198 protein-coding genes, 1 other RNA gene and 1 other annotated feature (2 of these 200 only partly in view) are annotated in these 230686 nt (G+C 43.6%); of the genes, 68 read left to right on the top strand and 131 right to left on the bottom strand.

Features of this window, described 5'->3' with window-relative positions; translation table 11 throughout:
* From MCT08_RS04895 to rpsB, 6 genes are all read right to left on the bottom strand, one after another.
* Nucleotides 1–534: the 5' portion of a phosphatidate cytidylyltransferase gene (locus MCT08_RS04895; protein ID WP_274677982.1), read on the bottom strand. Its footprint begins 309 nt before the window's first position; 534 of the gene's 843 nt are visible here — the first part of the coding sequence; it begins with the start codon at nt 532–534; the stop codon falls past the left edge of the window.
* A 13-nt stretch (nt 535–547) separates the two neighbouring features.
* On the bottom strand, nt 548–1303 hold the full coding sequence (gene uppS / locus MCT08_RS04890; RefSeq protein WP_171979446.1) for an undecaprenyl pyrophosphate synthase: 756 nt from the start codon (nt 1301–1303) through the stop codon (nt 548–550).
* 90 nt (nt 1304–1393) lie between these two features.
* Entirely contained in the window at nt 1394–1951 is a 558-nt protein-coding gene (gene frr / locus MCT08_RS04885; RefSeq protein WP_053310921.1) for a ribosome recycling factor, read from the bottom strand.
* A gap of 33 nt (nt 1952–1984) precedes the next feature.
* Nucleotides 1985–2716 carry a UMP kinase gene (gene pyrH, locus MCT08_RS04880; RefSeq protein WP_053310920.1) on the bottom strand — a complete coding sequence of 244 codons (732 nt, stop codon included), beginning with the start codon at nt 2714–2716 and terminating at the stop codon, nt 1985–1987.
* Nucleotides 2717–2867: 151 nt separating this feature from the next.
* Complete coding sequence (gene tsf, locus MCT08_RS04875; RefSeq protein WP_171979448.1) at nt 2868–3713, bottom strand: translation elongation factor Ts; 846 nt, start codon at nt 3711–3713, stop codon at nt 2868–2870.
* Between the two features lie 130 nt (nt 3714–3843).
* Nucleotides 3844–4575 (bottom strand): 30S ribosomal protein S2, encoded by a 732-nt coding sequence (gene rpsB, locus MCT08_RS04870; RefSeq protein ID WP_053310918.1) that lies wholly within the window; start codon nt 4573–4575, stop codon nt 3844–3846.
* A 379-nt stretch (nt 4576–4954) separates the two neighbouring features.
* Between rpsB and map the strand changes: the two genes are divergently transcribed.
* From map to MCT08_RS04855, 3 genes are all read left to right on the top strand, one after another.
* The gene (gene map, locus MCT08_RS04865) at nt 4955–5797 is read left to right on the top strand and encodes a type I methionyl aminopeptidase (RefSeq protein WP_053310917.1); all 843 of its coding nucleotides are present in this window, start codon (nt 4955–4957) and stop codon (nt 5795–5797) included.
* 104 nt (nt 5798–5901) lie between these two features.
* The gene (gene glnD / locus MCT08_RS04860; protein WP_274677981.1) at nt 5902–8526 is read left to right on the top strand and encodes a bifunctional uridylyltransferase/uridylyl-removing protein GlnD; all 2625 of its coding nucleotides are present in this window, start codon (nt 5902–5904) and stop codon (nt 8524–8526) included.
* A gap of 128 nt (nt 8527–8654) precedes the next feature.
* The gene (locus MCT08_RS04855; protein ID WP_053310915.1) at nt 8655–9038 is read left to right on the top strand and encodes a DUF3461 family protein; all 384 of its coding nucleotides are present in this window, start codon (nt 8655–8657) and stop codon (nt 9036–9038) included.
* 57 nt (nt 9039–9095) lie between these two features.
* On the opposite strand, the gene pgpA is transcribed toward MCT08_RS04855, so the two are convergent.
* The 15 genes from pgpA to vcdP all read right to left on the bottom strand — a co-directional run bounded on the left by pgpA (nt 9096) and on the right by vcdP (nt 22055).
* Nucleotides 9096–9599 (bottom strand): phosphatidylglycerophosphatase A, encoded by a 504-nt coding sequence (gene pgpA, locus MCT08_RS04850; RefSeq protein ID WP_274677980.1) that lies wholly within the window; start codon nt 9597–9599, stop codon nt 9096–9098.
* Nucleotides 9596–10570 (bottom strand): thiamine-phosphate kinase, encoded by a 975-nt coding sequence (gene thiL, locus MCT08_RS04845; RefSeq protein ID WP_274677979.1) that lies wholly within the window; start codon nt 10568–10570, stop codon nt 9596–9598. The genes pgpA and thiL overlap by 4 nt, the downstream gene beginning before the upstream one ends.
* Before the next feature lie 246 nt (nt 10571–10816).
* Entirely contained in the window at nt 10817–11284 is a 468-nt protein-coding gene (gene nusB, locus MCT08_RS04840) for a transcription antitermination factor NusB (RefSeq protein WP_053310912.1), read from the bottom strand.
* A complete protein-coding gene (gene ribH / locus MCT08_RS04835) occupies nt 11284–11754 on the bottom strand; it encodes a 6,7-dimethyl-8-ribityllumazine synthase (RefSeq protein WP_005440184.1) in 471 nt (156 codons plus the stop codon). Before ribH ends, nusB begins: the two co-directional genes overlap by 1 nt.
* A gap of 203 nt (nt 11755–11957) precedes the next feature.
* Nucleotides 11958–13067, bottom strand: coding sequence for a bifunctional 3,4-dihydroxy-2-butanone-4-phosphate synthase/GTP cyclohydrolase II (ribBA, locus tag MCT08_RS04830; RefSeq protein ID WP_053310911.1), 1110 nt, complete (start codon nt 13065–13067; stop codon nt 11958–11960).
* Nucleotides 13068–13134: 67 nt separating this feature from the next.
* Nucleotides 13135–13791 (bottom strand): riboflavin synthase, encoded by a 657-nt coding sequence (locus MCT08_RS04825; RefSeq protein WP_053310910.1) that lies wholly within the window; start codon nt 13789–13791, stop codon nt 13135–13137.
* Nucleotide 13792: 1 nt separating this feature from the next.
* Nucleotides 13793–14887, bottom strand: coding sequence for a bifunctional diaminohydroxyphosphoribosylaminopyrimidine deaminase/5-amino-6-(5-phosphoribosylamino)uracil reductase RibD (ribD, locus tag MCT08_RS04820; protein WP_274677978.1), 1095 nt, complete (start codon nt 14885–14887; stop codon nt 13793–13795).
* A 5-nt stretch (nt 14888–14892) separates the two neighbouring features.
* On the bottom strand, nt 14893–15342 hold the full coding sequence (gene nrdR / locus MCT08_RS04815) for a transcriptional regulator NrdR (protein WP_274677977.1): 450 nt from the start codon (nt 15340–15342) through the stop codon (nt 14893–14895).
* A 125-nt stretch (nt 15343–15467) separates the two neighbouring features.
* Nucleotides 15468–16718 carry a glutamate-5-semialdehyde dehydrogenase gene (locus tag MCT08_RS04810; RefSeq protein WP_053310907.1) on the bottom strand — a complete coding sequence of 417 codons (1251 nt, stop codon included), beginning with the start codon at nt 16716–16718 and terminating at the stop codon, nt 15468–15470.
* Between the two features lie 15 nt (nt 16719–16733).
* On the bottom strand, nt 16734–17873 hold the full coding sequence (proB, locus tag MCT08_RS04805) for a glutamate 5-kinase (RefSeq protein WP_053310906.1): 1140 nt from the start codon (nt 17871–17873) through the stop codon (nt 16734–16736).
* Between the two features lie 122 nt (nt 17874–17995).
* Nucleotides 17996–18385 carry a sigma factor-binding protein Crl gene (gene crl, locus MCT08_RS04800; protein ID WP_053310905.1) on the bottom strand — a complete coding sequence of 130 codons (390 nt, stop codon included), beginning with the start codon at nt 18383–18385 and terminating at the stop codon, nt 17996–17998.
* 100 nt (nt 18386–18485) lie between these two features.
* Nucleotides 18486–19733, bottom strand: a complete 1248-nt coding sequence (gene frsA / locus MCT08_RS04795; protein WP_171979456.1) for an esterase FrsA — start codon at nt 19731–19733, stop codon at nt 18486–18488.
* A gap of 86 nt (nt 19734–19819) precedes the next feature.
* Nucleotides 19820–20284: a xanthine phosphoribosyltransferase gene (gene gpt / locus MCT08_RS04790; RefSeq protein ID WP_053310903.1), complete on the bottom strand. Its 465-nt coding sequence runs from the start codon at nt 20282–20284 to the stop codon at nt 19820–19822.
* Nucleotides 20285–20336: 52 nt separating this feature from the next.
* Nucleotides 20337–21629, bottom strand: coding sequence for an NCS2 family permease (locus MCT08_RS04785; RefSeq protein ID WP_053310902.1), 1293 nt, complete (start codon nt 21627–21629; stop codon nt 20337–20339).
* 339 nt (nt 21630–21968) lie between these two features.
* Entirely contained in the window at nt 21969–22055 is an 87-nt protein-coding gene (gene vcdP / locus MCT08_RS18725; protein ID WP_481136297.1) for a small protein VcdP, read from the bottom strand.
* A 462-nt stretch (nt 22056–22517) separates the two neighbouring features.
* Here vcdP and MCT08_RS04780 point away from each other — a divergent pair, with 462 nt between their 5' ends.
* The 4 genes from MCT08_RS04780 (at nt 22518) to MCT08_RS04765 (ending at nt 26638) form a co-directional block, all read left to right on the top strand.
* Nucleotides 22518–23990 carry an aminoacyl-histidine dipeptidase gene (locus MCT08_RS04780; protein ID WP_274677976.1) on the top strand — a complete coding sequence of 491 codons (1473 nt, stop codon included), beginning with the start codon at nt 22518–22520 and terminating at the stop codon, nt 23988–23990.
* Nucleotides 23991–24235: 245 nt separating this feature from the next.
* Nucleotides 24236–24676 (top strand): ATP-dependent zinc protease family protein, encoded by a 441-nt coding sequence (locus tag MCT08_RS04775; RefSeq protein WP_053310900.1) that lies wholly within the window; start codon nt 24236–24238, stop codon nt 24674–24676.
* Nucleotides 24676–25581, top strand: coding sequence for a 30S ribosomal protein S6--L-glutamate ligase (rimK, locus tag MCT08_RS04770; RefSeq protein WP_053310899.1), 906 nt, complete (start codon nt 24676–24678; stop codon nt 25579–25581). The genes MCT08_RS04775 and rimK overlap by 1 nt, the downstream gene beginning before the upstream one ends.
* 58 nt (nt 25582–25639) lie before the next feature.
* Nucleotides 25640–26638 carry a succinylglutamate desuccinylase/aspartoacylase family protein gene (locus MCT08_RS04765; RefSeq protein ID WP_168523946.1) on the top strand — a complete coding sequence of 333 codons (999 nt, stop codon included), beginning with the start codon at nt 25640–25642 and terminating at the stop codon, nt 26636–26638.
* A 61-nt stretch (nt 26639–26699) separates the two neighbouring features.
* On the opposite strand, the gene MCT08_RS04760 is transcribed toward MCT08_RS04765, so the two are convergent.
* From MCT08_RS04760 to MCT08_RS04700, 13 genes are all read right to left on the bottom strand, one after another.
* Nucleotides 26700–28055: a sodium-dependent transporter gene (locus tag MCT08_RS04760; protein ID WP_274677975.1), complete on the bottom strand. Its 1356-nt coding sequence runs from the start codon at nt 28053–28055 to the stop codon at nt 26700–26702.
* A gap of 126 nt (nt 28056–28181) precedes the next feature.
* Entirely contained in the window at nt 28182–29642 is a 1461-nt protein-coding gene (locus MCT08_RS04755; RefSeq protein WP_274678652.1) for a diguanylate cyclase, read from the bottom strand.
* Nucleotides 29643–29793: 151 nt separating this feature from the next.
* On the bottom strand, nt 29794–30537 hold the full coding sequence (locus MCT08_RS04750; protein WP_274677974.1) for a YggN family protein: 744 nt from the start codon (nt 30535–30537) through the stop codon (nt 29794–29796).
* Nucleotides 30538–30693: 156 nt separating this feature from the next.
* Entirely contained in the window at nt 30694–31758 is a 1065-nt protein-coding gene (dinB, locus tag MCT08_RS04745) for a DNA polymerase IV (RefSeq protein WP_053310896.1), read from the bottom strand.
* A gap of 129 nt (nt 31759–31887) precedes the next feature.
* Entirely contained in the window at nt 31888–32121 is a 234-nt protein-coding gene (gene nqrM / locus MCT08_RS04740; protein WP_053310895.1) for a (Na+)-NQR maturation NqrM, read from the bottom strand.
* A 3-nt stretch (nt 32122–32124) separates the two neighbouring features.
* Nucleotides 32125–33135 carry an FAD:protein FMN transferase gene (locus tag MCT08_RS04735; protein ID WP_274677973.1) on the bottom strand — a complete coding sequence of 337 codons (1011 nt, stop codon included), beginning with the start codon at nt 33133–33135 and terminating at the stop codon, nt 32125–32127.
* Between the two features lie 192 nt (nt 33136–33327).
* The gene (gene nqrF / locus MCT08_RS04730) at nt 33328–34551 is read right to left on the bottom strand and encodes an NADH:ubiquinone reductase (Na(+)-transporting) subunit F (RefSeq protein ID WP_053310893.1); all 1224 of its coding nucleotides are present in this window, start codon (nt 34549–34551) and stop codon (nt 33328–33330) included.
* Nucleotides 34552–34584: 33 nt separating this feature from the next.
* Nucleotides 34585–35181 carry an NADH:ubiquinone reductase (Na(+)-transporting) subunit E gene (gene nqrE, locus MCT08_RS04725; RefSeq protein ID WP_053310892.1) on the bottom strand — a complete coding sequence of 199 codons (597 nt, stop codon included), beginning with the start codon at nt 35179–35181 and terminating at the stop codon, nt 34585–34587.
* Between the two features lie 7 nt (nt 35182–35188).
* Nucleotides 35189–35821 carry an NADH:ubiquinone reductase (Na(+)-transporting) subunit D gene (locus MCT08_RS04720; protein ID WP_053310891.1) on the bottom strand — a complete coding sequence of 211 codons (633 nt, stop codon included), beginning with the start codon at nt 35819–35821 and terminating at the stop codon, nt 35189–35191.
* Nucleotides 35821–36588, bottom strand: coding sequence for a Na(+)-translocating NADH-quinone reductase subunit C (locus MCT08_RS04715; RefSeq protein ID WP_053310890.1), 768 nt, complete (start codon nt 36586–36588; stop codon nt 35821–35823). The genes MCT08_RS04720 and MCT08_RS04715 overlap by 1 nt, the downstream gene beginning before the upstream one ends.
* Nucleotides 36578–37822, bottom strand: coding sequence for an NADH:ubiquinone reductase (Na(+)-transporting) subunit B (locus tag MCT08_RS04710; RefSeq protein ID WP_053310889.1), 1245 nt, complete (start codon nt 37820–37822; stop codon nt 36578–36580). Before MCT08_RS04710 ends, MCT08_RS04715 begins: the two co-directional genes overlap by 11 nt.
* A 5-nt stretch (nt 37823–37827) precedes the next feature.
* On the bottom strand, nt 37828–39168 hold the full coding sequence (locus MCT08_RS04705) for a Na(+)-translocating NADH-quinone reductase subunit A (RefSeq protein WP_168786571.1): 1341 nt from the start codon (nt 39166–39168) through the stop codon (nt 37828–37830).
* Between the two features lie 501 nt (nt 39169–39669).
* The gene (locus MCT08_RS04700; protein WP_053310887.1) at nt 39670–39978 is read right to left on the bottom strand and encodes a BolA family protein; all 309 of its coding nucleotides are present in this window, start codon (nt 39976–39978) and stop codon (nt 39670–39672) included.
* A gap of 162 nt (nt 39979–40140) precedes the next feature.
* Here MCT08_RS04700 and MCT08_RS04695 point away from each other — a divergent pair, with 162 nt between their 5' ends.
* The 4 genes from MCT08_RS04695 to MCT08_RS04680 all read left to right on the top strand — a co-directional run bounded on the left by MCT08_RS04695 (nt 40141) and on the right by MCT08_RS04680 (nt 43884).
* Entirely contained in the window at nt 40141–41271 is a 1131-nt protein-coding gene (locus MCT08_RS04695) for a methyltransferase (protein WP_274678650.1), read from the top strand.
* Between the two features lie 24 nt (nt 41272–41295).
* Nucleotides 41296–41865 (top strand): YajG family lipoprotein, encoded by a 570-nt coding sequence (locus MCT08_RS04690; RefSeq protein WP_053310886.1) that lies wholly within the window; start codon nt 41296–41298, stop codon nt 41863–41865.
* On the top strand, nt 41865–42410 hold the full coding sequence (locus MCT08_RS04685; RefSeq protein WP_274677972.1) for a peptidylprolyl isomerase: 546 nt from the start codon (nt 41865–41867) through the stop codon (nt 42408–42410). Before MCT08_RS04690 ends, MCT08_RS04685 begins: the two co-directional genes overlap by 1 nt.
* Nucleotides 42411–42492: 82 nt before the next feature.
* Nucleotides 42493–43884: an AmpG family muropeptide MFS transporter gene (locus MCT08_RS04680; protein ID WP_168786569.1), complete on the top strand. Its 1392-nt coding sequence runs from the start codon at nt 42493–42495 to the stop codon at nt 43882–43884.
* A gap of 167 nt (nt 43885–44051) precedes the next feature.
* Here the strand turns inward: MCT08_RS04680 and MCT08_RS04675 are convergent, their stop codons facing one another.
* From MCT08_RS04675 to MCT08_RS04665, 3 genes are all read right to left on the bottom strand, one after another.
* Nucleotides 44052–44735: a ChrR family anti-sigma-E factor gene (locus MCT08_RS04675; RefSeq protein ID WP_274677971.1), complete on the bottom strand. Its 684-nt coding sequence runs from the start codon at nt 44733–44735 to the stop codon at nt 44052–44054.
* On the bottom strand, nt 44732–45334 hold the full coding sequence (locus MCT08_RS04670) for an RNA polymerase sigma factor (RefSeq protein WP_261914617.1): 603 nt from the start codon (nt 45332–45334) through the stop codon (nt 44732–44734). Before MCT08_RS04670 ends, MCT08_RS04675 begins: the two co-directional genes overlap by 4 nt.
* Nucleotides 45335–45456: 122 nt before the next feature.
* Nucleotides 45457–46032: an LON peptidase substrate-binding domain-containing protein gene (locus MCT08_RS04665; RefSeq protein ID WP_168521255.1), complete on the bottom strand. Its 576-nt coding sequence runs from the start codon at nt 46030–46032 to the stop codon at nt 45457–45459.
* A 329-nt stretch (nt 46033–46361) separates the two neighbouring features.
* Here MCT08_RS04665 and MCT08_RS04660 point away from each other — a divergent pair, with 329 nt between their 5' ends.
* The 4 genes from MCT08_RS04660 to csdA all read left to right on the top strand — a co-directional run bounded on the left by MCT08_RS04660 (nt 46362) and on the right by csdA (nt 50019).
* On the top strand, nt 46362–47219 hold the full coding sequence (locus MCT08_RS04660; protein WP_274677970.1) for a nucleoside-specific channel-forming Tsx family protein: 858 nt from the start codon (nt 46362–46364) through the stop codon (nt 47217–47219).
* Nucleotides 47220–47321: 102 nt separating this feature from the next.
* Entirely contained in the window at nt 47322–48212 is an 891-nt protein-coding gene (gene panE / locus MCT08_RS04655; protein ID WP_274671621.1) for a 2-dehydropantoate 2-reductase, read from the top strand.
* Nucleotides 48209–48808: a DJ-1 family glyoxalase III gene (locus tag MCT08_RS04650; protein ID WP_274677969.1), complete on the top strand. Its 600-nt coding sequence runs from the start codon at nt 48209–48211 to the stop codon at nt 48806–48808. The genes panE and MCT08_RS04650 overlap by 4 nt, the downstream gene beginning before the upstream one ends.
* Nucleotides 48808–50019, top strand: a complete 1212-nt coding sequence (gene csdA / locus MCT08_RS04645) for a cysteine desulfurase CsdA (protein WP_274677968.1) — start codon at nt 48808–48810, stop codon at nt 50017–50019. The genes MCT08_RS04650 and csdA overlap by 1 nt, the downstream gene beginning before the upstream one ends.
* Nucleotides 50020–50112: 93 nt before the next feature.
* Here the strand turns inward: csdA and csdE are convergent, their stop codons facing one another.
* From csdE to MCT08_RS04625, 4 genes are all read right to left on the bottom strand, one after another.
* Nucleotides 50113–50538 carry a cysteine desulfurase sulfur acceptor subunit CsdE gene (gene csdE / locus MCT08_RS04640; RefSeq protein WP_053310877.1) on the bottom strand — a complete coding sequence of 142 codons (426 nt, stop codon included), beginning with the start codon at nt 50536–50538 and terminating at the stop codon, nt 50113–50115.
* Between the two features lie 5 nt (nt 50539–50543).
* Nucleotides 50544–51353: a tRNA cyclic N6-threonylcarbamoyladenosine(37) synthase TcdA gene (gene tcdA / locus MCT08_RS04635; protein WP_168521227.1), complete on the bottom strand. Its 810-nt coding sequence runs from the start codon at nt 51351–51353 to the stop codon at nt 50544–50546.
* A 145-nt stretch (nt 51354–51498) separates the two neighbouring features.
* The gene (mltA, locus tag MCT08_RS04630; protein ID WP_053310875.1) at nt 51499–52611 is read right to left on the bottom strand and encodes a murein transglycosylase A; all 1113 of its coding nucleotides are present in this window, start codon (nt 52609–52611) and stop codon (nt 51499–51501) included.
* Nucleotides 52612–52673: 62 nt separating this feature from the next.
* Entirely contained in the window at nt 52674–53030 is a 357-nt protein-coding gene (locus MCT08_RS04625) for a DUF2850 domain-containing protein (RefSeq protein ID WP_255199696.1), read from the bottom strand.
* 263 nt (nt 53031–53293) lie between these two features.
* On the opposite strand from MCT08_RS04625, the gene argA reads away from it, so the two are divergent.
* Nucleotides 53294–54631 carry an amino-acid N-acetyltransferase gene (argA, locus tag MCT08_RS04620; protein ID WP_274677967.1) on the top strand — a complete coding sequence of 446 codons (1338 nt, stop codon included), beginning with the start codon at nt 53294–53296 and terminating at the stop codon, nt 54629–54631.
* Nucleotides 54632–55074: 443 nt separating this feature from the next.
* A complete protein-coding gene (locus tag MCT08_RS04615; RefSeq protein WP_080996362.1) occupies nt 55075–55254 on the top strand; it encodes a hypothetical protein in 180 nt (59 codons plus the stop codon).
* 199 nt (nt 55255–55453) lie between these two features.
* On the opposite strand, the gene recD is transcribed toward MCT08_RS04615, so the two are convergent.
* From recD to MCT08_RS04595, 4 genes are all read right to left on the bottom strand, one after another.
* Nucleotides 55454–57583: an exodeoxyribonuclease V subunit alpha gene (gene recD, locus MCT08_RS04610; RefSeq protein WP_274674592.1), complete on the bottom strand. Its 2130-nt coding sequence runs from the start codon at nt 57581–57583 to the stop codon at nt 55454–55456.
* Complete coding sequence (recB, locus tag MCT08_RS04605; protein ID WP_274677966.1) at nt 57580–61191, bottom strand: exodeoxyribonuclease V subunit beta; 3612 nt, start codon at nt 61189–61191, stop codon at nt 57580–57582. The genes recD and recB overlap by 4 nt, the downstream gene beginning before the upstream one ends.
* A gap of 307 nt (nt 61192–61498) precedes the next feature.
* Nucleotides 61499–64951, bottom strand: coding sequence for an exodeoxyribonuclease V subunit gamma (gene recC, locus MCT08_RS04600; protein ID WP_274677965.1), 3453 nt, complete (start codon nt 64949–64951; stop codon nt 61499–61501).
* Between the two features lie 98 nt (nt 64952–65049).
* The gene (locus MCT08_RS04595; protein WP_274677964.1) at nt 65050–66066 is read right to left on the bottom strand and encodes a TDT family transporter; all 1017 of its coding nucleotides are present in this window, start codon (nt 66064–66066) and stop codon (nt 65050–65052) included.
* A gap of 118 nt (nt 66067–66184) precedes the next feature.
* Between MCT08_RS04595 and MCT08_RS04590 the strand changes: the two genes are divergently transcribed.
* From MCT08_RS04590 to dapD, 3 genes are all read left to right on the top strand, one after another.
* The gene (locus MCT08_RS04590; protein WP_053310869.1) at nt 66185–67081 is read left to right on the top strand and encodes a LysR family transcriptional regulator; all 897 of its coding nucleotides are present in this window, start codon (nt 66185–66187) and stop codon (nt 67079–67081) included.
* A gap of 118 nt (nt 67082–67199) precedes the next feature.
* Complete coding sequence (locus MCT08_RS04585) at nt 67200–67499, top strand: YebG family protein (protein ID WP_274677963.1); 300 nt, start codon at nt 67200–67202, stop codon at nt 67497–67499.
* A gap of 231 nt (nt 67500–67730) precedes the next feature.
* Nucleotides 67731–68762: a 2,3,4,5-tetrahydropyridine-2,6-dicarboxylate N-succinyltransferase gene (dapD, locus tag MCT08_RS04580; protein ID WP_274677962.1), complete on the top strand. Its 1032-nt coding sequence runs from the start codon at nt 67731–67733 to the stop codon at nt 68760–68762.
* Nucleotides 68763–68851: 89 nt separating this feature from the next.
* Here dapD and MCT08_RS04575 read toward each other — a convergent pair whose 3' ends face one another.
* Together MCT08_RS04575 and MCT08_RS04570 are read right to left on the bottom strand one after the other, a co-directional pair.
* Nucleotides 68852–70036: an NnrS family protein gene (locus MCT08_RS04575; protein ID WP_274677961.1), complete on the bottom strand. Its 1185-nt coding sequence runs from the start codon at nt 70034–70036 to the stop codon at nt 68852–68854.
* A gap of 170 nt (nt 70037–70206) precedes the next feature.
* Nucleotides 70207–71301, bottom strand: coding sequence for a GNAT family N-acetyltransferase/peptidase C39 family protein (locus MCT08_RS04570; protein ID WP_053310865.1), 1095 nt, complete (start codon nt 71299–71301; stop codon nt 70207–70209).
* Between the two features lie 70 nt (nt 71302–71371).
* On the opposite strand from MCT08_RS04570, the gene MCT08_RS04565 reads away from it, so the two are divergent.
* The 4 genes from MCT08_RS04565 (at nt 71372) to MCT08_RS04550 (ending at nt 75605) form a co-directional block, all read left to right on the top strand.
* On the top strand, nt 71372–72823 hold the full coding sequence (locus tag MCT08_RS04565; protein WP_172532005.1) for a RimK family protein: 1452 nt from the start codon (nt 71372–71374) through the stop codon (nt 72821–72823).
* Nucleotides 72824–72889: 66 nt separating this feature from the next.
* Nucleotides 72890–73828 carry a zinc transporter ZntB gene (locus tag MCT08_RS04560; protein WP_274677960.1) on the top strand — a complete coding sequence of 313 codons (939 nt, stop codon included), beginning with the start codon at nt 72890–72892 and terminating at the stop codon, nt 73826–73828.
* An 18-nt stretch (nt 73829–73846) separates the two neighbouring features.
* Nucleotides 73847–74398: a gamma-glutamylcyclotransferase family protein gene (locus tag MCT08_RS04555; protein WP_274677959.1), complete on the top strand. Its 552-nt coding sequence runs from the start codon at nt 73847–73849 to the stop codon at nt 74396–74398.
* A gap of 196 nt (nt 74399–74594) precedes the next feature.
* On the top strand, nt 74595–75605 hold the full coding sequence (locus MCT08_RS04550; RefSeq protein ID WP_172532004.1) for a substrate-binding domain-containing protein: 1011 nt from the start codon (nt 74595–74597) through the stop codon (nt 75603–75605).
* 183 nt (nt 75606–75788) lie between these two features.
* Here MCT08_RS04550 and galM read toward each other — a convergent pair whose 3' ends face one another.
* The 4 genes from galM to galE form a co-directional block, all read right to left on the bottom strand.
* Nucleotides 75789–76853 (bottom strand): galactose-1-epimerase, encoded by a 1065-nt coding sequence (gene galM, locus MCT08_RS04545; protein WP_274677958.1) that lies wholly within the window; start codon nt 76851–76853, stop codon nt 75789–75791.
* Between the two features lie 3 nt (nt 76854–76856).
* Nucleotides 76857–78017, bottom strand: a complete 1161-nt coding sequence (gene galK / locus MCT08_RS04540; RefSeq protein ID WP_274677957.1) for a galactokinase — start codon at nt 78015–78017, stop codon at nt 76857–76859.
* Nucleotides 78018–78095: 78 nt separating this feature from the next.
* Nucleotides 78096–79148 (bottom strand): UDP-glucose--hexose-1-phosphate uridylyltransferase, encoded by a 1053-nt coding sequence (locus MCT08_RS04535; RefSeq protein ID WP_274674581.1) that lies wholly within the window; start codon nt 79146–79148, stop codon nt 78096–78098.
* 294 nt (nt 79149–79442) lie between these two features.
* Nucleotides 79443–80462 (bottom strand): UDP-glucose 4-epimerase GalE, encoded by a 1020-nt coding sequence (gene galE / locus MCT08_RS04530; RefSeq protein ID WP_274674580.1) that lies wholly within the window; start codon nt 80460–80462, stop codon nt 79443–79445.
* A gap of 393 nt (nt 80463–80855) precedes the next feature.
* Here galE and ebgR point away from each other — a divergent pair, with 393 nt between their 5' ends.
* From ebgR to MCT08_RS04475, 11 genes are all read left to right on the top strand, one after another.
* Entirely contained in the window at nt 80856–81839 is a 984-nt protein-coding gene (ebgR, locus tag MCT08_RS04525) for a transcriptional regulator EbgR (protein WP_168786561.1), read from the top strand.
* A 323-nt stretch (nt 81840–82162) separates the two neighbouring features.
* Nucleotides 82163–85264 (top strand): beta-galactosidase subunit alpha, encoded by a 3102-nt coding sequence (ebgA, locus tag MCT08_RS04520; protein WP_274677956.1) that lies wholly within the window; start codon nt 82163–82165, stop codon nt 85262–85264.
* A gap of 3 nt (nt 85265–85267) precedes the next feature.
* Nucleotides 85268–85720, top strand: coding sequence for a beta-galactosidase subunit beta (locus tag MCT08_RS04515; protein WP_168521189.1), 453 nt, complete (start codon nt 85268–85270; stop codon nt 85718–85720).
* A 177-nt stretch (nt 85721–85897) separates the two neighbouring features.
* Entirely contained in the window at nt 85898–87322 is a 1425-nt protein-coding gene (locus tag MCT08_RS04510; RefSeq protein ID WP_168780568.1) for an amino acid permease, read from the top strand.
* Nucleotides 87323–87891: 569 nt separating this feature from the next.
* Nucleotides 87892–89325, top strand: coding sequence for an amino acid permease (locus tag MCT08_RS04505; RefSeq protein WP_176312806.1), 1434 nt, complete (start codon nt 87892–87894; stop codon nt 89323–89325).
* Nucleotides 89326–89734: 409 nt separating this feature from the next.
* Entirely contained in the window at nt 89735–90799 is a 1065-nt protein-coding gene (gene ygjJ / locus MCT08_RS04500) for a protein YgjJ (protein WP_274674578.1), read from the top strand.
* Between the two features lie 15 nt (nt 90800–90814).
* Nucleotides 90815–93190: an alpha-glucosidase gene (gene ygjK / locus MCT08_RS04495; protein ID WP_274677955.1), complete on the top strand. Its 2376-nt coding sequence runs from the start codon at nt 90815–90817 to the stop codon at nt 93188–93190.
* A 280-nt stretch (nt 93191–93470) separates the two neighbouring features.
* A complete protein-coding gene (locus MCT08_RS04490; protein WP_053310847.1) occupies nt 93471–94814 on the top strand; it encodes an MATE family efflux transporter in 1344 nt (447 codons plus the stop codon).
* Nucleotides 94815–94924: 110 nt separating this feature from the next.
* Nucleotides 94925–96067, top strand: a complete 1143-nt coding sequence (gene chrA / locus MCT08_RS04485) for a chromate efflux transporter (protein WP_274677954.1) — start codon at nt 94925–94927, stop codon at nt 96065–96067.
* Between the two features lie 125 nt (nt 96068–96192).
* The gene (locus tag MCT08_RS04480; protein ID WP_274677953.1) at nt 96193–97341 is read left to right on the top strand and encodes an HD domain-containing phosphohydrolase; all 1149 of its coding nucleotides are present in this window, start codon (nt 96193–96195) and stop codon (nt 97339–97341) included.
* 124 nt (nt 97342–97465) lie between these two features.
* Nucleotides 97466–98785 carry an O-antigen ligase family protein gene (locus MCT08_RS04475; RefSeq protein WP_274677952.1) on the top strand — a complete coding sequence of 440 codons (1320 nt, stop codon included), beginning with the start codon at nt 97466–97468 and terminating at the stop codon, nt 98783–98785.
* A 43-nt stretch (nt 98786–98828) separates the two neighbouring features.
* On the opposite strand, the gene MCT08_RS04470 is transcribed toward MCT08_RS04475, so the two are convergent.
* From MCT08_RS04470 to MCT08_RS04400, 15 genes are all read right to left on the bottom strand, one after another.
* Nucleotides 98829–99851 (bottom strand): tetratricopeptide repeat protein, encoded by a 1023-nt coding sequence (locus MCT08_RS04470; protein WP_168521174.1) that lies wholly within the window; start codon nt 99849–99851, stop codon nt 98829–98831.
* Between the two features lie 10 nt (nt 99852–99861).
* Nucleotides 99862–100803: a type II secretion system F family protein gene (locus MCT08_RS04465; protein ID WP_274677951.1), complete on the bottom strand. Its 942-nt coding sequence runs from the start codon at nt 100801–100803 to the stop codon at nt 99862–99864.
* A gap of 2 nt (nt 100804–100805) precedes the next feature.
* Nucleotides 100806–101777 carry a type II secretion system F family protein gene (locus tag MCT08_RS04460; protein ID WP_168521172.1) on the bottom strand — a complete coding sequence of 324 codons (972 nt, stop codon included), beginning with the start codon at nt 101775–101777 and terminating at the stop codon, nt 100806–100808.
* Between the two features lie 2 nt (nt 101778–101779).
* A complete protein-coding gene (locus tag MCT08_RS04455; RefSeq protein ID WP_274674572.1) occupies nt 101780–103246 on the bottom strand; it encodes a TadA family conjugal transfer-associated ATPase in 1467 nt (488 codons plus the stop codon).
* Nucleotides 103247–103263: 17 nt separating this feature from the next.
* Entirely contained in the window at nt 103264–104484 is a 1221-nt protein-coding gene (locus tag MCT08_RS04450; protein ID WP_274677950.1) for an AAA family ATPase, read from the bottom strand.
* A gap of 9 nt (nt 104485–104493) precedes the next feature.
* Nucleotides 104494–104961, bottom strand: a complete 468-nt coding sequence (locus MCT08_RS04445; protein ID WP_274677949.1) for a TadE/TadG family type IV pilus assembly protein — start codon at nt 104959–104961, stop codon at nt 104494–104496.
* Nucleotides 104958–105386 carry a TadE/TadG family type IV pilus assembly protein gene (locus MCT08_RS04440; RefSeq protein WP_053310839.1) on the bottom strand — a complete coding sequence of 143 codons (429 nt, stop codon included), beginning with the start codon at nt 105384–105386 and terminating at the stop codon, nt 104958–104960. Before MCT08_RS04440 ends, MCT08_RS04445 begins: the two co-directional genes overlap by 4 nt.
* Nucleotides 105383–106621 (bottom strand): TadE/TadG family type IV pilus assembly protein, encoded by a 1239-nt coding sequence (locus MCT08_RS04435; RefSeq protein WP_274677948.1) that lies wholly within the window; start codon nt 106619–106621, stop codon nt 105383–105385. The genes MCT08_RS04440 and MCT08_RS04435 overlap by 4 nt, the downstream gene beginning before the upstream one ends.
* A gap of 15 nt (nt 106622–106636) precedes the next feature.
* Entirely contained in the window at nt 106637–106906 is a 270-nt protein-coding gene (locus MCT08_RS04430) for a hypothetical protein (RefSeq protein ID WP_053310837.1), read from the bottom strand.
* A 9-nt stretch (nt 106907–106915) separates the two neighbouring features.
* Nucleotides 106916–108373, bottom strand: a complete 1458-nt coding sequence (locus MCT08_RS04425; protein WP_053310836.1) for a type II and III secretion system protein family protein — start codon at nt 108371–108373, stop codon at nt 106916–106918.
* Nucleotides 108374–108381: 8 nt separating this feature from the next.
* On the bottom strand, nt 108382–109131 hold the full coding sequence (gene cpaB, locus MCT08_RS04420) for a Flp pilus assembly protein CpaB (RefSeq protein WP_168521162.1): 750 nt from the start codon (nt 109129–109131) through the stop codon (nt 108382–108384).
* Nucleotides 109128–110471 (bottom strand): ATP-binding protein, encoded by a 1344-nt coding sequence (locus MCT08_RS04415; RefSeq protein ID WP_053310834.1) that lies wholly within the window; start codon nt 110469–110471, stop codon nt 109128–109130. The genes cpaB and MCT08_RS04415 overlap by 4 nt, the downstream gene beginning before the upstream one ends.
* A gap of 18 nt (nt 110472–110489) precedes the next feature.
* A complete protein-coding gene (locus MCT08_RS04410) occupies nt 110490–111005 on the bottom strand; it encodes a prepilin peptidase (protein ID WP_274677947.1) in 516 nt (171 codons plus the stop codon).
* Nucleotides 111006–111079: 74 nt separating this feature from the next.
* Entirely contained in the window at nt 111080–111241 is a 162-nt protein-coding gene (locus tag MCT08_RS04405; RefSeq protein ID WP_274677946.1) for a Flp family type IVb pilin, read from the bottom strand.
* 102 nt (nt 111242–111343) lie between these two features.
* Nucleotides 111344–111541, bottom strand: a complete 198-nt coding sequence (locus tag MCT08_RS04400) for a Flp family type IVb pilin (protein WP_274677945.1) — start codon at nt 111539–111541, stop codon at nt 111344–111346.
* Between the two features lie 337 nt (nt 111542–111878).
* On the opposite strand from MCT08_RS04400, the gene MCT08_RS04395 reads away from it, so the two are divergent.
* The 3 genes from MCT08_RS04395 to MCT08_RS04385 all read left to right on the top strand — a co-directional run bounded on the left by MCT08_RS04395 (nt 111879) and on the right by MCT08_RS04385 (nt 114808).
* Nucleotides 111879–112613: a helix-turn-helix domain-containing protein gene (locus tag MCT08_RS04395; RefSeq protein ID WP_274677944.1), complete on the top strand. Its 735-nt coding sequence runs from the start codon at nt 111879–111881 to the stop codon at nt 112611–112613.
* A 131-nt stretch (nt 112614–112744) separates the two neighbouring features.
* Nucleotides 112745–114430, top strand: a complete 1686-nt coding sequence (locus tag MCT08_RS04390; protein ID WP_168521154.1) for an AMP-binding protein — start codon at nt 112745–112747, stop codon at nt 114428–114430.
* Between the two features lie 165 nt (nt 114431–114595).
* On the top strand, nt 114596–114808 hold the full coding sequence (locus MCT08_RS04385) for a VF530 family protein (protein ID WP_168521152.1): 213 nt from the start codon (nt 114596–114598) through the stop codon (nt 114806–114808).
* 151 nt (nt 114809–114959) lie between these two features.
* Here MCT08_RS04385 and fusA read toward each other — a convergent pair whose 3' ends face one another.
* Complete coding sequence (gene fusA / locus MCT08_RS04380; RefSeq protein WP_274677943.1) at nt 114960–117050, bottom strand: elongation factor G; 2091 nt, start codon at nt 117048–117050, stop codon at nt 114960–114962.
* Between the two features lie 229 nt (nt 117051–117279).
* Nucleotides 117280–118659: a DNA repair protein RadA gene (gene radA / locus MCT08_RS04375; RefSeq protein ID WP_053310826.1), complete on the bottom strand. Its 1380-nt coding sequence runs from the start codon at nt 118657–118659 to the stop codon at nt 117280–117282.
* 191 nt (nt 118660–118850) lie between these two features.
* Here radA and MCT08_RS04370 point away from each other — a divergent pair, with 191 nt between their 5' ends.
* Nucleotides 118851–121196, top strand: coding sequence for a PilZ domain-containing protein (locus MCT08_RS04370; protein ID WP_274677942.1), 2346 nt, complete (start codon nt 118851–118853; stop codon nt 121194–121196).
* Between the two features lie 49 nt (nt 121197–121245).
* On the opposite strand, the gene serB is transcribed toward MCT08_RS04370, so the two are convergent.
* Nucleotides 121246–122226 carry a phosphoserine phosphatase gene (serB, locus tag MCT08_RS04365; RefSeq protein WP_274677941.1) on the bottom strand — a complete coding sequence of 327 codons (981 nt, stop codon included), beginning with the start codon at nt 122224–122226 and terminating at the stop codon, nt 121246–121248.
* 181 nt (nt 122227–122407) lie between these two features.
* Between serB and MCT08_RS04360 the strand changes: the two genes are divergently transcribed.
* Nucleotides 122408–123022: a YtjB family periplasmic protein gene (locus MCT08_RS04360; RefSeq protein ID WP_071233057.1), complete on the top strand. Its 615-nt coding sequence runs from the start codon at nt 122408–122410 to the stop codon at nt 123020–123022.
* A 92-nt stretch (nt 123023–123114) separates the two neighbouring features.
* Here MCT08_RS04360 and deoD read toward each other — a convergent pair whose 3' ends face one another.
* From deoD to MCT08_RS04315, 9 genes are all read right to left on the bottom strand, one after another.
* The gene (gene deoD, locus MCT08_RS04355; RefSeq protein ID WP_053310822.1) at nt 123115–123834 is read right to left on the bottom strand and encodes a purine-nucleoside phosphorylase; all 720 of its coding nucleotides are present in this window, start codon (nt 123832–123834) and stop codon (nt 123115–123117) included.
* 78 nt (nt 123835–123912) lie between these two features.
* Complete coding sequence (gene deoB, locus MCT08_RS04350; protein WP_274677940.1) at nt 123913–125133, bottom strand: phosphopentomutase; 1221 nt, start codon at nt 125131–125133, stop codon at nt 123913–123915.
* Nucleotides 125134–125153: 20 nt separating this feature from the next.
* Nucleotides 125154–126482: a thymidine phosphorylase gene (gene deoA / locus MCT08_RS04345; protein WP_261917396.1), complete on the bottom strand. Its 1329-nt coding sequence runs from the start codon at nt 126480–126482 to the stop codon at nt 125154–125156.
* 112 nt (nt 126483–126594) lie between these two features.
* Nucleotides 126595–127371 carry a deoxyribose-phosphate aldolase gene (gene deoC / locus MCT08_RS04340; protein WP_053310819.1) on the bottom strand — a complete coding sequence of 259 codons (777 nt, stop codon included), beginning with the start codon at nt 127369–127371 and terminating at the stop codon, nt 126595–126597.
* A gap of 529 nt (nt 127372–127900) precedes the next feature.
* Nucleotides 127901–129184: a NupC/NupG family nucleoside CNT transporter gene (locus MCT08_RS04335; RefSeq protein ID WP_053310818.1), complete on the bottom strand. Its 1284-nt coding sequence runs from the start codon at nt 129182–129184 to the stop codon at nt 127901–127903.
* A 207-nt stretch (nt 129185–129391) separates the two neighbouring features.
* The gene (locus tag MCT08_RS04330; protein WP_274677939.1) at nt 129392–130177 is read right to left on the bottom strand and encodes a TatD family hydrolase; all 786 of its coding nucleotides are present in this window, start codon (nt 130175–130177) and stop codon (nt 129392–129394) included.
* On the bottom strand, nt 130164–130307 hold the full coding sequence (locus MCT08_RS04325; RefSeq protein ID WP_168521133.1) for a DUF5363 family protein: 144 nt from the start codon (nt 130305–130307) through the stop codon (nt 130164–130166). Before MCT08_RS04325 ends, MCT08_RS04330 begins: the two co-directional genes overlap by 14 nt.
* A gap of 20 nt (nt 130308–130327) precedes the next feature.
* A complete protein-coding gene (yaaA, locus tag MCT08_RS04320; protein ID WP_171979508.1) occupies nt 130328–131101 on the bottom strand; it encodes a peroxide stress protein YaaA in 774 nt (257 codons plus the stop codon).
* A gap of 157 nt (nt 131102–131258) precedes the next feature.
* Nucleotides 131259–132686, bottom strand: a complete 1428-nt coding sequence (locus MCT08_RS04315; protein WP_274677938.1) for an alanine/glycine:cation symporter family protein — start codon at nt 132684–132686, stop codon at nt 131259–131261.
* Nucleotides 132687–133393: 707 nt separating this feature from the next.
* Between MCT08_RS04315 and MCT08_RS04310 the strand changes: the two genes are divergently transcribed.
* A complete protein-coding gene (locus tag MCT08_RS04310; protein ID WP_053310814.1) occupies nt 133394–133573 on the top strand; it encodes a DUF3545 family protein in 180 nt (59 codons plus the stop codon).
* A 47-nt stretch (nt 133574–133620) separates the two neighbouring features.
* Here the strand turns inward: MCT08_RS04310 and MCT08_RS04305 are convergent, their stop codons facing one another.
* The 3 genes from MCT08_RS04305 to nfo form a co-directional block, all read right to left on the bottom strand.
* Nucleotides 133621–134172 (bottom strand): hemerythrin domain-containing protein, encoded by a 552-nt coding sequence (locus MCT08_RS04305; RefSeq protein ID WP_053310813.1) that lies wholly within the window; start codon nt 134170–134172, stop codon nt 133621–133623.
* 88 nt (nt 134173–134260) lie between these two features.
* The gene (ung, locus tag MCT08_RS04300) at nt 134261–134941 is read right to left on the bottom strand and encodes a uracil-DNA glycosylase (protein WP_053310997.1); all 681 of its coding nucleotides are present in this window, start codon (nt 134939–134941) and stop codon (nt 134261–134263) included.
* Nucleotides 134942–135214: 273 nt separating this feature from the next.
* Nucleotides 135215–136108 (bottom strand): deoxyribonuclease IV, encoded by an 894-nt coding sequence (nfo, locus tag MCT08_RS04295; protein ID WP_274677937.1) that lies wholly within the window; start codon nt 136106–136108, stop codon nt 135215–135217.
* A 322-nt stretch (nt 136109–136430) separates the two neighbouring features.
* Here nfo and grcA point away from each other — a divergent pair, with 322 nt between their 5' ends.
* Nucleotides 136431–136808: an autonomous glycyl radical cofactor GrcA gene (gene grcA, locus MCT08_RS04290; RefSeq protein ID WP_053310811.1), complete on the top strand. Its 378-nt coding sequence runs from the start codon at nt 136431–136433 to the stop codon at nt 136806–136808.
* Between the two features lie 137 nt (nt 136809–136945).
* On the opposite strand, the gene thrC is transcribed toward grcA, so the two are convergent.
* The 4 genes from thrC to thrL form a co-directional block, all read right to left on the bottom strand.
* Nucleotides 136946–138229, bottom strand: coding sequence for a threonine synthase (gene thrC / locus MCT08_RS04285; RefSeq protein ID WP_053310810.1), 1284 nt, complete (start codon nt 138227–138229; stop codon nt 136946–136948).
* Nucleotides 138226–139182, bottom strand: coding sequence for a homoserine kinase (thrB, locus tag MCT08_RS04280; RefSeq protein WP_053310996.1), 957 nt, complete (start codon nt 139180–139182; stop codon nt 138226–138228). Before thrB ends, thrC begins: the two co-directional genes overlap by 4 nt.
* Nucleotides 139183–139200: 18 nt before the next feature.
* Entirely contained in the window at nt 139201–141660 is a 2460-nt protein-coding gene (thrA, locus tag MCT08_RS04275; RefSeq protein WP_261915157.1) for a bifunctional aspartate kinase/homoserine dehydrogenase I, read from the bottom strand.
* A gap of 29 nt (nt 141661–141689) precedes the next feature.
* Nucleotides 141690–141807 (bottom strand) — a sequence feature (Thr leader region).
* Nucleotides 141745–141822: a thr operon leader peptide gene (thrL, locus tag MCT08_RS04270; protein WP_080996368.1), complete on the bottom strand. Its 78-nt coding sequence runs from the start codon at nt 141820–141822 to the stop codon at nt 141745–141747. It overlaps the preceding feature by 63 nt.
* Before the next feature lie 285 nt (nt 141823–142107).
* Between thrL and MCT08_RS04265 the strand changes: the two genes are divergently transcribed.
* On the top strand, nt 142108–142572 hold the full coding sequence (locus MCT08_RS04265; protein WP_425609322.1) for a hypothetical protein: 465 nt from the start codon (nt 142108–142110) through the stop codon (nt 142570–142572).
* On the opposite strand, the gene MCT08_RS04260 is transcribed toward MCT08_RS04265, so the two are convergent.
* Nucleotides 142569–143054 (bottom strand): putative 4-hydroxy-4-methyl-2-oxoglutarate aldolase, encoded by a 486-nt coding sequence (locus tag MCT08_RS04260; RefSeq protein ID WP_053310807.1) that lies wholly within the window; start codon nt 143052–143054, stop codon nt 142569–142571. The two genes, MCT08_RS04265 and MCT08_RS04260, sit on opposite strands and share 4 nt — an antisense overlap.
* Nucleotides 143055–143766: 712 nt before the next feature.
* Between MCT08_RS04260 and arcA the strand changes: the two genes are divergently transcribed.
* The gene (gene arcA / locus MCT08_RS04255) at nt 143767–144483 is read left to right on the top strand and encodes a two-component system response regulator ArcA (RefSeq protein ID WP_274677936.1); all 717 of its coding nucleotides are present in this window, start codon (nt 143767–143769) and stop codon (nt 144481–144483) included.
* Nucleotides 144484–144552: 69 nt separating this feature from the next.
* Here the strand turns inward: arcA and MCT08_RS04250 are convergent, their stop codons facing one another.
* The 3 genes from MCT08_RS04250 to mnmL all read right to left on the bottom strand — a co-directional run bounded on the left by MCT08_RS04250 (nt 144553) and on the right by mnmL (nt 148385).
* Nucleotides 144553–145008 carry a hypothetical protein gene (locus tag MCT08_RS04250; RefSeq protein ID WP_168521119.1) on the bottom strand — a complete coding sequence of 152 codons (456 nt, stop codon included), beginning with the start codon at nt 145006–145008 and terminating at the stop codon, nt 144553–144555.
* Between the two features lie 4 nt (nt 145009–145012).
* A complete protein-coding gene (gene arcB, locus MCT08_RS04245) occupies nt 145013–147352 on the bottom strand; it encodes an aerobic respiration two-component sensor histidine kinase ArcB (protein WP_274677935.1) in 2340 nt (779 codons plus the stop codon).
* Nucleotides 147353–147449: 97 nt separating this feature from the next.
* Complete coding sequence (gene mnmL / locus MCT08_RS04240; RefSeq protein WP_168786546.1) at nt 147450–148385, bottom strand: tRNA modification radical SAM protein MnmL/YtqA; 936 nt, start codon at nt 148383–148385, stop codon at nt 147450–147452.
* A gap of 539 nt (nt 148386–148924) precedes the next feature.
* Here mnmL and gltB (MCT08_RS04235) point away from each other — a divergent pair.
* The 10 genes from gltB (MCT08_RS04235) to MCT08_RS04190 all read left to right on the top strand — a co-directional run bounded on the left by gltB (MCT08_RS04235) (nt 148925) and on the right by MCT08_RS04190 (nt 165989).
* Nucleotides 148925–153472 carry a glutamate synthase large subunit gene (gltB, locus tag MCT08_RS04235; protein WP_053310802.1) on the top strand — a complete coding sequence of 1516 codons (4548 nt, stop codon included), beginning with the start codon at nt 148925–148927 and terminating at the stop codon, nt 153470–153472.
* The gene (locus MCT08_RS04230) at nt 153472–154941 is read left to right on the top strand and encodes a glutamate synthase subunit beta (RefSeq protein WP_053310801.1); all 1470 of its coding nucleotides are present in this window, start codon (nt 153472–153474) and stop codon (nt 154939–154941) included. The genes gltB (MCT08_RS04235) and MCT08_RS04230 overlap by 1 nt, the downstream gene beginning before the upstream one ends.
* Before the next feature lie 408 nt (nt 154942–155349).
* A complete protein-coding gene (gltB, locus tag MCT08_RS04225) occupies nt 155350–159813 on the top strand; it encodes a glutamate synthase large subunit (protein ID WP_274677934.1) in 4464 nt (1487 codons plus the stop codon).
* 18 nt (nt 159814–159831) lie between these two features.
* Nucleotides 159832–161244: an FAD-dependent oxidoreductase gene (locus MCT08_RS04220; RefSeq protein WP_274677933.1), complete on the top strand. Its 1413-nt coding sequence runs from the start codon at nt 159832–159834 to the stop codon at nt 161242–161244.
* Between the two features lie 128 nt (nt 161245–161372).
* Nucleotides 161373–161798: a DUF1499 domain-containing protein gene (locus MCT08_RS04215; RefSeq protein WP_080996360.1), complete on the top strand. Its 426-nt coding sequence runs from the start codon at nt 161373–161375 to the stop codon at nt 161796–161798.
* An 80-nt stretch (nt 161799–161878) separates the two neighbouring features.
* On the top strand, nt 161879–162574 hold the full coding sequence (gene mtnN / locus MCT08_RS04210; protein WP_168521107.1) for a 5'-methylthioadenosine/S-adenosylhomocysteine nucleosidase: 696 nt from the start codon (nt 161879–161881) through the stop codon (nt 162572–162574).
* Between the two features lie 17 nt (nt 162575–162591).
* The gene (locus MCT08_RS04205) at nt 162592–163545 is read left to right on the top strand and encodes a cobalamin biosynthesis family protein (RefSeq protein ID WP_274677932.1); all 954 of its coding nucleotides are present in this window, start codon (nt 162592–162594) and stop codon (nt 163543–163545) included.
* A gap of 1 nt (nt 163546) precedes the next feature.
* On the top strand, nt 163547–164371 hold the full coding sequence (btuF, locus tag MCT08_RS04200; RefSeq protein WP_425609321.1) for a vitamin B12 ABC transporter substrate-binding protein BtuF: 825 nt from the start codon (nt 163547–163549) through the stop codon (nt 164369–164371).
* Between the two features lie 73 nt (nt 164372–164444).
* Nucleotides 164445–165065 carry a TRIC cation channel family protein gene (locus MCT08_RS04195; RefSeq protein ID WP_053310795.1) on the top strand — a complete coding sequence of 207 codons (621 nt, stop codon included), beginning with the start codon at nt 164445–164447 and terminating at the stop codon, nt 165063–165065.
* 57 nt (nt 165066–165122) lie between these two features.
* Complete coding sequence (locus tag MCT08_RS04190) at nt 165123–165989, top strand: LysR family transcriptional regulator (protein ID WP_274677931.1); 867 nt, start codon at nt 165123–165125, stop codon at nt 165987–165989.
* Here the strand turns inward: MCT08_RS04190 and MCT08_RS04185 are convergent.
* From MCT08_RS04185 to secA, 6 genes are all read right to left on the bottom strand, one after another.
* Nucleotides 165919–166698, bottom strand: coding sequence for a TSUP family transporter (locus MCT08_RS04185; protein WP_274677930.1), 780 nt, complete (start codon nt 166696–166698; stop codon nt 165919–165921). The two genes, MCT08_RS04190 and MCT08_RS04185, sit on opposite strands and share 71 nt — an antisense overlap.
* A gap of 270 nt (nt 166699–166968) precedes the next feature.
* Entirely contained in the window at nt 166969–170199 is a 3231-nt protein-coding gene (gene carB / locus MCT08_RS04180; RefSeq protein WP_053310792.1) for a carbamoyl-phosphate synthase large subunit, read from the bottom strand.
* A gap of 17 nt (nt 170200–170216) precedes the next feature.
* The gene (carA, locus tag MCT08_RS04175) at nt 170217–171356 is read right to left on the bottom strand and encodes a glutamine-hydrolyzing carbamoyl-phosphate synthase small subunit (RefSeq protein ID WP_274677929.1); all 1140 of its coding nucleotides are present in this window, start codon (nt 171354–171356) and stop codon (nt 170217–170219) included.
* A 483-nt stretch (nt 171357–171839) separates the two neighbouring features.
* On the bottom strand, nt 171840–172664 hold the full coding sequence (gene dapB / locus MCT08_RS04170) for a 4-hydroxy-tetrahydrodipicolinate reductase (RefSeq protein ID WP_171375415.1): 825 nt from the start codon (nt 172662–172664) through the stop codon (nt 171840–171842).
* Between the two features lie 124 nt (nt 172665–172788).
* On the bottom strand, nt 172789–173187 hold the full coding sequence (gene mutT, locus MCT08_RS04165; RefSeq protein ID WP_053310789.1) for an 8-oxo-dGTP diphosphatase MutT: 399 nt from the start codon (nt 173185–173187) through the stop codon (nt 172789–172791).
* Between the two features lie 95 nt (nt 173188–173282).
* Nucleotides 173283–176015, bottom strand: a complete 2733-nt coding sequence (secA, locus tag MCT08_RS04160; protein WP_053310788.1) for a preprotein translocase subunit SecA — start codon at nt 176013–176015, stop codon at nt 173283–173285.
* 324 nt (nt 176016–176339) lie between these two features.
* On the opposite strand from secA, the gene MCT08_RS04155 reads away from it, so the two are divergent.
* On the top strand, nt 176340–176804 hold the full coding sequence (locus MCT08_RS04155) for a DUF721 domain-containing protein (protein ID WP_172532208.1): 465 nt from the start codon (nt 176340–176342) through the stop codon (nt 176802–176804).
* A gap of 56 nt (nt 176805–176860) precedes the next feature.
* Here MCT08_RS04155 and lpxC read toward each other — a convergent pair whose 3' ends face one another.
* The 16 genes from lpxC to rsmI form a co-directional block, all read right to left on the bottom strand.
* Entirely contained in the window at nt 176861–177778 is a 918-nt protein-coding gene (gene lpxC / locus MCT08_RS04150; protein ID WP_053310786.1) for a UDP-3-O-acyl-N-acetylglucosamine deacetylase, read from the bottom strand.
* A 97-nt stretch (nt 177779–177875) separates the two neighbouring features.
* Complete coding sequence (gene ftsZ / locus MCT08_RS04145; protein ID WP_053310785.1) at nt 177876–179099, bottom strand: cell division protein FtsZ; 1224 nt, start codon at nt 179097–179099, stop codon at nt 177876–177878.
* A gap of 30 nt (nt 179100–179129) precedes the next feature.
* The gene (gene ftsA, locus MCT08_RS04140) at nt 179130–180392 is read right to left on the bottom strand and encodes a cell division protein FtsA (RefSeq protein ID WP_053310784.1); all 1263 of its coding nucleotides are present in this window, start codon (nt 180390–180392) and stop codon (nt 179130–179132) included.
* A complete protein-coding gene (locus tag MCT08_RS04135; RefSeq protein WP_053310783.1) occupies nt 180385–181167 on the bottom strand; it encodes a cell division protein FtsQ/DivIB in 783 nt (260 codons plus the stop codon). Before MCT08_RS04135 ends, ftsA begins: the two co-directional genes overlap by 8 nt.
* Before the next feature lie 183 nt (nt 181168–181350).
* Complete coding sequence (gene murC / locus MCT08_RS04130; protein WP_274677098.1) at nt 181351–182811, bottom strand: UDP-N-acetylmuramate--L-alanine ligase; 1461 nt, start codon at nt 182809–182811, stop codon at nt 181351–181353.
* 12 nt (nt 182812–182823) lie between these two features.
* On the bottom strand, nt 182824–183885 hold the full coding sequence (murG, locus tag MCT08_RS04125; RefSeq protein ID WP_053310781.1) for an undecaprenyldiphospho-muramoylpentapeptide beta-N-acetylglucosaminyltransferase: 1062 nt from the start codon (nt 183883–183885) through the stop codon (nt 182824–182826).
* Nucleotides 183872–185056 (bottom strand): cell division protein FtsW, encoded by a 1185-nt coding sequence (ftsW, locus tag MCT08_RS04120; RefSeq protein ID WP_168523931.1) that lies wholly within the window; start codon nt 185054–185056, stop codon nt 183872–183874. Before ftsW ends, murG begins: the two co-directional genes overlap by 14 nt.
* 30 nt (nt 185057–185086) lie before the next feature.
* Nucleotides 185087–186418, bottom strand: a complete 1332-nt coding sequence (murD, locus tag MCT08_RS04115) for a UDP-N-acetylmuramoyl-L-alanine--D-glutamate ligase (protein ID WP_425609320.1) — start codon at nt 186416–186418, stop codon at nt 185087–185089.
* A 23-nt stretch (nt 186419–186441) separates the two neighbouring features.
* Nucleotides 186442–187524, bottom strand: a complete 1083-nt coding sequence (gene mraY / locus MCT08_RS04110; protein WP_053310779.1) for a phospho-N-acetylmuramoyl-pentapeptide-transferase — start codon at nt 187522–187524, stop codon at nt 186442–186444.
* Complete coding sequence (locus MCT08_RS04105) at nt 187521–188882, bottom strand: UDP-N-acetylmuramoyl-tripeptide--D-alanyl-D-alanine ligase (RefSeq protein ID WP_274677927.1); 1362 nt, start codon at nt 188880–188882, stop codon at nt 187521–187523. Before MCT08_RS04105 ends, mraY begins: the two co-directional genes overlap by 4 nt.
* Nucleotides 188879–190366 (bottom strand): UDP-N-acetylmuramoyl-L-alanyl-D-glutamate--2,6-diaminopimelate ligase, encoded by a 1488-nt coding sequence (murE, locus tag MCT08_RS04100; RefSeq protein ID WP_274677926.1) that lies wholly within the window; start codon nt 190364–190366, stop codon nt 188879–188881. Before murE ends, MCT08_RS04105 begins: the two co-directional genes overlap by 4 nt.
* A 15-nt stretch (nt 190367–190381) precedes the next feature.
* Complete coding sequence (locus tag MCT08_RS04095; protein ID WP_274677925.1) at nt 190382–192112, bottom strand: penicillin-binding transpeptidase domain-containing protein; 1731 nt, start codon at nt 192110–192112, stop codon at nt 190382–190384.
* A complete protein-coding gene (gene ftsL / locus MCT08_RS04090; RefSeq protein WP_053310775.1) occupies nt 192109–192426 on the bottom strand; it encodes a cell division protein FtsL in 318 nt (105 codons plus the stop codon). The genes MCT08_RS04095 and ftsL overlap by 4 nt, the downstream gene beginning before the upstream one ends.
* Nucleotides 192427–192429: 3 nt before the next feature.
* Nucleotides 192430–193380 carry a 16S rRNA (cytosine(1402)-N(4))-methyltransferase RsmH gene (rsmH, locus tag MCT08_RS04085; protein WP_053310774.1) on the bottom strand — a complete coding sequence of 317 codons (951 nt, stop codon included), beginning with the start codon at nt 193378–193380 and terminating at the stop codon, nt 192430–192432.
* Between the two features lie 251 nt (nt 193381–193631).
* Nucleotides 193632–194035, bottom strand: an RNA gene (rnpB, locus tag MCT08_RS04080) — RNase P RNA component class A.
* Between the two features lie 107 nt (nt 194036–194142).
* The gene (rsmI, locus tag MCT08_RS04075) at nt 194143–195009 is read right to left on the bottom strand and encodes a 16S rRNA (cytidine(1402)-2'-O)-methyltransferase (RefSeq protein WP_053310773.1); all 867 of its coding nucleotides are present in this window, start codon (nt 195007–195009) and stop codon (nt 194143–194145) included.
* Nucleotides 195010–195078: 69 nt separating this feature from the next.
* Here rsmI and MCT08_RS04070 point away from each other — a divergent pair, with 69 nt between their 5' ends.
* Genes MCT08_RS04070 through MCT08_RS04055 form a run of 4 tightly spaced genes read left to right on the top strand, consistent with a single transcriptional unit; the run spans nt 195079 to nt 198406 of the window.
* Nucleotides 195079–196884, top strand: coding sequence for a penicillin-binding protein activator (locus tag MCT08_RS04070; protein ID WP_274678646.1), 1806 nt, complete (start codon nt 195079–195081; stop codon nt 196882–196884).
* Nucleotides 196829–197239, top strand: a complete 411-nt coding sequence (locus tag MCT08_RS04065) for a YraN family protein (protein WP_053310772.1) — start codon at nt 196829–196831, stop codon at nt 197237–197239. The genes MCT08_RS04070 and MCT08_RS04065 overlap by 56 nt, the downstream gene beginning before the upstream one ends.
* A gap of 3 nt (nt 197240–197242) precedes the next feature.
* Nucleotides 197243–197833, top strand: coding sequence for a phosphoheptose isomerase (locus MCT08_RS04060; protein ID WP_053310771.1), 591 nt, complete (start codon nt 197243–197245; stop codon nt 197831–197833).
* A 3-nt stretch (nt 197834–197836) separates the two neighbouring features.
* Nucleotides 197837–198406: a BON domain-containing protein gene (locus MCT08_RS04055; RefSeq protein WP_168521080.1), complete on the top strand. Its 570-nt coding sequence runs from the start codon at nt 197837–197839 to the stop codon at nt 198404–198406.
* A gap of 80 nt (nt 198407–198486) precedes the next feature.
* On the opposite strand, the gene sspB is transcribed toward MCT08_RS04055, so the two are convergent.
* The 8 genes from sspB to zapE all read right to left on the bottom strand — a co-directional run bounded on the left by sspB (nt 198487) and on the right by zapE (nt 204808).
* Entirely contained in the window at nt 198487–198960 is a 474-nt protein-coding gene (sspB, locus tag MCT08_RS04050; RefSeq protein WP_168786541.1) for a ClpXP protease specificity-enhancing factor, read from the bottom strand.
* A 9-nt stretch (nt 198961–198969) separates the two neighbouring features.
* Nucleotides 198970–199605, bottom strand: coding sequence for a stringent starvation protein SspA (sspA, locus tag MCT08_RS04045; protein ID WP_053310768.1), 636 nt, complete (start codon nt 199603–199605; stop codon nt 198970–198972).
* Nucleotides 199606–199704: 99 nt separating this feature from the next.
* A complete protein-coding gene (locus tag MCT08_RS04040; protein WP_053310767.1) occupies nt 199705–200442 on the bottom strand; it encodes a cytochrome c1 in 738 nt (245 codons plus the stop codon).
* Nucleotides 200439–201704: a cytochrome b gene (locus tag MCT08_RS04035; protein WP_053310766.1), complete on the bottom strand. Its 1266-nt coding sequence runs from the start codon at nt 201702–201704 to the stop codon at nt 200439–200441. The genes MCT08_RS04040 and MCT08_RS04035 overlap by 4 nt, the downstream gene beginning before the upstream one ends.
* A 2-nt stretch (nt 201705–201706) precedes the next feature.
* The gene (gene petA / locus MCT08_RS04030; RefSeq protein WP_053310765.1) at nt 201707–202300 is read right to left on the bottom strand and encodes a ubiquinol-cytochrome c reductase iron-sulfur subunit; all 594 of its coding nucleotides are present in this window, start codon (nt 202298–202300) and stop codon (nt 201707–201709) included.
* A gap of 333 nt (nt 202301–202633) precedes the next feature.
* Nucleotides 202634–203026: a 30S ribosomal protein S9 gene (gene rpsI / locus MCT08_RS04025; protein ID WP_010318040.1), complete on the bottom strand. Its 393-nt coding sequence runs from the start codon at nt 203024–203026 to the stop codon at nt 202634–202636.
* 15 nt (nt 203027–203041) lie between these two features.
* Entirely contained in the window at nt 203042–203470 is a 429-nt protein-coding gene (gene rplM, locus MCT08_RS04020; RefSeq protein ID WP_053310764.1) for a 50S ribosomal protein L13, read from the bottom strand.
* A gap of 234 nt (nt 203471–203704) precedes the next feature.
* Complete coding sequence (gene zapE / locus MCT08_RS04015; protein WP_274677924.1) at nt 203705–204808, bottom strand: cell division protein ZapE; 1104 nt, start codon at nt 204806–204808, stop codon at nt 203705–203707.
* Nucleotides 204809–204952: 144 nt separating this feature from the next.
* Here zapE and zapG point away from each other — a divergent pair, with 144 nt between their 5' ends.
* From zapG to degS, 3 genes are all read left to right on the top strand, one after another.
* On the top strand, nt 204953–205396 hold the full coding sequence (gene zapG / locus MCT08_RS04010) for a Z-ring associated protein ZapG (RefSeq protein WP_171979727.1): 444 nt from the start codon (nt 204953–204955) through the stop codon (nt 205394–205396).
* Between the two features lie 116 nt (nt 205397–205512).
* Nucleotides 205513–206877 carry a DegQ family serine endoprotease gene (locus MCT08_RS04005; RefSeq protein WP_261927314.1) on the top strand — a complete coding sequence of 455 codons (1365 nt, stop codon included), beginning with the start codon at nt 205513–205515 and terminating at the stop codon, nt 206875–206877.
* A gap of 141 nt (nt 206878–207018) precedes the next feature.
* Entirely contained in the window at nt 207019–208083 is a 1065-nt protein-coding gene (gene degS / locus MCT08_RS04000) for an outer membrane-stress sensor serine endopeptidase DegS (RefSeq protein ID WP_171979728.1), read from the top strand.
* 94 nt (nt 208084–208177) lie between these two features.
* Here the strand turns inward: degS and parC are convergent, their stop codons facing one another.
* From parC to nudF, 6 genes are all read right to left on the bottom strand, one after another.
* Nucleotides 208178–210454, bottom strand: a complete 2277-nt coding sequence (parC, locus tag MCT08_RS03995; RefSeq protein ID WP_274672920.1) for a DNA topoisomerase IV subunit A — start codon at nt 210452–210454, stop codon at nt 208178–208180.
* A gap of 3 nt (nt 210455–210457) precedes the next feature.
* Nucleotides 210458–212338 (bottom strand): DNA topoisomerase IV subunit B, encoded by a 1881-nt coding sequence (gene parE, locus MCT08_RS03990; protein WP_274677923.1) that lies wholly within the window; start codon nt 212336–212338, stop codon nt 210458–210460.
* A gap of 212 nt (nt 212339–212550) precedes the next feature.
* Nucleotides 212551–213135 carry an esterase YqiA gene (gene yqiA, locus MCT08_RS03985; protein ID WP_171375416.1) on the bottom strand — a complete coding sequence of 195 codons (585 nt, stop codon included), beginning with the start codon at nt 213133–213135 and terminating at the stop codon, nt 212551–212553.
* A gap of 1 nt (nt 213136) precedes the next feature.
* Complete coding sequence (cpdA, locus tag MCT08_RS03980) at nt 213137–213958, bottom strand: 3',5'-cyclic-AMP phosphodiesterase (RefSeq protein ID WP_274677922.1); 822 nt, start codon at nt 213956–213958, stop codon at nt 213137–213139.
* A gap of 70 nt (nt 213959–214028) precedes the next feature.
* On the bottom strand, nt 214029–214478 hold the full coding sequence (locus MCT08_RS03975) for a DUF1249 family protein (protein ID WP_261915135.1): 450 nt from the start codon (nt 214476–214478) through the stop codon (nt 214029–214031).
* Nucleotides 214466–215095 carry an ADP-ribose diphosphatase gene (gene nudF, locus MCT08_RS03970; RefSeq protein WP_274677921.1) on the bottom strand — a complete coding sequence of 210 codons (630 nt, stop codon included), beginning with the start codon at nt 215093–215095 and terminating at the stop codon, nt 214466–214468. Before nudF ends, MCT08_RS03975 begins: the two co-directional genes overlap by 13 nt.
* A 235-nt stretch (nt 215096–215330) precedes the next feature.
* On the opposite strand from nudF, the gene tolC reads away from it, so the two are divergent.
* Complete coding sequence (gene tolC, locus MCT08_RS03965) at nt 215331–216644, top strand: outer membrane channel protein TolC (protein WP_274677920.1); 1314 nt, start codon at nt 215331–215333, stop codon at nt 216642–216644.
* A 112-nt stretch (nt 216645–216756) separates the two neighbouring features.
* Here the strand turns inward: tolC and hldE are convergent, their stop codons facing one another.
* The 3 genes from hldE to MCT08_RS03950 all read right to left on the bottom strand — a co-directional run bounded on the left by hldE (nt 216757) and on the right by MCT08_RS03950 (nt 222548).
* The gene (gene hldE, locus MCT08_RS03960) at nt 216757–218187 is read right to left on the bottom strand and encodes a bifunctional D-glycero-beta-D-manno-heptose-7-phosphate kinase/D-glycero-beta-D-manno-heptose 1-phosphate adenylyltransferase HldE (RefSeq protein ID WP_168521062.1); all 1431 of its coding nucleotides are present in this window, start codon (nt 218185–218187) and stop codon (nt 216757–216759) included.
* Between the two features lie 63 nt (nt 218188–218250).
* Nucleotides 218251–221130, bottom strand: a complete 2880-nt coding sequence (gene glnE / locus MCT08_RS03955; protein ID WP_274677919.1) for a bifunctional [glutamate--ammonia ligase]-adenylyl-L-tyrosine phosphorylase/[glutamate--ammonia-ligase] adenylyltransferase — start codon at nt 221128–221130, stop codon at nt 218251–218253.
* 161 nt (nt 221131–221291) lie between these two features.
* Nucleotides 221292–222548, bottom strand: a complete 1257-nt coding sequence (locus MCT08_RS03950; protein WP_053310750.1) for a methyl-accepting chemotaxis protein — start codon at nt 222546–222548, stop codon at nt 221292–221294.
* An 89-nt stretch (nt 222549–222637) separates the two neighbouring features.
* Here MCT08_RS03950 and MCT08_RS03945 point away from each other — a divergent pair, with 89 nt between their 5' ends.
* Complete coding sequence (locus MCT08_RS03945) at nt 222638–223429, top strand: potassium channel family protein (RefSeq protein WP_274677918.1); 792 nt, start codon at nt 222638–222640, stop codon at nt 223427–223429.
* Nucleotides 223430–223459: 30 nt separating this feature from the next.
* On the opposite strand, the gene MCT08_RS03940 is transcribed toward MCT08_RS03945, so the two are convergent.
* Nucleotides 223460–224983 (bottom strand): CYTH and CHAD domain-containing protein, encoded by a 1524-nt coding sequence (locus tag MCT08_RS03940; RefSeq protein ID WP_053310748.1) that lies wholly within the window; start codon nt 224981–224983, stop codon nt 223460–223462.
* A gap of 204 nt (nt 224984–225187) precedes the next feature.
* On the opposite strand from MCT08_RS03940, the gene MCT08_RS03935 reads away from it, so the two are divergent.
* The 3 genes from MCT08_RS03935 (at nt 225188) to MCT08_RS03925 (ending at nt 228038) form a co-directional block, all read left to right on the top strand.
* On the top strand, nt 225188–225868 hold the full coding sequence (locus tag MCT08_RS03935; protein ID WP_053310747.1) for a TIGR00153 family protein: 681 nt from the start codon (nt 225188–225190) through the stop codon (nt 225866–225868).
* Nucleotides 225869–226010: 142 nt separating this feature from the next.
* Complete coding sequence (locus tag MCT08_RS03930; protein ID WP_168521055.1) at nt 226011–227270, top strand: inorganic phosphate transporter; 1260 nt, start codon at nt 226011–226013, stop codon at nt 227268–227270.
* A gap of 159 nt (nt 227271–227429) precedes the next feature.
* On the top strand, nt 227430–228038 hold the full coding sequence (locus MCT08_RS03925; protein WP_053310745.1) for a TIGR04211 family SH3 domain-containing protein: 609 nt from the start codon (nt 227430–227432) through the stop codon (nt 228036–228038).
* 41 nt (nt 228039–228079) lie between these two features.
* Here the strand turns inward: MCT08_RS03925 and MCT08_RS03920 are convergent, their stop codons facing one another.
* Both MCT08_RS03920 and MCT08_RS03915 read right to left on the bottom strand, forming a co-directional pair.
* Nucleotides 228080–228859 (bottom strand): general secretion pathway protein GspB, encoded by a 780-nt coding sequence (locus MCT08_RS03920; RefSeq protein ID WP_168521053.1) that lies wholly within the window; start codon nt 228857–228859, stop codon nt 228080–228082.
* Nucleotides 228859–230457: an ExeA family protein gene (locus tag MCT08_RS03915; RefSeq protein WP_261915129.1), complete on the bottom strand. Its 1599-nt coding sequence runs from the start codon at nt 230455–230457 to the stop codon at nt 228859–228861. Before MCT08_RS03915 ends, MCT08_RS03920 begins: the two co-directional genes overlap by 1 nt.
* Nucleotides 230458–230545: 88 nt before the next feature.
* Between MCT08_RS03915 and MCT08_RS03910 the strand changes: the two genes are divergently transcribed.
* Nucleotides 230546–230686, top strand: the 5' portion of a protein-coding gene (locus tag MCT08_RS03910; protein ID WP_168523927.1) for a multifunctional CCA addition/repair protein. It continues 1086 nt past the right edge of the window; the window shows 141 of its 1227 coding nt (coding positions 1–141); the start codon lies at nt 230546–230548; its stop codon lies off the right edge, out of view.

Here is a 230686-nt window from a genome sequence, read left to right as displayed (position 1 = left end):
CATTTTGCGCTTACCAAAACTTTTCCCGGCAAAGTAAGCGCCACTGTCAGCGGCCCAAACGATCAGGCAAACGAACAGCACTAATTTTGCACCGTGGTAAGGATCACTTGAAAAGGATTCTGCGCGTAGAAATAGCACGCTCCAGAAAAAAGGGAGTAAGGTAAGCACACCAAATAAATGTCTTAACGTCTTGGAGTTTTCCCACCACGAACGAGACTTAGGATAAGTAATGGCTAAAAAGCTCGAAAACAGCCACCAAACCGCGCCAATACCAAGAATAATATAATGAATACCCACCATATCGTTTAGGCTGGTTGCATCAGGAGAAACGAGTACGTAACTGGCAGCGCCAACGACTACGGTAGGAATAGCCGCTAAGTATCTCGATTTAGCATCGACAAACTGAGTCCATTCCCATACACCAATTATCGCGACGACAGCCAAAGCGGCCATAAACAGGGGAAGCGACAGTTTAAAAATCCCTAGTATCACCAGTGGGGCTAAAATGAGCGCTGTGATAATTCGTTGCTTCAAACTAATGGATCCTTTATTGCTGTTCCATCAATGCCTTGATTTGCTCACCGGTACAGCCAAAACGGCGCTCACGATTAACAAACCAAGTCACTGCTTCAATTAAACTTTCTTCGCCAAATTCTGGCCAGTAAATAGGAGTAAAATACATCTCGGCGTAGGCTAACTGCCAGAGCATAAAGTTACTGATGCGACATTCACCACTGGTACGAATGAGCAGATCAACCTCCGGCAGATCAGACATGGTTAACGACTGAGTGATTAAGCTCTCGTCAATCTCTTCCGCAGTTAATTCTCCATTGGCCACTCTGGTGGCAATATTGCGCATAGCTTCAGTAATATCCCATTTACCGCCATAGTTTGCAGCGATATTAACCACCATGCCACTGTTTGACGCCGTTAGTGCTTCCGCTTGAGCTATTTTAGCCTGCAAACGTGAACTAAAGCGTGTCTTGTCGCCAATCACTCTTAAACGCAAATTATTTTTATGCAGTTTTTTTACTTCCGTTGATAATACAGAAATAAATAACTCCATTAACACTCCCACTTCCTCTTGCGGACGTCGCCAGTTTTCACTGCTAAATGCAAACAACGTTACCGCTTTGATACCTAACTTAGCCGAAGTTGAAATGGTTTTTCTGACCGCTGCAACACCATTTTTATGACCAAAAACACGCGGCTTACCTTGAGCTTTCGCCCAACGGCCGTTTCCGTCCATAATGATAGCAATATGTTGAGGTAATACATCGGAGCAGAGGGATGGATTTTGCATAAGAAATTAATTGATTACCAAACTGAAAGGGCAAAATAGCATAAAAAACGCTGCACTGTGAGTACAGCGTTTTTTGAAGGGGTAAAGTTATTAAACTTCCATTAACTCTTTTTCTTTAGCGGCAAGAACATCATCAATCTTCTTAATGGCTGCATCCGTTAGTTTCTGGATGTCATCTTGCGCTTTGCGATCTTCATCCTCTGAAATTTCTTTGTCTTTCAACAGACCTTTCAGATCACCATTAGCATCACGACGAATGTTACGAACAGCAACACGACCGCCTTCAGCTTCACCGCGTACAATCTTAACTAGGTCTTTACGACGCTCTTCCGTCAATGGTGGAAGTGGAACGCGAATAACGGTACCTGCTGACATAGGGTTTAGACCTAGGTCAGACATCAGAATTGCTTTTTCAACTTTCTGTGTCAGCTCTTTATCAAATACAGTAATAGCAAGCGTACGTGCATCTTCTGCTACCACGTTACCTACCTGATTCAACGGTGTTGCTGAACCATAATAATCGACAGAAATACCTGAGAGTAAACTTGGGTGAGCGCGACCAGTACGTACCTTAGAAAGGTTGTTTTTCAGGGCTTCTACGCTCTTATCCATACGCTCTTGAGCGTCTTTCTTGATTTCGTTAATCACAATATCACCTTAATTCTTATCTGTTTGGAGTGATTATTCAGCAGTGCTAATTAGCGTGCCTTCCGCTTCACCCATTACCACACGACGTAATGCGCCTGGTTTGTTCATATTAAATACGCGGATTGGCATTTTATGGTCACGCGCAAGTGTGAACGCTGCCAAGTCCATAACTTTTAGCTCTTTTTCAAGCACAGTTGTATAAGACAGCTTATCATACAGCTCTGCGTCAGGGTTTGCCACTGGGTCTGCACTAAATACGCCATCTACTTTTGTCGCTTTTAGAACTACGTCTGCTTCAATCTCAATACCGCGCAAACATGCAGCAGAATCAGTGGTAAAGAATGGGTTTCCAGTACCTGCTGAGAAAATAACCACTCGACCTTGACGCAATTGACTAATCGCATCGGCCCAGTTGTAATCATCACAAACGCCTTTAAGAGGAATAGCCGACATCACACGAGCGTTCACGTAAGCACGGTGCAGAGCATCACGCATTGCTAAGCCGTTCATAACTGTCGCAAGCATACCCATATGGTCGCCAACAACACGGTTCATGCCAGCTTCAGCTAGACCAGCACCACGGAATAAGTTACCACCACCGATAACAACGCCAACTTGAACACCCAGTTCAACCAGTTCTTTTACTTCCTGAGCCATACGGTCAAGTACCGTAGGATCAATACCAAAACCTTCTTCGCCTTGTAGCGCTTCACCGCTAAGTTTTAACAGGATACGTTGATATGCTGGTTTAGGGTTCGTAGTCATGAAGCTTACCTTCCAATAGAGAGTTGTCGATTAACGGTCATGGTTTGAAACTAAATATCGAATTCCAAATCATCACAATTAATCTCAAGCTGCCATTCGTAAAAAGACCGCAGCCTTGGCTACGGTCTTTTTTTAGGCAAAATCGCTAGGATTAACCTTTTTGAACCATTGCAACTTCTTCAGCGAAGCTTAGTTCTTGAGCTTTCTCGATACCTTCACCAACTTCTAGACGAACGAAGTTAGTTACTGTTGCGCCTTTAGCTTTCAGCATTGCGCCAACAGTTTGAGAAGGATCCATGATGAACGCTTGACCTGTAAGAGACACTTCACCAGTGAACTTAGTCATGCGGCCTTCAACCATTTTCTCAGCGATTGCAGCTGGCTTACCAGATTGCATTGCGATTTCGATTTGAATTTCACGTTCTTTAGCAACAACGTCAGCTGGTACATCTTCAGGATTAACGTACTCAGGCTTAGCAGCAGCAACGTGCATTGCTACGTGCTTGATAGTTTCTTCGTCAGCATCGCCAGCAACAACAACACCGATACGGTCGCCGTGACGGTATGAACCCACTTTAGCGCCTTCAATGAATTGAACGCGACGGATAGTGATGTTCTCACCAATTTTAGCAACTAGAGCGATACGTGCTTCTTCAAACTTAGCTTGAAGTGCTTCGATATCTAGACGCTCAGTAAGAGCAACTTCTAGAACTTCATTAGCAAAAGCTAGGAAGCTAGAATCTTTAGCTACGAAGTCAGTTTGGCAGTTTACTTCTAGAAGCGCAGCAACGCCGTCAGCTTCTTTGATAAGGATTGTGCCTTCAGCTGCGATGTTACCCGCTTTTTTAGCTGCTTTAGCCGCACCGCTTTTACGCATGTTTTCAATCGCTAGTTCGATGTCAGCGTTTGCTTCAACAAGTGCTTTTTTACATTCCATCATACCTGCGCCAGTACGCTCGCGCAGTTCTTTTACTAGAGCAGCAGTTACAGTTGCCATTCTCTATTCCTCAGTTGATTCTGGTGGTAAAAATCAGGGGCCGATTGTTTGGCCCCTGATGCTAACTATAACTTAGTCAATGCATCAATCGTGTGACACATAGACGACTAAGCGTGACTCAGAGCCGCTATTATTCAGCTTCTACGAAACCGTCTTTTGCAGCAGCAATTGCAGCTGCATCTTTGTTACGACCTTCGTTAACCGTTTCTGCAACAGCGTTTAGGTAAAGCTGAATTGCACGGATTGCATCATCGTTACCTGGGATAACGTAGTCAACGCCGTCTGGGTTAGAGTTAGTATCAACAACAGCGTAAACTGGGATACCTAGGTTGTTTGCTTCTTTAACTGCAATGTGCTCGTGATCAGCATCGATTACAAACAGTGCGTCAGGTAGACCGCCCATGTCTTTGATACCACCAAGAGATTTCTCTAGCTTCTCCATTTCGCGAGTACGCATTAGAGCTTCTTTCTTAGTTAGTTTATCAAAAGTACCGTCTGTAGATTGAGCTTCAAGCTCTTTTAGGCGCTTGATTGACTGACGAACAGTTTTCCAGTTAGTTAGCATGCCGCCCAACCAGCGGTTGTTAACGTAGAATTGGTTGCTTGCGATAGCAGCTTCTTTAACAGCTTCAGATGCAGCGCGCTTAGTACCAACGAAAAGAACTTTACCTTTTTTCTCGCCAACTTTGTGTAGCTCAGCTAGAGCTTCGTTGAACATAGGTACAGTTTTTTCTAGGTTGATGATATGAACACGGCTACGAGCACCGAAAATGAATGGCTTCATTTTTGGGTTCCAGTAACGAGTCTGGTGACCGAAGTGAACACCAGCTTTTAGCATGTCGCGCATTGATACAGTTGCCATTTTAAAATCCTCTATGGGGTTAGGCCTCCACATCCCCCATGAATCCGACCCCTAACATCTATCCACTTAATGTAAATAGTTTTACTGTTGGAGCACCCCGGAACACGTGTCGGAATGTGTGTGATTTAAAGATAATGTGAGTGGAATGAATATGGGTTTCGCCAAAAATGGAGAAAACACACTTCGATTCCGGCGCGCTTTATACCATATTTAAGCCTTATCTGGCTAGAAAAAAATCCCTTTTCGCTTGTACTACTTTTATTCATTTTATGAAAATAAGTCTTACTTACAGAAAGGGACTTCTTGCGATTCACCGACGCACTGCTAGAATAACGCCCATTAGCACACGCCGTGCAAAAGTATGAATTAGAGAAAACCGATGTCTGTAAAAATAAAAAATGCCGAAGAAATAGCGAAAATGCGTGTAGCGGGTAAGTTGGCTGCTGATGTCCTAGAAATGATCGAACCGCATGTAAAAGTCGGTGTGACAACAGAAGAACTCGACCAAATTTGCCACAAGTACATTACTGAAGTTCAGCAAGCAATCCCTGCGCCACTGGACTATCACGGTTTTCCTAAATCAATTTGTACTTCCATTAATCATATTGTCTGTCATGGCATTCCAGCCTCTCAAGACGAGCAGTACGGTCAACTACAGCGCCCTGCGGTTCTAAAAGATGGCGATATCGTCAATATCGATATTACCGTTATCAAAGATGGTTACCACGGTGATACCTCTAAAATGTTTCTAGTCGGTGAAGTTTCACCTTCTGACAAACGCTTATGCCTTGTGGCACAAGAGTGTCTTTACATTGGCATGAAAAAAGTTAAACCTGGCGTTCAGTTAGGTGAAATTGGTACGGCGATAGAAAAGCACATTAAAACCAACAATAAAAACAATCCTCGCTTGAAGCTTTCTATTGTTAAAGATTACTGTGGGCACGGTATCGGCTCTGAATTCCACGAAGATCCACAGGTTGTGCATTATAAAAATGGCGACAGAACCGTATTACGTGAAGGTATGATTTTCACCATTGAACCAATGATTAATGCAGGTAAATTTGGTTGTCGCCTTGATGAAGAAGATAACTGGACAGTTTATACCGCTGACGGCAAAAATTCAGCGCAATGGGAACACACTATTTTAGTGACCGCAACTGGCTGTGAAGTGCTTACGCTGCGTGCAGAAGAGTCGATTCCTCGCTTAATGAATAACGCCTAATCACACGGTTACGAATATCCCTGCTCGCAGGGATATTTTTTTATCGGTAGCGATTTGATACAGTCTCTCCACGTTGTGAATTTTCACTAGCATGGATTGCCGTTATGCCTTTTCAGTCACCACTGACCTTCTCCGATTCACAGATCACGATCAGTGAACTCAAACAACAGCTTGAACATTTTACCGACTACCAGAAAAGCGAATTTCTAAATCACCATCCAGTGAACGACTTAGTGCTTGGTCGCTCTGAGTACATGGACCAACTGCTTTATCGCTTATGGGAATACTTTCAGTTTAATCAACTTGTTGATATTAGCTTAGTGGCGGTTGGTGGCTATGGCCGTGGCGAACTTCATCCACTTTCTGATATTGATATTCTCGTTGTTTCAACAACAACCTTGCCAGCAGAGCTTGGCCTTAAAATCAGCGAATTCATTACGCTATTGTGGGACTTACGCTTAGAAGTAGGTCATGCCGTTCGCACAATTAAAGAATGCGCAGACATTGGGCGTGAAGATTTGACCGTAGCGACAAACCTGCAAGAAGCTCGCTTGTTATGTGGTAGCAACGACACCTTTCATCACTTAAAAATGCAAATCCACTCCGAGTCATTTTGGCCCAGTGAAACCTTTTACCGTGCCAAAATTCAAGAGCAGAGAGACCGCCACGCACGCTATCACGATACAACTTACAACCTTGAGCCTGATATCAAATCAACTCCGGGCGGTTTAAGAGATATTCATACATTAAGCTGGGTTGCGAGACGCCATTTTGGTGCTACCTCATTATTGGAAATGAGCCGCTTTGGTTTTTTAACTGACGCAGAATATCGTGAATTGGTGGAATGCCAAGATTTCCTATGGCGCGTACGATTCGCACTACACATTGAATTAAAACGCTATGACAACCGACTCACTTTTGCCCATCAAGCTCAAGTAGCCGAGCACTTAGGATTCACTGGTGAGGGCAACCGCGGTGTAGAAATGATGATGAAAGAGTTCTATCGCACACTGCGCCGCGTTGCTGAACTCAACAAAATGTTACTACGTTTGTTTGCTCAAGCCATCCTCAATAACGGTGAGGAGATACCTGCCGTCATTTTAGATGACGATTTTCAACGTCGCGGCAACTTGATTGAAGCGCGTAAACCAGCTCTTTTCCAAGCTCGTCCAGAAACAATTTTGGATATGTTTATTCATATTGCCAATGACTCGACCATTGAGAGTGTTGCACCTGCAACGATGCGCCAATTGCGTACTGCTCGTCGCCGCTTGAACAAATTCCTACACACTATTCCCGAAGCTCGTGAAACCTTCATGGCGTTAGTACGCCATCCCAATGCACTACATCGTGCATTTAGCTTGATGCACAAATTAGGGGTACTTGCAGCTTATTTGCCACAATGGAGTCAGATTGTAGGACAAATGCAATTTGACCTTTTTCATGTTTACACTGTTGATGAACACAGTATTCGTTTGCTCAAGCACATCAATACTTTTAACCATGCCCAAAATCATGAGAGGCATCCGATTTGCTGTGAAGTCTACCCTCGCCTTCAGAAAAAAGAGCTACTGATCCTCGCCGCGATTTTCCACGATATTGGTAAAGGTCGTGGTGGTGACCATTCTGAAATTGGTGCAACCGAAGCGTACAATTTTTGTATTGAACATGGTTTATCCAAACCAGAAGCCAAACTTGTGGCTTGGTTAGTGCAAAATCACCTTTTGATGTCGGTCACCGCTCAACGGCGTGATATTTATGACCCAGATGTCATCACAGAATTTGCCAAAAAGGTCCGTGATGAAGAGTATCTAGAACATTTAGTGTGCCTAACCGTAGCCGATATTTGCGCAACAAACCCAGAGCTCTGGAACAGTTGGAAGCGCACGTTATTGGCTGAACTTTTCCATTCAACTCAACGCGCATTACGCCGTGGCTTAGAAAACCCCGTCGATGTCCGTGACCGAATTAGACACAATCAACAACTGGCGTCAGCATTACTGCGCAAAGAAGGTTTTAATGCGCGAGAAATCGAAGTGCTCTGGCAACGGTTTAAAGCTGATTACTTCTTACGCCATACCCACAAGCAGATCGCCTGGCACTGTACACACTTACTGCGTCATGAAGACTCAAGCCAACCACTCATTCTGCTTAGCAAAAAAGCAACTCGAGGTGGCACCGAAGTTTTTGTGTACACCAAAGATCAACCTGCCGTGTTCGCCACCGTAGTCGCTGAACTTGACCGACGCAATTTAAGTGTCCACGACGCACAAATCATGTCGAGTAAAGATGGCTATGTACTCGATACATTCATGGTTCTAGATCACAACGGTGAAGCAATTGATGAAGATCACCATGATTTTGTTATAGAAAATCTGCTTAATGGTCTGAAAGCAGGTTGGCAAGATAAATTGAAATTACGCCGTACACCACGCAACTTACAACATTTTAAAGTGAAGACCAGAGTCGATTTCTTACCAACAAAGAGCAATAAGCGCACCTTAATGGAATTTGTTGCACTTGATACACCGGGGTTACTCGCAACGGTTGGTCGCACGTTTACCAATTTAGATATTCATTTGCATGGAGCAAAAATCACCACCATTGGCGAGCGAGCGGAAGATTTATTCATTCTAACAAGCTCTCAAGGAGGAAAATTAAGCGAAGAAGAGGAATTAAGTTTACGCGAAACGCTAATAAAAAATGTCTCTGAACTTGCGCCAAATTAAAAGGAGACGGAAAGCGATCTTGCCCACAAGTTGAGGTATTGATGGGGTTAGGAACTATCTAGCGATGATTTAGCCTGCTACATTGAAACAGGTCGTTGATGTGTCACATAAAATAATAGAGGTCGCTTATGTTTCCATACCTCATAGGTTTAGGTATTCAAGATCCTAAACAAATTGAGCGCTATTCACTTCGTCAAGAAGCACATAAAGATGTGTTGAAGATTTACTTTCATAAGCAGAAAGGTGAGCTTTTCGCTAAAAGCGTAAAATTTAAGTACCCCCGACAGGTAAAAAATGTCTTAGTCGACAGTGGTAGTCATCAGTACAAAGAAGTTACCGAAATCAACCGTAACTTGACGTTAGTGATTGATGAACTGAACAAGATAACGAAACCAGCACCACAGGCCGAGATAGACCTTAAGCAAAAAATACTCACTGATCTGCGTCATTTAGAAAAAGTCGTCTCCAGCAAAATTTCTGAGATTGAAGCCGATTTAGAGAAACTTAAATAACACCCAATTTATAACCAAGAAAAAAGGTTCCATAGGGAACCTTTTTTGTCGCCTTTTTTAAAGCAACCCGGCATAGAGCCCCACCCAATACAGTGCAATTGCCGACATCAACCCGGCAACAATATCGTCAAGCATGATCCCTAACCCACCATGAACTCGCTTATCTAACCAACCGATAGGCCAAGGTTTCACCATATCGAAAAAGCGAAACAGTATAAAACCGGTGACCAGCCACTTCCAATCAAAAGGGGATAAGTTAAACAGTGGCACCACCAACATGGTTATCCAAAAACCAGCAAATTCATCCCAAACAATCGAACCGTGATCATGAACCTGCATATCATCAGAGGTCACTTGGCAAATTTTAATGCCAACCAAACAGGTTATCACTACGACGCTGGCATATAACACGGTAGGTAACTGAACAAGCAGTAAGTAAAAAGGCACACTCGCCAATGTTCCCATTGTACCGGGTACTACAGGCGATAGACCACTGCCAAACCCTGTAGCTAAAAGGTGCCACGGATTTTTCAATGAAAGACGAGATAGCGGATTGGTCATAAATTCACCTTAAAATGGTCATAGCCATTGAGCTGCCAATTAAGCACTTTACCTTGATGATGTAATTCAAATGTACCTTGTGGACGGATCTGTCCAATACAACTCACTTTACAACCACAATGAGCGAGCGCACTTTCAATGGACCCTTTGTTCTGTTCTGGAACGGTAAAGCACAGTTCGTACTCTTCGCCACTGGTCAAAGCATACTGCTGCGCTATTTCAAGATTGCCGACAAACTGCAACAGCTCTTGTGATAAAGGTAATGCTGCAACATCAAGACTGACGCCAACCTGAGAGCGTTCGAGTATATGTTTGATGTCTGAAATCAGACCATCAGAAATATCAATGGCTGCTGAAGCCAAATTCAGCAATGCCTGACCTGCCAGTATCCTCGGTGTCGAAAGATAGTGGCGCTTTTCCAACTCAAGCGCAAATGGTTTAGCACGTAACGCATTGTTAAGAATAACATCCAACCCCGCCTTGCTATCACCAAGATCACCAGTGACATATACCCAATCGCCCACTTTAGCACCGCTGCGAAGTAACGCTTGTTCTTGAGGAACAAAGCCCTGCACCGTGAGCGTTAAACTTAATGGCCCTTTGGTGGTGTCACCACCAATCAGTTGGATATTGTAGTAATTGGCAAGTTCAAAAAAAGCATCGCAAAATGGCTTTAGCCATGCCTCATCGGGATTTGGCATCGTGAGTGCAAACGATACCCAAGCGGGTGTTGCTCCCATTGCAGCAAGGTCACTGATATTAGAAGCCAGCGCTTTATGTGCGACCCAAGCAGGGTTCGCATCTATCAAAAAATGTGTACCCGCCACCAAAGTATCAGTACTGATCGCAATACGAACATTTTCAGGCGGTTTAACTAATGCGCAGTCATCACCTAAGGCGAGAAATACGTCTTTACGTTGCGGTTGACGGTTAGAAAAATAGCGATCAATTAAATTAAATTCACCGGACATGCCAAGTTTCCTGCCCTTAGTTTTTATTATTGTGGCATTCCTCGTTGCTAGAGCTATACCCTTTCGACTGAAGTTGCAGCGGTGTTGGCTATGTTCGCTCCCCCCAATCACATAGCTTATCTATGCTGATGGGGATGAACTCACTTGCCACCTACTTGCAACTTCAAGTGGTTTGGGTATATAGCAGAGAAATATTGTCATAAAAAAGGTCAGCATATGCTGACCTTTTTATTTTTAAACGACTAATTATTTTTTGCGTACGTGAGGTGCGGCTTTATCAAGTACACCATTCACAAACTTATGGCTATCTTCAGCTGCAAATACTTTAGCTAACTCAATCGCTTCATTGATGACCACTTTATAAGGAACATCTTCACGACGAGTCATTTCGTACATGGCTAAACGAAGTAACGCCAATTCCATCATGTCCAAATCCTGCATAGGACGAGACACGAAAGGACGCAATTTGCTATCTAGCTCTGTGTGGCTTAGCACTACACCCGTGAGTAGATCACGGAAATATGCAACGTCGGTTTCTGGAGCCGTTAAAGCTGGCTCTGCAGCATGATGCTCTTCTTCATCATACTTACCACCCGAGAGGAATTGCTCTTCGACAGTGGCTACATTTTCTTTTGTAATTTGCCAAGAATAAATTGCTTGTAGCGCAAATTGACGTGCATTACGACGTGCGGCTGGTTTCACACTGGCCCCCATTAGGAATCGATTTCAGAAAGAACGTTAATCATCTCAAGCGCGCTTAGTGCAGCTTCTGCACCTTTGTTACCAGCCTTGGTTCCTGCGCGTTCAATGGCTTGATCGATAGTATCAACAGTTAGGACACCGAATGCGACTGGAAGGCTGTATTCCAATGACACTTGTGCCAAACCTTTATTACATTCACTGCATACATAGTCAAAGTGTGGTGTACCACCACGGATAACAGTACCGAGAGATACGATTGCATCGTATTTACCTGTTTTTGCAACACGTTGAGCAACAAGAGGTAATTCTACAGCACCAGGGCAGCGAACAACGGTAATGTTGTCTTCGCTAACTTGTCCGTGACGCTTTAAAGTATCGATTGCACCAGAAAGAAGACTTTCGTTAATAAAACTGTTGAAACGAGAAATAACGATAGCAATTTTTGCATTTGGCGCTGGGAAGCCACCCTCGATCACTTTCATAAGCTTTCCTTTAACTATATTCACAAGTGAGAATCGCCGGATTCTAGCACAAATTTGTGAGCAATATCTAATGGAAATTCGGCTTAGCGTTCAAACCAAACACCAAACTCTAAAAATAACAAAGGAAGCCTTTCGCTTCCTTTGACTAACAGAACCTTGCACTATCACATTCAATTTAGAAAAAACGCGCTAGATTCAGAAAATTATTCACAGACGTATTCGATAACGTTAAGTCCAAAACCACCCAGAGCATGATACTTTTTATTCGCCGAAGATAGCAGACGCATTTCACTTACACCTAAATCGGCCAACATCTGCGAACCGACACCGACACGGCGTGATGTGCCCTGTTTTTTCGCTAGCGTTGGTGCTTCACCCTTATCTTGTTGCTCGAACATTTTAACACGATGAATCAATAAATCGGTTGACTCTTCATTGCCCAAAATCACCAACACACCACCTTCACTACCAATGCGTTGCATTGCCTTGTCTAACGTCCAACTACGCTCTGCATTACGATCACTGCGTAGTAAATCGGTAAACGTATCTTGTAAATGCACACGCACTAATGGTGCTTGTTGTGCTAGCGTCTCTTTTTTCAATGCATAATGAATTTGATTATCAATGATGTCACGGTAGGTAAAGAGCTCGAACTCACCATATTCAGTTGGTAGTTTGCATTGCGCGACACGTTCAATGGTCGTTTCGGTGTTATTACGATATTCGATTAAATCCGCAATAGTGCCCAACTTTACGCCATGCTGCTGCGCAAAAACTTCCAGATCAGGACGACGCGCCATTGAGCCATCTTCGTTAAGGATTTCCACAATCACAGAAGCGGGTTCTAACCCAGCAAGGCGCGCTAAGTCACACCCGGCTTCAGTATGTCCCGCACGAGTTAATACCCCACCTTCTTGTGCCGCTAGCGGGAAAATATGCCCCGGCTGCACTAAATCAGACGCTTTGGCATCTTTCGCGACCGCAGCTTGTACTGTCACTGCACGATCAGCCGCAGAGATACCTGTCGTTACCCCTTCAGCAGCCTCAATAGAGACGGTGAAATTGGTTGTGTACTGGGCGTTATTATCTTGCACCATTGGTGGCAAGCCCAAACGCTGGCAACGTTCTTTGGTCATGGTTAAACAGATCAAACCGCGACCGTATTTAGCCATAAAATTAATCGCTTCAGGGGTAACATGTTCAGCGGCCATGATCAGATCGCCTTCATTTTCACGATCTTCGTCATCCATCAAGATGACCATTTTACCTAGACGAATATCTTCAATAATTTCTTGTGGCGTACTAATTGACATAATCTATTCCTATGACTGGATTACTTTCCGCTGCCTACCCATATCAGGGCAGTAATGATATTGCCGCTTAGGCAAAACCATTTTGCTGTAAAAATTCCATGGTGATTTTAGATTCCGGTGCATCTTCACCGCGCTGAACTTGAAGTAAACGCTCCATATAACGCGCAAGAACATCCACCTCTAAATTCACTTTACGTCCAACATGAAAATCATTGATAGTGGTTTCTTCTGATGTGTGGGGAACAATAGTCAGTTTGAAGGCGTTTTTCCTTAACTCATTAACGGTCAAACTGATGCCATCGACAGTGACTGACCCTTTTTCCGCCACGTACTTATTCAGTTCCTTCGGCATTGCGACCCATAATTCTATGGCTCGGCCAACACTGTTACGCTCAATGATTTCGCCAACGCCATCGACGTGTCCTGAAACAATATGACCACCAAAGCGTGTGGTAGGAAGCATCGCTTTTTCTAAGTTAAGCTTGTCACCAACTTGGTAAGCAGTGAAACCTGTCTTATTGAGAGTTTCAAGAGATAAATCCGCGCTGTAATGGTGAGAGCCAAAATCAACCACCGTCAAACACACACCATTGGTAGCAATACTGTCACCCAGCTTTACATCAGCCATATCAAGGTTGCCAACGTTAACCGTAACACTGATATCTTCACCTTTTGGTGTTATGGCAGCGAGCGTGCCCACTGCTTCTACAATTCCTGTAAACATCTTATTTATCTTTTAGTTTCGGTACAGCTGTGATCCGAATATCCGGCCCAACTTGTCGTACATCTTTAATTGTTAACTCTAAGGCATCGGCCATAGAGGATAACTCTAATGCGCCAAATAAACCTCGGCCATCGCTGCCCATTATTTTAGGGGCTAGATAGAGAATAATTTCATCCACCAGGTCTGCTTGCAGTAATGACTTAGCAAGCGTTGCTCCGGCTTCAACCCACAAATGATTAATATTGTGTTGCTGAGCGAGATATTCAAAGGTTCGCGTCAAATCAAATTGATCATTTTGATTGAGTAACGTTCGATGATCTGCCGTTAGCGAGATGATTTCACTTGGAGCATGGAAAAGGTTGAGTGAGGCATTCAGTTGTTTTTGACGATCTAAAATAACGCGGATCGGTTGGCGAAGTTCAGTGTGGCTGTAGCTATCTTGAATCGATTCTGGTAGCTCATTCCAACGAACCGTTAATGAAGCATTATCTTCGATAACGGTTTTACTGGTTGATAAAATGGCCCCACTTTTAGCACGAAAATGCTGCACATCACGCCGAGCCGCTACCGAGGTAATCCACTGACTTTGCCCATTACTGAGTGCGGTTTGGCCATCTAAGCTTGCGGCCATTTTCAACTGTACAAACGGTATGCCCGTTTGCATGCGTTTGATGAATGCGGGATTAAGTGCGATAGCATCCGCTTCTAACAACCCAACTTCGACCTCAATCCCCGCATCTCGCAGCATTTGAATTCCACGCCCAGCGACTTGCGGGTTAGGGTCTTGCATTGCACAAATCACCTTAGCAACTTTGGCTTTGATCAATCCCTCTGCACAAGGTGGTGTTCGACCATAATGCGAACATGGTTCGAGAGTTACGTATGCCGTCGCGCCTTCAGTACGATCACCAGCCATGCGCAAAGCGTGAACTTCAGCATGAGCTTCTCCAGCTCGATAGTGGAAGCCTTGGCCAACAATTTCATCGCCTTGGGTTATCACACATCCAACGTTGGGATTAGGAGCGGTAGTAAACTGGCCACCTTTCGCAAGTGCAATCGCCTGCGCCATCATTTGATAATCAAACGGAGTAAACATGGCCGTTAGTCTTCCAACTTCGCGATTTCTTCGCCAAATTCACGAATGTCTTCAAAGCTGCGATATACAGAAGCAAAACGGATATAAGCGACTTTATCGAGTTCTTTTAGCTGTTCCATCACTAAGTTACCAATCATTTCACTTGGTACTTCCCGTTCTCCGGTCGCGCGTAACTGAGACTTAATCATGCTGATTGAAAGCTCAATCGCATCAGCACTAACAGGACGTTTTTCGAGTGCGCGCTGGATACCACCGACCATTTTATCTTCATTAAATGGTTCACGATTACCGTTCGACTTAATGACTTTCGGCATCAATAATTCAGCTGATTCAAACGTAGTAAAACGCTCATTACACGCTAGACATTGGCGACGACGACGTACTTGATGGCCATCTGCCACTAGGCGCGAATCAATGACTTTGGTGTCGTTCTCTGAACAAAAAGGACAATGCATATCACCTCCATAGCAATGTGCATTAGTGTAACGGAATTGGTGGCGAAGTTGAAAGCAAAAGGGGCCGCGTAGCCCCTTTTCAACCAATGTTTAGTAGGTTTTGTTAACTGCGACACCGAAGTCATTTATTGACGAGATAAGTAGTTCGCTTTTCCAACCCATTTATAGCTGGTGAGCTCTTCTAAACCCATGGGGCCACGAGCATGCAGCTTCTGTGTTGATACTGCCACTTCAGCGCCGAGTCCAAACTGCGCCCCATCGGTAAATCGAGTCGAAGCATTAACGTAGACTGCTGCCGAACCAGCCGCATTAATAAAAAGTTCCGCATTAAACAAGTCGTTAGTCATTATCGCGTCAGAATGGCTCGCATTATGATCACGCATATGAGTGATAGCTTGCTGAACATCACTCACCACCTTCACACCCAAGGTATAACTTAGCCATTCGGTATCGAAATCACCATCAACAGCCTCTCGCAGTTGCTTAGCATCGCCCATCAAGGCTTTAGCTTTTGGTTCTGCAACAAATTCGACTTTGTCGCTTAAGCGCTGTACCAGTTTGGCTAAAAATTCACTCGCAATCGATTGGTGCACGAGCAATGTATCTAACGCATTACACGCAGAAGGGCGTTGTACTTTAGCGTTTTCAATCACATCCACCGATTTGTCTAAATCAGCCGACTGGTCGACAAAAATATGACTGATACCAAACCCACCAATAATTACCGGTATTGTGCTATTTTCTTTGCACATTTTATGCAAGCCAGCCCCACCGCGAGGAATGATCATATCGACATAGTCATCCAACTTCAGTAGCTGTGAAACAAGCTCACGATCTGGCTTTTCAATGTATTGCACGGAAGCGGCAGGAAGCTTTGCTTTCTCAAGCGCAAGCTGAATAACTTTGACCAACTCCATGTTGGAGAAAAAGGTTTCTTTACCACCACGTAAAATACTGGCGTTCCCTGTTTTTAAACATAAAGCCGCAATATCAATGGTTACATTAGGACGCGCTTCGTAAATAACCCCAACCACACCGAGCGGTACGCGGCGACGCGATAATGACATACCATTTTCTAGTACTTTACTGTCAATTTCACTACCGACAGGATCATTAAGGCCGATCACATTACGCACATCGCTGGCAATAGCCTTAAGACGAGATTCATTGAGTAACAGTCGATCAAGCAGCGCATCGCTTAAACCAGCGTCACGACCAAGCTCAATATCCTTCGCATTTGCAGCAAGAATGGTTTCAAGATTGGCTTCTAGCTCATCAGCTATGATGGCAAGCGCAGCATTTTTTTGTGCCGTTGATGCTGTTGCAAGGTGAAAAGCCGCCTCTTTGGCCGCTTTTCCCATGTTGATTAAGTCCACGAGTCTCTCCCTCAATTATTCTTGGATCACGACCAAATCGTCGCGATGGATGACTTCAGAACCGTAATCGTGGCCCAAAATCAAACCGATATCTTTACTGTGTTTGCCGGTTATTTTCGCTAGATCTTTACTTGAATAAGCAGCGATCCCTTTGGCGATCAACATACCGCGACGATCGGTGACACGCGCTACTTCTCCACGTGCAAATTTGCCTCGTACCTCAAGCACACCCTTGGCGAGCAAACTGCTACCTTTGCCTACGACAGCATTTACAGCACCATCATCTATCACAATGTCACCCGAAGCAGCAGGGCCAGCGAGGATCCAACGTTTACGGTTTTCTAACGCTTCAATACACGGTAAAAAACGTGTGCCTTGCGGCTTATCACTCAATGAATCAAAAATCACGTTATGGGCACGACCAGCCGCGATGATCACTTCAATACCAGCACGGCGTGCAATATCTGCCGCTTGCAGTTTGGTAGCCATACCACCAGTACCTAATGTAGTGCCACTACCACCAGCAATTTTGCGTAAAGTATCATCAATGGTTTTAACTTCTTTAATCAGCTCTGCGTTTGGATCTTTGCGTGGATCAGCCGTAAAAAGACCTTTTTGATCAGTCAGCAACAACAGCTTGTCCGCACCACACAAAATACCAACCAATGCCGATAAATTGTCGTTATCGCCAACTTTGATTTCACTTGTAGCCACGGCATCGTTTTCATTCACCACAGGGATGATGTCATTATCGATTAAGGCATTGACGGTGTCACGAGCGTTAAGAAAGCGTTCACGGTCTTCAAGATCAGCGCGAGTAAGAAGCATCTGGCCTATTTTGATACCGTAGATAGCAAAAAGTGACTCCCAAGCTTGAATCAACTGGCTTTGCCCTACCGCAGCAAGCAGTTGTTTACTTGCCATTGCGTTGGGCAGTGCGGGGTAACCAAGGTGCTCTCGACCTGCGGCAATCGCACCAGATGATACAATCACCACTGAGTGGCCTTGTTTTTTCAGTTCGGCACATTGGCGTACAAGCTCAACCATATGAGCTTTGTCTAACGCTAACGTACCACCGGTTAGAACACTGGTCCCTAGCTTCACAACGACGGTTTGAAGTTGTATTGCTTTTCCGCTTTGTTGATTCGTTGTCATGATTTCTTCTGAAATGGAAAACACATAAGAAAGGATGTTTTAACAATCAAAGCAAAAATTCACAAGTAGAAAAGGTGCTAAAAAGCACCTTTTTACTCGCGAGAATGGTAAGAGAAAGGAAATCAGGCGAATTCAGCAGAATCTTCAGTAATCTCAACCGACAATTCAAATCGCTCATACAAGGTCGAAACCAATTTTGCATGAAACTCTTCTTGAGTACGTTTTACTTCTGATTGTACTGATTTGGGAATCGTATCGGCATCCCACGTTCCTGCCAAGTTATAGCGTCCTGCATGATACTTAGCGTCAAACCCAGATTCTGTTTTGGTAAGCTCCAACCACCATCCCCAAAATTCTCTTTTCTCTGGGGATTTTTTATCGTTAACACAGGCAGAAAGACAATCAAACAAGTAGTTCTCCTCTCGGCACTGCCCTTCACGTAGATAAGGACCGATAGCCTTTAATGCGGCCAACAAACGATAATGAGTCGGGGCTTGGGTCATCTCTGACATATGACTCTCCATTTCAATGTTAAGAATGATCATTATTTTTGATTGTTCATATGCTTGTTAAGGCATACTTATATCATGCTTAACTAAATTAGAGGAAAAGTCACCTAAATAGCTCATCTTCTAACCACTTTATCGCTAAATCGAGGGATTGCTCATATCCTTGTGAAATTGTTTTGCTTTTTATCTGCTTAGCTTTGCCATATTCACTAAACAACGCAACAAGCTGGTTATCTGAGTAAGGTGAAATTGGATCGCCCTCTAAGCCCAACGCAAGAATAGGCACTTTAGTGCGACGACTCGATAAGAACCCTTGGACTTTCAGTGACCAAGCCATCATTTGCCCAGAGAGGCTATCAATATCAACGGCCTCCTTCCCTAAGCGTGAAGCTAAAACATCTAGATACATCTTAGGCATTTGCTTTAACTTGGTTGGAGAAGTGAAAATATCATGAACTGGAGCTCCTAACGAGACACATGCTTTGATCTTATCCTGTTCTAAAAAAGACAGTCTTATCATTGAATTACCACCAAATCGAAAGCCAACAAGTCCGACTTTTTGATGGTCAACCCAAGGTAGACGCGATAACTCGTGCAACACTGCTTGGTGTAAGCATGAAGAATCTTCAGTTAATGGCCAATGAGAACTGTGACCAACAGAAGGCATATCGATGGTGATCATCGCAATATCGCGTGGAGCTAAATAATCACGGAATAAACGCCACATATCCGTTTGCAAACTGTCTAAGCCAGCACTCACCATGATAACGGGATGAGGTCTATCGGTATTAGGTAAATGAAGGTTAACAATGATCTTTTTATTTTTGTACGGTACTTCTATTTGCTTAATAACGTAACTCGTCAGTTTTGATGCTTCACTATAAGCGCTGTTAGCTAGCACTTGAGCCTGCAAGGACAAGTTATCATTTTTCAGATGAGGGTAACCGGCAATACTAAAACACAAAGACGCAGAAAAAAGTTCATTTGCCGCCTCCTCACTTTGCTTGTTATTCGCCCTTTTTTGATGACGCATACCAAGCTTTGTCCACTCATAAGACCAATTGCCGCCGTGGTATCCCATCACCGTATCCAACCACTCGTCATGTGTTCTTGAGTGCTTCGATGAAGCGATTTTTGCCAGTACTTCTTCTTGCTCTACCGGATCGATCCCCTGCCAAATCCACTGCAGACGCCTTAGGTTACGATACCAAGCATACCCTTCCTGCTGCTTTTTATTGTCCAAGACTTCTTGGCTACTTGGCATATAGCGAATGAGTGCCGAGGTTTCTTTCGCTTGTTTATGCTTTTGGAATAAGGTTTCAGAGAGATTTTTGCTTTTAGGTTCAGACATAAGCCGATTCTGTTGAGAGCGATAAGGTTATAGTAATCAAAAAAAAGGCCCTATAAAGGGCCTTTTTCAAATAAACACAAAAAGATTTATTTTTGTTTACGATTGATAGGTTCAGCGTACTGAATCGTCATATCCCAAGGCTGTTCGATCCAAGTGTCTTGAGCAATATCGACAACATAGTCATCCAATAAATCAACACCTGAAGGTTTAGCACAAACCGCAATTAATTTAGCCTTAGGGTACATTTCACGTAATTTACGAGCTGTATCACCACTGTCAACTAAGTCTTCAACAATCAAGAAACCTTCACCATCACCTTCTGGTGCTTTAATGACGGTCATATCACGCTGATGATCATGATCGTAACTAGAGATACAGATGGTATCAACGTGACGAATTCCCAATTCACGAGCCAAGATTGCACCAGGTACTAAACCACCACGACTGACAGCCCAAATACCTTTCCATTGTTCTGCAGGCATTTGCTTTTCTGCTAATTGACGGCAGTAAGTCTGCATGTTGTCCCAAGTGATAACGAATTTATTGCTCATTGTTATAAACCTAATTGTTATAAATCTAATAATTTAAATAATCTGCCTGCCATTACGCAGAGGCGATGTATTTGAAGATGAAGATAGCAGCCATAACCCACACACTCATCGATACACTGCGCCCTTTGCCACTAAACAGCTTAATGGCTGCATAGGCGATAAAACCAAGTGAAATACCTTCTGCAATAGAGAATGTCAAAGGCATCAGTAAACAAGTGACAACGACTGGAGCCGCTTCAGTCAGATCGCGCCAATCAATACTCACTAGGCCAGAAAGCATCAAAATGGCCACATAAAACAATGCACCTGACGTTGCATACGCAGGGATCATTCCAGCTAATGGCGAGAAGAATAATGCAAGTAAGAATAAAATGCCAACGACCACGGCGGTTAAACCTGTACGACCACCCGCAGAAACACCAGCGACACTTTCAATGTAAGAAGTGGTGTTAGACGTTCCCAATAGCGCACCAATAGAAGTCGCGGTTGAATCGGCAAGCAGTGCCTTATTCAAGCGAGGAATTTTGCCATCTTTACCAATTAAATCTGCTTTTTGTGCCACACCAACCAAGGTACCAGCAGTATCAAATAAATCGACAAACAAAAAAGCAAAAACCACTGAAATCATACCAACTTCAAAAATGGCTGAGAAATCAAGCTGTAAAAATGTTGGAGCAATACTTGGTGGTGTCGACATAACACCATGCCATTGCACATCACCAAATATTAAACCAAGGCCAGTTACCGCTAGAATAGCGATCATAACGGCACCTTTCAGACCACGGTGCACCAAAGCAATAGTTAAGAAGAAACCAATGGCACCTAACACCGCAGGTAATGAAGTAATCGCACCAACAGACACTAATGTTGCCGGGTTATCGACCACAATTCCTGCATTTTTCAATGCAATAAAAGCAAGGAAAAGGCCAATACCCGCTGAGATGCCTGTCCGCAATGACATAGGAATAGATTCGATAATCCATTCACGAATTTTAAATATGCTGAGGAATATAAACAGGATCCCAGAAACAAACACCGCCGCCAAAGCAACTTGCCATGTATAACCCATGCCAAGCACAACCGCATAAGTGAAGAATGCGTTTAACCCCATCCCTGGAGCTTGGGCGATTGGGTAGTTTGCAACAAAGCCCATGATAAAACAGCCAATAGCTGCCGCTAGACAAGTAGCAACAAATACGGCACCGCGATCCATACCTGTATCCGCTAAGATCGCAGGGTTAACAAAAATAATGTATGCCATCGTAAGGAAGGTGGTAATCCCTGCGATAACCTCAGTGCGCACGTTGGTGCCATTTTCACTGAGTTTGAATAGCCTTTCGAGCATGATCGAGTCCTATAAAGGTAAAAAGTAAACGGTTGCGTAATCGATTGGCTGTGGATTATAGAGACATCAGATCACAAATTCCAGACGCAATTTGTTTTGATATGAAGGAAATTTGGCTGTCAATATGAGTTAAATCCCATAAAAACAAGGGATTTTGATTGCAAATTCATCAATTTATTAGGATGGTTAGCGCAGTGATTTGAAGTAATGAAAGCCAAATTACAGATAAAAAAACGCCACCTCATTGAGGTGGCGGCGAATCATCTAAGTCAAATTGACTGTCAAAAAATTCCAATATATAGGGGGTGAACATAACGTTCAGATAACATGCTTTGAGTCTTAGTAACCAAAGCTTGTTGGGTATGCAAAGTTACTTGTATAAACAGATTTGTTTAGCCAGAACATTGCAGATGGTAAACCTTTCATAACTATCACCTTATTAAATCAATTGAATATTACTTGATTTCTCGGTTCCCTGGAGGCGATAAAACGGACTCATCCTTTGAGCATTTTTTCTTCGCTTTCGAAGTTGGTTACAAATATACCACCAAGAAATTAAATTACAACCACTTTGGTGATTTGAATCACATATTTTTCTTTTATTGATCTGTGTCATTCATTTTTGGTAATTAAATTACATTAATGTCAATTTAATCATAAGTACTAGTCGTTATTAATAAGAGCCTAAACACCTATTTGTAATCTCCTTTGTACACTATGTACGGTCCAACAATGATTTCACTCAAATAATTCCTCTCAAAGCAGGCTACTCGCCTATTGCCTAGAGTGGTATGCTGTGAATAACAAAAGTCACGCTATGATCAATCTCTATCCAGAGAACCATCTTATTCACCTTGATCTGGCAAACTCAAATAAAAGGAGCCTTCCGTGTCTGAGTTCTATCCTGAAATCAGTAAGTTATCATCTACACCTATCTGGCAATTTTTCGATAAAATCTGTGCTATTGCACATCCCTCTAAGCATGAAGAAGCGCTTGCTCAATACATTATTCAGTGGGCAACAGAGCAAGGCTTAGAAGTTCGCCGCGATCCAACCGGTAACGTTTTTATTAAAAAACCAGCCACTCCAGGAATGGAACATAAAAAAGGTGTCGTGTTACAAGCACATATCGATATGGTGCCGCAGAAAAACGAAGATACGCAACATGACTTTGCTAAAGATCCTATTCAGCCTTACATCGACGGTGAGTGGGTAACAGCTAAAGGTACAACCTTGGGTGCTGACAACGGCATTGGTATGGCTGCTTGTCTATCGGTTTTGGCTTCTAATGAGATCAAACACGGTCCTATTGAAGTACTGCTGACAATCGATGAAGAAGCGGGAATGACTGGTGCTTTCGGTCTAGAAGCAGGTTGGCTAGAAGGCGACATTCTTCTGAACACTGACTCAGAGCAAGAAGGCGAAGTATACATGGGCTGCGCAGGCGGCATTGATGGCTCAATGACATTTAGTATTGAACGTGATGCCACGCCAAGTAACTATGTCACTCGTCAATTGACATTGAAAGGCTTAAAAGGCGGCCACTCAGGTTGCGACATCCATACTGGTCGCGGTAATGCTAATAAACTGCTTGCTCGCTTTTTAGCTGGCCACGCACAACAACTTGAACTGCGCCTAGTTGAGTTTCGTGGTGGTAGCTTGCGTAACGCGATTCCTCGTGAAGCTTTTGTCACTGTTGCCTTACCTAAAGAAAATGAAGCAAAGCTGGATCAACTATTTGGCTTCTACACAGACCTTCTTAAAGAAGAACTTGGACGTGTTGAAACCAGTATCGTTTCTTTCAATGAAGTGCAAGATGATGCTAAAACTGTATTTACTATCGCAGACCAACAGCGTTTTATTGCGGCGTTAAATGCATGTCCAAATGGCGTGATCCGCATGAGCGATGAAATTGAAGGTGTGGTTGAAACGTCACTGAACGTTGGCGTGATTACTACGGCAGAAAATAGCGTAACAGTCCTTTGTTTGATCCGTTCTTTGATTGACTCTGGTCGCAGCCAAGTTGAAGGTATGCTGACCTCTGTCGCTGAACTTGCTGGTGCTCAGATTGAATTTTCTGGCGCCTATCCTGGCTGGAAGCCTGATGCAGATTCTGAAATCATGGCTATTTTCCGTGATATGTATGAAGGTATCTACGGTCATAAACCAAATATCATGGTTATCCACGCAGGACTTGAATGTGGCCTGTTCAAAAAACCTTATCCTGAAATGGATATGGTTTCATTTGGCCCTACAATCAAATTCCCTCACTCCCCAGATGAAAAGGTAAAAATCGACACTGTGGATCTTTTCTGGGATCAGATGGTTGCTCTACTGGAAGCTATCCCAACCAAAGCATAATTAATGACTTTACCGGGCTATCTAGCCCGGTATCTTGTTTTCACTTGATTTCTATCAAAAAAATTTATCGATAAGAAAAAATTTATTCATTAGCGCACACTTTAAGCCACTGTTAGAGTTCGCCCCCTTGAAGTTCCTAGAGTTATTCACCACACTCTCTTCTAGCGATTACAGCACGTTGTTGTATCGATGATAGCGCTTAATCCTTAGCGTTATCTTTAATTCTCAAAAAGATTGAAACTGCGATGAAAGAAAAAATGATTGTCGGATGGCGGGAAACTCTTTGCCTTCCAGCGTTAGGTATTGAAAAAATCAAAGCAAAAATAGATACCGGAGCTCGTACGTCTTGCTTACACGCATTTAAAGTAGAAAGCTTTACTAAAGAAGAAGCGCCTTGGGTTCGCTTTTGGATCCACCCTTTACAGCGGAATGATGAAAAAGTCGTCGTTTGTGAAGCAAAAGTGGTAGATGAACGTACCGTACGTGATTCAGGCGGCCATGAAGAAACACGTTACGTGATTGAATCTGAAGTCAGTTTAGGTGGTCAAATATGGCCAATAGAGATCACCTTAACCAACCGTGAAAACATGGCTTTTCGCATGCTGTTAGGCCGTACCGCTATGCACAATAAGATTGTCGTTGACCCAACACAATCCTTTTTAATCGCTTTCGAGGAGCACAAATAATGAAAATTGGTATTCTGTCACGTAACTCTTCGCTTTATTCAACCAAACGTTTGATTGAAGCGTGTAAAGATCGTGGTCACCAAGTCAAGGTTATCGACGCGTTACGTTGCTATATGAATATCAATTCAGACAAGCCAGAAATTCACTTTAAAGGTGAAGAGTTGGCGGGGTTTGATGCGGTTATTCCTCGTATCGGCGCTTCAGTTACTTTTTATGGTACTGCTGTTTTACGTCAATTTGAGATGATGGGAGTCTATCCTGTCAATGAATCGGTTGCGATCAGCCGTTCTCGAGACAAACTACGTTCAATGCAACTATTGTCGCGTAAAGGTATTGGTATGCCGATCACTGGCTTTGCTAGCAAGCCCGATGACGTTAAAGACTTACTCGAAATGGTTGGCGGTGCTCCAGTGGTGATTAAATTACTTGAAGGAACACAAGGCATCGGTGTAGTGTTAGCGGAAACGCGCAAAGCAGCAGAAAGTGTCATTGAAGCATTCATGGGCCTTAAGGCCAACATCATGGTGCAAGAGTATATCAAAGAAGCGGGTGGCGCTGATATTCGTTGTTTTGTGATTGGTGATAAAGTCATTGCAGCGATGAAACGTCAAGGTGCTGAGGGGGAATTCCGCTCAAACCTTCACCGTGGTGGTACAGCTTCTTTAATTAAGATTACCCCTCAAGAACGACGCACTGCTATCGAGGCTGCAAAAATAATGGGGCTTAACGTTGCTGGTGTTGATCTATTAAGATCAGAACGTGGCCCACTTGTCATGGAAGTAAACTCATCTCCTGGTCTGGAAGGTATTGAGGCCGCAACTGGTAAAGATATTGCAGGGATGATTGTCGAATTTATCGAAAAAAATGCGGCAACAAAAGGAACAAAAACGCGTGGCAAAGGTTAAAAAAAATAAGGAATTTGAATTTCTGGGGGGAGTCATTCCCCCAGGAACACGGAAAGCTATCGAACTAGAAGCCGCTAAGCTTTATACACACTCCCCTTTATCCATTCCCATCGAAATCATAAACGGAATTTCGTCAGGTCCAACACTCATGGTCAATGCCGCTATTCATGGTGATGAACTCAATGGTGTTGAGATAGTACGTCAGTTAATTAACTCAGTTGATCCTTTGAAACTTAAAGGAACGCTGATCGTTGTACCCATTGTAAACGTATTTGGTTTCATCCATAAATCACGTTACTTACCTGATAGACGAGATCTCAATCGCTGCTTTCCCGGTAGCGAAACAGGCTCTTTAGCCTCTCGTATGGCACACACATTCTTTTCTCAAGTCGCACTGCGCTGTGACTACATTATTGACTTACACACGGGGGCGATTCACCGCACCAATCTGCCACAGATTCGCGCCGACCTATCGAACCCAGAAACATTACGTGTGGCTCAATCTTTTGCGACGCCAGTGATTATCGATTCGCCACTGCGCAATGGTTCTCTGAGAAGTGAAGCTGAAAAATCTGGCATTACGGTACTAACCTACGAAGCAGGTGAAGCCTTAAAATTTGATCCTATTGCTATCAACGCAGGCATTGTTGGTGTCAAACGAACCATGCAAGCTATCGGTATGATGAGAAAAAGCAGAAAATCGATCCCGACGTCGATCATTGCAAAATCAACCAGTTGGCTACGAGCTGAAAGCGATGGCATTTTAAGAACCGTAGTCACCTTGGGTGATAAAGTAGAAAAAGGCCAAGTTCTGGCTTATATCAACTCACCATTAGGCCACGTTGAGGTTGAATTAAAAGCGAATAAAGGTGGCATTGTCATTGGTCAGCAAACTTTGCCTTTGGTTAATGAGGGCGATGCGGTTTTTCACCTTGCATACTTCTCACAAAGTGATGATATGGTTGAACAAGTCGTTGGAGACTTCATTGAAGAAGTTGCAGATACCGATTTAGAACCATTAACTACAGGTCACATTACCCCACCTTCAATGGTCTAGCTCTAAATAAAAAGCACGCCCTTTTCAATAAGGGCGTGCTTTTCACTCATTTTATTTCGATTTAGCTAAACGATGCCCATATCACCGTAGTCACTAGAACTGGGCAAACAAACTTCACATACCACGGCCAAATTTTACCAAACCAACCCAATTGGAATTCAGGGAAACCTTGCTCAAGTTCTTTGACCTTGCTGTAGCGATTCCATACCCAGCCACCAAACAGACAAAACATAAGCGCAGCCATAGGTTGCAAGTACTGTGTAGCTAACATCGCGACCAGCCCAAATAGCTCAGCAAAGTTATAAACAATAATCACACTGATGCTGGCAATCGCACCACCTAAAATCCAGCTTGTTGGTGTTCGCGCTGTATTAAAACGCTCACTCACTAAAGCAACGGGGCATTCCAACATTGAAATAGAAGAAGTTAATGCGGCAATTGTCAAAAGGGTAAAGAACACTATCGAAAATACTTGCCCTAACCATCCCAAACTATCAAACATCAGCGGTAACACAGTAAAAACTAATGTATCAGAACTTAGCAATGAGCCGTCTTCAGCATAGATCTGCACACCTTTATGCATGGCAACGAACATAGCTGGCAATACCACTAAACCGGCGATAAAAGCAACAGCGGTATCAACAAGTGTTACGTTAAATGCCATCTTAGGTAAGTTTTCTTTCTTACTTAAATACGAACCGTAAATCAGCATCGAACAGCCACCAATGGTCAAAGAGAAGAATCCTTGTCCCATTGCAGCCAATAATAGCTGCTTGTCCCAAATTTTAGAGAAATCAGGGATCAAATAGTGCTGTAACCCCTCCATTGCGCCCGATTGAGTCATGATGTAAATAAATAAAACACCAAACAATATAAATAATGCGGGCATCAAGCGAGTAGACCACTTTTCTATCCCTTGCTTGACTCCACCTTGGACAATGAGAATCGTCAAAACATAAAAAATAAGCGTCCCAAATAGATTTCTCTCAACGCTAAAGCCTTTAAACCAAGCAGTCATTTCAGCCATACCAAGCAGATCCGTGACCGCGCCAAGGAGAAAGCAAATTAACCAACCACCTACAATGCTATAAAAAGCAAGTACAGCGCTAGGAACACTCAAGCCTATCCAACCAACAACTCCTCCGATAGCCTTCGCGACTGGATTAGCAGTGAGTGAACGCATACTATCGACAGGGTTTGCTTGCCCAAAGCGACCAATCGCCATTTCAACAACGAGCATAGGGAAGGCAACAACCATAATCATCACTAAGTAGACCAACAGAAAAGCACCACCGCCATTACTGGCTGCTTGCGTTGGAAACCCCCAAATATTACCAAGGCCAACGGCTGCACCCGCTGCTGCTAAAATAAAACCAAGGCGAGAACCAAACAGTTCACGAGAATTAGATTGCGTCATACCACTCACACAGATATCAATAAACTAGCAGGCTAGTACACTAATGCAAAGCGCGATAATGAGCAATTAGATTGCCTATTTATTAAGCAAACAATCGGCAATTAGAATAATGGTCGGATGTAAATATTATTGAACAGAGAGTTGTGTTTTGGGGTTTGCTTGAAACTTTTGCACTAGATAACGTCCCCTACCCTGCGCTTTTGCAGAGTATAACGCTCGATCGGCGGCGTGATAAAAATCTAAATAATCATTGAGCTTAGGAGTATCAATTTCAACACCACCAACACTGATTGATAAAACGTTATTTGATGGTGAAAACTGATGCACAATATGCATTAACTCAACGGCATTGACTAACTTCTCTCCATACAATTCACTGTCTATTTCCATATCACTTGCCAGTACCACGCAAAACTCTTCACCGCCAAAACGAGCAACAAGTTTTTCCCCACGACCATCAAACTCAAGACTTTCTAAACACTCAGCCACCGCTTTCAACGCTTTATCACCGTCTAAGTGCCCATAGTTGTCATTAAAAAGTTTAAAGTGATCAATATCGATTAAAAATAGTGTGATGTATCTAAACTTATACCGAGTTATATAGCTTTTAAAAACCTTTTCGAGGCGGCGTCGATTGGCAATTCGCGTCAGTGGGTCATGTTCTGACTGCCACTTCAACTCAGCGCGGCTTGTTTCTAACTCCGTCACTATCTGGTTGATCGTCCGTGAAAAAGCTTTCATCTCTTTGGATATAAATGTGCCTTCATGCGGCATTTTTCCGCCTGAATTTTGAAATTGATCTAATACTTTATTAGCATCGGTTATCGGTTTGACCAGCTTATTCACAACAGTCAGGTTGAAGAAAAACATCAAGACAGAAAAAACAGCCAGCATCGACAATTCTTGCCAATGAATAAAAGGAGGGATCTTAACACTGTGATTGACTTGAATTAATACCGTTGAGTGGTTACGGTAATCCAGCATTTCAAGATAGGTAATATTACTAATCGGCTTAAGCAAAACATCTTGATTGATTGATCGAACAAGTATATCGGTACTGATTCCTGTCGCTTGTTCAATTCCATTTAAAAACTTGTCGTTGATTTGCTTTAAAAATATCAAATAACCTTTATTACACTCGGAGCCACCGCTGTTACAAACCCTTGAAGTTCCAATGATAAATGGAGCATTGTCGATAACAATAAAACGGATGGTTGGGTCGACAAAACTTTGTTCTTTTCTCATCGCATCAACAAGAAGTTCACCAAAGCGATAGCGTATCGAATCATAACTAATTTCCTTACCCGTTTCGTAATCATATCTTAATCCCCAAACCAGTTGCACATTGGGGTCAAAAATAAAAATACCATTCAGCGAGTTAGATTCAAAAGCATGAGATCCAATGTCATCTTGAACAAACTCATCCGTTGGATTACGAATGAAATCTGCCATTTCATTCCAAGCAGCGTAATCGGCTAATGAAGCTTCTAACTCCGCTTTTGCCATATTAATAACGGTTTGAACACGTTTTACTTCACTTTGTTGTAAAGACAAAGCATGCTCTACTGCGCGATCATAAGACCACATATACTTAAAAAGTAGGTAGCACAGAACAAACAGTACAACGACTGTTACCGATACCCAAGCGGTTAACCATTTTAAACTAAAATTTTTAAGCAATGTTCAAACCATCAGTCACTGTAACGAAGTTAGGATGAGAAAAAGACACTCCCTAAGTTTAGATGGTAAACACCTGATAATCTTTTAGTTCAGGTATTTTTTGATGCAATTGTTGTTCTTGCTCAACCATATTGTCGAGAGACTCACAAAAATCGTCGTTCTCTTTTTGGATTTGATTGGAATACTCATTTATACGCACAGCGAGTTTGTCTTTAAGCTCAGCCATGGTATTTGCCAGTTCGGTTAGATTTAACCCACCCTCTTGCTGCATTTTGCTCGACAGCGCCTCAAATGCACTAGCTATAAACTCTTGATTGAACAAAGCCTTGGCCTTTTCAAAATCTTCAGCCCATGTTTCACTCATCGATTCAAAAGTTTGAGCTGGTAACACTAAATCATCACCTTGGTAATAACGACTTTCAATATCGGCAAAAAACTCTGTCATTGACTGCTTAACCTTATCGAAAGCGTTTGGTGAATCAATACTGGCCGCAACATCATCAAGAATATCATTAGCTAAAGCGAGACCATCGCTGGCTAATTGCTTCGCTTTCGGCAATGCCGTATTGATATCTTCTTGATATTTCTCCAACGCTGATTGCTGTTCAGCATCTAATTCGACCCTCTCACCATGAATGTATAAGTTATTCTGGTCATCCATCAGCACTTTATCGGTAGAGGTTTTAATGATCTCAACTTTCTCACCATCCAAATGAACTTCATGACCAACATTCACTCGGCACTGTGCGGCCCATAACGGCGAACTTAGCAGCATCGACGCTAGTAATATTATTTTTTTCATCGTTCTATCTCATGAGTAACATTGTGGGGAAACATATCAAAAATAAACATTCAATGAGTTAATAACTTGTCAGTAAATCACACCATTTCACCAATAGTTGCCAATACAATTTAAACCAGAAATAACCTAAGTGTGGTTGTTATTAACCAAATAAAGTTAGAAAAAACTCAGTTGCTTATTTAGTTCTTCAGGTTTTAACATCACTGTTAAGCCTAATAATCGAATTTCTCTTCCATGCTGACGCTGCAAAATACTTTCTAATAAATGCCGAAAATCATCCAATTCTAAGCTGGAATGTAGATGCTCGATAGTGGTGAGCTGAAAGTCTGCAAACTTAACTTTTATACCTTGCTTTATAATGGACTTATCCGGGCTAACTTTACGAAGCCTCACTTCTAGTTCAGGATAAAGTTTAGATTCAATTACATGCCAACACTCACTATAGGTTGAAATATTCTCACTGAATGTTCGTTCAACACCAACCGATTTCCGCTCCCGTTGAGTCACCACCTCTCTTGGATCTATGCCGTGGCTTTTTTTCCACAACGAAGCACCTAGCCGTCCAAACTGACGCAATAATTCTCGATAATCACTTTGCTTTATATCTTTACATTTATAAAGCCCCGCCAGATGAAGCTTTTCTAGACTGACCTTACCAACTCCTGGGATTTTTTCTAACGGCAATTCATCCACTACTTGCTGAACCTTGTCGGGTGGTATCACAAATTGTCCATTAGGCTTATTCATATCAGAGGCGACTTTCGCTAGAAACTTTATTGGAGCAACACCCGCAGATGCCGTCAGCTGTAGTTCATTCCAAATTTCATCACGTATTTTTTGTGCAATGAGTGTAGCACTGCCTTGGCAGTCGCACGAATCACTCACATCCAAGAAAGCCTCATCTAAAGATAGTGGTTCTATGACTGAGGTATATCGCTGAAAAATTTGTCTAATTTGTACGGAAATATCTTTGTAGACAGACATTCGCCCAGGAACCACTAACAAATTGGGACACAATTTCAAAGCGTGTGCGGTAGGCATAGCAGAGCGCACACCAAATTTTCTCGCTTCATAATTGCAAGTACTTAATACGCCGCGCTGCTTTTCATGCCCCCCAACCGCCAAAGGGCGATGTCGATAGGCTGGATTATCACGCATTTCTACCGCAGCAAAAAAGCAGTCCATATCAATATGAATGATTTTTCTAACTTTATCTTCCACTTCTAACAACCGCTCAAAACTGTATGCATAGACAGTATATTATGACTATTGATAGATTGGAATTTTTTGATTATTTAAAAAGCAAAAGCCTGCAACAATGCAGGCTTTTAAATGTAGTGATTGCACCAATTACGCAATGCGATCTTTTTCCCACGCGGCTAATTTCTCAGCCCTAGCGGCGGCTTTTGCTTCTCGCTTTTTACGTGCATCACATGGTTCTGGACAGTTACATACTTTATCAATCCCCACAGCACCAAGCCCACCACAACTGCCTTTAACTACTTTCTTTTGAAATACGTAGCCAACTGCCATCGCGGCAATCACACATAAAAAAACACCGAATGTAATGAAAAACGTACTCATGGCTTACTCACTTTTATTTAAATAGGGCTTAAAAGCTGTCGATGCAATCTCTTTAAACCCGTTGTCTGTTTTCACAATCATAAACACTGGGATCTGCTGCTGCTCAGCCACTTCCATTCCCTTGACTTCACCAAGTACCATTAACCCGGTCGCTAAACCATCAGCGGTCATTGATGAAGCATCAAGCACGGTAACCGACACGACTTTATGATTAATCGGCTTACCCGTTTCAGGATTAATGATATGAGAATAGCGAATGCCATCCTGTTCGAAGTAATTACGATAATCACCAGATGTTGCTATCGCCAAATCACCAGGTTCAATAATTTCTTGAATCGTACGCTCATCAATAGTGGGTTTTTCAATAGCAATTCGCCAAGGGACGCCATCTCGGTTTACCCCCTTCAAGCGCATCTCACCACCGACTTCAACCATGTAATTTTCAATACCTTGCGAGTGAATATAGTCAGCAACCACATCAACTCCCCAGCCTTTCGCTATTGTAGATAAATCGACATAAAGATTAGGAAGATCTTTACTCAGTGTAGTACTTGTTGCCGATAAATGTTCAATACCGATGTTTGCCATTCTGTTTGCTAATTCGGCATCAGTAGGCACAACATCAGGTCTAGCTTCTGGGCCGAACCCCCATAGATTAACCAGAGGCCCAACAGTGACATCTAGCGCACCCAAAGTCAGTTGATTCAGTCGGATCGCTTCTTTCACAACAATAGCCGTTTGGCTCGATACAGTGAAAGGCGTTGTCTCCTGAAACTGATTAAAGCGGCTTAACTCTGAATCTTTACGATAAGTCGACATTTGATCATTGACTTGTTCCAATAAACGATCGACTTCTTTTTGTACACTTTCAGAGCTAGGAATGCCGTCTGCTTTAATGTATTTAATATTGTATGTGGTACCCATCGTCGGGCCGCTAAGATGCACTTGCTCGACTGGTTTTTCACAACCCGCCAACACAAGTAGAGAAGCTAACGCAACAAGCCATTTTTTCACTTGTTTACTCCTATCAATGAAAAGTGGATATAGGAAAGAAGTTGCATTCCTATTTGCTATATCAACTCAATCAACCATTATCGATTGTAGAATTTGAACCTTTTAAAAAAATTATCAAACTTCAATTACAATGAGAATAAAAACAAATGGCTGACCCCTAAGAGCCAGCCATCACTTAACTATCGAGGTAAATTAACCACCGAAGTCATCAAGAAGGATGTTTTCATCTTCTACACCAAGATCTTTCAGCATGCCGATAACCGCAGCGTTCATCATTGGTGGACCACACATGTAGTATTCACAATCTTCAGGAGCTTCATGATCCTTAAGATAGTTTTCGTATAATACATTGTGGATGAAACCTGTGTATCCGTCCCAATTATCTTCCGGCATTGGGTCTGAAAGCGCACAATGCCATACGAAGTTTGGATTCTCAGCCGCTAAGCCATCGAAATCTTCCACGTAGAACATTTCACGTTTAGAACGAGCACCGTACCAGTAAGACATCTTACGAGTTGACTTCAAACGCTTCAGTTGGTCGAAGATATGAGAGCGCATCGGCGCCATACCAGCACCACCACCGACGAAGACCATCTCTGCATCAGTGTCTTTCGCGAAGAACTCACCAAATGGCCCAGAGATCGTACACTTATCACCTTCTTTCAGTGACCAAATAAACGATGACATTTGACCTGGTGGTACGTCAGGATTATTTGGTGGCGGCGTAGCAATACGCACGTTCAACATAATAATACCGAACTCTTCTGGGTAGTTAGCCATTGAGTAAGCACGGATGATATCTTCATCTACCTTAGACTCGTAGCGGAACAAGTTAAACTTATCCCAGTCGCCACGATACTCTTCAGGTACATCAAAGTCTGAGTATTTGATGTGGTGAGCTGGCGCTTCAATCTGAATATAGCCACCCGCACGGAAAGGTACGGATTCGCCATCAGGGATCTGCAGCTTAAGCTCTTTGATGAATGTTGCCTTGTTATCGTTAGAGATAACGGTACATTCCCATTTTTTAACACCAAAGATCTCTTCTGGAAGTTCGATATCCATGTCAGTCTTAACTGCAACCTGACACGCTAAACGCTCACCCTCACGAGCTTCACCTTTAGTAATGTGGTCAAGCTCGGTAGGTAGAATATCACCACCGCCAGATTTCACTTTAACGCGGCACTGACCACAAGAGCCACCACCACCACAAGCAGATGATACGAATACACCAGAACCAGCTAGCGCGCTAAGTAGCTTACCACCTGGCGTGGTTACGATGGCTTTATCAGCATCGCCATTAATTGAGATTGTAATGTCACCTGTTGGTACTAGCTTCGATTTAGCGAATAAAATCACTAATACGAGTGCTAGAACAATCAGAGTAAACATCACTACACCAAGAATAATGTCCATTGACTATTCCTTTATTGTTGCGGTTTACCCGACTTACAGTTGAACACCGGAGAAAGACATAAAGCCTAACGCCATCAAACCTACGGTGATGAAGGTGATACCCAAACCACGTAAACCCGGAGGCACGTCTGAGTACTTCATTTTTTCACGAATGCCGGCAAGAGCGACAATTGCAAGCATCCAACCTACACCCGAACCGAAACCATATACTACTGATTCTGTGAAGTTATAATCACGTTGAACCATAAAGGATACACCACCAAAGATGGCACAGTTTACGGTGATCAACGGTAGGAAAATACCTAATGCGTTGTACAAAGGCGGGAAGAAACGATCCAAGATCATTTCTAGAATCTGTACTAACGCCGCAATAACACCGATAAAGGTAATGAAGTTAAGGAATGTCAGATCGACGCCTTCAACCAAAGCATTCTCTTTCAGTACTAGGTTGTAAACTAAGTTGTTCACTGGTACTGAAATAGTCAGAACCACAACAACCGCTACACCTAAACCAAAAGAGGTCTTTACTTTCTTAGATACCGCAAGGAATGTACACATACCTAAAAAGAAAGAAAGCGCCATGTTTTCGATGAAAATCGATTTCACTAGCAAACTAATATAATGTTCCATGACGTCCTTACTCCTTCGCTTCTACTTGTTCAGGTTTGAACACACGAATTGCCCAAATCATGAAACCAATGAGGAAGAATGCCGAAGGGGCTAGTAGCATTAAACCGTTGGGTTGATACCAACCGCCGTTGCTTACTAGAGGTAGCACTTCCATACCAAATAGCTTGCCTGAACCTAGAAGTTCACGGAAGAAACCAACAGTAATCAATACAAAACCGTAACCAAGACCGTTACCGATACCATCAATAAATGATGGAATTGGCGCAGATTTCATCGCGAAAGCTTCTGCACGACCCATAACAATACAGTTAGTAATGATCAAACCAACGAATACTGAAAGCTGCTTAGATATATCATAAAGATAAGCTTTCAATATTTGGTCTACTACGATAACTAACGAAGCGATGATCGCCATTTGAACGATGATACGCACACTGTTAGGTATGTGGTTACGGATGCTTGAAACGAAGAAATTAGACAATGCGGTTACAAAGGTTACCGCCAGTGTCATTACAAATGCCGTTTCGAGTTTGGTCGTTACCGCAAGAGCAGAACAAACCCCAAGAACTTGTAGCGCGATTGGGTTGTTATCCAATACTGGCGCTAGAATGCTCTTTTTAAGATCTTTTGCGCTAGACATTAGTTCAGACCTCCGTCACGAACTTTTGCTAGGAATGGACCAAAGCCCATATCACCTAACCAGAAGTCAAATGTGTGTTGAACACCGTTGCTGGTTAATGTGGCACCTGATAGACCATCAACACCATGCTCAGAACCTGCTGGAGCACCACCTTTAACAATTTTAATTGCTGGCTGGTGGTTTTCATCAAACAATTTCTTGCCGATGAATTGAGCACGCCATGATGGGTTTTCAACTTCACCACCCAATCCCGGAGTTTCACCTTGTTCATAGTAAGTGATACCAGACACGGTATTACCATCGGTTTCTACAGCCACAAATGCGTACATCATTGACCACAGACCATTACCATGAATAGGAATAATCACTTTAGAAATCTCATCGCCATTCTTCACTAGGTAAACAACACCCGTGTTAGCTCGACGAAGAATTTTCGCTTTATCTTGTTCAGCTGTTAGCTTGATAGACTCTGCTGGTACTTTTGCAGCTTTACGTTGGTCGTAATTAGCTGCATCACCTTCAACAAAATCACCGCTATCAAAGTCAACAAGACGAGGTTCAATGTACTGAGCAAATAGCTCAGGCACAGTACCTTCGGCTTGAAGACCTGCCATTTCAACAATTTTGCTTTGCTTATCAAGCACTGCGTTTGCTTTTTGCTTATCACGCAGGCCAACCGCCGCTGTCGATACGATGATTGAGCACACTAAGCTCAATGCGATAACAACAAACAGCGTCTTTTTAATGCTATCGTTATTACTTGCCATAGCGCGCTAGTCTCCGCTTGATGTTCTTCTCAATAACCACGTGGTCGAACAGAGGTGCAAATAGGTTCGCAAATAGAATCGCCAGCATCATACCTTCTGGGTATGCAGGGTTAACCACACGAATCATTACACACATTGCACCAATCAGAATGCCGTATGCCCACTTACCTTTATTGGTAAATGAAGCGGATACAGGGTCTGTTGCCATGAAGAACATACCGAACGCAAAACCACCTAAAACTAGGTGCCAATGCCATGGCATGTTGAACATTGCATTAGTGTCTGAACCAACTACATTAAACACTGTTGAGATAGCAATCATACCGATCATAACACCAGCGATAATGCGCCATGAAGCAATGCCCATGTACACAATAAACGCCGCACCAATCGCAAGAGCTAGTGTTGAAACTTCACCAATAGAGCCAGGAATGTTACCAACAAAAGCATCCATCCACGTGATCGCTTCACCGGTTACTTTGTTCATCAGTGCGCCATTACCGCCTTGAGCCCATTGGCTAAGAGCAGTTGCACCAGAGAAACCATCAGCAGCAGTCCAAACGACATCTCCTGAGATTTGAGCTGGGTAGGCAAAGAACAAGAACGCACGTCCCGCAAGTGCAGGGTTTAAGAAGTTACGACCTGTACCGCCGAAGATCTCTTTCGCTACAACTACACCAAAGGTAATACCCAAAGCGGCTTGCCATAAAGGCAATGTTGGCGGAACAATCAAGGCGAAAAGGATAGAAGTAACGAAGAAGCCTTCATTTACTTCGTGCTTACGCACCATACAGAACAAGACTTCCCAGAAACCACCAACAATAAATACCGTTGCGTAGATTGGTAAGAAGTACGTTGCCCCAAGTAACATCATACTGCCCCAACCGGCTTCGGCACTTAATGTGCCACCAAGCATTTCGGTTAACCAGTAGTGCCAGTTTCCACTGATAACACCAGCCAGTTCAGCGCCAGCATATAAGTGGTTTAGAGCAGTAATAGCTTGATGACCAACGTTATACATGCCCCAGAACATTGCTGGGAACACCGCTAGCCAAACCATGATCATGATACGTTTTAAGTCAACGCTATCACGAACGTGCGAGCTTCTTTTTGTTACTAAACCAGGCGTGTAGAAAAGCGTTGCCGCTGCTTCATACAAGGCAAACCATTTTTCATGTTTACCACCAGGCTCAAAATGATGCTCGATGTCTTCAAGAAACTTTTTAAGGCCCATGAAAATTACCCTTCCTTCTCAATCTTATCTAGGCACTCACGAAGTAGTTGACCATATTCGTATTTGCCAGGACATACAAAGGTACACAATGCGAGATCTTCTTCGTCTAGTTCCAAAGCACCTAAACGCTGAGCGCTATCGATGTCACCGGCACATAGATCACGAAGTAGCAATGTTGGTTCCATATCTAATGGCAACACTTTTTCATAGTTGCCGATTGGCACCATTGCACGATCACTACCATTGGTAGTCGTTGTCATATTGAACAACTGACCTTTGAATAAGTGACCAAGGAAAGAACGAGTTACAGAGAATTTATTCTTACCAGGCATCGCCCAGCCAAGAAAATCTTTGTCACGGCCTTCACGAAGGACGGAAACCTGAGAATGATAACGACCAAGATAAGCATGTGGACCACTAGCATGAGTACCCGAAAGTACTGAACCAGAAATCACACGAACCTCACCAGGCATCAATTCGTTATCCGTTAGCTCTTCAAGGCTAGCGCCGATCTGAGTACGAATAAGACGAGGGTTATTTACCACAGGGCCAGCAAGTGATATTACACGGTCAGTGTATAGCTCACCGGTTAGGAACAATTTACCAACAGCAATGACGTCTTGGTAACCGATGCTCCACGCCACATTTTCAGCACTAACTGGATAGAGGAAATGCATGTGAGTACCAGCAAGACCTGCTGGATGAGGACCATCAAAAACATGTTCTTCAATGTTTGATTGAGAAGATCGCGGCAGACTGGTACCTGATTTACAAACGTAAACCTTACCTTCTGTTAGCGTTGAGAGAATATCAAGCCCAGCAACGAACGATTCAGACTGTTCGTTAATGATCGCTTCAGGTTTTGCCGCTAATGGATTGGTATCCATTGCTGTGACAAAAATAGCCTGAGTTGAAGACTCAATTGCTGGAACCTTGCTGAACGGACGAGTACGCAACGCAGTCCAAAGACCAGACTCAACTAACTGAGTTTTAACCGTTGCACGGTCAAGACTTGCCAATTGGTTGGCTTCGAAGTTATCAAACGTGATTTGCTCATCACCTGCTACTTCAATCACTACAGATTGAAGAACACGCTTAGCACCACGATTCACTTCAATAACTTTACCGCTTGCTGGTGAAGTAAATTTCACACCGGGATTCTTTTTATCTTCGAAAAGAATTTGAGCTTTCTTTACTTCATCGCCTACGCGAACATGCATTGTAGGACGCATGCCGACGTACTCTTCGCCAAGCAAGGCGACTTTAGTGATGGTTTTACCATCATTAATCACCTGGGATGGAGTTCCTGCAATAGGAAGGTCCAAACCCTTTTTTATTGTAATCATACGCACTTGCACTATTTTATCGGGAAAAAGATTCTTTTAATTTGCGTAAATTCAAAGCTTGTTTATCTTTCATGGTCGTTCTTGGAAAGAGGCCAAATGAAAGTTAAACCAGCCTTAGACACGACATTTATTTGTGTCCGCTTTCGGCTTGTTTAAAACGCCAAAATCGCAACATCCTTTTAATAATCTCATCACATACGATGCGACAGATCCATTAGGTGCGGTAGTCTAGCATTTTTTCGGAACTCGATGCCACGACCAATCCCCTGATAACGGGTTTTATTTCGAAAATATTGAATATCAAAGGCTAGCGAATAGTCATAAGTTTGAAGCATCGCACAAATAGTCAATTCCACAATCTAACTAGGTGTTTATTTTTAATCACCAATTGAAACAACCTGTCTTAACCTGCCTAACCTAAGAATTTGTTGTCACACTGTTAATATTCAGCTCAAAAACAAATCAAACACTCACTACACCAATCAAACATCCAATGATTTTTTATTTACCGCCCCCCATGCACATTGGGCTATCAGGCGCGCCACTTGTCTGTTCTTTCCATTCTTGAGGGGTGTAAGTATGCATTGATAATGCATGGATATGGCTTGCCAATTCTTCCGCCAGTACTTGGTTAACTTGTCGATGTCGAGCAATCAAACGAGCGCCCTCAAAAAGTTCACTCGCAATGATGACTTTAAAATGACTTTCAGAACCAGCCGGAACATTGTGCATGTAACTTTCGTTTTCGACTTTTAAATAGTCAGGGTTAAACGCTTGGTGCAGCTTTTTTTCAATGATACTTTGAATCATACCTTTTCCTTATCACGTCAAAGGATGGACGAGATACTTAAATACGGAACATAACGTTGATTAGTTTACCTAGACCACTAGGATTGAGAAAGGTTTTGGTTTCTTGTTTCCTTGCCATTTGCGACAATGTGGCAGCAATTCACACAATGACATACACACATGATGAAAACAGAGCTAACGTTGCATGAACGCTCATTGAGCTTACATCGCTTCCCTAAACGTACCAATGAAACATTACAAGCATGGGATGCCGGTGATGAATATGTAATTAATTACGTTGAGGAGCAAGGTTTAGATGCTGGCAAACGGATTCTGATTCTAAACGATAGTTTTGGCGCCTTATCGTGTTGGTTTTCACAAAATCATCACGTCACCATGATGAGTGATTCTTTTATATCTCATCGTGGGACATTAAAAAACTTACACAATAATGGTGGCAATGAAATCGAGTTGCTCACTACTATGGATGACATTCCACAGCATATCGATCTCGTTTTATTTCAATTACCTAAAAGTAATCGTCATTTAATATGGCAGCTTGTCCAATTGCGCAATCAGCTCCCCACAAGCTGTCCGGTGATAGCAGTAAATAAAGCGAAAGAGATTCATACATCCACGCTTAAATTATTTGAAAAATATTTAGGTGAAACGACCACATCCCTTGCGTGGAAAAAACATCGTCTCGTCTTTTCCGTACCCAATTGCACACCGATTCAAGAGATCAACTCTTTCGTCGAGTGGGATGTTGATGGCGAATCAATTCATCTTAAAAATTTACCGAATGTCTATTCTGGTGAAAGCCTCGATTTAGGTGCGCGCTTTTTGCTGCAGCACTTGCCTCAAGATCCGAATCTACGTCATGTTATCGATCTCGGCTGCGGCAATGGCGTCTTATCAGTCAAAATGGGACAACTCAACCCTCAAGCCCGAATTACCTGCGTTGACGAAAGCTTCATGGCGGTCGAATCTGCAAGACAAAACTTGATGGATAATTTGGGAGAAGATCGCAATATTCAATGTATTACTAACAACTGCTTGGATGGATTTAAACAAGACAGTGCATTTTTAGTATTGTGTAACCCGCCGTTTCATCAGCAACAAACCATTACAGATCACATCGCTTGGCAGATGTTCTGTGATGCAAAGCATGTTCTTAACAAAGGTGGACAATTATTAGTGATCGGTAATCGTCACCTCGGCTACGATGTAAAATTAGCAAGGTTGTTTGGCCAAGATCAGGTTAAAACTGTCGCAACCAACAATAAATTTGTTATCTTACAAGCAACTAAATAGGCAAAGATAGGAAAGGAAATAACCATGAAAAAACTGGTTCTAGCAGCCTCAATCGCATTACTCACCGCTTGTGCTGCGCCTCAACAAGAGCAAATTAACTTTATGCCGACAGCCACAATGAGCAAAAGTGACTTAGTAAAAGACGCCACTTTTACTTTTGTGAGCAAAGACGTACGTTCAGCACAATATGTCGCTCTTGTGGATAATGGCCGCTCAAACATCGAGCCTATTCACTCTAAACAAAATGTGCGTATTGCATTAGAAAACGCATTGTCTGAACAATTTGGCTCCCAAGGTTTCCGCTTAACCGTTAATAGTGAAAATAACGTCACTTTAGAGATCCAAGAGGCTCTGGTCACGGTAAAACACAGTGTGATGGCCAATGAAATGGATGGCAATGTAACGCTAGAGATAACCGCCGAAACGCCTAAGGGTAAATTAGTAAAAACCTTCAATGGCACCGCCAAACGCTCTGGAAAACTCAGCGCATCTAACGAAGATATTGAAATGGTACTCAATGATGTCGTCAACTTAGTGCTTAAAGAGATTGCCAATGACAGTGAACTGAAAAGCTACATGCAGGAGCGTTTTTAATGTTACGTTCACTTATCACAACCTTAGCACTGGCCAGTTGTTCAGTATTTGCAGCACCAAACGTGCAGTTTGAAACCAACTTAGGTTCATTTACTGTCGAGCTTAATCAAGAAAAAGCGCCAGTTTCGGTAGCCAACTTTATCAAATATGTTGAAGATGGTAGTTATGTAGGAAGTCAATTTCACCGTATTATCCCTGGTTTTATGGCGCAAGGTGGCGGCTTCGATGCGGATTTAAATCAGCTTGATACCTACGCCCCGATCAAAAATGAAGCAAATAATGGTTTAGAGAATGACACTGCTACCATTGCTATGGCTCGTACCAGTGATCCAAACTCAGCGACTCGCCAATTTTTCATCAACCTAGTTGATAATGATTTTCTTAACTATGGTGCTCGCCCACCAGGCTACGCCGTATTTGGTAAAGTCACACAAGGTTTTGACGTTGTAAAAAAAATGGCGCAACAACCCACCCATTCAAAAGGTAGAATGCAAGACGTCCCCGTTGAGCCAATTGTGATAACCAAAGTGACATTAGAAAAATAACCATACCAACGCCGATTTCATCGGCGTTTCACTTTCTGAAAATAACCACACTCACGTTACTTTCATCATAAGGATTTGTTTTATGCCTTCAACTACTCCAGCCTTAACGTGGATGGAAACCATTCGTAGCTATCTTGATAAGCGCTTGCTGTGGGTATTTATGATGGGCTGCTCTAGCGGTTTCCCTTGGGTTCTTATCGGCTCCAATATGTCTGGTTGGTTAAAAGATGCTGGCTTAACTCGTGCCGCTATTGGTTATTTTGGCAGTGTATTTGCGGTCTATGCGATAAACTTTTTATGGGCCCCATTAGTCGACCGCGTTAAGCTACCGCTCCTCACTCCACTGCTTGGTCAGCGGCGTAGTTGGGTCTTCTTTTGTCAATCGATCATTCTTGCCTGCACATTATTTATCGCAGGGGTCAACCCGGCCAATGATTTAATGTTCACGTCAATGCTAGCATTGGCTATTGCGATTGCTTCAGCGACTCAAGATATCGCTATTGATGCATTTCGTATTGATTCATTTCCAAAATCGCAAGCCAGTAAACTTCCTCAAGCTTCAGCAATGGCCGTGATGGGATGGTGGACAGGTTATTCACTCCCTGGCTACCTTGCTTTTGTTAATGCCGATGCTATTGGTTGGAATGGTGTGTACTACGGAATGGCTGTTTGCGTGGCCGTATTAATGCTGTTTACCCTACTTGTGGGTGAACCAAAAACATTGCGTGAAGCCCTACAGCGCCAAGCGGAACAAAGACATAGCGAAGTGGTTGGTTCTAAAATTGCTGCTTGGTTTACCGTGACCGTTGTTGAACCATTTTTAGACTTCTTCAAACGCAACGGTGTTCAAGTCGCACTCACTTTGCTGTTGTTCGTGTTCTTATTTAAGATTGGTGAGGCCTTCCTAGGCCGTATGTCGATTCCTTTCTATAAGGAGATCGGCTTTAGCAATGAGCAAATCGGTCATTATTCGAAGCTCATTGGTTGGGGAGCAACATTGTTCTTTACCTTAGTCGGTAGCATGTTCAATGTTAGATTTGGTATTGTGCGCGGCTTGATGATCGGCGGTATCGCGATGTCAGCTAGTAACCTGATGTTTTCATGGATCGCGCAAGTTGGGCCAAATGAGCATCTATTCCTTGCCACCATCATTGTTGACAATTTCACCACAGCCTTTTCCACCGTTGCGTTTGTTTCCTTCCTAACGGTGCTCACTGGGCAAGCTTTTTCTGCCACTCAATATGCACTGCTGGCTTCACTCGGTAATTTAGGCCGAACGACCTTGGCCTCATTTAGTGGTGAGTTAGTGGATTACTTAGATAATTGGTCAATATTCTTTGTAGTTACCGCTTTGATGGTCATTCCAAGTTTGATCATGCTTTACTCACTGCGTCATTACTTTACCGATTTACTCGATAAAGCTCGGCAAAGAGATACAGATGAAAGTCAGCAGCAACAAGAAACTCAACTCTAATCCTTACCTATATTCTGTTACTCACAGATGATGTTGGATTACGAGGAAAAACTACTTGGCGTTGCAGTAGGCGGCAAGTGAGTGAATCCCCAATCACATAGGCATGCTATGTGATTGGGGTGACCGAACGTAGCCAACACCACTGCAGCAGGATAAAATTGTTAGCGTTATGGATAAAGCCCTTTACCAAATAAATTAAAGACTCTCGCTACACCTTGCGTGAACAACATCGGTTCGGTTAAGACTGTCAAACACAAGCAATCTTCACTCGCCTTAGTATAAGGACTGTGTTTAACACTAGCATCACGCTGAATAAAAGCCCCTGTATCGTAGTGGCCATCTTCATCACTAAAACCACCGTGTAGAACAAGCGTTGATTCAATCCCTTTATGAGTGTGTTGTGGAATATGAACATCACGATTGATGTACATAAAATTAACCCGTGCTTCTTCATCGAGATCAAGATGAGCACTAAACACCTTGCCCCCATAACTTCGCCACTCACCCATTCGGTCAAGTAAGTTACCAAGTGAACTAGGTAACTCGAACCTTTTACCGTTAACTTCAACATATTTAGGTGGGCGCTTCATCATCGCTGATGGGCTAATGGTCTCTAAACACACGATATTGTCAAACATTCGTTCAAAATCTGTCACGGCTATTGACTGTTCACCGATCGGTTGTGAATTCGATTCAAAAGCAGCTCGAGCATTCACAGCTTCAAACTGTTCGACCACGTTGCGGCAATGAGCACAATGTTCGATGTGAGCTGATACCATAAGGCCGTGCGCGGCATCAATCGAACCATTGGCATAACTTTTAAGTAACTCGTTAGTTGGATGATGGCTCATAACTGCTCCGCTTGAATCGATTGTCTTAATTTTTCTACAGCCAATCGCAACCGCGATTTGACTGTACCTAAAGGAATGTTAAACATTTCAGCCACTTGCTGCTGTGGCAGCTCTTCTAGATAAACCGCTTTCACTATTGCTTGCTGAGCCTCAGGAAGCAAGGTTAAAAACTTCAGCACCTGTTCTTTGAGCATTTCATGCTCGGGGCTGTAATGTTCCACCAAATCCGGTGGGCAATAATCAGTTGGCCAAATATCATCAGCATAAACGTGCAACTCCCGCCCTCTTTGCTTGCGTAACAAGTCAAAGCATAAATTTCTGGCGATAGTGTATATCCATGTAGACAGCGCACTTTTAGCACTGTCAAATAGATGCGATTTTTGCCAAACCGCTGCCATGGTTTCTTGAACCATTTCTAAGGCGACCTGTTCATTACCGACATGTTTATAAGCAAATTGCTGCAAGCGTGGGGAAAAATAGTGAAACACGACAGCAAACGCCTGTTTGTCTCTCAATTTTACTCGCTCCATACACTCGGCCCAATCTTGCTTGGTATAGCGCTCTGTTGGTTGCACGTTATGTTGAGAATCACTCATGATGCTACGCTCTTTCCTTAGAAGTCTCATTTTTTGAAAAATGATTTTGACCGTTAGACTCTATGTACGAATGATAAGGCTAAATCGATCACTCTTGTAACTATAGCTTTTCTTTTATCACTTCGTTAATGAGAGACTTCGATCACTCCCAAAAGAAAATCTAACGCATCGCTCGCATCTTGCTGTTGCATTAAGTAATCAAATTGTTGGTTAGATAAGGGGAGTAATTCTAACCACCGCTGAGCAACCCAACTTGCATCATCAAAAAAGCAGAGGGGATACATTTCAGCAAGCTTAGGAAACTGTTTATAAACCTTTTGTAATTGTTCACTTAAATAAAATTCATGCTTTTGTAGTTCCCTGACTGACCAATTCGGCAAGCTCGAAACTTGAGCAACTCTCAATCCATCAAACTCTGTTCTTAGGTTAGTTATCTTAAAACGCTTGATGCCTAAAACCGTTATTCCTAATAGCCCATCATCAAGTGCCTCAAAATCAACAATTTTTACCAATATCCCAAACTCAGATAAGTAGCTTGACTTATTTTTCGCTTTATTATCAAACAAACAAATACCAAACGTAGAGTCAGTTTGACAACACTTAGTGACCATTCTCTTGTACCTTGATTCGAATATCCTTAGCTTCATCTTCCCTTCTGGCAGAACGACTGAGGCTAGAGGGAACAACATTAGTTCTTCCATTATTCACCACTCTTCATAATTAATATCTCTCAATACGATACCAAGCAAAAAACGATCACTAACCAAAAATGTTGGTTTATCGATTTGCATAAAACAATGACAACGCAATCGATAATGAGACAAAAATCACACTAATAATGCAACAAAATGAAATAATAATTTAGTTCCAAACTAAAGATCAAAATAGAGATCATCATCACTATTTTTATGCAATATTTAGCGACCAATCACTTTCAATTGACTATTTTATCGCTATTATTCCGGCCAATTGAAAGCACTACAGAAATATCTGTTTGCTGAATTTTTAAAATACATAGAGAGTCCCCCTTATGCGTAAATCACTTTTAGCTCTAGGCCTAATGGCTGCAACTTCAGCGCCAGTTATGGCTGCAGACTACTCAGATGGCGACATCCACAAAAACGATTACAAGTGGATGCAATTTAACCTAATGGGTGCGTTCAACGAAAAAGGCGTTGCAGAATCAAGCCATGACTATCTAGAAATGGAATTTGGTGGTCGCTCAGGGGTTTTCGACCTATACGGTTACGTTGATGTTTTTAACCTGCTTAGCAACCCAAGTAGTGATAAAGCAAAATCAGAAAAAATCTTTATGAAATTTGCACCACGTATTTCGCTAGACGCAGCAACAGGTAAAGATTTATCTTTCGGTGCAGTACAAGAAGTGTATGTGGCTACTGTGATGGAATGGGGTGGCGGTGGCGCAACAAACTGTGATGCAACAGGCTGTATTGACGGTAGCCCAGGCGTAAACACTCAAAAAATCGGTCTTGGCTCTGATATTATGGTGCCTTGGTTAGGTAAAATTGGTCTAAACCTTTACGGTACTTACGATTCAAACAAAAAAGATTGGAACGGTTTCCAAATTTCAACTAACTGGTTTAAGCCTTTCCACTTCTTCGAAAATGGCTCATTTATCTCTTACCAAGGTTACATTGACTATCAATTTGGAATGGATACTGATAAAAATTACGCAACATCTAGCCATGGTGGTGCTATGTTTAACGGTATCTACTGGCACTCAGATCGCTTTGCCGTTGGTTACGGTCTAAAACTTTACCAAGATGTATATGGTTTTGCTGACAATGAAGGTCTACCATGGAATCCATCGGCTAAAGCAGAATCTTCAGGTGCAGGTCACTACCTAGCAGTAACGTACAAGTTCTAATCGAACTTAAGTATTTAAAAATGGCGCTCTTGAGCGCCATTTTTATTGCTTTCCATTTCTACCTCGTTATCCTTGGCGCAAAGTCAAAAATAGAGAGGTATCATGAATATTGTCGTGCTTGGCCCGGGAGCTATCGGCTTGCTGTGGGCAACTCAACTTCATCAAGCGGGGCACCGCGTCTCTTTATGGGGAAGAGCACCACATCAACACCTCTCTATTATCCAAGATAACAACCTAACAGTGAGCTTCCCTTACTGTGATAACAACGCCTTAAAAAAGGCGGACTTATTACTGATTACCGTCAAAGCATGGCAAGTCGAACAAGCACTGCTCCCTCTATTAGCGCAATTAAACCGCGACACTATTTTACTATTTATGCATAACGGTATGGGGGCGGTGGATAACATTGCAGCCTTAATTAGTGAATTTCCATTGCTATTAGCCACGACTACTCACGGCGCATTAAAACCATCAATCAATCAGGTGTTACATACCGGTAAAGGCGTGACTCAATTGGGGGCTTATAACACCAAAGGCGAACAATGCCAGTTTTTGGTGGATGTCCTTGCACATGCATTACCAGAAGTTATGTGGAATAACACCATTGAAGAAGCCTTATGGCATAAGCTTGCGATTAACTGCGCAATTAATCCGATTACCGCGTTAGAGCAATGTCGCAATGGTGATTTAGCCAATCAGCGCTTCCAACAGCAACTTGAGAATATTGTTGCTGAAGTGGCTTCTGTGATGAACGCTGAAGGTTTTTCGGTCACGCCGTCATCGCTCCTGACTAAGGTTAAACAGGTTATTCAAGCCACTGCCGTGAACCACTCTTCAATGCATCAAGATATTTTCTATCAGCGGAAAACCGAGATAGACTTTATTACTGGCTATTTATTAAAGAAAGCTGAGAAACACCAACTCTCAACAACAGAAAATAGTAAGCTATACCACGCCATTCAACAGATAGAACACAGTTGGGAAAGTCAATGAGCAAACGAATTTTAGTCCCGATAGCACCGGGCAGCGAAGAGATGGAAGCGATCACCATCATCGATATGATGGTCAGAGCGGGCTACCAGGTCGTTGTAGCCAGTGCCGCTTTCGACGGACAACTAACAATGAAAGCCTCTCGCGGAGTAACGTTAACCGCAGACTGCAAATTGGTAGATGTCGCCGATGAAGAGTTTGACGTCATTGTTCTGCCTGGTGGTGTTGGTGGCGCAGAGACTTTTCGCGACAGCCCGCTGTTAATCGAAATGATCAAGCAGCAGCATTATGATGGTCGCTGGTTAGCCGCTATTTGCGCCACGCCCGCCTTGGTCTTTCAGCATCATCAGCTTTTCCCACAAGCTATCATGACTGGGCACCCTGCTTTTCGCGAGCACATTCCCACCGATTTATGGCGAGATAAACGTGTAACCCTTGATGTAAACCACAAGTTGATCACTAGCCAAGGACCAGGAACGGCGCTTGAATTCGCAATGGAGATCATCATTTTACTCTCTGGTAAAGCGCATGCATGGTCAATTGCAGAGCCAATGGTGACGCTGCCAACGCTGCATTATCACGAGTTAGGTGAACGATAATGTTTGACGTGCAAACCATTCGCGAACAATTTCCTGCGTTAAAACAATCGGTGAATGGAGAAACTCTGGTTTATTTAGACAGTGCCGCCACAACGCAAAAGCCACAAATAGTGATTGATACCCTCACCCACTATTACAGCGCACAAAATGCGAACGTACACCGTGGCAGCCATAGTTTAACGGCTCAAGCCACCAGTCAATTTGAAGCCGCGCGCGATAGCGTGGCGCAATTTATTGGCGCGCAATCAAGTAAAGAAATTATTTGGACTCGCGGGGCGACAGAAGCGTTAAACCTCATCGCGCAAACTTATGCACGTAATACCCTGCAAGTAGGTGATGAAATCTTAGTCAGTGAGATGGAACATCACGCCAATATTGTTCCTTGGCAAATTGTCGCGCAGCAGACTGGGGCTAAAGTCGTTAAAGTCCCAATGACAGCAGACTGTCACTTTGATCAACACGCTTTCAATAAACTACTCACGAACAAAACGAAAATTGTGGCAATCGCTCATGTCACCAACGTAACTGGCACGTACCAACCGATCGAAGCGGTGATTGAACAGGCGCATCAAGTGGGTGCCATTGTAGTGGTTGATGGCGCACAAGGCATTGTTCATGAGTCAGTCAATATGGCGCAATTACAGGCTGACTTTTACGTATTCTCCGGGCATAAGCTTTATGCTCCAGCGGGTATTGGTGTGCTTTACGGAAAATTGTCTCTGCTTGAATCCATGCCACCATGGCATGGCGGTGGCAAAATGGTCGAGAAAGTTTCCTTTGACGGTACCACTTACTCCGATCTTCCCGGCAAATTTGAGGCAGGCACACCGAATGTAGCCGGAGCCATTGCACTGGCTAAAGCGATTGAATGGTATCAAGGCTGTGATCGAGAAGCGGTTGAAGCGCACCTGCATCATTTACAAGCACTCACTTACCAAGCGCTGCAACAGCTCGATGATATTCGCGTCGTTGGTTATCAACCCCACGCCAGTGTGATTAGTTTTGCGATGGAAGGCGTTCACCATCAAGATATTGCCACCCTACTTGATCAACAAGGTATCGCACTTCGAGCGGGACATCATTGTGCTCATCCGCTAATGGATGCACTAGGTTTAACGGGAACAGTAAGAATTTCGTTCGGTGTTTACAACAACGAGCAAGATGTAGAAAAATTGATCGCAGCGCTCACCAAAGCGGTCGATATGCTGTAATGCACTCCCCTTTATTAGGGGAGTATTTTTAGATAGGGAATACTTTTAAATAGATAGTACTGTTAAATAGATAGTACTGTTAAATAGATAGTACTAAGCGACACTTTTTATCTTCTCGATAATCGCCTTCAAACCATTGCCACGTGAAGGGCTTAAGTGAGCGATCAAACCGAGCTTGTCGAAATAGCCATTAATATCAAATGATTGAATTTGCTCAGAACGCTTACCGTTATAAGCAGCCATCACGAGTGCAATTAAACCTCTCACGATACGGGCATCTGAATCGGCGCAGAAAAACCAAACTCCATCGATTTCTTCGCCAACTAGCCAAACTTGGCTTTCACAGCCCGCAACCGTCACTTGTTGAGATTTCAACGCTTCAGGCATTTGAGGAAGCAATTTCCCCCACTGGATCACTTGACGATAGCGGTCTTCCCAACCTTTGAAGTTTTGCATAGTGGCGACAATATCATCGGCATTTATATCACAACCAAAGGGAGAGTTAGGGAAAGTACTCATGACCGTTACACCTTATGTTTCTGAATTAGCTTTTCAACAATTCGTGCCACTGCAACAAAACCAAAAGTTGCCGTCACGACCGTTGCCGCGCCAAAACCACTAGCACAATCCATCCGTTTCGGTCCTTCCGCGGTTGATTTCACTGCACAAACGCTACCATCGGCTTGCGGATATTTAAGGTGCTCAGTGGAGAAAACACAATCTATACCAAATTTACGCGCAGGGTTAACCGGGAAATTGTGCTGACGACGCAACGTATCTTTTAATTTTTTAGCTAGCGGATCTTGAATCGTCTTCGTTAAATCTGCCACTTTGATTTGTGTCGGGTCAACCTGACCACCAGCGCCCCCAACCGTAATCACTTTGATTTTATTACTACGGCAATAAGCAAGCAGTGAAGCTTTCGCCTTCAGGCTATCAATGGCATCAAGCACATAGTCAAACTCTTTACTCAAGTATTGATGTTGATTATCTGGAGTAATAAAGTCATCGATTAAGTTCACCACGCACTCTGGGTTAATCAGCTTTACTCGCTCAGCCATCACTTCAATTTTACTTTGCCCAACCGTACCGCTCATTGCATGAATTTGACGGTTGATATTGGTCACGCAAACGTCATCCATATCGATCAAAGTTAACTCACCAATACCAGTACGGGCTAACGCCTCGACAGCCCATGACCCAACGCCACCAATACCAATCACACACACATGCGCGGCGCGTAGAATATCCACCTCGTGATTGCCATATAGGCGACGCGTTCCGCCAAAGCGTTGGTTGTAGTTATCAGAAGCTGGGGTATCGAGTTCGCGCATAAATAGAAGTCCGATTAAATCGATAAAAACACAAAGAGTGCGATTTATACGCACTCTTTATTTAAAAGTCTAGCTTCCCTGTTAGTGACTTGAATCATCCGTTAACAACGTTGTAGCTTCAAATCATCATAAGGTAGTCACGCCGCTATTGTAGCTTTTCTGGTGGTAATGCCCAAGGAGCTTGTGTCGGTGAATTTTCTAATCCGAGCTTCCAAACGCGGCCAAAATGTTTGTAGTGCCCAGCTTCAGTTCCAGCGCGTTCCCCCATGCCATGATACAAATCTAGGTGGTTTTGCTTCACCGCACCACCAGTATCTAACACAATAAGAATACGCAATTGATGCGCTCCACTCCAAGTACCGTCGGCATTCAATAGTGGTACTTCGGCTAAAATTGGCGTACCCATTGGGAAAATAGAACGGTCCCCCGCCACTGACGCCATCGGTAATAATGGGATACCAGCCGAGCCAGTCACAGGCGCTGCGGCTCGTGGTTCAAAAAAGACAAACGATGGGTTTTGCTCAAGCAACTCTTTCACTGTCACCTCATCGTTAGCAAGTACCCATTCTTTTATGGCTTTGAGGGACATTTTTTCTCGTGGCACTAAACCACGATCAATCAACACACGCCCAATACTGACATAAGCTTTATTATTTTTGCCGCCGTAAGCGAAGTATTCTAAGCTATCGTCATCTTCAAAATGCACAAAACCACTGCCTTGAACTTCCATAATAAATGGGTCAATCAAGTTCGCGGCATACCCTAATTCCAACCCTTTGCCAGCCAAAGCACCATCATAAATCTGTGCTCGCGTTGGACAATCAATATCGCATTGCGGCAAAGAGTAGACTGGATATTTAAAGGTCGCGTCAGGGTAGTGACGAAGCTCCATTACAGGAGAAAAATAGCCAGTAAAAAGCACATTACCTTGTTTGTCACCACCACCTAATTGCGCCGCTTGAATACCAAAATTGGCAAGATCTTTAGGCTCACCACTTTGCAGTGCCCACTCACTGATCTGCTCGTATAAAGGTTGATAAATTGCAGCCATCGACGGTGAGTTGCTAATCACTTGCTCACTTTGCTTAGAAAACTCGGTGAAATCACGAGGCGTATTCGAATCAATAACCGTCGTCTTATTGAGTATTTGCGGAAATTCACCATCATTATATTGTTGCGCGCGATCGGTTGGTTGAGCACAACCGGCTAAAAGCGCAATAACGACAAAAGGGAGAATGGGTTTAATCACAGGAGTCATCCATTATTTTTTATTAACTGGAAGCATGACAAACTCCCACCCAAACCGCAATTAGCGAATTGTTAGCGAAGGTTTTTTTTGTGTTTTTCTGACAATTGGAAAGTAGGATTGTAGTGCTCTGACGATACAAGCGTCATTTCAGAGTACCTTTCATTGAGCATTTTGTAGCGATAGTGTTCATCGCCAATTTGATACTCAATATAATGGCCATCAAAATCAAAAGAAGTAGCTAAGACTCGCCCACCACTCATTACGCCTTGTTTACTCAGCTCAATATGTTTGGCCGCATAGGGGGCGACATTTTGCTCAACCCAAACACCATACACCTGCTCTTTGGGGGTTAAATAATCTGAGATACGAGAAAAAATATCACCATATAAAGAGAAAACGGAAAGCGTTCCCACCAATGCTAATGCCATTAATACTCGTTCTATTACTTTTCTTCTACGCAAATGAGTTCCCTGCGTGACCAGCTCTATGGTTTGATCTTTTATCATCTTATCTCGGTTCGAAATCTTATTTTGGCCACGTTAAGCCTTTGTACTGCAAGTACTCTAACCTATTCATTATGAGAGAAAAAATTAGGTCTCAAATAATTGCAGCAAACTCAAAAAACCACTTGCCGACAAAGGAATAAAAAGTCACTATAAAAGCATAATTAAACAAAAAGAGTGTTCCCATCGTGAAAATTCGTAGTACTGCTCTCGTTAAAGGTTTTAGACAATCCGCACCTTATGTTAATGCCCATAGAGGTAAGATCATAGTTGTCATGTTAGGCGGAGAGGCGATCGCAGACAAGAATTTTACAAATATAATCAGTGACCTAGCTCTTCTTCACAGCCTAGGGGTAAAAATTGTATTGGTCCATGGCGCTCGCCCACAGATCAATCATATTTTGGCGAAAAACAACTATACCACGCCTTATCATAAAGGTATTCGAGTCACCGATGAAGACGCATTAAGTTTAGTTATGCAGGCTGCTGGTCAATTACAGCATGCCATCACAGCGCGCTTATCAATGAGCCTAAACAACACACCAATGGCTGGCACTCAACTTAACGTCGTTAGTGGCAATTTTGTCATCTCTCAACCTTTAGGTATAGATGATGGTGTCGACTATTGCCACAGTGGCCGTATTCGCCGTATTGATATTGAAGGCATTAATCGCATGCTAGACCAAGGCTCTATTGTGTTACTTGGTCCTATCGCTAGCTCAGTCACAGGGGAATGTTTCAACTTACTTTCCGAAGAAGTCGCGACTCAAGTCGCTATACGACTAAAAGCAGAAAAACTGATTGGCTTTTGTTCAGAACAAGGGATCATCGATGAACAAGGTAATGCGATTGCCGAACTGTTTCCCGCAGACGTTGAACAACTGCTACAACGTTTGGAAACCGACATTGACCACTCTCAAGACAGCAGCTCTGGCACGCTGCGTTTTTTAAGGGCATCTGTCTCTGCATGTCGAGCTGGTGTACCGCGCAGTCACTTAATTAGCTACAAAGAAGATGGGGCTTTGATTCAAGAACTGTTCTCTTTTGATGGTATTGGTACACAAATTGTCATGGCGAGCGCTGAACAAGTGCGCTTGGCACAAATAGACGATATCGGAGGAATTTTCGATCTCATTCGTCCTCTAGAAGAACAAGGCATCTTAGTACGTCGTTCTCGTGAACAACTAGAGCAAGAGATCCATAAATTCACCATCATCGATAAAGATGGCTTGCTGATTGGTTGCGCTGCGCTTTATCCGTACCCAGAAGAGGGGATGGCAGAAATGGCTTGCGTGGCAATTCATACGGAATATCGAGATGGCAACCGTGGACTATTATTGCTTAACCACATGAAACAACAGGCAAAGAACATGGGTCTAGATAGGCTTTTTGTACTGACGACACACAGTTTACACTGGTTTAGAGAACAAGGTTTTAATGAGGTTGGTGTGGAATCATTGCCAATTGCTAAGCAAAATTTATACAACTATCAGCGTCGTTCAAAAATTTTAGTCCTGCACCTTTAACGTCAGTTTTATCTACTATACCCAAGCTACTTGGAGTTGCAGGCAGGCGGCAAATGAGTGCATCCCCATGATCATAGATAAATTATGTGATTGGGGTGAGCAAACGTAGTCAACACCGCTGCAACTTCAAGTAGGAAGGGAATAATCGGTCAGTATACTGTTAAATAAACACATATAATTTAATGCAAACGATTTCATTGTTTTGTTCATAAAACAATCGCTTTATTTACCTCGTTATTGTGTGTAGAATCCGCCGACATCATTAGATGTGTACATTTAATGAACAGCTCAGGAACTTGGCTTCATATGTAGATCTCAATAAATTATAACCGCTGTTAGCCCGCACGATCATGCGCTGACTTATACAGAGGTTTTAACGAACAAGAGACTAAATGGCTTGCACGGATTGCTTTTACTACTCACGTACTTAAGAGCAAAACTCTATGAAAACGATCATTTGTAACTCACTACAAAGCTTTTGGGATATGGGAGACCACCAGTTTCTCGAAGGACACAATGTCCACTGCGTATTCCCAGCAAACAACAAACTACGAGGCTTTATTCTCAGCTCTCAAGACCGCTACAAGATAAAGAGTATCTCATTCACTCATGCCTTTGCGTAAATTAGCGCTCGAAAAATAGCAGATTCACGCACCAGAAAATGCAGTAAGCATTATCTGGTGCTATACCCAAACTATTTGAAGTTGCAGGTAGGCGGCAAATGAGTGCATCCCAATGAGCATAGATAAACTATGTAATTGGGGTGAACGAATGTAACCAACACCGCTGTAGCTTCAAGTGGGAAGGGTATATTAACTTCAATTAATTCTTTAGCCTTGCCACTAAGCCACTCGCGCGCTCAGTTTTGACTTTGATCCCTCGCTTCATGGTTGCCATATCAGCAAATAACATCAATTGTTTCTTAGCCCGAGTGATCCCTGTATAAATAAGCTCTCTGGTTAGGATCGGGCTAAAGTCAGGCGGTAGGATCATCAAGGTTAAATCAAATTCACTGCCTTGTGATTTATGAATGGTCATTGCGTAGGCCGTTTCATGTTCGGGCACTCGGCTTGGTAAAATCGCTTTTACACTGCCGTCAGGTAATTCAAAATAAACTTTTAGACGCTGCTGCTCATCGCTGCTATCGCGCATACAAATCCCAATGTCACCGTTGTAAAGCCCTAAGCCATGATCATTGCGCGTCACCATCACTGGACGGCCGTGATACCACAGCTCATCTTGAGCTTTGATCAGCTTACGCGCAGCTAATGCACGTTCAATGCGTTGGTTTAGCCCGGTAACCCCAAAATCACCTTCCCGAATTGCACATAACAATCGACATTGATTAAAACAATCAAGCACAGCTTTGGCTTTTTGTGCTTGAGTCTCAGGTACTTTGGTGCTGCTATCAATCACCACCTCATCAATACGAGTCAAATAACGGCCGTATTGTTTAACTAAGGTTTGCAGCATGAGGTTGTAGTTTTCGCTACTGAGTGAATGGTGCGTAATATCGGCATAATCGCGTTTGAAAACTTCATCGACCATGGCCAGTTGCCCAGCATTGATCGCTTTAGCAAGCTGACCAATACCGGAACGCGCATCAAAACGGTAGCTTTTTTGCAGCATGCACAAACTATCTGAAACATGACTTTCTTGGATGTGAGCATTCAAAGTTAAACGTTGATATCCCGTTAGCTGTGATAATTGCTGGCTATGTGAGCGGCTATAGCCGTAGTCTAAAAATGAGCAAATATCACCCAACACCGCTCCGGCTTCGACTGAAGCAAGCTGATCTTTATCCCCCAGTAGAATCAAGCGCGCGTGTTTGGGTAGTGCATCGACCAATTTGACCATCATCGGCAAATCGACCATGGAAGCTTCATCAACCACCAAAATATCAAGGTGTAATGGGTTGCGCTGATCATGTCGAAATTCAACACTGTTTGGAATCGCCCCCAGTAAGCGGTGAATAGTACTCGACTCGGTCGGAATCGCAGCTTTGAGCTGCGGTTCGACCGCAAGTTCTGACACTGCTTTACCAATCGATTCCGTTAAACGTGCAGCGGCTTTACCGGTAGGAGCCACTAATTTAATCGTTGGCGTTTCACCGTGCTGCTGGGCTTGAGTAATCAAGGCGGCCAGTAGTTTGGTGACCGTGGTGGTTTTACCGGTTCCCGGCCCGCCAGAAATAACTGCAAAGCGACGAGTTAATGCCACAGCGGCCGCAACTTTTTGCCAGTTAACGCACGAAGCCTGCGGAATTAATTCCTCCAATGAATACAATTCACTGACGCTACTAGCCGAGCTAACAACGCGATCAATAGCACTCCAATCGAGCTCATCAGCTGCGATCACATCGAGAAAATCACACACCAATTGCTGACGCACTACCGCATTACTGGTATCGGGTAATTTCACGAGTGCGTTGAACAAGAAATGATACTGACGAGCAAACAATATATCGAGCAACGATTTGAGCTTTTGTACATCGGTAGGCTTTAAGCTCATTGGTGTTCCAAAGCTTGTTAAACGCTCAGCCAAAGTCACTTCATAATGCCAATAACGGTGCAGGTATAATCGCTGCCCATCAAACATTAATGGTACCGCTTCACCACGCTCGCCTACCAACGACGACGCTTTCAACAGTTCAAGCCAATCAATCGTCAGTAATTGTTGATTCAGCAAGGTTGCTGCTTCACCAAACAGCCCCAACTTGGCTGCAAGGTCAATGCCTTGCGCTGAGGAAGTTTCCGTTAAAGATAAACAGATATGTCCTTTTGCTAATTCACTGCTTACTACAGCGGCGAGAAAACCTAACGCTTCACTTTGCTCTGTGGCGAATTGTTGACGACTTTTTTGCTCAATAAAGCGAGCAAATTGATAATCCAATTGACGAAGTGAGCCTTTCTCTGCCAACTGCTTAAGTGTCATCATCAAAGTGAGTTTCATAGATCTAACTCCATTTGACCGGCGTTGGTTGCACGTGCATCAATCGCCTCTCCATCAATTAATCTATCCATCTCATCGAGCAGTTCAAAACTGGGCTTGGTTGAGAAAATCCCATGTTCAGACTCACCATCCATACCGCGTAAAAAGAGATAATAGACGCCACCAAAATGGCTATGATAATCGTAGTTCGCTAAACGACTGCGTAAGAAACGATGCAGTGCTAGCGCATAAATTTGATATTGCAGGTCATAGCGATGCTCGGCCATAGCCACTTTTAGACGCTCACCATGATAAGCCGCGACTTCATTGCCCAAATGATTCGATTTCCAGTCCAATACGTAATACTTACCTTGATGCTCAAACACCAAATCAATAAAGCCTTTCAACATACCTTGTACGCTATAAAACCCGAGATCCCCCGCTTTCGCAGATAAAGGATCATGACGCTGAATGACACGGTTCAACGCTGGAGCGGTGAGCACTTCAATCGGCAAGAGGAATTCCATTTCAACCAAACGCTGCTCGGCACTCTTTTGGTTCAAACGAAGTGTTTTGCCATCTAAGGGCGTATCTAACACCGTATCCACCAGCGTTTGTAATATTGGTAGCCACTCAAGATCAATTTGCTCTCGTTGCATCAACTCCATAATTACTTGCTGATTGGCATCGCTACTGGCAGGCTCAGTAAATTCGACCTCTTCAAATAATGAGTGTAAGAAAGTGCCTGGCGTTGCACCGCGTGGGAAGGTAAAAATGGAACGTTCAGGCTCAAGTAATAAGGCTTCATCTTGCTCGTCGGCAGAATCGATATCAAAGCCTGAGATTTCAAGGGTCGCGTCATGGCTAACATGTTTCGAGCCTTGTTTGACCAGTCCTGAATAACTGGTAATGCGCCATAAGCGATCAATCTGTGCTTGCAGAGTTTTAGCCGTTAAGAGCGGTGTTGCTCCATCGGATGCTTTAAACATTTGATCCTGTGGAGCGGGCGGCTCTTCAATCACCACTTGTTCATTAACCTGTGCACTCAAAGCAGAGCTCAATTGGGCAATACCCGCCTCTTGCCCATTTTGCAGTAAATAGCCTATTGCACTTAAATGGACGCCGGTCGGCTCTTTGGTTGATCGGCCATTTCGCAGCGGCGCAATGCCAATAAAACAGCCGTAGACGGCGCGAGTTAATGCCACATAAATTAAGCGCAGATCTTCAGCTAAACGCTCTTTATCGGCTTGCTTAATCGAGGCATCACAGGCTGTAATATCGAGTACGGTTTCATCATTCGCGGCATCATAATATTTGCCCTCACTGGCTTCTCGGTAACTGACCACAAACGGTAAAAAGACCAAGTCATATTCCAAACCTTTTGATTTATGGATGGTGACGATCTGCACCAAATTACGTTCAGATTCCAAACGCTGAATTTGCTCATCACCACCACCTAAGCCATTTTCCGCATCACTGATGGCTTGTGCGAGCCAACGCAGTAAACCGTGGTCACTATCGATTTCTTGACTCGCTTGTTGTAACAATTCGCCAATGTGCATAAAGTCAGTCAGTGCACGCTCACCGTCTTCTTCTTCAAGCCAACGCTCGGCAATATGGCGCTTACTCATCACACTGCGCAGCATCGGCAGCACACCACGCTCAATCCATAATTTGCGATATTCTTTAAATTCGTTAACCGCGTTTTCCCACACCATTTCATCGTTGTTTAAATCATCAAGGCTGGCGGCATCTAAAGCAAAAAGTTGCGAAGCCAAACTGGCACGTAGAGCACGGTCGTTTTCTGGCGTCAGGACTGCTTGCAGCAAGCGTTGTAAATCTTGCGCAACGGCACTGCTAAACACACTGTCTCGGTTCGACAAATACACACTGGCAATACCTTGTTTTGCCAATGCTTCTTTGATCATTCGCCCTTCATTACCAGTTCGCACTAATACCGCAATATCCCCTGCCTGCACGGCTTTCTGCGTTTTTCCATTTTCAAAATACGCTTGCTTTTGTTGTGCGGCTGTCAAAATGGTTTGAATTTGACTTGCGCACGCTTGCGCCATGCATTTGAGGTATTCGCCCTTGGGTAGCGGTTTATCCTCCGCAGCTTGCAACCAATAGGTTAACGCTGGTTGGGCTTTTCCATTAAGCCACCAGTGACGCTTTTCTGCATTCGGGCTCGCGTTGACCGCCAAAAAAGGAATGTCCTGGTCGTAAATAAATGGGCTATCGGCTGTGGTGAAAATTTGATTCACCGCCTTAACCATATCAGCGCTTGATCGCCAGTTGGTGCCTAAGGTGTAATGCGCGCTCACTTGTTTTCGCGCTTTAATATAAGTAAAAATATCTGCACCACGAAACGCATAAATAGCTTGCTTGGGGTCACCAATCATAAACAAACCACATTCGGTTTTAGGCAGATAAATACGGCTAAAAATACTGTATTGCAGTGGATCGGTATCTTGGAATTCATCGATCATCGCAACCGGGTAAAGGGTACGAATGCGCTCAGCCAGTAAACCCAGTTCATCGTTATCCATTGCAGCAGAAAGCTGAGTCAACAGATCATCAAACGATAACCACTGCTTTTGTGCTTTCGCTTTGGCAAGCATCGTGCGGCAATGAGTAATCGCATGCGCCAGCAGCGGTGCTTCTATACTGATCGGGGTTGCAAGAAAGTCATCAATAGCGCTAAACATTGCATGCTGTGGAGGATTGCCCTTTTTAGATTTAGCATCCAACGCACTTTGAGCAAACTCTTGCAGCTCTGTAGGTACGCTCAGTTCATGGCTCGGATTACTCGCCCACTGCGCCAAGAAAACCAGTCGTTTGTGAAGCGCTTTTTTCGTCGCAGCGTGTAAGTCTGACTCATTGATACACGCTTCAAATTCATCACACACAGTCAACCATTGCAGCTTTAGTGCTTCAACGCGCGCAAGAGACGATTGATAGAGCGCCGCCAAGTCATCTTGCATGGCATCAATGGACAACTTAAGCGGTGAACCTGTTAGGTAACCGCCTATTTTTTCAAGCAAGACCGCTGGCGATGACCACAAACGGCGAACTTCCGCAGCCAGGTTGATCGGTAACGGATAAAATTGACGGCGCCAATAATCGGCAACCACTTGCGACTTGAGATGGCTTTCATCGGTGACGAATTCATTATTAAAACGACTGCCCGATTCAAAAGCATTTTGGGTTAACATCCGTTGACAAAAGCCATGAATGGTATAGACAGCGGCTTCATCCATCTGTCTTTCGGCTTGCAGTAAAATTTGAGTCGCTTGTTTATGATCGCTGATGTGCTCCAGCAACGGTTGGATCACTGGGTCATCACTACAACCACGAGAAAAGGCAATTCGCGCCTCATGGATACGGGCACGAATACGGTCACGCAGCTCGGCAGTTGCCGCTTCAGTAAAAGTCACCACTAAAATTTGATTCACCGTCAGCGGTGCTTGGTGGCGTGATTCATCACTCCCATGTCCAAGCAGCAATCGCAAATACAAACCCGCAATGGTGAAGGTTTTTCCCGTACCAGCCGAGGCTTCAATTAACCTTGCCCCATGCAATGGGAAGGTCATAGTTTCCAGTTGTGTTGCAATTGTTGTCGAGGTCATACTCATAAACGGTTAGCCTTTGAATGCGCAAGCGAGTGTGATCACGCTTGAATAATTGTATGAATAATCGAAAATATTTTATTAATTAAGAAGGTGTGAGATCTTTCTCACGGTTCGCCTTGCCAGCAGCCTTTACTATCCGCGCCACGAGTTGAGTAAACCTACAGAGTTACTCTAACCCACCGAATAATGGTCCCTCTGACCTGTGGCCGTACAGCGAACGCCCTACACAATAATGATTTACTGGCGGCCACCTTGCTTCTCATTACACAACTCAACACAAACACCAAAGCGATAGTCATAAAAACTAATCACGTTCAGCATCAGTTGCATCTTTGATCCACAACCTTGGACCTTGCATCACTAAACTTGCCAATAGATGCACTTGTTGAGCAAGTTCATCACTCCATTGCGGCCAAATTCGCGCAATATAAACATTACCGCCTTCACCCGTTGTCATATAACCATCATTAAAACATTCCGCCATTTTCTTCAGCGATTTATCTTGATCCTCAATCCATTTTCCTCGGTTAAAACCGGCTTCAATGCTGGCTAACGCAGTTTTTGGGAAATAGGCTAGTGGCTCAGTCATGCCTTGGTAAAACAGACGCACCAGTTCTGCGAGCAAGCTTTTAGCTTGTTCGGCATCTGGCATTGGTGGGTAGATTAAGTGTTGCGCCCCCTCTTTACGGTCATAGCCAATCACATGCGTTGACTGACATTTGCCCATCGCAGCTAAAGCAAGGTGATCGATCCACGCTGCGAGGTAATCTTGCGAACGAATAGCGCCGCTGCGGTAACGCACAAGGCCAGCTTGATAATACTTGGTTAACCACCCCGTTAGATGCACACATTTGCCTTCACCGAGAACATCAAAACGTAAGTCTATTTCTTGATCATCAATTGGCGATTGACATAAGAAAGCGATTTTTTCAGCTAAGTCCTGTGCTTGCACACGGTTGGTTTCAAACTCCAACTCACCAAAAGCACCAATCGGTAATTTGCCTTGCGCGCGCTGTTGTTTAGTAAAGTCATCCAGTGCTTGTGGCGAATCTGGATGTTCAAGTAGTACCTCTAACAAGGCGTCACGTAATTGATAGCTTTCAAGGCCGTTTAAAACAAAAGGCTCATCATCTTCCATCACCGGTAGTGGTGGTTCAAAGGTCACTTTTAAGCGGCGATTAAAGAAATACTGCACTGGCAAGCGCCAAAAACGTTGCAGCTCAACCAGATCCAACTCTAATGGATAGGTTGCATCTAACAAGTAATTATCGAGCGCTCGATTAAATTGACCACTGGCTTGCCCTTGGCGATTGGCCGCAGGCAACCACTCTTTGGCATAGCTGCCCGTTTCACTCAAAAAAGCGTTAGGGCTAAACGGCACCATGGCATGGGTAGTCATTAACGCATCGACTAACCTTTGACCAGATTGATCACTGCCGAGTTCTTGATCCCCTTCGAGACAATAGTTTTGTTGGCAATACTCTAAAAGCTCTGATACCAACACCGAGGGGACACGCTCGCTGTTATCTTGAATTGAGCGACCCACATAGCTGATGTATAACGTCTGCTGCGCCGAGAGCATCGCTTCCAAAAACAGATAACGGTCATCATCACGTCGCGAGCGGTCGCCTGCTCGCGTACGACCATTCATTAAATCAAATCCTTCCGCTGGCATGGTGCGCGGATAAACACCATCATTCATCCCTAGCAAACAAACTGTTTTAAAAGGGATAGAGCGCATTGGCATTAATGTACAGAAATTGACTTGCCCTGCTAAAAAACGCTGGCTGACTCGTGTACCTGACAGCTTGTTTTGCAGGTACTGGGTAATAATACTTGGTGCAAGAGCTTGTTCATAACCGGCATCAGTCAGTTGCTCTTTTAGTTGCGACAAGGTATCGCGGATGGACTTGAGCGCCATCTCACCTTCTAACTCAACGCTAAAGAAGCCTTCAAGCACCTCACCAAGTAAAGTTCGCCACTCGTCCACAGCTTGGGTTTGAGCCAGTCGTTCGCGATAATGGCTCACTTGCTCAATAAAGTACGCGAGTTTACCAGCAAGTTCCGCGCCCATCCCTTGTACTTCATTGTAAGGCGCCAGTGCACACTCACCTTGCTCAAAAAGCCCTACAGATTCTGGCATCGCGTAGCCGAGCAACATACGTTCAATGCCAAACTGCCATGTATTTTGCTCGGTGCGTGGCAATTCAAATTGTTGCGCCGTGGCGGCGTTAAGCCCCCAACGAATACCCGACTCTTCCACCCACAGTTTAGCTTGAGCAAATTCATGTTCATCCAACGCAAATTTTGCCATCATGGCTGGCGTTTCTAATAGCTCAAGCAGCTCTGATGCTAGGCAGCGTGAGTGCGGCAAATTAACTAACTGCATGAATGCGGCCAAGATCGGGCTTTCTTGATCGGCACTGCGATCCGAAATGGAATAAGGAATAAAGCGCTCGCCCGGTGCGTTACCAAATACCGCTGCAATGGCTGGGCTGTAGGCGTTGATATCCGCCACCATCACAATAATATCGCGTGGTTTCAGTTCAGGATCGCTATCAAACATCGCCAGCAGTTGGTCATGCAACACTTCTACTTCACGCATTGGGCTATGGCAAGCATGAAGGGTTAAGGAAGGATCACCTAGGGCAATCACTTGCTTATGGGTGCTACTTTCAAGCCTGTCATCGTCTTGATGTTCTTCTAAATGTAAAATATCGGCGTGCAATTGATGCAATAAACTGTCACGTGGCACATCGATAAAAAATTCATGCTCTTCGTTTTCAGTCTGAGACAGTAAATAAAGGTTATCACGTCCCAATTTGCCCATCGACGCTAATAAGCCATTGCCCACCGCCGCTTCAGTATGCAGTTCGTCCACAAGGTTAGCTTCAATATCACCTTTGAGTGGCGAACGCTCACCTTCAAATCGAACATCACTGCCTTGTAAGGCAAACTGTTTACGCTGCTGACTTTGCAGTTTGGCGAGGGTTTTTCGGTCGCGAATTTCCCCCCAGTAGTGTTGGCAGGGGTTGGTAAACATGAGATGTACATCGATATGTTCACCTAAAGCTTTAAGCGCATCCATATAGCGCGGCGGCAGGGAAGAAATGCCAAAGATGAACAAGCGTTTAGGCAGTGTGGAGATATCCAAAGCACCACTTGCTAATTGCTCAATAAAACTTTTATATAAATTGGCACGGTGATAGTGCGACTGACCTTGTTCTAATGTGTATTGGTATAAGGCTTGCCACAGCATAGGTTGCCATGGGTGCTCATCACCTAACTCGCTGACCGTTTCCCCGGCTTCCCACTTGGCAATCCAGTCGGGGCGATACACTAAATAACCATCAAAAATATCGGCTATTTTTTCTGCCAGTTGATACAACTTCGATTGGTCTTCATCATCGTCAAGATAACGTTGTAAAGGCGAAAATTCGGCGTAAGTGAGCTGCGTTGGCAGCAAGTGCATCAACTTCCACGTCATGGCTTCTTTGTTGAATGCACTGCGCTTTGGCACATCAGGCAGTACTTTAGTAAACATATCCCAAATAAAAGTCGCTGGTAGCGGAAACTCAAGATTAGCTGCAACACCTAAATCTTTAGCCAGTGCCATTTTGAGCCACTGCGACATCCCAGGGCTTTGTACCAAAATCTGCTCTTTTTCAAATGGATTAACCAGCGGCGCATTTTTAATTAAATGCACTAACAAAATTTTTAAAGTATCGACTTTATTGGAATGGTAAACAGTAAACAAAATGCACTCACGCTTTTCTCGCCGTAATTAGGACTGAGATTAGCATAAGTGCATTCTATACTTGAGGTTTTTATCTTTTGGATTACTTAAATTGCTGGCTATTTCATCTGGCAATCGAGTTGCTGTTCATCCAACCTATCTAACTCATCAGTGCTGTTCAGCAATACGCGATGAGGTTGATAGAAATGCAGATAACGAATCGCCACATAACCCACAACCAATGTTGCTACTATCAGTTCTATGTTAGCTAAACCATGCACTTGTTGAACATATTCAGCATTCATACCGATGCTTTCCATCCAATGAGCCATTTTAAACAACGCAGTTGCGCCAATCACCATTGGGAAGGTAAATGCGGCATAACCTGGGCTGAAAGGTAAACGTAGTAATTTAAAAAAGGCTAAGTAAATGATCGCTGTCATCAATACCGCGATGCCAAATAACAAAGCAATGATCACTGGTGATGGATTTGCTGTGACCGTTAAATAACCAGCTAAAGATAAACTTGCCGGTGCGGCCAATATCGCCATGGTTGGTTTTGCGGCATCAGGAATTTCATGACGAAACATAAAACGATAAATCATGACTGGTAACATCACCGCATAAGCGGCTAAACCAAATACCAACGTGCCGTGGGCAATGGGAGCAAGCGCAGGGTTGCCAGAGAAAGCAACGTCAGCCACCACCATACCAACCGGCGGCACAAACCAGCTTGGCACCATGTGGTGAAGCTCAAAAACTTTGGCACGATGGTACAAAAAACTCACCAAGAAGATAATGTGCAAAGCCACCGCAAGTAGCCATAATGCGTCCCCCGCCATTGGGTAAAAGTGGCCAAGTGAATTAGAGATAATCATCATCCCCATCGCGAAAGTAGGAACCACGCTGCCGACGACCGGATGTGCGAGATCTTGACGTAATAAGTGACTATGAAATAGAAACTTGATCGCTAGAATTACGATCAAAACACTTGCAACACTAGCGCCCAACCATTGGCCGTAACCGTTCAATGTAGTGAAGTTTTCCCAGCACCATCCTAAGCTCGCAATCCCTAGCGCTAAACCCGCCATTGGTGTTGGGGCTCCCATCACTTTTGCTTTAGCTGCTTGAATCATATTGACCTCTTATTAACACTGACGAACTTACTACTTAATGTCGCCATCATACGCTTGCACTTTGTTCTAATATATCTAAATATATGGAACACACGTTCAGATAAACTAAACGATCATTATGGCTGCTAATATCTCGTTAAAACAACTCAAAGTCTTTACCGCTATCACTCAGCATAAAACGTTAACTGAGGCTGCCAATGCACTTTTTTTATCGAAAGCTGCGGTCAGCATGGCGCTATCTGAATTGGAAAAGCAGCTCGGACATGCGCTGTTCGACCGGGTCAATAACCGCCTAATCCTTAATCAAGAGGGGCAAAAATTACTACCGCTAGCGGATGAGTTGCTCAACCGAGCCAATAACATCCAACAATTATTTGATGGTGAACAAGCCCTGTCCGGCAAACTTCGTATTGGCGCAAGTGATACGATTGGCAACCATGTTGCGCCTTACTTGCTCAGTGCTTTTCGAGCAGAAACGGAGCATTTATCACAAAGTTTGTTTATCTCTAATTCGGCTTTGATCTGCCAAAAGTTAGTTGACTATGAACTGGACATTGCATTGATCGAAGGAAAAACCTTGCATCCTGAATTAATGTCAACTCAGTTTAGCCAAGACAAAATGTGCATCATCTGCGCCACTGATCATCCACTGGTGCAAAAAACTAAAATAACGTTAAGTGATTTTGAACATAGCGAATGGGTTCTGCGTGAAGCTGGTTCTGGTTCCAGAGAATTTTTCTTACGTACCGTCGCGCCCCGACTGGAACAGTGGCATGAAGCATTTGAACTCAATACAACAGAAGCCTTGATCAACAGTGTATCTGCAGGCCTTGGCTTAGGGTGTTTATCGACACTAGCAGCCCATTCAGCAGTGCAACATGGGCGAGTAAAAATGCTCAAGGTACCACTGGATATGAAGCGCCGTTTCTGGCTTTTAGTGCATAAAGAAAAATACCAAAGTCCGCTGTTAAAACGCTTCATCGAATTTTGCCATACTCAAAACTTCCACCATTAATTAAGGCGGAGTAGATAGTGACCATCCACCTCTCACTTTTCTCTCATCGCCTAGACTTCAGTGATTAAAAGCTGTATAAACAGCCAGTAGAATTTACGACTAAGTTAGAGGATTAACCATGGCTGTAATCGTCAAGTACGTGGTGGAACGCAACGGAGAAGAAAAGATGACTTTTACCTCTAAAGCAGACGCTGACGCTTATGACAAAATGCTCGATATGGCAGATGAGCTTTTCGAACTGCTGGGTAAAAGTGAACTGCTAGAAGATGAAGCGAAGCAAGAAGAACTTGCCATGTTCCTAGCAAACAACAAAGAAGAAGTGCTTTATGCATTGGGTGCAAAACGTAAACCTGCACCAGCAAAACCAAAAGCGGTAAAGGCAGCGAAAAGCGAAACGCCTGAAGAAGACGCAGCTTAACTCTCTTTATCTTTGCTCAAACCGCTGGACAACCAGCGGTTTTTTATTTCCATCTAAAGAAATATATCGGTAAAAAGACAAAACGTATCGTTTTACGGACTTTCTCCCCTTTTGCCCTTTCCACCCTCTTCCCCACTCTTTATGATGTTTGACAAGTGAATTGACAGCGTAGTGATGATGCTCAACTCATCAACATACTGCGCTCCTATAATTGCAACATGGAGATACAAGATGGCTTACTTTGCACTTGCCTTTGGTACAGCAACGAAAAACCGTGATGGAAAAATCATTGAAGCATTTTTCCCAGCCCCAGTTCTAAACCCAAGTGATGAGTTCGTTAGCGCACTTGCGCAAATCGCTGGTTACAGTGAAGGCAACCAAGCCATTGAAATTTCAGCGACACAAAGCGCACAACTCGCAACTGCTTTTGCCGACAACGGCGATAGCCAAAATGCGGCGTTTGCCGATAAAGCAGCAAACTCAGAACAACCATTGGTACTTGTGATTTTAGCCGCCGATGCTCAACCTCAATCGGTTGCTGAAGGCTTCTTGAAACTGCAACTTATCTCTCACCGTTTAGTTCAGCCACACGGCACAGTACTGGACGGCATCTTCGGTCTACTGCACAACATCGCATGGACTAATGAAGGCCCTATCGACCTACCAGAGCTAGCAGATCGTCAAATCGAAGCTCGCCTTGCTGGTCGTGCATTAACCGTAGATTGCGTTGACAAGTTCCCTAAAATGGTGGACTACGTGGTTCCAACTGGCATTCGTATTGCTGATACATCACGCGTTCGCCTTGGCGCACACGTAGGTGAAGGCACGACCGTGATGCACGAAGGTTTCATTAACTTCAACGCAGGTACCACTGGAGTGAGCATGGTTGAAGGTCGTATCTCTGCTGGCGTAGTAGTTGGTAACGGTTCTGACATCGGCGGCGGCGCATCGATTATGGGAACGCTTTCTGGTGGCGGTAAAGTGGTGGTCTCTATCGGTGAAAACTCTCTGCTTGGCGCAAATGCAGGTTTGGGCTTCCCGCTAGGTGATCGTTGTACTGTTGAATCAGGCCTATACGTGACGGCTGGAACGAAAGTACGCATGCTCGATAACCAAGGGAAAGAAGTAGAAATCATTAAAGCACGTGACCTTGCTGGTGTGTCTGATTTGCTGTTCCGTCGTAACTCTATTACGGGTCAAATTGAGTGTCTTGCGAATAAATCTGCCGTAGAACTCAACAGCATGCTACACAGCAATAACTGATCAATTCCCTATAACAAATAATGAAAAAGGCTTGGCACATCACCAAGCCTTTTTTCTGCGTGCTTTATTTGCACTGCCTCTAAAAATGCCTAACCTGGGTGCCCGTCTACTCTTGGGGTGATTAACATCGAGCCGAATTTCCAAACAAACAGGCTGAAAGCCAATACCCATAATGCGCCGCTAATGTTAACCATCATAAACAGTTGAGCTGGAAAAAATGCCACACCAAAACTGCGAATAAAGGCAGCAATGACTAAAGCAAAAAAGGCCACACTCATATTTGGTCCTTGATATATAGCGCGTCCAGTATGGCCCATAGTAACGCGCGTGATCATCGCTAAAATCACCCCAGCCAAAGCACCAATCGCAAATAGATGAATTAAGTTGTGTGCGACATAAGTATTATCCATCAAACCACGAAGTAACAAGCTCAACGGCAAACAAACATAAGCGGCATGCAAAAACCAAACTAACGGTTCACTTAATGTTAACCACGGTTTCCAACGAATAAAGCGAGCTAATTGAGCAACACCAGCCACAATCATTAAAGGTTGCCCCAGTTGCTCCATCGTCATTGGGAAAAAGCTCAAAATGAATAGTGCTGCTATGGGTGCATTCGCTAACCAATCAAGCCACTGCAAAGGCTGTGCTTTTTCAAAATTAAAACGTCTAGCGGTGAAAAAAGGAATCACGCGCGCGCCCATTACTGACAATAACAACGTGAACCACCACAGCATAGCTTGCCAGACCGCTGCGGAGCTAAACGGTGGCATGCCTTTAATGGTAGCGTAACTGGCAAAATTCGCGGCAATGGCTAGCACAAATAGCGGCACAAAAAAGAGATTCTTCCACCCTTTTGCTTTGACGACTCGGCTCCCAATTTCATACGCGGCCAACGCTAAAAATAACGCTTCGATAGATGAAGTTAACCACAACGGCACTGGTGTCCACAGTAGCACTCTAGCTGCTAACCATAACGCTACTAGCAGCAACAAACGGTAATGTTTAGTGCCGTTTATACCCGTCCAATTTTGCACCGCGGTAAGTAAAAAACCGACCACAATCGCCATAGCAAAACCGAACAGCATTTCATGCACATGCCACCACAACGCAGGAACTTGCAGCATTGACGGCTGGCCTGTTTGAAACATCCACACCCATAATGAAATAGCAATAATGGCATAGAGACTGCCCAGTAAAAAGAAAGGTCGAAAACCAAGACGTAACCATGCAGGAATACGTTCTTCGACTTTTTTATCAGTGATATTGAGCACGATGAATCCTCATTGTTCTAATGAAATAGAGTGCGGCTTATTCACTCTTAGAAAGCATGAATCACGCCAATATTAATAATTCATTAAAAACAATGAGATAATAAAAAACCACCAACTAAAAGAGTTAAAGCGACACAATCAAATGAAGTCATAAAGACTCCTTTTGGTTTTTATGACTTACTCTTACTAATCACCACACAAGCAGTCTGTTTTTGCTTGCCAAACCCGATAATTTGCGACAATGCTTTTTTACCCACAGGAATGAACGCTGAAGCCATAGCGTCAGCTTCTGTTTCAGCATGTGGATCGTGAATGAAGAAGAACTTTTCACTCATGCCACTGAGCACAATCCAATGTGGCTCTTTTTTACCATCGAACCGATAAGTACTAATCAAGAGTAAAACACATGCACCTTGATTGACCCATTGCTCAAGCTGCTCTTGAGTGGGTGGCGCATCAATCATCGTCACATCCTCATGAGTCAGTTGTTCACAAAAATCTTGATGAACCAATTCAATCACTTGCTTTTTATTTAAGTCACGCACGCTATCAATGAATGGTGTGCTCTTCGACTGACTCCATAACTCAACATGGTAACCACGCCTTGTCGCGGCCAGTGCCAGCCCATGCCCACTGCATCCTCCGTGCCCCGCAGCCATAAATATGGTGGTTGCTTCGCGCCACAGTTGTAGCTCTTCAGTGCGGCTTGGTTCAAACGATGTCGATAAGCAAGAAAAGCTCATCAATAAACAAGCGGCACCGCAAGTAAACGGGGTGGTTTGCACGTAAAGTGGCATCGGCAATTGCACTTTAGGCCCTTGCGGTGAAAGGCGTTTTTGCATCCGCCTCCCATTACATAGGTCATCGTAATAATGGATTAATAATTTAAGGGTTTTATAGCCCATTTTTTCATATAAATTTATCGCTGCCGTATTGTCTTCACGCACTTCTAATCGTAATGTAGTCGCACCTTGATCAAGAGCAGCACGCTCGCATTGCTCAACTAAATTTTGAGCAATCCTTCGGCCTCGGAAATCAGGTTTTACGGCAATCGAATACAACCTTGATAGCTGTGTACCTTGATGAAATAGTAGCAATGCATAACCCGCCAGTTCTGTTCCGGCATCAGCCACAAAGAACACGGCTTGGTTGGAATGTAAAAAACGCTTCATTTGGCGCGGAGAAATTTTATCTCCCTCAAACAGCTGTTGTTCTAGCGCATTAAGAGCAGTGAGATCAGCACTTTTCGCAAGACGAAAGTCCATACGACGTCCCTAAGTGGTTGGCAAGATTGCAGCTCAATATTATTCCTATTGATTAAGGAAAAGAATAGCAATGGCAAACCTTTTGATCGTGACTGACCAGTCAAGTGACTGGCAACAATATTTCCCTTCTGAGCAAGTGGTGAGTGTCGATCAATACCTCAACACCGATTGGAAACAGACTCACCGCAGTTTACAAGTGGTGAATCTATGTCGCGATTATAGCTACATGAGCAGTGGCTATTACTGCTCGTTGATGGCAGAAGCTCGTGGTCACCGCGTGATCCCACGGGTCATGGCTATCAATGATATTAACCAACCATTTTTGTTGTCATCGGGCTTATTAAAACTCAATAAACTGTGTACCGAAACTGACCATATTCAATGCAAAATTTATTTTGGCCGTACCGAAGAAAAAGGGTTAGATAAACTGGCACGACATCTGTTCGAGCAGTTTATGGTGCCGGTGATTGAGCTTGAGATGAATAAGCACCAAGGTCAGTGGCAAATCAGTAAAATTGGACCATTCCCATTCCAAGATCTGAACGACCACGAACAAGACTTCTTTGTTGAGTCACTTGAGCTGTTCTCCACCAAAGTATGGCGCAAACCTAAACAAGAAAAGAAATATCGCTACGACATCGCCATGCTAGTGGATGAAGAAGAGAAAATGCCGCCATCCGATGCATCGGCACTGAAGCGTTTTCGCCGTGCAGCAAACCGATTAGGCGTCAACCTTGAAACGATTTCACCGGATGATCTTTCCCGTTTAGGCGAGTTTGATGGTTTATTTATTCGCGCCACGACCAACATCAGTAACTACACCTATCGCTTTGCTAAAACCGCAGAAAAAATGGGCTTAGTGGTGATGGATGATTCTGAATCGATCATGAAATGCACCAACAAGGTTTTCTTAACCGAGCTTTTGCAACGCAATAATGTGCCTGCACCAAAAGGCGTAATATTACAAAGCTTTGATGAGAACTGGAAAACGCACGTTATGGAAGAACTGAGTTTTCCAATGGTGTTAAAAATTCCTGATGGTGCATTTTCTCGCGGTGTCGTAAAAGTGCGCAACCAAGAAGAGCTTGAACGCGAAGCTGGCGTATTATTTGAAAAAAGTGCCTTGATTCTCGCGCAAGCGTTTATGCCAACCGATTTTGACTGGCGTATCGGTGTCATGAACCGTCAAGCGATCTACGCTTGTAAATATATGATGAGCCGTGGTCACTGGCAGATCTACCAACACCATAACAGTGGTCGAGTTTCATCTGGCGGCTTTGAAACTTTGGATCTCAAACAAGTACCTAAAAATGTAGTCGATGTAGCAGTGAAAGCGGCTAACCTTATTGGTGGAGGGTTATACGGCGTTGACTTAAAAGAAATTGATGGCCAAGTATATGTGATTGAAGTCAACGACAACCCAAGTATTGACCACCAAGTTGAAGATGCATTCTTAGGTGATCTACTTTATGACCGAGTGATGACGGAGTTCTTGCGCCGCATTCAAATGCGTGGCTTCTAACCATCAAACATAACGGAAATGCTCCTCAAAGCAGCAAGTTTTGAGGAGCATTAATTAAGGATAAATATGGAATTCTTGATTGATCATTGGCGCTTTTCTTCTTCTCCGCCAATACAACACACAAACAACGCTTCAACTATAGAACCGAATAACTGGTATCACTGTCAACGAGATAAACAAGGGCTACGTGAGTGGCTATTGGAGTATCAAATTCCCAGCACGATCGTCGATAGCTTATTAGCTGAAGATACGCGGCCGTTGTTCGAGCAATATGAGGATGACAATTTTTTGTTGATCTTGCGTGGTGTCAACATGAACGACAACGCAAACCCAGAAGACATGCTCAGTGTGCGGATTCTTTATTTCAATGGTGCGCTCTTTTCCACACGTAAAATTCCATCCAAAGCCATCAATGCTATTCGAGAAGCTCTACTGGCAGGGCAAGGACCTCAAACCTTATCAGAGGTTATTGTACAAGTGATCGATGGCCTGAATAAAAATATTGATCACTACTTAAGCAGCATTGAAGAAAAAATCACTCACTACGATACCGAAATCGAGTTGAGCGAAGATCTAATGCAAACCCATAAAGCGTTGCTCAAAATTAAACGCTTTATTAAGCCACAGCTGTACGCAATTGATGACTACTGCAACTCAGACGTTGCGCTAGCCAATAGCAAAAATTTGCGCCTGCGGCACAGCGTTAACACCATTACTCGTATCAATGAAACACTCGACTTCTTTCTTGGTGAACTGGAAATCATCAAAGGTGAATTGCGCCAATATCACGCCGAAAAGATGAACCAAAATACCTATTTGTTCTCGGTTATTGCGGCTATTTTCCTACCCACTAGTTTCTTAACTGGCTTACTCGGAGTCAATGTAGGTGGTATTCCTGGAACTGAATCCCCCGTTGCCTTTGGTCTGTTTTGTGCAGCGTTAGTGGGCATATTTGCGGTGGAGTTTTGGATTCTTCACCGTTTGCGTTTTTTTAATAAAGATTAACCACTCTCGAGGGTCGGTATGTATGTTTTTGGCTACGGTAGTTTAATCAATTCCGCTTCTCGCCAACTAACAGGGCAAACTGGGCAAGCGATTCCAGTCGTTGCTCATGGTCTCGTGCGTTGCTGGGGGAAAATTGATGACAGCTATGTATTATCACCGCTAGTGGTCAATATAGGCCAAGGAAAAGTAAATGGGGTGCTACTAGAAATAGATGAATTCGCCTTAGCAGAATTTGATCACCGTGAGCGTGGTTACGAGCGAATATCCATTTCTGCCAATCAAATAGAGACCGAGCATGCATTTAATCCACAACTTCCGATTTGGGTTTATGTCAAAGATTCGCCACAACCACCATGTGTACACAGCCCGATAGTACAAACTTATGTCGATACGGTTTTAGCCGGATGCTTAGAGTTCTCAGAATCATTTGCCCATCACTTTGTCGAGCATACCCTTGGTTGGCAACATCCTTTAGAGAATGACCGTCATGATCCTAAATACGGCAACCTTGCAGGTGTACAACCTAGTCACCACTCTATTATCGATGATTTAATTGCCAAAGTTCGTTAACAGTACACCAACCTACACACGAGGACTAAAACACGCTTCCCACTAAAAGATAACGGCATTTTTAGAAACGTTTACACTACAACTAAGCCAGATTCTATCAGTGTTTGAGATCGCAAATATCAATATGAGTGCATTGTTCATTTGCGTTATTTTCACAGCCATTGTTAAATGCCTACATAAAATAGAGAGGCACAACATGGCGACGATTAAAGATGTGGCTCGTGAAGCTGGAGTTTCAGTAGCAACAGTTTCACGTGTGATCAATAAATCTCCAAAAGCGAGTCAAACATCGATTGATTCAGTGACGGCGGCAATGAGTAAATTAGGTTATCGCCCTAATGCGGCCGCTCGAGCTTTGGTAAGTCAAAGTACTGATACCATCGGTGTATTGGTCAGTGATGTTTCAGACCCATTTTTTGGCACTTTAGTCAAAGCGGTCGATAACGTAGCTCACGATAATGGCAAACATCTGCTGATTGGTAACGGCTACCACCGCGCAGAAGAAGAACGCCAAGCTATTGAACTATTAATCAACAGCCGCTGTGATGCGTTCGTTATTCATTCCAAAGGCTTATCCGATCAAGAATTGGTTGCTTATGCAACGGAAGTGAAATCAATGGTGCTAATCAATCGATATATCCCTGAATTAGCAGAGCGCTGTATCTCACTTGATAATGCCAAAGGTGCTTACTTGGCAACCGAATATCTGATACGCCACGGACACCGCAAGATCGCCTACATAGGCTCTTCACATAACATTGAAGATGCGACTGACCGCTGCGCAGGCTACAAAGCTGCATTGAAAGATCACGCTATTGAGCTGACCGCGAGCTATATCGAGTCGTCAGACCCAAATAGTGAAGGCGGTGAACAAGCGATGACCAACTTACTGATCAAATCACTCGATATCACCGCCATCGTTGCCTACAACGACAATATGGCTGCTGGTGCATTAAATATCCTAGAAGAAAATGGAGTCAAAAGCCCTGAAGAGATTTCAGTGATCGGCTTTGATGATGCTTTAATTGCGCGCTATGTACGCCCAAGACTAACCACCATTCGTTACCCAATTGAGATGATGGCAGAAAAAGCTGCCAAATTGGCATTACATTTAGCTCGTGGCGATGTGATAGAAAAAGAGCCGATGATCTTTTCCCCTACTCTAGTCAGACGTAACTCTGTAGAGAAATGTGATCAAGATAAATAAGAGACAGCAATCTATAGCAAATAGAGCGTTACCTTTACCTATCAACAGCAGTCGAGGGCGAACTTATTATTCGCCACTCTTCAACAAAAAAGGCGAGCTAATTTAGCTCGCCAAATAGGCCATCAACACCATTTGAGCAATGATTGCGCTCCCTCTCAGTACAATCATTGCCTCTTAACTTCATTAAAACTCAAACAGATAAGTCGTTTGATGTTGATAGTGCTCCCCACAATTGAGTAGCCCGTTATTTTTTCCCCACTCAGGGTGATTCGGCCCATCAGGGAAATATTGGGTCTCTAACGCTAAGCCATCATAACGTTGGTATAACTTAGATGCCCCTGGCGTCTCTGCAAGAAAGTTACCCGAATAAAACTGTATCGCAGGCTTGGTGGTTTTAACTTTCATTACCACGTCTTTACTCGGAGAGATCAGAGTCACCACGGTTTCTTTGCCATCATTTTTACCGTCAGCAAAAATAAAAGCATGGTCATAGCCTCCGGCCATGTTCTGATCATCATCCGATAAAAAATCACGGCCAATAACTTTACTCTGGGTGAAATCAAAACTCGTACCAGCAACAGCACGCAACTCACCGGTTGGTATTAAATCGTCACTGGTTGGCAAATAGCGATCAGCATCCATATGCAAACAATGATCGATACTCTTCGCATCCGAGTTTTCCCCAGCCAAATTAAAATAAGCGTGGTTTGTTAGATTCACAGGAGTGATTTGATCAGCTTCTGCGTAATAATCAATATGGAGTGCATTATCGTCAGTAAGCGTATAACACACTTTAATATCTAGATTCCCCGGGTAGCCTTGGTCACCATCAGCGGAATACAATACAAAAATCGCTCTGTTGTGTTGTTGAGACTCAATAACCCAACGGCGCTTATCAAAACCAATCAGCCCACCATGCAGTGAGTTAGAGCCGTTATTGACCCCTACTTGATAAGTATGATCGCCGATGGTGAACTGCCCTTTTGCGATACGGTTAGCATAGCGACCGACAATAGAACCAAAATACGCGCCCTGCTTCATGTGTTCGCGCATATCCGGTGAACGCAGCAGTACCTCACGCGGTTTACCTTTCACAGGCAACACACAGCTAAGCCAAGTCGCGCCAATATCCATCAATGAAACACTCATACCATTAGCATTGGTCAAATGAACCAAGCGAGCTGGCATGCCATCAAACGATGGCGCACTCGCCATCGCTTCTTCTAGCTGTGAAAAATAGTCAGACATCACTTATAAAACCTCAACCAAGCCTGCACCTTCTTTCGCTTGGCAAACATAAATCGATTCTTTTAAGCCAGTCGCTGCTTGATATTTCTGCTCAACGGTTGTTTTGATTTCATCAACCAAGGCTGGTGGCACCAAGGCCACAATACAACCACCAAAACCGCCACCAGTCATACGCACGCCACCTTGCTCGCCGATCACGTCTTTGACCATATCAACCAGCGTATCAATCTCTTTAACCGTGATTTCAAAATCATCACGCATTGAAGCATGCGATTCAGCCATCAACTCGCCCATCCGTTTCATGTCATGAGTGCGCAGAGCTTGAGCCGCTTCAACCGTACGGTCATTTTCAGTAATCACGTGACGAGCGCGTTTCGCGACCATTTCATCTAACTCAGACTCTTTCGCTTTAAACTGTTCAATAGTCACATCACGAAGTGCTGGAACACCAAAAATGCGCGCGGCCTCTTCACACTGCTCACGACGCGTGTTGTATTCACTGTCAACCAAACCACGTTTCTTGTTTGAGTTGATGATCACCACCGCCATATCTTCGGGCATAGAGACTGCGGTTGTTTCTAGGCTACGACAATCCAGAAGCATCGCGTGGTTTGCGCGCCCTTCTGCAGAGATCATTTGGTCCATGATCCCGCAGTTACAGCCGACGAATTCGTTTTCGGCTTGCTGACCATTAAGCGCCACTTCGGCTTGGCTGATCTCTAGGTTATAAAGCACCTTGAATGTCTGACCAATAACCACTTCCAGTGCCGCTGAAGAACTTAAACCCGCACCTTGAGGAACGTTGCCTGTTACAGAGATATCTGCACCTGTAAATTCAAAGCCACGACCTTTTAAGCACTTCACCACACCACGAATGTAATTAGCCCACATCTTGTCTTGTTGGAAGGTGATCTCTTGAGTTAGGTCGAACTCATCGACTGCATTACCGTAGTCCACCGATACTACACGTACAATGTTGTCGTCACGTTTAGCCGCTGCGACTACCGTTTGGTAGTTAATGGCACACGGTAGAACAAAACCATCGTTGTAGTCAGTGTGCTCACCGATCAGGTTCACACGGCCTGGAGCTTGGATAATATGGGTCGCTTGGTAACCAAGGACTTGCTCAAAAGATGCTTTCACATTTTGGATTAGGTCAGACATAGTAGTGTTCTCTCTTCGTACTTAATTATGGCGAGCCACTTCATTGAGCCTTATTGAAGTGACTCTAAATATTGTTCTTTATTGTTCTTTATAGTGAATATCACTCAGTTCACGCAGACGCTGCGCCGCTTGTTCCGCGGTAAGATCACGTTGACTTTCTGCTAGCATTTCATAACCGACCATGAACTTACGAACGGAGGCGCTACGTAACAGTGGCGGGTAGAACAGCGCATGCAACTGCCAGTGATCGATATCAGTGCCTTCTTCGAAAAATGGCGCATAGTGCCAGCCCATGGAATATGGGAATGAACATTGAAACAAGTTGTCGTAACGGCTGGTTAGCTTCTTAATCGCAACCGCTAAATCATCACGCTGCTCATCGGTGAGTTCACTCATACGGCGAATATGTGTTTTTGGTAGCAACATGGTTTCAAATGGCCACGCAGCCCAGTAAGGAACCACAGCAATCCAATGGTCAGTTTCAACCACCGTACGAGAGCCGTCTTTCATTTCAGCTGCAACGTAATCCACTAATAGATTAGAACCTTGTTGTTCAAAGTACTCTTTTAGCAATTTTTCTTTGCGTTCAATTTCATTGGGTAAAAAGCTATTTGCCCAGATTTGACCATGTGGATGTGGCTGAGAGCAGCCCATTGTCTCGCCTTTGTTTTCAAAAGCTTGAACCCACAGATAATCCTTACCCAGCTCTTCAATCTGTTCATTCCACGTATCAATCACACCGCGAATCTTGTTTACTGGTAACTCTGGCAGCGTTTTGCTGTGGTCCGGAGAGAAACAGATCACGCGGCTCAACCCACGTACACCTTGAGTCTTGAATAGAGGGTTATCAGACTCTGGAGCGTCAGGTGAATCAGGCATCAGCGCCGCGAAATCATTATTGAATACATAAGTACCGTCGTAATCTGGGTTTTCATCACCCGAGATACGCGTATTGGTTGGGCACAAGAAACACTCTTTCTCGTACACAGGAAGCTGCGCGGTCGATGGCTTTTCATCTTGGCCACTCCACGGACGTTTCGCACGGTGCGGTGATACTAAGATCCACTGACCCGTTAATGGGTTATAACGACGGTGTGGATGGTCTACTGGGTTAAATTCAACTTTTGACATGTTTAGATTGCTCTCAAATTTTGTGTCTTGGTCAATTCACCAAGATGAATAATTCTTCTACAAGTAGATTCCCTATCACGCTCGTCCCTCGCTGTAGGGAATGACGTTCAGAAATCGTAGTTTTAAAATTCGTCATTCCAGAATCGAGGTTCGAGATATCTGGAATCTCTCTTCATCTGTATTCCCCAAAGAAATTGGAGTTGCAGCTAGGCAGCAAGATTTCCAATATCCATGAGCATAGATCTTCTATGTGATTGGAATTGGTAAGCGCAGCTAACAACGCTGCGGCTTCAATTACGAAGGGGAATAGCCGTTCGGGTTATTCGACTGCCAATTCCACGTATCCGCCGTCATCTCCATCACGCTGCGAGTCGCTTTCCAACCTAACTCACGCTCTGCTTTTTCTGTGCTTGCCCAACATTCTGCAATGTCACCAGCGCGGCGTGGGCAAAGTTCATAAGGTACGGGCTTACCTGATGCTTGTGCGAAGGCGTCAACCATCTCAAGCACACTCGACCCCTTACCTGTACCTAGGTTGTAAATATGCAACCCCGCTTTCTCACCAACCGCTTTTAGTGCTGCAACGTGACCATCGGCTAAATCCATCACGTGGATATAGTCACGAACACCAGTACCATCAATCGTTGGGTAATCGTTTCCAAATATAGAAAGCTTCTCTCTGCGGCCAACTGCAACCTGAGCAATAAACGGCATCAAGTTATTGGGAATACCTTGAGGATCTTCACCCATAGTGCCCGATGGATGTGCGCCAACTGGGTTGAAATAACGCAGTAAAGTCACGCTCCAATCCTTCTCCGCGCTGAACAGATCGCTTAAGCACTCTTCCACCATATATTTGCTGCGACCATACGGGTTGGTTGTTGCGCCAGTTGGTGAGTTCTCGGTAATGGGCACCACTTCTGGGTCACCGTAAACGGTAGCAGAAGAACTAAATACGATACTTTTCACACCCGCTTTCTTCATGCTTCGAGCTAACACCAATGAGCCATTGACGTTGTTATCGTAATATTCCAGTGGTTTAACAACCGATTCACCGACTGCTTTTAAGCCTGCGAAATGAATAACAGATTGGATATCGTTTTCTAAGAACACGCTATCTAGAAAAGATTGGTCACGAATATCGCCAAGATAAAAAGTTGGCCGCTTGCCAGTTAAGGATTCGATTCGTTCCAGCACTAGCTCTTTGCTATTGCAAAGGTTATCAACAATGATTGGCTCCATACCTGCCTGTATCATTTGAATGCATGTATGACTTCCGATGTAACCCATGCCGCCTGTAACCAGTACTTTCACAATCAACCTCTCTTTGTCGTCATTCGTGGGCTAACTCGAACTGATATTCAGCTCAGTAGCACCGTATATCAGAAATAGTAGCAGCCATTTTGACTATAATTCTGTGATCAAAACCACGAAGTGTAAACGTTTACACTAACTTTCATCATTGTAATTGAACATGGCATAGAGATAACCCAGGTTAAATTAAAGCTAATCTATTGAATTTTAATAAGATAATTATAGATGGTTAGATTTTGTACATCATAGAGGAGTTAAGCATTTATTTTACTAAAAGTTAATGCAATGACTTTCAGTTTGATTACAATAGGTCTGCAGAATAAAGAGGTGCATTGCTTTTTTACTAAATACCAATTTCAAAGCAACGCAATGTTCCAATAACAGGAAGTGAATATGGCAACATTAAAAGATATCGCGACTGAAGCGAATGTATCATTGGCTACAGTTTCAAGGGTTCTCAATGAAGATCCTACATTAAACGTCAAGGAAGAGACTAAAAGGCGTATCTTTGAAATTGCAGAGAAGTTGGAATACAAAACCAGCAGCTCACGAAAAGCAGTTAGCAATAAAAAACAAAATCACCACTTCCTTGCCTTGTATAACTACAAACAAGAAGCTGAGGTTAACGACCCTTATTACCTATCGATTCGCCACGGGATTGAAACTCAGTGTGAAAAAATGGAAGTTAAGCTAACCAACTGTTATGAAAGTAAACTACACATCAACTCAAGCCCTATCACCGGTGTACTTCTGGTAGGCAGAATGACACCAGAGGTTATCGAGCAAGCCAAAAAGCTGAGCGATAATATCTGTTATGTCGATTTTACTGATCATTCAGAACCTTATGACTCTGTCGATATCGACTTGGCTTTGATCAGCAAAGAGATCACCAACTTCTTTATCAACCAAGGCTATGAGCGCATCGGCTTTATTGGTGGACAAGACGACGTCAACACCCCTGACATTCGTGAAGTCGCCTTTGCTGAATATGGCAGCCTCAAGAACGTTGTCAGTGAACAAGATATCTATCGTGGTGACTTCTCTAGCTCTTCAGGTTACAAGCTTGCAAAACAGATGCTCGCGACGGGCGACTACCCGAAAGCCATGTTTATTGCGTCAGATTCCATCGCAATTGGCGTTTTACGAGCGATTCATGAGCACGGATTGCACATTCCTGAAGACATTGCGCTGATCAGTGTAAACGACATCCCAACCGCTAAGTTTACCTTCCCATCTTTATCAACAGTTCGTATTCACTCTGAACTGATGGGAATTCAAGGTGTTAACCTTCTGATAGAGAAAGCGCGCGACGGCCGTACCATCCCATTACGCGTCTATGTACCAAGCAAACTCAAGCTGCGAGACACAACAAAATAATTAAATATATCAAATAGATAAACCAAGGCTACCTTTGTTAAAGGTGGCCTTTTTTGTGCCCATCACATACATCAATGTACACATTCCCCCCTCTTTAACCTGCTTCATAAAACAGCCAATAGCATTCTTTTAAGTGGATCACACAGCACCGCAAAAAGACCATAAAAAACGTGATGGAGTTAAAGTAAAACGTTTTCACCAATTTCATTTAGTAAAACTTTTACTAATAATTACCTCAGTCCAACATACTCGTATTCACTACGACCCAATTACGCATAAGAACGTCGGTCAGCAAATTGCATCTAGGCCGAGAGAGAGGCAACGTGAACAACTGGGAAAACTTCCTGAACTTACATGAGAACCGTATGGCACCGCGTGCATACTTCTTCTCATACGCATCAGAAAAGAATGCAAAAACGTTTCAGCGTGAACTTAGCAGCCACTTCCAACTATTGAGTGGCCAATGGAATTTCAGCTATTTCACCAATCCACTATTGGTTCCTGAAGAGTTCTACTCTCAAGAAATGAAAGACTGGGGCCACATTACGGTTCCAAACATGTGGCAAATGGAAGGCCACGGCGATCTTCAATACACAGATGAAGGTTTCCCATTCCCAATTGATGTACCTTTCGTACCATCAGACAACCCAACAGGCGCTTACCAACGCTCTTTCTTCCTTGGCGAAAGCTGGGGCGAGAAGCAAACCATCATCAAATTTGATGGCGTTGAGACTTACTTCGAAGTTTACGTAAACGGTGAGTACGTAGGTTTCAGCAAAGGCAGCCGCCTAACCGCCGAGTTCGATATCTCTAGTCACGTAAAAGCAGGCAACAACCTACTTTCTATTCGTGTAATGCAATGGGCCGACTCAACCTACATTGAAGACCAAGACATGTGGTGGACGGGCGGTATATTCCGTGACGTTTACCTAGTAGGTAAAGAACAACTGCACGTTCAAGACGTTACAGTTCGCACTGACTTCGACGATGCTTACCAAAGCGCAACCCTATCGTGCAAAGTGGAACTAGAAAACTTAGCTGCAGCGACAAACGCAACCCTTGAGTACGCATTGCTTGATGGCAATCAAGTTATCTCGCAAGGCTCAGTAGATAACCTCACCGTCGACGGCAGTGCGAATACTCAATTCTCTATTGATGTGGTTAACCCAGTTCAATGGAACGCTGAAAACCCTTACCTGTACCAACTGCTACTGACGCTGAAAGACGCTGACGGCAAGGTGCTGGAAGTGATTCCACAACGCGTTGGTTTCCGTGACATTAAAGTTCGCGATGGTCTGTTCTACATCAATAACAAATACGTGATGCTGCACGGCGTGAACCGTCACGACAACGACCATTTAAAAGGTCGTGCTGTCGGCATGGATCGCGTAGAGAAAGACTTGATATTGATGAAGCAGCACAACATCAACTCAGTACGCACTGCGCACTACCCGAACGACCCACGCTTCTACGAACTGTGTGACATCTATGGCCTATTCGTGATGGGCGAAACCGATGTCGAAACACACGGCTTTGCTAACGTTGGCGACCTAAGCCGCATCACTAACGATGCAGCATGGGAAGCGGTGTTTGTCGAACGTATCGAACGTCACATCCACGCTCAAAAGAACCACCCTTCAATCATCATGTGGTCACTGGGCAACGAGTCTGGTTACGGCTGCAACATCCGTGCTATGTACGATGCGGCAAAAGCAATTGATGACACGCGTCTGGTTCACTACGAAGAAGACCGTGATGCTGAAGTAGTCGACATCATTTCAACCATGTACTCACGTGCTCAACTGATGAATGCCTTCGGTGAATTCCCTCACGAAAAACCACGCATCATCTGTGAATACGCACACGCAATGGGTAACGGCCCAGGCGGGCTAACCGAATACCAAAACGTGTTCTACAAGCATGATGCGATTCAAGGCCACTATGTTTGGGAATGGTGTGACCACGGCATTCTAGCGCGTGATGAAGCGGGCACTGAATTCTACAAGTATGGGGGTGACTACGGTGACTACCCGAACAACTACAACTTCTGTATGGATGGTTTGATCTACCCAGACCAAACTCCAGGCCCAGGCTTGAAAGAGTACAAGCAAGTTATTGCCCCAGTGAAGATTCGCGATTTCGATGCACAAACGGGCACCTTCACCGTCGATAACAAATTTTGGTTCTCAAACATTGATGACTACACCATCACTGCGGAGATCCGTGCTGAGGGTGAAACCATTGTGGTACAACATATCAAGGTTGAAGATCTCGCTGAAAACTCTAGCCGTGAACTGACTCTAAACTTGCCAGAGCTTGATGAGCGAGAAGTGTTTGTGAACTTTACGGTTCGTAAGAATTCCCGGACTTCATACAGCGAAGCGAACCACGACATCGCTGTTTACCAATTCCAAGTGAAAGAGAACACAGCACAGCTAGAAGCGTTCACCAATAACAATGCAACAGTACTGAATGTTGAAGAGTCTCGTCTCGCTTACTTAATCAAAGGTCACAACTTTGCGCTGAACTTCTCGAAAGTGAACGGCAAGCTGACGTCATGGTTAGTCAATGGCGAAGAGATGATTAAGTCTGAACCACGAATCAACTTCTTCAAGCCAATGATCGATAACCACAAGCAAGAGCACGATGGTTACTGGCAACCTGCACACCTACAGATCATGCAGGAGCACTTCCGCACACTGGATGTTGAACAGGTTAACGGCAAGATTGAAATCACCACCACAAGCATCATTGCTCCGCCAGTCTTCGATTTCGGTATGCGTTGTGAATACCGTTACCAAATCAATACTGAAGGCCACCTAAACGTAGAACTGAGTGGCGAACGCTACGGTGAGTACCCGCACGTGATTCCAGTAATTGGTTTCGATATGGGCATCAATGGCGACTTCGACCAAGTTCAATACTATGGCCGCGGCCCAGAAGAGAACTACCAAGACAGCAAGCAAGCCAACATGATTGATGTATACCAATCAACGGTTGCAGATATGTTTGAGAACTACCCGTTCCCACAAAACAACGGCAACCGCCAACACGTTCGTTGGGCTGCGCTTTCAAGCCGTGCTGGCAATGGTATTGCGGTGAAACCACAACAAGAAATCAACTTCAGCGCGTGGTTCTACACCAACCAAAACTTGCATCAAGCACAACACACGATTGAGCTAGAGAAGAGCGGTTACATCACGCTAAATCTAGACCACCAAGTTATGGGCTTAGGTTCAAACTCTTGGGGCAGTGAAGTGTTGGATTCTTACCGCGTGTACATGGATGAGTTCCGTTACGGCTTAACGCTAATTCCATTCCAAGCAGGCGATTGCGGCGCGCAACACCTAATCAATCACAACTTTGGTGACGAGTTCTTCACGGTGAATACGCCAAAAACTCAACCACAACAAAACGAGGCATAAGCGATGATCGTTTTAGACAACCTAGAGCAATTTAAAGTCGTTTACCGCGACGGTCGTAAATGGCAACGCTGTATAGAAGCGATTGAAAACATTGGCAACATCAAAGATGGCGTGATGTATTCCATTGGTGACTCACTGGCTTACATGATTGAAGACGGTGTCGCTCGTAACACTGAAAACTTCACCGGTAACCGCCGCTACTTTGATGTGCACTACTACTTGGAAGGTCGTGAAACAGTTGAGTTTGCAGATAAGTCTCAACTTGAACAGACCCAAGCTTACAGCGATGAAACTGACCGTGAACACCTAATGGGTAACGGCGAGACTCGTGAGTTAGTTGAAGGCCAAGTGGCGATCTTTGATAACAGCAAAGCTTACCGCTTTCACGGTGATAACCGAGTTCGCAAAGTGGTACTGAAAGTGACTATCGAAGACGGTTACTTCCTCAATAAATAACCGACATTAAGTTACTGAAGCCAAACAGCCGAAAGTAGCAACAACAAGATCTATTCACAGTGTGACTGAGGCTTGCCGTTCAAGGCTCAGTCACACTGCAAACGCCTTTATGCTTCTTCCCTACAAGGAAGCATAGAGAAATGACGACTATAATTACGTGATTCCTTGGAGGACACTATGTCTGAATCTGTGCGCGGTAAGTTAGGCAAATTTGCCTTGCTTTCCATGACATTTGCAGCGGTATTTAACGTTCGCAACATCGTAAACAACAACATCGAATTGGGATTAAGTTCTGCTCCTATCTTTTTGCTTGCGACCCTTATTTACTTCATTCCGTTTGTGTTCATCATTGCAGAATTCGTATCAGCAAATAAAAATTCAGAGTCAGGCATGTACGACTGGCTTAAAAAGCCACTGGGTTCTAAAGCTGCATACTTGGGCTCATTTTTGTACTGGTTCGTAAACCTATTCTGGTTTGTATCTCTGCTACCTAATGTTATCGCTTATGCGTCTTACGCGATGCTTGGCTACGAATACGCCTTCTCTCCATTTGTCACATCAGTGATCTCGATTGTTCTGTTTGCAGCAGCAACACACATCTCAACCAAGGGGGCGAGCTGGCTAGGTAAGATCTCTGAAATAGTGGCTTACGGTGTATTCGCATTGTTTGCGATCTACGTTATTGGTGCACTAATGGCACTGGGCGGCAACCATGAACCAGTAGAACCAATCACACTTCAGGCAATGACACCGACCATTAACTGGGCAACACTAGGTATCATGTGCTGGATCTTCCAAGCAGCTGGGGGGGCAGAAACTGCAGCGGCATACCTAAACGATGTAAAAGGCGGTCACAAGTCTTTCATCAAAGTAATTATCGGGGCGGGCATCGCTATCGGTTCAATGTACGCCGTAGGTTCGCTACTGGTAAACGTGTTCGTTGCTCGTGAAGACTTAACTTACGCCGGTGGTATGGTTCAAATCTTTACTGGTATGGCGCAATTCTTCAATATCTCTGAATCTCTCGTTGGCCGTTTCGTTGGTATCGTACTGTTCGTTGCTATGTTTGGCTCGATGATGATGTGGACGGCAGCGCCTGTAAAAATCCACTTTTCTGAGATTCCTAAAGGCGTTTACGGTGAGAAAACGACAGAGCTTAACGAACACGGTGTTCCAGTTCGTGCAGCATGGTGGCAGTTTGCGTTCGTATTCGTGATGCTTGTAGTTAACGGCTTCGGCTCTGAATCAGTACAAGACATGATGAACACTGCAATCAACCTGACAGCAGGTACTGCAATGTTACCGCCTATCTTCATCATGGTGGCGTACTTTGTATTCCGCTTGAAGCATGACGATACACCGCGTGATTTCCGCATGGGTACTCGAGTTCAAGGTATGGCTGTTGTATCTGTACTTATTGGTATCTTCGTTGTGAGCATGACTGCATCGGCATTCCCAACAGGTGTTGACCTAGTTCAAGCCTTCTTTATCAACGTATTCATGACAGCGGTATTCTCTGGTATTGCTTGGTGGTGGATCTCCCGCTTTGAAAAAAAGCAGGCAGATAAAGATGCAAAGCTAGAAACGGCTAAGCAATCGTAACACTCCGTATTAGCTCAAATCCCAAAGCGCCTATTAAGGCGCTTTTTTTATTTTAAATCAAACAATTAAATATAAAATAGAAAAATAAAAACGTCGTTCCGTCAAGGTTTCACTTCACGAAAAACACCAATTAATAGGTAATAAAACTCGAATAAAAACAAAGGTAAAATATTAACTAAATTTATTTACCCAAGGTCACATATTTGATCAATTTAGATTAACTTCCCGCCGCTTAATCTTTAATCTTCTTGCTGAAGAGACAAACTGACTAATATAAAAAAGCAACACAAAGTCCCTACAAGCCTTATAAATAGTCACTCATGAAACAAGCAACCTCTTCAACGAACGTCTTAATCTTTAACTCTTTGTTTTGGTAATAACTTTACTGAAACACCAGAAAAGGAAAGTACAAAGAAGTCCGATCGTAAATCTATCAAAACAACAATGAGCCCCCTGACAAAACAAAGCGGGTGTTTGCCAAACCAACATAACAATAAAAGTGCGGCCTAGAGCTTCCCTCTCTAGGACCAAATTATAACGATCATCAACGTGATTCACCGGAGAACATCATGTCCGAAAATAAACGCAGTACGATAGGCAAATTTGCCCTACTGTCTATGACCTTCGCGGCGGTATACAGCTTCAATAACATCATTAATAACAACATCGAGATCGGCCTTTCCTCGGCTCCGATGTTCTTTCTAGCAACCATCTTTTACTTTGTACCATTTTGTTTGATCGTTGCAGAATTTGTGTCACTGAATAAAGACTCTGAAGCGGGTGTTTACTCTTGGGTTAAAAGCTCTCTAGGCGGTCGCTGGGCGTTTATTTCAGCTTACACCTACTGGTTTGTTAACCTGTTCTTCTTCACCTCTCTGCTACCTAGAATCATCGCTTACGCGTCATATGCATTCTTAGGCTTTGAGTACATATTCACGCCAATCACCACCGCCATTCTGAGTACTATTTTGTTTGCGATCGCGACTCATATATCTAACAACGGCGCGAAATTACTGGGCCCTATCACCTCACTAACATCATCACTGATGCTGCTACTAACGATGTCTTACATCTTGCTATCTGGCGGTGCTTTAATTGGTGGTATCGAACCAGCTGACCCAATCACCATCGAAGCAATGACACCAAGCTTTAACTGGGCTTTCCTTGGTGTAATCACTTGGATATTCATGGCGGCAGGCGGTGCAGAATCAGTTGCGGTTTACGTCAACGACATCAAAGGCGGTCACAAATCTTTCGTTAAAGTAATCATCATTGCCGGTATCTTCATCGGTGCACTTTACTCGGTAGGATCTGTGTTAGCGAACGTATTTGTTGCTCGTGAAGAGCTTAAATTTACAGGTGGCTCAGTGCAGGTATTTGAAGGACTAGCAAGACACTTTGGCCTGTCTGAAATTTTGATGAACCGTTTCGTTGGTGTGGTTTCATTCACTGCGATGTTGGGCTCCCTACTAATGTGGACAGCGACACCGGTTAAAATTTTCTTCTCTGAAATCCCTAAAGGTATCTTCGGCGAGAAGACCGTTGCACTAAACAAGCAAGGCGTTCCTGAGCGTGCCGCATGGGTTCAGTTCTTCATCGTGATTCCATTGATGTTCATCCCAACGTTGGCGTCAGACACCGTTCAAGACTTGATGAGCACCATCATCAACATGACAGCAGCAGCTTCTATGCTACCGCCACTGTTCATCATGATCGCTTACCTTCACTTGCGCGTGAAACTCGACCATCTTCCACGTGATTTCCGCATGGGCTCCCGTACGGTCGGTATTACAGCGGTGTCGATTCTTATCGGTATCTTTACGGTTGGCTTCTTTGCATCGACCTTCCCAACAGGTGCAGACATCATGACCATCATCTTCTACAACATGGGCGGGATTATTATCTTCCTTGGCTACGCGTGGTGGAAGTACGGCAAATATGAAAAAAGCTTATCTCCAGAAGAGAAAAAACTAGAAGCAAAACCTGAACCGGCGAACGCTTAGTTTAACCCTGCACTCTGATTGAATATTTAAGGCACTCCCATTTAGTGAGTGCCTTTTTATTTGTCGGTACACTTCCACTCAATAGCTCCATTTCATCAAAGCCATTCAAGCAAGAAGATATTCGAGTCAACAATCGAACCGCCTATAAAATGACTCACCTCTCGAATAGCTACCCCACCCAGTCATACCTCTACACATTCAACTTAAAGTCAAAACAAAAACAAAGTAAACTTTTACTAAAAACAGATCACACTTTTAAACTAAATTAATTTTAAACATCAAAATTATCATTAATATCGGTTTTGCGATCGTAAGTAACCTGACCAATACGCCTTGAAGAGCACCCCATATTAGAAGTCAGAACTGCTTGCGAACCTTCATTCATAGCCCCGACACAGAAGTGATTAAAATGAAAAGTAGTTTTACTAAAACCACTCTTATTACAAGCTGTATTCTTGCTGCCTTAAGCACCACTACTCACGCGGAAGAGTCCGCAGCAAACCACAGTGATACTCAGCCTCCTAAAACAGAAACTGAAACCCTATTTAACTTTTATGGTGAACTTGGCCTTGGTGGTCATGTTGCACTAGAAGGTGATGACAAAGGCCGTTATGCCGATGGTACTTACATAGAAGCAGGTTTAGCCATCGACAATGGTAACTGGTTTGGTCTTGCTTACCTAGAAGGGTGGACAGTACAAGTCGACAATGAAGGGAATCCATGGGCTACAGGCCATGGTTGGGGTGGCTTTGAAGGTGGTTTTAACCGCTTTTACGCGGGCTACCGCACCGATGGTAAAACTGAATTCATCGTAGGTCGTATGGACTCCTCATTGGATGATGTTCAATGGTGGGGAGATGCAACAGTTGAGTATGGCTATACGATCTCAAACACCCGTGATGTAAACGTAGGTATAAAAATTCAAAACCTAGAAGGCAAGCTTCGCTACAGCGTTTCTTTCGCACCAGAATCTGACTTCTCTGAAGATGATGCTCTGATTCACTTCGGTAAATACGACAGATTCGCAGACCAATGGAAAGATAAGAACGCCATGGTCAATGGCTATCTTCAATACGACCTTACTGACGGCTTAACCCTAATGGGCGGCGGTGAAGTTCGTAATAACGATGGCGGTGAACTTCTATTATTGGGGGTGGAATACAAAAATGTGGCAGCCCGCGTATGGCACGACACAGACAAAGGCAACCAAGAATCGTTCGGTAGTGAATCAGGCTTTCAAACCAGTGCTTGGTACGAAGCCGCTCAGGGCGTTTACCTATCAGCCGCTTACAACTACGCAAACTTTGATGGCGACAATGGCGACAAAGAGATCACCTCTTACATCAATGCCGGTGTTTGGTACGAATACGGAAACGGCGCGTTTGCGACTGCTTTCGATAGCCGCTTTGGCGTCGGCAGCGACACTGAAATTGGCGACGCGCAAGTGTTCGCAATGCAATACTTCTACTGGTAATAACAGGAACTCACTATGAAACTGAACAAATCATTCGCAGCTATCGCTATTGGTGCAGCACTTGTTGTTACTGGTTGCGCGTCAAATACAGGCTCTGAAGAGCTTCAAGCAAACCAATTTAAGAACGTTATCGACCGTACTGGCTCACCTGAATACATGCGTGACTACGACTTCGATGACCATCAACGCTTCAACCCGTTCTTCGACCTAGGAGCATGGCACGGTCACTTGTTACCAGACACAGCAGAGGGCATGGGGGGCTTCCCAGGGACTGCACTGCTTACCGAAGAGTACATCAACTTCATGGCTGATAACTTTGACCGCCTAAGCGTGTTCAAAGATGGCAAAAAAGTCGCGTTCACCATGGAAGCTTACAGCTTACCGGGCGCATTGGTTCAGATACTCAAATCAGATGACGTAACGGTCGAGTTGACGATGCGTTTTGCTTCTAACCGTACCTCTCTGCTAGAGACTAAAGTCACCACACACTCTCCTGTTGAGTTAGTGTGGGATGGAGAACTGCTTGAAAAAACACACGCGAAAGAAGGCGTAGCGCAAACCGATAAAACCATTGCAGAGACTTACCCTGAGTACGACCGTCAAATCATTGCAACAGATGATGGCCTAAAGGTAACGTTCGGTAAAGTACGTTCAACGTGGGATCTACTGACCTCAGGTGAGTCTGAGTACCAAGTTCATAAATCGATTCCAACCCAAACCAAGGTGGATGGCCTAGCGTTTACTTCAACCGCAAGCATTGAACAATCAACGACCATCTACACCACATACTCGCATGTGCTAACCGCAAAAGAAGCGCAAGCGGAACAACCTAAAATCAAAAAGATCATGGCAAACCCTACCGACTTCTTAGCCGCATCTGAAGCACGTTGGGAAGGTTACCTAGAGATGGGTCTGACCAACCCGAATGCAACGCCAGAACAAGAGCGTGTTGCGGTTAAAGCGATGGAAACCCTAAACGGTAACTGGCGTGGCGCAGCAGGTGCAATGAAGTTTGATTCTGTGACCCCATCAGTAACGGCGCGTTGGTTTTCAGGCAACCAAACTTGGCCGTGGGACACATGGAAGCAAGCTTACGCAATGGCTCACTTCAACCCAGACGTAGCAAAAGACAACATCCGCGCGATGTTCGCTTACCAAATCCAAGCAGACGATGCGGTTCGTCCTTGGGATGAAGGTTACGTACCAGATCTACTCGCTTACAACCTAAGCCCTGAACGTGGCGGTGACGGTGGCAACTGGAACGAGCGTAACACTAAGCCTAGCCTTGCTGCTTGGGCGGTAATGGAAGTCTACAAGACCACCAGCGATAAAGCTTGGTTGGAAGAAATGTATCCAAAGCTAGTCGCGTACCATGATTGGTGGCTACGTAACCGTGATCACAACGGCAACGGTGTACCTGAATATGGTGCAGCGCGCGACAAAGCACACAACACACCTGAAGGCGAAATGTACTTCACCGTGGTTCGTGGCGATAAACACGAGACCATCATTGGCCAAAAAGCACTAAATGAAGTGATGGCTAAAGGTGATTACGATCGCATCGAAAGCCCAGCTCAAACAGCCGCTTCTTGGGAGTCTGGTCGTGACGATGCCGCAGCATTTGGTTTCATCGATAAAGATCAGCTAGACGCATACGTTGCTAATGGCGGCAAGCGCAGCGATTGGGACGTTGAGTTCGCTCAAAACCGCGATGAAGACGGCACATTGCTAGGCTATTCACTACTGCAAGAGTCTGTTGACCAAGCCAGCTACATGTACAGCGATAACAAGTACCTAGCAGAAATGGCTGACATTCTAGGTAAAAAGGCTGAAGCGAAAGAGTTCCGCGAAAAAGCGGAGCACCTATCGAACTACATCAACACTTGTATGTTCGACGAAGGCACTAACTTCTTTTACGACATTCGCATCGAAGACAAACCACTCGCCAATGGCTGTGCAGGTAAACCGATTGTAGAACGTGGCAAAGGCCCTGAAGGTTGGTCACCACTATTCAACGGCGTGGCAACTCAAGAGCACGCTGATGCGGTTGTCTCTGTGATGAAAGATACATCTGAGTTCAACACCTACGTTCCACTGGGCACAGCGGCGCTTTCTAGCCCAGCATTCGGCCCAGATATTTACTGGCGTGGACGCGTATGGGTAGACCAATTCTACTTCGGCTTAAAAGGTATGGACAGCTACGGTTACCGTGACGATGCGATCGAAATGGCAAGCGCGTTCTTTGACCACGCCGATGGTTTAGTACAAGACGGTCCTATCCGTGAGAACTACAACCCATTGAACGGTGAACAACAAGGCGCACCAAACTTCTCTTGGAGTGCGGCTCACTTGTACATGCTTTACAACGATTTCTTTACTGACACTCACTAACTATTCTCGACTAAAGCGCCTATAAATGGCGCTTTTTTTTTAAAAAAAAAGAAGAAGCATCATCATACCAATCATAGCCTGAAATCATGGATACTGCTTTATTGACTTTGAACAGAAGATACATAAATCGAAGCTTAGGGGTAAGTACATCGTATCGCCGTTTCAAAGCGAATTCCTTTCCGTTAATTAACACAATAGGATAAATTCTGTGCAATCCTTCGCCACCAAAAATTTGTGGTCATTCCTGACCATATTTGATTTCTCTTTTGAGCTATAACCCATGACAAAAAGCAGTATCGATCTTAATACTCGAATGAATATCGTCACCTTAACTTGGCCGATTTTCATCGAAATTTTATTGCGCACCGCAATTAACACTAGCGATGTATTTATGCTTAGTAGCTATTCAGATAAGGCTGTATCGGCGGTTGGGGTAATCACTCAAATCAATTTCTTTCTTTTGATTGTATCGATGATGGTTAGCAGCGGCACGGGCATTCTGATTGGTCAGTACAATGGCTCTGGCCGCCAAAGTGAATCGGCACATGTCAATATCGCAAGCTTATTATTGGGGCTGGCTATTGGCAGTGCTTTGAGTTTAGCTTCATTTTTAAGTGCTAATGCGGTGATGAACGCCTATGGACTCGAAGCACAAGTAGCCCAATACGGGTATGAATATCTGATCATCAGTGGCAGCTTTACGGTAAACGTTACCATTGGCATCGTGTTTGCGACGATCTTACGCAGTAATGGCTACTCTAAAGCTCCGATGTTTATTAACTTATTTGCAGGCTTGCTCAACGTCATTGGTAACTATATTGCTATTTTCCAACCGTTTGGCTTGCCGGTTTATGGCGTGGAAGGGGTAGCCATTTCAACGGTATTTAGCCAAATAGTCAGCACCATATTGCTGTACTTCACTGCTAAGCACTATCACATTGCTTTGCCATTTTCAGAATGGAACATCATCCCGAAAAAACTTTACCAGAAGATCATTAAAATCGGCATGATGAATGCTGGCGAGATCCTCTCTTACAATATGATGCAGCTGACGGTGATTTTCTTCGTGGTGAAAATGGGCACGGCTTCACTGGCAGCATTTACCTATGCACAAAATATTGCCCGCATTGCGTTTGCATTTTCAGTAGCACTAGGGCAAGCAGGGCAAATTCAAACTAGCTATTATATCGGTAAAGGTTGGGTGGATGAAATTCTGACTAAAGTGCAGAAGTACTTCGTGGTCGGTTTTCTGGTTTCAACGGCGTTAACCGTCTCTATTTACCTGTTGCGTTTTGATATTATTGCCCTTTTCACTTCCGATCCAGAAATCACACTGTTAGTTGCCATGTTGATTACAGGGTCGATTGTGATGGAAGCAGGACGAGCATTTAACCTGATTTTTATCGCAGCCTTAAAAGGCGCTGGCGACATTCGTTTTCCGGTACAAATGGGCATATTGAGCATGTGGATCTTTGGTGCTGGTTTGACCTATTTATTCGGTTTGCATTGGGGATGGGGCGTGGTGGGAGCGTGGGTCGCGATTTCCGTAGACGAATGGTTTCGTGGCGTTATCATGTGCAAACGTTGGCGATCTAAAGCATGGACCAAGTTTAAGCTTAGTTAGTCATTCTTCTTTTAAAGTGGTTTGATTTACAATTGCTTAATCAATAAATTTGAATCTGTAAAATCGAGCCTTTAAAGTAGTTCTATACCAAACTTTGAGTACTTTCACCCATGTTCACGATTTTCAAAACCTTCTTTTGGCTTGGATGGATTAGCTTTGGTGGCCCTGCGGCGCATATTGGCTATTTTCGTAACACGTTCGTCGACAAGCTAAAGTGGCTCGAAGATAAAGAGTACGCCCAGCTCGTTGCTTTAAGTCAGTTCCTGCCGGGACCTGGCTCAAGCCAAGTTGGTTTTGCGGTCGGCTATCAACGTGGCGGCTTACTCGGAGCATGTTCGGCCTTTATTGGCTTTACTCTGCCTTCCTTGATCATCATGGTGTTGTTGGCGATGGTCAGTAGCCAATTGACTGAAATGCCGCTGTTCCAGCATATTGTTCATGGCCTAAAACTGCTTGCCGTAGTGGTAGTAGCTGATGCGACTTGGGGAATGTACAAAAATTTCTGTAGCCATCGCATTGCCGTTGCTTTGTGCGTTGCAACAGCGGTGATGTTGCTGATTGCGCCCAGTATTAGTACTCAAATCGGTGTGTTGATTGTCGCCGCTCTCATTGGCGCAAGATGGCTACCGAGCCAAGATTTACTCCCGACAAAATCATTCTCCCCTTCAGTGCTACCATTAATTCTATTTGTCGGTTTACTGTTCGGCTTGCCTCTAGTCGCTCATTTTATGCCTGAACTCGCGCTGTTTAACCATTTCTATCAAGCGGGTAGTTTAGTCTTTGGTGGTGGTCATGTCGTACTTCCTTTGTTACAAAACTTGGTTGGTGACCAACTCTCTTCTGATGTGTTTTTAACCGGTTATGCTGCGGCGCAAGCGGTACCAGGCCCAATGTTCACGTTCGCCACTTATATTGGCTACGAACTACTACCCCAGTCGCCAATTCTTGGAGCGATACTCGCCACCTTAGCGGTTTTTTTACCGGGATTTTTGCTGCTCTTAGGTGTGTTAAAGAACTGGCAAGCGTTAGCCAATCAACCCAAAATCGCTGGCGCAATCAATGGAGTGAACGCTGCCGTAGTCGGGTTATTGGCAGCAGCCCTTTATCAACCTGTATTTAGCAGTGCCGTGTCAGCTAGCGTAGATATGGCACTTATTCTGATCGGTTTTTATTTGCTAAGACAGCTTAAATTGCCGATTATTTGGATGGTCATCTTTTTCATGTTGGGTGGCATCGCTGTTGAGCTAATCTAGATCAATCAAAGGGAAATTATTTGAGTAATTTCCCACAAACCTCGCTTCTCTATCCTAAACTTATCCATTAGGCACAGAAACTTTCAGCCCCATAAACTGGTGAGTAAAGGGGAGAGGAACGAGCGATGGAAACGCACAGCAAAAATGGTGATCATTCATTTTTTCAACATGTCGGCACACTCAATAAGCAACTGTCCGACATCCATGACCGATTACGTGTCAGTGTCCCTCATATTGATCGCATTTCTTTTGCATTGTACGACCCAGACTCCGACAATCTCAAAACCTATGCAGACAGCACTTACAACGCTTATGAGCTTCAACATTATGAGTTTCCTCTCGCCGATTTACCAGCGTTGAAAGAGTGCTCAACAACCAAACAAAATCGCAGTATTGGCAATATACCTAACCAATTAAAACCGACCCACCCTCACACTAAATGGTTGGTTGAGCAAGGTTTTATCTCTTCAATGGCGATACCGACTTATCACGATGATGATTTTATCGGTTTCATCTTTCTCAATTCGAAGCAAACACACTATTTTAGTGAATCGATCCAGGAGACGTTAGAGCCCTTTATTGACATGGCGCGCTTTGCAGTCTGCTCTGAGTATCATTTAATCCATACGATCTTAGAAACTGCTCGTCATACTCAGCTGCGCTCACCTAAGCACTTACAAGAGAACCTAGAACATCAAGTAAGGATCAGCAATTATGCCAAAGTGATTGCTACTGAGGTTGCCGATATTTATCAGCTTAATGACGAGATGATTGACAACATTACGCAATTTTCTCGATATCACGATATAGGAAAACTCTCATTACCACTTTCGATGTTATTGAAAACGGAAAACTTTGGAGCCAACGAACGCCAACAGCTCTATGGCCACATCGAAAAAGGGATTGATATCATTAACCATATTATTGATGACGTGGGTTCACCTCAGCACCCTTGCGTATCAGTACTGAAAGAGATTGTCGCTTATCACCATGAGTTTTTAGATGGTAGTGGCTACCCCTACGGTTTAAGTAAAGATGATATTCCGGTTTCAGCTCGTATCATTGCTGTGGCCAATGTATTTGACGCGCTCACCAGTCATCGACCGTATAAACAAGCATGGTCTGTACCGTTTGCACTGTTAGAGCTAGAAAAGATGGTTGTCGATGGAAAACTAGATAGGCATTGTGTTAATGCGCTGCGCTACCATCAAGACTATCTTAAACAAGTTATCGCCGCCCACCCTGAAATGGACCCCAAAGATAGGATAAATTAATAGTGTCTGACTAAATCATAAAATAATTGATGGATCATTTAATTTGAATATTGAAAAGCAATTATCCAAACTCCTCTCTATTTACGTGTTATTAGGTTTATTTCTTTTCAGCTTCAATATTTTCATGCCAAGAAATAACCTAGTACTGCTGTATGACTCCAAACGTTATTTTGTCTGTTCAATCGTTATCTTCAGCTCTCTATTACTCATTTTTAGCGCAGCTGTTCGAGAAAATGTGATAGCAACACTGTCAAGTATCCCGAAAAACATTCAATTATTAATCGGTGCCATTTTTCTTTTTGCCAGTATATCTAACATTGTTAGTGACTATTTTTGGATTGCCCAGCTTGATTTCTTCTTTACTTTAACGCTGCTGCTTACCGCCCCCATACTAATGATTTATATCTCTGACCATAAAAGTCAATTATTGGTCTCATTAGTATGGATAAGCTTATTATTGATGCTTTCCATTGCACTTATGATCTGGTTACAGGTCTACTTCACATACCCACTTAGCGTACATTCCGTATTCGGTTTTGCGAACATTCGCTTTCTTAATCGCCTGCATATTTGGTTAATTATTCCGGCGCTGTATCTTTACCTGATTGCACGTACGCCCAAAGCTCGAACTCTACTCAAAATTGTCTTATCGATTGATGTGGCATTATTGATCATTACCGATGTGAGAGGGGCGGCAATTGCATTAACTGGCGGTATTGTCTTGTTAATATGGTTAGAACCGAAAAAACGCCAACAGATATTAACTATCGTAATGCAAGCTATCTTGATCGGCTATGCAATCAAACTACTCTTTTTGTACCCTATTCCCTCCATGTTATTTTCAGACCAAACATTTGAGCTTGGTTCAATTCGGACTTCTTCTTCAGGAAGGTGGGATATTTGGCAAGAAGTATTGAGTTTATCAAGTTTTTTGGGGTTGGGGGGCGACGGCTATATTTGTAAATCTACAGGGTATTACGGGCCACACAATTCAGTTTTACTACTGTTAGTCAATTGGGGCCTCATTCCTAGCCTTGGCTTTATCGGTATATCAATCTATCTACTGCTGAGTGTGATTAAAACGAAAAAACGCTTTCAAAGAATGATGGGTATCAACCTTCTTGTCGGCATAGCTTATAGTTTGGTTTCATCAGTCTTCGATAACGCTCTCAGTCAGTTAATGGCTATCATCGCATTAGCTCTGTTTTGGTGTTCATACAAAAAAATGGGCAAGACTTCATGCTGCAAATGGCGTTCTGTTCCGCATCAAATCATCATATTGATCTGTATTTGTAGCGTCTATTTTGTCGCAGAACAGATGTATACCCGCTGGGATAGGTATGAGATTCTGACTGTGAATGAGCAATTAAAGCCCAAATTTTGGTTAGGCTTAAATTGCCCTCAAAGCCTTCAGCCACCTTTTATAAATGCCTATCATGACTAGGATTTACTTGGCGGCCATAAAGCATTAACAGTGACCACTACTGTTATTCTGTTGGCTTATTATCGGTTTTGGCTCTCACTTCAGCCAACGCTCTTTCTAAGTTTTGGTTCGCAATCGCGTAATAGGATGCTTTCTTATTAATCGCTTGCTGTAAGTAAGGAATAGCTTTTTCTGATTCGCCCTGCAAAATCAAGAAATAACCGACGTTATTCAAAGCCTCGGCGGCATCCATATGACGCATAAATACGTTAACAGCACGAGTTTCTTCACCTTTGGCCAAATAAATAAGAGCCAAATTATTTTGCGCTTTTTCATTATCGGGTTCTTTCTCTAACGCGAGAACGGTAAAACGTTGAGCCGTTTTGTAATCTCCTGCCATGTAATATGAGTAACCAGTATTGAGCAAGGCATCGACTGATTTGGGTTCGATTTGCAGAACTTTATTATAAAAAGCTTGTGCCAATTTATGATGCTTTTTTATATCCGCCAATATGCCAATACCCATATACGCTTTAGCTGGTGAATAGTTGTCAATTGACAACACTGAAACTTCTTCTACCGTTAGTTCTTGATTCGCACTAATACTCTTACCACTATTTAAACGAACCTGATCAGCATTAAGCGCACGATAAAAATAGGTCGAACCAGACTCAACGCTTCCAGATTTCATATAAATCATCCCAAGCTGCTCCAATACTTTTATATTATTGGCATTATCATCAAGCGCTAATAGGTAGGCTCGTTCAGCAAGCTCTTGGTTACCTTTCGAATTGTGTATCTGTCCAATATTGTAGAGCGTTTTATCTTTAAACTGTGTTTGGGGAAAGGTCAGTGAAAGAATATATTCATACAAGGCTAAATCAACATTGTTATTCTGCAATGCGAGATCACCGCGCATTATCGCCTCTTTCTCGTTCAACGGCATCGTGTCTGAGGTCAAGGTATCAATCGGTTTTCCACTGTATAGAGCTTCGTTAAAGTCTGAATTTTTTTGGGGTGAAGCGCATCCGTATAACAGTTGCGAGATTAATAATCCAACAATGTAATTTGATTTATTGATATTCATAGCCACTCCATTAGCTTAATGCGTCTAGCAATTTTATGATGGCGGGTCCCACAGCAACAATGAAGAAACATGGCCAAATAAACATAAGCAATGGAAATATCATTTTAGTGGGTATCTTCGCTGCAATTTCTTCCACTTCTTGGTTACGTTTATCACGAAAATCTTCGGTGTAATCCCTTAATGTTTTAGATAAACTACCACCAATGCGAGAAGCATGAGCCAGCATACTCACTAACCCTTGAATTTCCGTCACACCAGTACGTTGAATCAACTCTTGAAAGGCATCAGACATTTCGACACCCGCTTTAATTTTGGCACATACTGTCAGCAATTCATCGGCAAAATCCGGGTGAGAAATCAGCATTTCATCACCAACACGTCTTAGTGCGGCCTTAAACCCAAGCCCCGATTCTGTACAAACCACGAGTAAATCTAAGGCATCCGGGACACCAGCTCTCACTCTTCTTTGCCGTTTGGTGACCATACGCCCCAACACAAAGTTAGGGGCAAATAGACCCAAAGCGACTAGAATTATCATCAATAAATCACGATGAGCGAGATCAGGCTGGAAAAAAAACACCCCACCAGCAAGTCCAAAACCAACCGCTGATGTCATCACTTTTACCGCATAAAAAAAGGTAAGAGTAGAGCTGTCGTGGAAGCCCGCATGCATCAACTTTTGACGAATCGATTCCCTCTCACGGCCACTTTTAGGTGCCACAATGGGCACCAGCGATTCCAATGTGTTACCAAGCCGCTCTGATTTTCTTAATGTTCCTGACGAATTACTTTCTCGCAGTGAATGAAGTTTGCGTTTAAGCGGCGATTTAGAACCAATAACAATAAAACCCGTCGTTAAAACCAGCATAGATACGGAAACAAGGATGAGGCTTAGAATCATGGTCTGTTCATCCAAGTTAAAACTCGAGAGAATGTTGAGTATGTCATCCATTATTACACCTCAAAATTGATAATGTTACGGATCCACACTGCGCCAATCGCAAGACTCACCACCCCGATACTGACGATTTTCATCCCTCGAGGATCCATATAAAGAGGTTCAACATAGGTTGGGTTAAAAATGGCTAAACCAACAAAGAGAACAAAGGGCGATAGCACCAATATCCAAGCAGACATGCGACTCTCGGCGGAGATAGTTTTGATTTTTCTGGCTAACTTAAAACGCGAGCGTAGCACAGCCCCAACTTTGTCTAAATTTTCAGAGAGATTGCCCCCAGTCTCTTTTTGCAATAATACTGCACTAGCAAATGCAAGCATCGATACCGTCGGGGTGCGATCCGCCATTTGCATGATCGCCAAGCGCATATCGTAGCCATAATTCAGTAAATTGAAGGTATTCTTGAATTCAACACCGACAGGATCAGGCATTTCATTGCCGACCTCACTGAACGCTTGTGTCACCGGCTGTCCGGCTTGTAGCATGCGTCGAATAACATCAAGAGCCTCTGGTAATTGTGATTCAAACTTTGCTAGTCGGTCGGATATTTTTTTCTGGATATAAAAGTGAACCACGACGAAAGAACCGATAAATGTGGCAACAGCGACAAACCATGGCTGACCAACAATCAAAACCACCAGCGCTAACACAAAGCCCATCAACGTAGTTATCCCTAAAGTTTGCGCTAACGTCCAATGCAAGCCTGACAATTCAACTGACTTTCTAAATTCAGACAGTATTTTTATCGACACCAATTTTCGATCAATCGGTGACAAACTTTTTAAATAGTGCTCTTTAAGTAACGTCTGCGTTTCTTCATCCAAATTGGAGTGAGTGGCTTTGAGGCGATTAGCCAGTTCTTTATGCTTGGCTTTAGAACCTGCGGCGGGAAGGATTAATGCTTGAGAAATAAACACCACCGCGAAAAACAACAACACCAAGAAAAAAGTAATATCATCAGTTGCCATGGTTATCTCTCCTGTGGGAAATCTTCATTAAAGATCTCAAAGGGCAGATGAAAGCCACGTTTAGAGAGCTGATCATGACAGCTTGGCACCACACCAGTTGAAGTGTAGTAGCCGATCACGTTCCCGTCTTCATCAAGACCTTGTCGCTTAAATTTGAACAGCTCTGACATGGTAATCACTTCACCTTCCATGCCATTGATCTCACAAATACTCACCATCCGACGCTTACCATCTTCTTGACGTTCCATCTGCACAACAAGGTGGATAGCCGATGCAATTTGAGAGCGTAAGTTTTTAGTCGAAATATTCCACCCAGCCATTGAGAACATATTTTCAACACGGCTGAGTGCATCTCTTGGTGTGTTAGCATGTATGGTCGCCAAGGAACCATCATGCCCAGTATTCATTGCCGCCAGCATATCGACGGCTTCACTACCACGAACCTCGCCAAGCACAATGCGATCAGGCCGCATACGTAATGAGTTTTTCACCAACTCTCGCTGGCTAATTTCACCCTTGCCTTCTAAGTTAGCCGGTCTGGTTTCTAGACGCACAACATGAGGTTGTTGAAGTTGCAGTTCGGCGGAGTCTTCAATTGTAATAATTCGTTGATCGCGTGGAATGAACCCTGAAAAGATATTCAAAGTGGTAGTTTTTCCTGACCCTGTACCACCAGAAATTAAGATGTTGAGCTCCCCTTTCACTGCAGCTTCAACGAAGATGGCCATTTGCTTTGAGAGTGAATCAAACGAAAGTAAGTTATCCATCGTCAGCCGATCGACAGCAAAACGGCGAATAGAAATGGACGAACCATCCAAGGCGAGAGGCGGTATAATCGCATTGACACGAGAGCCATCTAATAAGCGGGCATCTACCATTGGTGATGCCTCATCAATCCGGCGTCCAACCTGGCTGACAATTCGGTCAATGATGTTTCTCAAGTGACGCTCATCTAAAAATGTGTAGGGTGTTCTTTCAAGTTTGCCTTTTCTTTCAACAAACACATTTTTGGGGCCGTTAACTAAAATATCGGAAACCGTTTGGTCATTGAGCAGTGGCTCTAAAGGCCCTAAACCAAACACTTCATCTTCAATCTGCTTAATCACCCTTTTACGCCCTTCGGCACTCAGAGCATGAGCCTGATCATCGGCCATTAACTGTACTATTGCATCATGGAGGTCTTTTCTTGCTCGGCCTTTTTCTAAGCTTGATAACAACCCTAGATCTAACGTCTCCAACAGCTTTTGATGGTAATAATGTTTGGTTTCTAATTCTTGGCTAAGCTGTTTTTTCGCCTCATCGACTGCGCGATCTTTTGCCTCTGATTCTTGTTGCTTTTTTTCATGTCGCAAAAGGTCCCTATTTTCCCCTTCATCCACACTCGGCTTGACCTCTTGAGCTTCTAGCCGTTCTGCCGCTGCGAGTTTTTCTTGAAGTTCTGTGCTTATATTTTTTCGTTTGAAAAACATAGTGCCTCCTTGCTCTGCTAAGAGAAAATGCGTTTAAACCATCCTTGCTTAACCTCAATATCCGGTAGCTGACTACATACAAATTGGATAACGGATTTGGATAATGGGCTACCTTTCTTCGTTTCGACGAATGGACGGCCTAAGTTCGCCCCCTCAACAGCGACTTTAAAATCGTTCGGAAAAACTTGCACATCGATCCCTTCAATCGTTTCCTGAACATCTTTGAGCTTGATAGATTGGCGTTTTTCATAACGATTGACCAAAATCGCCATCTGCTCTTTTGATAAACCAAAATCAAACACCAGTGACTTAGCGATACGGCTAGTATTTTTTAGTGCCGCAAGATTTTGTTGCGTAACGAGAAATATTTTCGTGGCAGGTGAAATAACCGATGAAAATAGGCGATCGACCCCTCGCGAAAGATCAATAATAACGAAGGGATAGATCTCTCTTAATAGAGGAAGAAGTTTGCTGATATCTTTGGCTTTATCGTAATTATCGTGACTATTTCCATGTTTAAAACTCAGTACGTGCAGCCCACTGGAGTGTTTTGTTACTAGGCTATTGAGCGAAACTTCATCAAGATCAGCGACACTGGCAATAACATCTGACAACCCATAACTAGGGATCAGGTTCAAGTAATCGTCAATAGTTCCAAACTGCAAATCGAGATCCAACAGCAGCACTTTGCCTGGATAGCGATGAGCGATGTCGACAGCGGTATTGACCGATAATGTTGATGCACCCGATCCTCCTTTGGTATTTAAGAAGATGAACAGCTCACCAAAATGCCGATTCATCACTTTTTCATCCGCGACATTTGTTAACAGCGGCAAGAATTCATCGAGCATGGCTTGGTCTGACATAAAGTCAGCCGCCCCAATTCTCAGCGCCATTTTTAATGCTGCACTATCACTTTCATCACCAAAAACAACCAAAGCGGCCTCATGATTTTGCTCTGACGAATTGTCATCATAGTTATGCAATTCCACCACTTTTTGAGCCCAATTAGGCCCAGTCTCGACAAAGATCAAATCTGGTGAAGAAAACTTTCTAAGATTAGCGGCCATTAAGTCAGCAATAAATATCAGCTCAAAGTTCACATTCCTACATTGTCCAAGTTCATTTTGGATATGGATTTTAAAAACATCACTCGAATAGATAACCCAAATCGATAAGTTGGTTTTGAATCTTATTTTGTTACTATCGTTTCGAGGAAATTGGACGGCCTCACCCATAAATAACTCCTAACAATTGGTGTTAGTTCCGTTCGGAACAATACCTAGACTTTCACTAGGAATGGTCGTTTCAAAGCTGGGAATATCGATCAAGCCACTCTCACCCAAAAAATCTAATAACGAGAGCAATTGATAGGTTAAACCAACAACCCTTGCTCGGACAAACCTCACATTTTGCGCGGTAGGTGATGCCAACACCGCTCCATCTTGGTCTAAATATTCAATTTCAATGCTATCGGCATCAATCCCTGCAATCACGCTACTAGCGGCCACTGACGATGCAATTTGCTGACTTTGACTGATTTGACAAACGGCTGCTAAACGGGCTGCTTTTCGGGTGACATCATTTATCGCCTGTAGCGAAAACATTAAGTAGCCAATAGAAATGATGCTAAACAGCAATACAAATAGCACTGATGAGGCCAAGGTAAATTCGATCACCGCGATACCTTGACTAGATTGGATTCGTCTAATCATTGACTTATCCTCATGATCGAAGAAGAGCTCATCGGCACCGTTAAACTGGCATCTGAAAATGGTAATGTCGATGCAATACTTGGTTTAAACTGATAACTGGTCGTCACCGTGACATATTGATTATCGACACAGCTCACCGCTACATCACTGACTTGCCAATTACGTAGCTGAGACTTATTGCCATTAACGGTTCCATAAACGACCATTTTTTGAATATCGCTAGTAATCGCGATGACAGGACCACAGCCAGACGCATCTGTTTGAGTGGACGCATAGCGAGCGCCAATTCGAACCGCTTTATTGAGCGTGTTTAGCTCAAGCATCATCCGTGATAGCTCTATTACCGCGACCAAAATTAAAAGCAAAACCGGCAGTGCGATTAATAACTCAATGGCAGCAAACCCTTTTTGAGAAGCACTACTCATACGCCACCTCCGAGCATCGGGTCTTTAAAAAGAACCATGCGCGTCACACCCGTTGTGGTGTCTGAAATGCCACCATCAACTACACTGCAATGTTCAATAAACTCACCGAAAATACTCTGTTTACCCGCCCCACCAGAATTGCTTGAATAGCGCTGAATCAAGAAAAAACAACCAATATTATTAACTTGAAATTCGATTTTTCCTCCCGACTTGGTCGAGGATGCACAGTCTAAAATTGGTACGGGGAGAATACGTCTCCATGCCACGGATCCGCTTTTATCACAGTCGGCATTAAGCAGGCATTCGCTTGTCTCTGTTTGGTATTTATCGAATGACCACTTGTCTGGATCAACCGAGTCGTTGTAACTGGCTAGGTTATCCAAGGTGATGGTCGTGCTAGGTTCGGTGATGATCAGATCTGGCGGGTAGTAGATCCCATCTAAGGTTTCCCCTTCAAAACGACTATCGATACTTCCTGTCGGCCCAACAGCATTACCAGGCTCTGTATATATGTCTTCACCAATAGTAACAACGGTTGTATTTTTACCGACCAATGCATCACTGACGTCACTTTTACCGCTCCCCATATCAAGCAAATGGTAGTTTCCAGCGCCCAATCCATCTCCAGAGGATTGGCTGCCTGACTTAATTTCATAGACGGTTCCAACGCTGTAGCCAGAAGGACCTGCTTCATCACCTTCACACATGCCAATTGGCAATATATTGGTCGTATCATTAACATAAGTCGGGCCAGCAACCGCACTGGCTGAAACACTCTTTTCCAAATTAAACGCTTGAATAAGAAATTCGGGCATGCCTAAACCACTAACACTCACTCGCACATAAATATGTTCTGCTGATGAAGAGGGAAAAGCGGCAGAAAAACCACTATTGGGGGTCGATGAGTATTCAATGGCTAATAAATTGAGCGTAGCGCCATCCTCCGCAGAGGAAAGTGCAAGCTCACTATTCCCCGAAGCGGCCACCACCTTTTGATAGACCTGAATGACCGTGGCTTGAGTGTCACTTTCCGAGCGAGTCGAGTTGGCAATAGAGGCGGCGGCTAATGCCACGGAATCCAAGGCATTTTGCAAGCGTGTTTTGTTGACCATTACATGGGTAATATCAATCGCAAATGCGGCAACTGCGATAAAAACAACCATCGCTGCCGTTATCACTACCAACACTAATCCCGACTGTTTATGAGCTAATGTCGATCTCGTTCTGTGGCTCATAATGCATCCTTAGGGTCATTTACTAAACCCATCAAGGAATTGGCTTTCACTTTCACTACTGGATAAATCACTTTCAGATTTTCCGGTATAGCTTTGATACGCCCCTTCCATTCGTTCACCGCTCCCTGTTGGAACTACACCTAAATTATCTTGTGATGCTTTAGGATTATAAGTTTGCTCAGCACGGACGAGCGATACATGATGCCCCAACTTGGTTTCATTGGCGCAACTCGATATTAATAGTATAGTCAATAAAGTCATCAGTACTCTTAATTGAACCTTCATATTTTGCTCCTACAGACTGTGGCCAAATGACCCTTCTGAACCACCTTGGTTACTATTAAGCCCTTCAATTGCTTCTTCTGTCTTTGTTGTTTTCTGTGCATTCGGAGCTTTAATATAGGCGCCTTGACCTAATAAGTAATACTTCACATCGGTAGGCTCAACATAGGCATCGGTAGGTAAGGTGATTCGGTTTCTATCAATAGGCTGTGCAAGCCTTGGGGTAACCAAGATCACTAATTCCGTTTCACCGGAAACAAACTCTTGGCTGTTAAACAATTGCCCTAACACTGGAATATCACCAAAGCCCGGCATTTTACTGGCCACATCCCGTACATTCTCACTGAGCAAACCAGCGATACCGATAGTTTGTCCATCAGCAAGCTCTAGCGTCGAAGAGGCACTGCGCCGCGTGATCGGAGGAATAACGTAAGTCCCATTGGTTTCCCCTGGCGCTAAGGTTAAAGCGCTTGAGTTGGCAATTTCACTGACATCAACCGCCAGTGATAAATTGATTTTTTTATCGCTTAAAATGGTTGGTATAAATTTAAGCCCCACACCATATTCTTTATATTCAATGGTAATTCCGTCTTGATTGGGTACAGGAATAGGGAACTCACCACCAGCAAGAAATTCAGCCTTGGACCCACTTAATGCCGTTAAATTCGGCTCCGCCAATACTTTTGCGGTTCCATTTTGTTTCGCCATATCTAACGAAAATGAAAAAAAAGTATTCTCATCCAAAAAAGATCCTAGTATCCCGTAATTGCCGATACTGGGGACACCAAAAATAGGCGTAGCCCCTGCAATTCCAGATGCAACCGAAGAAGCCCCCCACTTGAAATTTGAACCGCTGGATTGGAAAAAGGCAAAATTGGCATCAAATTTTCTCACTAAACTGCGCTGAACCTCCGCGACCGTGACTTCAAGCATTACTTGTTGAGCACCACCAATCGTCATCAGGTTAATCACACCCGTTTTATCAACCTGTTGGCTGAGTGACTCTCCTTCCTTATCAATAGACTGACCTGAGGTGTACGTTTCAGCGACTCTTAATGCAATATTCATTTGTGCTTGAGAGCTAATTTGACCGCTTAAAATAAGGCGATTCTGAGTGCTGTGCACCTCTATTTTCTCGTCGGGTAAAAATTCGTATAGCTTGGCTTTCAAGCTGTTCAAATCATGTGTCACCTCTATATCAATCGACTCAATTAACTCACCACTTCGGTTCCAAGCCATTAGGTTTGTTGACCCGAGTTTTTTACCGATCAAAAAGAGCTCATTCGATTTGAGCATCACAATATCCAGCACTTCAGGGTCACCTAAAGAAACCCTACTAGCTTTGGCGGGGAGTTTCACATAAGTGGATTTGTGATGCGGTACACTAACCACCTTACCGACCTGTGACACAGCGAAAGCTGAAGTGCAGATAAATAAGGTGGTCAATAATACTGTTGTGATAATTTTCATATTCCACCTCAATCCTTGACTTTAATATTTGAAGAATTAGTCCCTTTGATAATGGTAACGCTTGGCGGTGGAATGTAGCGCTTCACCACTTTTTCTTCAGGCTCGTGAGGGTTTCGTAATGCAAGCTGTATTAGCCCTTTACTCTGAGCTGACAATAATTTTTCAGCTTCTTTAGGGGTCACTTCCAAAGTCACAGCCCGAACAATGATTGGCTTGTTCTCTTTGGTTTTCGCTGTTTGGTCAACCGCCAACACTTTAATGTCCTTAAGCACAGTCAGTGTGGTTGCAGAATTAGCGCCATACTTCATAGTATTAAGAATATCGACTCGGTTACCTGGCAATAGAAAACCCGCCACACCGATAACGTCATTTACACGGATGGTTACCGCTCTTTTATTTTCTGGAATTAATGCTGCTAGTGTTGACCCTTCACCTGGCGTGCTAAGCCTTAACGATGACAATATTTCACCTTGATATATCGTTGTGGCAACTACTTTGCCAACCAGCAATTCACTAGAAGTAAACTGATCGTCATTGCGCCAACTTTTCTCCAATAATTTAGTCATCACATGTTGCTCTTCAATCACGGCTCCTGCCTCAATATCTTGAGCTGCAATAACGACAGGTTCACGTTCAACAACTTCGACCTCAACTTGAGGCTGCGCCTGTCCTTCCATCCATTTCTTGGCAAAAAACACAGCGCCAAGACCAAATAAAATCGACAATAAAAACAATATTATCACTTGTTTTCTAGTCATCTTGCACCACCTCCGTTGCCATCGGCTGTGAAATACACTTCCCAAGCTTGTTGGACGAGATCTGGCGTTAACACCAGTTCAGAGGCTTCAAACACAATAATGTCTCTGCAAATACCGATCAGATCTTTAGGTAAACATGGGAAATAGCCGATGTTGTGATTTTTATGAAGATTAAGTACCGCATCAAGAACTGCATCATTAATGGCTAGCGAACGACTTTTTGATACTCGTTGCCAAAGCTCGATGTAACTTTCTTGAGGTAACGGCTGGAACTGGATCTTGTAACCTAACCGTCTTAGAAATGCAGGATCACTGATCTTTTCAGGATCCAAATTGGTTGAAAATGCGAGCGTCAAAATAAATGGAATGGATATTTGTTGACCATTGGGTAGTGATAAGTAATCGTAAAAATACTCCATCGGCACTATCCAGCGATTCAATAAAGTATCCACAGGCATCGGCTGACGACCTAAATCGTCAATAATCAAAATGCCATTATTTGCCATCATTTGCAGTGGAGCCATCCATACACGATTATGTTCCGTATGATTGACTTCAAGCATCTCCATGGTTAGCTCTCCCCCCACTTGTACGCTGGGTCTTTCACACAAAACCCAGCGCCGATCATACTGTTCTTTGTAAGCAATAGATTGGCTGTCATGTTGAGAAACTTTGTGATGATGCTGAGAGGAAAAAACTTTGATTATGTTCCCTGCCGCATATACAGCATAAGGAATGTAAACCGAAGTATTTAATGAATTGAGAATGCGTGTTGCGACAAAGGTTTTACCTGTCCCAGCACCACCGTATAAAAGTAACGCTCGGCCTGAGTTTATCGCAGGCCCTAGAACTGAAATCATTCGTTGCACACCTAAAACATCTTTAAGTGCGTATTCCACATCCGGCCTTGTTATCGGATTTTTTCTCACGTCCTGCGCTTCAACCATATCATGGTAATCAGCAAGGCATATTGGGGCGGGACCTAGATAGGCATCCTTGATGAAAGCGGCATCCGCCTCTTGGCTACCCATTTCTGACAAACCATAACGCACTTGCCCTGTAGATTGAGCCGCAAAACTTCCAATATCCGGCTGGAAAACTTCAACCAGTGATTTTTTTCTTAGACTCGCGAGTAGATCTTCGATCATATAACTGCTAATCGCCATCAGCTTTGTTAAAGCTAACAAGTCTGATTTTGGATAAGCGGCCAAATGTTTGATCAGCAGGTTTTCTAGTACAACTTTGGGTATCTTTAGCTCATCAAACGCGGTGGGCACTTTCGGTGGATCGGTCTGCGGAATTAAGATTTCCCTATGCTGGCTATTGGCATGACTTTCCATAGTGCCCCCAGATAACAATCAAAAATAGTGGCTAAGCGCTAGGCCGACAACCACAGAAGGTGCTAATGGCATACGTAATTTCCCACCGGTATCACCATGAAAAAAATTAAAACGGCCACCTAAAAAAAGAGAGAGATAGTGATCTTTTTTGCTGCGAATGATGGCACCCTCACCGGCAACCATAAAAAGACCAAAAAGAGCAGCAATCATTCCACTAGCAATAACTAACCAGTAACTGGTAGTGGCTAAATTCCCCCATCCGACTAAATAGCCAATACAACCTAAAAGTTTGACGTCACCAGGCGCTAACGCTTTAATCAAGTGTAAAATTAATGCGCCAAAAAACATGATACTCGCACCGAGAAAACCATTAATAAAAGAGGTTGATATGACTTCTTGATTCGTTAATTTAAGCATAGACGTAAAAAAAATAATCAGTAATAAATATTTATTTGGAATACGATTCTCTTTTAAGTCAAAGATAGCAATAACAATAAGCAATGCCCATATAACTAACATCATGTAAGTATTCATACCCAATACCTTAGGAACAAATAATTAGTAGTTAAAATCGAATAGATAATGATAATTTTAGCCAATCAGTAACCTTAGTTAAAAACACCAGCCAGAGTCTGGGTAAGTAGATCACTTTGGAAACTGAAAAATGCTGTCAAAACGCCAACCAATAAGGCGGCACCTACAACATACTCCACAACTGACAAACCCGATTCATCTTCGAGGAAAAAGTATAGCTTACGCAAAAATGACATAGTTAACCTCGGTTAATCAACTAATAAATAAAGAAGGAAATATCAATCCTTCTTTATCCATAATGAAAAAAATGAACAATTCATTCTAAATTTTGCTTCATCTTAACCACCACTACTGCTACTGCTGCTGCCAATTTCGCTTAAACTAGTTTTTAGGCTCTCTGTTAAGCTCGTACCTAAAGTGGTGAATACTGCCCCCAAAGCACCAACCAACAATGCGGCACCTACCACATACTCGACAACGGAAAGGCCTTCTTCATCTTGCATAAAGGTCTTTACTTGTTCATAAAATCGTTTCATCGCTCGGTCTCCTTCCAAACTGCAACACAACAAACTGATTGCTACTAATAACGTTAGTTAAAGATAAAACTATCAGTTAGGATATTTATGTCTAGTTTTGGTACTTTATTGCCATGAAGCAACACTAACGTTTAGGTAACTACTTCTATTACCATTAAATTAACCATTCTATTGATATAAAAAGAAATTTACTCAAAAAAATCTTACAAAAAATCCCATACAACTTACTTTTTAAGATAATTATCTATGGCATTTTGCTGGTATGACTTGTACTTTCTTAAGCTACATCTAACCTAAAAGGAGTAGTTTTAAGTGAGTATAACGCAATGGATAATTCATGATGGCAGACAATACACTCCATTGGATTGGACAACCACAGGCCTTACTGCCAAAACGAATATTTAGAGTCCTAAATGAAAGATTCACCTTTATTGAGTGTGGTGACGATGTTTCTGTTCTCAGTAATCCTAAGGTAAGGCTATGTTTCTTTTTTTATAACCAAGATATAAACCGTGAGTTACTTAATTCTGCTATTAATTTGTGTAAAAATTTAAATCGCAAATTAGTTATTGTACACCATGGTGAATGTAAAATAACGAATAGCGATTTTATTTTCGAAAAAATACAAACAAATCAATCAGATTGTAATTTAGAGCTAGATAGGATTCAAAGTTACCTAATTTATGATTTTGATAAAGTCAAAGCAAGATTAAGTGATCATAACCAAACACTAAATAACCGAGTTAGTGACGATTTAGTCAAAGCCATTCAATACATTGAACAACACATAGCTAACCCTATACAAGAAAAAGACATTGCTGAACATTGTCACTATTCAGTCACTTATTTTTCGAAAATATTTCACAAATATACGGGAAGAAGTTTTATTGATTATCTAACTTTTAAAAGAATTGCTAATGCAAAGCGTTTATTGATCAGTGAGCCTAACTGTAAAATTGAATATATTGCTTACCAATGTGGCTACAAAGATGTGTCCTATTTTTCACGAATGTTTAAGAAAAAAACAGGGGTTAGCCCAGGTGTGTTTCGACAAACACATTCATTTCATTAAATTTTACCTTGGTCAAAATTCCGACAAACAAAGAGAAAATCTCCTTTCACTCAATCATTTCAACATGATAGAGTTAACAAGAAATTAACATAACAACAATAATGATTTTGCCAATAACATGGAGTTAGAGAATGATTCAGCCTAACGAGTTAAGCAAACAAACCTGCTCTCTCCCACCACCCAATGAGATGATCTTAAAATGGGCACAGGAACGCCCAAATCAGGTTTATCTAAAACAAATTATCAACCGGAAATTTGTTGAATACACCTATGCCGAAGTGGCCGACAAAGCCCTTAAGCTGGTGTCTGCGCTACAAGAACTGGGGGCCAAGCCGCAAGATAAAATCGCCTTAATTTCAAAAAACTGCGCCGAATGGTTTATTTGTGATTTGGCGATGATGCTCGGTGACTTTATCAGCGTTCCTATCTTCCCAACCGCTGGAGCCGATACCATCGAGTATTGTATCACGCACAGTGAAAGTAAAATTTTGCTCGCGGGAAAGCTTGATGATGCCAAGGCGACAAGTCAGGTTTTACAAGACATGCCTGATCTCATCAGTATCGCTTTGCCCTACGATTCTGCGCCAAAGTGCAAATATCAATTCACTTCACTCATGGAACAGCATCAACCAAGTCAATTACGACCTCAACATCACGACAACAAACTGATGTCGATAGTCTATACCTCTGGAACTTCTGGCTTACCAAAAGGCGCTATGCTGACATATGGTGCCTTTTGCTGGTCAGCCCAACAATTGATTAATCACATTGGTATCCAAGAGGATGATCGCCTTTTTTCTTATTTACCATTGGCACACATTACTGAACGAGTTTATATCTTTGGGTCATCAATTATGGGCGGGGTTCCTACTGCATTTCCAGAGTCATTGGACACCTTTATTGAAGATGTAAAAATGCAGCGTCCTACTCTGTTTATTTCAGTGCCTCGTTTATGGACACTGTTCCAACAACGCATTCAAGATAAGCTACCCCAGAAAAAGCTCAATTTTCTGCTTAAAATTCCTTTTGTAAACTCACTTATCAAAAAGAAATTAGCCGAGGGTTTAGGATTAAATCATGCACGTGTTTTAGGCTGCGGTAGTGCTCCGGTATCGCCATCGCTGTTAGAGTGGTACCACAGTATTGGATTAAATATTACCGAAGCGTGGGGGATGACAGAGTCATTTGCCTATAGCACCCTCAACTACCCATTTAGAGCCGATAAAATTGGTTCCGTTGGACAAGCAGGCCCAGGTATTGAACTGAAGATTGCCAATGACAATGAAATCATGGTTCGTGGTAACGGCTTATTTTCTGGTTACTACAAAAATGACATTGCAACCCAAGAGTCATTTGATAAAGAAGGTTGGCTACACACTGGAGATATTGGTTTTATTGACGCAGAAGGTTATCTAACCATCCAGGGTCGTAAAAAAGACACCTTCAAAACCGCTAAAGGTAAATTTGTTGCCCCTGTCCCAATTGAAAATAAGTTATTTGAATACAGTCGAGTTGAAATGATGTGCTTGATAGGTTTAGGGCTTCCCGCACCTATCTTACTTGTCGTTCCACATAATTTTCCTCATTTCGATCGCGCCCGATATGAGCGAACTACGAAGAAAGTCATTACTCGCATGAATTCAGAGCTGGAATCTCATGAGCAAATTAAAGGAGTCCTAATGATCAAAGATCCATGGTCGATAGAAAACGGCGTCCTTACTCCAACATTAAAAATCAAACGTCATGTATTGGAGCAGAAATATCATGAGATTGGCCATAACTGGCCGAAAGGTCAACTTATTGTGTGGGAAGAATAACCATATCTAACAGGCTACAAGTAAAGGCTAATAATTTTATTAGCCTTTTTTCTATGCTTGTTTTAAAGCGTATTTACCCATTTTTCGATTCGAGAAGCTTTTCTACTCTAGATAGCATAACCTTGGCTGTTATACTGAGAAAAAATCAAACAGAAAAGATATCCCATGACACAAACCAACAATCCGCTACACGGCATTACTTTGGAAAAGCTACTGACAGAACTGGTTGAACATTACGGTTGGGAAGAACTCAGCTATATGGTCAACATCAACTGTTTTAAAAAAGACCCTAGCATTAAGTCTAGCCTTAAGTTCTTACGGAAAACGGAATGGGCACGCGTTAAAGTAGAAGAGATTTATGTCAATCTAAAAGGCTAAGTAAACTAGGTTGCACCGTTATTTACTACGATTGGTATAAATTCAGAAACGTCATTCCTTTGTTTAAATCAACACTAATTCACTGTTATAAAAAATAAAACCCCGCAAGCTTTCGCTTGCGGGGTTTTTACGTATTAGCTTATTTAAAGAATTACTTCTTCTCAGCTTCTTTACGTGCTTTCACTTCAGCAATTACTTGCTCAGAAACGTTAGCAGGACATGGAGAGTAGTGTGAGAACTCCATAGAGAACTGACCACGGCCTGATGTCATAGTACGTAGTGTACCGATGTAGCCAAACATTTCTGATAGTGGTACGTCAGCTTTAACGCGAACGCCAGTTACACCAGCTTCTTGGTCTTTGATCATACCACGGCGACGGTTAAGGTCACCGATAACATCACCAACGTGATCGTCTGGAGTGAACACGTCAACTTTCATGATAGGCTCAAGAAGTTGTGCACCTGCTTTAGGCATAGATTGGCGGAATGCGCCTTTCGCTGCGATTTCAAATGCGATAGCTGATGAGTCAACTGCGTGGAAGCCACCGTCGAACAGTTCAACTTCAACGTCAAGAACTGGGAAGCCAGCTAGAACACCTTCGTCCATCATTGACTTGAAGCCTTTCTCAACTGCTGGCCAGAATTCTTTAGGTACGTTACCACCAACAACTGTTGATTTGAACGTAAAGCCAGAGTTCACTTCACCAGGTTTGATACGGTAGTCGATCTTACCGAATTGACCAGAACCACCAGACTGTTTCTTATGCGTGTAGCTATCTTCAACTGCTTGAGTGATAGTTTCACGGTAAGCTACTTGTGGCTTACCTACAATTAGGTCAACGCCGTAAGTACGCTTCAAGATATCTACTTTGATGTCTAGGTGAAGTTCGCCCATACCTTTAAGGATGGTTTCGCCTGAATCTTCGTCAGTTTCAACTTGGAACGTTGGATCTTCTGCAACCATTTTACCGATCGCGATACCCATTTTCTCAGAACCGCCTTTATCTTTAGGCTGTACTGCGATAGAGATTACAGGTGCAGGGAACACCATAGGCTCTAGAGTAACTTCGTCTTTTGGATCACATAGCGTGTGACCAGTTTGAACGTTTTTCATGCCCACGATAGCGATGATGTCACCCGCTTGTGCAGAAGTCAGTTCATTACGATCATTCGCTTGCATCTCAACCATACGACCAACACGTTCTGTTTTACCAGTGAACGAGTTAAGGATGGTGTCACCTTTGTTCAGTTTACCTGAGTAAATACGAACGAAAGTTAGGGCGCCGAAACGGTCGTCCATGATCTTAAATGCTAGTGCTTTGAAAGTTTCATCAGCAGAAACGATAGCGTGACGGCCAGTTTCGTTGCCTTCTTCGTCCATCAAAGGTTGTGGATCAACTTCTGTTGGAGCTGGTAGGTAATCAACCACAGCATCAAGTACTAGTTGCATACCTTTGTTCTTAAATGCTGAACCACAGAATGTTGGGAAGAATGCTAGATCACGAGTACCTTTACGGATACAACGTTTGATATCTTCGATAGAAGGCTCTTCACCTTCCATGTAAGCTTCCATAAGATCGTCGTCTTGCTCTACAGCAGTTTCAACCATCTCTTCACGGTAAGCTTCAACATCATCAACCATATCCGCAGGGATATCTTGAATTGAGTAGTTTTCAGGAAGACCTGTTTCATCCCAAACGTAAGCTTGACGAGTTAGGACATCAACCACACCAACGAAGTTGTCTTCGATACCGATTGGTAGGGTCATTACTAGTGGACGAGCACCAAGTACGTTTTTAACTTGCTCAACAACGCGGTAGAAGTCTGCACCCATACGGTCGAGTTTGTTAACGAAGATCAGACGAGATACTTCTGAATCGTTCGCGTAACGCCAGTTAGTTTCAGACTGAGGTTCAACACCGCCTGAACCACAGAATACACCGATACCGCCATCAAGCACTTTAAGAGAACGATAAACTTCAACAGTGAAGTCAACGTGTCCCGGGGTGTCGATAACGTTGAAACGGTGGCCTTTCCAGAAACAACTTACAGCTGCTGACTGGATTGTAATACCGCGCTCAGCTTCCTGTTCCATGAAGTCAGTGGTCGATTCGCCATCATGTACTTCACCAGTTTTGTGGATTTGACCAGTTAGCTTAAGGATACGCTCAGTGGTAGTTGTTTTACCCGCATCAACGTGCGCGAAAATACCAATGTTTCTGTATTTCGATAAATCTGCCATTGTCTTACTCTGTTAATAGGATATAAATTGCGCGCAGAGTATACCACAATCTGTCAAGACTGATAGCTCTGCGTGCTCTAGAAGAAAAAAAACTTGTCTATGTTACTGCATGCCAAAATCAAACGATATCAATTTATTTGATTTACGTAATTTCAGCGTATTTCCCTACCTAAGAAGGATAGCTAAATTCACATCATTTGCTGTATTTTAAACGAAAGCTCATACGAAATTACAACTCATCAAACGCTTCTATCGCTTCTGACAATTTTTTTACTCCGTGTATTTGCATGCCAGCAATACCACCTTTAGGCATGTTTGCTATTGGCACCACAGCTCTTTTAAAACCATGTTTAAATGCTTCGTTGAGCCGCTCTTGACCACTCGGCACTGGGCGAATCTCGCCAGCTAGCCCAACCTCACCAAATACGACCACGTCTTTAGGTAGCGGTTTATCGCGAAAACTAGAAAGCAGGGCCATTAATAGTGCTAAATCAGCACTGGTTTCCGTTACTTTCACCCCACCAACCACATTCACAAATACATCTTGGTCTGCCATTTGTAAACCGCCATGCTTATGCAGCACTGCAAGCAATAATGACAAACGGTTTTGCTCCAAACCAACCGCGACTCGTCTTGGATTAGCAAGTTGGGAGTAATCGACCAGTGCTTGGATTTCAACCAGTAATGGGCGAGTTCCTTCCCAAACCACCATCACCGAACTGCCTGATGTATCTTCTTCACCGCGTGATAGGAAAATGGCAGAGGGGTTACTTACTTCACGCAAACCTTGGCCAGTCATCGCAAACACACCAAGTTCATTAACCGCTCCAAATCGATTTTTATGACTGCGTAAGGTTCGAAAACGACTATCGGTTCCACCATCAAGTAATACCGAGCAATCAATAATGTGTTCCAGAACTTTAGGTCCTGCCAACGTTCCATCTTTGGTTACGTGCCCGACTAAAAACACCGCTACATTATTTTGCTTAGCGTAACGAGTCAGTGCGGTTGCTGATTCTCTGACTTGAGCAACCGTACCCGGAGATGATTGAACATCAGCGACATGCATAACCTGAATAGAATCTATCACCATAATTCGAGGTTGCTCTTTTTCTGCTATCTGGCAAATACGGTCAACGTTAGTTTCAGACAACATTTTCAGATTATCTTTGGGCAGCCCCAGTCTAGACGCGCGCATCGCAACTTGCTGTAACGACTCTTCACCAGTCACATATAAAGTTGGCATTGAAGCTGAAAGCTGACACATAGTTTGCAGCAATAAGGTTGATTTACCTGCTCCTGGATTACCACCAATCAGTATCGCAGCACCTGGAACGACACCACCACCCAATACTCGATCAAGCTCTTTAAAGCCGCTGGAGAATCGAGGTACTTCCTGTAAGTTTATGTCAGAAAGCACTTGTACTTGCGATTCAGACACCGCGCCGGCATAACCACTTAAACGCTCATTACGCGCAACTTGGGGAGATGCTGCCAAACGAACCTCAGAGATGGTGTTCCAAGCACCACATGCGCCACATTGACCTTGCCAACGCGGGAAATCGGCGCCACAATCATTACAAACATATGCGCGTTTTACTTTTGCCATGAGCCCTCAACCATTCTGATTTATTGCCGTTCATTTATAATCAATTGGCTCAAATAGTAAGCCAATAAAATATATTGCAGTGATGCAGGTTAATTTCTGTTTAAATAAAGGTTGAACCTTCGCTACAGATAACTAAAGATTATGATAACTGTGCCGATTAACCTATGAGAGCAACACTTTAGCAGAAAAGTATGCAGCAATCTGAAATTCTATCAATCGCCGAGCGTTTGATTCCGGCTTATGGATCCACCGATTTTGAATACCTTTTGTTACAAATGACAGAAGATGAGCCGCCGTCGGTCAAATTATTGGTAAAGATGGAACTCAACCGCCTTATGGCTCCTTGTATTAGAAGTATCGACTTACGAGGGCGAGTGCAGGGCGAGTGCCGAGAATACTTATTAGATGGTCGTAAGCATTGGTTAGATGATGTTGCGTTCAATGCCTACCATAAGAGCATAAAAAAATTTGGTTCTTATACCGATGGTGTATGGGAAGCGTTAAATAATACTCGTAATAACTTCCGAGTCATGCAGCAGCGCGGCACCAACAATCCGCAAAAATCGGCCAATGTGAATACCCTCTTTGAAGCAGAACCCGTCAAACTTGGTTATGACCTTAAACGTCAAGAAAATCGCTTAAGGGTGACATCTCAAGTCGAAATCCATTTGCAAAATAATCAGCAAGTTAATGGTCTGAGTGTAGACCTGTCAGCGTCAGGAGCAAAATTCAAAGTTCCGGCTGCATTCGACTACAAATTGGGCGAAGTTATTAAGGTTCATTTTTCAGAGCTTAATAAATCGTCTGAAGTGGTTGGCCTGCACAATACCATTGAATATCGCATCCTTGGGATTGAAGAGTCCTACGATAACGATGCGGTTAAGTTTTTACGAACCTTGAAGCTTTCTGACACCAATGTCATCGAAAAGGTTATCAACGAAGCACTTCAAAATAATTCGCAAAAAGCGCGTCATGATAACCAAGACAAGTTAATTAGAGCTCGCACCCGTGGTTACGAACATACTTACCTTAAACATACCTGTAACTTACCCGTCTTTTTTAGCGGTGATGAGCTAAAACTCGTATTGCTGACAGAGAATAATCAACCAATCTGGCAATATTGGCATGATGAGCGCAATCAGCAGGCTCTCGGTTCTTTATTTAAAAAAGAGCGCATGCAGCAACTGACCAAACCGGGAATTCGCGGTAGTAATAACGTGATGTATTCATTTAAGCATGAGCATCAAGGTAAGACACTGTTCTTCTCAATGATGATGCCAGAAGCAAGTCGTGAACAACGTAAAATGTTCTGGCATGTCGGAGCTCGTCGCGACAGCTGGAAAGCATTCCGTTTATTCGTCTTTGAGCTTTCAGATGAAGAACGCAAAGAACTCGCTAATCATGCCAGTGAACTCTCTGATCGCTCCAGTGAACTGACCCACTGCGGGATATTGCAAGAAATTGGTGATGAACAGTCCGCCAAAGATTATCTACTGATCGACAAGCCTAAGTTAGCAAATAGCGAACTCAATGCGTTCAGACACTCAAGAAAAATCATTGGTGAGCCAACCGGTATTTATTTCGATGCTCGCTCGCGTAGAAAAGAACCCCGCTATAGTCTCAAATCACCTCTAACCATATCAAGCAAAGGGGATGCTACTGCTGAAGGTTATACTGTCGACTTATCAAAGCGAGGGCTAAGCTTAATTGTAGATACGCCGCTAACAGTGAAGGCTGGAGATACAGTCAGCGTCAATTTCCGCGAGCTGCAACTCTATGATAAAAAATTACCACTCAATCGTGTTCCTTACAGCGTAGTGCGCATTGGTCCTGAAGGCCGTCGTTTGCAATTGATGATCGAAGACAATACTCAAACAACCAAAACGATCGCTTTTTTCAATAGTCTTATTGAAAATAATCAAGACAAACTACCAGCCAAAGAAGAAGTTTTGCCAAGCCACCAGCTTTTGGAAGGGCTACACAATATTTTATTGGATAAGATGATCAGCACCCCGATATTTATTGATAAACATGGGGTGAACCTCAGACCGAAAGTAATCGGTGTTAACTACCCGCTTCCCCCGCATTTGGTATTGCTTGCTAAACTTGGACAAGAGCATCGAATCTCATTGGAACCGATTTTTAAAAACCACACCAATACATTGCTAGCCAAACCTATGAAGCGTATTGAGGGGGCAACACCTCAATATAATGAAGTGTATATTGCGGCGATCAAATTTGGCGGGCGTATTCAATCAATCCAATCTAAGCTGTTGAGTGATTTTGAAAGTACCAAAGAACGCATTGCCTTCATTCAAAAAGCGCAGCTGATGGGGGAAATCTACGTGTTGCGTATTTGCAGTGCACCAGTATTTGACCCCATAACAACACTACTGCGCAGTGATCTTAATGAGCTTGCACAAATCAGCATTCACCACGCCCGAGCTTTAGAAAAAGAGATCACTGCCATTGTCGGATATGGGGAACTTGTTGATATTACCGATGAAATATTAATTCGTTTAGAACTAACGCTTTAAAAAGAGCGCTGTTTTCTGCGCTCTTTTCATCATTAGTGACGGCAACAGACTAAGGCTTCGCTTGCCAACTGATTTTTTGTTTTTTGACCAGTTCAGCAGAAAGAATACACAACACGCCCCCTAAACCAGCATAACGCACTGCGCTTTGCGCTTGTGCTTCTACTTTCGGTTTTGCATGATAAGCCACCCCCAACCCAGCGGCTGACATCATTACTAAGTCATTGGCACCATCACCGACTGCCACTGTATTGTGCACTTCAATATCATATTTTTCGGCGAGTTCATGCAATATATCAGCCTTGGTTTGAGCAGAGACAACATCGCCTAACACCTTGCCCGTTAGCTTGCCGTCTATAATTTCAAGCGTATTTGATTGAGCATGATCGAGCTGTAAAAACTCTTTTAAATAGTCCGAGAAATAGGTAAAGCCGCCCGATGCTATCGCCGTTTTCCAGCCCAATGCATTTAAAGTGGCAACAAATTCTTTGAGATCTGGCATGTAAGGCAATGTGGAGCGTACACTTTCAAGAATCGATTCATCCGCTCCGGCGAGCTTAGCTACCCGCTGGCGCAGGCTTTGCTCAAAATCTAACTCCCCCTGCATCGCTCGCTCTGTCACTTCAGCAACCTCATCTCCCACCCCGGCTAATTTAGCAATCTCATCAATACATTCAATTTGAATAGCCGTTGAATCCATATCCATCACAATAAGACCCGGTTTCGATAAGTCAGGCACTTCACTTAAGCGCGCATAGTCGATTTCAAGACCTTGTAAAACCTTTTCATGTTCATTAGTGAACTTCCCCGCCATTAACGCGACTTCGTAGTGACCGACCTTCCACATATCAAGCACCGGATTGTAATATCCGGTAAAGAAGTCAATATCATCAAAACATTGGGTCGATAAATACGGTGCGAAAATAATCCAGCTCGCTTTAGATTTATCTAATTGAGAAGAGAAACGAGTCTCAGGTAAACGGTTAAGTAGTGTGGTATGCCTTTTAATTGGCAAGGTTTTTAGCGCATCCATGTTTATCATTCCTTAGTTAATGCTTTCAGCCTCAATGAACAAGGTGTCATCAAAAAAATTGATCGCCACTTTATTTCGAGTATCTCTCATCAGGCTCTATTAGCAAGACGTTACCCTATTGCAATTTAAAAACGCAAGTATCAATATGGGCAAAGTTTCAATTAATTCCGTTAGGTTGATTATGGATGGCTCATTATTTTCATTTCGTGTCGCAATCCGTGTGATTACGGTTGTTTTCTTAGCCGGGATGTTTTTCTTTACCGTACAAAATAGTGTCGTGATCAGCAAAGGAAATGAACGAATTCAAGCCAACCAGCTAGAGACGCTCACTAATGTGCTCATTTCACAAGCCTCGCTATCAGCAGGTAACATGATTGCCGAACAAGACCAAGAGCGCTTACTTGCATTAACCAACCAGTTGGCGCAAGACAGCTTAGTGTTTGATGCCACCATTTATGATGCAGAAGGTATCAAGCTCGCTGCCAGCGAAAGTGCGCTAAGCGTTAGGGAAGTGTTAGGGTTAGATACACCGCTGGAAACCGCTCGCATCGGCCGTCAGCAACTTGTAGAGCCCGTTTACCACGACGGTAGCATTATTGGTTTTGTCCGTATAACCTTTGAAACTGGCAAGGTTACTGCTATTTCGGACCACCACTACAGAAAAAGCGATCGCTATATGTATCTGATGCTGCTAACCAGTTTTGTCAGCGGAGTGTTACTTACGTTAGTACTACGCCGTAAACCGAAAAATAAAGGCGAAAACCTGTTACTACAAAATGTTGATGACCTCTCTTAACCATCAATATGTAGCGATAAAAAAACCTCAGTGTTAACGCTGAGGTTTTTTATTTGAGCTAATGATTAAAGATCTTAATCAGAGCACATTAATTACTGTGCATCACCAATTAATACTGAATCTAAGGCTATTTCAATCATCTCATTAAAGGTGTTTTGACGCTCCTCTGAAGTCGTTTGTTCACCTGTTTTGATATGATCAGATACGGTACAAATCGTCAATGCTTTTGCGCCGTATTCAGCAGCAACACCATAAATACCTGCCGCTTCCATTTCCACACCAACAATGCCGTACTTATCCATCACATCAAACATTTCTGGATCAGGTGTGTAGAAAAGCTCAGCTGAAAATAGGTTGCCTACTTTGACATCAATGCCACGAGCCGTTGCTGCTTCTTCAGCCGCCTTTACCATTTTGTAATCGGCTATTGCAGCGAAATCGTGATCTTTGAAGCGAATACGGTTCACTTTTGAATCCGTACATGCGCCCATGCCGATCACGACATCACGTACTTTGATGTCTTCACTTACTGCGCCACAGCTACCAACACGGATAACCTTTTTCACACCAAAGTCTTTAATCAGCTCGGTCACATAGATAGAACATGATGGAATACCCATACCATGTCCCATTACTGAAATTTTACGGCCTTTATAAGTGCCAGTGTAACCAAACATGTTACGAACATCGCACACTTGAACGACATCATCGAGGAAAGTTTCTGCAATGTATTTTGCACGAAGTGGGTCACCAGGCATTAAAACGACGTCAGCGAATGCACCCATTTCCGCGTTAATATGTGGAGTTGCCATTGAAAATATCCTTTATCTAAAATTGACGAAAGAATAGAGAGTACCCTCTCTATTCATATTCAAAAATGCAATGAGCACTTAAAGAAAGTTCTTACCATAATCCATTGCCGAAGTACCAAAGTACTGCGCGATAGATTGACCGATGTCTGCGAAGGTATCACGACAGCCCAACGATCCTGCAGCCACTTTTTGGCCATACACTAATACAGGAATGTGCTCACGAGTATGATCCGTACCCGGCCAAGTTGGGTCACAACCGTGATCCGCCGTTAGGATGAGGATGTCGTCTTCTTCCATAAGCGCCAATACTTCTGGCAGACGATTATCAAAATATTCAAGTGCAGCCGCATAACCTGCCACATCGCGACGGTGGCCATAAGCTGAGTCGAAATCAACAAAGTTAGTAAAGACAATGGTGTTATCTTTCGCAACTTTAATTTGCTCTAAAGTTGCATCAAACAACGCAGGAATACCTGTTGCTTTTACTTTTTTCGTAATACCGCAGTTGGCATAGATATCGGCAATTTTACCAATAGAAACGACGTTGCCTTGTTTCTCATCAACCAATTTTTGCAACACAGTAGCCGCAGGTGGCTCTAAAGAAAGATCACGACGGTTGCCGGTACGCGCAAACTCTCCCGCTTTAGGGCCAATGAATGGACGAGCGATAACGCGACCAATGTTGTAATCTTCCAATTCTTCACGAGCGATTTGGCAAAGTTCAAGTAAACGATCAAGACCAAACGTTTCTTCATGACAAGCAATTTGGAATACTGAATCAGCAGACGTATAGAAAATCGGCATGCCCGTCTTCATGTGTTCTTCGCCTAAATCATCTAATACTTGCGTACCAGAAGCATGGCAGTTACCCAAAAAGCCAGGAAGGTTAGCACGCTTTAGAATTCGGTCGGTAAGCTCTTTGGGGAAGCTGTTTTGCTTATCGCTAAAGTAGCCCCATTCAAACAGCACAGGCACGCCGGCAATTTCCCAGTGGCCTGATGGCGTATCTTTACCTGATGACAACTCTGCCGCATGACCATAGGCACCAATAATCTCAGCGTTGGCATCCAACCCTGGAGCAAAACGCCCAGTTGACTCTTTGTGAGCCATCGCCAAACCTAATTTGGATAAGTTTGGTAAGGTTAACGCCCCTTTACGGTCTGCATTATCTGCATCGCCTTTTACACATTGCTCTGCAATGTGACCAAGCGTATCTGAACCGACATCACCGAACTTTTCTGCGTCTGCCGCTTCGCCAATACCAAATGAATCTAATACTAAAATAAATGCTCTTTTCATTGCTCTCTCCAACCAGCGTGTTACACGTCTTCTGCACGAATTTGACGGTAAACATCTGGTGTTGGTGTATATTCTCCGCCCACTTTAATGGCGTTTTGTAAGGCTTTTGCCGCTTCTTGCCACTGCTCTTCGTTACGCGCATGAATCATAGCCAGTGGTTTGTTGCTATCAGCGACTTCGCCTAAACGGATAAATTGGTCAAAACCCACCGCGTAATCAATGCTGTCTGTTGCAACGCGGCGTCCGCCACCCATGCCCACAACAGCCATACCAATTGCACGAGTATCCATTGCCGATACCACACCACTTTCTAGTGCGTAAACGGGTTTAATGATCTCGGCTTTATCAAGGTAATGATCATAATTTTCGACGAAATCAGCAGGACCGCCTAAACCTTTGACCATTTTGCCAAAGCACTGCGCAGCTTTACCGTTATCGAGCACCGCCATCAGTTTAGTGCGTGCTTCATCGCTATCTTTCGCTAAGTGACCGAGTACCAGCATTTCAGCACAAGAAGCCAAGGTAATTTCAAGTAAGCGAGGGTTACGGTACTCTCCAGTTAAGAAACGAACTGCTTCGCGCACTTCAACTGCATTCCCCGCAGAAGAGGCTAACACTTGGTTCATGTCCGTTAAAATAGCCGTTGTTTTGGTGCCAGCACCATTTGCTACCGCAACGATCGATTTCGCTAACTCTTCAGAAGCTTCGTAGGTTGGCATGAAAGCGCCCGAACCCACTTTGACATCCATCACTAGAGAATCTAAACCTGCTGCCAGTTTTTTCGAGAGAATAGAGGCTGTGATCAGTGAAATATTGTCCACCGTTGCCGTAATATCACGCGTGGCATACACACGTTTATCCGCAGGAGCAAGATCACCCGTTTGACCAATGATCGCCACCCCTGCCTCTTTCGTCACTTGACCAAAAACATCGTTAGTTGGTGTGATGTTATAGCCAGGAATAGATTCCAATTTATCCAGTGTTCCACCGGTGTGGCCAAGCCCTCGGCCTGAAATCATCGGCACAAAACCGCCACAAGCAGCTACCATTGGGCCAAGCATTAGTGAGGTTACATCACCCACACCACCAGTTGAATGCTTATCGACTATAGGGCCATCAAAGTTCATGTAGTCCCAATCGATCACCATGCCTGAATCGCGCATCGCACAAGTCAATGCAATGCGCTCTGGCATGGTCATTTCATTAAAGAAAATAGTCATAGCAAAAGCAGCTATCTGACCTTCAGATACCGTATTTTTTGCTACGCCTTGAATAAAGAAGTTAATTTCGTCAGCGGTAAGTATTTCGCCGTCACGTTTTTTACGAATGATTTCTTGTGGTAAATACATTAGATCCTCCCAAGCAATACGCTTTGGTCAGTAGGGTAAAGAGGTAATGCGGAGCCATAAAAACAGCCCCACAAATCAGACTTATTGTTATCAGTTCAGATGTAACCTACGATTAGTACGCGGCAGGATCTGCTGTTTGGTCTGTTACTTCTAATGTATTTAAAAGGTTAGTCAGTAGACTTGATGCACCAAAACGGTAATGCATGTTATCGGCCCATTCGGCACCTAATAGCTCATCAGCCATAGCGAGGTACAATGCCGCATCTTCTGCTGTACGCACACCACCAGCTGGTTTAAAACCAACGGTTTTAGCAACGCCCATATCACGAATTACTTCTAACATCATACGTGCGTATTCTGGCGTAGCATTCACTGGCACTTTACCGGTTGAAGTTTTGATAAAGTCAGCACCAGCTTCAATACAAATTTGCGACGCTTTTTTGATCAATGCTTCTTCTTTCAATTCACCCGTTTCGATAATCACTTTCAAAAGGATATCGCCACATGCTTCTTTACATTGCTTAACAAGCTCAAAACCGACTTGTTCGTTACCTGCGATTAATGCACGGTAAGGGAAAACAACATCGACTTCATCAGCACCATACGCAACAGCTGCTTTTGTTTCAGCCACTGCGATTTCAATATCATCATTACCATGAGGGAAGTTCGTTACTGTCGCAATACGAATCTCTGGTGTGCCTTGCTCACGAAGTGTCTTCTTAGCAATAGGAATAAAGCGAGGGTAAATACAAATTGCAGCTGTATTGCCTACTGCTGTTTTAGCATCATGACAAAGGGCGATCACTTTCGCGTCTGTGTCATCATCGTTTAGCGTAGTCAAATCCATCAATTTTAGTGCACGAAGTGCTGCTGCTTTTAAATCGCTCATTTCTATCTCCGATCAATATATTCAAATAGTTCACTACTGGCACGCGAGTTGTTGGTGCGCTTTTTCCCAGTAGCCACAAATGAACGGACTTGGTTCCCTGAAGACTCGGAATGTTGAACATTCCAATTGCTATCCCTGTCACCGCACAGTACCAATTTGGCCTATGGCACAAACAATGTTGCTCCAATATTGAGCTTTTATTGCTGTGTCTAACGTATATCAAGGCAACACCGTTGCCCTAGCTCCAGATCATACTCCATGTATTGATTAGTGCTAGCTAAAAACTTTCAATATTCCATTGAAAATTAATCTCACCGATACAGTATAGATTTTCGCTACAAAACTGTAGCGCCATTCATAGAGCAAACGGTTTGTATCTCAAAAAGAGTCTAAATAACCTTAGACTATCTCTCTTTTTTTGCATGGCTCAATAATGAAATTAAACCCAGAAACAAAAAAGCCCCGCAGCAATTTCTTGCTACGGGGCGATATTAAATGGCGTCTATAAATTAATTACTTTTTAACTAAATTATAGCGCAGCTAGGCTTAAGCAGAAGCCTGCAATTGTCGCTGCCATAAGGTTAGACAACGTACCAGCAAGTACAGCTTTAATACCCATACGAGCAATATCGCTACGACGGTTTGGAGCAAGGCTACCAAGACCACCAAGTAGGATTGCGATAGAAGAAAGGTTCGCAAAACCACATAGAGCGAATGAAATAATTGCAGTCGTCTTCTCAGACATCACTTGACCAGTTGCAGCAATAACTTGCGCGTTCTCACCTAAGTAAGGTGTGAAGTTTAGGTAAGCAACGAATTCGTTAACCACTAATTTCTGACCGATGAATGAACCAGCGGTTACCGCTTCAGCCCATGGCACACCGATAAGGAATGCTAGTGGAGAGAACGCATAACCTAGAATCAGCTCTAGAGTTAGCTCAGGCATACCGAACCAACCACCGATACCACCCAACATGCCGTTAACAAGAGCAATCAAACCAACGAAGGCAATCAACATTGCACCAACGTTTAGCGCTAGCTGTAGACCAGATGCCGCACCGCCCGCTGCTGCGTCGATAACGTTAGCTGGCTTATCGTCGCCGCCGTCTAATGCTTCATCGAAATCTTCATGAGGCTTATCAGTCTCTGGGTGAAGAATCTTAGCAAATAGAAGACCACCAGGTGCTGCCATAAATGATGCTGCAACAAGGTACTCTAGAGGAACACCCATTGAAGCATAACCAGCCAATACACCACCAGCAACAGAAGCAAGACCACCACACATTACTGCGAATAGTTCAGATTGTGTCATCTTAGGTACAAACGGACGAACAACAAGTGGTGCTTCAGTTTGACCTACGAAAATGTTTGCCGCAGCTGACATTGATTCCGCACGAGAAGTACCCAGAGCTTTTTGAAGCGCGCCACCAAGAATCTTGATAACCCACTGCATAACACCGATGTAGTAAAGTACAGAAATAAGTGCAGAGAAGAAGATCAGTGTAGGAAGAACACGGAAAGCGAAGATGAAACCACCACCACCGAACACTTCGAACATCTTGTTAGAAACAAGACCACCGAACAAGAATGATGAACCATCGTTACCGTAGTTGATAACGTTAGATACACCAGTTGAGAAACCGTTTAAAAGATCACGGCCCCAAGGTACGTAAAGAACAAATGCACCTAATGCAAATTGGATGGCAAAAGCGCCGCCCACAGTTCTGATATTGATAGCTTTACGGTTAGATGAGAATGCAAATGCAATAGCAAGAAGCACTACCATACCGACTAGGCTCATAAACAGGCTCATAGTTTATGACTTCCTTATAAGTTATTTATTGGCGTGTTACAAAATGGAGCTATAAAGCGAGGTGATTATACTCATCCCTCCTTAGATAAAGTAATGCCAGCCTCACACTTTCTTATAAGATTCAGCTCGCATTCACTCACTTATGTGAGCCAACTCACCATTTACTGATACAAAAATCACTAGCCATACATTTCATTTCGAATTCATTCACAAAGAAAATAGCAGCGAGTGACTATTTTCCCATAAGGCCTCAGCAATCGATTGCTCTGACTGCCCCCTTAGCAAAGCAAGCGTTTGCACAATAATTGGCAAATATTTAGGGTGATTCACTTTACCTTGCAAGCCATTTAATGGCATGTCTGGTGCATCCGTTTCGAGCACTAAACTTTCGAGAGGCAAAGCGCAAATAGCCAAACGAGTTTTATTGGCCCTTGGATAGGTGATGATTCCCCCTACTCCAATTTTAAAGCCAAGATCAATAAACTGCCTCGCTTGCTGCTCACTTCCGGAAAAGGCGTGTAATATTCCACCTTGGTTAAAGTGGTGTTTTTTCAAAAGCTGGAGAACACGATTGTGAGCTTTACGGCTATGTATAATAAGAGGTAAAGCCGTCTTTTTCGCCAACTCAATTTGAACTTCAAACATCGATTCTTGCAATTTAGAGTCAACGTCTATAGCGAAATCAAGACCACATTCCCCTAAAGCCAGGCACTTGTCGTGTCTGTTATCTAATGCTTGTTCAAACTGATCTATATAAGAATGTGATGATTGAGATAAAAAATAAGGATGAAAACCTAAAGAAAAATAGAGAGCAGGATAACTTTCCGCCAACTGAGCAACTCGCTGCCAATTGCTTGGACCAATCGCTGGAACCAGTAATTTCTCAACTCCAGATTTCTGAGCAAGTTTAATGTGTAGGTCAACATTTTCAGAAAAAACAGAAAAATCAAGATGGCAATGAGTATCAAACAGACGTAGCTTACTGATGCTCACGTTTAGTCTCTTTATCCGTAGCCGGGTCTTGTCGATAAGGGACACAGCTGCGCTTTTTATCAGGTGTCAGCCCCATACTTTCGCACCAACGATCATAACGTGAGATTTGCCTTTTCAACCACTGCCACATATTACCACCTAACTATATCACTACTGCTCTTCACGCTTGAAAACGAGCTCAGTCGCTGAAGATTCTTGTTCAACAAAGTAGTAGCCTGCACGATCAAACTGAGTCAATTGCTCAAGTGAGGACACTTGATTATCGATGATATAACGCGCCATCATACCGCGCGCTTTTTTCGCATAAAAGCTGATGACCTTATATTGTCCTTTTTTACAATCCTTAAAAACGGGAGTAATGATCTGACCATCTAACTTTTTATGATTGACGGCTTTAAAGTATTCATTAGAGGCTAAATTAATCAATACATTATCCCCTTGCTCTTGCAGAGCTTGGTTCAACTTATCAGTAATGATATCTCCCCAAAACTGATACAAATTAGCTCCTCTCGCATTGCTCAATTTCGTTCCCATTTCCAAACGATAGGGCTGCATTAAATCAAGCGGCTTCAACAGGCCGTACAAACCAGACAACATTCTTAGATGCAGTTGAGCATAATCAAAGTCAGCATCTGATAACGTTTCAGCCTCAAAACCAGTATAAACATCGCCTTTGAAAGCCAAAATAGCAGGCCTTGCATTATCTGTAGTGAAGGTTTTACTCCATTGAGCAAAACGTGCCACATTCAAGCCAGCAATTTTATCACTGACCTTCATTAATTGAGAAATGTCGCTAGGGGTTAGACGACGACATACTTCAATGAGCTCCGCGGAATGATCGACGAGTTCAGGCTGAGTGAATTTATTGGTGACTAGCGGAGATTCGTAATCTAACGTTTTAGCTGGAGATACAACAATGAGCATACCTTTCTTTCCTCTATATTTATTATTTAACCTGAGTTGAGGTTATTAAATCAAAGCGGTCAACGGCTTCAATTCATCTTATGGATAACAGAGTACAAAAAAAGCCATGCAGTGTCTGCATGGCTTTGCCAATCTATTCAATTGTTCGTAACAATGGTTATTTATTGTTGTTATCCCAAATACCATCTTCTAACTGGGATTTTAGCTCTGGATATTCATTGGCATCAAAGGTTGGAACCTTGCCTGCCTTTAACTGGCGGTTATAGTCTTTCGCCAGTTTAATTACGATGCCAGACAGCAGCAGAATCGCCACTAAGTTAACAATCGCCATCAAGCCCATCGAAACATCCGCCATTGCCCATACGGTTGGCAACGTAGCCAAAGAACCAAACATCACCATAGCAAGGAATACAATTCGGAAAACTGTTAACCCTTTCTTATTGTTATGCTCTAAAAAGATGAGGTTGGTTTCAGCATAGGAGTAGTTAGCAATAATGGAAGTAAAGGCGAAGAAGAAAATCGCAAGTGCAACAAAAATACCCCCCCAACTACCAACTTGAGAACTTAACGCGCGCTGAGTTAATTCAATACCCGTAATTTCACCATGTGGTACATATTCACCAGACATTAGGATAATGGCAACCGTCGCTGAACAGATCACGATAGTATCGATAAACACACCCAACATTTGCACATAACCTTGTGAAGCAGGATGCGGCGGATAAGGAGTTGCAGATGCTGCAGCATTTGGTGCAGAACCCATACCCGCTTCATTTGAGAACAAACCACGCTTGATACCGTTGATCATCGCTTGTGCAATTGCGTAACCCAAACCACCCGCAGCGGCTTCTTGCAAGCCAAATGCGCTCTTGAAAATCAACGTGAGCACGGCTGGCAATTTTTCAATATTGGTTACCATCACAAACATTGCTATCGCTAGATAGGCTAATGCCATGAAAGGCACAATCAATTCAGCGGTGCGTGCAATTTTACGAATACCACCAAAAATAACAAAGGCTGAAATCGCAACAATGAAAATACCCACATGAAACGGTTCAAAGCCAAATGCGTTATTCATTGCTCCAGCAATGGAGTTTGCTTGAACGGCATTGAACACCAAACCGAAAGCGATAATAAGGAAGATAGAGAACAAGACCCCCATCCAACGCATGCCAAGACCTTTTTCCATGTAGTAGGCAGGCCCACCACGATAGTTACCGTCTTTGTCACGAGTTTTGTACAACTGAGCAAGCGTACTTTCTGCAAAAGAAGTAGCCATACCTAACATGGCGATTAACCACATCCAGAAAATAGCACCAGGCCCACCAGCGGTTAGAGCAACAGCAACCCCCGCCATATTTCCGGTACCGACACGAGCAGCAAGGCTAGTACATAATGCTTGAAAAGAGGAGATACCCGCTTTGTCTGCTTTACGGCTATTTTTTAGCACACTGAACATGTGGCCAAAGTGGCGAAACTGGATAAACCCTAAGCGAACGGTGAAGTAAACCCCAACACCGACTAAAAGATAAACAAGAATTGATCCCCAAAGTAGATCATTCATTAAATTGATTAAGTCTGTCACAAGAACCTCTCATAGAGTGATAGCGCTGGCCGCAGAAAAGTTAATGAAAGAACACACATGTCTCGTTAAACATCCTTTCGAGCATGCTTTTATCGATATTATTAGATGTGTTCTATTCATCCAAAACGCGAGAGATCTCACATTTTGCAGAGGCCGCGTATTTTTTGACGAACGGATAATGCAACCTGAAAGGTGAAAAATCAATATGCATCAAGTTTAGTTAAAATGTTATTTTTCACCATAAAATCACCTTCAATTAACATTAAGTCAATCAAAACACCAACAACAGCAAAACAAATAACAATCAAAAAACCAACATTGCAGAATAAAAAACAACCATAGAAACTCAGTTGCATCAACTTAATCTCAGCCATTGAGAATCAAGGGTTCATTCGATTGATTAAAGAATTTTGCATAATTAGATAATTATTTTTCGTTAAGCGCTCAAAAAAAAACCACCCTCCCACATCAAAACACTCAAAACAACAATTAGTTAACATTCTCAAATATGAATAAAATCGTTTGCTTTGGTTAATTGCTCGCTTTTCATACCAAACATCTCAACTGAAAATGTGAAATTCTGGTCAAAATCCAATAAAAGCTTCATAAAAAGGAAACAAATGAGAAACAAATCATAGTTAGGCTAAGTGAAAATGTGCTATCTAGAATGCACGACATGGCGTAATCACAACAACAAGAGGTTGCTTATGGAAGGCTTGCAATTTGACGAAATGTTGGAAATGGAAATCACGAAAATACGCTCCAGCCGCGCTAAACCAGTAAAGCGAATGTGGCGAGAAATAGAATTAATTCAAGATCAAAAACGATTGCAAAGAGAATTGATGGAGATGGATGTCTGCTTCGAAGCAGAACTTAGCAAAATTTAACCGTAAAAAGAGGCATCTTGAGTAGATGCCTCTTTTTTCACTGCTCGTTATTGGCATTCAGAAGCGGTTTGTCTCACTCGCTGAGCCAGTTGCTGATACTGTTCTGCAATCGTTTCACCAAATACCGGGTCATCCTCTGATTGACTCCATTGAACCTCTACCGCTTGCCAATCCGCAATGGTAAAGGTTTGACTAATCAATGGAAGTATTGACTGCTCTTCAAGTTCTAAATGCCGCTTCTGGGAAGAGATGAACGCTTCTAACTGCTCAATGAATACATGCTGTGGAACCACTGCATCTTGCAAAATCATATCGACAATATCTAGGAAATCATGGGTTATACCCGATAGTTCCGAGTGTTCTTTCTCTAAATTTTCGATCTCATTTTGTTGACCATAGTGTTCAATATAGTAGCGATAAATGATGTCTTCTTTCGGGTGGTGCACTGTTTCGGAGTGGCTCCCCAGATAATCTACAATTTCTCTGAGCAACGCATAGTTAACACTTTGCTCATTCTTGAGTTGGTGCAATTTACTACGCAAAATTGCAAGCAAGCGCGCCATGTAGCCATGCTCTCTTCGGATCCTTTCAATCATCATTGTGCTTCTCCATTACACATAACTTTAGCTAAGTGTATAAAAGGATTGCACTCCACGCTTTGACACTGCTCGAAAAAACATCAAATTATCATTCATCGAGCAGAGGTTGCCAATTAATAGGCTCTTTACCTTGCTGGATAAGCAATTGATTCGTTTGAGAGAAATGTTTACAACCAAAGAAGCCTCGATGGGCCGATAGAGGAGAAGGATGAGGAGCCATTAATACATGATGTCTGCTGCGATCGATCATACGGCCCTTTTTCTGGGCATGAGCTCCCCACAATAAAAACACCACTCCATCACACTGCTGATTAACAGCATCTATGACTCTATCTGTGAACGTTTCCCACCCCGTATTGGCATGCGAGTGAGCTTGACCTTGCTCAACGGTCAAGACCGTATTGAGTAACAACACCCCTTGTTGCGCCCAACTTTTCAAATATCCATGCGAGGGAATTTGAAAACCCGGAATATCCTGCGCCAGTTCTTTATACATATTGACTAAAGAAGGTGGCGTTTTCACCCCTGGTAATACAGAAAAGCACAACCCATGCGCTTGCTTTGGTCCATGGTAAGGATCCTGCCCTAGGATAACCACTTTGACTTCATCAAATTCAGTAAAACGAAATGCGTTGAACACATCATTAGCTGGAGGATAAATGACTTTCCCTGACGACCTTTCTTTTTCTACAAACGCCATTGTTTGCTGAAAATAGTCTTGTTGCTTTTCGTGGCCGATAACATCATGCCAAGTCAGTGATTGAGTCATAAAAGAGCCCTGTGAAGTAAGTATGGCTAACATTGTACCCACAAATACTCATTACTGCATGAGTCAACTTCACAGAGCTTTAGCTGATTAATGAGACTTTTGTTGCGGCGTTCGAGCATGTCCTTGCCCCGTAACATGGCGGTTAGGTATTGGTAGTCGAACAGGTCTGTGAGTATTTACAGTACGTGGCATTGAATGAAACATAGTGGCATCCTCCTTCATTACAGACTTAGCTATGCATAAGCCACTATGAAAGAAAGATGCCAACTTTAGTTACGATTCAATTATAGAGAGCGATTCAACATGAAATTGCCTTAGTGTCTGAATTTCTTGTGACCAAATATCAGGATCAATCGTTTCTAAAATCAAAGGGATACCATCAAATCGTGAGTCTTTAGCAATATATTCAAAACAGGCCCAACCGATTTCCCCTTTGCCCAATGAATGATGGCGATCGACTCGACTAGCAAATTCTGCTTTTGAATCATTAATATGCATTGCCCGCAAATAGTGCATACCGACGACGCGATCAAACTCAGCAAACGTCGCCTCACAAGCTTCCATCGTGCGTAGGTCATAACCAGCAGTAAAGGTGTGACAAGTATCCAAACACACTCCAACTCGTGATTTGTCGTTCACTTGTTTAATGATTTGCGCCAAATGCTCAAAACGCCACCCTAAATTGGTACCTTGCCCAGCTGTATTTTCAATAACAGCAATCACATCGGGTACAGCTTGATGTGCCAAATTGATCGACTCGGCAATAGTGGCAAGACACTCGCTTTCCGACACTTTTTTTAGATGGCTGCCAGGGTGAAAATTAAGTAGCGTCAGTCCAAGTTGTTGGCAACGCTCCATTTCATCGATAAAAGCTTGCCGTGATTTTTCGAGCTTATCCGCTTCTGGAGCACCCAAGTTAATCAGATAGGAGTCATGCGGCAGAATGTGCTCTGAATTAAACCCTAGCATCAAACAATTGGCCTTAAAGGCACGAATGGTTGCCTCCTCTATAGGCTTGGCCACCCATTGCCGCTGATTTTTAGTAAACAAGGCAAATGCATTAGCCCCAATTTCTCTTGCTCTTAGTGGGGCTTGATCGACACCACCTGCGGCAGATACATGAGCCCCAATAAACTTATTTCCGATACCTTGTTTTCTGTTTGTCATTAAATCACTTTATACTTTCAACATTAGTTTCTAATTGTCTGATTTTACATTGAGCAGGTCAAACCCACCCTACTTATGTAGTAAAATTACAACAAAATTACCATTAAAATATTTTTTATGGTTTAAAATAAAATTAAAATCATTGTTTTTAAAAGATTTATTGATTCAAATCAAAAAATTAACCACCATAAATTTAATGTTTTTAGTTGTTTTTTGACCTAAATCAATATTAATATCATGGATATTAGCTATATAATACTGAGCTCAACAAAATTCGAAAGTTAACACCAATAACACCACTAAGGTGGACTAGGAGATAGTAATGATCCAAGGCATTCAAATTACAAAAGCAGCAAACGACAACCTACTTAATTCTATCTGGTTGCTTGATAACGAAAAGAACGAAGCTCGTTGTGTTGCAGCAAACGCAGGCTACGAAGCAAATCAAATTATCGCGGCAAGCGATCTTGGTGAATACGAAAGCCGTGAAGTGGCTATCGAAACTGCACCTCGCATCGAAGGTGGCCAGCACCTGAACGTGAACGTTCTTAAGCGTGAAACGCTAGAAGATGCTGTTGCACACCCAGAAAAGTACCCACAGCTAACTATCCGTGTATCGGGTTACGCGGTACGTTTCAACTCATTAACGACTGAACAGCAACGTGATGTGATTGCTCGTACGTTTACTGAGACTCTATAATCAATAAAAAATTGATTCGTTAGATGCAAAAATGGCGCTCATAGAGCGCCATTTTTATTACTTACATCAGAGAAAAAATACAGCTAATGAATGGAACCTGATTTCCTGATTTTTACATCAGAAAATCAAGTATTGCCTTAAGGCTGGACTTTTCGTAGTACCGCTTTCAATGCATCAAAGTCGTTATCTAGTTCTTCCGATAACAACTCCATTACAGCATGTTTAGCTAATGGCGCTGGTAGTTCAATATCTGTTGCTAATACTTCATCAACGACTTCTTTGAACTTGGCTGGATGCGCAGTACACAAGAACAGACCAGTTTCACCTTCTTGCAACTGTTGATCTAATAGTCGATAAGCAATTGCACCATGTGGTTCACAAAGGTAATTCAACGCATAAAGTTCGCGCACTGACTCTGCACTTTGCTCATCAGATACCGCACCTTTTCCAAGAGTATCTAACCCCCAGCCTTTGAGTCGACATAGCTCCTCAATACGCGGCCAGTTGTTTGGTTGGCTAACATCCATCGCATTTGAAGTCGTTGCCACTGTTGGTTTCGGATCCCACTCGCCTGTTTCTAGGTAGCGAGGGACAGTATCATTAGCATTGGTTGCAGCGATAAAGCGTTTAATTGGCAAGCCTAATGCCTTAGCTAATAAGCCAGCCGTTAAGTTACCAAAGTTGCCACTTGGTACTGAAATAACCAAGTTTTCACGCTCTGACTTACTCATCTGCGCTGCCGCTTCAAAGTAGTAACAAATCTGTGCCATTAAGCGACTGATATTAATTGAATTAGCGGAATTAAGGCCTATCTCTTGGCGCAGCTTCGCATCATCAAATGCTTGCTTCACTAGTGCCTGACAGGCATCAAAGTCACCGTTAATGGCAACAGTGTGGATATTGTTACCAAGTGTACAAAACAATTTTTCTTGCAGCGGGCTGATCTTCCCTTTCGGATAAAGAATAACCACATTAATATCTTCCATGCCATAGAATGCATGTGCCACAGCCGCACCTGTATCGCCAGATGTAGCAGTTAAAATCGTAATTTTTCCGCCGTTAGATACTGCTGCTAAAGATTGCGCCATAAAACGGCCACCAAAATCTTTAAATGCCAGTGTTGGGCCATGGAAAAGCTCTAACGCATAAATACCATCTTTCACTGATTTGATTGGCGCTGGAAATTGGAAAGCAGCATCAACCATTGCATTTACTTGCTCTGCTGGTAACTCATCACCAATCATTGCAGATAAAATTTTAGTGCTACGAGAAACAAAATCTTCCGCTAAAAGCGCATCAATATCATCAAACTTTGGTAATTCCGATGGAAAAAACAGTCCCTGATTACGACCTAAACCTTGGCGCACAGCTTGGCCAAAAGAGACTTTTTCATCATTTTCTTTTATGTTGTAGAGCTTCATAGAGAACTTCCTGTAACGGTCGAACCATTTTTGTCTAAACGACAAATATGGACGAATCCTTCTTCATTTTGTACGTAATTTTGTTCCAGCCAGCGAGCGACACGCTGCGCGACATCTTTTTCTTTGCAAATACTAAATAGTGTTGGGCCACTACCAGAGATACCCGTAGCCAATGCGCCTGCCGATATCGCATATTTGCGAGCATCAGCAAAACCGGGAAGCAGTTTCTCACGATATGGTTCGGCGATCACGTCTTTGATCATTTTCGCTGCAAGTTCTGGCTGTCCAGAATGGCAAGCATGGATAAACCCAGCCAAATGACGACCATGAGCAATAATGTCTTGTCGACGATATTGAGAAGGTAAAATAGCGCGAGCTTCGGCAGTAGATACTTTAATACCCGGGTAAGCCATGACCCAATACCAATCATCAAAACAAGGCACTTCTTGGCTGATAATACCAAGTTCTTCGAGCATTAATTGCACACCACCAAGATAACACGGCGCAACATTATCATAATGCACACCACCGGAAATTTGACCTTCCATCTCCCCCATCAACGCGAGAAGCTCAGTTTCATTCAAAGGTAAATCATGAAAACGATTGAGTGCATCGAGCGCAGCCACAATTGAACATGCGCTCGATCCTAGCCCTGAACCAATCGGCATGTTTTTTTCTAGCGTCATTTCGAGTGGCTTAAGTGCAATACCTTTCTTTTCAAGCTCTCGAGCAAACACGACCCAACAATCGTACACAATATTTTCTTTTGGGTTTTCTGGCAATTTGGCGACGAAGCTACCCGCAGTTTTCAATACAAAAGGTTCGCTTCCCGCTTTGATCTGAACGCGGTCACCAAGCAAGCTTCCATCAATCGGTGACACAGCAGCACCTAACACATCAAAGCCTACACTGACATTACCGATAGAAGCCGGAGCGTAAACCACCACTCCCATATCACTTGAACTCATTGACTAAACTCCTAATTTCCAACCCAGTGTACGCATCACATCTGAAAAGACGCCTGCTGCTGTCACTTCAGTACCCGCACCATAGCCACGCAGAACGAGTGGAATTGGTTGATAATAACGACTGAAGAAGGCAAGAGCATTTTCACCATCTTTGACTTTGAACATAGGGTCATTTTCATCCACGGCGGCAATACGTACTTTACACTTCCCATCCGCGATTTCACCTAGATAACGTAGAACCTTACCTTCTTCGGCCGCTTTCGAAGATAAATCTTGGAAATACGCATCAGCTTGGGGTAAACGAGCCATGAACTCTTCAACACTTCCTGAAATATCAAAGCCAGGTGGTAGAGCAAGATCAACTTGTACGTCATCTAACTCTAAAGGCATTCCCGCTTCACGAGCGAGAATCAACAGTTTGCGCGCAACATCCATACCCGACAAATCATCACGAGGATCTGGCTCTGTAAACCCTTTATCTTTAGCCAGTGTAGTGGCTTGGCTTAGTGTCATTCCTTCATCTAGCTTACCAAAAATGAAAGAAAGCGACCCAGAAAGAATACCGTTGAATTTTTCAAGCTCATCACCTGCAGCAATTAGATTTTGTAGGTTTTCAATTACGGGTAAACCTGCGCCAACTGTTGTTTCATACATCAATTTACGACGAGAGCTACGGGCCACCTCTCGCAACTGATGGTAATAAGCCATGCTCGCTGTGTTCGCTTTCTTATTCGGAGTAACGACGTGGAAACCCGCCGCTAAAAATTCAGCATATTGATTAGCGATGACTTCGCTAGAAGTACAATCGACAAGCACAGGATTAATAATATGGTTGCGCTGCACAAGAGAAATTAACCTCGCAAGACTAAACTCTTCACTCGCCGCAGACATTCTGTCTCGCCAATGCTCAAGGGGAAGACCATCACTATCAAGTAACAAACCTTTACTATTAGCAAGGCCGCACACACGGATAATGATGCCTTTTTCGGCCAACGTTGCTTGCTGGCGGTTGATCTGGTCGACAAGTTCACCACCAACACCACCAACACCCACCACGAACACATCCAAGAAATGCTTAGAATTGAAGAGATTTTCATGGCACGCTTTAATCGCTTCGGCAATTTTGTCTTCAGGGATTACAGCAGAAATGGCTCGTTCAGAAGAGCCCTGAGCAATCGCCACGATATTAACGTGAACTTCGGCTAACGAAGCAAAGAACTGCGAAGCAACACCACGAGAAGTGCGCATTCCGTCGCCCACTAGCGTTACAATCGCCACATCATTCATGAACTCTACAGGCTCCAGTAAGCCATCTTTTAGCTCAAGCTCAAAAGCTTCTGACAACGCTTTTTGCGCAAGTGCTTTGTCTTGCGCCTCAATACAGAAGCTAATGCTGTACTCTGAAGAAGACTGAGTGATCAAAACAATCGAAACACCGGCAGCAGACATAGCACCAAAGACTCGGCTAGCCATACCGACCATGCCTTTCATACCTGGGCCTGAAACGTTAACCATCGTCAAGTTATTGAGTGTGGTAATACCTTTTATCGCCAGCTTATCTTCGCCTGTATCTTGGCCAATTAGTGTGCCAGCACCTTGCGGATTGAAACTGTTTTTGATCAGACAAGGGATATGGAATTGCGCAATAGGGGCAATGGTTTTTGGATGCAACACGGAAGCACCAAAGTAAGAAAGCTCCATCGCTTCTTGGTAGCTCAACGACTTGAGTAAACGAGCATCATCAACTAGGCGCGGATCACAGTTATACACCCCATCCACATCAGTCCAAATCTCGCAGCAGTCGGCGCGTAAACAAGCAGCCAGCACTGCCGCTGAGTAGTCAGAACCATTACGACCTAAACAGACCAATTCACCTTTTTCATTACCAGCGGTAAAACCAGGCATGATATTAACGTGATCATGTGGTAGAGGTTTCTGTTTAAAGTTTTGCGTAGAAATTTCAACATCAACCATCGCCTCAAGGTGATCACCTTGAGCAAAAAGATACTCAACAGGATCAATTAGCGATGCCGGTTGCCCTTTCGCTTCAAGTACAGCCTTCATCAGTTGGATGGAGATTCGCTCACCTTTACTGATAATACGAGCATTAACATTATCGGGGCACATACCCAACAAACTCATCCCATGCACAAACTGGCGCAATTGAGAGAGTGATGTTTTTACTTGGTTATCAAATGCGCTGCCATCGACAGTGGGAACTTGTGCTTTAATGGCTGAAAATAACGCTTGAAATGATGATTCAAGCTCTGCAATTTGCAGTTCAGCCTCACCATTACGTAAAGCACTCTCAATAACCGCTACCAATTTATTGGTGGTTTTGCCTGGTGCAGACAAAACTACGGCAACTTCTTCTTGTTGCGCATTGTTAGCAATGATATCTGCTGCCCTTAAAAAACGATCAGCATCAGCTAACGATGAACCTCCAAACTTTAATACTCGCATCCCTTCCTCCAAAACATTCTAAATTGGTATAAAAAAAGGCCTGTATCTGGTGGGATACAGGCCTTTTTTGAAAAAATTTTTCGCTTAGCAGCCCGCCCCAACATGTGTAATGTCGGTAATAATAATGGTGGTGGTCATTACTACTAGGCTGTGCTGTAACATAGGAAAACTTTCTATACTCGTGTATTTGCTTGCCTCTACGTTTACCTTATTTAGCGATCATTAGTCAATTAAAATCTGTTATTTTTTAACTAACGCCACAGCGTAGTGAGTCAAAAACCAAACCCCGGCAATGAAACTTATTACATAACCAATTCGATAGCATATCTAATAAGCAAATAACTAAATGCTATATAACTCTACCTGTCATTGATGATATTTTGTGCTTTAATTATGGTCAGTGCAGTGGATGCAGTACCCAAAAATAATAAACATAAGGAGAGATGAATGAAGTTGACGATCACACTTGCTTTGTCTTTTTTTATCTCTTTACCTAGTATGGCGAACATCTTGCCGTTACTGCCTTCAGAGCAAGTTAAGTCGCCACATCGACTATTTGTTTTAAGTGAAAATGATAGCCAAAGCTTTGACAGCTGGACAATTGATAGTGGCTATTCTTACAGCATATTTGAAGATTTGGATGTGTATGTTGGAGCAAGGATCAATAATTCCGGGAACAGTGAAAGTGGTGGCTTTCTAAGTGGCATTCGTTATCAATTAACCCCGAAGCTATCGTTAAAAAGCACCTTGCGTTCAGCAAATAGTACACCAGAAAATGATAAACGAGCTGATGCAGTCTCTGCTGAACTTTCCAGCCGACTGCAGCTCTCTGAAAATATCGACTTGCACGCCACTCTCGATTATCAAGAGTGGCAACAGGGTGTTGAGTTTGGGCTCGGATTCCGTTTTTAGTTCCAATCCAAAGCTTGAGTTGATGTTAAAACACCATTCCAATCGGCATAAATGTAATCACCAGGTTGAATCATCTGTTTGAGAATAGTCAGGGTTACATTTACTTCACCTGCTCCTTTTTTCTCAGTCTTAATAGGGCAAGCACCTAGAGCTTTAATCCCAAGGTCCATTTGCGAAAGCATACCCACATCACGCACCGCGCCATACACAATGATTCCTTCCCACTCATTTTCTATGGCCATAATCGCTAGCTGATCACCTAGCAACGCCTTATGGCAAGAACCATTACCATCAACAACCAATACTTTGCCTTTGCCATTTTGACTCAAAACATCACGAACTTTCGAGTTGTCGTGATAACAACGTACAGTAACAATTTCTCCCCAAAATGCGCTTTTGAGACCAAACGTTTGTAGAGGTAAGTTTAGTAAAGTCACTTGTGACTCATATTTGTCACAAATATCTGGCGTTATATCTATCATCATTCTTCCTTGGATTATTGTTAATTATTTTGAATTCAAGCGATTGTGGATGAGGTTTGTTAAAGCTAAGAACGGAATTCACTCCCACAATGCATAACACTTTGCTCAAATAATCTAAACACGATGCAAAGCAACACTTGCATAGAATAAGCAACATTTACTACCTAAATGTCAGCAAAATACTCGATTTTTATACTAATGGATTTTATCATAGTACGTATTTCACATCTGTAAACGTTGATTTTTTACGCAATTCTCATTTTTTGACAAGAATCTATCAAGCGGGTTCCACCTTATCACAAAAGCAGGTTAAGACTTGACGTGCTTATTGTTCACACAAAATATCCAAATCGAGTGATGTTCAAAGCCCGTCTCTCGTATTGGGGAAATATTCCGTAAGTTTACAACTGCGCAAGGCTATTAATATTTGTTACATTAGAACTATTGATGTAAATCAACAAAGTGATTGGAATTAACATTCAGTCATTGTTAGCATGCTGTTAACATTATAGAATCCGCGTCAGAAACTAATAGAACAGTAGAGGGCACGGAGACCTCGATGCTAAAGATATCTATGGATGGCGGGCGACTGAAGTGAGTGTATTTTTCAAAACTTTGGTTTATGATTTAACAACAGATTACCTGTATGTTACGTTTTTTGCCTAGAATTAATTCTATTAGCACAATTTTTTCACAAGTTTAGGTACCGCCAATGCAAACCCCGCAGATCCTTATCGTTGAAGATGAGCAAGTAACTCGTAACACTCTTAAGAGTATTTTTGAAGCAGAGGGATACGCTGTTTTTGAAGCCAGTAACGGTGAAGAAATGCACCACGCACTGTCTGATAACTCAATAAACTTGGTAATTATGGACATCAACTTACCAGGTAAAAATGGCCTTCTGTTAGCTCGCGAACTTCGTGAACAAGCGAATGTTGCGCTAATGTTTCTGACTGGTCGTGACAACGAAGTCGATAAAATTCTTGGTCTAGAAATTGGCGCGGATGACTACATCACGAAGCCATTTAACCCACGAGAATTAACCATTCGTGCTCGTAACCTTTTAAGCCGATCAATGAATGCCAATACCACGCAAGAAGAAAAGCGTAGTGTTGAGAAGTACGAATTCAATGGTTGGATTTTAGATATCAACAGCCGCTCTTTGGTTAATCCTGATGGCGAAGGCTACAAGTTACCACGTTCAGAATTCCGTGCACTTCTACACTTCTGTGAGAACCCAGGTAAAATTCAAACTCGTGCTGATCTATTGAAGAAAATGACCGGTCGTGAACTTAAGCCTCATGATCGCACTGTTGATGTGACCATCCGTCGTATCCGTAAGCATTTTGAGTCAGTATCAGGTACTCCTGAAATCATAGCTACGATTCATGGCGAAGGCTACCGCTTTTGTGGTGACCTAGAGGACTAATATCCTCTCATTATGCTGATTAAAAAAGCCCTTTAACTCACGTTAAAGGGCTTTTTGTTATCAACAAGCTTAATAGACTTTATCTATCATTACGCCACGGTCAATCAACCACTGCGCTTTTTCGCCATCACTCAACTGCAACGCGATATCGACAGCTTCATCCGTATTTGCCTCTATTTGACGTTCAAAGACGACTTCCCACTGATTCTCACTGTAAGTACGTAATTCCAGTGAATCACTATCCACAATCCAACTGCGGCTACCTTGCTGAATAACCAATGCATCAACGGTTAAATTAGCAGGTAATACCGCTGATGAATCTAATCTTAAAGTGCCATGTAAAGCTGGTGTTGCCGGCGTCTCTTCATCACTGATTGCTGGCATTTGATTCATCCATAAAGTACTTTTTAGCCCAATGGTGATATTTGATACCACCGCTAGGTTATCTTGTTGCCAATCGATTTGTGGAGAGCTACATCCAGCCAACAAGGCCATAGCGAGTGAAGCTAACGCGATTTTTTTCATAATATTACCTTTGAGCTAACCATTGTTTTAATACTTGGATATCGTGCTGATAACCATTTTTGATTTCATCAACCCAATCACCTATATTTTCCCACCACGCGGGCAAGTCTGGCGATTGCGCTTTTTGAGCTACATTTTGAATATGCTTAAGGCCTATCGAGCCTGCTGCACCTTTAATTTTGTGTGCTTCAGAGACAATTCCAGCCTGATCTTTGGCGACCATATTCGAATCAAGCACTTCGATATAACTGGGCATCATCTCTTCGAACATCTGGATACTTTCCAAAACGGGTTTTGGTCCAACGATATCAACATAGGATTCAAGCATATCAATATCTAGTAAGTGTGTGCTTACTTCATTACTATCTTCCACCGTTTTGTCTTCAGGTTGCGGCAAGTCAGCCACTAACTCACGGTCTGTAAACTTTGCAATGATCATTTGAACGGCAGAGACAGACAACGGTTTGCTTATCGCATCATCCATGCCTTTTTGTAAGTATTCCGTTTTATTCTTCAGTACATTCGCCGTTAGTGCAACCAATGGCGGCAATTTAGAATACTTGTCTCGATAATAAGCCGCAACATCAAAACCCGTCATATCCGGCAATTGAATATCTAAAAAGACTAGGTCGTACTCTTCGGGCACAAACATTTGTAAGGCCTCTTCACCAGTCATTGCAACGGAGACCGTATGACCCAAACTTTCAAGTAGTGAGCGAGCCACAGTGACATTGAGTTCTATGTCTTCAACCATAAAGATATTTAAACTTCTTTGAGGGGCAGAGATTAGTGGCTGAAAATGCGCATCTTGCGATAAAGGAACGCGAATCGACACAGTAAACGTACTTCCGAACCCTTCTTCGCTACTTACTGATATATCGCCATCCATTAAATTAATTAACTGACGAGAAACTGCAAGACCGATCCCCGTTCCAACTGCATGTAGGTTGTCCTTACCAGATTTAACTTGGTAATACATTGCAAATATTTTATCAAGTTCAGCTTCAGGAATCCCAATACCGGTATCCTCAACTTCCATTACAATATGGGCAAATTGATCTTCCACATCGGCGCTTACTGTCATCACTACGCCACCTTCTTTGGTGAATTTCATCGCATTACTGATTAAATTCCATAAGACTTGGCGCAGGCGAGTGGCATCAACTTCGATCGCAACAGGTAAGTCACTGAGCCTTTCAAGATCAAACCTTAGCCCTTTCTGCTCTGCCATCAACGCAGAAATGCTTTCAATTTCCGCAACAAACTCTTCAAAATTTAACGGCGCAGGAAGCAACTCAAGTTTGCGGCGATCAAACTTATCCATGTCAATAATGTCATTAAAGATATTGCCCAACGTGATGGCACTGACGTTGATGGTTTGCATGTGCTTACGTTGTTCAGGAGTTAACGTGCTATCAAGTAGCATTCGACTTAGCCCTACAATGCCATTGAGCGGCGTGCGTAATTCATGACTGATGGTCGAAATAAAGGTGGTCTTGTCACGACTCGCCTTTTCTAAAGATTCTTGGTTACGTTTACGCTCGGTAATATCACGGCCGAAACCGACCAAGCCTAAATGACGCCCATCTTTGCTGTAAAAAGGCACTTTACGTAATTCAAAATAGTTCTTACGACCATCTGGGTATTCGAGCCACTGTTCATAAGTCAGAGCTTGGTTGTCTGCAAACACTCTTTCGTCTGTTTCGACTATCTGTTGTGCAACTTCTTTGCTGTAGACATCCCAAGGCGTAAGGCCGACCAATTGATTTTCGCGCTTACCTGTTAGCTCTTCCATAGCGCGGTTACAACCAGAAAATACACCGTTAGCATTGCGGTAATAGATTAAGTCAGGAGAGGCATCAATAAACGAACGTAATAAGGCGGTTCGCTCTGCAAGTTCAAGCTGGGTTTTTTCGCGTTGATAGACTTCATTTTCTAAATCTGCCATCGCCTCTTCACGAGCTTCTTCAGCTTTGATTCTTTCCTCAATTTCTTGGTTTAGTTTGACAATATTTTGTTGCAGCTTGTAGTTCAATTCTTGGTCACGCAAACGCATATCTTTCAATTTTGAAACCAATTTGGAAAGACGCTGACGTGACTCTTCCAGTTGATCAACAACGACCGACAAAAAGTAAACCGCCCACGGCGTGATCAACAAGCCAAAGAATACCGAACGTACAATATCGATATCATCCACGTGACCGTTGAGAACTAATGTGATTCCAACTTGCACCACAACCGCCAGTGCAACCAGCGCAAGAGCAAGCAGAATGGAGAAACGAAGAATGCCCAGCTTAACCAACAGGTCGACATAATACTGGGCAAGGTTTTTCATGGGTTTCATTAAACGCTCCATGCGATAACAGTATGGCTAGTCTAACGTGTTTATCGCTAATTCGTCAGCCAAGTTAATCACAGGGATTTGCTAAAACGTCAAATATTTAACTATTTGGCAGGGAATAGATAAACGGTCTATTTAATAATGAACCTTGAGCACCATCTTTATCTAATGCTCGGCCAATTTCGGTCATCGCTAACCAGCGATTTTCACACCAAAGTGGAGCTAGTAATGTCGGCCGACGGGCGGCAGAAGAGACTCTGTGATACACCACTTCAGGTGGGGTCATACGAATCAGTTCACTCGCGATCGAAACGTATTCCTCTAAAGCTGGGGCTTCTAACTTTCCAGCACGCCAAGCTTTGGCCATAGTGCTACCTTCTACAATATGTAACCCATGCAACTTAATGCCATCGGTTCCAACCGCTAGCACTTGCTGTAAAGTTTCTACATTGTCATCTCGGGTCTCCTTAGGTAACCCAACGATCAAATGCGTGCAGACTTTAATACCAAGCGCACGAGCCCGCTGAGTGATCTTGGCATAACATTCAAAATCATGACCACGATTAATACGTTTCAGCGTGTCGTTATTAGCCGTTTGTAACCCCAGTTCAAGCCAAATCTCATAGCCTTGTTGCACGTAACCAGAAAGCAGATCCAACACGGCATCTGGTACACAGTCAGGGCGAGTACCGACGCACAAGCCAACAATATCTGCCGCTTTAAGTGCTTGTTGATACATATTTTTCAGCACCTGAACTTCAGCGTAAGTACTGGTGTAAGCCTGAAAATACGCTAAGTATTTTTTGGCACGCTTAATTTCACCGGCCCGATCGGTCAGTTGCTGTTCAATACTCTGGATTTGAGTTTGTTCATCAACAAAAGAAGAGACGTTACAGAACGTGCACCCTCCTCGACCAATCGTGCCGTCCCTATTTGGACAACTAAAGCCACCATGTAAGGTGAGCTTATGAACTTTTTCGCCGTAACGTCGCTGAAGATCTTGGCCAATAGTATTAACCAGTTGGTGCAATTGCATTGATGAAGAACCACTCATAGATAGTAATGAATATCAATTCGATTAATGTAACTAAATTACATCCCTGCAAATTAAATCCACAAAGGTTACCCCTTTCAAACACAATGCCACCTAATAAAAATCAATAAACATGCAGAAAAACTGTGTTATTTGCGCAATGTTGCGACATTGTTAAACAAAATATGCATTTTTAACGAAAAAAATGGGCGACTAAAGCGAGTTTTCGTTGGAATTCCCATAAACAAAATTGTAGGATACTTACACAACCGCCCTATTTTTTGTGATATTTATTACACAAATGAATGCGGAAAAATCGGTGATATTCAGCACTCACCTATATAAACCACTACAAAGTGGCATTAATAAATTGAATATCACTAAGGAATGTTTTTCTCGCAATATTTTTCCTGTGAGAAACGGAAAGGACTCGAACTCGCCAATCACCGGTGGGTTTAAATTGATAACAATTAAAGGACAAGTCGCATCGCTAAGTATGCCTTAGCCAACGTGCGTCTAAATTGAACTGGAAGGATGTATCTATGGTAGATAGAGAGCAGAATTCACGAGGTCTATATACTCCTGAATTGGAGCATGACGCTTGTGGTATCGGTTTTGTTGCTCACTTAAAAAACCGTAAGTCTCACGCGGTTGTGACTCAAGCACTGGACATGCTTGCTCGCATGGAACACCGCGGCGGACAAGGCTGTGACCCATGCTCGGGTGACGGTGCCGGTATTTTGCTACAAAAACCTCATGAATTTTTACTTGAAGAAGCTGTTAAACTAGGTATTAAACTGCCTTCTTTTGAAAAATACGGTGTCGGTGTAGTGCTGTTTCCTAAAGATGAGCACAAACGCGCACAATGTCGTGATATTTTAGAACGCAACGCTAAGCGTCTAGAATTAGAAGTAATTGGCTACCGTGTTCTTCCTACCGACAACTCAATGATCGGTGCCGACCCGCTTAGCACTGAACCGCAATTTGAACATGTGTTTATCTCTGGCGGCCCAAGCACCACACCAGAAGAGCTGGAACGTAAACTTTATGTATTACGCAACTACACCGTTCGTGTTTGCTTAGAAAGTATTTCAAACATTGGGGATGATTTTTACATCAACTCAATGTCATACAAAACCTTGGTTTATAAAGGTCAGCTAACGACAGAGCAAGTACCGCAGTACTTCCTTGACCTACAAAATCCGACCATGGTGACAGCGCTTGCACTAGTACACTCTCGCTTCTCTACCAATACATTCCCGAAATGGCGTTTGGCGCAACCTTTCCGTTATATTGCTCACAATGGTGAGATCAATACCGTTCGCGGAAACTTGAACTGGATGAAAGCGCGTGAAGCGATCCTTGAGTCGGATCTCTTTAGTCAAGCCGAAATTGATATGCTACTTCCTATTTGTCAGGAAGGCAGCTCAGACTCATCAAACTTCGATATGGCACTGGAACTTCTCGTGCTTTCAGGTCGCAGCTTGCCACACGCGTTAATGATGATGATCCCAGAAGCGTGGCAAGAAAATAAAAACATGGATCCAACGCGTCGTGCATTCTATCAATACCACGCAAACCTTATGGAACCATGGGATGGCCCAGCCTCTGTTTGTTTCACCGACGGAGTTCAAGTGGGTGCCACACTAGACCGAAATGGTTTACGTCCTTCTCGCTATACCGTCACTAAAGATGATTTCTTGGTCATGGCATCTGAGTCTGGTGTGGTTGAAATTGCTCCAGAAAACGTTGAATATCGTGGTCGTTTGCAGCCTGGCCGTATCTTTGTTGCCGACCTTGAACAAGGCCGTATCATCTCTGATGAAGAAGTAAAAGATACCATTGCCAGCGCCCAGCCTTATGCAAAGTGGGTTGAAGACAACCTACTGAGCTTGAATAAGTTACCAGAGGCAAGCAACCAATATAGCCAACCAACGCCAGAACGCTTAATGTCTCGTCAACAGTCATTCGGTGTCAGCTCTGAAGAAGTGAATGAAATCATTCTTCCATTGGCAAAAACGGGTTACGAGCCACTTTCTGCCATGGGCGCTGACTGGCCATTAGCGGTGTTATCGCATCAATCTCAGCACCTTTCTAACTACTTCAAGCAGTTATTTGCTCAGGTAACCAACCCACCGATCGACCCGATCCGTGAGCGTATGGTGATGTCTCTAAACACCTATTTAGGTAAAGATCAAAATCTACTGACTGAAACGGCCCTTCACTGCCAAAAAGTAGAATTGGAATCTCCTGTTCTTTCTAACTCTGAACTTGAAAAATTACGTGCGATTGATAACGAGCACCTTCAAGCAAAGACGTTAGATATCGTATTCCAAGCAAATGAGGATCAGGGCAAGCTAGAACGTGCTCTTAAACGTATTTGCCAATATGCTGAAGATGCTGTCATTGACGGTTATTCAATTATCTTACTGACTGACCGAGCGGTAAACTCCAACCATGCAGCTATCCCTGCAATGTTGGCAGTAGGCGCGGTTCATCACCACTTAATCCGTAAAGGTTTGCGTGCGAAATGTGCCATTGTGGTTGAAACGGGTGATGCGCGTGAAACGCACCACTTCGCGACCTTAATTGGCTATGGTGCAAACGCGGTTAACCCTTACTTGGTTATTGAAACCATTATTGAACTGCAACGCACCAAAAAACTGGATCCAAATACATCGGCTAAAGAGCTGTTTGCTAATTACCGTAAAGGGATCAATGGCGGTCTGCTGAAAATCTTCTCTAAAATGGGCATCTCAACGCTGCAGTCTTACCACGGTGCACAGATCTTTGAAGCACTGGGGATCAGCAAATCGGTGGTCGATAAATACTTCACTGGCACGGTTTCTCGTATCCAAGGTTTAACCATTGATGACATCGCAAAAGAAGTACTGGTTCGTCACCGTGTTGGTTACCCAACTCGTGAAGTGCCAGTACAAGTATTGGATGTGGGGGGTGTTTATCAGTGGAAACAACGAGGTGAAAAACACCTATTTAACCCAGAAACTATCTCGCTACTGCAACAGTCGACTCGCAATAAAGATTACGAGCAGTTCAAGCAATATGCCCAAGCTGTTGATTCTCAAGGTGACAACGCTGCAACGCTGCGTAGCCAACTTGACTTTGTAAAAAATCCAGCTGGCTCTATTCCGCTTGCTGAAGTCGAGCCTGTGGAAAATATCTTAAAGCGTTTTGCAACCGGTGCGATGTCTTTTGGTTCAATCTCTTACGAAGCTCACTCAACCTTAGCGGTTGCGATGAACCGTATCGGTGCGAAATCAAACTCTGGTGAAGGTGGTGAAGACCCAACTCGTTTCGAGCGTAAAGAAAACGGTGACTGGGAACGCTCAGCCATTAAACAGGTTGCTTCTGGTCGCTTTGGTGTGACGTCTTACTACCTTACTAATGCTGATGAGCTACAAATCAAAATGGCTCAAGGTGCTAAACCAGGTGAAGGTGGACAACTTCCAGGTGATAAAGTCGACGATTGGATCGGTGCAACTCGTCACTCTACTCCTGGAGTCGGCCTGATTTCACCACCACCACACCATGATATTTACTCAATCGAAGATTTGGCTCAGCTTATCTACGACTTGAAAAACGCTAACCGTTCGGGCCGTGTCAATGTGAAGCTCGTGTCGGAAGCGGGTGTCGGTACTATTGCTTCAGGCGTAGCAAAAGCAAAAGCAGATGTGGTACTTATCGCTGGTTTTGATGGTGGTACAGGTGCATCGCCAATGTCATCAATCCGCCATACTGGTTTGCCATGGGAACTTGGTCTGGCTGAAACTCACCAGACGTTGCTTAAAAATGGTCTACGCAACCGTATTGTTGTACAAAGCGATGGCCAGATGAAGACACCTCGTGACTTAGCTGTAGCAACCTTGCTTGGTGCAGAAGAGTGGGGGATCGCAACGGCTGCACTTGTCGTTGAAGGCTGTATCATGATGCGTAAGTGTCATAAAAATACCTGTCCTGTCGGCATTGCAACTCAAAACAAAACACTACGTGAACGTTTCGATGGTCGTGTAGAAGATGTCGTTACCTTCTTCCATTACATGGCTGAGGGTCTGCGTGAAGTAATGGCTGAACTTGGCTTCCGCACCATTGATGAAATGGTTGGTCAGTCACATAAATTGAAAGTTCGCGAAGACATCAACCACTGGAAATATAAGAACCTTGACTTGTCACCGGTGCTTTATATTGAACAGCCACGCGCAGAAGATGGTATCTATTGCCAAACCAAGCAAAATCACCAACTTGAAAATGTACTGGACCGTCAGTTGATTCAAGCAGCGATTCCAGCGTTAGAGAAAGGTGAAGCGGTTAATGCGACGTTCCCTATCGTCAATACAGACCGCAGCACTGGAACAATGCTCTCGAATGAAATTTCGAAAGTATACAAAGACCAAGGCTTACCACAACCGATGAACGTCAAGTTTAACGGCTCTGCGGGTCAATCTTTTGGGGCTTTCTTAGCTAAAGGCGTCAAATTTGAAGTAGAAGGTGATGCGAACGATTACTGGGGTAAAGGTTTATCTGGCGGTACGTTGGTGCTCTACCCTGACGCACGTTCAACAATTATTGCTGAAGATAACATCGTTGTCGGTAACGTTTGTTTCTACGGCGCGACTTCTGGTGAATCCTACATTCGCGGCTTAGCTGGTGAGCGTTTCTGTGTTCGTAACTCTGGAGCGAAAGTGGTTGTCGAAGGGGTTGGTGATCACGGTTGTGAATACATGACTGGCGGCGTTGCGGTTGTGCTAGGTTCAACAGGTCGCAACTTTGCGGCTGGTATGAGTGGCGGTGTTGCATACGTTTGGAACAAAGCCGGTGACTTCGAGTCCAAACTCAACCCTGAGCTGGTTGATCTGGATCCACTAGAGCAAGAAGATAAAGATCTGCTGCGTGAAATGCTGTCCAAGCATGTTCAATTCACAGGAAGTGAAGTCGCTCAGTCATTCCTCGACAATTTTGAAGCAAGTTTGACTGATATGGTCAAAGTAATGCCGCGTGATTACAAAGCAGTACTTCAAAAGCGTAAGGCTGAAGCTGAGCAAGTACAAACGGAAGAAGTGGAGGCCGTATAATGGGTAAGCCTACTGGATTTTTAGAACATGGTCGCGAGCTTCCGCAGAAGCTCGACCCTTCAGTTCGTATTCAAGACAACAAAGAATTTGTTCTCAATGAAGAATTTGGCAGCAAGATTAACACTCAAGCTTCTCGCTGTATGGACTGTGGCGTGCCGTTTTGTCATAACGGCTGCCCAATCGGTAACATTATTCCTGAATTCAATGACGCGGTGTATCGCGACAGTTGGGAAGAAGCTTGGAAAATCTTAAGCTCAACCAATAACTTCCCTGAATTTACAGGACGTGTTTGCCCTGCACCTTGTGAAAGTGCTTGTGTACTTGGGATTAACCAAGATCCAATCACCATCTGTAATATCGAAAAAACCATTGTTGAGACCGCTTACCGTGAAGGCTATGCGAAGCCTAAAACGCCTCGCTCACGCACCGGGAAAACGGTTGCCATTATCGGCTCGGGTCCTGCTGGTCTAGCCGCCGCAGAGCAGCTCAACAGCGCAGGTCACTCCGTAACCGTGTTTGAACGCGATGAAAAAGTGGGAGGGTTACTGCGCTTTGGTATTCCTGATTTCAAACTCGGTATGGATATAATTGATCGCAAAATTAACCTGATGGCAGAAGCTGGGGTTGAGTTTAAAGTCAACCAGCACATTGGTGTCGATGTTAACGCACAGCAGCTACGCCAAGAGTTTGATGTCGTATTGCTCACTGGTGGTTCAACCGTGCCACGCAACCTACCGATCCCAGGTCGTGAACTCAAAGGCGTACACTTCGCCATGGAATTCCTCGGCCAAAACAACCGCCGCGCCAATAACATGGATCTTAAAACTGAAGAGATCCATGCGAAAGGCAAACACGTGGTGGTGATTGGTGGTGGTGATACTGGTTCTGACTGTGTCGGTACATCAAATCGCCATGGCGCAGCGAGCATTACCCAAGTTGAAATCATGCCAATGCCTGCAGATAAACGCCCGGCAAATATGCCTTGGCCTCAGTATCCAATGATTTTGCGTACCTCAACTTCTCATGAAGAAGGTTGTGAACGTCACTGGAACATCTTAACCAAAGAATTCATTGGTAATGAGCAAGGTCAAGTCACGGGTCTACGCCTTGCCGACATCGTTTGGCAAGATGCAGCTCCTGGTGAACGTCCAACGTTTGAAGAAGTTGCAGGCACTGAACGCGTTATTGCTTGTGATATGGCTTTCTTGGCGATGGGCTTTTTGCATCCGGAACCGCATGGAGTGCTTGCTCAGCTCGATATTAAACTTGATGAGCGCGGTAACGTTGCTACGCAAGGTTTTGCAACTAACCAAAAAGGCGTGTTCGCAGCGGGTGATATGCGTACTGGCCAATCTTTGGTTGTCCGCTGCATCAATGAAGGTCGCGAGTGCGCTCGTGAAATTGATGCCTACCTGATGGGTGGTACTAACCTCGAAGCAAAAGCAAGTTCGCTGATGCTTTCAGCCTAACAGCTCAATACTCTCCTGCGTTTATCGACGTAGGAGAGTGTCTGAATCAAACGATTCCTTCCAATTTTTACTTTTTGGCCAGCACTCCCTGCTGGCCTTTTTTGTTGTTTTTCTTATTAGATGAAATTTCAATTGTTAATAAATGGTAACAACAAAAACACTATCACATTGAATACATTAGTTTAATTCAGACAATTACATGGTAAATCGCATTCCAACGTGATTTTTCACCAAGAACTTGACCTTATCCATAATAAGCTATAGCTTGTGAAGTCAGTGAAAATTAAATTGACCATTTTTGTTAAAATTAAAATCAAAAATGGCACATGAATACGCACTAAAAATAATAAAAATAGAATAGTTAGTCATTTACTGTCTGGATGACAGAGAAGCAAAGGGAGAATTGCAATGGCTCTATATGATCCAAGTTTGGAGAAAGACAACTGTGGATTTGGTTTGATCGCGCATATGGAAGGTCAAACTAGTCATAAATTAGTAAGAACGGCGATTGCAGCATTAGATCGCATGACTCACCGAGGCGGCATCGCAGCCGATGGTAAAACCGGTGATGGCTGTGGCTTATTGCTTCAAAAGCCAGATTCATACCTCAAACTTATCGCCGAAGAAAAAGGGTGGAAGCTCAGTAAGCAATACGCTATCGGCATGATTTTCCTCAGCCAAGACCCAACTAAAGCGCAAGCCGCGCGCGATATTATCAACCAACAATTAGCACAAGAAACGCTCACTGTTACGGGCTGGCGCACTGTGCCAACCAATAAAAGTGTTCTTGGACCTATCGCGGCAGACTCCGTCCCTGATATTCAGCAGGTCTTTATTTCAGCGCCTGCCGGCTGGCGTGAAAGAGATGTTGAACGACGCTTATACATTGCTCGCCGCCGTATTGAAAAGCAGATCACCGATGATCGCGATTTCTATATCTGCTCACTATCAACACAAGTTATTGTTTATAAAGGCTTGTGTATGCCTGCGGATCTACCACGCTTTTATCTCGATCTTGCCGACTTACGCATGGAATCTGCCATTTGCTTGTTCCACCAGCGTTTCTCAACCAATACCCAACCCCGTTGGCCGCTTGCTCAACCGTTCCGCTACTTAGCGCACAATGGTGAAATCAACACTATTGAAGGTAATCGTCAATGGGCAAGAGCCCGTGCTTATAAATTTGCTTCACCGCTATTGCCCGATCTACAAACAGCGGCTCCGTTCGTTAATGAGACAGGTTCGGACTCTTCCAGTCTCGACAATATGCTTGACCTCTTTTTAGCTGGCGGCATGGATATCTTCCGAGCAATGCGTATGTTGGTACCGCCAGCATGGCAAAACCACCCCGATATGGACCCAGATCTTCGTGCTTTCTATGACTTTAACTCAAAACACATGGAACCATGGGATGGTCCGGCTGGCATCGTCTTGTCTGATGGACGTTACGCCGCCTGTAACTTGGATCGCAACGGCCTGCGCCCTGCCCGTTATGTCATAACCAAAGATAAGCTCATTACCCTCGCCTCTGAAGTTGGCATTTGGGATTACGCCCCCGATGAAGTGGCAGAAAAAGGGCGTGTTGGACCTGGTGAACTGTTGGTGATCGATACTCGCCAAGGCAAACTTTGGCAATCCAGTGAAATCGATAATGATCTAAAAAACCGTCATCCTTATGGCGAATGGATGAAAAATAACGTCCATCGATTAACTCCATTCTCTGAACTCAGTGACGATTTGGTGGGCGAACGCAGCTTCGATAATGACGAGCTAAAAACCTATCAAAAACAGTTTGCGATGAGCAACGAAGAGATCGATCAAGTGCTGCGCGTGCTGGGTGATGTGGGACAAGAAGCCGTAGGTTCGATGGGTGACGATACGCCGATGGCGGTACTTTCATCAAAAGAACGCTTGGTAACCGACTATTTCCGCCAGAAATTTGCACAAGTCACCAACCCACCTATCGATCCACTGCGTGAAAAACATGTGATGTCTCTTGCCACTAGCGTCGGTCAAGAGATGAACGTCTTTTGCGAAACCGATGGCCATGCGTATCGTGTGACGTTTGACTCTCCAGTTTTACTTTATTCAGATATGCAACAACTGCTTAATCTAAGTGATAAACACTATCGACATAGCCGGTTGGATATCAATTACGATCCCAAACAAAAAGATCTCCAGCAAGCACTGCTCGATATATGTACACAAGCAGAACAAGAAGTTCGCCAAGGATCTGTACTGATCGTATTGTCAGATAGAGCATTAACCAAAGAGACGCTACCTATTCCAGCAGCCATGGCGGTAGGCGCAGTACAAACTCGCTTAGTAGAAGCGAACCTACGCTGTGATGCCAATATTATCGTTGAAACCGCCACCGCGCGTGATCCTCATCAGTTTGCAGTCCTACTTGGCTTTGGTGCCACAGCCGTTTACCCCTACCTTGCTTACGAAACATTAAGCAAGATGATCGATGACGGTACCTTAGAAAAAAGCTATCGCGAAGTGATGCAAAACTATCGCTACGGTATTGATAAAGGCTTATTGAAGATCATGTCCAAAATGGGCATTTCGACCATCGCCTCTTACCGTTGTTCACAATTATTTGAAGCGGTAGGCCTGCATAATGACGTCGTCAATTTGTGTTTTAAAGGAGTCACAACTCGCATTCAAGGCGCTAATTTTGATGATTTTCAACAAGATCTTTATAACCTTGCGCGCAAAGCTTGGACCAAACGTAAAACTCTGGAACATGGCGGACTGCTGAAATATGTACACGGTGGTGAGTATCATGCTTACAACCCTGATGTGGTTGGCACATTACAACAAGCCGTAAAATCAGGTGAAACATCTGATTACAAGGCTTTTGCTCAGCAGGTCAACGCTCGCCCAGCGGCAATGTTGCGTGACCTACTCAAGCTAAAAAAATCAGCCACACCTTTAACGCTAGATCAAATCGAGCCGAATACCGAGCTATTTAAACGCTTCGATTCTGCCGCAATGTCCATTGGAGCATTAAGCCCAGAAGCACATGAAGCGCTCGCGACTGCCATGAACCGTTTAGGTGGCTATTCGAACTCTGGTGAAGGTGGTGAAGATCCACGCCGCTTTGGTACCGAGCGAAACTCTCGTATCAAGCAGGTTGCCTCGGGGCGCTTTGGTGTGACACCGCATTACTTAACCAATGCTGATGTATTACAAATTAAAGTTGCCCAAGGTGCAAAACCAGGGGAAGGCGGACAACTGCCCGGCCATAAAGTGACCGCAGAAATTGCCAAGTTGCGTTATTCAGTGCAAGGGGTAACCTTAATTTCCCCACCACCGCACCATGATATCTATTCAATTGAAGATTTAGCGCAGCTTATTTTCGACCTTAAACAGGTAAACCCCAAAGCGCTGATTTCGGTCAAACTCGTTTCAGAACCGGGCGTTGGCACTATTGCTACCGGTGTGGCTAAAGCCTACGCTGACCTTATCACCATTTCAGGTTACGACGGCGGTACAGCAGCAAGTCCACTCACATCAGTTAAATACGCAGGCAGCCCGTGGGAACTTGGTTTGGCAGAAACCCAACAAGCATTAGTCGCTAATGGCTTACGTCATAAAATTCGTTTACAAGTAGATGGCGGATTAAAGACCGGCCTTGATGTGGTTAAAGGCGCTATTCTCGGTGCAGAAAGCTTTGGGTTTGGTACTGCACCTATGGTCGCAATGGGCTGTAAATTCTTACGTATTTGCCATTTAAATAACTGCGCGACTGGTGTCGCAACACAAGATGAAACGCTGCGTAAAGAGTATTTCAAAGGCCTACCAGAAATGGTGATGAACTATTTCATCGGCCTTGCCGATGAAGTGCGCGGATACCTAGCAGAGTTGGGCGTTGAAAAACTCACCGACTTGATTGGCCGTACAGACTTACTGGAAGTCGTCGCTGGGATGACTGCCAAACAAAGCAAGCTTGATCTATCTGGCTTGTTAGAAGCACCGGTATCTCAACAGCATCATCCGCTATATTGGACTGAACCAAACACACCGTTTGATAAAGCTCAACTTAACCAACAGATCGTTGACGATGCGCTAAGCGCCGTCGAATCTCAACAATCGCTCAACCTATATTACAACGTGCGAAATACGGACCGCTCTATTGGTGCACGCTTATCGGGTGAAATCGCTAAGCGCTATGGGAACCAAGGCGTGGCAGCCTCACCGATTAAAATTCACCTTGACGGTACCGCAGGCCAATCTTTCGGGGTATGGAATGCTGGTGGTGTTGAATTATATCTGACTGGTGATGCAAACGACTATGTCGGTAAAGGCATGGCTGGGGGTAAGTTAGTGATCAAACCACACCTTGGCACAACCTTTAATTGCCATGAAGCAACCATTGTCGGCAATACTTGTTTATATGGCGCAACTGGTGGAAAACTGTTTGCAGCAGGTAAAGCTGGCGAACGTTTTGGCGTGCGTAATTCAGGGACCATCACCGTCATCGAAGGTGCTGGTGATAACGCTTGTGAGTACATGACTGGCGGTATTGTTGCCATTCTTGGGGCAACAGGAGTGAACTTTGGCGCTGGTATGACTGGTGGATTTGCGTACGTGATGGACGAAAATGGGGATTTCCAAGGTCGTGTTAACGGTGAATCTGTCGAGGCCGTTTCATTGCAAGATTTATACATCCACCAAGAACATTTACGTGGTTTAATCGCCGAGCATTTGGAAGAAACCGGTTCAGTTCATGCCGAACATATTCTCGCAAACTTTGATGAATGGATACCAAAGTTCTATCTCGTTAAACCACAAGCTGCCGATCTCAGCACACTACTAGGCCATCAAAGCCGTAGTGCCGCAGAGCTGCGCGTTCAAGCACAATAATTGGAAGGAGCCAGATTTATGAGCCAGAACGTATACCAATTTATTGATGTAAGTCGAGTTGACCCGGCGAAGAAACCGATCACTATTCGTAAAATTGAATTTGTCGAGATCTACGAACCATTCACTAAGCAGCAAGCAACCGCCCAAGCTGACCGCTGTTTAGATTGTGGTAACCCGTACTGTGAGTGGAAATGCCCAGTACATAACTATATTCCACAGTGGTTAAAACTCGCCAATGAAGGGCGAATTATTGAAGCGGCAGAGCTTTCTCATCAAACCAACAGCTTGCCAGAAGTGTGTGGCCGAGTATGCCCTCAAGATCGTTTATGTGAAGGTTCTTGTACACTCAACAATGACTTTGGCGCAGTAACGATTGGTAATATTGAAAAATACATTACCGATAAAGCCTTTGAAATGGGTTGGACACCTGACATGTCAAATGTCGAGTGGACAGATAAAAAAGTCGCGATTATTGGTGCAGGACCAGCCGGTTTGGCGGCGGCGGATGTTTTAGTGCGCAATGGAGTCAAACCCGTTGTGTTCGATCGATATCCAGAGATCGGCGGCTTGCTCACCTTCGGTATTCCATCTTTTAAATTGGAAAAAGGCGTAATGGAAAATCGCCGTCGCATCTTTAGTGAAATGGGCGTTGAATTCCAACTCAATGTTGAAGTAGGCAAAGATATTGAGCTGCAAAGCTTAGTTGATGATTACGACGCGGTATTTCTTGGCGTTGGCACTTATCAAAATATGCGCGCAGGCCTTGCCAACGAAGAAGCCGAGGGCGTTTACGATGCTCTACCCTTTTTAGTGTCTAATACATATAAAGTGATGGGACTGGAATCAGAGCAACCTTTTATTGATATGGCCAATAAGAAAGTCGTCGTTTTAGGCGGTGGTGATACGGCTATGGACTGTGTTCGAACCTCTATTCGCCAAAATGCGGAGCAAGTCATTTGTGCTTATCGCCGAGATGAAGAGAACATGCCAGGTTCTCGCCGTGAAGTAAAAAATGCGAAAGAAGAAGGCGTTGAATTTATGTTCAACCTTCAACCACTAGGCATTGAAACCAATGCAACTGGTCAAGTGACCGGGGTAAAAGTGGTAAAAACAGCTTTAGGAACAGCCGATGAAGCAGGACGTCGTCGCCCAGAACCGGTAGCAGGTAGTGAACACGTACTCGCTGCCGATGCGGTAATCATGGCTTTTGGCTTCCAACCTCATGCTATGCCTTGGCTTGAACCATTTGGTGTTGAGCTTGATCAGTGGGGAAGAATTAAAGCGCCTTCTGTGCAGTCCTTCCAATACCAAACTAGCAATGAAAAAATCTTCGCTGGTGGTGATGTGGTTCGCGGCTCTGATTTAGTCGTCACCGCCATTGATGAGGGCCGTAAAGCTGCTGAAGGAATACTTGATTACTTAGAGCTTTAAGTCTTAACTACTAAAAACCCAATACCAAAAAGCACAATCAACAATAATATCGTTTCAAGTAAATAAAGGATTCACGCAAAAGTGAATCCTTTTGCTTAACCTATAAAATAAATATCATAGGGAAAAAGATGCGTTTACTATTCAGTCTATTACTGTTTTCAACATTGACAGCATGCAGTCAAGGAGTTACCACCATGACCGACCGCACTGCAACACCTTGCGGTGATAAACCCAATTGTGTATCCACTCAAGATGATCGCAATGCTTTCTCGGTTTCGCCCTTCATCCTCAAAGCTGGCGTTTCTTTAGATCAAATTGAAGCTGTTGCCCTTTCTATTCCACGTTCTAAAACCGCAAGCAAAGAAGATAACTATCTACGCATTGAATATACTAGCCGTATCATGCGCTTTGTTGATGATCTTGAATTAAAAATTGATAAGCGACGATTAATCGTTCGTTCTGAATCACGCATTGGCTATTCGGATATGGGCGTTAACCGCAAGCGAGTTGAACTACTCAGAGAAAACTTAACCAAAGCCGGACTACTCGAATAAAAAGTACCTTATCGCTCTAGTGGAAAGTTTCATGTTAAACTTCAGCCAATTTTTATTATTAACCGAATAAGAGAATCCTCATGAAAATCGGCATCATTGGCGCGATGGAACAAGAAGTCGCGATTTTAAAAGACGCAATTAACAATGTGCAACAAGTAAGTAAAGCTGGTTGCACTTACTTTATCGGTCAAATCCATGGGGTGGATGTCGTACTTCTTCAATCTGGAATTGGTAAAGTAGCAGCAGCTATTGGCACGACGATTTTACTTGAAGAATACCAACCAGATGTTGTGATTAATACCGGCTCTGCGGGTGGCTTTGATGCGAGCTTAACAATGGGTGATGTGGTTATTTCTAGCGAAGTTCGCCACCACGATGCAGATGTCACCGCTTTTGGCTATGAGATGGGCCAAATGGCTGGGCAACCTGCCGCTTTTAAAGCCGATGAAACGCTGATGAACATTGCTGAAAAAGCACTGACCCAAATGGAAGATAAACACGCGGTGCGTGGTCTTATTTGTACCGGTGATGCTTTTGTCTGTACGGCTGAACGCCAAGCCTTTATCCGCCAACATTTCCCAAGTGTCATCGCGGTCGAAATGGAAGCATCAGCGGTCGCTCAAACCTGTCATCAGTTCAATGTTCCTTTTGTCGTCGTTCGCGCGATTTCAGACGTGGCAGATAAAGCGTCGCCAATGTCATTTGATGAGTTCTTGCCACTTGCAGCGCAAAGCTCCTCTGAAATGGTAATCAAAATGGTTGAGCTTCTTAAGTAAGCCAAGCGACGATCATCATGGAAGAGATGTTGAAGCCGTTTTATGCCAATGGATCGCTCCTCGTTATGTGGGGAGCGATTGTATTTCATCTCATTTTGCCCATCCCTCGTAACGCGCACCCAGTAACTTTATGGCACAAATTTGCTGAAATACTCGCCGATAAAGTCAATACCAATAACAGTTACTCGCAAAGTGTAATCTCGGGTACGCTAGCCTTGCTGCTGATGTGCTTGCCAGCACTGGCCATTCTGATTGCCCTCAAACCTCTGGTTTGGCAACCTCAACTTTTTGATTTAGCGATTCTTCTGTTGGCTTTTGATTGGCGCAGCCAAGAACAACTTGCGAACCAACTGATTAACGCTTTAGCCAAAGAAGATAAAAAACTAGCACGACGCTTACTCGCACCTTTTGTAAATAGAACGACAGAAAGTTTATCACCGCTAGGATTAGGAAAAGCGGGGGCAGAGACGATCATCATGGGCTATGGCCGCAATGTTATCGGTGTTCTATTTTGGTATGCATGCTTAGGCGCAACTGGAGCATTAATGTATCGCCTAGTGGCTGAACTCGCGAGAGCATGGTCGCCTTCTCGCCAAAGGTTTCACCCATTTGGTTTACCGGTAATACGCTTGCTCGCTATGCTAGATTTAATTCCTTTGCGCTTATTTAGTGTGTTGATCGTCATCGGTGATAAAGCATTGACCACGTTTACGGCCATGATACAGCAAAGTAAAGTCTGGCCTTTGCCGGGTCCAGGATGGCTATTAACCGCCGTCGGCAACAAATTAGAATTGTCACTTGGTGGGCCAGCCATTTACGGTGAGAAAAAAGCTATCCGAGTTAAAATTGGGGGGCGCGTCGCACCTGCTGCTATTCATTTATCTCAATTACAAAAACTGCTCGCGTGGCGAATTTTTGCTTGGCTGGTGCTAGAAAGCGCTCTACTCCTCATGATTAATCAAGGGCTATAAATTGCGCATATTGACCTTCCTTTATCTTCTATTCGTTGGGATTATCAACCCAGTTCAAGCTCAAGTAGAACGCATTATCAGCTTAGCTCCTCACGCGACAGAGCTAGCTTTTGCCGCTGGCCTTGGCGATAAAGTAGTTGCTGTTAGTGAATACAGCGACTATCCACCTCAAGCGAAAAAATTAGAAAAAGTAGCAAATTATCAAGGTATTAATTTAGAACGCATTCTAAAACTACAACCAGATTTAGTGATCGTTTGGCCTTCTGGCAACCCTGCTAAAGAGATAGCAAAACTGAAACAGCTAGGGCTAACCATTTACTCAACAGAAACCAAAACCTTAGAAGATATCGCCACCAATATCGAGCAACTCAGTCAATACGCCGATAATCCACAAATCGGGAAAAATGCGGCGCACAACTTTCGACAATCCTTAGCGATATTCAAACAGCGCTACCATACCAGTTCTAAAGTTCGTTATTTTTATCAACTCAGTGAAAAACCGATCATTACACTGGCGCAAGACAGCTGGCCTAGCGAAGTCTTTCGTTTCTGCGGTGGTGAGAATATTTTTGCCGATAGTCCATCGCCCTATCCTCAAGTGGGCATTGAACAAGTATTACTCGCTAACCCCGACGCTATATTTACTTCTGAACATGCGATCAAAAACGGTCATATGTGGTCAAAATGGCAGCAACAATTATTCGCCGTTCAGCATGACTTTGTTTGGTCTTTAACTTCAGATTGGTTAAATAGGCCAACGCCTCGCACATTGAATGCGATTGAAGAAGTATGTGATCACTTCGCACACATCCGGCAAAAACGCTAGCACTAACACGCTAAAATCTCGTACAATTCGAGCCCGAATTCTGTTCCATTAACTATAAAGAGAACCTAGTAAAATGGACTCCGTGTTGCTCTACTTGATTGATTTATTTGGTACGGCTATCTTTGCCATTTCAGGTGTATTACTTGCTGGCCGATTAAAAATGGACCCCTTTGGTGTCGTTGTATTAGCCAGTGTTACCGCCATTGGTGGCGGCACCATCCGTGATATGGCGCTCGGGGCTACTCCCGTTTTTTGGATAAAAGATACCACTTACCTTTGGGTTATTTTTATCACTTGCGTACTCACCATGTTGTTAGTTCGTCGACCTAAGCGAGTTGCTTGGTGGATATTACCTGTCTGTGATGCTATTGGTTTGGCGGTCTTTGTTGGGATCGGTGTAGAAAAAGCAATGCTTTATCAAGATTCAGCCATCGTTGCTGTCATCATGGGAGTCATTACTGGTTGTGGTGGTGGCATTATTCGCGATGTATTAGCTCGCGAAATCCCGATGGTATTACGCAGTGAAGTATACGCCACAGCATGTATTATTGGCGGCCTATTTCATACAACTGCACTGGCGATGGGCTATGATAATTCAAGCGCTTTTATCGCTGGAGTACTTTCAACGCTCATCATTCGATTAGGTGCAATTCGTTGGCATTTGTCACTGCCCACATTTGCACTTAATAAGTAACCTCAGCTCGAAATAATAGTGTAGAGTAGGCTCACCTATTCCCAATGCTCTTTAATTATGCTGCTTGAAGGTATCGAAACCTTGCTTATGTTAAGCAAAGAAAAAACCATGAGCCGAACCGGCAGTTTGCTCTATATTAGCCAATCTGCGGTGAGTAAGCGTATTGCTAATTTAGAAAAGAGACTCGGGAAGAAACTTATTGAGCCTGATGGGCGGCAGATAAAACTGACCACCGACGCACTGGCTCTAGTTGAGAGTATTGGTCCAAGCTTCAATGAGTTATGTGGTTTAATCTTCGATCAGCAAGCACTGACTGATGATACCTTAATCAAACTCGACTGTTCAGAAACCTTGGTCGCTGGTTACCTAAATGTGGCAATGGGCCGCTATCTACAGCAAGATAAATTCATAACTATCACGACCAACCACACACCGAGAATTGTGCAACATGTGCAATCAGGAAAAGCAACACTTGGGTTCTGTGCAGGTTACTTACCAGCTAATCATGGATTAATGGCTTTCCACCTAGCCGATGAACCCTTTTATATCGTCAGCCAAACGCCACTAACGTGCTTACCAACACAATTAGTCACTAATGATTTGTCCAACCCTGCAAATACTTATCAGCTTGATATATTAGCCAAATTGGCAATCACGCCCTTGATGGAAATGGACTCATACACGGCTTCAGCACAATTAGCATTAGGGGGAATGACGCCAGCACTAGTCCCCTTGTCCGTAATTAAAACACTCAATATCAAGCCACAATATTGTTTTGATTTCGACCAATTACAGGCGCTTGTCCGCCCCATCCATATTTGTTTGCGTAGCAGTAGTTATCGCTCACCAAGGATTAAAAAATTGATTGAAACCATTGCGGATGCTGTTGCCAAAGAAGTTTCGCTGCCATCAGCATTGACATAACAATAACCAACGGACGAATCCATTTCTGCCCTTTTGTGACGACCACTTTAGCTCCCATTCTCGCACCGATAAAACCACCGACAGCCATCACCAAACCAATTTCCCAAATAGGTAATCCCGCAATCAAGAAGAATAGTAACGCCGCGACGTTAGAGGTGAAGTTAAGTAGCTTAGTTCTTGCCGTTGCTTCAACTAAGGAAAAGTGACCAAGCACAACAAAACAAACCGTGAAAATAGAACCAGTGCCGGGGCCAAAAAAACCATCATAAAAGCCTACACCACCACCGATCAAAAAAGCAAAAAGTCCTTCTGATAGTCGGGGATTACCCTGGACCGCTTTAGTTTGTGGAGCCAACAAAAAATACAGCGAAATACTAATAAGAAGAATAGGAATTAAACTGGTTAGTAAACTCGCATCAATATGCTGAACCAACTCTGCACCACAAGCTGAACCAATAAAAGTGCAAGCTATTGCAAGTTTCATCTCTTTCAGGCTTACCATGCCATTACGCACGAAATACCAAGTCGCTGAAAAACTACCAAAGGAGCTTTGTAGTTTATTGGTTGCAAGAGCTTGAGCTGGAGGCACACCCGCTGCCAATAAAGCAGGTAGCGTTAGTAACCCACCACCTCCCGCCATTGCATCAATGAAACCAGCAGCGCTGGCAACCAAAAAAAGCAGTCCTAAAACCTCAATTGAAATATCCATTTAATCCTTAATCGCTGCGTTATTTTGCTCACGCTAACACTGAACAATCGTTGCTAAAAGAGAAAATCACGCCTTCAATTCATTCCAAATATTCATCAATTAAATTAATACTCACAATGTACTAAACAACCTAACTAAAGTGATATGCCCTTCCTACTTGAAGTTGTTTGGATGTAGTTCTCTTAAACAAAAAAAGCCCGCTTAATTTAGCGGGCAATGAGGTTGTCATGTAGCTCTGAGAGCTACTGATTTATTATTTTTTTAGCTAGCTTAAGCTAAGTTAGCTTTAACTTGTGCGTGCAACTCTTGAACTGATGTCACTGATGATTTTGCATCTGCCGTATGAGACATACAGGTTGCAAAAGCAGCGTTCAGAGTTGTGGTGTAGTTCACTTTCTCAGCCAATGCGCCACGACGTAGAACTTTAGAGTCTTCAATCGCTTGGCGACCCGCGGCGGTATTGATGATATAGGTGTATTCATTATTCTTGATTCGGTCAAGAATATGAGGGCGACCTTCATGAACCTTGTTGACTAAGCGTGGATTAATACCAGCTTCGCCCAAAATGACCGCAGTACCATGAGTTGCATCGAGTTGGTAACCCAATTTAACCAGCTTAGAAGCCAAATCAACTACTCGTTGTTTGTCACCTTCACGAACCGATAGCAATGCGCGACCACCTTCAGGGTAAACATTCCCACAACCAAGCTCTGCTTTAGCGTATGCTTCAGCAAACGTTGCACCCACACCCATTACTTCACCTGTTGAGCGCATTTCTGGGCCTAACAGTGGGTCAACACCTGGGAATTTATTAAACGGTAGTACCACTTCTTTTACCGAGTAGTAAGGTGGGATAATCTCTTTGGTGAAGCCTTGCGACTCTAGAGATTGGCCAGCCATTACACGCGCTGCAATTTTTGCCAGTGGAGCGCCCGTTGCTTTTGAAACAAACGGTACAGTACGAGCAGCACGAGGGTTAACTTCAATTAAGTAAACTTCGTTATCTTTAACCGCAAACTGTGTATTCATTAGGCCACGAACACCCAATTCAAACGCCAGTTTTTCAACTTGCTCGCGCATCACATCTTGGATTTCTTGGCTTAACGTGTAAGCCGGAAGAGAACATGCTGAGTCACCAGAGTGAACACCCGCTTGTTCGATGTGCTCCATGATACCGCCAATCACAACGCGCTCACCATCACAGATAGCATCGATATCGACTTCCACTGCATCATCTAGGAAACGGTCAAGCAGTACTGGTGATTCATTCGAAACGCTAACCGCTTCGTTGAAGTAGCGACGTAAATCCTGTTCGTCATAGACGATTTCCATCGCACGACCACCGAGAACATAAGAGGGGCGAACCACGAGAGGGAAACCGATATCTTTCGATTTTTCAATCGCTTGCTCCATAGTCGTTACGGTTGCGTTTTCTGGCTGAAGCAAACCTAAACGGTCAACAGCTTGTTGAAAACGCTCACGGTCTTCTGCGCGGTCAATAGCGTCAGGGCTTGTACCAATGATTGGCACACCAGCAGCTTCAAGTGCGCGAGCCAATTTCAATGGTGTTTGACCACCGTATTGCACAATCACGCCTTTTGGTTTTTCTACGCGTACGATAGAAAGTACATCTTCTAATGTTACTGGTTCAAAGTAGAGACGATCCGATGTGTCGTAATCCGTTGAAACCGTTTCAGGGTTACAGTTAACCATGATGGTTTCATAACCGTCTTCACGCAGTGCAAGAGAAGCATGCACACAGCAGTAGTCAAATTCAATACCTTGGCCGATACGGTTAGGACCACCACCAAGTACCATGATTTTGTCTTTATCTGTTGGCTGCGCTTCACACTCTTCATCATAAGAAGAATACATATAAGCCGTGTCAGATGAGAATTCTGCCGCACAAGTATCCACACGTTTGTAAACTGGATGAATATCATGTTGGTCACGCATACGACGAATTTCGCTTTCCGAAACACCAAGTAAGGTTGAAAGACGCGCGTCAGAGAAGCCTTTGCGTTTCATTTTGCGCAGAACATCAGCGTTCAAGCCCGCAAAACCACCCGCTTTAACCTCTTGTTCCATCTTGACTAATTCTTCGATTTGCACAAGGAACCAACGGTCGATGTTGGTTAGGTTAAATACACCATCGACTGACAAACCGGCGCGAAATGCATCAGCAATGTACCAAATACGTTCAGCACCCGCTTCTTTTAGCTCATGACGAATAGTAGTCAGCGCATCTGGTGCGTCTAGATCAACCATTTCATCTAAACCGTTTACACCGATTTCTAAACCACGCAATGCTTTTTGTAATGACTCTTGTTGGTTACGACCAATGGCCATAACCTCACCCACCGACTTCATCTGTGTCGTCAAGCGGTCATTAGCACCAGCGAATTTCTCGAAGTTAAAACGAGGGATCTTGGTAACAACGTAGTCAATCGTTGGTTCAAACGAAGCCGGAGTCGCGCCACCTGTGATGTCGTTCATTAGCTCATCTAAGGTAAAACCAACCGCCAGTTTCGCTGCGACTTTAGCAATAGGGAAACCTGTTGCTTTAGATGCTAGAGCAGAAGAGCGAGATACACGCGGGTTCATTTCGATGATGACCATACGGCCATCTTTCGGATTGATACCAAACTGTACGTTTGAACCGCCCGTTTCAACGCCGATTTCACGCAATACTGCTAGCGATGCATTACGCATCAATTGATATTCTTTGTCGGTTAGCGTTTGCGCCGGTGCCACTGTGATTGAGTCACCCGTATGGATGCCCATTGGGTCAAAGTTTTCAATCGCACAAACAATGATACAGTTGTCCGCTTTATCGCGAACGACTTCCATTTCATATTCTTTCCAACCAATCAAAGACTCATCAATAAGGAGTTCATTGGTTGGAGAAAGATCGAGACCACGACGACAAATTTCTTCGAACTCTTCTTTGTTATACGCAATACCACCACCGGTACCACCCATAGTAAAAGATGGACGAATGATACAAGGGAAGCCGACCATTTCTTGAACGCGATAAGCTTCTTCCATCGTTTTTGCTGTATCGGCACGAGGACAGGCTAAACCGATAGATTTCATTGCCTTATCAAAACGTGAACGGTCTTCCGCTTTATCAATCGCATCAGCCGTTGCGCCAATCATTTCAACACCGAACTCAGCAAGCACACCGTGCTTTTCTAAATCAAGTGCACAGTTAAGCGCCGTTTGACCGCCCATAGTTGGCAATACAGCATCTGGACGTTCTTTTTCAATAATCTTGCGTACCACTTCCCAATGAATTGGCTCGATGTAAGTTGCATCAGCCATCTCAGGATCAGTCATAATAGTGGCAGGGTTTGAGTTAACCAAAATAACTCGATAACCCTCTTCGCGCAGCGCTTTACAGGCTTGAGCGCCTGAGTAGTCAAATTCACATGCCTGACCGATAACGATCGGGCCAGCACCTAGAATTAGAATACTTTTAATGTCAGTACGTTTTGGCATTGTCTACTACTCCGAAATTAAGCGCTGTGTTTTTTAATTAGTTCGATAAAGTGATCGAAAAGCGGGGCTGCATCATGTGGGCCAGGACTTGCTTCAGGGTGACCTTGAAAGCTAAATGCTGGTTTATCCGTGCGATGAATGCCTTGTAATGAGCCATCAAAGAGTGACTTATGTGTCGCTCGAAGGTTTTCAGGCAACGTCGCTTCGTCCGCAGCAAAGCCGTGGTTTTGTGATGTAATCATCACTACATTGCGATCTAAATCTTTGACCGGGTGGTTCGCACCATGGTGGCCAAACTTCATTTTTACTGTTTTTGCACCGGAAGCTAATGCCAAAATTTGGTGTCCTAGACAGATACCAAAGACCGGTAATTCTTTGTCTAAGAATACTTTGGTCGCTTCAATCGCATAAGTACATGGTTCTGGGTCACCAGGGCCGTTTGATAAAAAGACACCATCTGGTTTTAGCGCAAGAACTTCTTCAGCTGAAGTTTGAGCTGGTACAACAGTTAAGCGGCAGCCTCGGTCAACCAACATGCGTAAGATGTTGCGCTTTGCTCCGAAATCGTAGGCAACAACGTGATATGGCAACTCGCTGTCATCTTTCGCTTCTGGAAGCCCACCTTCAAGCGTCCACGAACCTTGTTTCCATTGATACGCTTCTTTTGTTGTAACCTCTTTCGCAAGATCCATTCCTTTTAAGCCAGGGAATTCTTTAGCTTTCGTTAGCGCCAATGCTTGATCTAAGTTATCACCAGCCATAATGCAGCCATTCTGTGCACCTTTCTCACGCAAAATACGAGTTAGCTTACGAGTATCGATATCAGCAATGCCGACGATATTTTGTGATTTCAGGTAATCGGAAAGGGATTTTTCATTACGGAAGTTAGAAGCGATAAGAGGGAGATCGCGAATCACAAGGCCTTGTGCATGAATGGAAGAAGATTCTTCGTCTTCGGAATTGGTTCCGGTATTGCCTATGTGAGGGTAAGTGAGAGTAACGATTTGTTGAGAATAAGAAGGATCAGTGAGGATTTCTTGGTACCCCGTCATCGAGGTATTAAAAACGACTTCACCGACAGACGTTCCATCAGCTCCAATGGATACACCGTGGAACACCGTCCCATCTTCTAGGACTAACAGTGCTGATTTACTCAAGACAACCTCCAGGAATAAAAATGCAAAAAAAATAAATTAAACTGCAAATCTGTCTTCCTTTTCGCCATAAGGTAGCGCTATAGGGTGATTTAGACAAATTGGCGGTATTCTAAAGATCGCTGTGATTCCTGTCAACATTTGATAACAAATAAAACTTACATTTAAAGCCTTACACACTAAAAGAGCCATCAAACCATTAAAAAAGCACATTTAACTCATCAAAACGCAAAAAAGGTTTCAATAAACACCACTATATCAATCGACAACGTAATTTCAAAGCAAGCCATTCAAAACAAACAGACGCAAACGTTACTTAAAGCAAAAAGCAGTAAACTTTTGGAAGGTTAAGACAGAAAACAACCCAAACAAAGAGAAATAACACATTAAAGTGTGAATTAATGAAGATATGCAGGAAGATAACTAAAGAGGGAGATTAGTAAAAAAAACAGATGCGCCAGTATTTACTGGCGCATAATTATGTAATTAAAGATCGTTCAAACCCAATACATCCGTCATGCTATAAAAGCCAGCTGGTTTATCATTTAACCAAACAGCAGCTTTAACGGCACCATTGGCAAATGTCATGCGATCTGTCGCTTTGTGAGTAATCTCAACACGCTCACCAATATCGGCAAACATTGCCGTATGTTCACCAACAATGTCACCAGCGCGAATCGTGGCAAAGCCAATTTCATCTTTACTTCGCTCACCAGTAATGCCTTCACGAGCATACACCGCCACATCACTTAATTTATTACCCATCGCTCCAGCAATTGCTTCTCCCATACCGATTGCGGTTCCTGAAGGGGCATCCACTTTATGGCGATGGTGAGCTTCGACAATCTCAATGTCACAGTAATCACCCATCACTCTAGCGGCCTTTTCAAGCAACTTAAAGACTAGGTTCACGCCAACACTGTAGTTGGGAGCCATAACAATTGAGATCTGTTGCGCTGCTGACTCGATGATCGCTTTTTCTGCTTCAGAAAAACCAGTCGTGCCAATCACCAATTTTTTACCGTGTTTTTTGCACAGTTCAATATTCGCTAATGTGCTTACAGGAGCAGTAAAATCGATAATCACATCAAAGTGATCAATCGCATTTTGTAGATTATCGACTAAAGCGATATCAAATCGACCTTCACCACATAATTCACCGATATCGACACCGACCAGCGACGATTCTGGACGTTCAGAACCAGCCCCCACTTGAGCATTTGGGTTTTGATAAGTGGCTTTAACTAGGTTGCGGCCCATTCTGCCCGCAGCTCCTGCAATCGCAATTCTCACCATTGCGTTTTTCTCCATTGTTACGCTATCAACCTAAACTGATATCGTTTTATACATTCAAGGTGTTTCTTTAAACTATCAACAATTAATCGCGGTGGCTAGGGCGTGTTGACCGTTGGACGATAAATTTTGTTCAAAATACTTAGGCAAACTCTTTTACTACTCGCTCCAATATCGGTCGATTCGCCTCAGGAAAAGCGTAGTCAATCAGGTGTGCAACAGGTACCCACTGACCTTGCTGACCTTCTTTGCCATAGGGTTGATGGTTAAATTGAGTCACACATATAAAATCAAACTTTAGGGCTTTATCTGCATAGTCAAACTCTAAGTATTGGTAAGGTGATTGTTCGGTAACATCAATACCGATCTCCTCATTGAGCTCACGAGTAATCGCTTGCTCTACCGTTTCACCAACTTCCAGCTTGCCTCCTGGGAATTCCCAGTACCCACCTTTATGTAAATGTTCTGGTCGCTTTGTAATATAAACTTCTGATTTATCGGCATTAAAAATAATAGCAGCAACAATATGCACACGTTTCATATTAACTCCAATTTAGCTCTAACCTCACAGTAGGTTAAAGAATATTTAGTTAAAAAAAGAGCCGCTTAAGCGACTCTTTACTCAATAAATAGTGATTAACCTATTTGCCCATGGCACTGTTTGTACTTTTTACCGCTACCACAAGGGCAAGGTTCATTACGACCAACTTTGCGCTCTTCGCGCACCATAGGTTGGTGAGCATGCTCATCCGTTTCATCACTGCCTTCGGCTAATGGATTTTCAGCATTTTGATGCTGGAACTGCTGGCGACGCGCGGCTTCTTCAGCTTGCGCTTGACGCTGAGCTTCCATACGTTCAACTTCTTCTTGCTGCTGCACACGTACTTTCGACAAAATAGTGATCACATCAGTCTTCAAAGAGTCCAACATATCTTCAAACAGTTCAAATGACTCACGCTTGTACTCTTGTTTCGGGTTCTTTTGTGCATAACCGCGTAAATGAATACCTTGACGCAAGTGATCCATTGCAGCTAAGTGCTCTTTCCACAAGGTATCGAGCGTTTGCAGCATGACGGATTTTTCGAAATTACGAAGTACTGACGCACCAACGGTTTCTTCTTTAGCACGATAAACATTAACGGCTTCTTCAAGAATTCGCTCGCGTAACGCCTCTTCATACAATTTGTCGTCGGCATCGAGCCAAGCTTGAATTGGAAGCGTTAAATCAAAGTCGTTTTTCAGACGCTCTTCTAATCCGGTAATATCCCACATATCTTCTAAAGATTGAGGTGGAATGTATTCGCTGATCACTGAAGTAAAGACGTCTTGGCGGTTTAACTCAATCATGTCACTGATATCATCAGCATCCATCAGTTCATCACGTAACTCGTAAACCACTTTACGTTGGTCGTTCGCAACATCATCGTATTCAAGAAGCTGTTTACGAATATCAAAGTTACGACCTTCCACTTTTCGTTGTGCTTTTTCAATGGAGCGCGACAGCATCTTACTTTCAATCGCTTCACCTTCATCCATACCACTTTGGATCAAACTTGCCATGCGATCTGAGGTAAAAATTCTCAGTAGAGAGTCTTCCATTGAAAGGTAGAAACGCGATGAACCCGCATCCCCCTGACGACCAGACCGGCCACGTAGCTGGTTATCAATACGGCGAGATTCATGACGTTCAGTACCGATAATATGTAAACCACCCGACGCTAATACTTGATCGTGAACGATTTTCCATTCTGCTTTGATCGCATCAATTTGTTCTTGTGTTGGGTTATCTAACTGCTCTATTTGAGCCTGCCAACTGCCACCCAGAACAATATCCGTACCACGACCAGCCATGTTTGTAGCAATGGTCACAGCACTTGGTGTACCCGCTTGCGCGACAATTTCCGCTTCTTTCTCGTGGAATTTAGCATTCAATACATTATGTTTAACTTTGGCTTTTTTCAGAGCATTAGAGAGCAACTCTGATTTTTCAATCGAAACGGTACCCACCAAGGTTGGTTGACCTTTTTCGACGCGCTCTTTGATATCTTCAATGATCGCAGCAAATTTCTCAGCTTCAGTACGATACACCACATCGGGCATGTCATTACGCACCATCGGTTTATTGGTCGGGATAACAACCGTTTCTAAACCATAAATCGATTGGAATTCGAATGCTTCAGTATCCGCAGTACCCGTCATACCTGACAATTTGTTGTATAGGCGGAAGAAGTTCTGGAAGGTAATCGATGCGAGAGTTTGGTTCTCGTTTTGGATTTTAACGCCTTCTTTTGCTTCTACTGCTTGGTGTAAACCTTCAGACCAACGACGCCCAGGCATAGTACGGCCAGTATGCTCATCAACGATGACCACTTCACCATCGTCATTGACGATGTAGTCGACATTCTTTTCAAATAGCACATGGGCACGTAGCGCCGCGTTGACGTGATGCAACAAACTGATGTTAGTTGGTGAGTAAAGCGTGTCTCCCTCTTCCATCAAACCATTTTTAACCATCAATTCTTCTACGAATTCTTGGCCTGTTTCGGTTAGGTGTACCTGCTTAGATTTTTCATCAACGGTGTAGTGACCGTCACCACGATATTCTTCAGAATCTTCTTTATCCTGCTTCTGTAGTAACGGGATGAGCGTGTTAATACGGATATAGAGTTCAGAGCTATCTTCTGCAGGGCCTGAAATTATCAGCGGTGTACGAGCTTCATCAATAAGAATCGAGTCCACTTCATCGACAACAGCAAAGAAGCGCTCACGTTGTACACGGTCTTCTTTACGAAATGCCATATTGTCACGCAGATAATCGAAACCAAATTCATTATTGGTTCCGTAAAGAATATCAGCTTGGTAAGCGACTTTCTTTTCTTGAGGTGGCATGTTCGGCACATTAATGCCAACTGTCATGCCAAGAAATTCAAATAACGGACGGTTGGTTTCTGCGTCACGTTTGGCTAAGTAATCATTGACCGTTACGATATGCACGCCTTTACTTGGCAATGCATTTAGATAAGCAGGTAAAGTTGCGGTTAATGTTTTACCTTCACCCGTACGCATTTCTGCGATTTGGCCAGCATTCAATACCATGCCACCAATTAACTGAACGTCGAAATGGCGCATACCATATACACGCTTAGAAGCTTCACGTACTGTGGCAAATGCCTCAGGAAGCAATTGGTCTAGGGTTTCCCCCTGTTCCAAGCGCTGACGAAACTCAACCGTTTTAGCTTTTAATTCTTCATCGGTCAGTGTTTCAAAAGTCGGTTCGTAGCTGTTGATCTCTTTTACAATTTTTCTAAGGCGGCGCAGTGTTCGGTCATTGCGACTGCCAATTACCTTTGTCAGTAGCTTAGTTATCATGTGTTAGGAATCTCTCTTTCTTAGATCGCTTTCGATCTACTCTTAATGCCGTCAGTCTCTACCAGTTTTGAACTAAGGATACTGAGATAAATCATGTATCACAGACATTGTGGCGGTAAGGTATATTTTCAAGGCATTAAATGATTATGTGGCGCATAGTTTAAGGATTTTTTGTCACAACAACCAATATCAAAACTATTTGTTTGAAGCGCACATAATTTTTATTGAGTTTTGAACAGTACTTGAACAACAAAATGGCGTTGTTGCTATACACTTCCAGCCCATGGCCATAGAATGAAAGAGTTGTATTAAGAGGTAGAGACTATGCGCGATCATCGCCCCACTTTAACAAAAGAGCTGATCAGCGATTCATCACTGCGTAAAATTCAAGAACATGCCAGCGAGATCATTGCCTTAAATAAAGTATTGCAAACTTTATTACCTAAAGGCACTGCAGATCATGTACGTGCGGCAAATGTACGTGGTGGACATCTGATTGTGGAAGTGGCGAGTGCAGCAATTAAAATGAAATTGGAATATGACCGCCTACACTTGCTTAATCAATTACGCTCTCAAGGTTTTGCAAAGTTAGTCAGCATTGAGCTAAAGATTAATCCTGGGTTATATCGTAATCGAGGAAAAAAAGATGAAAAAGAGGTCATTGCCAGACCACCACTTTCTGAAAATGCAGCTCAAGTGTTGTTGATGGTTGCTGACCATGCACCACCAAAAATCAAAAAACGTTTAGAAAATATCGCTAAGTTGGCTAAACAAAAAAATAATAAGTAGAAACAATGGATACAAAAAAGCCAGACATCTGTCTGGCTTTTTATTGATTCGTTCTATTACGCAAGAACCATATTTGGTTCCGCGAAAGCTACTGGAGAACCAACTTCTTCTTCGAAAGTCGCCCATTCCCATGCTTCTTGGTCAGCCAGAACGGCGCGCAATAATTGGTTATTGAGACCATGACCTGATTTATAGGCACGGAATTCACCAATGATAGCATGACCACACATATAAAGGTCACCGATAGCATCAAGTACTTTATGCGTAACGAATTCATTCGCAAAACGAAGACCTTCTTCATTAAGGATTCGGTACTCATCCAACACGATCGCGCAATCAAAACTACCACCTAAACAAAGGTTTTGTGATTGCAAATATTCGATATCACGCATAAAGCCAAAAGTACGGGCTCTTGAAATCTCTTTCACAAAACCTTGTGAAGAAAAATCAAACACCATGCGCTGTTCATCAGAATCAATCGCTGGGTGTTGGAATTCAATTTCAAAATCCATTCTGAAGCCGTTGTGAGGCACTAACTCTGCCCACTTATCTCCGTCTTCAAATCGCACAGGCTTTTTAATACGAATAAAACGCTTCGGTGCACTTAATGTTTCAATACCAGCTTGCTGCAACAAGTACACAAATGGACTTGCACTGCCATCCATGATCGGAATTTCAGGCGCATCAACTTCGATAATGACGTTATCAATACCCATGCCTGCAAGCGCCGCATTTAGGTGCTCAACAGTAGAAATACGGATACCTTGATCATTAACCAATGCTGTACACAGCATTGTGTCACGAACAGATTCAGGGTCAGCAGGGAAATCAACAGGAGGATTTACGTCAGTACGGCGGTAAATAATTCCCGTATTTGCAGCGGCAGGTCGAAGCGTTAATGTGACTTTACGACCAGAGTGAAGGCCCACCCCAGTTGTTTTCACTATTTCTTTCAGAGTACGTTGTCTGATCATCTACTTGCCTCTATGTCAGTGCTACAAAACACGGTCAGTTAAGTACCGACCGCGAATGCTACCATAATTTTGAACAGTGTCAAATTATGTCTAATTTTTAATCAGCCTGACGACGTAAAAATGCTGGGATATCTAGGTACCCACTTTCTTTCTCTGCTTTTGGTGCTGTGCTTTGTCCTGCACCAGAAGAAGATGAAACCGTTGACGACGATGCTGATTGCGGTTTTACCTCAACTTTTTCTTGCAAAGGCTGTGCCGCTTTTTCTTCAACTTTGGCCGCTGGTTGCTGAGCCATTTGTTGCGTCTGAACCGTTGGTGCCACTTTCGCTTTACCGCCAGCCACAAGCGTAATATCTGGTTTTTTCTCAGTACCAATACCAGTTGCGACAACGGTCACGCGAATTTCATCCGCCATATCAGGATCTAATGATGTGCCTATAACAACCGTAGCGTTATCAGAAGCGAATGCTTTAACAGTATTACCCACTGTTTCGAATTCATCTAGGCGCATATCCAAACCAGCAGTAATGTTAACAAGCACACCACGAGCACCAGCAAGGTCAATATCTTCCAAAAGAGGGCTAGAAATTGCCATCTCTGCCGCTTCTTCTGCGCGATCTTCACCTTTTGCCACTCCGCTACCCATCATGGCATGACCCATTTCAGACATCACTGTGCGTACATCAGCAAAGTCGACGTTAATCATGCCAGGGCGAGTAATTAGCTCAGCAATACCTTGAACGGCATTTTTAAGTACGTCATTCGCGCTAGCAAAAGCTTCAAGTAAGGTGATGCCGCGACCTAATACTTTAAGTAGCTTTTCATTTGGAATAGTAATCAGAGAATCAACATGCTTAGATAACTCTTCAATTCCTTGCTCAGCAAAAGCTAAGCGTTTTTTCCCTTCAAAGCTAAAAGGTTTAGTCACAACAGCAACCGTAAGAATACCAAGTTCTTTTGCTACTTCTGCAATAACAGGAGCTGCACCAGTACCGGTACCACCGCCCATACCAGCTGCGATAAACACCATATCGGCACCAGTCAGAACTTCTTTAATTCTTTCTCGGTCTTCAAGAGCTGCATCACGTCCAACTTGCGGATTCGCACCAGCACCCAAACCTTTAGTGATATCACCACCAATTTGAATGACACTGCTTACGCTTGTTTTACGAAGTGCTTGCGCATCGGTATTGACACTGATGAATTCCACGCCTTCGATGGACTCACGCACCATGTGTTCAACAGCGTTACCGCCACCACCACCAACTCCAACGACTTTAATTACAGCATCGTCAGACATTTCCATCATCGGTTCAAACATGTGTTATCTCCGTTTTCCCTGCAACTCAGGTTAAAACTCTTTTTGTATCCAGTTACGCAAACGACCAATTAAGCCCGACATTGATTGGCGTTTAGGTTCGCTGTATTCAGTGTCATCATTAATTTGACTATCTTTTGCGTAATGAAGTAAACCAACTGCCGTAGAATGATACGGCTCTTTTACGTAATCAGTGAGGCCACTAACCTCTAGAGGTTTGCCTACTCGAACTTGGTTGCGGAAAACACGTTCCGCACATTCTACCAACCCTTCAATTTGTGCAGCACCACCAGTTAAAACCACACCAGCAGCTAAATGATGTTTTATACCATTTTTACGCAAATTATCTTGGACGGTATCGATAGTTTGGTTAACTAACCCCATTAATTCAGTGTAGCGGGGCTCTATCACTTCCGACAAGGTTTGCCTTTGCAAACTTCTTGACGGTCTGCCACCAACACTCGGGACGTTAACCGTATCGTCCTTGCTCACCAGTTCGCTCAGCGCACAGCCATATTTCACTTTAATTTCTTCAGCATCACTGACTGGCGTGCCAAAAGCAAAAGCAATATCACTGGTTACTGCGTTTCCTGCGTATGAAAACACTTCAGTATGTCGCAAGGCTCCACCTGTCCAGATGGCAATATCCATAGTCCCTGCGCCAATATCGACCACGCAAACACCAAGTTCTCGTTCATCTTCAGTGATCACAGCATTACTTGCCGCTAAACCGGAATAAACAAGTTGCTCAACTTTCAAGCCACAACGTTCTACCGCTTTAATAATATTTCTCGCCATATCATTGTGGCAAGAAATAAGATGTACGCTCACTTCCATGCGTACACCAGATAAACCAAGCGGGTTTTTAATCCCCTCTTGGTAATCAATCGTAAATTCTTGAGGAATCACGTGCAATATTCTTTGCTCTTCCCCAATTTTTATAGACTTTGCCGTATGAATCGCTCGATCCATGTCTTCTTGAGAAACTTCTTCATCAGAAATAGTTCCCATGCCTTTTTCAATACGGCTCGCAATATGTTTCCCTGATAAAGATAAAAACACAGTGCTAATTTGGCATTCGGCCATTAATTCAGCTTGATCAACCGCTCTTTGGACAGATTTAACCACCGATTCAAGATCGTTAACTCCGCCTTTATCCATCCCGCGAGATGGGCTCGTTCCAGCGCCAATAATATTAATTTGACCGTCAGGCAGTATTTCACCGACTAGAGCTGATACGGTTGCAGTGCCTATATCAAGACCAACAATAATGTTGTCATCAGCGGTCTTAGTCATCTGTACTCTCTTGTGCTAACGCTTGTTCAGGGAACCAGCCTACAGCGGCTCCCGTATCATACCTGAGGTCGATATAGCTGACTTGGTCAGCTTTTCTACCTAAATTCTTATACAGAGAAACAAAACGAGCGATACGCTCATCTAATGACTCTTTACCTAGCTCTAAACGAATACCATTATCTAAAATGATTTGCCAAGCTCGGCGTTCATTAAGAACCAGTGAAGATATATTTAACCCTAATGATTGAAATTTAGGGTTCGTTTTATTCCATACATCCAAGACTTCTTGGTTACTTCCTTCGGGGCCATAAAGCTTAACTCTATCGCCTTTAAGTTGACCAATATCACCATTGAATACAGTGCCCTGCTCGTCTAATAAGGAATTACCATTCCAGATCGCCGTTGCTTGATATTCAGTTAAAAACACCTTAACGGTATCAGGCCATTGCTTGCGGATTGAGGCATGGGCGACCCAAGGGATTGCCTTAACACTCGACTGCAGCACATCAATATCTTGTGACATGAAAGTACCGATATGATCTAACTTAGCAAGAGCACGCTGAACATCTAGTGAAGATACGTATTGCAACTCACCTTGTAAGACAATTTTTGATAGCGGTAATCGCTGGCCATCCCACATCCAACTTAATGTTGAATAGATAAGAGAACCAATCAACAACAACACCACTAGAAAAAAAACACCGCCCAATGCATGTTGTTTCACTAGTGATGAACGGGATACACGCTGGCTTTCATTGAATATACTGATTAACAAAGCCTGATGTTCCTGTTTTCAAATCGCAATCTCATGCCCTATTTAGTTAGCAATAGAGGTAAAAAGCACTGACTTTAACCTTCGGATTATACTGAGGTAGCTAAAAGTATCAAACATTGAAAGCAAGAAATCTGGACTTGATACCATCTTAGTCAATATTGATACACCAATAAGCTGTATAAATTAAAGTTTCTGCATTTTATTGATATTTAGCTCAAGTGTAGCTAGCTGTTTAGCTACTTTGCCGACATCGCCAGCCCCTTGAGTCAATACCAAGTCACCATCTTGCAATACATTAGCGAGAACCGGTGGTAAGGTTTTGCTGTCAGATACAAAAATTGGGTCAATTTTGCCTCGACTACGGATAGTTCGACATAATGATCGACCATCAGCGCCTGCGATTGGTTTTTCACCTGCAGAGTAAACATCCAACATCAGCAACACATCGACCTGCTCAAGGACATTGGCAAAATCATCGTATAAATCTCGGGTACGACTATAGCGATGCGGTTGGAAGATCATCACTAAGCGCTTATCTTGCCAACCACTGCGCGCAGCCTTAATGGTAACGTCTACTTCCGTTGGGTGATGGCCATAATCATCAACTAACATCGCGCAACCATTACCGGTTTCAAATTCGCCCAAATGATCAAATCGACGACCAGTACCTTCGGTGTTCGCCATGGCGGTTAAAATCGCACCATCACTGATATCATCTTCGGTTGCAACCGCAATAGCTGCAGCCGCATTCAAGGCGTTGTGTCGACCTGGTATATTAAGGGTGATATCAAGATTGGCCTTGCCTTTACGCACTACCGTAAACTTACCTTGTTGACCTTTTTGATGATAGTTTTCAATGCGCACATCTGCATCTTCAGAAAAACCGTACGTAATAACTTGACGACTAATTCTAGGGATAAGTTCACGAACGACCGGGTCATCGATACACACAATAGCCTGGCCATAAAACGGTAAGTTGTGTAGAAAATCGATAAAGGTTTGCTTCAGTGTCTCGAAATCACCACCATAAGTGTCCATATGATCCGCTTCAATGTTAGTAACAATGCTCACCATTGGTTGTAAATGCAAAAATGAAGCATCACTCTCATCAGCCTCAGCAATTAAAATACGGCTAGAGCCTAAACGTGCATTGGTACCTGCACTTTTCACCAGCCCACCATTAACAAATGTTGGATCAAGCCCAGCTTCAGAATAAATTTGAGTCACTAATGCTGTGGTCGTGGTTTTACCATGCGTCCCCGCCACGGCAATACCATGACGAAAACGCATTAGCTCAGCAAGCATTTCAGCTCGACGTACAATCGGAATACGCAATTCTCGAGCGGCTTTAAGCTCCGGATTTTGCTCATTGATCGCTGTTGAAACCACAACAACGCTCGCCTGTTCAATATTACTCGCTTGGTGGCCGAAAAAAATCGTCGCGCCTTTACTCTCTAATCGTTCCGTCACTGGGTTAGACGCCATGTCAGAACCGGTAATTTGATAACCTTCGTTAAGTAGTACTTCAGCAATACCACTCATGCCAGCACCGCCAATACCAACAAAATGGATACACTTAACACGGCGCATCTCTGGCACCATAGCGCGGATTTGAGCTAAATCTTGAGTATGTTTAATGGTCATGAAAAGGTCTCGTTATTGGGTAAGTGCAATGATGGCGTCTGCGACGACTTTATCAGCATTAAGCTGTGCAGCTGCGCGTGCTTGTATCGCCATAGCCAATAATTGGTTGCGATCTAACTCGGCAATTTGAGCAGTAAGGCCATCAATAGTTAGTTGAGGCTGCTCGATCATTTTTGCTGCACCACAAGCCACTAGGTGATCAGCATTGAGTGCTTGTTGTCTATCTTTATGCATGAATGGAATAAAAATAGCGCCAACACCGGCTGCAGATACTTCAGAAACGGTTAATGCCCCAGAACGACAGACTAGCAGGTCAGCCCATTCATAGGCACCAGCAACGTCATCAATAAACTCGGTGACATGGGCATTGTTGACTTGCAGTTCACGATAAACTTGCTCAACGGCTTGTTGATTATTCTTGCCGGCTTGGTGACATATTTGATAGCCATCACCAAGCTTAGCCATGACTTCGGGCATTGAGCGATTGAGTATCTGCGCGCCTTGACTACCACCCATCACTAAAATTCGAATCGGCTCATCTCTATTTAAAAAACGCGTTTCAGGGGCAGGAAGGTTTGCAACATCTTCTCTTACTGGGTTACCGACAACTTCGGCATTAGCAAAAGCACCAGGAAAGGCTTGAAAAACTCGTTTGGCAATTTTAGACAGCCATTGGTTGGTTAAACCGGCCACCGCGTTTTGTTCGTGTAGTACAACAGGAATCCCTAGTGACCATGCAGCAACACCGCCAGGGCCACTGACATATCCACCCATCCCAAGTACTGCATCCGGTTGCCATTTTTTGATGTAACTACGCGCCTGAAAAATCGCATTGATGATTTGAAAAGGTGCTTTTAGTAAACGCAGTACACCTTGCCCACGTAACCCTTTCACTTTGATAAAATCAATTTCAATACCATGCTTAGGTACGAGATCCGCTTCCATACGATCTGCTGTACCTAACCAACGAATTTCCCAACCTTGCTGTTGAAGTTGTTTGGCTACAGCCAGTCCGGGGAATACATGCCCTCCCGTTCCACCAGCCATCACCATTAAACGTTTATTGTTTGTCATTGGATTCTTTATCTGTAGAGACTAAATTGTGATCTTTAAGTCGACATTCGTGATCGATTCTAAGCAAGATTGCGACGGCAACCGACATAATAATTAAACTTGAACCACCATAACTGATCAAAGGTAGAGTTAATCCTTTAGTGGGTACCATACCTGCAGCAGCACCGACATTAACTAGGGTTTGGAAAGCAAACCAAATACCGATACCAAAGGCTAAATAGCCACCAAATTGCTGATCATGCTCAAAAGCTTTCTTACCAATAAGCACCGCTTTTAATACCAGGCTGAAAATCAGTAATAGCACCAAAACGACGCCAACAAAGCCAAGCTCTTCAGCCAGTACCGCAAAAACGAAGTCAGTGTGTGCTTCTGGTAGATACTCTAGTTTTTGAATGGAGTTACCAAGCCCCTGACCAAACCATTCTCCACGGCCGAATGCCATCAAAGATTGCGTTAGCTGATAACCACTGCCGAATGGGTCTTCCCATGGGTCCAAAAAAGAGGTGACGCGACGAATACGATAAGGCTCTGCGGCAATCAACCCGATCACCGCCATAACCCCCGCCACCATTAACGCAATGAATTGCGATAATTTGGCACCAGCAATAAACAACATACCGAATAAGGTCACCAACATGACGACAACGGTACCTAAATCTGGCTGGCCAAGTAACAAAGCGGCTAACGTACCAAACACCATGATTGGTTTCATAAATCCACCAAAAAAGGTCTGCCTTACCTCATCGTGTTTACGAACCAAGTACCCGGACATGAAAATAAACAATGATAATTTGGCGACCTCGGCAGGCTGTAGATTGAATAGCCCAAGTGGTATCCAACGAGATGCTCCGTTAACCGATTTACCCGCGAGCAACACCACGATAAGCAGCAAAAAAGAGAGACCAAGCAGGACAGAACTGTATTGCATCCAACGTTTCATCGGTATTTGTAACACAACCGAAGAGGTTAAAAGCGCCAACATTAGGAAAATGGCATGCCGAAACATAAAGTGAAAAGGTTGCTCGGTAAGACGTGAACTAATTGGAAAAGACGCGGACGTAACCATCACAAGGCCCGTTAACATTAAGCCTAAAGCAATCCACACCAACTGACGGTCGAACAAAGCTTCAGGAGAACTGCTCCTGAACCAATGGCGAGTCGTCGTGAACATGGTTGAAAAAGCCAAAATGCAAGCCCTTACTTACGCATAACGCTGAGCAAGAGCAGCAAACGCATCGCCTCTTGCCATGAAGTTTTTGAATTGATCAAAGCTTGCGCATGCTGGAGACAGCATCACCATATCACCATGGCATAGCTGAGGTTTAATCGTGGTCACAATATCTTGCATTGAGTCATAAAACTTTGCCGAAGGATGTAGCGACATAAACTGCTGCCCATCAACCCCAAAGCAACAAAGTTGAACATTTAACGTTTCTAGTATTGGCGCTAACGGTGAAAAATCTGCGCCTTTCCCAACTCCACCCACGAGTAGGTACAGGCATCCAGAGCAGTCCAAGCCTGACAAGGCGGCAAGCGTACTGGCCACGTTAGTCGCTTTAGAGTCATTGACCCATTTGACGCCATCCTTTTCGGCAACGACCTGACAGCGATGTGTTAACCCATTGTAAGATTTCAACGCTGTGAGCGCATTAGCATAATCAACACCCGCCAAATCAAGCAAAGCCATCACCGTCAGCACGTTGGCTATATTATGACGGCCAACAAGACTCAGCTCATTACTGGCTAACACAGGCTGCCCATTGGCAATAAGAAACTCTTGCCCATCAATGACCCTAGTGCAGTAATCGGCATTTTGATTCACCGAAAAATAAACGATATTACCAGAGAAATTTTCAGGTTCAGTGGCGCTATCATCCCGATTAACTACTGCTGCTTGCGCATGTTTAAAAATGCGTAGTTTCGCATCACGATACGTCTCCATACCCTCATAGCGATCCATATGATCTTCAGTCAGGTTCAGAAATGCAGCGGACACTAGCTTGAGGTTGGATGTGGTCTCTAGTTGAAAGCTCGACAGTTCCAGTACATAAAGGTCTGCCTCTTCTTGCAGCAGATCTAAAGCCGGTACTCCGATATTACCGCCAACAGCAACTTTAACTCCAGCCGCTTTGGCCAGTACTCCAGTCAAGTCAGTCACGGTACTCTTACCATTTGAACCAGTGATAGCAATGACCGGTTTATCTACCTGCCAAGCGAAAAGTTCAATATCGCCAATCACAGGAATATTGGCTGCGATGGCTTGCTGGATCTCTGGAGTCGCCAAGGCAATTCCAGGATTTGCAACAATTAAGTCTGCCTCTAGTAACCATGATAGATTCCAACTGCCATGATGTAGAGCAACCTCAGAAGTTAGTTGATCTTGGCTTGGTGGATTATCTCGAGTATCGATCACTTTAATCGATAATGAACGGTCTAAATGACGCAGATAATTAACAACAGAGAGCCCGGTCATACCGAGCCCAACTACCACAACATTTTTAATACCTTGCCAACGATCCATCTTTCCATCCATTTAACGCTGTCGACGAAGAGTTATTAACGCACTTTAAGTGTCGCTAAACCGACTAAAACCAATACGATAGAGATAATCCAAAAACGCACGATCACTCTAGGTTCTGGCCAACCTTTCAGTTCATAGTGATGGTGGATAGGTGCCATACGGAAAATTCGTTGTCCACGTAATTTGTAAGAGCCGACCTGCAAAATCACCGATAATGTTTCCATAACAAAAACACCGCCCATGATCACTAGCACAAATTCTTGACGAACTAATACAGCAATTGTTCCAAGTGCACCGCCTAAAGCGAGTGAACCCACGTCCCCCATAAATACTTGTGCTGGATAAGTGTTAAACCACAGAAAGCCTAAACCTGCGCCGACAATCGCGGTGCAAACCACCACAAGCTCTGACGTGTAAGGGATATAAGGAATATGTAAATAATTGGCAAAGTTAACATTACCTGTTGCCCAAGCGATAACCCCAAAACCTGCAGCTACCAGTACAGTCGGCATAATAGCCAAACCATCTAAGCCATCGGTTAAGTTTACCGCATTACTGGTTCCAACAATCACAAAGTAAGTAAGCACAATGTAGAGCAAACCCAACTGTGGCATTACGTCTTTAAAAAAGGGAACCACCAGTTGAGTTGCTGCCGTATCACTACCATGAGCATACAAAGCAAAAGCAACCACTAAAGCAATCGCTGACTGCCAAAAATACTTCCAACGCGCGATCAAACCATCGGTATTTTTGCGCACTACTTTACGGTAATCATCAACAAAACCAACGGCACCATATCCAAGCAACACCGCCAATACAGCCCAAACATAAGGGTTGGATAGATCAGTCCACAACAGCACGGTAATGACAATGGAGGCGAGGATCATAACACCGCCCATGGTCGGTGTTCCGCGTTTGCTGAAATGGGATTCTGGGCCGTCATTTCGTACGACCTGACCAATTTGCAACAGTTGCAAACGCTTAATTAAGCGAGGTCCCATCCATAACGACAAGCTAAGCGCCGTTAAGATACTGACAATGGCTCGAAATGAGAGATATTCGAACAAACGAAAAAATGAGAAGTATGGCTGGAGCAGGTCCGCAAGCCAAATAATCATGAGTATTTCTCCTTAAGAGCAGCCGCGACTTTCCCCATACCTGCGCTATTTGCGCCTTTCACTAATAAGATATGAGAGTCTTGATCTGATTGTGATAACTGCTGCTCGATATACGCAATCATGTCCGCATGGTTTTCAAAATGTCTACCATGACACACCTCACTGATCACTTTTGTATCGTGACCATAAGTAAGGACATTTTCAAACTGGAATGGGGCAGCATGTTCACCGACTTGACGGTGAAGTGCAAGGCTTTCCTCGCCTAACTCCGCCATATTACCTAAAATTAACCAACGCTTTGCAGAAAAACTGCCAAGTAGATCAATAGCGGCTTTCATCGCTGGTACGCTAGCGTTATAGCTATCATCAATCAGTTTGATATTCGGTGTTAACTGCGATACATCCACCCGCCCTTGCACTTTGGCTAAATGTGCCAAACCATGCTGTATTTCACTTAACGTAGCCCCTAACTCTAAGGCTAAAGCCGCAGCAGAAAGAGCGTTCGATACATTGTGTTGGCCCACAATCCCTAACTGAATATCAATATGACCAACGGGCGTAACCATCTCGAAGCAAGCTTCACTATTTTCATTCAGTCGAATATCTTTCGCCCAAAAGTCCGCTAGCTGATTAGCAACCGAAAAGGTTTTTACCGCTTTATCTGCCAATACAGAATGCCAAAATTCATTTCCTTGGCTATCCAAATTAACAATGGCTGTCGCCCCCGGAGCAAGACCTTGGTAGATTTCGCCTTTTGCCTGTTTAACACCATCAATTGAACCAAACCCTTCTAAATGGGCAGCGGCTACATTATTCACCACTGCCGCCAGCGGTTTGACTAATGATGTCGTGTAAGCAATCTCGCCAATATGATTAGCGCCTAACTCAATAACGGCATAATCATCGTCTGGCGTTGAACGTAATAACGTTAGTGGTACACCAATATCATTGTTGAAATTACCCGCAGTGAAAAGAACTCGCCCTTTGGCTGACATAATGCTAGCCACCATCTCTTTGACGGTGGTTTTGCCACAACTGCCCGTAATTGCAACCGTCGGCGTTTTACAACTGTCATGCACCCAAGCAGCAAGTTGGCCTAATGCTAATTTAGTGTCGGCAACCAACAATTGAGGAGTAGCTACGTTCAACTCACGCTGCACCAATAAAGCACCAGCACCACCATCAACGGCTTGCGTAGCAAAATCGTGGGCATCAAATTTTTCGCCCACTAAAGCGATAAACAACGCACCTTGGTCAATTTTTCTTGTATCGGTAGAAATCGATGAAATCAGCTTATTTTCGCCAATAAGCTGAGCATCCAATACTGAAGTTAACTGTTGTAGGGATACTTCGATCATGCGCCTATCTCCAGTAAAGTTTGTGCTGATTCTCGATCTGAGTAGTGAATGGTTTCATTGGCCATCACTTGATAATCTTCATGCCCTTTACCTGCTAACAAAATGATATCCTGCTGATTAGCATTCGTAAGAGCAAACCTAACCGCAGCATAGCGGCTGTGTTCAACTTGTGCGCGTTGTGGGTCCTTCAACCCAGCCAGCATGTCTTGCACAATTTGTGTAGGATCTTCGCTACGGGGGTTATCGTCGGTCAAAATAACACGGTCAGCACAACGTTCAGCAATTTCCGCCATCATCGGTCGTTTGCCTTTATCTCTGTCACCACCGCAGCCAAAAATGGCCCAAAGTTGACCTTGGCAATGCACTCGCAATGCACTCAGTGCTTTTTCTAAGGCATCAGGCGTATGAGCGTAATCGACTACTATTTTAGCTTTTTGAGGTGCTTGGAATAATTCCATTCGCCCAATGACCGGAGTCAGCAAAGGAGCGGTATCTATCAGTGCTTGCTTGTCAAAACCTAAACTGAGCAAGGTTGCAAAAGCTAACAGCACATTACAAGCGTTGAATTCACCAATTAATGGTACTAAGAATTGACCTTGTCCATACACCCCATCAAACGCCAACTCAATACCATTGTCGCTGTAATGAATATGCGTTGCCCATAACGCTTTATCGGCGCAAGGCGCACCATGCAAAGAAACCGCAATCGCGTCGCTAAGTGTTTCAAGCCATTGAGCCCCGACAGGATCATCAGCATTAATAACCGCCAATTGGCATTGATGTTGAGTAAAAAGAGAAAGCTTCGCTTTAGCGTATTCTTCCATCGTGCCATGGTAATCCAAATGATCGCGGCTAAGGTTTGAAAACACGCCGACGGCAAATTTTAGATCTTTTACTCGACCTTGAGCCAAACCATGAGAAGAGACTTCTAACGCGGTGTAATGTGCCCCTTGCTGAGCCAATTGATAAATTTTCGACTGCACTTCAATGGCATTACCCGTGGTATTAGCCGCTGGTTGTAAGTTATCAAGAAAACCATTACCCGTGGTGCCCATTACCGCTGCTTTATTACCGAGCAAATCAATCCACTGCGCGATCAATTGAGTAATGGTGGTTTTTCCATTAGTACCCGTCACACCAATCAAAGTATTAGTTGAATGAGTAAAGAGACGTCCAGCTAATTGCGATAGATGCTGATTTAAATCAGAAAGGTAAAGAACTGGAACGCTATCAACCACCTCGATCGTCGCATGGTGATGTTGCGCGCAGGCTTGTGCCAACACGAGATTTGCACCATTGCGAATGGCTTTAGTAATAAACTGACGGCCATCACTAGCGTGGCCAATAATGGCGACAAAGGTATCACCCGAAGCGATTTTGCGACTATCTAGCTCTAAGTGAGTCACCGTCAGCGTTGAAATAGAATGACCATTAAGGTCAATCCAAGGTGAAATGAGATCTTGTAAACACATACTCGGCGTCATTGTGCTTCTCTCTTATTATTTTTGGAATCGGTTTTCATCAGGAGCAACATTGAGAATCTGCAACGCTCCCTTCATTATTTCAGCAAATACAGGGCCAGCGACCGAACCACCGTAATATTGATCACCTTGTGGTTCATTAACCATCACCACTAATGACACCCGTGGGTCACTAACAGGCGCAACACCTGCGGTATAGGCGAAATATTCATCGCCATAGCCACCGGAAATGGCTTTACGAGATGTACCCGTTTTGGCTGCAATCCTGTATCCAGGAACGGCTGCTTGTGTCGCGGTTCCACCGGGTTGAGTTACCATTTCCAGCATCGCTAATACTTTTTTAGCATTGTCGTGCTCAACCACTTGGTGAGATAAATCTTGCTGGTTATTTTCAATAATGTGGATCGGTTGATATTTGCCGTAATTACCTAACGTGGCGTAAGCATGAGCAAGCTGAATTGGCGTAATGGATAAGCCGTAACCAAACGCTAAGGTCGCAATTTCAAATTTTGACCAACGACGACGGTTCGGAAATATACCTGTCGTTTCACCCACTAAATTCAGGCCAGAGACTTCACCTAACCCGACTGAATTATACATGCCAAGCAGTGCTTCTAACGGCATATCCAAAGCCAGTTTAGTGACACCCACGTTACTCGATTTTTTCAAAATGGTCGCTAAGTTTGCTTTACCCACCTTTGAAGTGTCGCGAACTCGGCTACCACCAATTTGCAAAATACCGTCACCGGTATCGATGATGGTATTTTCATCCGCAGTTCCGTTTTCTAATGCGGCTAATACCACGAACGGTTTGACGGTTGAACCTGGCTCAAAAGCATCGGTAATAACGCGGTTACGCATCTTAAAACTTTGCAAATCAGAACGATTATTCGGGTTGTAAGAAGGCGCATTAACCATCGCCAATACCGCCCCTGTTTTCACATCCAATAGAACCGCAGATGCAGAAGTCGCACGATAATCCGCTACCGCCTGTTTCACTGCGCGAAAAGCAATCGCTTGTAAACGTTGATCGATTGTCAATTCAAGTGGTTTGCCTTCTTCACGCTCTTCAAGCGAAATATTTTCTACCACGCGACCATAACGGTCTTTACGAATAACTTGCTTGCCCGCTTCGCCGGTTAACCATTTATCATAACTGCGCTCAACGCCTTCTAAGCCATGCCCGTCAATACCGGTTACACCAATTAAATGCGCACTGACTTCACCTGCAGGATAGTAACGACGTGATTCGGCCTTTAAGCCCACTCCTGCCAGCTTTAATTCTCGAATGTATTTCGCCATTGCCGGACTAACTTGACGCTGTAAATAGATAAAACGACGCGACTGATTACTTTCAATTTTTTTCAGTAATTCATCACGCTTAATACCCAACACATCCGCTAGCGCATACCAACGATCACGCTCAACAAGCCCACCAGCTTTAAAAATAGCAACAGGATCTGCCCATACCGCTTCAACTGGTACGCTGACAGCCAATGGCTCACCATTACGATCAGAAATAATGCCACGCGCTGATTGTAACGTTTTAGCACGCACCGAACGCATATCCCCTTCGCGGATCAAATTATCAGGTTCAATCACTTGAATGAATGCCACCCGGCCAATAAGCAAAGCAAACGCGCAGAAAACAAAAAATAAAATCAGGTAAAATCGCCATTGGATTAAAATGGGAGAGGCTTGTTTTTCTTGACGTGGTGAAGGTTGAGCCTTGGTTTTACTTTTCTTCATTTGAGCGTAATCACCACTTCTTTATCCGAGTCAGGGCGCTTCATCTCTAGATCTTGTTTAGCTAGGCTTTGTACTCGACTATGCTCAGCCAGGGCCGTTTCCTCAATGATCAAATTACGCCACTCGCTATCAAGTCGCTCCCTTTCGACCAGAGCCTGATCTTTTTCTGAGATCGCTTGTCTCGAATGATGAGTGATAAAAACCACTCCCATCGCACTGCTAAAAATCAGAGCAAGCAAAATAAGCGGCACTCGACCAACCGTTAATAGGTCAAGTGCAATCAATTTTGCTAGGTTGGGATTCGACTTAGGCATGAATTACAATTTTTCTGCGACTCGAAGTACAGAACTACGTGAGCGTGGGTTGAGTTCGACTTCTTCTTTTGTCGGCATGATGGCTTTACCCACATTTTTCAAGTTTGCAGAACCCAATGCCTGAATTTGCACCTCAGTCAATGGAAGCCCATGCGGCACTTCTGGGCCTTTGCTCTCTTTACGAATAAAACGCTTCACCATGCGATCTTCCAATGAATGGAAACTGATCACCGATAAACGACCTTGAGGAGCTAAAATTTTGGCCGCGCCTTTTAATGCCGTATCGATTTCTTCCAATTCACTATTGATATAGATACGAAAAGCTTGGAATGAACGAGTCGCAGGGTGTTTTTTCTCTTTAAAGCTTTTTGGTGCGGCATCAGAAATTAACTTAGCCAATTGACCAGTTCGTGTCAGCGGCTCTTTTTCTTCATCTTCACGGTGCGCAACAATTGCTTTCGCAATACGACGAGCATGTTTATCTTCACCAAACTCACGAATAACCCACGTAATGTCGTCCAGATCAGCTTGTGCAAGCCATTGAGAGACAGGAATACCTGATGTCGGGTCCATACGCATATCTAATGGGCCATCTTTCATGAAGCTAAAACCACGTTCAGCATCATCAAGTTGTGGTGAGGAAACGCCTAAATCAAGCAATACTCCATCAACTTTACCCACTAAATCATAGCGCTCCGCGTACTCTGCGATACCAGAAAATGGCCCGTGAATAATAGTAAAGCGCGGATCATTAATTTTACCAGCTTCAGCAATGGCTTGTGGATCACGGTCAATACTGTATAGACGACCGTTTTCACCCAATTTAGAAAGAATGGTGCGACTGTGACCACCGCGTCCAAAAGTACCATCAATGTATATGCCATCAGGTTTAATGGCGAGGCCATCAATGGATTCGTTAAGTAGTACAGAAATATGTTGGAAAGGTTCAGTCATCGTTGTCTCATCAAGCTAAAGCTGGAATATAGCAATCTACTAACAGGTAAATTCTGCTAACGCGTAATTTTACTCAGCGCAAGTTATTTACGAAAACGCATGATATCAGTGTACTGATTTCACGCGCTACCGCTACCACTTGCGCTAGGAATCACGTGATATTGCGCTAAGTTTATTGCTTACGAAATAATTTTCGTCAATAAAAAGCAAAAAACCCATCATAACCACAAGTGTTATGATGGGTCTCGAATAGGTGGAGTTGACGTATAAGCCGGGTTCTGTTCCGCTTGCGCGGCAGTAGCCATTCGTCTAGGCCAGCAATCGCTCACTGGCTCAAGCAACCTACCCGCTTCCTTACGCGAGCAACGCAACGTGGAAGCCTATTTGGTCTTGCTCCGGGTGGAGTTTACCTTGCTACGAACTGTTGCCAGACGCACGGTGCGCTCTTACCGCACCCTTTCACCCTTACCTGTTCCCATTCCGAAGAAATTGGGCCATCGGCGGTCTTCTCTCTGCTGCACTTGTCGTAGGCTTGCGCCCCCCAGGCGTTACCTGGCACCCTGCTCTATGGAGCCCGGACTTTCCTCCCCTCCATCAGTCTCCCCAGCACAAGGCTAAGGGACATCAATGAAGCAGCGACTACCCAGTCAACTCCGAGGGCGGATTGTATAGAGAAAGGTATGCAGTGTCTAGGCTGAAACGATTTAAGCCATTAATTTGAGTTTAAGTGTTCAAATATTCATCATCGACGTGTAATAAACGTTATGACTGAAAATTCTCAAGCCCCCATTTATACAGAGCGTTCTTTTTCAAGTTATAAATTTCAGCCGTCAAAGCTGCTGCTTTCTTTAAAGGCAACTCTTTGCTCAAAATGGTTAGCGTTCTTAGTGCCTCATCGGGCAATTCGTCGTTCGCATTTTCTCGGTGACCATGGATAAGCAGCACCATTTCACCACGTTTACGGTTTTCATCTTCGTTGATCCACGGGATCAATTCCCCTAACGGTAACCCTTGGATCGTTTCAAATGTTTTGGTTAGCTCTCGCGCTATCACCACTTCACGCTCTGGGCCTAAAATATCCAACATATCTTGTAAAGATTCAGTGATTCGATGCGGTGATTCATAGAAAATACAAGTGCGCTCTGCTTTCGCTATCTCTAAAAACTTGTCTTTACGGCCTTTACTTTTCGGTGGTAAGAAACCTTCAAAACTAAAGCGGTCAGAAGGCAAACCAGAAGCGCTCAATGCTGTTATTACAGCACATGCACCGGGCAATGGCACAACTCTAACACCTGCTTGACGACATTGATTGACAAGATGATATCCTGGGTCACTGATAAGTGGCGTTCCCGCATCCGAAACCAATGCGATGGATTGCCCCGATAATAATTTATCGACTAACACTTGTGCTTTTTGTTGTTCGTTGTGATCATGCAAAGCAAAGGTTTTAGTTGGGATATTGAAGTGAGCGAGAAGTCTGCCTGTATGGCGTGTGTCTTCCGCAGCGATAACATCAACACTTGAAAGTACCTCGATGGCACGCTGGGTAATATCGCCCAAATTGCCAATTGGCGTAGGAACAATGTAGAGAGTTGGGATCTCTGCTGGCAAGGTTTTGCTATCTGTCATTTGTTTACCATCACTTCAACGATTAATATAGAGACAATTTTACACGGAATAACGAAAGAACTCATGGCTATGAAGAACCATCCGAGACTCAGTGTACCACGCTTACTCACTCCCGTTGCATTAGCAATGGCTTTGGCGGCTTGTTCGTCTAATCCTTCAGCACCGACTTCTGTGGATATCACTCAAGATCCAATGCAGTCAGCGCAAAGCTACTTGATGCAAGCTGATAGCAGCCAAGGTTCACTGCAAAATGATTTGTTGATCATGGCACTTAAAGCCACCATCAACGAAAATAATAATGAGCAGGCTCAACTTTTAATTAAGCGTATATCAAAGCAGTCGTTGTCCGAAGCGCAGCAAGCAGAATGGCAATTAGCACGAGCACAACTATTCATTAATGATGAACAATTAGAGCAAGCTCTGTCGCAACTTAATTTCCAAGCATGGTGGAAACTAACACCAGAGACCTGGGCACAATATCACCAAACACGTGCCGATATTTTTACCGCCCTTGGGCGTCCTTTTGATTCCAGCCGCGAACTGGTCGCTCTCGCAGACTATGTTGATAATGCTCAGCAAGAAGCGATAGCCGATCAGATCTGGCTTAATCTCAATCATTACAACACCCATACCATCACAACACTCACTACCGATGTGAGTGAAAATATCCTAGATGGTTGGTTGCAACTTGCTGTGTATATGAAAACATTGAACGGCAATATTCCTCAATTAAAGAATACGTTAGAACAATGGTTGGCAGAAAATAGTGCGCATCCAGCAGCAATTTACACTCCTAAGGCCATTCAAGATATTTTGTCTTTAGAGATCATAAAACCAACCAACACCGCATTATTACTGCCGCTATCGGGTAAGTTTGCTAAGCAAGCACAACTGATCCGCGATGGCTTTATTATGGCGATGATGAATGACAAAGATCGTGATACCAACGCCACGTTAACTGTGATTGATACCCATGCTGAAGATGCGGCAGATATTGATGCTCAACTGATTGAAAAGAATATCGACTTTGTCGTAGGGCCATTGATCAAAGCCAATATTGAAAATCTGCATAAGTTGCAGCAAGCACGTTTAGCATCCATTCCAACACTTGCATTGAATATACCGGATCAAGTGGAAGAAGGCGTAAATACATGCTATCTAGCTCTATCACCAGAACAAGAAGTGGAACAAGCCGCTAAATACCTCTTTAGCCAAGGCTATCAATACCCACTTATTCTGGCGCCTCAAGGTAATTATGGGCAACGCGTAGTCGAAGCATTCAATAGCGAGTGGCGCAAATACAGCAAAAACAAAGTAGCGGTCAATCTATTTGGTGATAAGCGACAACTGCAACGTAATATCAATACCGTTTTTGGGTTGCAAGATAGCCAACAAAACATTGCACAAATGGATGCGCTGGTGGGGATCGACCTAGAAAGTCAACCTCGTAGCCGTCGTGACATTGATTCTGTGTATATCGTTGCTAACAGTGCTGAACTTACTTTAATCAAGCCGTTTATCGAAGTGGCAATTAACCCAGATGCAACGCCACCGAAGTTATTTTCTAATTCCCGTAGTAACAGTGGCAACAAACAATATGAAGATCTAAGTGGTGTCACTTACAGTGACATTCCATTACTGATCCATCCAAATCCTCAGCTAGATAGCCAAATGAATCAATTGTGGCCAAAAAATTCTAACACCGAGCGACGCCTACAGGCGCTAGGAATGGACGCTTATCAATTAATGGTAGAATTACCGCAAATGAAAGTGGTCGAAGGATATAGCATTCAAGGAAAGACCGGCACACTGAGCATCAATGACCAATGCATTGTGCAAAGAGAAATCAGTTGGGCTGAGCGTAGTGCTCTTTAGCCGTCGAGCATTAGGCCAACACTATGAAACCACAGCAAAGCAATATTTGCAGCGCTGTGGTTTGAGTTTTATAGAACAAAACTTCACGACCAAAACGGGGGAAATTGACCTTATTATGCGCGAAAAAGAGACGCTCATATTCGTCGAAGTGAAGTATCGAAAGAACCAGAACCACGGACATGCCGCTGAAATGGTGACTGCAGCAAAAATGACCAAGTTAGTAAAAACAGCAAACTTATGGTTGCTCAAACATGGGCTCTCGCCTTATGACACAGATTTTCGGTTCGATGTGATAGCGATTCATCATAATGATCAGCATATCGAGTGGATTAAAAACGCAATTACTCAAGGATAATCGATGCTAGACAGCATTAAAGATAGTTTTACAGAAAGCATTCAAATTCAAATTGCGGCAGCGGAAGCACTACCGGATGCCATTACCCATGCAGCGCAAGCAATGGTGGCGACACTGCTCAATGGTCATAAAATTTTATGCTGTGGTAACGGAGGCTCTTCTGCAAACGCGCAACTTTTTGCCTCGTGTTTACTCAACCGTTTTGAAACCGAACGTCCAAGCTTACCTGCTATCGCTTTAACGGCTGATAATACTACGCTGACCGCTGTCGCCAATGACTACCATTACCAAGAAATATTTTCTAAACAGGTTCGCGCATTTGGACAACCTGGTGATATTTTGTTGGCAATATCCACCAGTGGTAACAGCAAAAACATCATCAAGGCGATGGAAGCCGCCGTTACACGAGACATGACTATCATTGCACTAACTGGTAAGGATGGTGGTGAAATGGCAGGACTATTAGGCGAAAATGATGTCGAAATTCGTATTCCATCGCAACGTACAGCTCGCATTCACGAAGTTCATATGGTCACTCTACACTGTTTGTGTGATTTAATTGATCAAGTGCTCTTCCCTGCTCATGAGGAATAGACAATGAAAACATTAAAATTTTCACTCATGCTACTACTGAGCTTTGCTGTATCTGGTTGTGCTGGCGTTATTATTGCTGGCGCAGCAACAACAGCAAATATAGTAACCGACCCACGTACCACTCAAGAAATTTGGAATGATAACAATATCGAATTTGAAGTCGCAGGCATTGCCAATAAAGCGCCATTCAAGGGAAAAACTCGCATCACTGCAAGCTCGTATCAAGGCACAGTGGTATTGATGGGGCAATCAGAAACGTCTGAATTATTGAGTGATTTTGAAAAGAAAGCGCGTGAAACAAAAGGCGTTAAAGTCATTCACAACCAAGTTCGGATAAAAGCGCCTTTGTCGCTTGGGGAAATCAGTAACGATAGTTGGATCACCACCAAAGTAAAATCTTCCTTATTGGCAAATTCTGAATTGAACACCATCAAAATTAAAGTAATCACAGAAAACAGAGAAGTATTTTTGCTCGGTTACGTATCGGCAGAACACGCTGAGCTTGCCACAGACATTGCCCGAAATATCTCTGGGGTAAAACAAGTAATAAAGGCTTTTCAATACAGTGAATAACCCGCATTTAAAGCAAATATTAGGATGAAAAAAAGCAGCGAAAATCGCTGCTTTTTTGTATTGATAACCTAGAAATTAGCTTACTTAATAACACGAAGACTAGGCTTGCCTCTTGGACGAGAAGCTTCTTCGGTTGTCATTGATTCACCTGAATCAGAAATAACGTCAAACGTTAACTCTTCATCTTCAGAAACATCTGACATACCAGACTCAATAGCATTTATGTACGCATCTTCTGGTTCAAACATGGTCCCTGCACCGTTTTCACGAGCATAAATTGCTTGTACCGCATACAAAGGAACAATTACCGAATGTGGTCGTCCACCGAAGCGAGCATTAAAGGTAATCGCATCATTACCCAGCTCAAGGTTACCAATCGCTCTTGGTGCTAGATTTAGGATGATTTGTCCATCTTGTACAAATTCCATAGGAACACGTACACCATCAAGGGTTGCATCAACAACCACATGAGGAGTCAGCTCATTTTCTAGCAACCAATCATAGAATGCGCGTAGCATGTATGGTCGGCGAGGGGTCATTTGGGCGATATCCATCAAACTACCTTAACGAACCAAACGCATCTCACGTTCAGCTTCCGTCAAAGAAGCCAAGAATGAATCACGTTCAAATACACGATTCATGTAGATTTTCAGCTCTTTAGAACCAGGACCGATCAACTCAATACCTAATTCAGGTAAACGCCACAATAAAGGTGCGAGATAACAGTCAATTAAGCTGAACTCTTCGCTCATGAAGTATTCATATTCAGCAAATACAGGACCAAGAGTTAGTAGATCATTGCGCAACTTATTACGTGCAGCTTCTGACTCTTCAGCATTGCCTTTAACTACTTTCTCAGCAAGTGAGTACCAGTTTCTCTCGATACGGTAGATCATCAAACGGCTATTACCACGAGCAACCGGGTAAACAGGCATCAATGGTGGATGAGGAAAACGCTCATCTAAATATTCCATGATGATCTTTGAGTCATAAAGCGCGAGCTCACGATCAACAAGAGTTGGTACTGTCTTATATGGGTTTAGCTCGATAAGCTCAGCAGGTAAATTAGCTTCATCCACTAATTCAACCTCAACACTGACACCTTTTTCCGCTAGAACAATACGAACCTGATGACTATACATATCAGATGCACTCGAAAATAGCGTCATCACAGAACGTTTATTGGCAGCTACAGCCATGGAGCCCTCCAGCACACTTACAGAAATAAAAACAATGGAGGCTAAGCCTCCATTGATGATTCAATAAAAATCAGAAATTAGCGCCGCATAATAGCACAATTAGTGCACATCGCGCCAATATTCTTTCTTAAGCATTACAACGACAATGGTAAATAGAACTAAGAATGCCATTACCCACCAACCAAGTGATTGACGCTCTAACTTGACGGGTTCCGCTGAATAATCCAAGAAATTAACCAGATCACGAACCGCTTGATCATATTCGCTTTGGCTCAGTTCACCTGTACCGTCAGACTGAGTCCCGACAACCACTTCAACTTCTTCACCATCAACTTGGTGCGTCCCGTAGACTGGCTGAGGTATGCCTTGCAGTTCTTCAAGCACATGTGGCATACCCACGCTTGGGAACACAATATTGTTCACACCAAATGGACGGCTAGGATCAGCATAGAAAGAACGAAGATAAGTGTATAACCAATCTGTTCCACGAACTCGAGCAACCAAGGTCAAATCAGGTGGTGCAGCACCAAACCATTTTGCCGCAGATTTGTCAGGTATCGCATTCTCCATCAGTTGGCCAATTTTCGCATTCGGATCAAAGATTAAACTTTCCTTCATCAGATCCGCTGGAATACCCAAATCTGTTGCCACTCGCTCATAACGCTGGTATTGCGTCGAGTGACAACCAAAGCAGTAATTCATAAACAGCTTGGCACCATTTTGCAGCGATGCTTGGTCGGTTAAGTCATTATTTGCTTTATCAAGATGTACGTTAGCTCCTGCAGCCAAAGCTAGAGATGGCAGCATTGCAAACAAAATTACAATCCACTTTTTCATTTAAATGTCACCCTCTCTGGTAATGGTTTCGTTGCTTCATTTTTACTGTAGAAGAACAACAGAACGAAGAACATGAAGTAACCAACGCTGAATATACGTGCAAGCAATGTATAAGTTGCTGTCGCAGGCAACGCACCTAAAACACCTAACGCAATAAAGCAGATAGTGAACTGAATAATGTTGATTAAGTGGATCTTACTACGGTAGCGGTAAGAGCGAACTTTACAACGGTCAAGCCAAGGCAATAGGAAAAGCACAACAATAGAAGCGCCCATGGCAACCACACCAATTAGCTTATCTGGTACTGCACGCAAAATGGCATAGAACGGGGTGAAATACCATACAGGGGCAATATGTGCCGGTGTTTTTAGCGGGTTAGCAGCCTCAAAGTTTGGCGGCTCAAGGAAATAACCACCCATTTCTGGGTTAAAGAACAGTACATAGCAGAAAAGGAATAAGAAGCCTGCTACACCAATAAGATCTTTCACCGTGCCGTAAGGATGGAAAGGCACTGAGTCAATGATGTCGTATTTCTTCGTATAGTATTCATGGAATTTAAATTGTGTTTGGTAACCATCACCCATTTTGCCTTTTGGCAACTTGGTTTCAATACCATCAGGGTTATTTGACCCCACCTCATGAAGAGCAAGAATATGCAAGACAATCAATAGTAGTAGCACGATAGGCAACGCAATAACGTGTAATGCGAAGAAACGGTTCAGCGTTGCACCAGAGATAACATAGTCACCACGGATCCACAATGTTAGGTCATCACCAATAACAGGGATGGCACCAAACAAAGAAATGATAACCTGAGCCCCCCAATACGACATTTGACCCCATGGCAGTAGGTACCCCATGAAAGCTTCAGCCATCAATACAAGGAAAATCAGCATGCCAAAGATCCACAATAATTCACGAGGCTTTTGGTAAGAACCATAAATTAAGCCACGGAACATGTGCAGATAAACCACCACGAAGAATGCAGAAGCACCAGTAGAGTGCATATAACGCAGTAACCAACCGTATTCGACATCACGCATGATGTATTCAACAGAAGCAAAAGCACCTTCACCCGATGGCACATAGTTCATGGTCAACCAAACACCAGTAACCAACTGGTTAACCAACACCAACATGGCTAATGAACCAAACAAATACCAAAAATTGAAGTTTTTCGGCATTGGGTATTCAGAAAGGTGTTTTTTATACGCGTTCATTGCAGGTAAACGCTTTTCTACCCAATCAAGTAAGACTTGCATTATTAGGCCTCCCCTGTTTCGTCAATACCAATGACAATGCGAGTATCGCTGAGGTACATGTATTTAGGGATAACGAGGTTTAATGGCGCTGGAACGCCTTGAAAAACCCGGCCAGCCATATCAAATTTAGAACCATGACAAGGACAGAAGAAACCTGATTTCACGCCTTGAACTTGTTCACTAAAAGAGTCAGGTAAATAGCTTGGTGAACAACCAAGGTGGGTACAAATACCAACAGCAACAAAATACTCAGGCTTTATTGAGCGGTAAGCATTTTGAGCATAATCTGGTTGTTGTTGCTCTCCCGATTGAGGATCTCGAAGTTGATTTTCAATCTCTTTCAACCCATCAACGACAGATTGAGATCGACGAACAACCCATACAGGCTTGCCACGCCACTCGACACGGACCATTTGCCCTTCTTCAAGCTTTCCGATTTCAACTTCAACAGGGGCACCCGCGGCTTTTGCTCTTGCACTTGGGTTCCAAGATTTAATAAAAGGAACGGCGACAGCAGCTGCACCTAAACCACCAACAACAGCTGTTGTTGCGGTTAAGAAACGTCTGCGGCCGTTATTTAAAGGCGCATTGCTCATCCAAACATTCTCCCATTTGCTCCTTGTGGATTATTGTTATTCCGCTTATAAGAGCATGGCTAACAAAATACGAATCTAGTTGTATTTATTTGATGGCAAATGATAAATAAAACCCTACTTTTTGACAAGATAAAGCTACTTTTTTGTAACATTCGTGAAGTAAATCGCACGTGACGTCACAAAAGGGGCATTAAAGATTAATAACTAAATGATGTGATTAGAGAAGTGAATTTTTGTTTACGCTAAAAAACAAAAAAGCTCGGTATAAATACCGAGCTTTTTGAATCGCAATTCCCAGTAAAACTGGAAGCGTATATCTTCTGATATAAAAGATTAACGCTTAGAGAATTGTGGTTTACGACGTGCTTTACGTAGACCAACTTTCTTACGTTCAACGCAACGAGCGTCGCGAGTAACGTAGCCAGCTGCACGTAGAACAGGACGTAGTGATTCATCGTATTCCATTAGAGCGCGAGTGATACCGTGACGGATAGCACCTGCTTGACCAGAAATACCACCACCTTTAACAGTGATGTATAGATCTAGTTTCTCTGTTAGTTCAACTAGCTCAAGAGGTTGTTTAACAACCATACGAGAAGTTGGACGACCAAAGTAAACATCAAGGCTACGCTTGTTGATTACGATGTTGCCGCTGCCTGGTTTAATAAAAACGCGTGCAGCTGAGCTTTTGCGACGGCCAGTGCCGTAGTATTGATTCTCTGCCATTTTCGAAATCCCCAATTAGATGTCTAGTACTTTTGGTTGTTGAGCAGCATGGTTGTGCTCAGCGCCAGCGTAAACTTTCAGCTTACGGTACATAGCACGGCCTAGAGGACCACGTGGTAGCATACCTTTAACCGCTAGCTCAATCGCCATTTCAGGCTTACGAACAATCAACTTATCAAAAGTGATTGATTTTAAGCCGCCTGGAAATTCAGTGTGACGGTAGTAAGTTTTAGCTGCTGCTTTGTTACCAGTTACAGTAACTTTCTCAGCGTTAACAACGATGATGTAATCACCAGTGTCTACGTGAGGAGTGTATTCAGCTTTATGTTTGCCACGTAGGCGAGATGCAATTTCACTTGCTAGACGGCCAAGGGTTTTACCCTCTGCGTCTACGATATACCAGTCGCGTTTTACAGTTTCTGGTTTAGCAACGAAAGTTTTCATGCTAATAATAACCCGTTAAATAAAATTTACACTAAAAGGAGCATATTGCTCCCACTGTCTAAGAGTCCAGTCATCACCCCTTCGAGCGCTTGGTGCTCTCGGTCTTATGTTTCAAAGAAACTGACCTGCAGTAACGGTGGGTCGCAGGATTATAGAGAAGTCAGTTGAAAAAATCACCCCTTTTTGAACAAAATCACGATTTTTATTTCAACTTAAGTGTAAGTGCAAAATCCGCTACGCAAGGTGCGGTTTAGCTAAATACTCATGGCTTTGCATTTCAATAAGACGTGATTGACAACGTTTAAACTCAAATTCGAGTAATCCACCAAGATAAAGGTTTTTTAAGTCAACCTCTGCGGAAATAATCAACTTCACTTGACGCTCATAAAATTCATCAACCAAGGCAATAAATCGTCTTGTAGCATCATCAATGGTGCTATCCATCTGTTTTACATTCGCTAAAAGCACAGTGTGATAAATTTTCGATAGTTCTATATAGTCATTTTGACTGCGAGCACTTTGACAAAGTTGCTCAAAAGTGGCGTGAAGTACGCCATCACTCGCTTTAATTACGGATAAAACACGGTGGTTTATTTCGATCTGATTAATAACAGCCTTCCCCTCACCAGTCAGCTGTGAATAGTAAGTCTGCAAATTGTTATCCGCCTTAGCATCTAAAGGGAAATGGTAGATCTCAGCTTGTTTTAAAGTCCTCAAGCGATAATCGATACCACTATCTACATTAAGCACTAGACAGTTGGATTCAATTAAATGAATCGCAGGTAAAAAGCGAGCTCGCTGTAATCCATTACGATATAAATCATGCGGAGGAATATTGGATGTGGCGACCAAAACCATCCCTCTTTTAAATAGAGCCTGGAAAAGTGTGCCGAGTATCATTGCGTCGGTGATATCAGAAACAAAAAACTCATCAAAACAGATAATTTCAACTTCAAACTTAAATTTGTCAGCCACTTTATCAAGAGGTTCTTCAACACCGTCTAACAGCTTTAGTTCATCATGAACACGGTGCATGAAACGGTGAAAGTGAACACGCATTTTCTTAGTAGTTGGCAATGACTCAAAAAACGTATCCATCAGATAGGTTTTCCCCCTCCCAACACCGCCCCAAAAATACAAACCTTTTGGCGGTATGACTTGAGGTGCTTTACGGCCTAACAATTTTTGAAATGCTGAAAATGTCACCACTGGTTGGTTAAGATAATCTTGTAACTGGTGATACAGTAAATCTAAAGCATCGACGGCTTGCGCTTGCGCATCATCGTGCTGAAAACCAAACTTTTCTATATCTTGTCTGTATTTCTGTTTAGGTGTCATAACCGCCTACTGCATCGAATGAAATGGGTACTGATATTTGGCGTATTTCGCTTTATCGACTAGAAGAGTCATAGTAACATGTCCAAACGACATGTGTAACCAACAGGTAAAAAACATGTTAAATAACAACAATAAGGAGCTGTTATGCCTTGGATATATGCCGTTGTAGGCTTACTGGTAGGGGCGGTGCTAGGAGTGATTATTTCTCGACTCACTACGCCTCAGTATAAGAATCAAAAGTCTCTACAAAAAGAATTAGATAACGCGAAATTTAACCTAGAGCAACAAAAGCAAGAGCTGTCTGACCATTTTGCGCAAACAGCAGAAATGTTAGACACGTTAGGCAAGGATTACACAAAACTGTATCAGCATATGGCGAAAACCTCTGCCGATCTTTTACCCAACATGCCAGAACAAGATAATCCGTTTATCAAAAAAATTGCCCAACATCATGAGTCAGACAAAGTTGATAGCAGTATTTTAGAGCAAGCACCTAAAGATTACGCCAATGGCGCAACGGGGCTCTTTAACACCCCAGAAAAAGAAGTCATTAGCTCTGCAGACGTCGTTAAGGTGAATGCTTCTTAATTGTCTATCATGAACTTTATAAAGGTTTTTGAGTCATAATCCTCACGAAGAATGTTGAAGTTTAATATTTAGTACAAATATTAAAATTCGAAGGCATTAATCCAAAGGAGCTCATGATGAAAAAACCTTTACTCGTCCTAACAGCGCTGTCTTTAAGTTTAAGTTCAATCATCACCCCACTGCCAGCTGTTGCTGCACTTCCCTTTTCCGTAGATGGCGAGCAACTCCCTAGCTTGGCACCAATGCTAGAACGTGTGACCCCCGCCGTGGTCAGTATTTCTGTTGAAGGAACGCAGGTATCTCAGCAGCGAATTCCAGAACAGTTCAAATTTTTCTTTGGCCCTGATTTTCCAATCGATCAACTTCAAGAACGACCGTTTAGAGGGTTAGGTTCTGGCGTGGTCACCGATGCCGATAAAGGTTATGTCGTCACTAACTACCACGTAATTAATGGGGCCGATAAAATATTAGTCACTCTTCATGATGGTCGAGAATACGATGCAGAACTGGTTGGTGGCGACAAAATGTCCGATATCGCTTTGCTTAAATTAGAAAAAGCGAAAAACTTAACGCAAATTAAAATTGCAGATTCCGATCAATTACGTGTTGGAGATTTCACTGTCGCTATCGGCAATCCATTTGGTCTTGGACAAACCGTTACCTCCGGTATTGTGTCAGCACTTGGCCGTAGTGGTTTGAATATTGAAAATTTTGAAAACTTTATCCAAACCGACGCAGCAATTAACAGCGGTAATTCCGGGGGTGCTCTGGTCAACCTCAATGGTGAATTGATTGGTATCAATACTGCTATTTTAGGGCCTAATGGCGGCAACGTGGGGATCGGCTTTGCTATCCCATCAAATATGATGAAAAACCTCACAGAACAAATTCTAGAATTTGGTGAAGTAAAACGTGGCATGCTTGGTGTCCAAGGTGGAGAAATTACCTCTGAACTTGCTGATGCTTTAGGTTATGAGTCAAGCAAAGGAGCGTTTGTCAGTCAGGTGATTGAAGGTAGCGCCGCAGACAACGCAGGGCTAAAAGCAGGTGATGTCATTACTACCCTTAATGGAAAGAAAATTGACACATTCAGTGAATTAAGAGCAAAAGTGGCAACCTTAGGCGCTGGTAAAGAAATCACTTTAGGCGTGATGCGCGACGGTAAATCTGAGACATTTAAAGTCACATTGGGTGAAAACAACACCAAAACCAAAGCTGAACAACTACATGAAGGCTTAACTGGGGCGGAGTTAACCAATACAACAGACAGTGATCCTATCGCTGGAGTGAAAGTCACCAATATAGAAAAAGGATCGGCCGCAGAAGCCTATCAATTACAGAAAGATGACATCATTATTGGCGTCAATCGTAAGCGAGTAAAAAACCTAGCAGACTTGCGAGCTCTGTTAGAGAAGAAATCAAGTGTGCTTGCACTGAATATTCAACGTGGAGATAGAACAATTTATTTGGTTGTTCGTTAACACATATCATTAGGTACATTTGTTCAGTGGGGCAGCATATTGAATGCTGCCCTTTCCTTATTTAAGCAGGTAGTGCTATTCTTCCCCTTTCAGACTCAGAAAAATATCCTGAGTAAATCATAAGTTTTATTTGGGGAAAGTATGCTTAGTTTTCTAGCCCGTTCCGTTGGAATTGGATTAATTACCGGAGTGATTCTATTACTGGCTATTCCTTCCCTACGCTCAAATGTTCTAACCACGCCGAATAATGCCGAACCTGCCGATATCGGTTCACTGCAACTATCCTTCAATCAAGCTGTTCGTCGTGCAGCACCGGCCGTGGTCAATATCTACAACCAGAAATATACAGAAAATGGCTCGAAAAAGTTATCAATTCAAGGCTTAGGCTCTGGTGTTATTGTTAGCGAGAAAGGCTATATCATCACCAATTATCACGTGGTGGCGCAGGCCGATCAAATTGTCGCCGCGCTGCAAGACGGTCGAATTGCAGCTGCGCAGTTAGTCGGTAAAGATCGTCGAACAGATATTGCCATTTTACGAATTGAAGGAACAAACTTACCTGTAATTCCGCTTAACTCAGACTATTCAGCTAAGGTTGGTGATATCGTTTTAGCCATCGGTAACCCTTATAACCTAGGGCAAACCACCACTTTTGGCATCATTTCAGCGACTGGACGCTCTTCTATCAGTGCCGATGGTCGACAAGCCTTCATTCAAACGGATGCGGCAATTAATGAAGGGAACTCTGGTGGGGCATTAGTTAATACGCAAGGTGAACTGGTAGGGATTAATACAGCATCGTTCCAACAGGCAACGAATATGGAAACCTACGGGATCTCCTTCGCCATTCCATACAAGCTTGCTAATACCATCATGGAAAAAATCATCGCTGATGGACGTGTTATCCGCGGTTATATCGGTGTTGATGGACAAGACATTACGCCAGTCACTTCACGGCTGCTTGGCAGTGAACATATGGGCGGCATTGTCGTACTAGGCATAGATCCTAATGGCCCGGCGGCGGAAGCTGGATTTGCAGAGCGTGATATTATTCTAAAAATTGATGGTAAGAAAATTAATGGCCGGCAAAATGTTATGGATATCGTAACCGATCTGCGACCAGGCAGAACCGTTGAAATATTAATTCTTCGCAAGGGTGAGGAAGTCACCTTGCCAGTGACGATTGCCGAAGATTTACGTGAATAGATTTAATAGTTAAAAACAATCATCACCACCTAGAGTGGTGATTTATAAATGATTAACAAAAAGCCCCGACATTCGGGGCTTTTTGTTGGTTCAATTACTCTTCTTCAGCTAAAGATATCGCAGGTTCTGCTTCAATCTCAATACTGGTGACACGCTGTAAACCTCGTGGTAATAAGCCACCTCTGCGTCCTCGTTCACCACGGAAGTTATCTAAATCGCTCGCTTTCAATCCAAGCTTACGTTTGCCCGCATAAAGTGTAATGGAAACACCTTGTGGTAAAGACATTAAGTGAGAAACAAACTCTTCACGATCTTTCGACTTCGCCGCAGGAATATTGATGATCTTATTCCCTTTACCTTTGCTTAACTGAGGCAAATCTTTGATAGGGAAAAGGAGCATTCGCCCCTGGTTAGTAATCGCTAGAATCTCATCCGCATCAAGGTTACCAATCGCTTGTGGTGGCATGATTTCTGAATTTTCAGGCAAGTTGACCAAAGCTTTACCGCTGCGGTTCTTCGACAGTAACTCACTACCTTTGCATACAAACCCATAACCAGCATCAGAGCCGACTAGCCACAACTGGTCATCTTCACCCATCACAACTTGGCGAATTGACGATCCCTCGGTGATATTTAAGCGCCCAGTAATCGGTTCACCTTGGCTACGTGCAGATGGCAAAGAATGTGACTCTAACGAATAACTTCGCCCATCACTACCTAAGAACACCGCCTGCTGGTTACTCTTACCACAGGCATGAGCAAGGTATTGATCACCCGATTTATAATTTAAACCTTGGCAATCGACATCATGCCCTTTGGCGTGACGCACCCAGCCTTTTTCTGAAAGCACAACAGTAATCGCTTCACTTGGTACCAGATCACGCTCTGTTAATGCTTTTGCTTCAGCACGCTCAACTAATGGAGAACGACGATCATCACCGTACTTATCTGCGTCTGCTTTAATCTCTTTTTTCAATAGCGTATTCAGACGACGTTCTGAGCCTAATAGTTGCTCTAGTTTTTCACGCTCTTTTTCTAGCTCGTCTTGCTCAGCTCGAATTTTGAACTCTTCCAACTTAGCAAGATTGCGCAGTTTAATATCCAGAATCGCATCAGCTTGAATTTCTGAAATATTAAAACGACTCATTAAAACAGGTCGTGGTTCATCTTCGGTTCGAATAATTTCGATGACTTCATCGATATTCAAATACGCCGCTAACAAACCTTCTAAAATGTGCAAGCGAGCCATCACTTTATCAAGACGATATTGCAAACGACGACGTACCGTTGTGCGACGAAATTCAATCCATTCCGACAGAACTTGTACTAAACCTTTCACTTGCGGACGGTTGTCTAAGCCGATCATATTCAAGTTAACGCGAAAGCTTTTCTCTAAATCTGTCGATGCGAATAGATGACTCATTAATAAATCACAATCGACACGATTTGAACGTGGCACGATTACGATACGGGTCGGATTTTCATGATCCGATTCGTCACGTAAATCTTCAACCATCGGCAGCTTTTTCGCACGCATTTGATTGGCAATTTGCTCTAGTAACTTAGCGCCAGACACTTGATGAGGTAGCGCTGTAATGACGATATCAGCACTTTCTTTGTGCCAAACCGCACGCATTTTCACACTACCGCGACCAGAGCGATAAATTTTCTCGAGATCGGCCTTCGGTGAAATGATTTCAGCTTCCGTTGGATAATCTGGACCTTGAACATACTGCATCACATCAGGCAGATCAGCACCAGGGTGATCAATTAAGTGGATAGTGGCCTCGGCAATTTCACGTACGTTATGTGGCGGAATATCCGTTGCCATACCGACTGCAATACCAGTTACCCCATTGAGCAGAATATGAGGCAGGCGTGCTGGTAGCATTTGTGGCTCTTTCATAGTGCCATCAAAGTTAGGCTGCCAATCCACATTACCCTGACCAAGCTCTCCGAGTAATACCTCAGCAAACTTAGACAATTTCGCTTCGGTATAACGCATTGCCGCGAATGATTTCGGGTCATCTGGAGCCCCCCAGTTCCCTTGACCGTCCACTAATGGGTAGCGATAAGAGAAAGGTTGCGCCATCAATACCATAGCTTCATAACATGCTGAGTCGCCATGTGGGTGGTATTTACCCAACACGTCACCAACAGTACGGGCTGATTTCTTATATTTTGCCGCAGCAGAGAGACCAAGCTCTGACATGGCATAAATAATACGTCGTTGAACCGGTTTTAAACCATCACCAATATACGGTAATGCACGGTCCATAATGACGTACATCGAATAGTTAAGATAAGCGTCTTCGGTAAACTTGCGCAGCGGCAGTTGTTCAACGCCATCATAGGTTATTTCTGTTGACATCTATTACACCTCAGCCATATCGCCATAACGTTGCAGCCACGCACGGCGATCATCCGCTCGCTTCTTACCCAGCAACATATCCATCATTTCATCAGTTGCGGCAGCATCATCAATCGTCAATTGAACCAAACGACGCGTATTCGGATCCATCGTCGTTTCGCGTAGCTGAAGCGGGTTCATCTCACCCAGACCTTTGAATCGTTGCACGTTGATTTTTGCTTTTTTCTTACTTAGACGCTCTAAAATGCCATCTTTTTCAGCATCATCTAAGGCATAAAACACTTCTTTACCACAATCGATACGATACAAAGGTGGCATAGCCACAAAGATATGCCCCGCTTGTACAAGTGCTTTAAAATGCTTGGTGAATAAGGCGCACAATAATGTCGCGATGTGTAGTCCATCAGAATCCGCATCGGCAAGAATACACACTTTGCCGTAACGTAAACCATCTAGGTCATCGTTATCTGGGTCAATTCCTAACGCCACGGATATGTCGTGAACTTCTTGGGAAGCAAGAACTTGATCAGCAGAGACTTCCCATGTGTTCAATATTTTACCGCGCAACGGCATTACCGCTTGGAATTCACGGTCACGAGCTTGCTTGGCAGAACCTCCTGCCGAGTCTCCTTCGACGAAGAATATTTCGGTGCGGCTAAGATCTTGTACTGAACAATCGGTCAATTTACCCGGCAAAGCAGGCCCTGACGCTATTTTCTTACGTACCACTTTCTTACTGGCGCGCATGCGGCGATGAGCATTTGCAATACAGACTTCAGCCAATTGCTCGGCCAATTGAGGTTTTTCATTTAACCATAAGCTGAAAGAATCTTTAAGCACGCCAGAAACAAATGCAGCGGTTTGACGTGAAGAGAGACGTTCTTTGGTTTGGCCAGCAAACTGTGGGTCTTGCATCTTAACCGACAGCACATAAGAACAGCGGTCAAAGACATCTTCACCCGTTAATTTAACGCCACGTGGCAATAAGTTGCGGAACTCGCAGAATTCGCGCATTGCATCGAGCAAACCTTGACGTAAACCATTAACGTGCGTACCACCTTGAGCGGTTGGGATCAGGTTGACATAGCTTTCGGTGATCATCTCACCGCCTTCTGGTAGCCATATTACCGCCCAATTTGCCGCTTCAGTGTCAGCAACAAACTCACCAGTAAATGGCTCTTCAGGCAATAAGGTGTAACCCTTGACGCCTTCGGCGAGGTAATCTTTTAACCCATCTTCGTAGTACCAACGATATTCGTTGTTGTTCACTTTGTCGCTAAAGGTAATCTCCAGACCAGGACAAAGCACGGCTTTGGCACGCAAGTTGTTGATTAGGCGAGTCACCGAAAAATTGGGGGAATCAAAGTAGCTGGTATCTGGCCAAAAGTGGACGCTAGTCCCTTTATTGCGACGACCACAAGTACCAGTTACGGTCAACTCTTCAACTTTATTGCCATGTTCGAATGCCATTTCATACACTTGTCCATCACGGCGAACGCTGACTTCGACTCGTTTAGACAAGGCGTTCACGACAGATATGCCAACGCCATGCAGACCACCAGAGAACTGGTAGTTTTTATTGGAAAACTTACCACCTGCATGCAATTTACAGAAAATAAGCTCTACGCCTGAAATTTTCTCTTCAGGGTGAATATCAACAGGCATACCACGCCCATCATCAATCACCTCTAGTGATTGGTCAGCGTGGAGAATAACTTGCACCTTGGTGGCATGTCCGGCTAGCGCTTCATCGACACTGTTATCGATAACTTCTTGGCCCAAATGGTTCGGGCGCGCTGTATCCGTATACATCCCTGGTCGGCGACGTACTGGTTCTAAGCCATTAAGAACCTCAATGGCTCCAGCATTATATTGTTCAGTCATAATACGGAATGCTTTTATAGATAAATGATTCGTTACTTTTTCAGCAGTCTATTAATTGTGTGATTTTGGTTAATTAGTGACAACAACGCTGAATCTTTCAGCGTTACAAACTGCAAAAGTATAGGTGGAACATAGTCTGGAAGAGGCTTGCTTATGTCAAGTGAGATGAGTAAGTAACAGGTAAAATTATGACTCCTCCCTCAATGAAGCTCTCAGAGTTTGAGGAAATCGATGATTTGTTGTGGGTAGCGCTCAAAATTAACAAAGCTATGATCTCCACCCAATTCAACAGTCTGTTTCGAACCAACCAGTTTATTAACGGCTTGGCGGTAATCCAAAACCTCATCGCCCATTTGCTGTAGCAACCACAATGAGTTGACATTGTTAATCGAAACTTCTAGCGCTTTAAGCTCTTCAATGTGCTTAGCTTGCAGCACATAACGCTCTTGAGTGTATGGATTAACTTGCTCTCCCAGAAAACCTGCCAATAACTCATAGGGCTTAATAGCTGGGTTTATCAGCACAGCTTTAAAATCAAATAGGTGGTTCAACCAAATAGACAGATAGCCGCCAAGTGAGCTACCAACTAGGGCAATTTGATAATGCTCTTGATATTGTTCAACGATATCAAGTAGGTGCTCTGCAGCTTGGGCAGGAAAAGAAGGAAGCTTAGGCACAACCACTTTGATGTCTGGGCGATGCTCATTGCAATAATTAAGCATCACTTGTGCTTTATGCGATAACGGTGAACTGTTAAAACCATGGATGTAAAGAAGCATCGGCTGACGTTTTGTCATATTAGTATCCATTGGCATTAAAATCGGGTTGAAATACACCGTTGGACAAACGCTTTACTTGAGTCTTGATTTGACCATCAGGCAGTAGCTCTATTTCTCGCCATCCTGGTGAAGTGCGATCTAAGGCAAAATCATCCGAATTAGGCTTAAATTGAATGCAAGTGGACGGCGTAGCCATGACTCTAACACCGTGGTGCAGTTTATCCATGTTTTGATGAACATGACCACACACAACCGCTTTCACATTGTGATGCTGGGTAACCACATTCCAAAATGCATCACTGTCTTTCAAAGTATGCTGATCAAGCCAAGCACTACCAACCAATAATGGATGATGATGAAGCAAAACTAAGGTATGCCGTTGTGGGTATGCTGATAATTGTTCATCCAGCAGTGCGAGTTGTTGATCGCTCAATCGGCCATGGGGGACGCCCACTACCTGAGAGTCAAGCAAGATCATTTGCCAATGCTTACCGAGTAAAACATGTTCTGGCTGCTGGATTTGCGCTGAAGGAAATACACTTCCCATATTGGGTTTAAAATCGTGATTGCCAGGCAGCCAAAAACACGTTTTATCTAACGCAGCAATACCATCAGCAAAACGCAGGTATGATTCAGCACTGTGGTCTTGAGAAATATCTCCAGTCGCCACAACTGCATCATAAACCACGTTTTGCGCGCAGATCTCCGTAACGACAGCATTAAAGCTATCGACGGTATTGACGCTTAGCAAACTGCCATCTTCCGGAGCAAAAAGATGCGTATCGGTGATTTGTAGCAGTTTGATGCTGTCTGTATTGTCTAAAGTGGGCGACACGTTCAAAATCTATTAATCCAAATTGAATCACTAATGGTTTAGTTTTTACGAATATTGTCAGTCTATGCGAATACTATCAGTTCTTAGGAATACTAATAGGTGCACGGCTGATACCGTGCTTCAAGCAAAAGGTTAGCCAATCTCCCAAGAAACGATTGAGCTGTGCTTTCTCATCTTTTTGAAGCATTTTGCGATTGGGATAATCATAACGCGCTTGCACTTGATTTAACTGCTCACTTGAGCAAACTTCCGACATACGCGCATCATGGTAAAGCCTGACAGACATTGATGGCAATGGAAACACAGAAACGTCATCACTCTGACAAATCTCCACTAAAGTTGTGTACTTTGTGACCTCTAGCACTTGTAATTGATATGTCATTTTCGCAGCTTGATAGCAGCGCAGGTCACCGACGCTCGGCTGCTGGGGCAACAAAGCGTTAAGCTTAGCATAATTGGTTTCGTACACGCGCATTAACTCTGGTAAATCAACGTGATACGTTTTTTTCAATGTTAACTCTGCCATAGTGATTGTAAATGCTGATAATTAAGCTCTAACCATTGCAATGCAATTATTGAGGCACCGTTCTCAATTTGTCCGCTTTTCACCAATTGGTAAGCTTCATCACGGCTCATAACATGCACTTTAATGTCTTCACCTTCATAGTCTAACCCATGCACACCTTGCGCTTTAGTCGTATCCACTTCGCCGACAAACACATCTAACCTTTCAGAGCAGCCTCCTGCTGATGGATAATAAGAGGTGATTTTTTCGATTCGACCAACGTCCACTCCCGCTTCTTCTAGCGACTCTCGGCGCACCACTTGTTCGGCACTTTCATCGGTATCAATAATGCCAGCGACAATCTCTAACTGCCAAGGTTGTGCATGTTCTAGTGCACCGACACGGATCTGCTCAATGATCACCACTTCATCTCGAGTGGGATCATAAGCAAGCATCGCCGCGGCATGGCCTCTTTCGAACATTTCTCTTTCGATAGGTGCACTCCACCCCCCTTCAAACAACTTGTGCTTAAAACGGTATTTCACCATTCGGAAAAAACCTTGGAATAGTGATTCTTTTGAGAGCACTTCCACATCCGCAGGTGAAAAAGTGACGTGCTGTTTATCAGACTGTTGCATTTGAAACCTCACTCAGTGAATCTCATAGTTTAATCATGGAATTCATCGACTACCAAGGATATTGCTCAACTTTTCATATAAAAATTGTATTTTTATTTAAGTTAAACGCCAAACTTATTGTACAAGTGGACAGTTATATGTAAAAAAGTGCAAAGTTTCGAGTGAATTACCACCAATTTAAGTTAAACTCTTGGTAAATAACCTTCTTACATAATTAAGGCAGGGAATAGGACTAATGAAAAAACTGCTTCCTCTATTCATCAGCGCGGCATTAGGCAGCCTGAGTACTTCAGTATGGGCAGACACTCTGGCTGATATCTATAATCAAGCAAAAGATAATGACCCACAATTATTGAGTGCAGCAGCTCGTCGTGATGCCGCTTTTGAAGCGATTACTTCTAGCCGCAGTAGCTTATTACCACAAATCAACTTAACTGCGGGTTACAACATTAACCGTAGTAATATTGATCCTCGGGAAAGTGATAAGTTAACCGCTGGCATCAATTTCTCCCAAGAGCTTTACAATCGTTCTAGCTGGATAACCTTGGATACAGCAGAGAAAAGCGCTCGTCAGGCTGACTCAACCTATGCAGCAACACAGCAGAGCCTTATCTTGCGCGTTGCTCAATCTTACTTTGAAGTGCTGCGCGCCCAGGATAACCTTGAGTTTGTCCGTGCTGAAAAAGCCGCTGTCGCTCGCCAGTTAGAACAAACCAAACAACGCTTTGAAGTTGGTCTTTCCGCGATTACTGATGTACATGATGCACAAGCTCAGTACGATGCTGTATTAGCCGACGAAGTTTTAGCTGAAAACAGCTTAGTTAACAGCTATGAAGCATTGCGTGAAATAACAGGGCAAGAGCACACCAATTTAAATGTGTTAGACACAGATCGTTTTTCAGCCAGCAAAACAGCGACTTCGATGAATACGCTGTTGGAAGAAGCACAGCAGAAAAACCTCAACCTCTTAACCGCTCGTATTGCTCAAGACGTTGCTAAAGATAACATTTCACTCGCCAGCTCAGGGCATTTACCATCACTGACATTAGATGCTGGCTATAACTATGGTGATGAAAGTAACGACCATAACGCAAGTTCGAATCTTGATGCTTATAATGACTTCAATATTGGTGTGAACTTGGTTGTCCCTCTGTACACCGGTGGCAATATCAGCTCTCAAACCAAGCAAGCTGAATTTGCATACGTTGCAGCAAGCCAAGATCTTGAGAAAACTTACCGTAGCGTTGTCAAAGATGTTCGCGCTTATAACAACAACATCAGTGCATCGATTGGCGCATTACGTGCTTATGAACAATCAGTCATTTCAGCGAAATCAGCATTAGAAGCAACAGAGGCCGGTTTTGACGTAGGTACTCGTACTATCGTTGATGTACTGGACTCAACGCGTCGACTATACGATGCAAACAAAAGCTTATCTAACGCTCGCTACGACTACCTGCTAAGCGTCCTTCAACTGCGCCAAGCGGTGGGTACTCTTAGTGAACAAGATATCTTAGATATTAACGCTGGCCTAAAAGCCGCTGGTTAATTCAAAACTTAACTAAGTAAGAAAAGCCGCTGATTTTCAGCGGCTTTTTTGTAGTTTACGTGTTTTTATGACGCAGTTGAAAACGGAACTATAGCAACAGAACCACTAAAGATTAGCCTCGGCCACCTTTAATCGCTTCAATAATTTCAGTAGTTGAACAACCGTCTTCAAAGTTGAGCACTTTAACACTACCACCTGCTGCGATAACTTCTTTACCACCAGCGATATCTTCAGGTTTGTAATCACCGCCCTTCACCAATAAATCAGGCAAGACTTCAGCAATTAAACGTTGAGGCGTATCTTCGCTAAATGGTACGACCCAATCAACCGCACCTAACGCAGCCAGTACCGCCATGCGGCGATCAGTTGGATTAACAGGACGACCAGGGCCTTTGAGACGTTTCACTGACTCATCAGTGTTGACTGCAACAATCAAGCGATCACCTAATTGCCCCGCATGGTTAAGATAAGAAACATGACCAGCATGCAAAATATCAAAACAGCCATTAGTCATGACGACCTTTTCACCTTTGGCTTGCGCTTTTTTGACCGCTTCAATCAGTGCTTGCTCACCAATTACGCCGTAGTCGGTGTCTTTACTACCATGAACAGCTTCAGCAAGTTCAATGGTTGATACGGTTGAAGTCCCCAATTTGCCGACAACGACACCAGCTGCAGCATTGGCTAACGCACACGCTTCATCCAGTGGTTTACCTGCAGACACGGAAGCGGCTAAAACAGAAATGACGGTATCACCAGCCCCCGTTACGTCATACACTTCTTTGGCTAAAGTTGGCAGATGGAAAGGCTTTTGACCACGTCTTAGCAGAGTCATGCCATGTTCACTGCGAGTCACCAACAATGCCTCAAGGTCAAACTCTTCGATCAAAGCGAGGCCTTTATCGACCAATTCTTGATCCGATTTTACTTTACCCACGACATGCTCAAATTCAGCCATGTTAGGAGTCAATAAAGTAGCACCACGATAGCGTTCGAAGTCAGCACCTTTAGGGTCAATGAATACTGGTACCTTAGCAGCACGAGCTTTTTGAATCAGTTGCTGTACGTGCTCTAGCGCGCCTTTTGCGTAATCAGACAAAATGACCGCTTTCACGTACGGTAACGCTTGATCCATGCGAGATAAGATCAACTGTGGATCGGTATTTTCAAATTTGTCTTCAAAGTCTAAACGGATCAATTGTTGACCACGGCTTAATACACGCAGCTTGGTAATAGTTGGGTAATTTGGCAACGCAACAAAATCGCATTTCACTTTCAATGCAGTTAGTGTTTCGGTCAATACTCTTGCTGGTTCATCTATTCCTGTCAAACCTACGATATGCGCGTGGCCACCAAGCGAAGCAATATTCATTGCCACGTTCGCCGCTCCACCTGGGCGCTCTTCGTTATTCTCTACTTTTACTACAGGAACCGGAGCTTCTGGTGAAATGCGCCCAGTAGGGCCATACCAGTAGCGATCGAGCATTACATCGCCAATAATAAGTACACCTGCATCGCTGTAGTCAGGTAGGATTGGTTTCATTGTGGATCTCCAATTTTCGTTATTATGCTGAGTGTAACACAGCTAATAGAGCGCCTAAAACTCTCAACCTAACCACTGATTCCAAACCTCAGTGACCAGTTTCCTTTCTTCAGTAAACTTACTTTCGTCCACATCGGCATCTAAGTTGAGTAAATTGCGATGATGGATTTGGTTGCGCATCGATGTATAAGCCTTCGTCAGTGCTACCGCCTGCTGCTCTTCCATTACACCTTGAACCAGTAAAGATTCAAAAATACGCACATTATCCGACCAATAGGTTAATTTTGGCTTGTCATAACTAAAACGTAAAATGAGATATTGAGCTAAAAATTCTATATCGGTAATCCCACCAATGTCTTGCTTAAGCATAAAACGTCCGGCTTTTTTGCCACCCAAGTGCTCACGCATTTTAAGTCGCATCTCGACAACATCTTGTTTAAGCTTAGTTTCTTCTCTTGGTAGGGATAAGATTTCATGACGCGTTTGATTAAAAGCGTGTTGTAAGGGTTCGTCGCCATAAATGACTCTCGCCCGCACCAGAGCCTGATGCTCCCATGTCCAAGCATCATTGCGCTGATACTCATCAAATGCCTGAGCAGGGCTCACCAGTAACCCGGAGACTCCCGAAGGGCGTAAACGTGTATCAACCTCATAGAGAATACCTGATGCGGTGCGTATAGAAAAAATATGGATGATGCGTTGTGCTAAGCGTAAGTAAAACTGACGTCCATCGATCTCTTTTTGGCCATCAGTATACGAATCGATAGGGCAATCGTGCATAAATACGATGTCGAGATCTGAGTTATAACCTAGCTCCCATCCCCCCACTTTGCCATAACCAATCACAGCAAACCCTTTTCCATCACGGTCTTTTAAATGCCTAGGTTGTCCATATTTGGCACTGACTTGCAACCAAGCCTGGTGAATGACCGCTTCTACAATGGCTTCGGCAAGATAGGTTAAGTGGTCACTCACTTTCATGACAGGCAAAACACCTGCAATATCCGCAGCGGCAATACGTAAAATGCAAATCTGTTTAAACTGGCGCAGCGCTTCCATTTGCTGTTCCATATCATCTTCAGGAATACGTGCTAAAAAATCGCGCAATTCAGTTTTGTAAGCCGAAAGTGAAATGGGATTATACAGATGCTGAGGGTCTATCAGCTCATCTAGCAAAATAGGATAACGACTCAATTGTTCAGAGATCATTGGGCTAGCGGTACACAAACGGACCAATTGGGTCAAAGCGGCGGGATGTTCATCAAGCAACTCTAGATAAGTCGTTCGCGTGACGATTTTATACATCAAATGCAACACGCGTGATAAACCAAACTCGGCATCTGGATGTTGGAAAATAGCCTGAAAAACCTTAGGCATTAAACGATTGAGTACATCACGCCCACGAGGGCCTAGCGTTTTTTTCGCTAAATCGTCTTTAAACTGAATCAATACCTTCGCAATATCAGATGACTGAGCGCAAGCAAGATCTTGCTGAAGAATGCTATCGATAACCTCCGGCTTATGCGCCATATCCCACAATTCATGGAAATGCTTGGCTATCGTATTCTCTTCTTCCTCTTCATCATCGCCAATCAAGGCTGCAAACACTTGGTGGACATTAGCCATGTGCTGTTGAGTGTGAGTCAGTAATACCTGCCAACTTGCACACTGCATTGCGGTCGCTAAACGAAGTTGGTCAATATCATTATCGGGCAAAGTTTGAGTCTGTTTATCAGCCATCGCTTGCAATAAATTTTCTAAACGACGCAAGAAATGGTAAGCCTTGCGTAGATGCTCGACCTCTTCTGGCTGTAACAAGGCTAGCTCTTCAATAGCGGTTAACGTTTCGAGTAATCCACGTTGTCGCAGGCTCGGTTCACGACCTCCACGGATCAATTGGAAAACCTGAGCAATAAATTCAATTTCCCGAATACCACCAGCGCCTAATTTAATATTGTTTTGCAACCCACGGCGACGTACTTCGCTGCTGATCATCGATTTCATACGGCGCAATGATTGGATTGCACTAAAGTCAATGTAGCGTCGAAAAACAAATGGGCGCAGCATTTGGCGCAACTCTTGATACTGCGGGTACATTTCACGCCCCATGACCCGAGCTTTAATCATGGCATAACGCTCCCAGTCACGCCCTTGCTCTTGGTAGTAATCTTCCAGAGCGGCATAGCTCATCACCAGAGGACCACTCTCACCAAACGGACGCAGACGCATATCAACTCGGTAACAGAAGCCATCAAAAGTGTGCTGATCCAGTGCTTTAATGATTCTCTGACCTAAACGAGTAAAGAACTGAGCATTGGCGATGCTACGACGCGCACCTTGAGTTTCACCATTTTCTGGGTAAGTAAAAATGAGGTCGATATCTGAAGAAAAGTTAAGCTCACCGCCACCCAATTTCCCCATACCAATAATCAACATTGGTTGGGCCTCACCATCGGCATTAGTGGGGGTTCCCCATTCTGAGCAGCACACTTGATACTGCCATTGATAAGTTTCAAAGATCAGCGCTTCAGCCAAAGCCGATAGGTGCTCTAAACTCTCTTCTAGCGGCCAAGAGGCGGTAAAATCACGCCATGCAATATAGACCATTTCTCGATTACGGAATTGGCGTAATCTGCGATGAAAACTCATTTCATCGTTACAGGCTGCCAGTTGCTTGGCTAGCTCACTGCGGTAGCCATCAAAACGTGACTTACTTTGGTGTGATATCGATTCTGTTTGTGCTGCATCTTCCAGCATATGAGGTAATTGCTGACACAGCACCTCATCACGTTGCAGTGCTTCTCCAATAAATTGACTCAACCCCAGCACGTAAATTAGTTCAGATTTGAGTAATTCAGGCCACTGCTCAATACAAGGTTGTTGTTCTAGAAGCAGCTGATAAGCAGCTTGAGCGGAAGAGTTAAGTACAGAAGGCAATCGCATGAGGCATCCTTGTATTTTGGTATCAATGCTTAAGCACTAGCATCAGTTAATATTTTGCGACGAATTTTTGTTGAGACGATATTTATACCAAACTTGCTGCAATAAAAAACGCCCAACAACAAGAATTGTGGGCGTTGATTCAAGGTTATTACAGTATCGGTTTACACTTTGAAGAGGGTAATTTTACGGTCAAGCTCTTCAGCATTGTTTTGCATGATTTCCGAGGTTTCGAGCAATTCTCCCACCACGGTTACCGACGCTTCAACCAACTCACGAACATTGGTCAAGTTTTGATCCATCTCTTGAGCCACACTCGTTTGCTGACCTGCAGCCGTCGCTATTTGAATGTTCATGTCATTAATGCGTCGCACTTGGTTGACAATACCATCTAATTCACTACCGGCATTAGTCACTAGTTCAACCCCTTCAGCAGCTTCTACTACGCTTTTTTCCATCAGATCAACTGCTGAATTTGCGCTACTTTGTAATTGCGAAATCATCTCTTGAATTTCAATGGTTGCCTGTTGAGTACGCTGAGCTAGGTTCCTAACCTCGTCCGCAACAACCGCAAAACCACGCCCAGCTTCACCTGCGCGCGCCGCTTCAATCGCGGCATTCAATGCCAATAAGTTGGTTTGCTCTGAAATACTTTGAATGGTTCCAACCACACTACCAATGGCGACAACACGTTCTTCAACTTGGTTAACCGCTTGTGCTGACGCTGAGATATCTTGCGACAACTCACTCATCTTGGTGATGGTACCTTTAACGAAACGCTGCCCTGTCTGCGCCTGCCCTGATGCCTCTTCGGTTAAAGATGACGCCGTTTGCGCGTGTTCAGCAACCGTTTGTACCGTAGAAGTCATTTCACTCATGGCGGTAGCCAGTTGATCAATTTCGTTAAATTCTTCTTGTGCCGACTCTTTCGTTTCTGACATGCTGATTGTCATAACTTCCGTTAAAGCGGCTAATTCTTGGGAGGATTCAATCTGCACTCTGATCACATCTTGCAGTTGACGACGGGTTTTATCGAGTTCGCGAGCCACATCACCGTATTCATCTTTACACTCCATATTAATCGGAGTGGAAAGATCACGGCTTGCCATCAGTTTGATTGAATCACTCAAATATTGAGTTTGACGCAACATGATCTTGGCTGCCGCTAAAAGCAACACAACAAAAATAATGATGATTAACGCCGTTTGCCAAATAACTTGTGTAATATAAGCATCATAGTGTTGTTGGGCAATATCGAGATTCTGGGTTACTGCTAGTAGTGATTGGTAAAAAGTGTGCGCATCCCAAAGCTGTTTGGCGATAATTAATACTGTACTGAACACCATCAGCATCACCATTTTAGGAACAAGGCGAATATCGGTAATCACTCGCTCCCATGGTTTAAACGCCATCGTAGCCATTGTTAGTTCTCCACTAAGTCTTAGACATTGAAATTGTTTATAATTTTGCTCACTCTGAAAAGAGATGCGCTATTTATTTTGAGCTTCGTATGAAAGAAGATAATACCAAAGATGAAACAAATCCGATGAATTTATTGTCACTGATCTTGTCAGTGATGGCGCTATTTGTGATCTCAGGCTTATTGTTTGTCCCAATTGATCATAACACCCGTCAGGTTCTTATCGGCCTAGATTTGTTGATCTGTAGCATTTTTATGCTGCAACTGATTGTTGATTTGATCCGTTCCACAGATCGAGTGCAATATATGAAATTGCATTGGATCGACTTTGTCGCAAGCATTCCAGTTATTGAACAATTACGCTACGCGCGTATTTTCCATATTTTGCGCGTACTGCTCGTTATCCGTTCAGGAAAAAGCATTCTCAAACAATTAATGGCAAATCGAAGAGAAACTACCCTAGCCTCTATTTTATTATTAATGGTAGTACTGCTGACTATTGGGTCAAGTTTTATGCTTTTCCTTGAAGGTAAAGCACCGGATTCCAATATCCACTCAGGAGGAGATGCACTTTGGTGGGCGTTAGTGACGATTTCAACCGTCGGTTATGGTGATCATTATCCCGTGACAGATGGGGGAAAAGTGTTGGCCGCAACGATCATTATGTCTGGCGTTGGACTCTTCGGTATGATTTCAGGTTTGATTACTTCATTAATTACCTCACCAGATAAACATCAAACTCGCCGCTCAGAAAATAAAGAAAAACTGCTGATCCAATTAGTTGAACAACAAAAACAGATCCTAGTTCGGATCGATCAAATTGAAACACAACTGTTAGAACAGAAAACTGAACATGATGAAAACAAAAAAGAGACACCGTAGCATCTCTTTTTAAAGGATTAAAAGTCCAGATTAACGGTGACTACGCCAATAAGGCTCAGCTTCAATACCAATGTTACGGGTTTGCTCCATCGCATGGACAATTGAGTTTTCTTGACGAACCAACCAACGTTTCAATTGATCTTGTTCATCATCTTGCAGTTTATCGACCAGACTTTCTAATGGTTTGAGCATCAATAAATCATCAATACCTTGTAATAAATCCGCCCAAGGCAAACGAAAATTCTGACGCTCTTCGGCATCATACAAACTTGCAAACCCAACACCGGTATATAAATTGCGCATTAAACGATATTGCTGATCAATATACTCTTGAGGGTTCAGTTCAACTTTGGGAGGGAATACCTCCATTAACTCAGCCCACGTTCGATCCAACTGCTTCACTGAAAAGGCTCGTATATTACCCGCCATTTTGTCTCTTGCTTTATCATCCAGAAATGGCTGCCATCCACGGCTAAGAATCCAACGACTAAGATCAAGCAGTAAACCTGTGTAACGCGCCGAATTGAGTAATTTGAGCACATCATCACGACTTGGCAATGCTTCTTGTTGCTCTTTTAATTCTGCGATTAAAAATTTGCGTGCATCAAGCTTACGTAATGCATGGCCTTTATCCTCAAGTAAGTCAGCTAAATAGTCATACGTTTTTAACCAAGATAACTCTTTCTCTAACCACTTCAATTCTTGACGCAGAATCGCACTAGCTCGACGCGGCACAATCCCACCATAAACAGTGAGTGTTTGACGTAAAAAGCTAATCGCATGTTTAATTTCGTGCAGTGCTGGAACCGAATCGCGTTCAGTATAAATCTGTTCATGATTGTGCCAATGAGACAAACCATGCTCTAAAGAATGGATAAAGCAAGATTCAACACTATCACAGCTGTCAGTGTTAACCAAAGCCAATGGTTTTACTTCATCGCCAAGGTAGGCTGAAAATAGACGATAACCTCTTGCCGCTTTGCTCAAATTACCAAGGCGCATACCACCATGTTCACAAAATTGGCGTGCAAGTGTAAACAGAGCGTCGGTTTGTCCCGACTTGAGCTCAAGCTCCACTTCACAAATCGGTTCTTGCTGATCACCAGCGACAACAAAACCTTGATCGAAAGCAACTTCGACCTGGCTACCATCAGCCATGCCGATCAACCACTGTTCGCGGGTGAAATTCGTTGAGAATAAGGGGATCAATTCTGATTGAAGCGCTTCAACACTTTTACCCGTTGGCCATATATCTTCGGGATGTAGGGCCAGTTTAGGTTCATCACTATTGTGCTCTGCGTTATATTCTGGTCTTTGGTGTAAGCCCGCTACGACTCGCCCGGCTGTTTTCACGGTTTGAACATACACATCATCAAAACGGCGAATACGAAGCCCAGTATCATGCTGACGTAGCCAATTATCAGGCGTATCAAAGTAAATGTTACCCAACTCTCGACAACTGTGCTGAAGTACTTTGAGTTCAGAAATTTTGTATCGTAAAATTTCCGAAAATTGTGGAGAAACAAAAAACTTCAGTTCTATCTCGGTTTCCATAACTAACCCTTTCAAAGCAGATGGTGAAAGAATATTGCCTAATGCACAGTGGGGCAAGTGACAAATATCACCAGAATGATGATCTAAAACAGTTTAAATGAGAGATTGAATGGGTTAACATGCGCGCCTTTATAGCCATCGCTCAACATTTCACCAAGAATGGTGTATGTTCTTTTAAGGTTATATTTTTTAGGTTGAATGACCATGCCAGTAAATACAATTATGGGGTTATTTGCAAAGTCCCCTATAAAGCCTTTGCAACGCCACGTGGTATGTGTGAATGAATGCTGTTCACATCTAGTCAACTTCTTTGAAGTCGCTTCAAAGGGTGATTGGGAAAAAGCAGCTGAAATTCGTGCTCAAATTTCTCATCTAGAGAAAGAAGCAGACGTACTTAAGCGTGAAATTCGTCTTAAACTGCCTCGCGGTTTATTTATGCCTGTTGATCGTACCGACATGTTGGAACTATTGACTCAGCAAGATAAACTCGCAAACCTTGCCAAAGATATTTCAGGCCGTGTTTACGGTCGTCAATTAATCATTCCAGAGCCTCTTCAAGAAAACTTCATTGCTTACGTAAAACGTTGCTTAGACGCTGCGGGCCAAGCACAGAAAGTGATCAATGAACTCGATGAGTTATTGGAAACTGGATTTAAAGGTCGTGAAGTTACGTTAGTAGCTGAAATGATCAATCAACTGGATGTGATTGAAGATGATACTGACACGATGCAGGTTCAACTACGTCAACAATTGATGGCGATTGAATCAAAAATGAATCCGATCGACGTCATGTTCTTGTATAAAATTCTAGAGTGGGTGGGTGGCATTGCCGATCAAGCACAGCGTGTAGGCGCTCGTCTTGAAGTTATGCTTTCTCGTTCTTAAATCAATAAGTTAACCAAATAACGAAGAGCACTATTTGATACCATCAATTAAGCGTTGATTATTATTCATCGCTGATGGTTTTTTGCGTCATTAAAACGTAAACAATATTGCTCCGCTTGTTATTAAACAACTAGGTATTACGATGGATATCCTTGCGAACTACGGCACTGTCCTGGTTATTGTTGCAGCCGCTTTCGGTTTTCTGATGGCTATTGGTATTGGTGCAAATGACGTTGCGAATGCAATGGGCACCTCTGTAGGTTCTAAAGCACTTACCGTAAAACAAGCCATCCTTATTGCGATGGTCTTTGAATTTGCGGGCGCATACCTTGCTGGTGGTGAAGTAACCGACACGATCCGTCAAGGTGTTATCGAAACATCTCTATTTGCACACCAACCTGATGTTCTTGTCTATGGCATGATGTCTGCGCTACTTGCCGCAGGCACATGGTTATTGTTGGCTTCTTACATGGGCTGGCCTGTTTCTACCACTCACTCAATTATCGGTGCAATCATCGGTTTTGCGTGCATATCAGTCGGCACAGAAGCCGTCGATTGGAGCAGTGTACAAGGCATTGTAGGGAGCTGGATTGTGACTCCCGTCATTTCTGGTTTCTTTGCGTACTTGATTTTTGTCAGTGCACAGCGACTGATTTTTGATACTGAAAATCCGTTGATGAATGCGAAACGCTTTGTGCCAATTTATATGTTTATCACTACCATGGTTATCGCTTTAGTAACCATTAAGAAAGGCCTGAAACACGTTGGCTTGCATCTAAGTGGCGGTGAAGCTTGGATGTGGTCAGTCATTGTTTCTGGTCTGGTTATGCTAGGCGGCTACCTATACATTAAAAAGAAATTTGCCAACCGCGAAGAAGACCATGGCTTTGCTGGCGTTGAAAGTATCTTCAGTGTGTTAATGGTCATTACCGCATGTGCGATGGCTTTTGCTCACGGTTCAAACGATGTAGCAAACGCAATTGGTCCACTATCTGCCGTTGTTTCCACTATCGAACATATGGGTGAAATTACGGCCAAAAGTACAATTGCATGGTGGATTCTTCCACTCGGTGGCTTTGGTATTGTGGTCGGCCTGGCAACATTAGGTCACAAAGTAATGGCAACTGTAGGTACCGGAATAACTGAACTTACACCTAGTCGTGGTTTTGCAGCCCAGCTAGCAACCGCTTCTACAGTGGTATTGGCTTCAGGCACTGGTCTTCCAATCTCAACCACACAGACACTTGTTGGTGCGGTTTTGGGTGTTGGTTTTGCTCGTGGTATCGCAGCGCTTAACTTAGGCGTTGTGCGTAATATTGTTGCTTCTTGGATCGTAACATTACCAGCAGGTGCACTGCTTGCAGTTGTGTTCTTCTATGCAATCCAAGCCGTATTCGGCTAACTAAGCGCGTCAATATATTGTAAATACAATGTCATTATTGACTCAAACGCACAGAAAGGGAGGCTTAGCCTCCCTTCTTTGTTGCACCAACTAACGAAACTTCTTAATATTTGCCGAAAGCATTTTTTGATACCTCATCTGATTGTTAAAGGACTTATCGTGAAAAAACTGATCTGCATGGTTCTATTCACCATGTTGGCTGCGCCAACTTTTGCGCAAGACCGCTATATTGCGGACAAACTCTTTACTTACATGCATTCAGGGCCGAGCAACCAGTTCCGAATTCTTGGCAGCATTGATGCCGGTGATAAAGTAAAATTGCTTGATGTAAACAAAGAGTCAGGTTACAGCCAAATTGTCGATGAGAAAGGTCGTACCGGTTGGGTTGAAAGCCGTTTCGTTACTCGCCAAGAAAGCATGGCAATGCGTCTTCCTAAACTGGAAAGCGAACTTGCAGAAGTCAAAGGTAAATTGGCTAATGCACAAAAAAATGCAGACAGTGAAAAAGCAGGTCTTGTTGATTCACTCGAGGTTCGTAATCAACAAATTGCTGAACTAGAACAAAACTACAGTGACATCAGTAAACAGCTCACTGCAGCTCAAACAGAAACTCGTGAGCTTCGCGCAAGACTAGATACTCAAAAAGAAGACTTACTGCTTAAATATTTCACTTATGGTGGTGGTGTTGCCGGTATTGGTCTTTTGCTTGGCTTAATTTTGCCACACATTATTCCGCGTCGTAAAAAGCACCCTTCTGGCTGGGCTTAATCGATTCGATGTAAAAATGGTCACTCTTCAGTGACCATTTTTTATCCTTGCCAATCATACAATGCGGGAATTTCAATCCGTTGGTTGTTAAATAGTATGACGGTTGATTGAGGCTCTATCGCAACCAAATTAACATCACTAGTCACTACATCCCCTTCTACCCTCTCGACGCCATTAATCTTGACCCAGCGTTTATCTGCACGGCTAGAATAAACATGTGTCTGAAAGTTCAATGCAGGCAAACGCCCGGCAAACTCATCAGCGTGCTCTGTTAATAACACATTTTCACCAGATGATACCAATGCAGTTTGTTGCCCCTTGTCTTGTAAGGCAAGCTCGACTCTTTGCACCAACAGGGGGGATAACTGACTGAGATCCACATCCCCAAGACCAAATTCGGATTTTTCACTACTAGAGACTGCAGCCGAACCGTTCTGTGAAACTATGGTTAGATCGGTAGCCTTCTGCTCACTCTGATTAGAAAACACAAAGCTATCCGACGGTTGTGAGGTCAAACGAGGAATCGCTTTCAGCTCGGCAAAGTCAGGATAGTCCAATAACTGGTAGGGCGCATTTTCGGTCACTACACTGGGACCATTTTGAACAAGTTGATCGATTTCATGTAATCGAGCCTGATAACTTTGATACAACAAGTAACCAAGACAAGCGAGCGTCGGCATACACAATAGCAGCAAGTTTTTCAGCGACACTAATTTATGTGGTCGAATCGCCATTTTCGGAGAAGTCGAGGTAAACACTACAGGTGCATTTTGCTGATGACTGATTTCTGATTGTTCCAATGCTTTAAGAACTTGCGACATTATATTTTCTCCTCTGTCATCATTAACGCCGGCGCATCTTGCTGAGTCAGTAGCTCAAGCTGCCTTAAAGTACGGCTACCAGCAATGCCATCGACATCCATATTCTGCCAACGTTGGAAAAGCTCTACCTTACGCTTTAATGAACCATTAAACTGAACTGACTCAGAAACTGGCTCACCTAACACCTGAGATAGTTTTTGATTCAGTATTTGCACATCTCTCCCCTGCATACCTAGCTTCAGCGTGCGAGTTAATTGACGCTGCCAAATATAGCGATATTCTCCAGACCACAAATCGAGAAGCTGCGCTCTATCTATTTGAACTCTCTTATCCGCTAAAATGAGCTGCACTTGGTCAGCCACCAGACCGTACAACACCGCATAGCCAGTTGTCTGACCGATATTCAACGTCAGTACAACCGGTAGGCCAATTTTTTCAATATCATCAAGGTTGCCAAGCTCTCGTTGACAACGGAAAAGGCTCTCGATTTCGTTACTGCAAAAGCTATCAACTAAAGCAGCTTGGTATCCCCAAACCTTGTACAAATCACTAACCGCGTCCTCTAGCTGACTTGAAGCCCGTACATCACTTTCTAACTGAGGGCTAGTGACCTGCATAGTGATCGGCTTGGGTAATGCAGGCAATGGAATCTGTTGAGCGATAACACGATCAATTAAATGTGGGCTAAACCAGCCGGCTGCGATAGCAATTAACGCTCCAGCAGCAATAACGGTTAAGTTTAGATAGGGTTTCTTGGTCGCAATGCTTTGAGGAGCTTGGTAAACCGATGACTGAAATTTCATAATATCTTGGCAAGCAGAACGGACGATATCGAAAGAGATTTCGCGCACTCCCTGCTGGTAAGCCAACTTTAAGCACGCATCACAGACTAAATTGATAAGCCTAGGGATACCGTGAGTGTGCGCGGCAATCCATTTACTACTCTTGAGATTAAACAGATCCGGATTACCACCGGCTAATTTCAGGCGAAAATGAATATAGTGCGCGGTTTCTTCTTCATTTAATGGCAGTAAGTGGTAACGCCCAGTGATACGTTGTGCCAACTGGCGTAGTTGCGGTAATTGCAGTTTTTGCTGCAATTCAGGCTGTCCAATCAGCAACACTTTGAGTAATTTTCGACTGTCTGTCTCAAGGTTAGTCAATAACCGTAGTTGCTCGAGTACATCCGCCGCGAGATGCTGTGCTTCATCAATCACAAGCAGTGTATTCACACCTTGTGCATGGTTGTTTAGCAGAAATTGATAAATAGCCTGGCTTAACTGTTTTAAACTCGCAGGCTGCTGATATTGAATCGCAAACTCATCACATATCGCTTCGAGCAACTCAATATCTGAAAATGTCGGATTTAAGATAAACCCAGCCCGCGTCTTGTCATCTAGAGCCGCCAACATGGCGCGAGCCACCGTCGTTTTTCCCGTGCCCACTTCACCAGTTAATAACGCAAAGCCTCCACCTTCACCCAGCCCTGCCTGTAAATGCTGTATCGCTTCACGATGACGCTGACTCAAAAACAGGTAACGAGAGCTCGGCACAATTGAAAACGGGTGCTCATTGAAAGCAAAATATTCCTTATACATTCTCTCGTCTCTATCATTTCAGTGTTAGGAAAAGTACCATTGCTAACATCAATCGCCAATGGCATTTCTGTATATTCGAGGTAATCCGGTGCAAGTATACTTAGTTGGGGGCGCAGTGCGCGATCAGTTACTCAATATTAATGTCTATGACCAAGATTGGGTCGTTGTTGGGGCTAGCCCAGAGCAAATGTTGGAGGCTGGCTTCACTCCCGTTGGTAAAGATTTTCCT

Origin of the sequence: Vibrio aestuarianus (assembly GCF_028858425.1) — a bacterium.
GTDB classification, from domain to species: domain Bacteria; phylum Pseudomonadota; class Gammaproteobacteria; order Enterobacterales; family Vibrionaceae; genus Vibrio; species Vibrio aestuarianus.
This window is presented reverse-complemented; position numbering and strand designations above follow the sequence as displayed.

Excerpts from the sequence above, each read along its gene's own strand:
- map (WP_053310917.1), top strand. The coding sequence starts at position 4,955 with ATGTCTGTAAAAATAAAAAATGCCGAAGAAATAGCGAAAATGCGTGTA.
- MCT08_RS04455 (WP_274674572.1), bottom strand. The coding sequence starts at position 103,246 with ATGTTTTTCAAACGAAAAAATATAAGCACAGAACTTCAAGAAAAACTC.
- mtnN (WP_168521107.1), top strand. The coding sequence starts at position 161,879 with ATGAAAATCGGCATCATTGGCGCGATGGAACAAGAAGTCGCGATTTTA.
- MCT08_RS04705 (WP_168786571.1), bottom strand. The coding sequence starts at position 39,168 with ATGATTACAATAAAAAAGGGTTTGGACCTTCCTATTGCAGGAACTCCA.
- MCT08_RS04760 (WP_274677975.1), bottom strand. The coding sequence starts at position 28,055 with ATGACGCAATCTAATTCTCGTGAACTGTTTGGTTCTCGCCTTGGTTTT.
- MCT08_RS04480 (WP_274677953.1), top strand. The coding sequence starts at position 96,193 with ATGGAAACGCACAGCAAAAATGGTGATCATTCATTTTTTCAACATGTC.
- mutT (WP_053310789.1), bottom strand. The coding sequence starts at position 173,187 with ATGAAACGTGTGCATATTGTTGCTGCTATTATTTTTAATGCCGATAAA.
- MCT08_RS04855 (WP_053310915.1), top strand. The coding sequence starts at position 8,655 with ATGTTTCCATACCTCATAGGTTTAGGTATTCAAGATCCTAAACAAATT.
- glnE (WP_274677919.1), bottom strand. The coding sequence starts at position 221,130 with ATGCGATTGCCTTCTGTACTTAACTCTTCCGCTCAAGCTGCTTATCAG.
- rplM (WP_053310764.1), bottom strand. The coding sequence starts at position 203,470 with ATGAAAACTTTCGTTGCTAAACCAGAAACTGTAAAACGCGACTGGTAT.
- MCT08_RS04535 (WP_274674581.1), bottom strand. The coding sequence starts at position 79,148 with ATGTCAAAAGTTGAATTTAACCCAGTAGACCATCCACACCGTCGTTAT.
- thrB (WP_053310996.1), bottom strand. The coding sequence starts at position 139,182 with ATGGGAGTGGTGGTTTACGCTCCGGCTTCTATCGGTAATGTCAGTGTA.
- mnmL (WP_168786546.1), bottom strand. The coding sequence starts at position 148,385 with ATGCAATTGCACCAACTGGTTAATACTATTGGCCAAGATCTTCAGCGA.
- csdE (WP_053310877.1), bottom strand. The coding sequence starts at position 50,538 with ATGAGTACTTTCCCTAACTCTCCCTTTGGTTGTGATATAAATGCCGAT.
- MCT08_RS04505 (WP_176312806.1), top strand. The coding sequence starts at position 87,892 with ATGTCCGAAAATAAACGCAGTACGATAGGCAAATTTGCCCTACTGTCT.
- MCT08_RS04680 (WP_168786569.1), top strand. The coding sequence starts at position 42,493 with ATGCCTTCAACTACTCCAGCCTTAACGTGGATGGAAACCATTCGTAGC.
- mltA (WP_053310875.1), bottom strand. The coding sequence starts at position 52,611 with ATGACTCCTGTGATTAAACCCATTCTCCCTTTTGTCGTTATTGCGCTT.
- MCT08_RS04585 (WP_274677963.1), top strand. The coding sequence starts at position 67,200 with ATGGCTGTAATCGTCAAGTACGTGGTGGAACGCAACGGAGAAGAAAAG.
- dapD (WP_274677962.1), top strand. The coding sequence starts at position 67,731 with ATGGCTTACTTTGCACTTGCCTTTGGTACAGCAACGAAAAACCGTGAT.
- MCT08_RS04410 (WP_274677947.1), bottom strand. The coding sequence starts at position 111,005 with ATGAATACTTACATGATGTTAGTTATATGGGCATTGCTTATTGTTATT.
- secA (WP_053310788.1), bottom strand. The coding sequence starts at position 176,015 with ATGATAACTAAGCTACTGACAAAGGTAATTGGCAGTCGCAATGACCGA.
- dapB (WP_171375415.1), bottom strand. The coding sequence starts at position 172,664 with ATGGAGAAAAACGCAATGGTGAGAATTGCGATTGCAGGAGCTGCGGGC.
- ribBA (WP_053310911.1), bottom strand. The coding sequence starts at position 13,067 with ATGTCAATTAGTACGCCACAAGAAATTATTGAAGATATTCGTCTAGGT.
- MCT08_RS04095 (WP_274677925.1), bottom strand. The coding sequence starts at position 192,112 with ATGAAGAAAAGTAAAACCAAGGCTCAACCTTCACCACGTCAAGAAAAA.
- deoB (WP_274677940.1), bottom strand. The coding sequence starts at position 125,133 with ATGAAAAGAGCATTTATTTTAGTATTAGATTCATTTGGTATTGGCGAA.
- MCT08_RS04230 (WP_053310801.1), top strand. The coding sequence starts at position 153,472 with ATGGGTAAGCCTACTGGATTTTTAGAACATGGTCGCGAGCTTCCGCAG.
- MCT08_RS04460 (WP_168521172.1), bottom strand. The coding sequence starts at position 101,777 with ATGGCAACTGATGATATTACTTTTTTCTTGGTGTTGTTGTTTTTCGCG.
- MCT08_RS04185 (WP_274677930.1), bottom strand. The coding sequence starts at position 166,698 with ATGGATATTTCAATTGAGGTTTTAGGACTGCTTTTTTTGGTTGCCAGC.
- nusB (WP_053310912.1), bottom strand. The coding sequence starts at position 11,284 with ATGGGGGCCAGTGTGAAACCAGCCGCACGTCGTAATGCACGTCAATTT.
- MCT08_RS04040 (WP_053310767.1), bottom strand. The coding sequence starts at position 200,442 with ATGAAAAAGTGGATTGTAATTTTGTTTGCAATGCTGCCATCTCTAGCT.
- ebgR (WP_168786561.1), top strand. The coding sequence starts at position 80,856 with ATGGCAACATTAAAAGATATCGCGACTGAAGCGAATGTATCATTGGCT.
- MCT08_RS04615 (WP_080996362.1), top strand. The coding sequence starts at position 55,075 with ATGAAAACGATCATTTGTAACTCACTACAAAGCTTTTGGGATATGGGA.
- MCT08_RS03935 (WP_053310747.1), top strand. The coding sequence starts at position 225,188 with ATGCCAGTAAATACAATTATGGGGTTATTTGCAAAGTCCCCTATAAAG.
- MCT08_RS04715 (WP_053310890.1), bottom strand. The coding sequence starts at position 36,588 with ATGGCAAGTAATAACGATAGCATTAAAAAGACGCTGTTTGTTGTTATC.
- MCT08_RS04435 (WP_274677948.1), bottom strand. The coding sequence starts at position 106,621 with ATGAGCCACAGAACGAGATCGACATTAGCTCATAAACAGTCGGGATTA.
- parC (WP_274672920.1), bottom strand. The coding sequence starts at position 210,454 with ATGTCAACAGAAATAACCTATGATGGCGTTGAACAACTGCCGCTGCGC.
- ygjJ (WP_274674578.1), top strand. The coding sequence starts at position 89,735 with ATGAAAAGTAGTTTTACTAAAACCACTCTTATTACAAGCTGTATTCTT.
- MCT08_RS04405 (WP_274677946.1), bottom strand. The coding sequence starts at position 111,241 with ATGTCATTTTTGCGTAAGCTATACTTTTTCCTCGAAGATGAATCGGGT.
- nqrE (WP_053310892.1), bottom strand. The coding sequence starts at position 35,181 with ATGGAACATTATATTAGTTTGCTAGTGAAATCGATTTTCATCGAAAAC.
- MCT08_RS04325 (WP_168521133.1), bottom strand. The coding sequence starts at position 130,307 with ATGTGGCAGTGGTTGAAAAGGCAAATCTCACGTTATGATCGTTGGTGC.
- carB (WP_053310792.1), bottom strand. The coding sequence starts at position 170,199 with ATGCCAAAACGTACTGACATTAAAAGTATTCTAATTCTAGGTGCTGGC.
- MCT08_RS04690 (WP_053310886.1), top strand. The coding sequence starts at position 41,296 with ATGAAAAAACTGGTTCTAGCAGCCTCAATCGCATTACTCACCGCTTGT.
- rpsB (WP_053310918.1), bottom strand. The coding sequence starts at position 4,575 with ATGGCAACTGTATCAATGCGCGACATGCTAAAAGCTGGTGTTCACTTC.
- MCT08_RS04445 (WP_274677949.1), bottom strand. The coding sequence starts at position 104,961 with ATGATTAGACGAATCCAATCTAGTCAAGGTATCGCGGTGATCGAATTT.
- MCT08_RS04360 (WP_071233057.1), top strand. The coding sequence starts at position 122,408 with ATGGATGGCTCATTATTTTCATTTCGTGTCGCAATCCGTGTGATTACG.
- yaaA (WP_171979508.1), bottom strand. The coding sequence starts at position 131,101 with ATGCTCATTGTTGTATCTCCAGCTAAAACGTTAGATTACGAATCTCCG.
- MCT08_RS04190 (WP_274677931.1), top strand. The coding sequence starts at position 165,123 with ATGCTGCTTGAAGGTATCGAAACCTTGCTTATGTTAAGCAAAGAAAAA.
- MCT08_RS04665 (WP_168521255.1), bottom strand. The coding sequence starts at position 46,032 with ATGGAAGAACTAATGTTGTTCCCTCTAGCCTCAGTCGTTCTGCCAGAA.
- murG (WP_053310781.1), bottom strand. The coding sequence starts at position 183,885 with ATGACAAACAATAAACGTTTAATGGTGATGGCTGGTGGAACGGGAGGG.
- MCT08_RS04260 (WP_053310807.1), bottom strand. The coding sequence starts at position 143,054 with ATGATAGATATAACGCCAGATATTTGTGACAAATATGAGTCACAAGTG.
- MCT08_RS04565 (WP_172532005.1), top strand. The coding sequence starts at position 71,372 with ATGGCAAACCTTTTGATCGTGACTGACCAGTCAAGTGACTGGCAACAA.
- thrC (WP_053310810.1), bottom strand. The coding sequence starts at position 138,229 with ATGAAGCTCTACAACATAAAAGAAAATGATGAAAAAGTCTCTTTTGGC.
- MCT08_RS03920 (WP_168521053.1), bottom strand. The coding sequence starts at position 228,859 with ATGTCGCAAGTTCTTAAAGCATTGGAACAATCAGAAATCAGTCATCAG.
- MCT08_RS04785 (WP_053310902.1), bottom strand. The coding sequence starts at position 21,629 with ATGCTCGAAAGGCTATTCAAACTCAGTGAAAATGGCACCAACGTGCGC.
- MCT08_RS04005 (WP_261927314.1), top strand. The coding sequence starts at position 205,513 with ATGAAAAAACCTTTACTCGTCCTAACAGCGCTGTCTTTAAGTTTAAGT.
- MCT08_RS03940 (WP_053310748.1), bottom strand. The coding sequence starts at position 224,983 with ATGGAAACCGAGATAGAACTGAAGTTTTTTGTTTCTCCACAATTTTCG.
- MCT08_RS04775 (WP_053310900.1), top strand. The coding sequence starts at position 24,236 with ATGAAAGAAAAAATGATTGTCGGATGGCGGGAAACTCTTTGCCTTCCA.
- MCT08_RS04720 (WP_053310891.1), bottom strand. The coding sequence starts at position 35,821 with ATGTCTAGCGCAAAAGATCTTAAAAAGAGCATTCTAGCGCCAGTATTG.
- lpxC (WP_053310786.1), bottom strand. The coding sequence starts at position 177,778 with ATGATCAGACAACGTACTCTGAAAGAAATAGTGAAAACAACTGGGGTG.
- MCT08_RS04660 (WP_274677970.1), top strand. The coding sequence starts at position 46,362 with ATGCGTAAATCACTTTTAGCTCTAGGCCTAATGGCTGCAACTTCAGCG.
- MCT08_RS04595 (WP_274677964.1), bottom strand. The coding sequence starts at position 66,066 with ATGATTCAAGCAGCTAAAGCAAAAGTGATGGGAGCCCCAACACCAATG.
- radA (WP_053310826.1), bottom strand. The coding sequence starts at position 118,659 with ATGGCAAAAGTAAAACGCGCATATGTTTGTAATGATTGTGGCGCCGAT.
- ftsA (WP_053310784.1), bottom strand. The coding sequence starts at position 180,392 with ATGACTAAGACCGCTGATGACAACATTATTGTTGGTCTTGATATAGGC.
- MCT08_RS04265 (WP_425609322.1), top strand. The coding sequence starts at position 142,108 with ATGAAGTTGACGATCACACTTGCTTTGTCTTTTTTTATCTCTTTACCT.
- MCT08_RS04250 (WP_168521119.1), bottom strand. The coding sequence starts at position 145,008 with ATGAAAAAAATCGCGTTAGCTTCACTCGCTATGGCCTTGTTGGCTGGA.
- MCT08_RS04550 (WP_172532004.1), top strand. The coding sequence starts at position 74,595 with ATGGCGACGATTAAAGATGTGGCTCGTGAAGCTGGAGTTTCAGTAGCA.
- MCT08_RS03950 (WP_053310750.1), bottom strand. The coding sequence starts at position 222,548 with ATGGCTACGATGGCGTTTAAACCATGGGAGCGAGTGATTACCGATATT.
- MCT08_RS03945 (WP_274677918.1), top strand. The coding sequence starts at position 222,638 with ATGAAAGAAGATAATACCAAAGATGAAACAAATCCGATGAATTTATTG.
- sspA (WP_053310768.1), bottom strand. The coding sequence starts at position 199,605 with ATGGCTGTAGCTGCCAATAAACGTTCTGTGATGACGCTATTTTCGAGT.
- zapG (WP_171979727.1), top strand. The coding sequence starts at position 204,953 with ATGCCTTGGATATATGCCGTTGTAGGCTTACTGGTAGGGGCGGTGCTA.
- MCT08_RS04390 (WP_168521154.1), top strand. The coding sequence starts at position 112,745 with ATGATTCAGCCTAACGAGTTAAGCAAACAAACCTGCTCTCTCCCACCA.
- thrA (WP_261915157.1), bottom strand. The coding sequence starts at position 141,660 with ATGCGAGTATTAAAGTTTGGAGGTTCATCGTTAGCTGATGCTGATCGT.
- MCT08_RS04490 (WP_053310847.1), top strand. The coding sequence starts at position 93,471 with ATGACAAAAAGCAGTATCGATCTTAATACTCGAATGAATATCGTCACC.
- MCT08_RS04440 (WP_053310839.1), bottom strand. The coding sequence starts at position 105,386 with ATGAGTAGTGCTTCTCAAAAAGGGTTTGCTGCCATTGAGTTATTAATC.
- MCT08_RS04335 (WP_053310818.1), bottom strand. The coding sequence starts at position 129,184 with ATGAGCCTGTTTATGAGCCTAGTCGGTATGGTAGTGCTTCTTGCTATT.
- ftsZ (WP_053310785.1), bottom strand. The coding sequence starts at position 179,099 with ATGTTTGAACCGATGATGGAAATGTCTGACGATGCTGTAATTAAAGTC.
- nqrM (WP_053310895.1), bottom strand. The coding sequence starts at position 32,121 with ATGAGTACGTTTTTCATTACATTCGGTGTTTTTTTATGTGTGATTGCC.
- MCT08_RS04395 (WP_274677944.1), top strand. The coding sequence starts at position 111,879 with ATGATGGCAGACAATACACTCCATTGGATTGGACAACCACAGGCCTTA.
- deoA (WP_261917396.1), bottom strand. The coding sequence starts at position 126,482 with ATGTATTTACCACAAGAAATCATTCGTAAAAAACGTGACGGCGAAATA.
- rsmI (WP_053310773.1), bottom strand. The coding sequence starts at position 195,009 with ATGACAGATAGCAAAACCTTGCCAGCAGAGATCCCAACTCTCTACATT.
- MCT08_RS04400 (WP_274677945.1), bottom strand. The coding sequence starts at position 111,541 with ATGAAACGATTTTATGAACAAGTAAAGACCTTTATGCAAGATGAAGAA.
- parE (WP_274677923.1), bottom strand. The coding sequence starts at position 212,338 with ATGACTGAACAATATAATGCTGGAGCCATTGAGGTTCTTAATGGCTTA.
- MCT08_RS04425 (WP_053310836.1), bottom strand. The coding sequence starts at position 108,373 with ATGAAAATTATCACAACAGTATTATTGACCACCTTATTTATCTGCACT.
- tcdA (WP_168521227.1), bottom strand. The coding sequence starts at position 51,353 with ATGCGCGAACTCGATACCCCAGCTTCTGATAACTACAACCAACGCTTT.
- MCT08_RS04470 (WP_168521174.1), bottom strand. The coding sequence starts at position 99,851 with ATGAATATCAATAAATCAAATTACATTGTTGGATTATTAATCTCGCAA.
- recD (WP_274674592.1), bottom strand. The coding sequence starts at position 57,583 with ATGAAACTCACTTTGATGATGACACTTAAGCAGTTGGCAGAGAAAGGC.
- ftsW (WP_168523931.1), bottom strand. The coding sequence starts at position 185,056 with ATGTTCACGACGACTCGCCATTGGTTCAGGAGCAGTTCTCCTGAAGCT.
- MCT08_RS04695 (WP_274678650.1), top strand. The coding sequence starts at position 40,141 with ATGAAAACAGAGCTAACGTTGCATGAACGCTCATTGAGCTTACATCGC.
- nqrF (WP_053310893.1), bottom strand. The coding sequence starts at position 34,551 with ATGGACATTATTCTTGGTGTAGTGATGTTTACTCTGATTGTTCTAGCA.
- MCT08_RS04555 (WP_274677959.1), top strand. The coding sequence starts at position 73,847 with ATGTATGTTTTTGGCTACGGTAGTTTAATCAATTCCGCTTCTCGCCAA.
- ftsL (WP_053310775.1), bottom strand. The coding sequence starts at position 192,426 with ATGCCTAAGTCGAATCCCAACCTAGCAAAATTGATTGCACTTGACCTA.
- MCT08_RS04155 (WP_172532208.1), top strand. The coding sequence starts at position 176,340 with ATGCGCGATCATCGCCCCACTTTAACAAAAGAGCTGATCAGCGATTCA.
- csdA (WP_274677968.1), top strand. The coding sequence starts at position 48,808 with ATGTTTGACGTGCAAACCATTCGCGAACAATTTCCTGCGTTAAAACAA.
- gltB (WP_053310802.1), top strand. The coding sequence starts at position 148,925 with ATGGTAGATAGAGAGCAGAATTCACGAGGTCTATATACTCCTGAATTG.
- rsmH (WP_053310774.1), bottom strand. The coding sequence starts at position 193,380 with ATGACTGAACCTTTCCAACATATTTCTGTACTACTTAACGAATCCATT.
- MCT08_RS04510 (WP_168780568.1), top strand. The coding sequence starts at position 85,898 with ATGTCTGAATCTGTGCGCGGTAAGTTAGGCAAATTTGCCTTGCTTTCC.
- pyrH (WP_053310920.1), bottom strand. The coding sequence starts at position 2,716 with ATGACTACGAACCCTAAACCAGCATATCAACGTATCCTGTTAAAACTT.
- MCT08_RS04675 (WP_274677971.1), bottom strand. The coding sequence starts at position 44,735 with ATGAGCCATCATCCAACTAACGAGTTACTTAAAAGTTATGCCAATGGT.
- MCT08_RS04415 (WP_053310834.1), bottom strand. The coding sequence starts at position 110,471 with ATGGAAAGTCATGCCAATAGCCAGCATAGGGAAATCTTAATTCCGCAG.
- MCT08_RS04625 (WP_255199696.1), bottom strand. The coding sequence starts at position 53,030 with ATGGCATTAGCATTGGTGGGAACGCTTTCCGTTTTCTCTTTATATGGT.
- MCT08_RS04065 (WP_053310772.1), top strand. The coding sequence starts at position 196,829 with ATGACCAATGCATTGTGCAAAGAGAAATCAGTTGGGCTGAGCGTAGTG.
- arcB (WP_274677935.1), bottom strand. The coding sequence starts at position 147,352 with ATGAAACCCATGAAAAACCTTGCCCAGTATTATGTCGACCTGTTGGTT.
- MCT08_RS04430 (WP_053310837.1), bottom strand. The coding sequence starts at position 106,906 with ATGAAGGTTCAATTAAGAGTACTGATGACTTTATTGACTATACTATTA.
- frsA (WP_171979456.1), bottom strand. The coding sequence starts at position 19,733 with ATGTCTGAACCTAAAAGCAAAAATCTCTCTGAAACCTTATTCCAAAAG.
- MCT08_RS04385 (WP_168521152.1), top strand. The coding sequence starts at position 114,596 with ATGACACAAACCAACAATCCGCTACACGGCATTACTTTGGAAAAGCTA.
- MCT08_RS04220 (WP_274677933.1), top strand. The coding sequence starts at position 159,832 with ATGAGCCAGAACGTATACCAATTTATTGATGTAAGTCGAGTTGACCCG.
- ribD (WP_274677978.1), bottom strand. The coding sequence starts at position 14,887 with ATGTTTACTCCGTTTGATTATCAAATGATGGCGCAGGCGATTGCACTT.
- MCT08_RS04825 (WP_053310910.1), bottom strand. The coding sequence starts at position 13,791 with ATGTTTACAGGAATTGTAGAAGCAGTGGGCACGCTCGCTGCCATAACA.
- MCT08_RS04205 (WP_274677932.1), top strand. The coding sequence starts at position 162,592 with ATGGAAGAGATGTTGAAGCCGTTTTATGCCAATGGATCGCTCCTCGTT.
- thiL (WP_274677979.1), bottom strand. The coding sequence starts at position 10,570 with ATGTCCGGTGAATTTAATTTAATTGATCGCTATTTTTCTAACCGTCAA.
- MCT08_RS04105 (WP_274677927.1), bottom strand. The coding sequence starts at position 188,882 with ATGATCGAAGTATCCCTACAACAGTTAACTTCAGTATTGGATGCTCAG.
- MCT08_RS04700 (WP_053310887.1), bottom strand. The coding sequence starts at position 39,978 with ATGATTCAAAGTATCATTGAAAAAAAGCTGCACCAAGCGTTTAACCCT.
- MCT08_RS04710 (WP_053310889.1), bottom strand. The coding sequence starts at position 37,822 with ATGGGCCTTAAAAAGTTTCTTGAAGACATCGAGCATCATTTTGAGCCT.
- MCT08_RS04370 (WP_274677942.1), top strand. The coding sequence starts at position 118,851 with ATGCAGCAATCTGAAATTCTATCAATCGCCGAGCGTTTGATTCCGGCT.
- tolC (WP_274677920.1), top strand. The coding sequence starts at position 215,331 with ATGAAAAAACTGCTTCCTCTATTCATCAGCGCGGCATTAGGCAGCCTG.
- murC (WP_274677098.1), bottom strand. The coding sequence starts at position 182,811 with ATGACCATTAAACATACTCAAGATTTAGCTCAAATCCGCGCTATGGTG.
- petA (WP_053310765.1), bottom strand. The coding sequence starts at position 202,300 with ATGAGCAATGCGCCTTTAAATAACGGCCGCAGACGTTTCTTAACCGCA.
- yqiA (WP_171375416.1), bottom strand. The coding sequence starts at position 213,135 with ATGACAAAACGTCAGCCGATGCTTCTTTACATCCATGGTTTTAACAGT.
- galM (WP_274677958.1), bottom strand. The coding sequence starts at position 76,853 with ATGTCTGACTATTTTTCACAGCTAGAAGAAGCGATGGCGAGTGCGCCA.
- hldE (WP_168521062.1), bottom strand. The coding sequence starts at position 218,187 with ATGAAACCAATCCTACCTGACTACAGCGATGCAGGTGTACTTATTATT.
- ribH (WP_005440184.1), bottom strand. The coding sequence starts at position 11,754 with ATGAAAGTGATCGAGGGTGGCTTCCCAGCGCCAAATGCAAAAATTGCT.
- MCT08_RS04035 (WP_053310766.1), bottom strand. The coding sequence starts at position 201,704 with ATGCAAGTCTTACTTGATTGGGTAGAAAAGCGTTTACCTGCAATGAAC.
- MCT08_RS04450 (WP_274677950.1), bottom strand. The coding sequence starts at position 104,484 with ATGGGTGAGGCCGTCCAATTTCCTCGAAACGATAGTAACAAAATAAGA.
- MCT08_RS03930 (WP_168521055.1), top strand. The coding sequence starts at position 226,011 with ATGGATATCCTTGCGAACTACGGCACTGTCCTGGTTATTGTTGCAGCC.
- MCT08_RS04650 (WP_274677969.1), top strand. The coding sequence starts at position 48,209 with ATGAGCAAACGAATTTTAGTCCCGATAGCACCGGGCAGCGAAGAGATG.
- degS (WP_171979728.1), top strand. The coding sequence starts at position 207,019 with ATGCTTAGTTTTCTAGCCCGTTCCGTTGGAATTGGATTAATTACCGGA.
- MCT08_RS04305 (WP_053310813.1), bottom strand. The coding sequence starts at position 134,172 with ATGATGATTGAAAGGATCCGAAGAGAGCATGGCTACATGGCGCGCTTG.
- murD (WP_425609320.1), bottom strand. The coding sequence starts at position 186,418 with ATGGATGGAAAGATGGATCGTTGGCAAGGTATTAAAAATGTTGTGGTA.
- nudF (WP_274677921.1), bottom strand. The coding sequence starts at position 215,095 with ATGCAACAGTCTGATAAACAGCACGTCACTTTTTCACCTGCGGATGTG.
- crl (WP_053310905.1), bottom strand. The coding sequence starts at position 18,385 with ATGTCAGAGATGACCCAAGCCCCGACTCATTATCGTTTGTTGGCCGCA.
- gltB (WP_274677934.1), top strand. The coding sequence starts at position 155,350 with ATGGCTCTATATGATCCAAGTTTGGAGAAAGACAACTGTGGATTTGGT.
- MCT08_RS04060 (WP_053310771.1), top strand. The coding sequence starts at position 197,243 with ATGCTAGACAGCATTAAAGATAGTTTTACAGAAAGCATTCAAATTCAA.
- MCT08_RS04195 (WP_053310795.1), top strand. The coding sequence starts at position 164,445 with ATGGACTCCGTGTTGCTCTACTTGATTGATTTATTTGGTACGGCTATC.
- nrdR (WP_274677977.1), bottom strand. The coding sequence starts at position 15,342 with ATGCATTGTCCTTTTTGTTCAGAGAACGACACCAAAGTCATTGATTCG.
- rpsI (WP_010318040.1), bottom strand. The coding sequence starts at position 203,026 with ATGGCAGAGAATCAATACTACGGCACTGGCCGTCGCAAAAGCTCAGCT.
- MCT08_RS04750 (WP_274677974.1), bottom strand. The coding sequence starts at position 30,537 with ATGAAAAAAATAATATTACTAGCGTCGATGCTGCTAAGTTCGCCGTTA.
- fusA (WP_274677943.1), bottom strand. The coding sequence starts at position 117,050 with ATGGCAGATTTATCGAAATACAGAAACATTGGTATTTTCGCGCACGTT.
- nfo (WP_274677937.1), bottom strand. The coding sequence starts at position 136,108 with ATGACAAACAGAAAACAAGGTATCGGAAATAAGTTTATTGGGGCTCAT.
- serB (WP_274677941.1), bottom strand. The coding sequence starts at position 122,226 with ATGGATGCGCTAAAAACCTTGCCAATTAAAAGGCATACCACACTACTT.
- panE (WP_274671621.1), top strand. The coding sequence starts at position 47,322 with ATGAATATTGTCGTGCTTGGCCCGGGAGCTATCGGCTTGCTGTGGGCA.
- galK (WP_274677957.1), bottom strand. The coding sequence starts at position 78,017 with ATGTCTGACCTAATCCAAAATGTGAAAGCATCTTTTGAGCAAGTCCTT.
- zapE (WP_274677924.1), bottom strand. The coding sequence starts at position 204,808 with ATGACACCTAAACAGAAATACAGACAAGATATAGAAAAGTTTGGTTTT.
- thrL (WP_080996368.1), bottom strand. The coding sequence starts at position 141,822 with ATGTTACAGCACAGCCTAGTAGTAATGACCACCACCATTATTATTACC.
- MCT08_RS04515 (WP_168521189.1), top strand. The coding sequence starts at position 85,268 with ATGATCGTTTTAGACAACCTAGAGCAATTTAAAGTCGTTTACCGCGAC.
- cpaB (WP_168521162.1), bottom strand. The coding sequence starts at position 109,131 with ATGACTAGAAAACAAGTGATAATATTGTTTTTATTGTCGATTTTATTT.
- MCT08_RS04055 (WP_168521080.1), top strand. The coding sequence starts at position 197,837 with ATGAAAACATTAAAATTTTCACTCATGCTACTACTGAGCTTTGCTGTA.
- MCT08_RS04215 (WP_080996360.1), top strand. The coding sequence starts at position 161,373 with ATGCGTTTACTATTCAGTCTATTACTGTTTTCAACATTGACAGCATGC.
- arcA (WP_274677936.1), top strand. The coding sequence starts at position 143,767 with ATGCAAACCCCGCAGATCCTTATCGTTGAAGATGAGCAAGTAACTCGT.
- grcA (WP_053310811.1), top strand. The coding sequence starts at position 136,431 with ATGATCCAAGGCATTCAAATTACAAAAGCAGCAAACGACAACCTACTT.
- proB (WP_053310906.1), bottom strand. The coding sequence starts at position 17,873 with ATGACAACGAATCAACAAAGCGGAAAAGCAATACAACTTCAAACCGTC.
- rimK (WP_053310899.1), top strand. The coding sequence starts at position 24,676 with ATGAAAATTGGTATTCTGTCACGTAACTCTTCGCTTTATTCAACCAAA.
- mraY (WP_053310779.1), bottom strand. The coding sequence starts at position 187,524 with ATGATTATTTGGCTTGCGGACCTGCTCCAGCCATACTTCTCATTTTTT.
- MCT08_RS03915 (WP_261915129.1), bottom strand. The coding sequence starts at position 230,457 with ATGTATAAGGAATATTTTGCTTTCAATGAGCACCCGTTTTCAATTGTG.
- MCT08_RS04310 (WP_053310814.1), top strand. The coding sequence starts at position 133,394 with ATGGAAGGCTTGCAATTTGACGAAATGTTGGAAATGGAAATCACGAAA.
- deoC (WP_053310819.1), bottom strand. The coding sequence starts at position 127,371 with ATGAGCGATTTAAAAGCAGCAGCACTTCGTGCACTAAAATTGATGGAT.
- gpt (WP_053310903.1), bottom strand. The coding sequence starts at position 20,284 with ATGAGCAATAAATTCGTTATCACTTGGGACAACATGCAGACTTACTGC.
- recB (WP_274677966.1), bottom strand. The coding sequence starts at position 61,191 with ATGACCTCGACAACAATTGCAACACAACTGGAAACTATGACCTTCCCA.
- MCT08_RS04475 (WP_274677952.1), top strand. The coding sequence starts at position 97,466 with ATGCCAAGAAATAACCTAGTACTGCTGTATGACTCCAAACGTTATTTT.
- MCT08_RS03975 (WP_261915135.1), bottom strand. The coding sequence starts at position 214,478 with ATGGCAGAGTTAACATTGAAAAAAACGTATCACGTTGATTTACCAGAG.
- vcdP (WP_481136297.1), bottom strand. The coding sequence starts at position 22,055 with ATGAAAGGTTTACCATCTGCAATGTTCTGGCTAAACAAATCTGTTTAT.
- chrA (WP_274677954.1), top strand. The coding sequence starts at position 94,925 with ATGTTCACGATTTTCAAAACCTTCTTTTGGCTTGGATGGATTAGCTTT.
- MCT08_RS04590 (WP_053310869.1), top strand. The coding sequence starts at position 66,185 with ATGGCTGCTAATATCTCGTTAAAACAACTCAAAGTCTTTACCGCTATC.
- pgpA (WP_274677980.1), bottom strand. The coding sequence starts at position 9,599 with ATGACCAATCCGCTATCTCGTCTTTCATTGAAAAATCCGTGGCACCTT.
- ygjK (WP_274677955.1), top strand. The coding sequence starts at position 90,815 with ATGAAACTGAACAAATCATTCGCAGCTATCGCTATTGGTGCAGCACTT.
- glnD (WP_274677981.1), top strand. The coding sequence starts at position 5,902 with ATGCCTTTTCAGTCACCACTGACCTTCTCCGATTCACAGATCACGATC.
- MCT08_RS04070 (WP_274678646.1), top strand. The coding sequence starts at position 195,079 with ATGAAGAACCATCCGAGACTCAGTGTACCACGCTTACTCACTCCCGTT.
- sspB (WP_168786541.1), bottom strand. The coding sequence starts at position 198,960 with ATGGATATCGCCCAAATGACCCCTCGCCGACCATACATGCTACGCGCA.
- tsf (WP_171979448.1), bottom strand. The coding sequence starts at position 3,713 with ATGGCAACTGTAACTGCTGCTCTAGTAAAAGAACTGCGCGAGCGTACT.
- MCT08_RS04560 (WP_274677960.1), top strand. The coding sequence starts at position 72,890 with ATGGAATTCTTGATTGATCATTGGCGCTTTTCTTCTTCTCCGCCAATA.
- MCT08_RS04685 (WP_274677972.1), top strand. The coding sequence starts at position 41,865 with ATGTTACGTTCACTTATCACAACCTTAGCACTGGCCAGTTGTTCAGTA.
- MCT08_RS04570 (WP_053310865.1), bottom strand. The coding sequence starts at position 71,301 with ATGGACTTTCGTCTTGCGAAAAGTGCTGATCTCACTGCTCTTAATGCG.
- uppS (WP_171979446.1), bottom strand. The coding sequence starts at position 1,303 with ATGCAAAATCCATCCCTCTGCTCCGATGTATTACCTCAACATATTGCT.
- MCT08_RS04755 (WP_274678652.1), bottom strand. The coding sequence starts at position 29,642 with ATGTGGTCTTATGATCGCGCAGTAGAGCATGCTTTGTCTTTACAACAA.
- deoD (WP_053310822.1), bottom strand. The coding sequence starts at position 123,834 with ATGGCAACTCCACATATTAACGCGGAAATGGGTGCATTCGCTGACGTC.
- ung (WP_053310997.1), bottom strand. The coding sequence starts at position 134,941 with ATGACTCAATCACTGACTTGGCATGATGTTATCGGCCACGAAAAGCAA.
- murE (WP_274677926.1), bottom strand. The coding sequence starts at position 190,366 with ATGACGCCGAGTATGTGTTTACAAGATCTCATTTCACCTTGGATTGAC.
- MCT08_RS04465 (WP_274677951.1), bottom strand. The coding sequence starts at position 100,803 with ATGGATGACATACTCAACATTCTCTCGAGTTTTAACTTGGATGAACAG.